At 42.4% G+C, this 230,686-nt stretch carries 197 protein-coding genes and 1 tRNA gene (2 of these 198 running past the window's edge); 140 read left to right on the top strand and 58 right to left on the bottom strand.

Translation table 11 applies throughout. From position 1 onward, the window contains the following. A protein-coding gene (locus CLV51_RS02190) for a M16 family metallopeptidase (protein WP_106526373.1) crosses the window boundary here: on the top strand, positions 1–235 show its 3' portion. The gene continues 2,705 nt to the left of window position 1, outside the view; the window shows 235 of its 2,940 coding nt (coding positions 2,706–2,940); its start codon lies off the left edge, out of view; it ends in the stop codon at positions 233–235. A gap of 105 nt (positions 236–340) precedes the next feature. Then, positions 341–907: a L,D-transpeptidase family protein gene (locus tag CLV51_RS02185; RefSeq protein ID WP_106526372.1), complete on the top strand. Its 567-nt coding sequence runs from the start codon at positions 341–343 to the stop codon at positions 905–907. Positions 908–1,200: 293 nt separating this feature from the next. Here the strand turns inward: CLV51_RS02185 and acs are convergent, their stop codons facing one another. The 3 genes from acs to CLV51_RS02170 form a co-directional block, all read right to left on the bottom strand. Beyond that, the gene (gene acs, locus CLV51_RS02180; RefSeq protein WP_106526371.1) at positions 1,201–3,114 is read right to left on the bottom strand and encodes an acetate--CoA ligase; all 1,914 of its coding nucleotides are present in this window, start codon (positions 3,112–3,114) and stop codon (positions 1,201–1,203) included. Between the two features lie 108 nt (positions 3,115–3,222). Further along, positions 3,223–4,368: a tetratricopeptide repeat protein gene (locus CLV51_RS02175; protein ID WP_106526370.1), complete on the bottom strand. Its 1,146-nt coding sequence runs from the start codon at positions 4,366–4,368 to the stop codon at positions 3,223–3,225. A gap of 178 nt (positions 4,369–4,546) precedes the next feature. Beyond that, positions 4,547–4,825, bottom strand: a complete 279-nt coding sequence (locus CLV51_RS02170; protein ID WP_106526369.1) for a hypothetical protein — start codon at positions 4,823–4,825, stop codon at positions 4,547–4,549. 499 nt (positions 4,826–5,324) lie between these two features. Between CLV51_RS02170 and CLV51_RS02165 the strand changes: the two genes are divergently transcribed. Together CLV51_RS02165 and CLV51_RS02160 are read left to right on the top strand one after the other, a co-directional pair. Continuing rightward, a complete protein-coding gene (locus CLV51_RS02165) occupies positions 5,325–5,939 on the top strand; it encodes a helix-turn-helix domain-containing protein (RefSeq protein WP_106526368.1) in 615 nt (204 codons plus the stop codon). A gap of 169 nt (positions 5,940–6,108) precedes the next feature. After that, on the top strand, positions 6,109–6,663 hold the full coding sequence (locus CLV51_RS02160) for a hypothetical protein (RefSeq protein WP_106526367.1): 555 nt from the start codon (positions 6,109–6,111) through the stop codon (positions 6,661–6,663). On the opposite strand, the gene CLV51_RS02155 is transcribed toward CLV51_RS02160, so the two are convergent. Further along, positions 6,660–7,175, bottom strand: a complete 516-nt coding sequence (locus tag CLV51_RS02155) for a 5' nucleotidase, NT5C type (protein ID WP_106526366.1) — start codon at positions 7,173–7,175, stop codon at positions 6,660–6,662. The two genes, CLV51_RS02160 and CLV51_RS02155, sit on opposite strands and share 4 nt — an antisense overlap. Before the next feature lie 104 nt (positions 7,176–7,279). On the opposite strand from CLV51_RS02155, the gene CLV51_RS02150 reads away from it, so the two are divergent. Together CLV51_RS02150 and CLV51_RS02145 are read left to right on the top strand one after the other, a co-directional pair. Beyond that, a complete protein-coding gene (locus CLV51_RS02150) occupies positions 7,280–8,026 on the top strand; it encodes a DeoR/GlpR family DNA-binding transcription regulator (protein WP_106526365.1) in 747 nt (248 codons plus the stop codon). Between the two features lie 26 nt (positions 8,027–8,052). Continuing rightward, a complete protein-coding gene (locus CLV51_RS02145) occupies positions 8,053–9,204 on the top strand; it encodes an MFS transporter (protein ID WP_106526364.1) in 1,152 nt (383 codons plus the stop codon). 3 nt (positions 9,205–9,207) lie between these two features. Here the strand turns inward: CLV51_RS02145 and CLV51_RS02140 are convergent, their stop codons facing one another. The 4 genes from CLV51_RS02140 to CLV51_RS28855 form a co-directional block, all read right to left on the bottom strand. Next, positions 9,208–9,861: a hypothetical protein gene (locus CLV51_RS02140; protein WP_106526363.1), complete on the bottom strand. Its 654-nt coding sequence runs from the start codon at positions 9,859–9,861 to the stop codon at positions 9,208–9,210. A 5-nt stretch (positions 9,862–9,866) separates the two neighbouring features. Further along, positions 9,867–10,793 (bottom strand): MbnB/TglH/ChrH family RiPP precursor modification enzyme, encoded by a 927-nt coding sequence (locus CLV51_RS02135; RefSeq protein ID WP_106526362.1) that lies wholly within the window; start codon positions 10,791–10,793, stop codon positions 9,867–9,869. 50 nt (positions 10,794–10,843) lie between these two features. Then, positions 10,844–11,083, bottom strand: coding sequence for a hypothetical protein (locus tag CLV51_RS02130; protein WP_106526361.1), 240 nt, complete (start codon positions 11,081–11,083; stop codon positions 10,844–10,846). 192 nt (positions 11,084–11,275) lie between these two features. Then, positions 11,276–11,641 carry a hypothetical protein gene (locus CLV51_RS28855; RefSeq protein WP_146151210.1) on the bottom strand — a complete coding sequence of 122 codons (366 nt, stop codon included), beginning with the start codon at positions 11,639–11,641 and terminating at the stop codon, positions 11,276–11,278. 455 nt (positions 11,642–12,096) lie between these two features. On the opposite strand from CLV51_RS28855, the gene carB reads away from it, so the two are divergent. The 5 genes from carB (at position 12,097) to CLV51_RS02100 (ending at position 20,921) form a co-directional block, all read left to right on the top strand. After that, positions 12,097–14,913, top strand: a complete 2,817-nt coding sequence (gene carB / locus CLV51_RS02120) for a carbamoyl-phosphate synthase large subunit (RefSeq protein WP_106526359.1) — start codon at positions 12,097–12,099, stop codon at positions 14,911–14,913. A gap of 468 nt (positions 14,914–15,381) precedes the next feature. Next, the gene (locus CLV51_RS02115) at positions 15,382–17,478 is read left to right on the top strand and encodes a ComEC/Rec2 family competence protein (protein ID WP_106526358.1); all 2,097 of its coding nucleotides are present in this window, start codon (positions 15,382–15,384) and stop codon (positions 17,476–17,478) included. 12 nt (positions 17,479–17,490) lie between these two features. After that, the gene (purH, locus tag CLV51_RS02110; RefSeq protein ID WP_106526357.1) at positions 17,491–19,005 is read left to right on the top strand and encodes a bifunctional phosphoribosylaminoimidazolecarboxamide formyltransferase/IMP cyclohydrolase; all 1,515 of its coding nucleotides are present in this window, start codon (positions 17,491–17,493) and stop codon (positions 19,003–19,005) included. Positions 19,006–19,177: 172 nt separating this feature from the next. Then, positions 19,178–19,756 (top strand): RNA polymerase sigma factor, encoded by a 579-nt coding sequence (locus tag CLV51_RS02105; protein ID WP_106526356.1) that lies wholly within the window; start codon positions 19,178–19,180, stop codon positions 19,754–19,756. Continuing rightward, entirely contained in the window at positions 19,749–20,921 is a 1,173-nt protein-coding gene (locus tag CLV51_RS02100; RefSeq protein WP_106526355.1) for an energy transducer TonB, read from the top strand. Before CLV51_RS02105 ends, CLV51_RS02100 begins: the two co-directional genes overlap by 8 nt. Here the strand turns inward: CLV51_RS02100 and CLV51_RS02095 are convergent. The 6 genes from CLV51_RS02095 to mutY all read right to left on the bottom strand — a co-directional run bounded on the left by CLV51_RS02095 (position 20,918) and on the right by mutY (position 26,847). Continuing rightward, positions 20,918–22,297: a LutB/LldF family L-lactate oxidation iron-sulfur protein gene (locus CLV51_RS02095; RefSeq protein ID WP_106526354.1), complete on the bottom strand. Its 1,380-nt coding sequence runs from the start codon at positions 22,295–22,297 to the stop codon at positions 20,918–20,920. The genes CLV51_RS02100 and CLV51_RS02095 overlap by 4 nt on opposite strands. A gap of 66 nt (positions 22,298–22,363) precedes the next feature. Beyond that, positions 22,364–22,990 (bottom strand): DUF3109 family protein, encoded by a 627-nt coding sequence (locus tag CLV51_RS02090; protein ID WP_245898599.1) that lies wholly within the window; start codon positions 22,988–22,990, stop codon positions 22,364–22,366. A 20-nt stretch (positions 22,991–23,010) separates the two neighbouring features. Beyond that, positions 23,011–23,610 carry a gliding motility lipoprotein GldD gene (gene gldD / locus CLV51_RS02085; protein WP_170115316.1) on the bottom strand — a complete coding sequence of 200 codons (600 nt, stop codon included), beginning with the start codon at positions 23,608–23,610 and terminating at the stop codon, positions 23,011–23,013. 27 nt (positions 23,611–23,637) lie between these two features. Then, complete coding sequence (gene gldE, locus CLV51_RS02080; RefSeq protein WP_245898598.1) at positions 23,638–24,981, bottom strand: gliding motility-associated protein GldE; 1,344 nt, start codon at positions 24,979–24,981, stop codon at positions 23,638–23,640. A 135-nt stretch (positions 24,982–25,116) separates the two neighbouring features. Beyond that, complete coding sequence (locus tag CLV51_RS02075) at positions 25,117–25,575, bottom strand: single-stranded DNA-binding protein (protein WP_106526351.1); 459 nt, start codon at positions 25,573–25,575, stop codon at positions 25,117–25,119. Positions 25,576–25,773: 198 nt separating this feature from the next. Further along, positions 25,774–26,847, bottom strand: a complete 1,074-nt coding sequence (mutY, locus tag CLV51_RS02070) for an A/G-specific adenine glycosylase (protein ID WP_106526350.1) — start codon at positions 26,845–26,847, stop codon at positions 25,774–25,776. 219 nt (positions 26,848–27,066) lie between these two features. On the opposite strand from mutY, the gene CLV51_RS02065 reads away from it, so the two are divergent. From CLV51_RS02065 to CLV51_RS02055, 3 genes are all read left to right on the top strand, one after another. Then, positions 27,067–27,354, top strand: coding sequence for an HU family DNA-binding protein (locus CLV51_RS02065; protein WP_073084475.1), 288 nt, complete (start codon positions 27,067–27,069; stop codon positions 27,352–27,354). A 24-nt stretch (positions 27,355–27,378) separates the two neighbouring features. Further along, positions 27,379–28,224, top strand: a complete 846-nt coding sequence (locus tag CLV51_RS02060) for a tetratricopeptide repeat protein (RefSeq protein WP_106526349.1) — start codon at positions 27,379–27,381, stop codon at positions 28,222–28,224. A 455-nt stretch (positions 28,225–28,679) separates the two neighbouring features. Continuing rightward, positions 28,680–30,230 carry an Rne/Rng family ribonuclease gene (locus CLV51_RS02055; RefSeq protein ID WP_106526348.1) on the top strand — a complete coding sequence of 517 codons (1,551 nt, stop codon included), beginning with the start codon at positions 28,680–28,682 and terminating at the stop codon, positions 30,228–30,230. A 37-nt stretch (positions 30,231–30,267) separates the two neighbouring features. Here the strand turns inward: CLV51_RS02055 and CLV51_RS02050 are convergent, their stop codons facing one another. Then, the gene (locus CLV51_RS02050) at positions 30,268–30,594 is read right to left on the bottom strand and encodes a cupin domain-containing protein (protein ID WP_106526347.1); all 327 of its coding nucleotides are present in this window, start codon (positions 30,592–30,594) and stop codon (positions 30,268–30,270) included. A 165-nt stretch (positions 30,595–30,759) separates the two neighbouring features. On the opposite strand from CLV51_RS02050, the gene CLV51_RS02045 reads away from it, so the two are divergent. Next, the gene (locus CLV51_RS02045) at positions 30,760–32,433 is read left to right on the top strand and encodes a L,D-transpeptidase family protein (RefSeq protein ID WP_158266915.1); all 1,674 of its coding nucleotides are present in this window, start codon (positions 30,760–30,762) and stop codon (positions 32,431–32,433) included. Positions 32,434–32,652: 219 nt separating this feature from the next. Here the strand turns inward: CLV51_RS02045 and CLV51_RS02040 are convergent, their stop codons facing one another. Beyond that, on the bottom strand, positions 32,653–33,033 hold the full coding sequence (locus CLV51_RS02040) for a RidA family protein (protein WP_106526345.1): 381 nt from the start codon (positions 33,031–33,033) through the stop codon (positions 32,653–32,655). 99 nt (positions 33,034–33,132) lie between these two features. On the opposite strand from CLV51_RS02040, the gene CLV51_RS02035 reads away from it, so the two are divergent. The 5 genes from CLV51_RS02035 to CLV51_RS02015 all read left to right on the top strand — a co-directional run bounded on the left by CLV51_RS02035 (position 33,133) and on the right by CLV51_RS02015 (position 37,051). Beyond that, entirely contained in the window at positions 33,133–33,798 is a 666-nt protein-coding gene (locus CLV51_RS02035) for a 3-hydroxyacyl-CoA dehydrogenase family protein (RefSeq protein ID WP_106526344.1), read from the top strand. 8 nt (positions 33,799–33,806) lie between these two features. Then, complete coding sequence (tsaB, locus tag CLV51_RS02030) at positions 33,807–34,484, top strand: tRNA (adenosine(37)-N6)-threonylcarbamoyltransferase complex dimerization subunit type 1 TsaB (RefSeq protein WP_106526343.1); 678 nt, start codon at positions 33,807–33,809, stop codon at positions 34,482–34,484. Between the two features lie 216 nt (positions 34,485–34,700). Beyond that, complete coding sequence (locus tag CLV51_RS02025; protein WP_012788619.1) at positions 34,701–35,060, top strand: ArsR/SmtB family transcription factor; 360 nt, start codon at positions 34,701–34,703, stop codon at positions 35,058–35,060. 135 nt (positions 35,061–35,195) lie between these two features. Continuing rightward, positions 35,196–36,599 (top strand): MBL fold metallo-hydrolase, encoded by a 1,404-nt coding sequence (locus CLV51_RS02020; protein WP_106526342.1) that lies wholly within the window; start codon positions 35,196–35,198, stop codon positions 36,597–36,599. A gap of 161 nt (positions 36,600–36,760) precedes the next feature. Next, the gene (locus CLV51_RS02015) at positions 36,761–37,051 is read left to right on the top strand and encodes a BON domain-containing protein (protein ID WP_106526341.1); all 291 of its coding nucleotides are present in this window, start codon (positions 36,761–36,763) and stop codon (positions 37,049–37,051) included. 210 nt (positions 37,052–37,261) lie between these two features. On the opposite strand, the gene CLV51_RS02010 is transcribed toward CLV51_RS02015, so the two are convergent. The 5 genes from CLV51_RS02010 to CLV51_RS01990 form a co-directional block, all read right to left on the bottom strand. Then, positions 37,262–38,122, bottom strand: a complete 861-nt coding sequence (locus CLV51_RS02010) for a lysophospholipid acyltransferase family protein (RefSeq protein ID WP_106526340.1) — start codon at positions 38,120–38,122, stop codon at positions 37,262–37,264. Positions 38,123–38,175: 53 nt separating this feature from the next. Further along, positions 38,176–39,774, bottom strand: a complete 1,599-nt coding sequence (nadB, locus tag CLV51_RS02005) for an L-aspartate oxidase (RefSeq protein WP_106526339.1) — start codon at positions 39,772–39,774, stop codon at positions 38,176–38,178. Positions 39,775–39,828: 54 nt separating this feature from the next. After that, a complete protein-coding gene (locus CLV51_RS02000) occupies positions 39,829–40,542 on the bottom strand; it encodes a lysoplasmalogenase (protein ID WP_106526338.1) in 714 nt (237 codons plus the stop codon). Between the two features lie 40 nt (positions 40,543–40,582). Next, on the bottom strand, positions 40,583–41,923 hold the full coding sequence (locus CLV51_RS01995; protein ID WP_106526337.1) for a sensor histidine kinase: 1,341 nt from the start codon (positions 41,921–41,923) through the stop codon (positions 40,583–40,585). Positions 41,924–41,986: 63 nt separating this feature from the next. Then, complete coding sequence (locus CLV51_RS01990; RefSeq protein WP_106527553.1) at positions 41,987–43,327, bottom strand: sigma-54-dependent transcriptional regulator; 1,341 nt, start codon at positions 43,325–43,327, stop codon at positions 41,987–41,989. Between the two features lie 224 nt (positions 43,328–43,551). Here CLV51_RS01990 and CLV51_RS01985 point away from each other — a divergent pair, with 224 nt between their 5' ends. The 12 genes from CLV51_RS01985 to CLV51_RS01935 all read left to right on the top strand — a co-directional run bounded on the left by CLV51_RS01985 (position 43,552) and on the right by CLV51_RS01935 (position 62,649). Continuing rightward, complete coding sequence (locus CLV51_RS01985; protein WP_106526336.1) at positions 43,552–44,799, top strand: efflux RND transporter periplasmic adaptor subunit; 1,248 nt, start codon at positions 43,552–43,554, stop codon at positions 44,797–44,799. Positions 44,800–44,849: 50 nt separating this feature from the next. Further along, positions 44,850–45,539 (top strand): ABC transporter ATP-binding protein, encoded by a 690-nt coding sequence (locus CLV51_RS01980; protein WP_106526335.1) that lies wholly within the window; start codon positions 44,850–44,852, stop codon positions 45,537–45,539. Between the two features lie 29 nt (positions 45,540–45,568). Further along, a complete protein-coding gene (locus CLV51_RS29005) occupies positions 45,569–45,724 on the top strand; it encodes a hypothetical protein (protein ID WP_158266914.1) in 156 nt (51 codons plus the stop codon). Between the two features lie 40 nt (positions 45,725–45,764). Next, positions 45,765–48,149 carry an ABC transporter permease gene (locus tag CLV51_RS01975; RefSeq protein WP_158266913.1) on the top strand — a complete coding sequence of 795 codons (2,385 nt, stop codon included), beginning with the start codon at positions 45,765–45,767 and terminating at the stop codon, positions 48,147–48,149. 6 nt (positions 48,150–48,155) lie between these two features. Beyond that, a complete protein-coding gene (locus tag CLV51_RS01970; RefSeq protein ID WP_106526333.1) occupies positions 48,156–50,546 on the top strand; it encodes an ABC transporter permease in 2,391 nt (796 codons plus the stop codon). Positions 50,547–50,627: 81 nt separating this feature from the next. Further along, positions 50,628–53,015, top strand: a complete 2,388-nt coding sequence (locus CLV51_RS01965; protein ID WP_106526332.1) for an ABC transporter permease — start codon at positions 50,628–50,630, stop codon at positions 53,013–53,015. 24 nt (positions 53,016–53,039) lie between these two features. Next, complete coding sequence (locus tag CLV51_RS01960) at positions 53,040–55,424, top strand: ABC transporter permease (RefSeq protein ID WP_158266912.1); 2,385 nt, start codon at positions 53,040–53,042, stop codon at positions 55,422–55,424. 11 nt (positions 55,425–55,435) lie between these two features. After that, positions 55,436–57,844 (top strand): ABC transporter permease, encoded by a 2,409-nt coding sequence (locus CLV51_RS01955; RefSeq protein WP_158266911.1) that lies wholly within the window; start codon positions 55,436–55,438, stop codon positions 57,842–57,844. A gap of 78 nt (positions 57,845–57,922) precedes the next feature. Further along, complete coding sequence (locus tag CLV51_RS01950; RefSeq protein ID WP_106526329.1) at positions 57,923–58,588, top strand: ABC transporter ATP-binding protein; 666 nt, start codon at positions 57,923–57,925, stop codon at positions 58,586–58,588. Positions 58,589–58,736: 148 nt separating this feature from the next. Continuing rightward, a complete protein-coding gene (locus CLV51_RS01945) occupies positions 58,737–60,086 on the top strand; it encodes a TolC family protein (protein ID WP_158266910.1) in 1,350 nt (449 codons plus the stop codon). Between the two features lie 24 nt (positions 60,087–60,110). Further along, positions 60,111–61,493, top strand: coding sequence for an efflux RND transporter periplasmic adaptor subunit (locus tag CLV51_RS01940; protein ID WP_106526327.1), 1,383 nt, complete (start codon positions 60,111–60,113; stop codon positions 61,491–61,493). A 133-nt stretch (positions 61,494–61,626) separates the two neighbouring features. Then, the gene (locus tag CLV51_RS01935; protein WP_106526326.1) at positions 61,627–62,649 is read left to right on the top strand and encodes an NAD(P)H-dependent glycerol-3-phosphate dehydrogenase; all 1,023 of its coding nucleotides are present in this window, start codon (positions 61,627–61,629) and stop codon (positions 62,647–62,649) included. 71 nt (positions 62,650–62,720) lie between these two features. Here CLV51_RS01935 and CLV51_RS01930 read toward each other — a convergent pair whose 3' ends face one another. Next, positions 62,721–62,999 (bottom strand): hypothetical protein, encoded by a 279-nt coding sequence (locus CLV51_RS01930; RefSeq protein ID WP_106526325.1) that lies wholly within the window; start codon positions 62,997–62,999, stop codon positions 62,721–62,723. 422 nt (positions 63,000–63,421) lie between these two features. Between CLV51_RS01930 and CLV51_RS01925 the strand changes: the two genes are divergently transcribed. The 3 genes from CLV51_RS01925 (at position 63,422) to CLV51_RS01915 (ending at position 67,573) form a co-directional block, all read left to right on the top strand. Continuing rightward, positions 63,422–65,692 carry a glycosyltransferase gene (locus CLV51_RS01925; RefSeq protein WP_106526324.1) on the top strand — a complete coding sequence of 757 codons (2,271 nt, stop codon included), beginning with the start codon at positions 63,422–63,424 and terminating at the stop codon, positions 65,690–65,692. Next, positions 65,640–66,062 (top strand): response regulator, encoded by a 423-nt coding sequence (locus CLV51_RS01920; RefSeq protein WP_106526323.1) that lies wholly within the window; start codon positions 65,640–65,642, stop codon positions 66,060–66,062. The genes CLV51_RS01925 and CLV51_RS01920 overlap by 53 nt, the downstream gene beginning before the upstream one ends. A gap of 77 nt (positions 66,063–66,139) precedes the next feature. Then, positions 66,140–67,573, top strand: coding sequence for a sigma-54-dependent transcriptional regulator (locus tag CLV51_RS01915; RefSeq protein ID WP_106526322.1), 1,434 nt, complete (start codon positions 66,140–66,142; stop codon positions 67,571–67,573). Positions 67,574–67,576: 3 nt separating this feature from the next. Here the strand turns inward: CLV51_RS01915 and CLV51_RS01910 are convergent, their stop codons facing one another. Together CLV51_RS01910 and CLV51_RS01905 are read right to left on the bottom strand one after the other, a co-directional pair. Next, positions 67,577–68,992: a hybrid sensor histidine kinase/response regulator gene (locus CLV51_RS01910; RefSeq protein ID WP_158266909.1), complete on the bottom strand. Its 1,416-nt coding sequence runs from the start codon at positions 68,990–68,992 to the stop codon at positions 67,577–67,579. A gap of 97 nt (positions 68,993–69,089) precedes the next feature. After that, positions 69,090–70,529, bottom strand: a complete 1,440-nt coding sequence (locus CLV51_RS01905) for a sensor histidine kinase (RefSeq protein WP_106526320.1) — start codon at positions 70,527–70,529, stop codon at positions 69,090–69,092. Between the two features lie 312 nt (positions 70,530–70,841). On the opposite strand from CLV51_RS01905, the gene CLV51_RS01895 reads away from it, so the two are divergent. Together CLV51_RS01895 and CLV51_RS01890 are read left to right on the top strand one after the other, a co-directional pair. After that, the gene (locus tag CLV51_RS01895) at positions 70,842–71,069 is read left to right on the top strand and encodes a hypothetical protein (RefSeq protein WP_106526318.1); all 228 of its coding nucleotides are present in this window, start codon (positions 70,842–70,844) and stop codon (positions 71,067–71,069) included. Between the two features lie 39 nt (positions 71,070–71,108). After that, entirely contained in the window at positions 71,109–71,657 is a 549-nt protein-coding gene (locus CLV51_RS01890) for a YciE/YciF ferroxidase family protein (RefSeq protein WP_106526317.1), read from the top strand. A gap of 96 nt (positions 71,658–71,753) precedes the next feature. On the opposite strand, the gene CLV51_RS01885 is transcribed toward CLV51_RS01890, so the two are convergent. Continuing rightward, positions 71,754–72,104 (bottom strand): hypothetical protein, encoded by a 351-nt coding sequence (locus tag CLV51_RS01885; RefSeq protein WP_106526316.1) that lies wholly within the window; start codon positions 72,102–72,104, stop codon positions 71,754–71,756. Between the two features lie 116 nt (positions 72,105–72,220). On the opposite strand from CLV51_RS01885, the gene ku reads away from it, so the two are divergent. The 3 genes from ku to CLV51_RS01870 all read left to right on the top strand — a co-directional run bounded on the left by ku (position 72,221) and on the right by CLV51_RS01870 (position 76,941). Beyond that, on the top strand, positions 72,221–73,000 hold the full coding sequence (ku, locus tag CLV51_RS01880) for a non-homologous end joining protein Ku (RefSeq protein ID WP_106526315.1): 780 nt from the start codon (positions 72,221–72,223) through the stop codon (positions 72,998–73,000). Beyond that, a complete protein-coding gene (gene ligD / locus CLV51_RS01875; RefSeq protein WP_106526314.1) occupies positions 72,997–75,534 on the top strand; it encodes a DNA ligase D in 2,538 nt (845 codons plus the stop codon). Before ku ends, ligD begins: the two co-directional genes overlap by 4 nt. A 63-nt stretch (positions 75,535–75,597) precedes the next feature. Next, entirely contained in the window at positions 75,598–76,941 is a 1,344-nt protein-coding gene (locus tag CLV51_RS01870) for a sigma-54-dependent transcriptional regulator (protein ID WP_106526313.1), read from the top strand. Here CLV51_RS01870 and chrA read toward each other — a convergent pair. From chrA to asnS, 4 genes are all read right to left on the bottom strand, one after another. After that, positions 76,936–78,096, bottom strand: a complete 1,161-nt coding sequence (gene chrA, locus CLV51_RS01865) for a chromate efflux transporter (RefSeq protein ID WP_245898597.1) — start codon at positions 78,094–78,096, stop codon at positions 76,936–76,938. The genes CLV51_RS01870 and chrA overlap by 6 nt on opposite strands. Positions 78,097–78,454: 358 nt before the next feature. Continuing rightward, entirely contained in the window at positions 78,455–79,411 is a 957-nt protein-coding gene (locus CLV51_RS01860; RefSeq protein WP_106526311.1) for an isopenicillin N synthase family dioxygenase, read from the bottom strand. A 65-nt stretch (positions 79,412–79,476) separates the two neighbouring features. Beyond that, a complete protein-coding gene (locus CLV51_RS01855; protein WP_106526310.1) occupies positions 79,477–79,998 on the bottom strand; it encodes an ExbD/TolR family protein in 522 nt (173 codons plus the stop codon). 265 nt (positions 79,999–80,263) lie between these two features. Then, positions 80,264–81,703 (bottom strand): asparagine--tRNA ligase, encoded by a 1,440-nt coding sequence (gene asnS / locus CLV51_RS01850; protein WP_106526309.1) that lies wholly within the window; start codon positions 81,701–81,703, stop codon positions 80,264–80,266. Between the two features lie 466 nt (positions 81,704–82,169). Here asnS and rho point away from each other — a divergent pair, with 466 nt between their 5' ends. Beyond that, positions 82,170–83,879: a transcription termination factor Rho gene (rho, locus tag CLV51_RS01845; RefSeq protein ID WP_106527552.1), complete on the top strand. Its 1,710-nt coding sequence runs from the start codon at positions 82,170–82,172 to the stop codon at positions 83,877–83,879. A gap of 194 nt (positions 83,880–84,073) precedes the next feature. Here rho and CLV51_RS01840 read toward each other — a convergent pair whose 3' ends face one another. The 11 genes from CLV51_RS01840 to CLV51_RS01795 all read right to left on the bottom strand — a co-directional run bounded on the left by CLV51_RS01840 (position 84,074) and on the right by CLV51_RS01795 (position 91,266). After that, entirely contained in the window at positions 84,074–84,679 is a 606-nt protein-coding gene (locus CLV51_RS01840) for an outer membrane beta-barrel protein (protein ID WP_106526308.1), read from the bottom strand. A 74-nt stretch (positions 84,680–84,753) separates the two neighbouring features. After that, positions 84,754–85,380, bottom strand: a complete 627-nt coding sequence (locus CLV51_RS01835) for a TetR/AcrR family transcriptional regulator (RefSeq protein WP_106526307.1) — start codon at positions 85,378–85,380, stop codon at positions 84,754–84,756. A 259-nt stretch (positions 85,381–85,639) separates the two neighbouring features. Next, positions 85,640–86,392, bottom strand: a complete 753-nt coding sequence (locus CLV51_RS01830; RefSeq protein WP_106526306.1) for a LytR/AlgR family response regulator transcription factor — start codon at positions 86,390–86,392, stop codon at positions 85,640–85,642. Positions 86,393–86,428: 36 nt separating this feature from the next. Continuing rightward, complete coding sequence (locus tag CLV51_RS01825; protein WP_158266908.1) at positions 86,429–88,513, bottom strand: histidine kinase; 2,085 nt, start codon at positions 88,511–88,513, stop codon at positions 86,429–86,431. 19 nt (positions 88,514–88,532) lie between these two features. Then, a complete protein-coding gene (locus CLV51_RS01820; RefSeq protein WP_106526304.1) occupies positions 88,533–88,763 on the bottom strand; it encodes a 4a-hydroxytetrahydrobiopterin dehydratase in 231 nt (76 codons plus the stop codon). 94 nt (positions 88,764–88,857) lie between these two features. Beyond that, positions 88,858–89,301, bottom strand: a complete 444-nt coding sequence (locus CLV51_RS01815; protein WP_106526303.1) for an IPExxxVDY family protein — start codon at positions 89,299–89,301, stop codon at positions 88,858–88,860. Positions 89,302–89,352: 51 nt separating this feature from the next. Further along, entirely contained in the window at positions 89,353–89,775 is a 423-nt protein-coding gene (locus CLV51_RS01810; protein ID WP_106526302.1) for an MGMT family protein, read from the bottom strand. Beyond that, complete coding sequence (locus CLV51_RS01805; RefSeq protein WP_106526301.1) at positions 89,699–89,905, bottom strand: DUF5522 domain-containing protein; 207 nt, start codon at positions 89,903–89,905, stop codon at positions 89,699–89,701. Before CLV51_RS01805 ends, CLV51_RS01810 begins: the two co-directional genes overlap by 77 nt. Further along, positions 89,877–90,584: a tRNA (guanosine(46)-N7)-methyltransferase TrmB gene (trmB, locus tag CLV51_RS01800; RefSeq protein ID WP_106526300.1), complete on the bottom strand. Its 708-nt coding sequence runs from the start codon at positions 90,582–90,584 to the stop codon at positions 89,877–89,879. Before trmB ends, CLV51_RS01805 begins: the two co-directional genes overlap by 29 nt. Positions 90,585–90,645: 61 nt before the next feature. Further along, positions 90,646–90,810 (bottom strand): hypothetical protein, encoded by a 165-nt coding sequence (locus CLV51_RS29000; protein WP_158266907.1) that lies wholly within the window; start codon positions 90,808–90,810, stop codon positions 90,646–90,648. A 9-nt stretch (positions 90,811–90,819) separates the two neighbouring features. Further along, the gene (locus CLV51_RS01795) at positions 90,820–91,266 is read right to left on the bottom strand and encodes a DUF6934 family protein (protein ID WP_106526299.1); all 447 of its coding nucleotides are present in this window, start codon (positions 91,264–91,266) and stop codon (positions 90,820–90,822) included. Between the two features lie 462 nt (positions 91,267–91,728). On the opposite strand from CLV51_RS01795, the gene CLV51_RS01790 reads away from it, so the two are divergent. Both CLV51_RS01790 and CLV51_RS01785 read left to right on the top strand, forming a co-directional pair. Further along, entirely contained in the window at positions 91,729–92,196 is a 468-nt protein-coding gene (locus CLV51_RS01790; protein WP_079471223.1) for an Lrp/AsnC ligand binding domain-containing protein, read from the top strand. A 64-nt stretch (positions 92,197–92,260) separates the two neighbouring features. Next, positions 92,261–93,190 (top strand): tryptophan 2,3-dioxygenase family protein, encoded by a 930-nt coding sequence (locus CLV51_RS01785; RefSeq protein WP_106526298.1) that lies wholly within the window; start codon positions 92,261–92,263, stop codon positions 93,188–93,190. An 8-nt stretch (positions 93,191–93,198) separates the two neighbouring features. Here the strand turns inward: CLV51_RS01785 and CLV51_RS01780 are convergent, their stop codons facing one another. From CLV51_RS01780 to CLV51_RS29560, 3 genes are all read right to left on the bottom strand, one after another. Beyond that, positions 93,199–93,906, bottom strand: coding sequence for an alpha/beta fold hydrolase (locus CLV51_RS01780; protein ID WP_106526297.1), 708 nt, complete (start codon positions 93,904–93,906; stop codon positions 93,199–93,201). 123 nt (positions 93,907–94,029) lie between these two features. Continuing rightward, positions 94,030–94,218, bottom strand: coding sequence for an SDR family oxidoreductase (locus CLV51_RS29565; RefSeq protein WP_245898659.1), 189 nt, complete (start codon positions 94,216–94,218; stop codon positions 94,030–94,032). Positions 94,219–94,277: 59 nt separating this feature from the next. Continuing rightward, positions 94,278–94,451, bottom strand: coding sequence for an SDR family NAD(P)-dependent oxidoreductase (locus tag CLV51_RS29560; RefSeq protein ID WP_245898596.1), 174 nt, complete (start codon positions 94,449–94,451; stop codon positions 94,278–94,280). 142 nt (positions 94,452–94,593) lie between these two features. Between CLV51_RS29560 and CLV51_RS01770 the strand changes: the two genes are divergently transcribed. The 16 genes from CLV51_RS01770 (at position 94,594) to CLV51_RS01695 (ending at position 112,813) form a co-directional block, all read left to right on the top strand. Then, positions 94,594–95,307: a DUF4290 domain-containing protein gene (locus CLV51_RS01770; protein WP_106526296.1), complete on the top strand. Its 714-nt coding sequence runs from the start codon at positions 94,594–94,596 to the stop codon at positions 95,305–95,307. Then, positions 95,304–96,617: a UDP-N-acetylglucosamine 1-carboxyvinyltransferase gene (gene murA / locus CLV51_RS01765; RefSeq protein WP_106526295.1), complete on the top strand. Its 1,314-nt coding sequence runs from the start codon at positions 95,304–95,306 to the stop codon at positions 96,615–96,617. Before CLV51_RS01770 ends, murA begins: the two co-directional genes overlap by 4 nt. Before the next feature lie 85 nt (positions 96,618–96,702). After that, on the top strand, positions 96,703–97,290 hold the full coding sequence (gmk, locus tag CLV51_RS01760) for a guanylate kinase (RefSeq protein ID WP_245898595.1): 588 nt from the start codon (positions 96,703–96,705) through the stop codon (positions 97,288–97,290). A gap of 42 nt (positions 97,291–97,332) precedes the next feature. Further along, positions 97,333–98,604, top strand: a complete 1,272-nt coding sequence (locus CLV51_RS01755) for a hemolysin family protein (protein ID WP_106526293.1) — start codon at positions 97,333–97,335, stop codon at positions 98,602–98,604. Between the two features lie 637 nt (positions 98,605–99,241). Then, entirely contained in the window at positions 99,242–100,099 is an 858-nt protein-coding gene (gene tatC / locus CLV51_RS01750) for a twin-arginine translocase subunit TatC (protein ID WP_106526292.1), read from the top strand. Between the two features lie 26 nt (positions 100,100–100,125). Then, positions 100,126–100,584, top strand: coding sequence for a ribose 5-phosphate isomerase B (gene rpiB / locus CLV51_RS01745; protein ID WP_106526291.1), 459 nt, complete (start codon positions 100,126–100,128; stop codon positions 100,582–100,584). A 130-nt stretch (positions 100,585–100,714) separates the two neighbouring features. Next, a complete protein-coding gene (locus tag CLV51_RS01740; protein WP_106526290.1) occupies positions 100,715–102,253 on the top strand; it encodes a M28 family peptidase in 1,539 nt (512 codons plus the stop codon). 681 nt (positions 102,254–102,934) lie between these two features. Continuing rightward, the gene (locus tag CLV51_RS01735) at positions 102,935–103,465 is read left to right on the top strand and encodes an HdeD family acid-resistance protein (protein ID WP_106526289.1); all 531 of its coding nucleotides are present in this window, start codon (positions 102,935–102,937) and stop codon (positions 103,463–103,465) included. Between the two features lie 302 nt (positions 103,466–103,767). Continuing rightward, positions 103,768–104,268, top strand: coding sequence for an RNA polymerase sigma factor (locus tag CLV51_RS01730; protein WP_106526288.1), 501 nt, complete (start codon positions 103,768–103,770; stop codon positions 104,266–104,268). Positions 104,269–104,664: 396 nt separating this feature from the next. After that, a complete protein-coding gene (locus tag CLV51_RS01725; RefSeq protein ID WP_106526287.1) occupies positions 104,665–105,735 on the top strand; it encodes a fatty acid desaturase family protein in 1,071 nt (356 codons plus the stop codon). A gap of 165 nt (positions 105,736–105,900) precedes the next feature. After that, a complete protein-coding gene (locus CLV51_RS01720) occupies positions 105,901–108,237 on the top strand; it encodes an ATP-dependent helicase (protein WP_106526286.1) in 2,337 nt (778 codons plus the stop codon). Positions 108,238–108,259: 22 nt separating this feature from the next. After that, positions 108,260–108,709: a regulatory protein RecX gene (locus tag CLV51_RS01715; protein ID WP_245898594.1), complete on the top strand. Its 450-nt coding sequence runs from the start codon at positions 108,260–108,262 to the stop codon at positions 108,707–108,709. A gap of 62 nt (positions 108,710–108,771) precedes the next feature. Then, complete coding sequence (locus tag CLV51_RS01710; RefSeq protein WP_106526284.1) at positions 108,772–109,575, top strand: amidohydrolase; 804 nt, start codon at positions 108,772–108,774, stop codon at positions 109,573–109,575. Between the two features lie 15 nt (positions 109,576–109,590). Further along, positions 109,591–109,983 carry an SMU1112c/YaeR family gloxylase I-like metalloprotein gene (gene gloA2 / locus CLV51_RS01705; protein WP_106526283.1) on the top strand — a complete coding sequence of 131 codons (393 nt, stop codon included), beginning with the start codon at positions 109,591–109,593 and terminating at the stop codon, positions 109,981–109,983. Between the two features lie 12 nt (positions 109,984–109,995). Beyond that, positions 109,996–111,093: an N-acetylglucosamine-6-phosphate deacetylase gene (gene nagA, locus CLV51_RS01700; RefSeq protein WP_106526282.1), complete on the top strand. Its 1,098-nt coding sequence runs from the start codon at positions 109,996–109,998 to the stop codon at positions 111,091–111,093. 40 nt (positions 111,094–111,133) lie between these two features. Next, positions 111,134–112,813, top strand: a complete 1,680-nt coding sequence (locus CLV51_RS01695) for an ArnT family glycosyltransferase (protein WP_106526281.1) — start codon at positions 111,134–111,136, stop codon at positions 112,811–112,813. Between the two features lie 108 nt (positions 112,814–112,921). Here the strand turns inward: CLV51_RS01695 and thiL are convergent, their stop codons facing one another. Then, positions 112,922–113,956: a thiamine-phosphate kinase gene (thiL, locus tag CLV51_RS01690; RefSeq protein ID WP_106526280.1), complete on the bottom strand. Its 1,035-nt coding sequence runs from the start codon at positions 113,954–113,956 to the stop codon at positions 112,922–112,924. Positions 113,957–113,968: 12 nt separating this feature from the next. Next, positions 113,969–114,739: an inositol monophosphatase family protein gene (locus CLV51_RS01685; protein ID WP_106526279.1), complete on the bottom strand. Its 771-nt coding sequence runs from the start codon at positions 114,737–114,739 to the stop codon at positions 113,969–113,971. Between the two features lie 180 nt (positions 114,740–114,919). Here CLV51_RS01685 and CLV51_RS01680 point away from each other — a divergent pair, with 180 nt between their 5' ends. Then, the gene (locus tag CLV51_RS01680) at positions 114,920–116,458 is read left to right on the top strand and encodes a GH3 family acyl-acid amido synthetase (RefSeq protein ID WP_106526278.1); all 1,539 of its coding nucleotides are present in this window, start codon (positions 114,920–114,922) and stop codon (positions 116,456–116,458) included. 30 nt (positions 116,459–116,488) lie between these two features. Beyond that, positions 116,489–117,127 carry a LysE family translocator gene (locus CLV51_RS01675; protein ID WP_106526277.1) on the top strand — a complete coding sequence of 213 codons (639 nt, stop codon included), beginning with the start codon at positions 116,489–116,491 and terminating at the stop codon, positions 117,125–117,127. A gap of 96 nt (positions 117,128–117,223) precedes the next feature. On the opposite strand, the gene CLV51_RS01670 is transcribed toward CLV51_RS01675, so the two are convergent. Then, entirely contained in the window at positions 117,224–118,261 is a 1,038-nt protein-coding gene (locus CLV51_RS01670; protein ID WP_106526276.1) for a 2-oxoacid:ferredoxin oxidoreductase subunit beta, read from the bottom strand. A gap of 64 nt (positions 118,262–118,325) precedes the next feature. Further along, positions 118,326–118,670, bottom strand: coding sequence for a carboxymuconolactone decarboxylase family protein (locus tag CLV51_RS01665; protein ID WP_106526275.1), 345 nt, complete (start codon positions 118,668–118,670; stop codon positions 118,326–118,328). A gap of 237 nt (positions 118,671–118,907) precedes the next feature. On the opposite strand from CLV51_RS01665, the gene CLV51_RS01660 reads away from it, so the two are divergent. Next, a complete protein-coding gene (locus CLV51_RS01660; protein WP_245898593.1) occupies positions 118,908–121,130 on the top strand; it encodes a transferrin receptor-like dimerization domain-containing protein in 2,223 nt (740 codons plus the stop codon). A 252-nt stretch (positions 121,131–121,382) separates the two neighbouring features. Here CLV51_RS01660 and CLV51_RS01655 read toward each other — a convergent pair whose 3' ends face one another. Then, positions 121,383–123,128, bottom strand: coding sequence for an N-acetylmuramoyl-L-alanine amidase (locus CLV51_RS01655; RefSeq protein WP_106526274.1), 1,746 nt, complete (start codon positions 123,126–123,128; stop codon positions 121,383–121,385). Between the two features lie 166 nt (positions 123,129–123,294). Then, positions 123,295–125,088 carry an acyl-CoA dehydrogenase family protein gene (locus tag CLV51_RS01650; RefSeq protein ID WP_106526273.1) on the bottom strand — a complete coding sequence of 598 codons (1,794 nt, stop codon included), beginning with the start codon at positions 125,086–125,088 and terminating at the stop codon, positions 123,295–123,297. A 169-nt stretch (positions 125,089–125,257) separates the two neighbouring features. Between CLV51_RS01650 and CLV51_RS01645 the strand changes: the two genes are divergently transcribed. From CLV51_RS01645 to CLV51_RS01515, 26 genes are all read left to right on the top strand, one after another. Then, on the top strand, positions 125,258–126,034 hold the full coding sequence (locus CLV51_RS01645) for an alpha/beta fold hydrolase (protein WP_158266906.1): 777 nt from the start codon (positions 125,258–125,260) through the stop codon (positions 126,032–126,034). A 5-nt stretch (positions 126,035–126,039) separates the two neighbouring features. Then, positions 126,040–127,182 carry a glycosyltransferase gene (locus CLV51_RS01640; protein WP_106526271.1) on the top strand — a complete coding sequence of 381 codons (1,143 nt, stop codon included), beginning with the start codon at positions 126,040–126,042 and terminating at the stop codon, positions 127,180–127,182. A 12-nt stretch (positions 127,183–127,194) separates the two neighbouring features. Continuing rightward, positions 127,195–128,325: an ABC transporter permease gene (locus CLV51_RS01635; protein ID WP_106526270.1), complete on the top strand. Its 1,131-nt coding sequence runs from the start codon at positions 127,195–127,197 to the stop codon at positions 128,323–128,325. Positions 128,326–128,373: 48 nt separating this feature from the next. Beyond that, positions 128,374–128,805, top strand: coding sequence for a hypothetical protein (locus tag CLV51_RS01630; protein ID WP_106526269.1), 432 nt, complete (start codon positions 128,374–128,376; stop codon positions 128,803–128,805). 86 nt (positions 128,806–128,891) lie between these two features. Continuing rightward, a complete protein-coding gene (locus CLV51_RS01625; RefSeq protein WP_106526268.1) occupies positions 128,892–130,007 on the top strand; it encodes a glycosyltransferase in 1,116 nt (371 codons plus the stop codon). 109 nt (positions 130,008–130,116) lie between these two features. After that, a complete protein-coding gene (gene gldC, locus CLV51_RS01620; RefSeq protein ID WP_106526267.1) occupies positions 130,117–130,464 on the top strand; it encodes a gliding motility protein GldC in 348 nt (115 codons plus the stop codon). Positions 130,465–130,482: 18 nt separating this feature from the next. After that, a complete protein-coding gene (locus tag CLV51_RS01615; RefSeq protein ID WP_106526266.1) occupies positions 130,483–130,932 on the top strand; it encodes a GatB/YqeY domain-containing protein in 450 nt (149 codons plus the stop codon). Between the two features lie 92 nt (positions 130,933–131,024). After that, the gene (locus CLV51_RS01610; protein WP_106526265.1) at positions 131,025–131,567 is read left to right on the top strand and encodes a CvpA family protein; all 543 of its coding nucleotides are present in this window, start codon (positions 131,025–131,027) and stop codon (positions 131,565–131,567) included. Between the two features lie 71 nt (positions 131,568–131,638). Continuing rightward, positions 131,639–132,415: an alpha/beta fold hydrolase gene (locus tag CLV51_RS01605; protein ID WP_106526264.1), complete on the top strand. Its 777-nt coding sequence runs from the start codon at positions 131,639–131,641 to the stop codon at positions 132,413–132,415. A gap of 119 nt (positions 132,416–132,534) precedes the next feature. Continuing rightward, on the top strand, positions 132,535–133,194 hold the full coding sequence (locus tag CLV51_RS01600) for a CBS domain-containing protein (protein WP_106526263.1): 660 nt from the start codon (positions 132,535–132,537) through the stop codon (positions 133,192–133,194). Between the two features lie 125 nt (positions 133,195–133,319). Continuing rightward, entirely contained in the window at positions 133,320–134,732 is a 1,413-nt protein-coding gene (locus tag CLV51_RS01595) for a POTRA domain-containing protein (RefSeq protein WP_106526262.1), read from the top strand. Positions 134,733–134,816: 84 nt separating this feature from the next. Beyond that, positions 134,817–135,707, top strand: coding sequence for an NAD kinase (locus CLV51_RS01590; RefSeq protein WP_106526261.1), 891 nt, complete (start codon positions 134,817–134,819; stop codon positions 135,705–135,707). Between the two features lie 157 nt (positions 135,708–135,864). Beyond that, complete coding sequence (gene porG, locus CLV51_RS01585; RefSeq protein WP_106526260.1) at positions 135,865–136,731, top strand: type IX secretion system protein PorG; 867 nt, start codon at positions 135,865–135,867, stop codon at positions 136,729–136,731. Positions 136,732–136,950: 219 nt separating this feature from the next. Beyond that, positions 136,951–137,712, top strand: a complete 762-nt coding sequence (locus tag CLV51_RS01580; RefSeq protein WP_106526259.1) for an undecaprenyl pyrophosphate synthase — start codon at positions 136,951–136,953, stop codon at positions 137,710–137,712. Further along, a complete protein-coding gene (locus tag CLV51_RS01575; protein ID WP_106526258.1) occupies positions 137,693–140,449 on the top strand; it encodes a BamA/OMP85 family outer membrane protein in 2,757 nt (918 codons plus the stop codon). The genes CLV51_RS01580 and CLV51_RS01575 overlap by 20 nt, the downstream gene beginning before the upstream one ends. A gap of 66 nt (positions 140,450–140,515) precedes the next feature. Next, entirely contained in the window at positions 140,516–141,031 is a 516-nt protein-coding gene (locus CLV51_RS01570) for an OmpH/Skp family outer membrane protein (protein ID WP_106526257.1), read from the top strand. 56 nt (positions 141,032–141,087) lie between these two features. Further along, a complete protein-coding gene (locus CLV51_RS01565; protein ID WP_106526256.1) occupies positions 141,088–141,597 on the top strand; it encodes an OmpH/Skp family outer membrane protein in 510 nt (169 codons plus the stop codon). Between the two features lie 180 nt (positions 141,598–141,777). Continuing rightward, positions 141,778–141,933 carry a 50S ribosomal protein L34 gene (rpmH, locus tag CLV51_RS01560; RefSeq protein WP_012788729.1) on the top strand — a complete coding sequence of 52 codons (156 nt, stop codon included), beginning with the start codon at positions 141,778–141,780 and terminating at the stop codon, positions 141,931–141,933. A gap of 11 nt (positions 141,934–141,944) precedes the next feature. After that, positions 141,945–142,340 carry a ribonuclease P protein component gene (locus tag CLV51_RS01555; protein ID WP_106526255.1) on the top strand — a complete coding sequence of 132 codons (396 nt, stop codon included), beginning with the start codon at positions 141,945–141,947 and terminating at the stop codon, positions 142,338–142,340. A gap of 77 nt (positions 142,341–142,417) precedes the next feature. Beyond that, the gene (gene yidD, locus CLV51_RS01550) at positions 142,418–142,648 is read left to right on the top strand and encodes a membrane protein insertion efficiency factor YidD (protein ID WP_106526254.1); all 231 of its coding nucleotides are present in this window, start codon (positions 142,418–142,420) and stop codon (positions 142,646–142,648) included. A 54-nt stretch (positions 142,649–142,702) separates the two neighbouring features. After that, on the top strand, positions 142,703–144,376 hold the full coding sequence (locus CLV51_RS01545) for a S41 family peptidase (protein ID WP_106526253.1): 1,674 nt from the start codon (positions 142,703–142,705) through the stop codon (positions 144,374–144,376). A 35-nt stretch (positions 144,377–144,411) separates the two neighbouring features. Beyond that, positions 144,412–144,957 carry an RNA polymerase sigma factor gene (locus tag CLV51_RS01540; protein WP_106526252.1) on the top strand — a complete coding sequence of 182 codons (546 nt, stop codon included), beginning with the start codon at positions 144,412–144,414 and terminating at the stop codon, positions 144,955–144,957. A gap of 86 nt (positions 144,958–145,043) precedes the next feature. Continuing rightward, a complete protein-coding gene (locus tag CLV51_RS01535) occupies positions 145,044–146,093 on the top strand; it encodes a FecR family protein (RefSeq protein ID WP_106526251.1) in 1,050 nt (349 codons plus the stop codon). A gap of 164 nt (positions 146,094–146,257) precedes the next feature. Further along, on the top strand, positions 146,258–149,683 hold the full coding sequence (locus tag CLV51_RS01530) for a TonB-dependent receptor (protein ID WP_106526250.1): 3,426 nt from the start codon (positions 146,258–146,260) through the stop codon (positions 149,681–149,683). A gap of 21 nt (positions 149,684–149,704) precedes the next feature. Continuing rightward, the gene (locus CLV51_RS01520; protein WP_106526248.1) at positions 149,705–151,387 is read left to right on the top strand and encodes a RagB/SusD family nutrient uptake outer membrane protein; all 1,683 of its coding nucleotides are present in this window, start codon (positions 149,705–149,707) and stop codon (positions 151,385–151,387) included. A 169-nt stretch (positions 151,388–151,556) separates the two neighbouring features. Beyond that, positions 151,557–152,939, top strand: coding sequence for a Gfo/Idh/MocA family protein (locus tag CLV51_RS01515; RefSeq protein ID WP_106526247.1), 1,383 nt, complete (start codon positions 151,557–151,559; stop codon positions 152,937–152,939). A 93-nt stretch (positions 152,940–153,032) separates the two neighbouring features. On the opposite strand, the gene CLV51_RS01510 is transcribed toward CLV51_RS01515, so the two are convergent. Then, positions 153,033–153,638 (bottom strand): superoxide dismutase, encoded by a 606-nt coding sequence (locus CLV51_RS01510; RefSeq protein WP_106526246.1) that lies wholly within the window; start codon positions 153,636–153,638, stop codon positions 153,033–153,035. A gap of 305 nt (positions 153,639–153,943) precedes the next feature. Between CLV51_RS01510 and CLV51_RS01505 the strand changes: the two genes are divergently transcribed. From CLV51_RS01505 to CLV51_RS01495, 3 genes are all read left to right on the top strand, one after another. Further along, complete coding sequence (locus tag CLV51_RS01505; protein WP_106526245.1) at positions 153,944–154,648, top strand: LuxR C-terminal-related transcriptional regulator; 705 nt, start codon at positions 153,944–153,946, stop codon at positions 154,646–154,648. Positions 154,649–154,944: 296 nt separating this feature from the next. Next, positions 154,945–155,154, top strand: a complete 210-nt coding sequence (locus CLV51_RS01500) for a hypothetical protein (RefSeq protein ID WP_146151209.1) — start codon at positions 154,945–154,947, stop codon at positions 155,152–155,154. Between the two features lie 190 nt (positions 155,155–155,344). Beyond that, a complete protein-coding gene (locus CLV51_RS01495; protein ID WP_106526243.1) occupies positions 155,345–156,274 on the top strand; it encodes an SPFH domain-containing protein in 930 nt (309 codons plus the stop codon). A 2-nt stretch (positions 156,275–156,276) separates the two neighbouring features. On the opposite strand, the gene CLV51_RS01490 is transcribed toward CLV51_RS01495, so the two are convergent. Both CLV51_RS01490 and ligA read right to left on the bottom strand, forming a co-directional pair. Next, positions 156,277–156,714 carry a nucleoside deaminase gene (locus CLV51_RS01490; RefSeq protein WP_106526242.1) on the bottom strand — a complete coding sequence of 146 codons (438 nt, stop codon included), beginning with the start codon at positions 156,712–156,714 and terminating at the stop codon, positions 156,277–156,279. Positions 156,715–156,812: 98 nt separating this feature from the next. Continuing rightward, positions 156,813–158,918 carry an NAD-dependent DNA ligase LigA gene (gene ligA / locus CLV51_RS01485; protein WP_106526241.1) on the bottom strand — a complete coding sequence of 702 codons (2,106 nt, stop codon included), beginning with the start codon at positions 158,916–158,918 and terminating at the stop codon, positions 156,813–156,815. 183 nt (positions 158,919–159,101) lie between these two features. Between ligA and CLV51_RS01480 the strand changes: the two genes are divergently transcribed. The 12 genes from CLV51_RS01480 (at position 159,102) to CLV51_RS01425 (ending at position 181,146) form a co-directional block, all read left to right on the top strand. Further along, complete coding sequence (locus tag CLV51_RS01480; RefSeq protein WP_245898592.1) at positions 159,102–159,812, top strand: NUDIX hydrolase; 711 nt, start codon at positions 159,102–159,104, stop codon at positions 159,810–159,812. A gap of 650 nt (positions 159,813–160,462) precedes the next feature. Beyond that, positions 160,463–163,861 (top strand): methylmalonyl-CoA mutase family protein, encoded by a 3,399-nt coding sequence (locus tag CLV51_RS01475; protein WP_106526239.1) that lies wholly within the window; start codon positions 160,463–160,465, stop codon positions 163,859–163,861. 298 nt (positions 163,862–164,159) lie between these two features. Continuing rightward, entirely contained in the window at positions 164,160–166,589 is a 2,430-nt protein-coding gene (locus CLV51_RS01470; RefSeq protein WP_106526238.1) for a bifunctional YncE family protein/alkaline phosphatase family protein, read from the top strand. 63 nt (positions 166,590–166,652) lie between these two features. Beyond that, complete coding sequence (locus CLV51_RS01465) at positions 166,653–168,083, top strand: glycoside hydrolase family 125 protein (RefSeq protein ID WP_106526237.1); 1,431 nt, start codon at positions 166,653–166,655, stop codon at positions 168,081–168,083. Between the two features lie 92 nt (positions 168,084–168,175). Next, complete coding sequence (locus CLV51_RS01460) at positions 168,176–169,957, top strand: MutS-related protein (RefSeq protein WP_158266905.1); 1,782 nt, start codon at positions 168,176–168,178, stop codon at positions 169,955–169,957. A gap of 62 nt (positions 169,958–170,019) precedes the next feature. Continuing rightward, on the top strand, positions 170,020–171,102 hold the full coding sequence (locus CLV51_RS01455; RefSeq protein WP_106526235.1) for a PA0069 family radical SAM protein: 1,083 nt from the start codon (positions 170,020–170,022) through the stop codon (positions 171,100–171,102). 577 nt (positions 171,103–171,679) lie between these two features. After that, on the top strand, positions 171,680–172,246 hold the full coding sequence (locus CLV51_RS01450; RefSeq protein WP_106526234.1) for a DinB family protein: 567 nt from the start codon (positions 171,680–171,682) through the stop codon (positions 172,244–172,246). A 138-nt stretch (positions 172,247–172,384) separates the two neighbouring features. Beyond that, on the top strand, positions 172,385–174,268 hold the full coding sequence (locus tag CLV51_RS01445) for a transglutaminase domain-containing protein (RefSeq protein ID WP_106526233.1): 1,884 nt from the start codon (positions 172,385–172,387) through the stop codon (positions 174,266–174,268). Positions 174,269–174,285: 17 nt separating this feature from the next. Continuing rightward, positions 174,286–176,520: a DUF3857 domain-containing protein gene (locus CLV51_RS01440; protein ID WP_106526232.1), complete on the top strand. Its 2,235-nt coding sequence runs from the start codon at positions 174,286–174,288 to the stop codon at positions 176,518–176,520. Positions 176,521–177,190: 670 nt separating this feature from the next. Further along, positions 177,191–178,255, top strand: coding sequence for an AAA family ATPase (locus CLV51_RS01435; protein WP_245898591.1), 1,065 nt, complete (start codon positions 177,191–177,193; stop codon positions 178,253–178,255). A 29-nt stretch (positions 178,256–178,284) separates the two neighbouring features. Further along, positions 178,285–179,697, top strand: coding sequence for an RtcB family protein (locus tag CLV51_RS01430; protein ID WP_106526230.1), 1,413 nt, complete (start codon positions 178,285–178,287; stop codon positions 179,695–179,697). A 231-nt stretch (positions 179,698–179,928) separates the two neighbouring features. Beyond that, on the top strand, positions 179,929–181,146 hold the full coding sequence (locus CLV51_RS01425) for a sterol desaturase family protein (RefSeq protein WP_106526229.1): 1,218 nt from the start codon (positions 179,929–179,931) through the stop codon (positions 181,144–181,146). Between the two features lie 117 nt (positions 181,147–181,263). On the opposite strand, the gene CLV51_RS01420 is transcribed toward CLV51_RS01425, so the two are convergent. Further along, positions 181,264–181,764, bottom strand: a complete 501-nt coding sequence (locus CLV51_RS01420; protein ID WP_106526228.1) for an RNA polymerase sigma factor — start codon at positions 181,762–181,764, stop codon at positions 181,264–181,266. Positions 181,765–182,322: 558 nt separating this feature from the next. On the opposite strand from CLV51_RS01420, the gene CLV51_RS01415 reads away from it, so the two are divergent. The 32 genes from CLV51_RS01415 (at position 182,323) to CLV51_RS01260 (ending at position 218,956) form a co-directional block, all read left to right on the top strand. Then, the gene (locus CLV51_RS01415) at positions 182,323–184,797 is read left to right on the top strand and encodes an SLBB domain-containing protein (RefSeq protein WP_106526227.1); all 2,475 of its coding nucleotides are present in this window, start codon (positions 182,323–182,325) and stop codon (positions 184,795–184,797) included. A gap of 30 nt (positions 184,798–184,827) precedes the next feature. Next, positions 184,828–185,910 (top strand): Wzz/FepE/Etk N-terminal domain-containing protein, encoded by a 1,083-nt coding sequence (locus CLV51_RS01410; RefSeq protein ID WP_106526226.1) that lies wholly within the window; start codon positions 184,828–184,830, stop codon positions 185,908–185,910. 85 nt (positions 185,911–185,995) lie between these two features. Then, positions 185,996–186,994 carry an NAD-dependent 4,6-dehydratase LegB gene (locus CLV51_RS01405; RefSeq protein WP_106526225.1) on the top strand — a complete coding sequence of 333 codons (999 nt, stop codon included), beginning with the start codon at positions 185,996–185,998 and terminating at the stop codon, positions 186,992–186,994. Beyond that, positions 186,991–188,139, top strand: coding sequence for a LegC family aminotransferase (locus CLV51_RS01400; protein ID WP_106526224.1), 1,149 nt, complete (start codon positions 186,991–186,993; stop codon positions 188,137–188,139). Before CLV51_RS01405 ends, CLV51_RS01400 begins: the two co-directional genes overlap by 4 nt. Positions 188,140–188,150: 11 nt before the next feature. Next, entirely contained in the window at positions 188,151–188,792 is a 642-nt protein-coding gene (locus tag CLV51_RS01395; protein WP_106526223.1) for an acetyltransferase, read from the top strand. A gap of 2 nt (positions 188,793–188,794) precedes the next feature. Further along, positions 188,795–189,802: an N-acetylneuraminate synthase gene (gene neuB / locus CLV51_RS01390; RefSeq protein WP_106526222.1), complete on the top strand. Its 1,008-nt coding sequence runs from the start codon at positions 188,795–188,797 to the stop codon at positions 189,800–189,802. Between the two features lie 21 nt (positions 189,803–189,823). Next, positions 189,824–190,795, top strand: coding sequence for an ATP-grasp domain-containing protein (locus tag CLV51_RS01385; protein ID WP_106526221.1), 972 nt, complete (start codon positions 189,824–189,826; stop codon positions 190,793–190,795). Continuing rightward, positions 190,788–191,396 (top strand): HAD family hydrolase, encoded by a 609-nt coding sequence (locus CLV51_RS01380; RefSeq protein ID WP_106526220.1) that lies wholly within the window; start codon positions 190,788–190,790, stop codon positions 191,394–191,396. Before CLV51_RS01385 ends, CLV51_RS01380 begins: the two co-directional genes overlap by 8 nt. Positions 191,397–191,488: 92 nt before the next feature. Then, positions 191,489–192,664 (top strand): UDP-N-acetylglucosamine 2-epimerase, encoded by a 1,176-nt coding sequence (neuC, locus tag CLV51_RS01375; RefSeq protein WP_106526219.1) that lies wholly within the window; start codon positions 191,489–191,491, stop codon positions 192,662–192,664. A gap of 1 nt (position 192,665) precedes the next feature. After that, complete coding sequence (locus CLV51_RS01370) at positions 192,666–193,340, top strand: PIG-L deacetylase family protein (RefSeq protein WP_106526218.1); 675 nt, start codon at positions 192,666–192,668, stop codon at positions 193,338–193,340. Beyond that, entirely contained in the window at positions 193,340–194,386 is a 1,047-nt protein-coding gene (locus tag CLV51_RS01365; RefSeq protein ID WP_106526217.1) for a nucleotidyltransferase family protein, read from the top strand. The genes CLV51_RS01370 and CLV51_RS01365 overlap by 1 nt, the downstream gene beginning before the upstream one ends. 1 nt (position 194,387) lies before the next feature. Next, complete coding sequence (locus CLV51_RS01360) at positions 194,388–195,101, top strand: acylneuraminate cytidylyltransferase family protein (RefSeq protein ID WP_106526216.1); 714 nt, start codon at positions 194,388–194,390, stop codon at positions 195,099–195,101. Continuing rightward, on the top strand, positions 195,098–196,018 hold the full coding sequence (locus CLV51_RS01355) for a Gfo/Idh/MocA family protein (RefSeq protein WP_106526215.1): 921 nt from the start codon (positions 195,098–195,100) through the stop codon (positions 196,016–196,018). Before CLV51_RS01360 ends, CLV51_RS01355 begins: the two co-directional genes overlap by 4 nt. Further along, positions 196,011–196,754 carry an SDR family oxidoreductase gene (locus CLV51_RS01350; RefSeq protein WP_106526214.1) on the top strand — a complete coding sequence of 248 codons (744 nt, stop codon included), beginning with the start codon at positions 196,011–196,013 and terminating at the stop codon, positions 196,752–196,754. Before CLV51_RS01355 ends, CLV51_RS01350 begins: the two co-directional genes overlap by 8 nt. A gap of 42 nt (positions 196,755–196,796) precedes the next feature. After that, on the top strand, positions 196,797–198,329 hold the full coding sequence (locus CLV51_RS01345; RefSeq protein WP_106526213.1) for an MATE family efflux transporter: 1,533 nt from the start codon (positions 196,797–196,799) through the stop codon (positions 198,327–198,329). 8 nt (positions 198,330–198,337) lie between these two features. Continuing rightward, positions 198,338–200,131: a hypothetical protein gene (locus tag CLV51_RS01340; RefSeq protein ID WP_106526212.1), complete on the top strand. Its 1,794-nt coding sequence runs from the start codon at positions 198,338–198,340 to the stop codon at positions 200,129–200,131. A gap of 14 nt (positions 200,132–200,145) precedes the next feature. Further along, on the top strand, positions 200,146–200,838 hold the full coding sequence (locus CLV51_RS01335) for a CatB-related O-acetyltransferase (protein WP_106526211.1): 693 nt from the start codon (positions 200,146–200,148) through the stop codon (positions 200,836–200,838). Positions 200,839–200,879: 41 nt separating this feature from the next. Beyond that, a complete protein-coding gene (locus tag CLV51_RS29745; RefSeq protein ID WP_106526210.1) occupies positions 200,880–201,476 on the top strand; it encodes an acyltransferase in 597 nt (198 codons plus the stop codon). Further along, positions 201,457–202,053: an acyltransferase gene (locus tag CLV51_RS29740; RefSeq protein ID WP_211301924.1), complete on the top strand. Its 597-nt coding sequence runs from the start codon at positions 201,457–201,459 to the stop codon at positions 202,051–202,053. Before CLV51_RS29745 ends, CLV51_RS29740 begins: the two co-directional genes overlap by 20 nt. A 6-nt stretch (positions 202,054–202,059) precedes the next feature. Continuing rightward, positions 202,060–203,202 carry an SDR family NAD(P)-dependent oxidoreductase gene (locus CLV51_RS01320; RefSeq protein ID WP_106526208.1) on the top strand — a complete coding sequence of 381 codons (1,143 nt, stop codon included), beginning with the start codon at positions 202,060–202,062 and terminating at the stop codon, positions 203,200–203,202. Between the two features lie 3 nt (positions 203,203–203,205). Beyond that, positions 203,206–204,180, top strand: coding sequence for a glycosyltransferase (locus CLV51_RS01315; RefSeq protein ID WP_106526207.1), 975 nt, complete (start codon positions 203,206–203,208; stop codon positions 204,178–204,180). A 42-nt stretch (positions 204,181–204,222) separates the two neighbouring features. Next, entirely contained in the window at positions 204,223–205,086 is an 864-nt protein-coding gene (locus tag CLV51_RS01310) for a glycosyltransferase family 2 protein (protein WP_106526206.1), read from the top strand. Between the two features lie 19 nt (positions 205,087–205,105). Beyond that, positions 205,106–205,885: a glycosyltransferase family 2 protein gene (locus CLV51_RS01305; protein WP_106526205.1), complete on the top strand. Its 780-nt coding sequence runs from the start codon at positions 205,106–205,108 to the stop codon at positions 205,883–205,885. Beyond that, positions 205,882–207,150 carry a hypothetical protein gene (locus CLV51_RS01300; protein WP_106526204.1) on the top strand — a complete coding sequence of 423 codons (1,269 nt, stop codon included), beginning with the start codon at positions 205,882–205,884 and terminating at the stop codon, positions 207,148–207,150. The genes CLV51_RS01305 and CLV51_RS01300 overlap by 4 nt, the downstream gene beginning before the upstream one ends. A 5-nt stretch (positions 207,151–207,155) precedes the next feature. After that, positions 207,156–208,283: a DUF1972 domain-containing protein gene (locus tag CLV51_RS01295; protein WP_106526203.1), complete on the top strand. Its 1,128-nt coding sequence runs from the start codon at positions 207,156–207,158 to the stop codon at positions 208,281–208,283. Between the two features lie 19 nt (positions 208,284–208,302). Further along, positions 208,303–209,334 (top strand): glycosyl hydrolase family 18 protein, encoded by a 1,032-nt coding sequence (locus CLV51_RS01290; protein WP_158266904.1) that lies wholly within the window; start codon positions 208,303–208,305, stop codon positions 209,332–209,334. 45 nt (positions 209,335–209,379) lie between these two features. Beyond that, complete coding sequence (gene gmd / locus CLV51_RS01285; RefSeq protein ID WP_106526201.1) at positions 209,380–210,492, top strand: GDP-mannose 4,6-dehydratase; 1,113 nt, start codon at positions 209,380–209,382, stop codon at positions 210,490–210,492. 4 nt (positions 210,493–210,496) lie between these two features. Beyond that, a complete protein-coding gene (gene fcl / locus CLV51_RS01280) occupies positions 210,497–211,432 on the top strand; it encodes a GDP-L-fucose synthase (RefSeq protein WP_106526200.1) in 936 nt (311 codons plus the stop codon). A gap of 304 nt (positions 211,433–211,736) precedes the next feature. Continuing rightward, positions 211,737–213,629 (top strand): cytochrome-c peroxidase, encoded by a 1,893-nt coding sequence (locus tag CLV51_RS01275; protein ID WP_106526199.1) that lies wholly within the window; start codon positions 211,737–211,739, stop codon positions 213,627–213,629. Between the two features lie 71 nt (positions 213,630–213,700). Further along, on the top strand, positions 213,701–215,056 hold the full coding sequence (locus CLV51_RS01270; protein WP_106526198.1) for a N,N-dimethylformamidase beta subunit family domain-containing protein: 1,356 nt from the start codon (positions 213,701–213,703) through the stop codon (positions 215,054–215,056). A 168-nt stretch (positions 215,057–215,224) separates the two neighbouring features. Continuing rightward, the gene (locus CLV51_RS01265; RefSeq protein WP_106526197.1) at positions 215,225–216,796 is read left to right on the top strand and encodes a hypothetical protein; all 1,572 of its coding nucleotides are present in this window, start codon (positions 215,225–215,227) and stop codon (positions 216,794–216,796) included. 261 nt (positions 216,797–217,057) lie between these two features. Next, positions 217,058–218,956: an ABC-F family ATP-binding cassette domain-containing protein gene (locus tag CLV51_RS01260; RefSeq protein ID WP_106526196.1), complete on the top strand. Its 1,899-nt coding sequence runs from the start codon at positions 217,058–217,060 to the stop codon at positions 218,954–218,956. A gap of 108 nt (positions 218,957–219,064) precedes the next feature. On the opposite strand, the gene CLV51_RS01255 is transcribed toward CLV51_RS01260, so the two are convergent. The 3 genes from CLV51_RS01255 to CLV51_RS01250 all read right to left on the bottom strand — a co-directional run bounded on the left by CLV51_RS01255 (position 219,065) and on the right by CLV51_RS01250 (position 221,057). Continuing rightward, a complete protein-coding gene (locus CLV51_RS01255; protein WP_106526195.1) occupies positions 219,065–220,042 on the bottom strand; it encodes a class I SAM-dependent methyltransferase in 978 nt (325 codons plus the stop codon). Positions 220,043–220,265: 223 nt separating this feature from the next. Next, on the bottom strand, positions 220,266–220,391 hold the full coding sequence (locus CLV51_RS29735) for a hypothetical protein (protein WP_281261512.1): 126 nt from the start codon (positions 220,389–220,391) through the stop codon (positions 220,266–220,268). A gap of 75 nt (positions 220,392–220,466) precedes the next feature. Further along, complete coding sequence (locus CLV51_RS01250; protein ID WP_106526194.1) at positions 220,467–221,057, bottom strand: hypothetical protein; 591 nt, start codon at positions 221,055–221,057, stop codon at positions 220,467–220,469. Positions 221,058–221,385: 328 nt separating this feature from the next. Here CLV51_RS01250 and CLV51_RS01245 point away from each other — a divergent pair, with 328 nt between their 5' ends. Then, positions 221,386–222,681, top strand: coding sequence for a serine hydrolase domain-containing protein (locus CLV51_RS01245; RefSeq protein WP_158266903.1), 1,296 nt, complete (start codon positions 221,386–221,388; stop codon positions 222,679–222,681). Between the two features lie 164 nt (positions 222,682–222,845). On the opposite strand, the gene CLV51_RS28995 is transcribed toward CLV51_RS01245, so the two are convergent. Beyond that, positions 222,846–222,917 (bottom strand) — tRNA-Arg (locus tag CLV51_RS28995). Positions 222,918–222,964: 47 nt separating this feature from the next. After that, positions 222,965–223,531: a MarC family protein gene (locus tag CLV51_RS01240; protein WP_106526192.1), complete on the bottom strand. Its 567-nt coding sequence runs from the start codon at positions 223,529–223,531 to the stop codon at positions 222,965–222,967. An 86-nt stretch (positions 223,532–223,617) separates the two neighbouring features. Here CLV51_RS01240 and CLV51_RS01235 point away from each other — a divergent pair, with 86 nt between their 5' ends. From CLV51_RS01235 to CLV51_RS01220, 4 genes are all read left to right on the top strand, one after another. Next, the gene (locus CLV51_RS01235) at positions 223,618–224,202 is read left to right on the top strand and encodes a helix-turn-helix domain-containing protein (protein ID WP_106526191.1); all 585 of its coding nucleotides are present in this window, start codon (positions 223,618–223,620) and stop codon (positions 224,200–224,202) included. Between the two features lie 105 nt (positions 224,203–224,307). Beyond that, positions 224,308–227,520, top strand: coding sequence for a SusC/RagA family TonB-linked outer membrane protein (locus tag CLV51_RS01230; protein WP_245898590.1), 3,213 nt, complete (start codon positions 224,308–224,310; stop codon positions 227,518–227,520). Between the two features lie 26 nt (positions 227,521–227,546). Then, positions 227,547–229,133, top strand: a complete 1,587-nt coding sequence (locus CLV51_RS01225) for a SusD/RagB family nutrient-binding outer membrane lipoprotein (protein ID WP_106526189.1) — start codon at positions 227,547–227,549, stop codon at positions 229,131–229,133. A gap of 273 nt (positions 229,134–229,406) precedes the next feature. Next, on the top strand, positions 229,407–230,686 hold the 5' portion of the coding sequence (locus CLV51_RS01220; protein ID WP_106526188.1) for a DUF5690 family protein. 46 nt of this gene lie beyond the right edge of the window; the window shows 1,280 of its 1,326 coding nt (coding positions 1–1,280); its start codon is at positions 229,407–229,409; its stop codon lies beyond the right edge, outside the window.

Below are 230,686 nucleotides of genomic sequence, written 5' to 3'. Positions count from 1 at the left end.
CTTCAGTTATCTCGCTGCAAAAAAACTGGGACTGAATACAGACATCCGCAAACAGGTGTATGAAGCTATTCCAGGTATGAATTTCGGTGATGTGAAGAAATTCCATGACGAATACGTTGCTAATAAACCATATACTTATTGCATTGTTGCCTCTGAAAAGAAGGTTAGTCTGGACGACCTCAAGAAGTATGGAGAAGTGAAAAAACTCACTATGGAAGAGATTTTCGGATATTAATCTATCTAAATAAAAGGAACGAAGGCGCGGTGATTTATTCACCACGCCTTCTTTTTTTACAATAAACTATAGTCTGCCAGCGTTATCTGCATATTTAATTCACCTATGAAGAAGTGCTGTCATTACTGGCTTGTAGTCGCCCTGTTGCTACTGCCGCTAAGTGGATTTGTCAACGACAATGATTTGTATAACGTGCGATTAACTGTTGCCAACATTAATCCGGATAAAATTTTTCTATTGATTGATAAGAGCGATTACCGTTTGTATTTGTATGAAGATGTCACGTTGAGGAAAATCTACAAAGTGGTGTTTGGTAACCGCGACCAAACAGACAAATTAGTGGAAGGTGATCGTAAAACACCTGAGGGTACCTTCCATATTCTGAGCAAAAGATTTGATAAAAGCTGGAGCCGTTTTTTATTGCTGGATTATCCCAATGAGGATTCCTGGCTTAAATTTCACGAACGGCAATCAGCCGGAGAGTTATCGGCCAATGCCAGCATTGGTGGCGGTATTGGTATTCATGGGGTTGAATACAATTCCGGGATTCGGGATAACTATGTAGATAGCCGCATCAACTGGACGCTGGGCTGCATCAGCATGAAAACTGCCGATATAAATGAGCTGTATGAAATTATAAAAGTGGGAACACCGGTAGTGATACGCCGGTAAGATTTTTGCAGATAATTAAGTAGTGATTGGGGATGGCAGCAAGGCGGTGTATATTTATCGTTGAAAAGCAGCTTGTACGGCATCTAGTGGTGTAAATGAACTAATTAGGTTGTTGCACCATGACTCCAATATATCCGGCGGGTCAGATCCTGTGAAGAGCGCGCTCCACTCGTATGGTGCGCGCTTTTTTATTTCACGCAAAGGAGCAAAGGCACAAAGTAGCAAAGTCTGCAAGGAATTTTTTAAATATTTCCTTTGCGGACTTTGCTGCTTTGCGTGAAAATCTAAATATTTTACAGTTTTCCTTTTTTGATATCATCTACTACAGCAGGGTCCAGCAGGGTAGAAGTATCGCCTAAATTATCCAGGTCGTTTTCTGCAATCTTACGCAGGATACGACGCATGATTTTACCTGAACGGGTTTTAGGGAGGCCGCTTACTATCTGGATCTTGTCTGGTTTGGCAATAGGCCCAATGACACGGGCTACTGTTTGGGCAATATCTTTTTTAGTCAGTTCCGCATCATGTGTTAGTCTCTCCATAATCACATAAGCGTAGATGCCTTGTCCTTTGATATCATGAGGATATCCAACCACCGCACTTTCTACAACGCCAGCATGCATGTTGATAGCATTTTCTACTTCGGCAGTACCAATACGGTGGCCGCTTACATTGAGTACATCATCTACACGACCGGTAATGCGGTAATAGCCATCTTCATCTCTCATACAACCATCTCCGGTAAAGTAGAGATTTTCGTAGGTAGAGAAATATGTTTTGCGGAAGCGTTCATGATCGCCGTAGGTGGTGCGGAGCATACCAGGCCATGGGAATTTGATACAGAGGTTACCATTTACGCCATTGCCAATGATCTCTTTTCCGTTTTCATCCACCAGGATGGGTTGTACACCGGGAAGTGGAAGGGTGGCATATCCAGGCTTTTCTTTGGTAATGCCGGCAATGGGCGTGATCATAATACCACCGGTTTCAGTTTGCCACCAGGTATCTACAATAGGGCATCTGCCTTTACCGATATTATCTTTAAACCAATGCCATGCTTCTTCGTTGATAGGTTCACCTACGCTACCGAGTTTTTTCAGTGAGCTGAGATCCTTGTGGTTAACGGGTCCCAGGCCATAGCTCATCAAACTACGGATGGCTGTTGGTGCAGTATATAATGTGTTTACACGGAATTTATCCGTGATTTCCCACAACCTGCCCGCATCCGGATAGGTAGGCACCCCTTCGAACATGAGGGTGGTGGCGCCAGCGCTCAACGGACCGTATACAATATAGCTGTGACCGGTGATCCAGCCCACATCTGCAGTACAGAAGTAAACTTCACCAGGTTGATATTGGAAGGTATTTACAAAAGTATAATTGGCATATACCATGTAGCCTGCGCAAGTGTGGACCACTCCCTTAGGCTTTCCTGTAGAACCGGAGGTGTAAAGGATGAACAGGGTATCTTCTGCATCCATTTCTTCCGCCGCACAGGGAGGGTTGCCCATAGTTTCTACCTGTTTAATTTCATCTTCCCACCACAGGTCTCTGCCTTTCAGCATACTTACCGGCGTGCGGGTGCGGGTACAAACGATTACTTTTTTTACAGACGGACATGTCATCAACGCATCGTCTATCACTGATTTCAGCGGAATGTCCTTGGCGCCGCGGTATGCACCGTCGCAGGTGATAACCAGGTTGCATTGTGCATCCTGTATTCTATCGGCGATAGATTGCGCACTGAATCCGCCAAATACTACGGAATGGATAGCACCTATGCGTGCACAGGCCAGTACAGCAATAGCCAGCTCGGGAATCATTCCCATATAAATACATATACGGTCACCTTTTTTTACCCCGTTGTTTTTCAGCACATTGGCAAACTGACAAACTTTATTGTATAGGTCGCGGTAAGTGATGATACGATGGCGCTCTTCAGGATCATTGGGTTCCCAGATAATAGCGGGTGTATTGCCTAAAGTACCCAGATGACGATCCAGGCAGTTCTCTGTAATATTTAGTTTACCGCCGGTAAACCACTTGATTTCCGGATCCTTAAAGTTCCAGTCCAGCACTTTGTCCCATTTACGACGCCAGTAAAAATGGTCTGCTACATTGGCCCAGAAGGCTTCCGGGTCTACAATGCTTTGTTGATAAGCCTGTTGATAATCTTCGATACTCTTGATCTGATATGGGTACGACATAGCACCGTAATTGTTTATTGGTTTAAGTACACTTCCTAACGGGCATTAAATTTAAGAAAAACCAGATGGTTTAGTAGAAGAATTCTAAAAAATCATGTTAAAACCAGATTATTTTTCAATGTTGGATCGCAGATACCTGTAAATTTTAGCTTCTTCCGGGTTAGCAGGATTGCCTTGTTGCAGGTAACGTTTATAATAACGGGTAGCGGTGGGTTTATTTTTGAGATGCACCTCATAGATGCGACCAATGCTGTATTGGCGCAGGGGTTGGTGGAAAAGATAGTATGCCGTATCCAGGCTGGCAACAGCAGGCTTAAATTGATGAAGTCCTTCATAGTTGACAGCCATGCCGCTGTAATAACTGTCGAGGTTTTTAGATTTGGCCAGATTAATACAAACGAGCAACAGGTCATTACTCAATGTATATTTTTTCAGCTCCGTGTAAGCCATGGCAGCATAGTACATAATGGTTTCTGATTCTGCTTTATGTGCCACCAGGTAGGTGTACAGGTCAATACATTGCTGGTAATGTTTCAGATTAAAATAAGCAGCTGTAACATAGCTGAAGGTATTGGGTGAGGCGATGTTCATGCGCATCAACTGCTCGCCCAGAGTGGTGCAGCGCACATAATCTTTAAGAAAGAAGGAGGCCCTGACTGCTGTCATGATTACTGTCGGCTGCAATGAATCATTACGCAGGAAAGTACTGAGTATAGCATCTGCCCGGAGATAATTTTTCCTGTCTACCCATTCTTCTCCCAAACGTGCCACCACTTTAGGGTCTGTGGGGTTGAGGATATAAGCTTTTTGTAACCATATAAAAGCCGTATCAGGTTGTTGTGCTGCAAAGCAGGCAAAGCTTAGTTGTTTAAAGCCATTGGCATTGCCGGGTTGCAGCTGGGTAATACGTAAATAATGTGCGATGGCCGGCAAAGGATTTTCCTGTTGCATGCAGATGGTAGCCAGGTATTGATGGGCTACTATGTTGTTACTATCCAGTTGCAATACTTTTTCATAGTTGGCGGCGGCCTCCTTTATTTTACCTGCCAGGTAAAACGTATAGCCCAGAAGGGATAATTGTTTGCTGTCATCGGCCTGTACTTTGGGTTGCAGGTAGCTGATAGCGTTTTCATATTGCTGGTTTTGCAGGTATTCCATTAAAAGGGTCCTGTCTATCGTTTGTTGGGCCTGTGTGGGTTGAATGCTGCTGATCAGGAGGATCAGGCTGGCAAATAGGACTAAAGGGCGATGCATATAGGTACTTTATTTACTTTAAAACTAAGGTTTTAGTTTTAAAAAGAAAAAATTAGTTGATCGCTTTTTAAAAATAGTAAAGCCTCGTATTCCGGGGGTAGGAAAGCGAGGCTTTACGGGCTCCGGGTATTTTTATCGGAAGATGCTTTTACAGACAAGCGGATGAATATAGCGTATATTATTTTGCTGATACTTTCCGATATTTTTCCATGTATTCACCACCGGAAGCATACACTTCTTCCATAATTTCAATGATTTTCTGCTTTTCTGCATTGCTGAGTGCCGGAGTAATTTTTCCTTTCTCTTTAGGATTTGGTTTATCCTTTCCCCGCATTTTGCGATAAAAGGTTGGTGTGCTCCAATTACATTCTTCACATACTTTCTCCCTGAACAGGACAGGAAAACTGGAAAGTTTTGTGTGAATGTCAAGCAACACATTAATTGGTTCTTTGCTCATAGTGTGTGAGTTTACTTGATTATTGGATATGGTTAACAAATGAAATAGTGACGATTTTGAACATGCTTATATTTTCATTTTAGGTGTAAGCAAATATATTTATAATCATGCAATTTATAATTATAAAATTTTACTTTCCAGGAAAAAAATAATACCTGATATAACTCAATGCAGTAAAGGGTTCTGTGGAAATTAAAAGAAGTGTTTGCAAATATTTATTCCGTATCTCGTGTGTAGTATTTACACATTAATTGATAATAGTTTTTCTATCATTATCATTTTGTTTTTTTACTTATCAAATTGATAAATACCATCTCATTGTAATTTGACGTGTATGCGTTACTGTTAGTACCCCGGCATAACTAATCACTTGGGTTGCATACTTGTCTTTTTTTCAGCAGTTTGATATTTTTATTTACAAAATGAAATATAAATTGTTAAATTATACGGCAATAAGGCAGGTGTAGTCCTGTTTGTAGCATTATAATCTAAAACGTAAATGATGCAGTCGAGCCTGATACACATGGGTCAGCGGTTAAAGCAGATACTCAAACAGAAAAAAATTAAAATAGTAGATTTCGCAAAAATGGCGGGGTTTACCAATCAAATTGCGCACTATCACTTGCGGAAAGGCGATATGAAACGCGCCACCATGGACCGTTTCTGCACACTTATTGGAATTACGGTGGATGAATTTGTAAGATGGAATGGTGCGATGCAGTTGACCAACGGCAAAAATATTCACCATGGAAGTCGCCTCCAGAACGTTATTGCGGAAAAAGGGTTGAACAAAAGTAAGCTGGCAGGCCGTTTAAATATGAGCCGCCGCACGATGTATAACCTTTTTGAGAAGGAGAACTTCTCGCCCGATGAACTGGACCGGGTAGTAAAAGGATTGGATATGAGTGCGGAAGCATTCCTGAATCCCGGTGCCCTACAGGAATCCAGAAGTACTGATAGTGAAGAAATGATGATATTGAGAGAGAAATATTATAAACTGCTGGAAGAACATAACCTGTTGCTAAAAAGCCATGCTGCCCTGAAAGATGATGTGATCCATGTAAAAAAAGAATTAGCTGCCTGTCGGAAACAAAGCCCTGAAAAGAACGATTAATTATTTTTATTATAATGATATTTGTTGATAGTTTGTGCCCGACTAGTTTTAAATACTAATAGACCAGCTGCAATTTTGATAATTAATAATTTTTGCAGGAACTAAAAATTATTACATTTGTATACACAAATTGAGACCCCATCTCTTCATTTAAAACAGGTGTATATTAATGTCAGTTCTATATTATATCCATGCTGGCGCCAGGTTAAGGCGAATATTAAGACAAAAAGATGTTGTCATTCTTCATTATGCTAAAAAGGTAGGCCTCACCCCACAGGGATTGTACCGCTATTTTTCTCAGCCAGTTATTAAAAGAGAGAAGCTGGAAGTCTTGCTGGAGGCCGTCCCCATCACAAAAGCAGCCTTTTATCAATGGGATTCGCTGGATGATAGCCCTTTACACCAGGGTGAACTGTTGCTGTTATATCTTGTACAACGCAAAATAAAGGTTGGTCAGCTGGCAAGTCAGTTACATTTACAGGTATCTGAAATGAACGACTGGTGCGATTGTACACATTTTAGTACACAGCAGCTGGACCAACTCTATGAAGTATTAGGATTAACCCCTGCTTATTTTTCCGATCCGGCACAGGCACAGAAAGGGGTGAACTGGCTGGAAGCCTACCTGGATAAATGTATGGAAGCGCAGCAATACCTTCGTAAAGTGAGTTCACTGGAAAAAAAGTTAAATGCTTTGGAATCCAAACAAACAGGCCAGCCTTAAACCGCTTCCACATTGCTCAATGCAAAAAATGTGGCCACCTCTTCCCAGTTATTCACCCGTTTGTAATCTGTAAGTGTTACGTTGTGTGGTGCAGTAAACAATAACGGCGCTCCTTTAAAATAACGAAGATTTTTATCGTGGTCATCTATCATGTAATCTGCTTCCACAATTGTTTTAGAACCACAGAAAACAATATTGCGCCAGCTGATAAAAGAGAAATGCTCATTCAACCAGGCCAGTTTTTCCGCCAGTGACAGCGGAAATTCCATCGCAGCAGAAACTATAAATATTTCATGTTTTTCTGATAGTGCTTTAATTACTTCCTGACTACCAGCCATTACAGGTGCATTCCTGAAAAATCCTGGTGTGTTTAAAAATTTCAGCACAACGCCTTCCGGAAATCCACTGCCTTCCGGAATGCCGTCTAATGTAGCAGGATCAAGCTGTATCCCATATTCTTTTGCGTAGGTATCCAGGGAATGCTGCGTAAGATCTGCCATAACATTGTCCATGTCGATTGCTATTCTTGCTATAATTTGCTGTTTTTTGCGAAGTTATGCTGTTTTTAGCAAATTATTGCAAGAAGTTTCATAATATTGCATAAAATGGCATGAACATGTTGAAAGAGGAAAGGCTGGATTACATTCTGAAAAAGCTGCAAACAGATCATAAAGTACTGCAAACAGAGCTTAGCAGCGATTTGCAGGTATCTGAAGATACCGTGCGCCGGGACCTGGAATCCCTGGCCCTGAACGGACAGCTCATCAAAGTAAGAGGAGGAGCGATTCCGCACTCTCCCAATCCCTACTCTTTTAAAGAGCGTATTCAATACCACGAAGACGATAAAAAGCATATCGCCCATAAGGCATTGTCTTACCTGCATAACGGGCAAACTATTATCCTGGATGGTGGTACTTCTACCTTAACACTGGCCAAATTATTTCCCGCGAATCTGCATATCACAGTTATTACCAACAGCGTTCCCATAGTGGCACAGTTGATTGAACATCCATCAATAGCAATAATATTTACAGGGGGGTTGATAGGTAAGGATTCCCAGACAGCGGGAGGAATGGATACTATCCGCATGTTGCAGAAACTGCGCGCAGATATTTGTTTCCTTGGCATCTGCAGCCTGCATCCGGATGCGGGCGTAACAGGACTGGATCTGGGAGAAGCAGATGTGAAGAGTGCGATGGTGGAATCTGCCAACAAAACTATTGCCCTGGCTACCAGCGACAAAATGGGCACAGCCGAGCCTTTTAAAGTATGCGATATCACAGGTTTGGATACAATTATTACAGATAATCCTGACCTGCCTTCGCTGAAACCGTATCTAAACCTGGGTATACAGGTGATCTAATCCGCTTAACTTTTATCTGATAGGAGATGTTACAGGATCTAACGATGGTAATGAATAAAAGACATACGCGCATCGCTGTGAGCGCATTATTCTTTCTTACTGGTTTGTGCTTTGCCAGCTGGGCTTCCCGCATACCAGACATACAACAAACACTGGGTTTAAATGATGCCGGTTTAGGCGGCGTATTGCTGGCATTGCCGGTAGGCTCTATTATATCCTTGCCGCTGGCGGGTGTGCTGGTATCCAAATTTGGTAGCAGGCAGGTGCTCATCATTGCAGCAGTGGCCTATGGGGCTGTATTACCAGTGCTGGGCCTTGCCCAAACATCCTGGGAGCTGAGTATATTCCTCGTGTTTTTTGGTTTCTGTGGTAACCTGGCTAACATTGCGGTAAACACACAGGCAGTAGCCGTGGAAGCGATGTATGGCAGATCTGTTATGGCCTCTTTTCACGGATTGTGGAGTGTGGCCGGATTTACCGGTGCGGCTATAGGTACGGCCATGGTCGGATTACACCTGGCACCTGTTTATCATTTCCTGTTGATCACGGCTATTGCGTGGACCATTATCCTGCTTACCATGAACCGCATTGTACCGCATGTATCCAATGAAAACGGTAACCAGCCACTGTTTGGAAAGCCAGATATGTTTTTGCTCACACTGGGTATTATTGCGCTGTGCTCTATGATATGCGAGGGGACTATGTTTGATTGGAGTGGGGTGTATTTCAGAAGAGCGCTGCATGTTCGTGATGGCTTATCCGGCGCAGGTTACGCTGCCTTTATGAGCACCATGGCTTCCGGCCGTTTTGTGGCAGACAGGCTGACGACCAGGTTTGGCGTTAAAAAGATGTTGCTGCTGAGTGGAATACTAACGGCTACGGGTTTGATGGTAGCAGTTATTTTCCCTTACTTCCTGACGGCCATGTTTGGCTTTATGCTGGTGGGAGCAGGGGTTTCGGCAGTAGTACCATTGGTATACAGCGCTGCGGGAAGATCAACTGTATTATCTCCTGGTATGGCGCTGGCAACGGTGTCTACGATAGGTTATCTGGGCTTTCTGTTTGGTCCGCCCTTAATCGGATTTGTAGCGCAGGCTACCAGTCTGGGGGTGTCGTTTTCGATGATCGCAGTTATGGGAGCAGCTATTGCAGTGATGTCTTCCAGAATAAAATTATAACGTTTATAAGGCCACTGCTCCGGTTTTACGGGGCAGTGTGCTGAATGACAGCTCTTCTTCCCGGTGATCTATCACCAGAAAATATTCACCTGTACCTGCTGTAAATGGAGGTATTTGCATCCTGGAAAGTTCAATAAGCAAGGGTTCCGGCTCATGATCAAAAGGTACAAGACGGATGAGTGGATGTAAACCTTCTTCATTAACAGGGGCATTTAGTAATGCTGTTCTCGGCAAAAATTTTAATTCATTAATCGCCAGCTCCATAGCTACAATCTCACCCAGGTAAGGGTTTTGCAGGGAACCTGTTGTTATCTGCTGTAATAAAAAATCGCCAAATAAAGTTATCTCCCGCTTAAACTGTAAATCAGATTTATTGCATATCTCCCAGAACTCTTCGGCCAGCGGAATCAACGCGGGGCCTAATAATAAGCAGGTATAAGGCAGCATGGTATAAATAGGCGTGATCCTGTTTACACGATACAACGTACAGCTAACCGACATCCCCTGTTGATGCACCACTGTTTTTAATCGTGTTACTTCGCGCGGGGTGAGGTCGTACCTGGAGAGGGTTTCGGCCGGATGTGCACGCACCTGTAAACATAATTGTGGTGAGGCAATCAGGTCTGTTAATGCTTTCTGAAATGATAACAGTGACATATGTTTCAGCTATGATGTAAGTTCCAGGCCGCTTTAGCCCTGTTTAATTCCTGCGTAATTCCGTCAAACTGCAGCAGGTGAAAATAAGATTCATGAAATTCGAAAGTGATACCGCACAGATTAGGAACTAACGGTAACGTATAATCGAGCAATTCCCAAACTGCCGGTGGACAAGGGCCTGCATGAGAATCGGTATACATACCACCCAGGTCATTACCGCCTGCAATATGTATTTCTATTACTTTATCCAGCGCCAGTTGCGCAATGAAATCTTTTGCATCAAAATGATGGTTCACGGCATTTGTATATACGTTGTGTATATCCAGCAGCAGGCCGCAGGACGTATCCTGCGATAGTTCATTCAGGAATGTTGTTTCGGTAAGTTCCTGATCCGGTAAATCAATGAAGTATACATTGTTCTCTACAAGGAAAGGCGTGTTGATGATACGTTTGATAGCATTGATGCGTCCACCTATCATATCCAGTACTTCATAATCGTAGGGTACTGGTACCGCCAGTCCTGCATTGTGCTCCTCCTGCCGGTCGTTATGCACCTTTACAAAGGAGAGATGGTCGCTATGCCATTTGAAGGAATAACGTTCATGCCATTCTTTCATTTTTTGCAGATAGTTTTTGTCGAAGATGCCTGCACTTCCCAGTGAGTAGGAGATATTATGAGATGTTAACGGGTACCTTGAAGCTATTTTATCCAGCACTTTCATCCAGGATTCGATCTCTTCAAATCTTGGTTGGTGGCTGTTTCCGTGGTCTGTCCAAAACATGTCCGGAATAATTTCCACATAATCGCAGCTATCAGGACATGCATCCAGGTAGAGTTCCAGCGAAGGGTTGTACAAGAGGCCCACACCCAGCTGTGGAATAGTTTTATTGTAGAGATGACCTATCCTGGCCGGAGATAATAATTGTGACATGGCGAGAAGGTTTAGCAACCGTCCCGGCTATACCGGGACGGTGTAAAAGATTAATGCTGAGCAACTGCATCCTTGATGACAGCCATTTTGTCGAGGTCTACTTTAATTACCTTTTCCAGCTGTTCGCGAATGTTGAAATGTACGCCAGATAAGCATGCCTGGCAACCACGGGGATTAATTTGTTTTATTACCATTGTCTGTAATTTGGTAATGTCTTCCATTTTGGTGCCTTTAGGCACGGCAAGATCAACATGACCATTGTCTCCATAGTGAACTTCAGCTGTACGCATGACATTAAGTTTTGGGGGTGTAAAAAGTGTAGAAAACAGATTGGAATTACTCCCTGTACGCAGGGCTGTTGTAGTATTTAGTGCCAGTCTTTTGGGGGTGCGCACGCAAATATTTAATTGCGGACAATAAAGTTAGGATAATATGGCGAGATGAGGATGAGTAATTATACTGGAAAACAGCGCTAGCGCCTGCTAGCTGCCTGGAGGGAACATGCTTAACCTGTCTACCAGTACTGCTGTATGCTTCAATAATTTTTCAATTTGTTTTTCATCCTCCAGCAATGTGTTCAATTTTAACTGTAGATAGAATTTTAATGTGATAGCATCTTCATAATCTGTTTCCAACGTTAATGATCTGCCGAAATCCGGATCCAGTAAGTATTCCAGTTGAGGAGTAATGTCTGCAATTACGGATGTGGGTTTGACAATAGTGATAAATGTTTTATCAAAATTGGCGTAGCCTGTTTGTACTTTATGCCGGTTTAATAAACTGAGAAGATTATAGACGTAGCCGGCATTATATATTTTTAGCTTGTTGTGTTGTTGAGGAAGTTCCATAAGCAACACAGTTTTCCCGCAGTATATGTGTCCTACCAATCGGGGATCTCCTGTGTCCCACCGAAATTTGTATTGCTCGATGTAATCATTCCTTGTATTATTCCATGAAAAACGAAGACGACTATCTTTTTGCTGATAATTTAAATCAAATGTAAAGCTATAATTAGGCTGATCTTTGTCTCCTTCAATGTAATTTGCCTTATGCCCGTATTTCCCTAAAATAACCTCCCAGGGATGTAGCTCTTCTTCCATAAAACTTAGTAAATAACCTTCCTAAATGATATAATTATTATATGTAAAACTAGCGCTATTCAACATCTTTCAAAAAAATCTTACCGGCAAACGAAACTTTTTTCGCTTTATAATTTTCAAATCCCGTAACTTTGCACGATTTTTTTGTTCCTTCAAACGGCGGAAAAATCAATTTGGTTTTTCATTTTCAATAGATTACACAAATGCCAAAAGACTCATCTATCAAATCTGTACTCATTATCGGTTCTGGACCCATTATTATTGGTCAGGCTTGCGAATTTGACTATTCCGGTTCCCAGGCAGCACGTTCGCTGCGGGAAGAAGGAATTAAAGTGATATTGATTAATTCCAACCCGGCCACCATCATGACGGATCCAATGATGGCTGATAAGGTTTATTTGCTACCACTGACCGTGGAAAGCATTGAGCAGATCCTGGAAGAAAACCAGATAGATGCCGTATTACCCACTATGGGCGGCCAAACTGCACTGAACCTTTGTAAAGAAGTGGACGAGCTGGGAATATGGGAAAAATTCAATTGCCGCCTGATTGGTGTGGACATCAAAGCCATCGATAAAGCAGAAGACCGTGAACAGTTCCGTCAGTGGATGATTCAGCTGGGAATAGCTGTTGCGCCTGCAAGAACTGCTAACTCCTTCCTGGAAGGTAAAGAGTTTGCACAGGAAATAGGCTTTCCACTGGTAATCCGTCCTTCCTTTACCCTGGGTGGTACAGGAGGCGGTTTCGTACACGCAAAAGAAGACCTGGATGAAGCCCTGGACCGTGGTTTGAAAGCTTCTCCTATTCATGAAGTACTGGTGGAAAAAGCCGTAATCGGATGGAAAGAATATGAGCTGGAACTGTTGCGCGACAAAAATGATAACGTTGTTATCATTTGTACCGTAGAGAACCTGGATCCTATGGGTATCCACACAGGCGATTCCATCACCGTAGCACCTGCCATGACCCTGAGCGATACAGCTTTCCAGGACATGCGTAACAAGGCAATGATGATGATGCGTGACCTCGGCAATTTTGCCGGTGGTTGTAACGTACAGTTTTCCCTGAACCCTGAAAACGAAGAGCTGATTGCCATTGAAATCAATCCGCGCGTAAGCCGCTCTTCTGCACTGGCGTCTAAAGCTACGGGTTACCCAATCGCTAAGATTGCGGCTAAACTGGCGATAGGCTATACTTTGGATGAACTGGAAAATCAGATCACCAAAACCACCTCTGCTTTCTTTGAACCAGCTTTGGATTACGTGATTGTAAAAATGCCACGCTGGAACTTTGATAAATTTAAAGGTGCTGATGATACTTTAGGATTGCAAATGAAATCCGTTGGTGAAGTAATGGCAATTGGCCGTACTTTCCCGGAAGCACTGCAAAAAGCCTGTCAGAGCCTGGAGAACGATGCACTCGGTCTTGGCTACTACGGTAAATCACTCCTGAAAAGCGAACAGCTGATAGAGAAATTAAAACGTCCTACCTGGGATCGTATCTTCCGTATCAAAGATGCTTTGATGGCGGGTGTATCTGTAAAACATATTCATCAGCTTACATTCATCGACCGCTGGTTCCTGCACCAGATACAGGATATCGTAAATCTGGAGAAACAACTGCTGGAGCATGATCTACAGAGCGTTCCCTTTGAAATGCTGAAAGATGCAAAGAAAATGGGCTTCTCCGATGCACAGCTGTCGATCCTGTTTGGCGACTGTGAAGAAGACGAAGTATATGCAAAACGTAAAGAACTCAACATCAGGCGTACCTTCAAAATGGTAGATACCTGCAGTGCTGAATTTGAAGCAAAAACGCCTTACTTCTACTCTACGTTTGATACCGAAAACGAAAGCAAGCGTACTGATAAGAAAAAGATTATCGTACTGGGTTCCGGTCCTAACAGAATTGGCCAGGGTATTGAGTTTGACTACTGCTGTACACATGGATTGCAAGCCATTCAGGATTGCGGTTATGAAGCTATCATGGTGAACTGTAACCCTGAAACAGTTTCCACAGACTTTGACATGGCAGATAAGCTCTACTTTGAGCCTGTGTTCTGGGAAAATCTCTGGGAAATCATTGAGCTGGAAAAACCTGAAGGGGTGATTGTTCAGCTGGGTGGACAAACAGCATTGAAACTGGCTAAGCGCCTGGAAGAAAAAGGAGTGAAGATAATAGGTACCTCCTTCGATAACATGGATATTGCAGAAGACCGCGGTCGTTTCTCCGACATGTTAAAAGAACTGGGTATTCCTTACCCTAAATATGGTACTGCGTACAACACAGATGATGCTATTGATGTAGCAAAAGAAGTGGGTTACCCGGTACTGGTACGCCCTTCCTACGTATTAGGCGGTCAGCGTATGAGAATTGTGATCAACGAAGAAGAACTGGAAGAATCCGTACTGAGTTTGCTGAGACATTTACCAGGTAATAAAATATTGATTGATCACTTCCTGGATCGTTGTCAGGAAGCGGAGATAGATGGTATTTTTGATGGTACAGACTTCCATGTAATGGGTGTGATGGAACACATTGAACCAGCCGGTATCCACAGTGGTGATAGCCATGCGTTGCTGCCTGCCTTCAACCTTACGCCGATAGAAGTTACCACCATGGAGTTCTATGCAGAGAAGATTGCACGTGCACTGAATATCCGCGGTTTGATCAACATACAATTTGCCATCAAAGACGGACTGGTATGTGTGATTGAAGCTAATCCGCGTGCTTCCCGTACTACACCGTTTATCGCCAAAGCTTACCAGGTACCTTACCTGAACATTGCTACCAAAGTAATGATAGGTGCTAATATGCTGAAAGACTTCACTATTGAAAAGAAGCTCACTGGCTTTGCTATCAAGGAACCAGTATTCTCTTTCAATAAATTTCCGGGCGTAAACAAAGAGCTCGGACCTGAAATGAAATCAACAGGAGAAGCGATCCGCTTTATCAAAGATTTGCGCGATCCTTACTTCAGACAGTTGTACAAAGAGAAGAGCATGTATCTGAGCAAGTAATATTTTGTAAGATAACTATTGAGAAGAAACCCTTCCAGCTTATGTTGGGAGGGTTTTTTGTGTTAATGAAAACAGGTAGTTGGTACCTGCTGAAAATAACAGAGCCTGATAAAAATCAGGCTCCTTCTTTTCCCTCAAAATAACCATTAAAGACACGACTATTGCATCTTGATACGATACAAATAGCGTGACCGGTAATGCAGTTTACAAATAATATCATATTTAAAAGGGATGTTAACTAATCAATAACAGATGAGGAAATACATAATATAATAATAATTGATTATCAGTTTATTAATGAAAGATTAATAATAGGTACTCTTTTTAAAATGAACTTCATATTGCGAAAGTTTTCATGTTATCATACATACATATTATATGCTTAAAATGGGGCTGCTATTAACATTTGCTAAACATTTATCCTGTTTTTCGCCACTAGTTTAGCAGTGAGATAAAAGTTAACCCGATATGCAATTTGAATCTACATTGTTTGCGGCCATGTACTGGAAGCGTGCGCCCTTTTTACGGCTAATAGTGCCGCTTTTAGCTGGCATTACCTTGCAGCTGTATATTTCCTGCTCACTTTTTATCCTGTTGCCAATAATAGCGGTTAGCATAAGCGGATTGTTATTGTTCCGGCTATTGCCTGTTCAGCTGCGGTTTGCAGCTGCCGGCCTGCCTGGCGTATTGTTGTTTATACTCGTAAGTTGTTGCGGTTGTTTATTGTTGTACCAGGCGGATATCCGCCACCAGTCAGGGTTCTTTGATAGTATGACTAAGGACTCTTCCACGCTGTTATTGCGTATAGAAGAGCCATTGCAGGAAAAAGCACGCTCTTTTAAAACAACGGTCTCCGTAACAGCCATCAATGACCATAGTAAGTGGATGCCCGCTAAAGGCCATTTACTGGTCTATTTTACGAAGGATTCTACACTACCCTGTTTAGCGTATGGAGATGAGATAATAGTCTCAAAAAGGCCTGAATTGATCAAAAACAGCGGCAACCCTGGTTCATTTGATTACCGGCAGTACTGTGCTACACAACAAATCTATCATCAGTTGTACCTGCGGGTGACGGATTTTCATAAACTCCCGGGAAACAGCGGTAGTGTGCTAACCCGCTTTCTGCTACAGGCGAGGGATTACTGCCTGAGCAACCTGAAAAAATATATTGGTGATGGCCCCGAAGCCGGTATGGCAGAAGCTTTGCTGATAGGCTACCGGCAAGATCTGGATAAAGATGTTGTACAAAGCTATAGTAACACGGGTATTGTTCACGTGATTGCTATTTCAGGGATGCATCTCGCATTGTTGTACGGTACACTGCTATGGATGCTGCAATGGTTGCCCCGGCGTAAATGGACAGATGTATTGAAGGCTGTCGTTATACTCATTGTGCTCTGGGGATTTGCATTGTTAACCGGTGCATCAGCGTCTGTACTGCGTTCTGCAGTGATGTTTAGCGGTATTACCATTGGCCGTTTTGTATTGGGGCGATACAGCAGCATTTACAATACACTGGCGGCATCTGCTTTTCTGTTGCTTTGTTATAATCCGTATTTCGCTATAGATGCAGGTTTTCAGCTATCATACCTGGCTGTGCTCAGCATCCTGCTGTTTTATCAACAGATCTACCGGCTATGGCAAATAAAAAGCAAATGGGGTGATATGCTATGGCAAATGGCGGCGTTGTCACTGGCAGCACAACTGATTACCACACCAGTAAGTTTGTTTTATTTTCACCAGTTCCCCAATTATTTCCTGGTGGCAAACCTGCTTGCCGTTCCGTTATCAACAGTGGTGATCTATGGAGAAGTAATACTGCTGTTTATCGCATCCTTTCCGCTGCCGGCAAAATGGGCAGGCTGGGGGCTTAAGTACCTCATACTATGGATGAATACAAGTGTAAAGTGGTTGGGGGAGCTGCCTTATGCGCTTATAAAAGATATTCATTGCAATATTTATCAAACTGTTTTTTTGTATCTGCTTATTGCCGGTATGGCCTTGTGGCTGATGCTAAAGTGGCGGCCAGGTTTATGGCTGGCTTTTGTTAGTGTATGGTGCTGCGCTATAACACACGCTCTTTGGGTAATAACATGCTACACACAAAGCAGCATGATCGTATATAACGTGCCCGCCTATACGGCTATTGACTTTGTAGAGGGGAGCCAGGTGCAATTTGCCGGCGATGATAGTTTGTGGCAACATCCGGCAGGACAGCAACTGCTGGCTGCAAGAACAAGTATGCGGGTGCATCCGGCAATACCAGTCACGTTTCAGCAGTATGGTAAGTATATCCGTTTCCATGGAAAACAACTCGTTATTATAGACAGTGCTTTGCCAAAAGTTGTTCCCGGGAAAAAATTCTATACGGATTATATTTTATTAACACATAATCCACACGTGGATATCAGACAACTGAAGGCTTTTTTCGACTGCAACACCTTTATTTTTGCGGCATCTAACTCTTCCCGCAGGATTCAGCAATGGAAAAGTGATTGTTACGTGTTAACTTTGCGCTTCTTTTCGGTTCCGGATCAGGGAGCCTATGTTATTAATTTCTAATGTTTTCCATTCATGCAAAAGCAAATTAAATCAGCTTTGATCTCCGTTTTCTATAAAGATAACCTGGAGAACATTGTTAAAAAATTAGGTGAACAGGGTGTTACCATCTATTCTACCGGCGGTACACAAAAATTTATTGAGGAGCTGGGTGTTAAATGTGTGGCAGTAGAAGACCTGACCGCTTACCCTTCTATCTTAGGCGGACGTGTTAAAACCCTGCATCCAAAAGTATTTGGTGGTATCCTGGCCCGTCGTGATAATCCGCAGGACCTGGAACAGCTGAAGGAATACCAGATCCCGGAAATAGACCTGGTGATCGTAGACCTGTATCCGTTTGAGGAAACGGTGAAGAGCACCAGCGTGGAACAAACGATCATAGAAAAAATAGATATAGGTGGCGTTTCCCTGATACGTGCTGCCGGCAAGAACTTCAAAGATGTAGTGATTGTTGCTTCTAAAGATCAGTATGCTGATCTGGAAAAGGTATTAACAGAAAATAATGGTGCTACTACCTTACAGGATCGCAGAAGCTTTGCTGCTAAAGCATTTGAAGTATGTGCACATTACGATGTAGCCATCTCTCAGTATTTCCTGAATAACGAGCCCGGTGCAAACTTCCAGCTCTCTATTCCGGAAGGACAGGTAAACCGTTATGGCGAAAACCCGCATCAGCGTGGTGTTTTCTATGGTAATCTGAATGAGGTCTTCAATAAATTACATGGTAAGGAATTATCCTTCAATAACCTGGTAGATGTGGATGCTGCCTGTCAGCTGATCCAGGAATTTGAAGCCACTACCTTTGCGGTGATCAAACATACCAATGTATGCGGTATTGCTTCCCGTGCTACCCTGAAAGAGGCCTGGGATGCAGCTTTGGCCGGTGATAAGGAAAGTGCTTTTGGCGGCGTATTAGTTACCAACAAGGTAATTGATAAAGCAACCGCTGAATCCATCAGTGAAATATTCTTTGAAATACTGATTGCGCCTGGATTTGATGCAGATGCGCTTACCGTGTTACAAGCAAAAAAGAACCGCATTTTACTGGAACAAAAGCAACCGGTGAAGAGCAAATACATGTTCAAAAATGTATTGAATGGTGTATTGCTGCAGGATAATGATAACGGTAACTACAAAGAGTGGAACGATGTAGGTGCACATGCTGCTACTGCTGAAGAGAGGGCTGATCTGGAGTTTGCCAACATTGTATGCAAACACCTGAAATCAAATGCTATTGCCCTGGTGAAAGATAAACAACTGGTAGGTAAAGGTTGTGGTCAGACTTCCCGTATTGATGCCCTGCGCCACGCTATTGAAAAAGCAGGTCAGTTTAATTTTGAGCTGAAAGGTGCAGTAATGGCTTCTGATGCTTTCTTCCCGTTTGATGATTGTGTACGTATTGCGCATGAACAGGGTATTAAAGCGATTATTCAACCTGGTGGCTCTATGAGAGATAATGACTCCGTAGAATTCTGCAAACAGCATGACATGGTGATGGTAATGACTGGCATGAGACATTTCAGACACTAGCTTTTAGCAGTAAGCGATTAGCTTTTAGTACTTCATATAAAAAGAAAGCACCGGATAATTCCGGTGCTTTCTTTTTGAGTGTAATAATATTCGAAAAAAAATGATAGTATTGTCCGTTTATAAATCATTATAGTTCTAAATGCTAATAGCTAAAAGCTAATAGCTGTTTCAGATGTCTTTTATCCAACAAAATATCATGCAGGATGCAGATGATGCCTATTTGATCCGGGAGTATAAAGCTACCGGCAAACTGGATTATCTGGCGGCCCTATACCAGCGTTACATGAACCTGGTATATGGGGTGTGCCTGAAATATTTTGACGAAGAAGCCAGCAAAGATGCCGTAATGCAGATCTTTGAGGAACTGATCGGCAAACTGAAACTCCATGAGGTGCAGAATTTCAAGAGCTGGCTGCACGTGCTTTCGCGTAATCATTGTTTAATGAAGCTGCGGGCCATGAAAAACAAAGAATCCAGACAGGTATCTATTGATGACCATCCCTTTGTGGAAAATGAAGAAACAGGGCATCATGAAAACGGGGTAACGCTGGAAGATAATCTCCAGAGCATGGAAAAGTGCCTGGAAACCTTACCGGAAGAACAAAAACGCAGTGTAAACCTGTTTTATCTGCAAGAGAAAAGCTATCGAGAGGTATGCGTTATTACCGGATATGAAATGAATAAGGTAAAAAGCTATATCCAGAACGGAAAGCGAAACCTGAAAATATGTATGGAGCAACAACATGTCTGACAAGCGACCACATATAAAACCAACGGAACTCGCCGGGCTCATACGCCAATATCTGGCTGGTGAGCTGGACGATAAAGCCATGCATGACCTGGAACGCCAGGCCCTGGACGATCCGTTCCTGGCTGATGCGCTGGATGGTTATGCTCAGCACCGGCCGGAACAGCAGACGCAACAGGCCGATCTGACTTTCCGTTTGGCTGCCCGCGTGGCTCCGCAACAAGGAAAAGTGCGGACCATGTATTATCGTTGGGCTGCTGCTGCCGCTATTTTGTTGCTGCTATTTTCTGGTGGCTGGTTCCTGTGGAATGAGCAAAAACGTACTTTGCCCATTGCCGGGATAACACCGTTGCAGCCTGCTCCTGTAACAGATTCTGCTGTTCCGGTGGTAAAAGAAGCAGCTCCTGCACTGGCAGCTGCAGATAATCTTTCAAAGAAAGTAGCTCCGCCAGTAGCCACTGTGCCGGCAATATCGCGGGAGGCTGCAAAAGAACCCCGTCGTATGCTGAAGTCGGCTGATGCTACTGCGCCCACTCCATCCACTGAAACTGCATTGAAGAAAGAAAAAGAGCTGTCAGCACCAATGAATGATGCTTCTGCTGGTTTGCATATAACAAAGGTATCCCCGCTTGCTGCTGCTGGGCCAACGAAGGCAAAGTCCGCAGCGCCACCAATACTTGCAGATAAATCAACTGACGACTCATCTAAATCCAGCGGATTAAACGAAGTGGTTGTATCTGGTTACAGTGTGCAAAAAAATGTGCGGATACGGGGTGTGGCAGCTGTAAAAGCGGATAGCCTGCACTCTAATGCACTCAATGAAATGGTGGTAGTAAAAGGAAAGGTAGCTGGTGTGGATTCCGGCAACGCAGATGCAGAAGCCGTTTACAGCGCCCCAACTCCGGCGACTGGCTTTACATCTTTTCAGAATTATCTCACTACTCATACTACCAATCCGGATAATCAATCTACGGGCACAGTGCGTGTATCCTTCACCGTTATGCCGGATGGCTCATTGCAGGATTTTAAAGTAACCCGCCATCTGAATGAAGCGTGCGATGCAGAAGCTATCCGTGTAATAAAAGAAGGCCCCGAATGGAGGCCTGCTTCAGACGGAAAGCCCGCCAAAGTAAAATTGAAAGTAAGATTTACAGTAAAAAAAGACTAGGACTTATGCCTTTCTTTCCATTGCTGGTTAAAGGATTTGGCCGCAAATACGGGTAACTCGCGCTTGTCTCCCCAGCCCTTTGCAAAAAATCTGCGGAGTAGAAAATTCTTCATTTTGCCACTGGCCATATTCATCATCTTACGGCTGTTACAGCCTTGTTTCCACACAAACCAGGCAAATTTTTCGCCACCGGAAGTAAAGTTTTCTTCTACAGCTTTTTGCCTGTTATGCAGCAGCAATTCATGCAGATTGATACGTACCGGACATACTTCTGTACAATTGCCACAGAGAGAGGAGGCAAAACTGAGATGCATATACGAATCCATCCCTTGCAGGTGTGGTGTAATAACGGCGCCAATAGGGCCGCTGTAGGTGGTAGCATAAGAGTGACCACCAATATTTTTGTATACAGGGCAGGCGTTGAGGCAGGAACCGCAGCGGATGCAATATAAACTCTCACGGGCAGTGGTGTCTTTCAGGATATTGGTACGACCGTTATCCATCAGGATCACGTACATTTCCTCAGGACCATCTACTTCACCTTCCTGGCGGGGGCCACTGAAGATGCTGTTATAGGCAGTTACCTGCTGACCGGTGCCATAAGTGGCCAGTAACGGCCAAAACAGCGCCAGATCAGTAACAGAAGGCAGTACTTTTTCAATACCTACCAGTACTATATGTGTTTTTGGAAATGCAGTAGTGAGACGGGCATTGCCTTCATTTTCACTGACTGCAATAGAGCCGGTGTCGGCAATGATAAAGTTGGCGCCCGTAATGCCAATTTCTGCTTCCAGGTATTTGTGGCGTAGCTTTTCACGGGCCACCAGCGTAAGTTGTTCTGGTGTAAGACCCGGATCAGTTCCCAGTTTTTCTGCAAACAAACGCGCTACATCTTCCTTGCTTTTATGCATGGCCGGTGTAACAATGTGGTACGGTGGTTCGCCATCCAGTTGTTGAATATATTCTCCCAGATCAGTTTCTACACATTCAATACCGTTGCTGCCCAGAAATGCATTCAGATGCACTTCTTCAGTAGCCATGGATTTACTTTTTACAATGCTTTTGCATTGTTTGGCCTTACAGATGGCCAGAATTTCCTGCTGTACCTGTTCTGTTGTTTCTGCCCAAATGACTTTACCACCGCGCCTGGTAAAATTCTGTTCAAATTCTTCCAGGTGATTATCCAGGTGCTCAATAGCTCTCCACTTAATGTTTTTGGCTCTTTCACGTGCACTGGGTAAGTCGGAAAACTGTTGTTTACCGGCCTTTACAGCTGTATTATATTTTCCTATATTGAAATTGATAGTCTGGCGGTGACCAAGATCAGATGCTTTCTTTTCACTTTCTTCCAGAAAAGTGGATGCTGTTTGATGCATAAGCTGCGCAATAAAATGCCTGGTTAAAGATAGTTAACTTCACTTTCCTGATTAACGCCTGGAAAGTTATTTATGTTCCTTTCTTGCGATTTTATCCAGCACTTCATAAAATTCCGTGCCGTATTTTCTGATCAAAGCATCTTTCAGGAAACGATATACTGGTACTTGTAGTGTTTTACCGTTTTTACAGGCAGCTTTGCAAAGATCCCAACGATCATAATTTACTGCTTCGAACGATTCATATTTTTTAATCCGGATGGGATAAAGGTGGCAGGAGACTGGCTTTTTGAAATCCACTACGCCATCATTATAAGCTTTTTCAATACCGCAGCCTACAATGCCGTTGTTATCGATAGTAGCGTAAGCACAAATGCCCTTATTTACGATAGGGGTAACATATCCATATTCGTCGTCAATAGTGTTGGTGCCTGTATGCTCTATTTCCTTGATACCATCTTCCCGCAGGTAAGATTTTATGAGGGGATAAATTTTTTTCAGGGTTTTAACTTCCGCTTTATCGAGCGGGGCGCCGCAATCACCTGCTACACAACATGCTCCTTTACAGGCGGACAGATTGCATACAAACTGTTCTTCAATTACTTCGTCACTAATGTATTTGTCGTCAATGATGATCATCTGGTAATAGTCTTTTGCCTGGAATGAACACTCCGCAGACAATTTTAATAAGACCACAAAGTTACAATATTACGTGGTTATCTCCAGCGGAGGGTTTCCACCATATGCCACATGTCCTGTTCCAGGAATTTGCACACAGGTGCCAGTGAATCGGCATTTGGTGTTACATCGAAATAAAGTGCGCCACGGAGGAAGTGGTTCACGGAATCTGTAGCAAAAAACTGCTTTGCAGAAGCGGCGTTACCGCCAACTTCGTAAAAAGTACCACTGACCTTGTTGGCAGTATGGATTACATTTTCGTCTATGTATTCAGCTTTATAAGTGTGTTTGTAGGTCATTTTGAAGGCATCATCCACCAGTTTACGGAAGCTGTTGCCAGGACCGATAATTTTGTAGCTCATATAAATTTTTCCATGGAGAGAGGGGAAGTCAACGTTGATCCAGTAAGGGTTTTCCGGCATCTCTCCAAAAAAGGAAGTATCCTTTATAATATTCGCATATTCTGGATATTCGAATGTATAAGGGTAGCCGGGCTTATCAAACGTGCGGTATTTTCTTTCCGGAAGCTTTATCTGGAAATATCCTCTGGGCTTAGGTGTGGATACATTTTCACAGGCAGCGAGCATGAATATCAGCAGGGAAAAAACGGCAATAGCCTTTCCTTTTATGTTTGGCATTTTATTATTCACATTTAATAGGCGGGCCTAGGCTTTCTCTGCAGCGTCGGGCCTGATGGTGATCTGTACTTTCTGGATGCGCATTTTATTTACTTCCAGTACAGTGAAATCGAAGTTGCTGTAATTGATAACGCTGTTTTCTTCCGGAAATTTTCCGGCCAGCTCCAGAATTAAGCCGCCAAGAGAGTCGCTTTCGCCTTTTACATGTTCAAAGGTGTCGGGAGATATGTTAATGATGCGGCAAACGTCGTTCAGCATGGTTTTTCCTTCAAATACGTAGGTGAAGTTGTCTACCTTGTTGTAGTTGAATTCTTCTTCATCAAATTCATCTTTGATATCGCCGATTACTTCTTCCATAATATCTTCCAGCGTAACAATGCCGGAGGTACCGCCAAATTCATCTACTACTACAGCAAAATGCATGCGCCTGCTTTGGAATTCAGAGAGGAGGTCTTCAATGAGTTTGTGACCATGCACAAAGAAAGGCTGCCGCATTACTTCATGCCAGTCGAAACTATTTCCTTTACCGAGGTGGGGGAGCAGGTCTTTGGTATGAATTACGCCAACGATATTGTCCAGGTTATCTTTGTATACAGGCAAACGGGAGTAGTGCAAATCGGCTACCCGCTTGATGATATCATCAAATGTGCTGTTGTATTCCACGCCATTTACATCCAAACGGCCGCGCATGATTTGTTTTACGGTGATGTTACCGAACTTCAGAATGCCTTTGAGAATATTTTTTTCTTCCTGGGAAGCGGTGGGGTCTACGCTCATTTCTATGGCTTCGTCAATTTCTTGGTAGTTAACCGGACCGCTGCCACGGTGGAACAATTTAGCTTCCATGCTGCCGCTGAGGCTTACAAAAAAATCGCTGACAGGCTCCAGTGTAGCGTGGATAAGGCTTACGAACCAGGCAAAATAGGTAGCAAAACGAATATTGTTTTGTGCAGCCCATACGCGTGGAAGTATTTGTCCGAAAAACAGCAGCACCAGGCATATAACGGCAATACGTACCACAAAGGAAACTACCGGCAGGGTTTGCAGGTCTTCCATCTGGGTAACGAGGTAGTTGGTGATCATGATAAACGCGATCATCAGCAGGATACCTGCTATTTGCAGAGAAGCCAGCAGTGATTTTGGTTTTTCCAGCAATTTGGTGATGAGCTTACCGGATGCATTCTGGCGGGTTTTGAGTACGTTCAGGTCCTTATAGTTTAAGGAAAAGAAGGCAACCTCTGCCCCGGACACGATGAAGGTAAGCAGCAGCAAAACAAAGAGAACAAGCAGAAACACCACCATATTAGGGGCGGCAATTGGTGTGCTGGCTTGTAAGAAATAGGATATGTTGCTTGCCGAAAGGATAACCAAGATGTTCAACTTTGATGTAAAGAATCAAAAATAATGGGAAAGTAATTCAATGGAATTGCTTTCCCTGCACGCAAATATAAGTAATGTCCCTTAACGGGATTACGTACATTGAAAACTTAATATTTTTATTTACAACTAAAAAGGCAGATCGTCTGCAGGTTCATTCAGTGAAGGGGGTATTTCCATATTCGGGAAACTTTCTGCACCGCCTGCACCGCTACTGCTATGGTGAGGTATGGGGTGATCTTGGTTATTGAGGTCCATGCGTTTATCCAGCATTACCAGGTTGTCTCCTACAACTTCGGTGGCAAATTTTTTATTGCCTTCCTTGTCTTCCCAGCTGCGGGTGCGTAAACGACCTTCAATGTAAACGAGGCTACCTTTGTGCAGGTACTTTTGCGCCAATTCTGCCAGTCCCCGCCACAGCACTACAGTATGCCATTCTGTTTGCGAAATGAGTTTGCCGGCTCTGTCCTTGAATGTTTCAGTTGTAGCCAATGAAAACTTAGCCACCGCTATATTTCCTTCCAGAAACTGTACATCCGGATCTCTGCCCAAATTGCCAATCAGGATTACTTTATTAACACCTCTCATAGTTGTAGGTTTTTTTAGTCTATTGTTAAAAAGTTCTTCTTTTAATAAATAAACAACCTTCTTAAAGTTAATATTTTTTTCCAATCGATAGGGAAAAATTTCTTGCTGGCAGCAGGTTGAGCCGGATTTGGATAAGATGGACTAATTTTTAAGTGGCTTAACGTTTAATGTATATTTTTTAATTCGTATGTGTGTCTTTTAGAATAATTGCAGGTGGTTACTCTCCAGAAAAGTGGTGATAGTTTTCGGGAAAGCGTAGTTATTAAGTGTTTTGCGGGGCACCAGCATATATTCCTTTTGCGTGAGCGGCTTTTGCAGGGAGATGGTAATGAACTGGCTGTGAATGGTTTGATGCGTAAGCTGTTGTTTAAATTGCGCAGATACCCGTTCTATGTTAAAAGCTGTTTTTTGAAAAATATTTTTGAACGCATCTGTAGTTTGTAATAAAGTGATATCAACGGGGGCGGGCGTTTCTATCAAAATAAATTCATGGAGATTTTGCCAGATATCGTTTTCTGTTCTTTTCCGGATGTAGATGTCTTCTTTATGTTCTACCAGCAGGTAGTTAAAGTATCTTTTTTTGATCTGGAGTTTTTTAGATTTTATCGGGAGAAGCGCCACCAGTTGCTGATGATAGGCTACACATTTTTTATTCAGGGGGCAATCGCTGCAAACAGGTTGCTGGGGTTTGCATACTACCGCACCAAAATCCATGATGCTTTGATTGTACGCTGCTGCTTGGTCTTTCAGCAATAATGCTCCTGCGAGCTCTTCAAATTGTTTTTTGCCTGCGGTGGTGTCTATGGGGGTTTCTATACCAAAGTAGCGGGAGAGGACCCGGAAAACATTGCCATCGAGCACAGCGTGGGGGAGATTGAAGGCAAAAGAGGCAATAGCTGCAGCGGTGTACGGACCGATTCCTTTCAGTGCTTTTATCTGATCGTACTGGTTTGGGAAGGTTCCGTTGTAGGCATTGGTAATTTCACGGGCAGCGGCCAACATATTTTTGCAACGGGCATAATAGCCTAATCCCTGCCATAAGCGGAACACTTCTTCTTCTGGTGCGGCGGCCAGTTTTTTCACCGTCGGATAGTTTTTAATGAATCGCTCATAGTACGGCCAGCCTTGTTCCACGCGGGTTTGCTGTAAAATAATTTCAGATAGCCATATCCGGTAGGGATTTTTTTCACCTTTCCAGGGCATGTTGCGGGTATTGGTTTCCCGGTTCCATTCCAGTAATGTTTCCGTAAAAAAATGTCGGGATGATATCATTTATATATTATTTTAATAAAATTATTTAGTATATTGATATGGCAAATGCTGTCCAAAACCCTATAAGTTATATCTGATAACCATTTCCGGGCATGCAAATAAATATAAATTATCGCCAATAGCAGGTATGAGAAAAAATAATAAAATTTATTTGCCTAAAATTCAGCAATTAAAATTTTTAAATTAACTTTGAGAGTAAAGTAATCCTCTCGCTTTCATATGAGAAAAGCTGATTTAATTAACAACATTGCTGAAAAAACCGGCATCCCCAAAGTAGATGTGTTAGTAACACTCGAGGCCATGTTCAAGGAGGTGAAAGAAGCCCTTGCCAACGGTGAACACATTTACATCCGTGGGTTTGGTAGTTTTATCACCAAGAAACGAGCAGCCAAAATTGGGCGTAACATCAAGAAGAACGTAGCTGTGGAGATCCCTGAGCACTTTATTCCGGCATTCAAACCTTCGAAAGAATTTGTTGCTGAGGTAAAGAAGCTGAAAAGTTCTTAATTTTGCAGCCTAATATTTTAGGCGATGCAAAAATCACAAGTTCTCCTGGTTGGTGCTGCTGTAGCATTATTGGTGGTATTATTCGCCTTTGGCCGTACTGTGCCCCGGTCAGATAAGAAACCTATGTCATCTGCTGCGCCAATGAAAGGTGGCGGTCAGGATATAGACCCTATTGCCTTTTCCGAACTGTTAAGTACAGCGAAGGGAAAAATTCCTGCAGAAAAACTTTTACAGGTAAATACAATTGAAACAAATGTTGTTCGCGGGGATGTTAAGACCCAGCAGATAGCCGCGTACAGACAATTGTACAACACCTGGGACAGCCTGAACCAGCTGCCCGTTGCCGCATATTATCTTGGCGAAGCCGCTAAGTTGGAAAATTCCGAAAAAAGCCTCACCTTTGCAGCCAATTTATTTTTGGCCCACTTGCAACATGCAGAAGATCCGCGTGTAGCAAAATGGGAAGCCCAGCAGGCAATTACTTTGTTTGACCAGGCGATTCAATTGAACCCGGCAAACGACACCCTGAAAATATCGCAGGCAATGGTGTACATGAATACCGGCGAACCGATGACAGGGGTGGCCAAGCTGAGAGAAGTAGTGGCTGCACATCCTGATAATATTGATGCACAGGTTACATTAGCAAACCTGGCTATTACATCAGGTCAGTACGATAAAGCTATCGAAAGACTGGAAGGAGTAATGAAAAATCATCCGGATAATGCGAAAGTATTATTTGTGCTGGCAGAATCATACAGGAGCAAAGGAGATAAGAAGAAAGCGATTGAACTGTTTGAAAAAAGCAAACAACTCATGACCGATCCGGAACTGAAGAAGGAAGTAGATAGTTATATTAAAAGTATTCAATAATATTTATTTTTCAATCATTTAAAAACGTATCAGCGTATGCCTTGCGGTAAGAAAAGAAAAAGACATAAAATTGCCACTCACAAGCGTAAAAAAAGACTGAGAAAGAACCGGCATAAAAGTAAAAAGAAATAATTACTCCAGTTTCCCGCCATTTATACTAATCAGGTATTATCCCGGCGCGGTGGTCGGATAAAAATTTTCATATATCCTGCATGATTTCAGCATTTACTTCTTAAATTGCTTAAGTCATGCAGGTTGTTTCCATAGATCCCGCATAAGAATTCTCCGGACATTACCTGCAGTGATCGCTGAACCCTTAAGCAATCCATCATCACGAACGTGAAGAAATACGCTAACTTTATGGTGAGCTATTGTTGTAGTATGCAGTAAGCTGTTCTTAATAGCCGTGTGCATAGCATAAAAGGTGAAGTTTTAAAGGTTAAAATTTTGGACGCTTGAATAAGGAACTTATTATAAATGCGGCTCCCACAGGTGTGGAAATTGCGTTACTGGAAGATAAGAAGCTAGTAGAATTGCACCACGAAAGTGGCAATCCTAACTTCGCAGTAGGTGATCTGTACCTTGGTAAGGTAAAGAAGCTGATTCCCGGCTTAAACGCTGCATTTGTGGACGTTGGCTTCGAAAAAGATGCCTTCTTGCATTACACGGATCTGAGCCCCTATATCCGATCTATTCTTAAATTTACGGCAACTGCCATCAGTGATAAAACCCCTGAAGGATTTGATTTCACTAAGTTTAAAAATGAACCGGAAATAGTAAAGACCGGTAAAATTACTGATGTACTGGGCGGTAAACCCAACATCCTCGTACAAATTCTGAAAGAACCCATTTCTTCTAAAGGCCCCCGCCTTAGCTGCGAAATCTCTTTGCCCGGAAGGTTTATAGTGTTAACTCCCTTTAACGATATTGTTGCGGTTTCTAAAAAAATCCACTCTTCCGAAGAAAGAAAAAGATTACAGAAAATTGTAGAAGCTATCAAAACGCCCAACTTTGGCGTAATTGTACGCACTGCAGCTGAAGGAAAGAAAACAGCAGAATTACACGAAGATTTGACTACCCTCGTTCAAACCTGGAAAAATATCCAGGCAAATCTCAGTGGTGGCCAGGCCCCGCAAAAGATCCTGAGCGAGCAAACCAAAACCACCAGCATCCTGCGCGATCTGCTCAACGAGAGCTTCAATCGTATAGTCATTAACGATAAAAACATTTATACAGACACCAAAACGTATATCCAAAAGATTGCACCTGAAAAGTCTGATATCGTTAACTACTATAATAACGGTTCTCCCATCTTCGATAATTATGGTATTACCCGCCAGGTAAAGGCGTCTTTTGGTAAAACCGTGAACCTTGATAGTGGCGTGTACCTGATTATTGAAGCTACGGAAGCTTTGCACGTAGTAGATGTGAACAGTGGTTATAAAAGCTCCAGCAACAACCAGGAACAAAATGCACTGGCATCCAACCTGGAAGCGGCAGGCGAAATAGCCCGCCAGCTCAGACTGCGCGATCTTGGCGGTATCATTATCATTGACTTCATTGATATGAAGCTGCCAGAAAACAAAAAGACAATTTTTGAAGCGATGGAGAAATTCATGGCGCAGGACAGAGCAAAACATACCATCTTACCGATTTCAAAATTTGGTCTCATGCAAATTACCCGTCAGCGGGTAAAACCTGAGATTACTATATCTGTTGCAGAAGATTGTCCTACCTGTAAAGGAACCGGAAAAATCGGCGCATCTATGCTGATCCTGGAGGATATTGAAAAGAATTTGCAGTATCTGCTGAATCATCAGCATAAAGGATTAACCATCCGGGTACATGCTATATTGCACGCTTATCTTACTAAAGGCTTCCTCGCCTCTAAACAATGGAAATGGTACTTCCAATATAAAAAGTGGATCAAACTAAAAGCAGATTCCAATTACCATCTTACTGAATATCGTTTCTTTGATGCCAACGACGAAGAAATTAAATTATAAAAGAAAAGGTCCTGATGTACATCAGGACCTTTTCTTTTTAAAACCTGTAATCATCCCTGGCAGGACTGAAACTGTCAATTATTTTGCAATCAACCACAGCACGGCCTCCGTGTAAAGTATTGGGAGGAATAACCAGCGTATCATGTTGCTGTAACACATATTTTCTTCCATCCAACTCCATCTCAAAGGTACCTTCGGCGATATACGTAATCTGCTCATGCGGGTGCTGGTGTATGGGAGATACTGATCCTGCGGTTATTTCCCAGAAGGCAAGCGTACTTTTATCTCCATGAACAAAACGACCATAATGGCCGGCGATGGTGTTCTTTATCGGAATATCCTGTAGCGCGGAGGGCTTGGTCATATTTATAGTGATTTATGTACTAAATATAATTCATGCAACAGATTTAACCAACCGCTGAAGGTGTAAGTACATATATTTCATACATTTACGGCTGAAATGCAGTTTAATCCCATACTGTATCATTGTCATGTTTGTTTTCAGTCATTAAATACATCCATCACGCATATGACTATACGTTTTTACACCTTATTCTCCTTACTGGCAATCCTTATTTTTGCTGCATGCCAGCAGGAAAGTGGCTCCCGCAAGAAACTCAAAGCGAGAGATACCACACATTATACAAAAGAAGCGTACATAGAGCAATCGCTGGACAGCAACTATGTGAATAGTTTTCTGCAGTCGCATAAGACCTATGGTATGTACGATGAGTATATCCGCAACTTTTACCGTAAACGTGATTATCATTATGCATGGATCAATAAGGACGGTTTGACCGAACAGGCGGGCAACTTCATTAACATGATGAAGAATGACGCTAAATACGGTATTAAAGACAGCAGCTTGATGACCCCCGATTTGCAGCAACTCACCGATACAATGCTGGTAAGTGATGTAGGCCTAAAACCCGGAGATACTGCTATTCCCCGCATAGAAATGATGCTTACCGCGCAATTCTTTGCCTATGGAAACAAGGTATGGGGCGGCCTTACCGCTGATTCTGCCAAAGACCTGGAATGGTTTATTCCGCGTAAGAAAATAGATATGGCCAGTTTGCTGGACTCTATGCTGAATAAAAAGAGCAATGCCTTTGAAGAAGATGAGCCGGTAAACAAACAATACATATTACTACGTACGCAGCTGAAAAAGCTGGCTAAGCTGGAAGCATCTACGAAATGGGACTCCATCAAAACAACGCAGAAAAGCTTTAAAAAGGGCGATTCTGCTGTAGTGATTTCCCTGATTAAAAACAGGCTGGAAGCCTTCGGCGACCTGCCGGGAACAGACAGCAGCGCGCGGTTTACAATGGCACTGGATACAGCTGTCCGGAATTTCCAGGTAAGGATGGGCATGAAGGATGATGGTATCATTAAACAAAATGTACTGGACGCCCTGAATACTCCTATTCAGCAAAGGATAGAGAAAATATTGCTGAATATGGAACGTTTACGCTGGGTGCCTGTAGAACCTCCCGCCAGTTATATCCTGGTAAACATTCCGGAGTTTAAAATGCATGTATATGATAAAGGGAAACTGGACTGGAGCTGCAATGTGGTAGTAGGCAAGCCAGGTGCCAGCACCGTTATATTCAGTAAGGACCTGCGTTATGTAGTATTTAGCCCGTACTGGAATGTACCTCCCGGTATTTTGTCCAAAGAAGTATTGCCCGGCCTCAAACGCAATGGTAGCGGCTATCTGGCCCGGCAGAATATGGAAATAGTAGGTGCGAGTGGTAAGGTGATTTCACCTGGATCTATCAGTTTCGGTAAATATTCAGGGGGTAATTTCCCTTATATAGTAAGACAGAAGCCCGGCGGAAAGAACTCTTTAGGCAAGGTGAAATTCCTGTTCCCGAACGAGTATAACATCTATCTGCATGATACACCTGCCCGTTATCTCTTTGGAGAAAACAAACGTTCTTTCAGCCATGGTTGCATCCGGATTGCAGAACCCAAGCATCTGGCACAATGGTTATTACGTGACGATTCCACCTGGACAGAACAGAAGATTGATGATGCCATGAATGCCGGTAAAGAAAAATATGTAACGCTGAAGGATAAGGTGCCTGTATTTATTGGCTATTTCACTGCTTTTGTAGATAGTAACGGAAGATTGAACTTCCGGGATGACGTATATGGGCATGACGCAAGGTTGGCTGCTACGTTGTTTGGTACTAAGTAATGGTGGGAGAGGCCTTCGGCCTTTGTCTTTTCTTTAGCAGGATTAGGCTGATTTTAATGATTACCCTGATTTTGTTTTCTTTTAAAGATATCCATATCGTTTTATAGTATGCTTTTAGAAAATCAATAAGTATATAATTAGAAAGAAATGAAATCAGGGTAATCATTAAAATCAGCCTAATCCTGCTAAAGAAAAGACAAAGGCCGAAGGCCTTCCGCTTTATTTAACAGCTATCACTGATATCTCCACATCTACACCCTTAGGTAAACCTGCTACCTGTACGGTTTCACGGGCAGGATAGTCACTTGTAAAATAACTGCCATACACTTCATTTACCTGCGGGAATGTTTTCATATCTGTCAGGAAGATGGTAGTTTTTACCACATCATGAAAACCCATGCCGGCTTCGGTGAGGATAGCCTGCAGATTTTTCATCACCTGGTGTGTTTCATCCACAATTCCTGATTTTATTAATTCTCCTGAAACCGGGTCCAGGGCTATTTGTCCGGATACAAACAGCGTATTTCCAGCTTTCACAGACTGATTATAAGGCCCTATAGGAGCGGGCGCATTGGTTGTATTAATGATTTGCTTTTCCATGAAGACGAAATTAATTAATAATTGAGAACGGAGCGCCGTCTGCTATAGCAGATGTGCTATAATTAATGATTCTTTATTAGGTTTGCCGAAATTTAACGCATGAATATCCTGGTAATAGCAGATGCACAGCGGTTTGATGAATTGCAGCAGAAGGGATTGGCCAAGCATCATGAAGTGCATTGGAAAACGAGTCTGGAAGAGGTTTTATCTCTGAAAGTATTTGATCTGGTGCTGGATCTTATCTTTGATGACCGGCCGGAACATGCGGCTGTATATGCAAAGAATCCGGCAATACCGGTATTGGCGGGTATGGCTAAGACGTCGTTGTCTGAAATCATGAGCCAGTACGCATTTGAGCAGGGTTTTAATATTATGGGATGTAATTTTTTGCCTGGATTTGTGAATATGGCGGTTACAGAAGTAACGGTAATGGATGAAGGACAAAAACAAACGTTGGATAGTCTCATGTATCAATTGGGCTGGGAGTATGCACTGGTAGCAGATGCTACAGGTATGGTTACCCCCCGTGTGGTATGTATGATTATTAATGAGGCATACCTGACGGCACAGGAGGGCACCGCTTCCATTGAAGATATAGATACTTCCATGCGTTTAGGAACCAACTATCCTTATGGTCCATTTGAATGGAGTGAAAAGATAGGTATCCGGCACGTATATGAAGTACTGAAAGCAGTGCACGACGCAACGGGCGATGACCGTTATGAAGTAGCTGCGTTATTACAAACAGCATACGAAGCGATTTAAGAATTATCATGGCACTTATACTGAATATAGATACTGCTACAACAATTGGTTCTGTGAGTCTTTCCCACGATGGGCAAGTATTACAGACAATGGTCAACGAAAAACAGCAGGATCATGCTGCAACGATGATTTTATTTGTGCAGCAAATACTGAGAGAGCAGGGGATGACAGCAGCAGCGCTGGATGCCATTGCAGTGAGTGCAGGACCAGGTTCTTACACCGGATTACGTGTAGGCGTAGCTACAGCCAAGGGCTTATGTTATGCCTGGAATAAGCCGCTATTGGCCATTTCTACACTGCAGCTGATGGCGCAGGGATTGTATAGTGAGATAAAAGATGAGCAGGCATGGTATTGTCCTATGCTGGATGCACGCAGGCAGGAAGTGTTTATGGCCCTCTATGATGCGGGGTTAAACGAGATAATGCCGCCACAGGCCATGATCCTGGAGCCTTCTTCCCTGGAAACGCAGCTGGCAGAGCGGAAAATTTATTTTTTTGGCGATGGCAGTCCTAAGTGGGAACTGATGTTATCTTCCCCCAAAAATGCTATATTTACAAAATACCTTATAAGTGCAGCGCATATGGCGCCTCTTGCAGAACAGGCATTTACTAAAAAGATGTTCGTTGATCTGGCTTACTTCAGTCCATTTTACCTCAAACCGTTTTATTCTCCTCAAAAGCCCTAACACTTCTGTTTGATTTGTCACAGAAAGGTCAAATTACATCTAATTTGCAAGTATCCGGGGGCTATATATGATAAAATAAGGTATGGAAATTTTTTTTATTGTGATAGATATTATATTTTTGTATAAATCGATTACCGCGAGTTGTTGTCTAACTATTTTTGCGAGTACTGTCCGTTGATCCCTTTCATTTCATCATTTTTATAAAACTATTATGCGATGGAAAAAACATTATTAACTACCTCTTCTAATACTCTTATTATTTCTAGAGGTACCAATGAAAAAGACCAGATCAAATTGGATTACATTGCCGTCAAGAAGGCTGCTATGGTTTTACGTGCTATCAACCATAAGTTGCGCCAGCAGATGATTAAGCTGTTGGAAGACCACAAAAAAATGACCGTGACAGAGATTTACGTGAAATTGCGTCTGGAACAATCGGTAGCATCGCAACACCTGGCCATATTGAGGCGTGCAGGCATTGTAATCACAGAAAGAGATGGTAAGTTTATTCACTACACCATCAATAAGCAACGTATTGCTGAAGTGGCGAAGTTTGTGGAAGAACTTGTTGGGTAAAATTCATTTGTCCGTATACCATACGGAAGAAAATTATATAAAAAAGTAGCCATACGGCTACTTTTTTATTTTGGTATAGATTTTATCCATAAGTTGACCGCGGTAGAAGTTGTAAATTTGTGAAAATCAAAAACCATGTTCGTAAAGCAATTATACACCAGTTGTTTATCTGAAGCAGCGTACTTCATTGAATCTGAAGGAGTAGCTGTGGTGATAGACCCGTTACGTGATATCGACGTTTATCTTGATCTGGCTAAAGAACGCAACGCAACCATTCAGTACATTTTTGAAACGCACTTTCATGCGGACTTTGTTTCGGGCCACCTGGAACTGGCTGCTGCTACCGGTGCAAAGATTGTTTATGGCCCGGATGCAGTAACCAACTTTGAAACATATGTAGCAAAAGATAATGAGGTGTTTAAGATAGGTGCAGTTACTTTGAAAGTATTACATACACCTGGTCATACTATGGAATCATCCTGCTACTTGCTGCTGGATGAAAAGGAACAGCCTAATGCATTATTTACCGGCGATACTTTGTTTGTAGGAGATGTTGGCCGCCCTGATCTTTTCAGCGGTGATATGACAAAAGAAGAACTGGCAGGTTACCTGTTTGATTCTCTCAACAATAAAATAAAAATATTACCTGATCACGTGACTGTATATCCCGCGCACGGCCCTGGCTCCGCCTGTGGTAAAAACCTGGGACCAAATACTTACAGCACCATCGGTGATGAGAAAGCTTCCAACTACGCATTGCTGGCAACTGATAAAGAGCAATTCATTGATGAAGTAACCAGTGGTTTAAGTACACCACCTTCTTACTTCCCTATCAATGCCAAAATAAATAAAGAAGGTTACGACACGCTGAAAGCAGTTATAGAAAAAGCGATGCAACCACTTGCGCCTGCTGCATTTAAGGCAAAAGCCAAAGCCGGTGCATTGATTCTGGATACCCGTCCTGCTACTGAATTTGGAGAGGGCTTTGTGCCTGGTGCCATCAGCATCGGACTGGAAGGTCGCTTTGCAGAATGGGCTGGTAGTTTGTTACCTTTTGATCAGGACATCATACTGGTAACACCTATAGGTAAAGAGGAAGAAACTGTAGTAAGAATGGCGCGTGTAGGATTTGATAACGTTACCGGCTATCTGGAAAACGGTTATCCTTCCTGGGAAGCGTCCGGAGAAGTAAAAGATATGATCATTACTGTGGAAGCAGATGAACTGGCCATGGATATTCCGCACGATCCCAACCTGGTGATTGTGGATGTACGCAAGCCAATAGAATATGCAGATGGTCATATCAAAAACTCGATCAACCTTTCACTCGGCGATATGATGGACCCGGGGAAAATGGCTGATTTTGATGATCACCACAACCTGTATGTACATTGCCAGGGCGGCTATCGCAGCATTATTGCCTGCTCTATCCTGAAGAAAGAAGGTATCCACAATCTGCGTAATATAGATGGTGGCTACGCTAAAATGAAAGACCAGAAAGGATTGCAGGTAGTACAGGAAAAAACAGTGTTGAACTAAATATTTACGCCTGATATTTTGAAAGCCTTCTACCGCTGGTGGAAGGCTTTTTTATTTACCTCACACAGCCATTTTGCCACCTGATTCACAGGCTGTTAAGACATAAATAGTTTTTTATTCGCCAGGTATTCGTTAACTTCTTACACTAAAATCGTTTAACCATGAATAGAAAATCCCTGGGGGTTGCCCTATTGATGCTCATGAGCGTATTTTTATTTGCCTGCAAACCTTCTGATGCTAAAATAAAACAAGCCGTAAATGAAAAGCTGAGCGCTATTCCGGGTATTGTTGCAGATGTGAAAAACGGGGTTGTTACCCTCAGCGGAGAGGTGAGCGATGAGGCCGCCAAAGCCGCTGCAGAAGAGGCGTTGAGAGGCGTTTCAGGCGTGAAGTCTGTAACAGATAATATTACTGTAAAAGCGGAAGTGCCTTCCACTGCGCCGGTAAAATAATGAAGGCCGAAGGCCTTTGTCTTTTCTTTTTCAGGATTAGACTGATTTTAATGATTACCCTGATTTTATTTTCTTTTAAAGAAATCTATATCGTTTTATAGTATGCTTTTAGAAAATCAATAAGTATATTAATTAGAAAGAAATAAAATCAGGGTAATCATTAAAATCAGTCTAATCCTGAAAAAGAAAAAGGCCGGAGGCCTTCCAGTATTATTCCCCTTCATATTTGTGTTTCCATCTGCGGTGGCTCCACACCCAAACATCCGGTTGTTCGTAAATATTTTTTTCGAGGTAGCGTACAAATGCTTCCGTTATTTTTCCTTCCGGCTCATTTATTGGCTCTTCAAAAGCCAGTTTTATTGCTGCTTTATAATAGCCTCTTTTTACTTTCCTGATATCTACAAATACAACAGGAATATTATTCCTTTTAGCGCCCATTTCCGGACCTTTGTAGAACGGTGTCATTTTATTGAGGAAGGGATACCAGTAGCAACGACGGGGATTGCCCGGGTTCTGATCTGCTACCAGTGCAATGAGGTATTGTTTGCTCATCCACGGTTTCATGCTGTTGCTCATATCATTTGCCGGGATGAGGATGGTACCGAATTTTTCGCGGAAATGCCGGAACATCCTATCGGCAGGTTTGCTGGTGAGCGGCATGTATACTACCAGGAAAGGATAATCTACTCCCTGCATACAAAACAGGTTGGCCCACTCCCAGTTGAAGTTATGACCCAGGTGCAACTGGCAGCTTTTGCCTTGTGCATAAAGGTTGTGCAAGACGGTAAGGTCGCACTGGAAGCGCTTTTGCAACTCCCCTTTGCTCATCGTGAGCAGTTTGATGGTTTCTACCATCATATCCGTAAGGTTGTGGTAGTATTTTTTAGCAAGGATGGTAATTTCCTCCTTCGACTTTTCAGGGAAGGCTTGTTTCAAATTCTCCATCACTACTTTCCTGCGATATCCGAATACGTAATATACCAGGAAGTAGAGTACATCGCTGATGAAATAAAGCACCGGAAAGGGCAATACCGAAAGCCCGTAACAAAAAGCAAGCAGCAGATAATACATATTCCTGATTGTTGTAAAGACAACGCAAAGGTAATGAAAGACAGCCGTTTAGCTTACAATACAATGTTTTGTACCAGTTCGCACTTAAACGGATAATCTGTATTGAAATGAAGCCCTCTGCTTTCCTTGCGGAATGCTGCACCTTTTACAATGAGATATCCTGCTGTAATAAGGTTACGTAATTCGCAAAGTTGTGGTGATACTTCTGTTTTTTCGTAGAGATCTTCTGTTTCCTCATGCAGGATATCGAGCCGGCGCAGCGCACGTTTTAAGCGCACATCTGTTCTGACAATGCCCACATAATCACTCATGATCTGCTTCAGTTCTTTCAGACTTTGCGTAATGAGGATCATTTCTTTAGGCGCTGTGGTACCACGTGCATCCCAATCGGGCACATTGTCTTTAAAGTCTACCGAATCGATTTTGCTGGTAGCATCCATAAAGCAGCGGTGTGCAAATACCATTGCTTCCAGCAACGAATTGGACGCGAGGCGGTTGGCGCCATGGAGCCCTGTGCTGGCGCATTCGCCGCAGGCGTAGAGGTTGCGGATGGAGGTGAGGCCCCATTCATTTGTTTTGATACCACCACAGCTATAATGCGCTGCAGGTGCTACCGGGATCATCTGATGCTGTACATCAATGCCGGCGGCTATGCAGGTTTCATAAATATTAGGGAAATGATGAACAAATTTTTCATGATCCATGTGCCGGCAGTCCAGGTACACATATTCGGTACCGGTGATCTTCATTTCACTGTCTATGGCACGGGCTACAATATCGCGTGGTGCCAGCGACAGGCGCGGATCATACTTATGCATGAAATCTTCTCCATGAATGTTACGCAGAATGCCGCCATCGCCGCGCACCGCCTCCGAAATAAGGAAGGAAGGGCTCACTCCCGGCTGATATAAAGCCGTAGGATGGAACTGGATAAATTCCATGTTTTCGATACGGCCTTTGGCGCGGTATACCATGGCCACTCCATCGCCGGTAGCGATGTTGGGATTGGTCGTACTGCGGTATACTTGTCCGTTGCCACCGGTAGCCAGCAGCGTTACTTTAGACAGGACCTTTTCTATTTTGTTGGTAGTGAGATTGAGTACATAAACACCAAAGCACTCAATGTCTGGTGTGGATTTGGTGATCAGGTAACCCAAATGATGCTGGGTAATGAGGTCTACCACAAAACAATGTGTGACCAGTTCAATATTTGGCCGCTGATGGATGGCGTCTAACAGGGCACGCTCTATTTCCTTGCCTGTAATATCCTTGTGGTGGATAACCCTGAATACAGAATGGCCACCTTCGCGGCCCAGGGAGAAGTCGCCATCTGCGTTTTTATCGAAGTTGGCGCCCCATTCAATGATTTCGTTTACACGTTCCGGCCCTTCAGTGACCACTATTTTCACTATTTGTTCATTAGAGAGCCCATCACCGGCGATGAGTGTATCTTCTATATGTTTTTCGAAGCTGTCGTTTTCGAGGTCGTTTACCACGGCCACGCCGCCCTGGGCATACTTGGTATTGGTTTCATCTTCCCGGCTTTTTGTGATAATAGTTATCTTTTTATCCGGACACTGCTGAGATACTTTGAGTGCATAGGTGAGCCCTGCAATCCCTGAACCGATGACAAGAAAATCTGTTTGCTGCATAGTGCAACGAAATTACGAATTACGAATTACGAATTGCGAATTTGAGCGAAGATATTAATGTTGTTCTTCGCGAAGGTCCGTAATTCGCAATTCGTAATTCGTAATTCTTTCAGTAAAATACCGTATGCTGCCATACACCAGCCCCCATTGTGCAATGCCATAAGTAAGCATAACCAGGATGCCGCCATAGGGGAGCGGGTGGTAAAATTTTCCGGTGGCAATGAGGGAATCGGAAACCAGGAACAATACTGCCCCAATAATGCAATACCAGCCAGCCGGTTGCTGCCTGAAATGAAAAGCATGCAATACACTTTGTACCGTTATGGAAATAGTGATGGCATAGATGATAACGGGAATGGCTAAACTACCCAGGTAAGGCAGCAGGAATAAGATGAACACAATGACCACAGCCGCATTCAGAAATACCAGTGGATATTTGCACAAGGGGATAGGGTGATTGCTATATCTTATTTTCAGAAAAAAGGCAATGTACATGACATGCGCCAGCAAAAAGCTACCGAGTCCGGGCAGAAAAAATTTATCAAACAACAGGAGGACATCTCCCCCAAACGAAAAAAATAAGGCAAGCAATAGCAGGGGACGGGAAGACCCGGGCATTTTTACACCTGAACCCAGCAGGTATACCGCCAAAATTACCATCAGCAAGGGTTTAGTGGCATACCGGAATGTATCCATATCGAGGGCTATGAATATAATATCGGCCAGCAGGGTAACGAAATATAATATCAGCCACTTTGACTTTAACATAGGAAACCTGATTGTTATTACAATATAAGATTTCTTCCTGTTAAGTGTTTAGCAGAATATAAAACGTAGTACCGTTACCGTTAATGCCGGGGCTCATTACTTTTAATTGTCCGCCATGCATTTGTATGATCTGTTGTGAGAGGCTTAATCCAATACCGGAGCCTTTCTTTTTGGTAGTGAAGAAGGGGATAAATATTTTATTCATAGCATCTCTGTCGATACCGGGGCCGTTATCGGTTATTTCAATACAGATCTGCTGGATGCTGTTTAAATACAACTTCATGCTGATAGTAGCACGAGGTGTTTGTTCCAGCGCATCCATGGCATTTTTCACGAGGTTGATAAGTACCATTTGCAATTGTGATACATCTGCATGGATCTCCATATTTTCTGCATCCACTTCGAGGGAGAATTGAATGCCGGCCTGTTTCATGTCTGCCTGAAACAAGCTGCTGACGGAGTTTACCAGCATTTTTACATTTACGCTGGTAAATTGTGGTTGTGGTAAAGTGGTATAATCTCTGTAAGCATTTACGAAGTTCATGATGCCTTTGCTGCGGCTTTCCACTGTTTGCAATGCTTCACGCAAATCCGCAATACCTTCCTTGTGTTCCGCACCTGGCGCAATGTCCAGGTCAACGATCTCCTGCATAGTACCAATGAGTGATACAATAGGTGTAACGGAGTTCATGATTTCGTGACGTAATATTTTAGTAAGATTTTGCCAGGCTTCCAGTTCTTTTTTTTGCAGCTCGGAATGGATATTTTGTATAGAGATGAGTTTGATGAGACGGCCTTGTAACCGCACCGTGGCGGCATGTATGGAGAGTTGCTGTTCCTGCCGTGTAGCGTACAAGGTTTTATTTCCGGAAGATAATTCCATCAGCAATTCTGCCAGCCCGGGATGCATTGTTTTGAGTTCTGAAATATTGCGCAGGCGATAGATGCCCATCAGGCGGAAAGCTGCGGGATTGATGAGTTCTATTTTTCCTTCTGCATCAAATGACAACACGCCAATGCTGATGTGCTGTACGATGGTATCAATGTATTTCAGGTTGGCTTCCTTCTCGGCCCTTGTTTGACGGAAGGCTTCCAGTACTTCGTTAAACTGGTGGTTGAGCATACTGAAACTTTTGCCCAATTTATTATCCGCACTGAAACGGATGGAGAAGTCTTCATAACGGATAGACTCCAGGAATAGCGTGAGTTTGCGGTTGATCCTGTTCAGGTAATGATAGATGCCATACAGCTGCATTAATATCAGTGGCACTAAGAGAAACGCCAGTGGCGGCATGGCGTGCATATACAGCCAAATTGCTGCAGTGAGTGTAATGGTTAGCAGGATTACCCGCAAGCTGATATTAATACTGAAGCGATTCATGTGGTAGCTTTTAGCTATTAGCTTTTAGCAGTTAGGTAAGTGCTAACTGCTAAAAGCTAATAGCTATATGTTATATTTCTCCAGTCTTCTGTAGAGGGCGGCTCTGCTTAAGCCTAGTTCCTTTGCGGCTTCGGTGATGTTACCGTTGCATTTTTTCATGGCCTGGGAAATGATGTTACGTTCCATTTCTTCCAGGTTGTAACCGGTGTCCATAGATTGGTCTGTGTTGTTGTTACTTTTCACAAACACGTCTTTGGGCTGCAATGTTTTTCCCTGTGAGAGAATAACGGCTCTTTCAATGGCGTGTTGCAGCTCGCGGATATTACCGGGCCAGTCGTAGCGCTGTAGTTGTGTGATCAGTGATTCATGCATACTGTTTACCGGACGTTTGTATTTTTCGCGGTACAGTTGCAGGAAATGTTCTGCCAGTGGTATGATATCCTCTACGCGTTCACGCAGTGGAGGAAGATGTATTTCGATGGTATTGATACGATAGAGCAAATCCTGACGGAACAGGTGTTGCGTAGCCATGTGCTGGATATTGCGGTTGGTGGCGCAGATCAGTCTAACGTCAATGGATATACTTTTATTGGAGCCTACTTTGGTAACCGATCTGTTTTGTAGTACGGTAAGTAGTTTAGCCTGGAAAGGAATGGAGATATTACCTATTTCATCCAGGAAAATACTGCCGCCGGCAGATTCTTCAAAGCGGCCGGCGCGGTCATCGCGGGCATCTGTGAAGGCGCCTTTTACGTGGCCAAACAGCTCACTTTCAAACAGTGTTTCACTGATGGCGCCGAGATCTACGCTTACAAATGGTTTGCTGTTGCGGAGCGATTGGGCGTGAATTTGTCTTGCGAGCATATCCTTACCCGTACCGTTTTCGCCGAGGATGAGGATATTAGCATCTGTAGCAGCCACTCTTGACACCGTATCAAATACTGCCTGCATAGCCGGACTTTGGCCAATGACCTGGCTGCCGACATGATTGGTAGCACCTGTGGGCTTATCCTGTTTGGCAGCGCGTTTGTTATAAGCCATCTGGATGGTGGCGAGCAGTTTCTCGTTTTCCCAGGGCTTGAGTACAAAGTCTACGGCGCCGGCTTTGATAGCACGTACTGCCATTTCCACATCGCCATAGGCGGTAAACAATACGACTGCTGTATCTGGTTTAAGATCCAGAATCCGGTCCAGCCACTCAAAGCCTTCTTTACCGCTGCTCAGGTCGCGGGTAAAGTTCATATCCAGTAGAATTACATCGTAATCAAAGTTGGATACGAGGTAGGGGATTTTCTGCGGATTCTTCTCAAAATCAACCTGTTCGAAATGCCTTTTTAATAACAGGCGGGCAGCGCGTAAAACATCAACATCATCATCTACAATTAAAATCTTTGCTGGTTGCATGGTAATCATATGCGAAAGGTGAATAGGTGACAATATTAAACAAAGATTCTTTCACTGCCACAGCTAATTTCGGGATCTTTTAAAAGTGTCCGATTATGAACACCCATTGTCCGGCAAAGGACGTTTTTAAAAACATAAATCCCCTAAAATGCTTGATGGTAAAGTGTTTTCAGCTTTGGCATGTGGATTGACTTTCTATGGTCAGCAAACTTTTCGCTAAAAACATGGACAGAAAAATAGAAAAGAAATTTTGGAATAAAAAGCGCATCATGATGATTGGTGGTGGGGCACTGGTAGTAATGCTGCTGGGTTACACGCTTATCTTCGCTGATCACCGCGCTACGCTCAATGTAGAAAAGGACAAGATCACTATCTCTCCTGTAAAAAAAGGGACCTTTGATGTATACATTGCTGTAACGGCTGTAGTAATGCCATTAAAGACTATCCGCCTGGATGCTATTGAGGGCGGTTATGTAAGCCGCAAATACCTGGACGGGGGTAGTATGGTAAAGGCAGGCGATTCCATCCTGCGGTTGGACAACCAGCACATGATGATGGATTTCGTAAACCATGAAACAGAGATCTACCGGCTGCGTAATGAGTTACAGAATACCCGTTTGAATATCCGTCAGCAGGACTTTACCATGCAGCAGAACATTTCTGACATTGATGCAAAAATAAGCGCAGCACAGGACCTGTATGACCGTAATAAACAACTGGTGGAAGAGAAAATTGTAGCCCGCCAGGATTTTAATAAGAATAAATTTGAACTGGAAGGACTGTTGCGGCAGAAAGATATTCAGTTGCAATCCCAAAGGTATCAGCAGGAAAATGCCAAAACGCAGATCACGCAGCTGGAAGGCACGCTGGCCCGCACGCAGCATAACCTGGAACTGATGAAAGAGAACCTGAACAGCCTGATTGTAAGGGCTCCGGTATCCGGACAGCTATCTTCCATCGACGTAGAAGTAGGATCCAGCATCACCGCCGGACAAAATATAGGTCAGATTGATGATCTCAATGGATTTAAGCTCCGCGCAGATATCGATGAACACTATGTTTCACAGGTATTTTCCGGGTTAAGAGCTTCTTTTGAATTTGACGGGAAAAGTTATGATATGATTGTAACTAAAGTGTATCCCGAAGTAAAAAGTGGTCGTTTTCAGGCCGATATGAATTTTGAAAAGAATACACCTGAAGGTATTCGTCGTGGACAATCCTCTCCTATCCGCCTTGTATTGGGTAAGTCTGCAGAAGCCATCCTGTTGCCGCTCGGCGGTTTCTTCTCCGACACCGGAGGCAACTGGGTGTATGTAGTGGATAAAAGCGGCAAGCGTGCGGTAAAACGTAATATTTCGCTGGGCCGCAAAAATCCTTTGTATTTTGAAGTACTGGAAGGGTTACAGCCTGGCGACCAGGTGATCACTTCTTCCTATGAGAATTTTGGTAATAAAGATGTTTTATCCTTTTAACTTTCATCCATTTTCTACATAAATCAGCAATTTAAAAACAACAAATACTTATGATACGCACCGTTAACTTACAGAAACTTTTTACAACAGAAGAAGTAGAAACCACTGCACTCAATGGTATTAACATGGAAGTACAGGATGGTGAATTTGTAGCGATCATGGGACCTTCCGGTTGCGGTAAGTCTACTTTGCTGAATATCTTAGGATTACTGGATAACCCGAGCGATGGAGAATATCACTTCTGGGATAAGGAAGTAGCGCGTATGAGTGAAAGGCAGAGAGCGCAGCTCCGCAAAGGTTCTATAGGATTTGTATTCCAGAGCTTTAACCTGATTGATGAGTTAACCGTTTTTGAAAACGTAGAATTACCATTGTTGTATCTGAAGGTGCCTGCTGCTGAAAGAAAAGTGAAAGTAGAAGAAGTGCTGGAGCGTATGAATATTATGCATCGCCGCAACCACTTCCCGCAGCAGCTGTCTGGTGGTCAGCAACAGAGAGTAGCCATTGCCCGCGCTGTTGTAGCCAAGCCTAACCTGATACTGGCGGATGAGCCTACAGGTAACCTCGATTCCTCCAACGGGGAAGAAGTGATGAAGCTCTTACAGGAGCTGAACAACAGTGGTACCACGCTGATCATGGTAACGCACTCCCCTTATGATGCAGGCTTTGCGCACCGTATTGTTAACCTGTTTGATGGACGGGTAGTAACAGAAAATATTAAAGAGCAGTTTCATGTGTGATTTTTTTTCCGCCATTCTAAAACCACTTCATGATGTTTCGAAATTATGCCTGTTGTATTCTTATCGTATTGTATGTACGTGATGAATTAAGTTTTGACAGATTTCACCACCACGTTGATAATGTTTATCGTGTTACCAGTACCCTTGCCCGCGCGTCTACAGGTGTTACGGAGCAGCTTTGGTAAATCCGGTAAAATCATTGAAAACAACATAAACCCCGCGTATATGTTTCAACGTTATATCGTCATCGCATTTAGAAATCTTCGCCGGCAAAGGATGTTTTCCTTTATCAATATTGCCGGGCTGGCCATCAGCATGACAGTATGCCTGATAGCGCTGATGTCTACCAGGAAAAATCTTAGCTATGATAATTTCCATCCGGCTATTGCACGCACCTGGCGTGTTACTACCCAGGTGGTAACACCTGACGGGCGTAAGTTTCATATGGCCAGCACACCACTGACGCTGGGAGAAGCGTTGCGTACAGGCTATAGTGCCATTGAGAAAGAGGTAACAGTATATGGCGTATTATCCGGTGAAGCTAAAATTGGTAAGAAGAAGATATCCGTCAGGGGTGCTTTTACAGAACCATCTTTTTTTAATGTTTTTGGCTTTAAACTGGCGGCAGGTAATCCACAAACTGCATTAACTGCGCCTAACAGTATTATCCTTACTGCGGAAACAGCAGCACGTTTTTTTGGTACAAACGAAGCAGTTGGCAAGATGATTCAGTTTGATAATTTCGGCAGCTTCCTGGTGACCGGTGTGCTGGAAACCCCTCCCAGTCTGACACATATCAACTATGAAGCATTCGCTTCTATTTCTTCCGTACCGGCACTGGAGCAAATTAAAGTATTACCCGAAAAACTGCACGACTGGAACATTATCCAGAGTTCTTACACATATGTGGTGTTACGGCGGGGAGAGGGGCAATCTGCCCTTGTAGCTGCCCTCGCAGATCTCGGACATCATTATGATGACTTACCCGGAAAAGGACAGGGAAGTTTGGCCTTTGAGCCACAGGCATTGAGTAAAATAACCCCTTCAAAGGATTTATATGATGATAATGGCAGCGGCCCTCCCTGGGGCAAAGTACTGGCCGAAGTAGGTGTTGCTTTCGGTATTCTCTTATGTGCCTGTTTTAACTATACTAATTTATCCATTGTACGTTCTTTACAAAGAGCAAAAGAAGTAGGTGTGCGCAAGGTAAATGGTGCACAGCGCTGGCAGGTGTTTATGCAGTTTATAACAGAGTCGGTGATCATGTGTTTGTTGTCGTTGATACTGGCTGTTGTGCTATTGGTATTAACGCAAACGTATCATTTGTTTGGCTTGCCTATACCGGATGATAATTTGTTGAATCCTACCTTGCTGGCCTGGTTCCTTTTATTCAGCCTACTCACAGGCATATTTGCCGGCATCATACCGGCATGGGCATTATCCTCTTTTCAACCCGCTAAAGTGCTGAAAAGCATGGTGGACATTAAACTGTTTGGCGGACTTGGCTTAAGGAAAACACTTATTGTGATTCAGTTTACGCTTTCTCTGACAGCAATTATATTTTTAGTGACCGTGTACAGGCAGTTTAGTTTTAAGGCCGAAAAAGACATGGGCTTTCAACGTAAGGATATCCTGAATGTACCCTTGGCAGATGTAGACTACCAGCGGATGAAAGACATGCTCCTACAAGTGAAAGGTGTGGAAACGATCACTGCAACTTCCGGTACGCTGGGAGTGCCCAGGCACTGCAGTTTTTGCGCCATGAAAACGGCCAATAGCAAAAATATGGAGTTTGGCTATTATGCCGGTGATGTAGACTTCTTAAAAGTAATGAACCTGAAACTGGTTGCTGGTAGCGGATTTCCGGCATCGGCTTCTACAGAAAAAGAACAATACCTGATAGTAAATGAAAAAGCGGTCAGCGTGATGGGAATTAAATCACCCGCAGACGCCATTGGTAGTACATTATGGTTATCAGATTCAGTACCGGTGAACATTATAGGGGTGGTTCAGGATTTTAACTATCAGCCAATAGAAGCTAACATACGTCCTATGGCCATCCGGTTTAAGCCTTCAGAATTTCATCAGCTGCAATTGGCCGTAGCTAAGGGAAATGAAGAACAGCTGATCGCTAATGTAAAACGTGTGTGGCTGGAATTACATCCTGGCGAAACCTTTACATCAGAATGGATGGATGCGCAGCTGTTAAGCCACAGTGGACAGGATACCGTATCAATGCTGGGGTTCCTGGTATTTATGACCACTGTTATTGCTGCACTGGGCCTGTTGGGGATTGTGGCTTATACCACCTTTACCCGTAGAAAAGAAATTGGTATTCGTAAAGTGCTGGGAGCAGAGGTAAGTAGCCTGATGATGTTGTTATCAAAAAATTATTTGTGGCTGATCATCATTGCAGGTTGTATTGCGATGCCATTGGGATTCATAGGCAGTCTTTTGTTCCTGCAAATATTCGCCTACCGGGTGAGTATAGGGATATTTACATTGCTGGGCAGTTTTGCAGTTTTATTACTTGTGGCGATGATCACCATTTTATCACAAACATGGCGGGCAGCAGGAGCTGATCCGGTTAATAGCTTAAGAAGCGAATAAAAGAATATGCTGTTTTACAACTATATAAAATTAGCCTGGCGTAATCTCAGCAAACGGAAGCTGTATAGTGTCATCAATATTGGTGGCCTGGCAGCAGGACTTTGTGTATGCATGCTGATCATGCTGTATGTGGCGCATGAGTTGAGTTATGACAGGTTTCATAAAGATGCACCGCGGATCTTCTCCTTACTGGAGCGGATTAAAATGCAGAATGATACGATTCAGTTTGACCGGTTCAATTACGCTAATGGTCCTGCTATACAGCAGCAGAATGCTGCGGTGAAAAGCTATATGCGTATAGGCAGCCTGCTGGGTGAAACTGCCATCATGCAAAATGTATCTCATCCTGCTATTAAAGATGCAGAACCGGAAGCATATTTTGTAGATGCCAATTATTTCAGTTTCTTCTCTTTCCCTTTACTGGAAGGAGATCCCGCGGAAGTGCTGCGACAGCCTTTCATGATGGTGATATCTTCCTCCATGGCAACAAAATATTTTGGAAAGGAAGATGCGGTAGGTAAACAAATTCGTTATAACGGTAAGTATACTTTCCAGGTATCCGGTGTAATGGCGGATGCCCCTTCCAACTCCAGCATTCAAGCAGATTTTCTGATGTCAGGGGCCAGTATCCCCGGTATTGAATCTTTACGGCAGTTTACTACAGATCCACATGGTTTTGGCGGACCATTCAAGCTATATATAAAGCTGGATGATGCTGCCAACAGAGAAAACGTAACTAAAAATATCAATCTACAGATTGCGCAGGACAAAGATCCTGGCTTAATCTCTTTGGTCCCATTGGCCAAAATACATCTGGGCGCAAATTTTCAGGCAGGTTTTAACCTGCGTTATCTGAAACTTTTTCCGATGGTAGCTATCCTGATATTGTTGATGGCCCTCATCAATTATATGAGCTTATCTACGGCCAGGGCTACTATCCGTGCCCGTGAGATAGGCATACGGAAAGCACTTGGCGCAGATCATAAACGTATTGCGCAGCAGTTCTATGTGGAGTCTGCATTATACGCACTGCTGGCATTTTGTTTGGCGGTGGTGTTGTGTATAACATTGCGTCCATGGTTTTTTAACCTGCTGCAATTGAAGGTAGACAACGGTTTCCTCTATAATCCAATGGTAATATTCATATACGTTGCCTTGTTGCTGGTAACGATTATTGTTGCCGGTAGTTATCCTTCGTTTATTCTTTCACGTTATAAACCTGTAGCTGTTTTAGCAGGTAAAATGAGTCCGGTCAGCGGAGGTGCTTCCGTGAGAAAAGTGTTAACTGTATTGCAGTTTGGCACAGCAGCTGTACTCATTATCTGTAGCATTGTAATTAACAGGCAGTTGTATTTTTTCAGACATACGGCTACCGGTATCAATAAGGAGAATGTATTGATGGTGCCTTTTGCGAGTACGCTGGGTACGCATTACCAGGCTTTCCGCCAACAGGTGGCCTCATTGAACGGAGTATTGCAAACAGGAACGGCACACCATCCCCTGTTTAATGGAATGGATATGTGGTTTGTGTCGGAGGAAGCAGACAGGCCGGCTATGACCTTGTATTCGCTGAATGTGGATCGGCAGCTGATGGAAATAGCGGGTTTGCAGTGGAAAATTCCACCGCAGGATATGTCGCAGTTAGGTATGGGAGGAAAAATTGTTTTGAATGAAATAGCCGTGGAAAAATATAATCTTTCTCCGACCCCGATAGGTAAACATTTACAGTTGGGAAACAAGGATATGGAAGTGATAGGGGTATTAAAAAACTTTCATTTTGTATCCCTGCATTCACCTATAGCGCCATTGGGATTAACGGTGGAAAAGGACAATTCACCTGTATGGGGCACTAATACAGCAGGATGTTTATTTGTAAAGATCGCGCCGGGTCAGAATATCCCTTCATTGATTGAACAGATCAGGAAAACATATACTAACTATGATGCACAAACGCCTTTTAAATATTCTTTTTTAGATGATGCATTTGGGAAGATGTATACCGCGGAAGATAGATTGGCAAATATTTTCGGGGGCTTTACAGCACTTACTGTTTTAATTGCGGGGCTGGGCTTATTAGGACTGGCGGCATTTTCGGCTGAGCAGCGCACCCGCGAAATAGGTGTACGGAAAATTCTGGGTGCCAGTGTGATACAAATCACCGCGCTGCTTTCAAAAGACTTTATGCGATTAGTCGTTGTAGCATTGGTGATAGCCTCACCGCTTGCCTGGTACCTGATGCAGCAATGGTTGCAACAATTTGCCTATCGCATACATATGCAACCATGGATGTTTGTATTAACTGCTATCATGGCCATTACAGCGGCTTTGCTGGCAATAGGATTACAAACAATAAGAGCTGCCACCAGGAATCCGGTAACAACATTACGAGTAGAATAACAAGTGAACAGCAAATCAGAGTGTGTGTCTACGCGCCCTGCTTTCTTTTTAAGTATATGATAAAACGATAAACAAACCGCTATGTTAACAAGTTATCTGAAAATTGCATGGAGAAATTTGCGTAAGCAAAAGGTGTTTGCTACAGTTAACATACTGGGTATGAGCACGGCGCTTTGCGTGGCATTGCTGCTGTCGCTTACAGCCTATCGGGAATGGACCTACGATAATTTCCATGAAAATGGTAATCAGATATACCAGTTGATGACGGAAGAACATGGAAGCTTTCATACTAAGAAAGGTACCAGCATGGTTGAACCCCTGGCAGCTACCCTTAAAAAGGAAGTACCTGGCGTGGTGCGTACTACCCGTATTGGAGAAGTGAATATGCCTGTGAGATACGGTGCTAATCATTATTACCTGGAAGCACAAATGGTAGATGCAGATTTTTTGCAGATGTTTACATTTCCGCTGGTAGCAGGTAATAAGCAAGACGCCTTGCAGCAACTAAACCAGGTGATCATTACGCAAAAAACGGCAGCCTCTTTATTTAAGCAGGAAGAGCCGGTTGGTAAAACAATAGAAGTAAACCTGGGCGGCAAATGGCAGCCTTTGATAGTAAGCGCTGTAGCTGCTAATGTACCTGATAATTCAGGCCTGCAGTTTGATTTGCTTACCCGCTTTGAAAATGCACCGGATTACGTAGAAATCAAAGGTAAATGGGATGCTGCGAGTTATCCTTTGTTCGTACAATTAGATCCAGCTGTTACCGGGGCGTTGTTTGAGCGCAGTGTAATACCCATTGTGCATAAGTATTATGTAGAGAAACTCACCGATATCAAAAAAGACGAAGGCACATTGGTGATTAAAACCATTGGGTTAAAAGATACCCACCTGAACCCCGACAGCAGCTACTATAGTGGCTTAAACCAGTTCTATCCCTGGCTGATGGTAATACTGGCAACTATGATCATCGGAATTGCCTGTATCAACTTTATAAATCTCTCCATCGCAAGAGCATTTGGCCGTAGTAGCGAAATCGGACTGAGAAAGTCATTGGGCGCTATGGATAGCCAGTTGATGATTCAGTTTTGGAGTGAGGCCTTTCTCCTGTGTTTCTTTTCCTTTTTATTAAGTATTGTATTCACTGTTCTGGTATTGCCTTATTATAACCGTGTTTTTGGTCATGATGTAGCCCTGAGCCTGTTTCATAATCCGTGGCTGCTACTGGGAGCACTCACTGCTTTCTTAACTATTACCCTATTGGCAGGAGGTTATCCCGCCTGGAAAGTAGCACGTTTGAATATTGTACAGGTACTGAAAGGCAAGCTGGGATTAAGTAAGAGCAGCACAATGCGCAACGGGCTGATTGTAGTACAGTTTGTAGTAGCTATCGTATTAATTAGTTGTACCACTATCATCTGGCAGCAACTTAATTTCATACAGTCGGCATCGTTAGGTTATAATGCCATACAGGTGATCAGCATACCAATTGATAATGCGCCGTCTAACGCTTTAGCCGCTATGCGCAATAGTTTAGCGCAATTGCCGGAAGTACAGAGTGTTACCGGCAGTATGCTCAATCTTGGTTTGGGTAAAGATGGTTCTTCCGGAAACTGGACCCGTGGTTTTGATTATAAAGGCCGGCCGGTTTCTACGCAGAATATTATAGTAGATTACGATTATGCGAAAACGTTAGACCTGAAAATAGTTGCCGGACGGGATTTTTCCCGCAACTACGGAACAGATAGTACTGCTGTTGTTATAAATGAATTGATGGCAAAGCAGCTGGGAGAAAAGGATCCGATAGGCGTGGAGCTGATGATGAATGATAAGGTGCCACTGCATGTTATTGGTGTAGTTAAGGATTATCATTTTGAGTCATTGCGTAAGAAAATTGATCCACTGGTAATGACAATGAAAGACGCATCTTCACTGGGGTATATTTTTATAAAAGTGCAAACAAATAATCCTGTTAATGCTTTAAAGAAAATCCAGCAAACCTGGCGTAGAATTAATCCCCTGGCGGAACACGATGCTTCCTTCCTGGATGAAAATACACAACGGATGTACCGGCACGAACAACGGTTTTCAAAGATCTTTATGAGTGGCGCGTTGTTGGCGATCATCATTTCCTGTATGGGTTTATTTGCTATTGCTGTACTGGTAATGGCACATCGTCAAAAGGAAATTGGTGTTCGAAAGGTATTGGGTGCCTCTGTAAGTGGTATTGTGTTGCTGCTTTCCAAAGACTTTCTCCGGTTGGTGTTGGTAGCGGTAGTAATCGCTTCTCCTGTTGCCTGGTATTTTATGCACCGCTGGTTGCAGGGCTTTGAGTTTCGTGTTAATATACATTGGTGGGTGTTTGTAATAGCAGGTGTATTAGCCATATGTATCGCTTTTGTAACAATCAGCCTGCAATCAATAAAAGCTGCATTAGCCAATCCGGTAAATAGTTTGAACAGGGAATAATGAATTTAAAAAATGGAATCTCATATGTGGCAAAACTACCTGAAAACGGCTGCCAGAAATCTTGTGAAACGCAAGCTTTATACTGCTATCAATATATCCGGACTGGCCGTAGGTATTGCCAGCTTTATCCTGCTGGCCCTATATCTGCAAAATGAATGGACATACGATAAATTTCATGAGCATGCAGCGCAGCTGTACCGCATACGCATGGATTATGGAGAAAAAGACCAGCCGGTAGCGCATGTGGCAATGAATCCAAGTGCTTTGGGGCCTGCTATGAAGGATTTTCCGGAAGTAAAGGCGATGACCCGCGTGTACCCGCAAGGCGCTACCGTGAAGAATGGAGATAAAGTGATGAATGAGAAACGTTTCATTTATGCCGATGCAGCATTTTTTCAGATGTTTTCTTTCCCTTTACTGTCGGGGAATGCCGCTACTGTACTCAGTGGACCGGATATGGTGGTGCTGACGGCTGGTATGGCAAAAAAATACTTTGGTACTACTGATGTTGTAGGTAAAACAATAAAAATTAATAACGATAAAGATTTCCTGATAACAGGTGTAGCGGCAGATGTGCCTTCCAACACACACCTGAAATTTCAGTTTGTGGCGAGCTATGCATCTATGGGTAAGAAAGATAACTGGAATGCCCCCAACTATTATACGTATGTGCAGTTGGCAGATAATGCCACTATTCCTGGTTTGCACAACAGGATAAAAAGCCTGATCAGGGATCAAATAGGGGGAGCAGCCCCGGCCGGTGTTACTTTTGACTTTGTTCCTGAGCCGGTAACAGGTATTCATCTGTCTTCCATTGCCAGCCATTCAACAGAAGCCGGTGGTGATATCCACTATAATTATATCCTCACTATTGTTGCGATATTACTGTTGCTGATTGCCTGTATCAACTTTATGAACCTGGCTACTGCCCGTTCTTCCGACAGAAGCCGGGAAATTGGTGTGCGCAAAGCTTTAGGGGCACAGCGTGGACAATTGTTCTGGCAATTTATCGCAGAATCCACACTCATTACTTTTGCGGCCATGGTTACCGGCATTGCGCTGGCACTTATATTATTACCGGCGTTTAATAACCTGGCGAATACTAACCTGGAGGTAGGCCGGTATAACGGTTATCGACTGGGTATTTTATTGATTGGTATATTTTTATGCACTACTTTTTTTGCGGCTACTTACCCGGCTTTATTTCTGTCAGGATTTCGCCCGGTGCAGGTTTTGAAGGGAGCGCTGAACAAAACTACCGGCGGAGGTATACGTAAAACGTTGGTTGTTTTTCAGTTTGCGGCATCTGTGTTTTTTATTATTTGCACCCTGGTAGTTGGAAGGCAACTGTTTTATATTCAGCATAAAAAACTGGGACTGGATCGCTCACAGGTGCTGGTGTTGGATGGGGAGAAGCTTAACCCAAAGAAGCTGGAAGACTTTAAAAGTAAGTTATTGCAACAATCAGGCGTACAGTTGGTCAGTGCTTCCTACGATTCGCCGGTGGCAGTTGGTGGTGGTTATGGGCTGAGTTACGTTGAAGGTAAACCAGCCGGTTATAACATGAATATTACTGCTATCCCTGTAGAAAAAGATTATATCAAAACTATGGGCATAACGTTAGCCTCAGGAGAAGATTTAACAGGTGCTGATATTCAGGATGTTTTAAAGGAAGATGATAAACGTGTATATCATTTCTACTTAAATGAAACAGCTGTGAAACACCTGGGTTGGACAGCTGAAACGGCTATCGGAAAACGATTGAGCATGAATGGCCGCACAGGGCCTGTAAAGGGAGTGATGAAGGACTTTCATTTCGCCTCCATGAAAAGCAAAATTGAACCTATTATTGTTTTTCCGGAGTATGACTGGTTTGGTGAGATACTTATAAAAACCAGCGGCAACAATGAACAGCCAGTAATAGCCGGTGTAGAAAAGATCTGGAAAGATTATCTTCCGGGTGTACCATTTGAATATCATTTTCTGAATGAAGAGTTTGATGGACTATATAAAGCAGAATATAGAACCAGTGCAATTTTATCCACTTTTTCCACGGTGATTATCCTGGTATCCTGTCTGGGATTATTAGGCCTGGCAACTTTTACTGCGCAACAGCGTACAAAGGAAATTGGTATCAGAAAAATAATGGGCGCCTCCGTTAGCAGTGTGGTAGCGCTTTTATCAAAGGATTTCATGAAACTTGTTATCCTCTCACTTTGTATCGCATCTCCATTGGCCTGGTATGCCATGCATTATTGGCTGGAAGGATTTGCTTATCACGCAGTCCTGAGTATATGGATCTTTTTGGCAGCTGGTGCAATCGCCATATTTATTGCTTTACTGACGGTGAGTTTGCAATCGGTAAAAGCTGCATTGATGAACCCTATAAAGAGTCTGCGCTCAGAATAAATTCTTATATTATGTTTAAAAATTACCTGCTGGTTTCTTTTAGAAACATTTGGCGCAACAAAGCATTTTCCCTGATCAATATCATGGGATTGGCGGTGGGTATCAACGCTGCACTGGTGGTGTATTTAATGGTGCATTATGAAAACAGTTTTGATAAATTTCATAAAGACAGCGATCGTATTTACCGGGTAGTTTCTCATATTTATTTTACAGGCGATAGTGTGAGGAGTGCTGGTGTATCAGTACCAGTGGCAGCTGCCATGAGGGAAAATATTCCGGCAGTGGAAACGGCGGCGCCGTTTTTTATAAATGATATTACTAATAGAATAGCTATTGCAGGGAAAGAGTTTAGAAGTAAAGAAGTTATTATTTACGCAGATAAAGATTATTTCAGCCTGATTCAGTATAAGTGGTTATCAGGCTCTCCTCAAACATCTTTGCAGCAGCCATTTACGGTGGTGTTAACAGAAAGCCGTGCCCACACTTATTTCCCCGGATTGTCGCCATTAGATGTAATAGGAAAAGAAATCGTGTATGATGATTCTATTCATACCACCGTTTCCGGTGTGGTATCCGATCTGCAGGGGAATTCTGATTTTAAGTTTAATGAGTTTGTGTCCATAGCCACTGTGTATGGCAGTGGATTAAAACAATATTATGTATCAAGCGGATGGGATAATATCAGTTCCTCCACCCAATTGCTGGTGAAACTGAAGTCCACCGTGGATATGGCTAAGGTAACCGCGCAGTTGTCCATGCTCGGGAATCAACATAAGGGTGAAGGTAATTCCCGCACTGTTATGCAGCTGCAACCTTTCAGCGATATACATTTCAATACAGATTACCCTGATTATATCAATCATGCTGATCTAAAACAGTTATATGCCCTTAGTCTGGTGGCCCTGGCGTTGCTGGTATTGGCGGGTATCAACTTTATTAATCTTACTACTGCACAGGCATCGCGCAGGGCCCGGGAAACCGGTATCCGTAAATCAATGGGTGGTACGTTTCAGCAGTTGATGTTGCAATTTCTCGGCGAAACATTTATGCTTACCCTGCTTGCATCACTTACAGCCTTGATGGTAGCACCTTTGTTGCTGATGTTTTTTAAATCATTTTTGCCGGATGGCTTATCTGACACAACATTATATACATGGCCGGTACTGTTGTTTTTATTGGGACTGTCCATCGTAGTTACATTGTTGGCTGGTATTTATCCGGCGTTGGTACTGGCACGCTTTCAGCCGGTGGCAGTATTAAAAGGACAAATTAATGCGGCAGGTGGCAAAGTATGGCTGCGTAAAACGCTGACGATATCGCAGTTTATGGTAGCGCAGTTTTTTATCATTGCCACGCTGATAGTAAGTAAGCAGATCCATTATTCACTCAATAAGGATATGGGTTTCAGGAAAGACGCCATTATTACAGTGGCAACACCTTATTACAATGTGCAATATAATCTCCGTAATACCCTGCAAGAAAAGATCAGGACTATTCCGGAAGTGGCCATGGTGAGTATGGGAGGACAAACACCAGCAATGGACGGATCTATGTCCAATATTTTTATTTATAAAGATGGTAAAAAGGAGATCGCGCAAAATGTGGAAATGCGCTATGGTGATACTGCTTATGTACAAGTTTACCAGCTTAAAATATTAGCCGGAAGGAATCTGAAGAAAAGCGATACCGTCTCAGAATGGGTGCTGAATGAAAAGGCCACGAAAGCCTTCGGGTTTAAGGATCCACGGGGCATACTGGGGGTGATCATTAACAACCATCCGGTAGTAGGCGTGGTGAGTGATTTTAATACCCGTAGTGTGCATACAGAAATACCCGCTATGGCGCTTACCAGTTCAGCCGCTGAGCAGCACCGCATTATGCACGTGCTTTTGCGCAATCCGGGCAAAGGTGGTATGGTATGGAGTCATGCCATCACCAAAATTGAAAAGGCCTGGAAAGAGGTGTATCCCAGGGATGAATTCAAGTATGAATTTCTGGACAAAACCATTGAAAATCTCTACACTAGTGAACAACAAACCGCACGGTTATTAAACTGGTGTGCTGGTCTTGCTTTTTTTATCAGTGCCTTGGGTTTATTAGGACTGGTAATTTTCACTACTAATCAGCGTACCCGCGAAATAGGTATCCGTAAAGTATTGGGTGCTACCGTTTGGCAAATGGTAAGTTTGCTAACCCTGGATTTCATGAAGCTGGTAGTTATTGCCTTCGTATTGGCGATACCGTTATCCTGGTGGGTTATCCATCACTGGCTGGAGTCATTTGTTTACCGTACAGCTATGAGTTGGTGGATATTCGCTATTGGTGGCGCTGTGATGGCCATATTGGCGCTGGCAACTATAAGTGTAAAAACAATCCGGGCAGCATGGAGCAACCCGGTCAATGCATTAAGGTCCGAGTAAATGTTTAGCAATTACTTTTATTTATCTTGCTAAGCCATGTACGGCGGCATAAACAATTAATCAAAAAATAAACCGATCATGATACAATTGCAGAAAATTTCCAAGCATTACCCGGTTGGATTCGGAAAAAATGATATCCTGAAAGATATTGATCTTACTATTAACGAAGGAGAGTTTGTGTCTATTATGGGGCCTTCCGGTTCCGGTAAATCCACCCTGCTGCATATTATGGGATTGCTGGAAGAACCTTCTGAAGGACAATACCTGTTTGAAGGAGAAAGGGTAGATAAGATGAACGAGAAGAAACGTACCCAACTGCACCGCGGTTCCATTGGTTTTGTTTTTCAGGCGTACCACCTGATAGACGAGCTGACGGTATACGAAAATATTGAGACCCCATTACTCTATAAAAATATACCTTCCTCAGAAAGGAAAAGCCGGGTAGCCGATGTGCTGGATCGTTTTAATATGGTGGCTAAAAAAGACCTGTTCCCCAGCCAGTTATCTGGTGGCCAGCAGCAACTGGTGGGTATTGCCCGTGCCATTATAGGAGAGCCCCGTGTAATTCTGGCGGATGAGCCTACAGGTAACCTCCATTCTGATCAGGCTAAAATTATCATGCAGCTATTCAAACACCTGAATGAGCAGGATAAAATAACGATCATACAGGTTACCCACTCTGATGTGAATGCTACTTATGGCAACCGTGTCATCCAGATCCGTGATGGGCATATTCAACCATAATAAAGCCGCATCACTTTTAAAAATCTGTAAAAAAAAGATTATGTTGTACACTCAATTAGTGGGATATGATGCCATACCTACTAAAATTTTGCCTTCTATCAAGAAGGGTGGAAAAGTATCATCACAATTATTATATTTTTGGCATGTTATGAGAATATCCCGAATCACAGGAGTAATCCTGATCTTATTGTTTGCTAACATAACATCAGCTGTAGCGCAGGATACGTGGAGTTTGCAACGTTGTGTTGATTATGCTTTGCAAAACAACTTACAGGTAAAACAGCAGGTGGTACAAAAACGCCTGGCGGAACTTACGCTGCAGCAAAGTCGTCTGAACCTCATTCCTGGCTTAAATGGCAGTATGAATGGTGGTTATACAGATGGCCGCAGCCCCAGTCCCCAGACAAATACCTACGTAAATCAGTCTTATTTTTCTTCCAATGCAAGTCTTAATATGCAGGGAAGCATTTTTAACTGGTTTTCTAAAGCAAATACGATCGCAGCCAACAGATTTGATGTTGAATCCAACAGCTTTTTATTGGAAAAGGCACGTAATGATCTCGCTTTCAATGTGGCTACCGCATTTTTGCAGATCCTGCTTAATAATGAACAGGTAAAAGTAAACGAGGTCCAGGTAAAGCTTACCAGCTCTAACCTGGAGAATACCAAAAAACTCGTCATTGCGGGTTCTGTGCCGGAAAGTAACCAGGCCGACCTGGAAGCGCAGTTAGCATCGGATAGCACCAGTTTGGTTACTGCACAGAATAATGTGATTCTGTCCATACTACAAATGAAAGCCTATCTGAACCTGGGTTTTGACATCCCTTTTCAACCAGACATTCCGGAAAACATATTTTCACTGCCAATGGCACGTTTAGATGAAATGGCTCCGGAAATGGTATACAGTGCTGCGCAAACAAATTATCCTTTGGTGAAATCTGATGAGTTAAAAATTCAGAGTGCCACTAAAGCATACAAAGCTACCCGTGCCCAAATGTATCCATCCCTTGGGATTAATGGTGCGATGTACACTACCTATGCGAATAATTTCTTTACCTTAGCAGGTAAGCCAATACCATTTAACGACCAGGTGAGCAATAACCTGCAAAAACAAATAGGGCTGGGCTTATCTATTCCAATATTTGGTGGTTGGCAGGCACGTACAGCAACATCCAAAGCCAAGGTGAATATCTATAGCCAGCAATTGGTTCGTGACCTGGATAATCAGAAACTTAAACAGGATATTTATACCGCTCATGCCAATGCGGTAGCTGCTCTGCAGAAATACAACGCATCCACAACAGGTGTAATGGCCGCGCAGAAATCCTATGATTTTGCCACCAAACGCTTTAATCTCGGATTAATGAACACCATTGATTATATCACAACGCAGAGTAAACTGTTCAGAGCCCAGATCGACAAGGTTTCTGCGCAATACGATTATATATTTAAAATGAAATTGCTGGAGTATTACAGAGATCAAAAAATATCCCTGTAGCCTTCCAGGAAATTAAACTGCTTTATGAAGAAAAAGACACTTTATTGGCTCATAGGCACACTTGGTTCACTCGTTATTTTGCTCCTGGTACTTAAAGCATCCGGGGTTATTGGTAAGGAAGAAGCACCCAAAGTTGCTGTAGACAAGGCATCCCGCAAGAATATCATTGAAGTGGTTACTGCCAGCGGAAAAATTTATCCTGAAATAGAAGTAAAAGTAAGCTCCGATGTATCCGGCGAAATTACCGACCTGCTTGTGCTGGAAGGAGATTCCGTAAAAAAAGGACAGGTACTGGCACGTATATACGCTGATATCTACGGCTCTATGGTGGATAAGGCAGCGGCTTCCATGAGTCAGTCGCAGGCACAGTTGGCTAATTCTACCGCCTCTCTGAATTCCTTTAAAGCCCGTCTGGATCAGAATAAAGCAGCGTACAATCGTAACAAGGAATTGCTTGGACAGAAAGTGATTTCCAAAGTAGAATTTGAAACATCAGAAGCTACTTATCTCGCATCATTGGCTGATTATAATGCAGCTGTACAGTCGATAAACAGTAACAAATTTGCGGTACAGAGTGCACGGGCCAACCTCAACGAGGCCAATAAAAACCTGGGCCGTACCACTATTGCGGCACCTATGAGTGGCATTGTTTCCCTGTTATCTGTAAAGAAAGGGGAGCGCGTAGTGGGTACTGCTCAAATGACCGGTACTGAAATGCTGCGTATTGCAGATATGAATGCCATGGAAGTACAGGTAGATGTTGGAGAGAATGATGTACCTAAAGTAAAATACGGCGATACTGCTATCATTGAAGTAGATGCTTACAACAACCGTCAGTTCAAAGGAATTGTAACGCAGATTGCCAGTTCCAGTAAAGGTGCTGCCACAGCTACTGCTGCATCAGCATCTTCCGCAGAGCAGGTAACCAGTTATATAGTGCATATTCGTATTCTCGCAAGCAGCTATAAAGATCTGATTGATCCCAGCCTAAAGAAAAGTTTTCCTTTTCGCCCGGGTATGAGTGCCAGCGTGAATATTCAAACCAAACATGTAAATGATGTGCTGACTATTCCTATCAACGCCGTAACTACGCGTGACGCGGATTCTACCAAATCCGGTAATGATAAGAAGCAACCAACGCAGGATAATACTACACCTACCTCAGCTGCCAATACAAAGCCTGTACTGAATGAGATCGTATTTGTATTGCAAAAAGACAATACCGTTAAAATGGTAGCTGTAAAAACAGGGGTACAGGACGATGCCAACATACAGATCCTGTCTGGTTTAAGTGAAGGTGATCAGGTGATCAGCGCACCATACAGCGCCATCTCCCGTACTTTGAGTAATGGTAAAAAAGTGCAGGTAGTGCCGAAGGCGCAGCTTTTTGAAGGACAACCCAAATAGCGGTTAGCTATTAGAAACATAATAAAAAAACCGGATGGAAACATCCGGTTTTTTTATTTTCAGATGCAATTGCTAAAACGGGATCGTTAAAAGCTAACAGCTATTTCCTTATTTTGCATAAAAATTTTGCACTGTGAGCAATAGCATTGGTATAATTGGTAGTGGCAGTTGGGCTACTGCATTGGCAAAGATCCTGACAGATAACGGGCAACATATACATTGGTGGATCAGGAATGAAGATACCATCCGTCATATGCAGCTGCGTCATCACAATAAACATTACCTCACGTCAGTATATTTTGATACCAGCCTGCTCTCGCTCAGCAATGATCTGCTGGCGGTAGTGGAAGCTTGTGATGAGCTGGTACTGGCGGTACCTTCCGCTTTTCTGGAAGACGTTTTAAGCCAGCTTCCTGCAGATGCTTTGCAAAATAAAAAGATGATATCCGCTATTAAAGGGTTGGTTCCCACTAGCAATGTGCTCATTAATGAGTACCTGGAACAACAGTTTAATCTGCCGACAGACCAATACTTTACGATCACCGGACCCTGTCATGCGGAAGAAGTGGCCAACGAAAAGCTGTCCTATCTTACCTTTTCAGGTACACATCCTGAACACACCCAGCTTATTGCAGATAAATTTGCCGGTAGTTACCTGCAAACCATCGTAAACACAGACATGATAGGTGTGCAGTTAGCCGCTGTACTCAAAAATATTTATGCAATGGGTGCTGGTATCGCACACGGACAAGAATATGGAGATAATTTCCTGAGTGTATTTATTACCAATTGTTTCCGGGAAATGCAAAGTTTTTTAGAGAAATATGAAGAACAGAAAGCTGCTGTAGAAGGCACGCCGCCTGTAATACATAACTACAATGCCAGTGCTTACCTGGGTGATTTGCTGGTTACCTGTTATTCGCTGCATAGCCGCAACCGTACTTTCGGTAATATGATTGGTAAGGGTTACAGCGTAAAAGCAGCACAGCTGGAGCTGAATATGATTGCAGAAGGCTACTACGCCAGTAAGTGTATGCACGAAATGAACCGGAATATAGGTGCGTATATGCCCGTAGCACAAGCTGTTTATGCAATCCTGTGGCAACAGGTGCATCCTTCAGAGGCCTTCCTGGCGCTGGAGAAAGGGTTTATCTAACAGCTTTTAGCAATTAGCTTTTAGCTTTTAGTAAGAGATGCTAAAAGCTAAAAGCTAATTGCTAAAAGCTGCTAATAATCATCATAATCCTCATAATTATCTTCCCCAATCTTCATAATAGCTTTCACATTTGGGAAATACTGCCGTATCAGTGCTGATATACGGGTAAACAGGTACTCGCTTAATTCAGGCCCCTCGTAATACTCAATTTCATTTGTTTCATCAGATATGATGTATTCTGTGATACTGCGGTCTATAACAGCCTGAAACCGTCTTTCCCGGGGGAGTTTCCGCAAATTAACCTTGGTAGGTATACCATCTACATTAAAAGTGCATGCAATGTTTCGCATAAGGGCGGGCAGGTTTTAAAGTGAGAAAATGGTTGAGCTGTGTATGGTATAACCTGAGAAACTTGGATGCTTTAGCTAAAATAAGCTAATTCAGACAAAAAAGCGAAATTGTATACTATTGAAAAAATATCTTTTTACAATTGTGAACTAAAACTTCGCTATATTCACCCAGGTTGATATAAATGTAATAAAATCTGTTTATATAGACTGTTAATAGAATGTAAATAACCCCACAAAGGCATATGCTTGCCCCTCATTATTTGTGGAAACCACAATTTGTGTGGAATATTTTCCCCGTCTTCATCGCAGCAATCGGCTAGAACCCTGCAAGGATTGTATTGGATTGATATTTGGATCATACTATGTCCCTAAATCTGGGGTCCTTGTTAACGCTATCTGGAGCTGCATAAAATTTTTGACCAATGAATAGAACCTTGCTTTTTGTCACCTCTTATCCGCCCCGTGAATGCGGGATTGCCACTTTTGCGCAAGATCTGGTGAATGCCATGCATAAGAGTTTCGCAGGCAAACTGAATATTGAAATATGTGCATTGGAAGAGTCAGGTAAACCTATGACCAGCAAACAAGCACCGGTGCTGTACTCCGTTAATCCATTTGATATTGATGATTGTATTGCTTTTGCCCAACGTATAAATGAGAATAATAAAATAGACCTGGTTTGTTTTGAGCATGAATTTGGGCTGTATGGCGGTGAGTACGGACATAACCTGTTAGCAATGTTGTCTTTGCTGGATAAGCCTTTTGTAGTTCGCTTTCATACGGTATTACCGTATCCGGATAACGCATGTACCAAAGTGGTTAGCCTGATCAGCGCACTGGCGGCCAAGGTAATAGTAATGACCGAATCTTCCGCGCAACTGCTGCGCAATGTATACCTGGTACCGGCAGAAAAGATCGTTCACATTCCTCATGGTACACATGCGCACATTGTGGAAGATGTAACAGTACTGAAGAAACAATATAACCTGGACGGGAAACTGGTCCTTACCACCTTTGGCTTACTCAGCGAAAACAAAGGAATGGAGGTAGGTATCAAGGCCATGAAGGATATCGTTAAAGAATATCCCGATGCCATCTACCTGATACTCGGAAAAACCCACCCGGTCATATTTTCACGGGAAGGAGAACGATATCGCGATTCTCTGGAACAATTGGTGAAAGAACTTGACCTGGAAAACAATGTAAGATTTGTTAATTCCTATCTTTCGCTGAAAACATTACTCGATTATTTATCACTCACAGATATATATCTTTTTACCTCCAAAGACCCGTATCAGGCGGTAAGCGGCACTTTCGTTTACGCCATGAGCGCAGGTTGCGCGGTCATCTCTACGGCCTTTGCACAGGCCCTGGAAATGCTGGAAGGCGGTGTCGGATGTCTGATCGACTTTAACAATCCTGATCAGCTGGCAACAGCAGCCCTGCGATTGCTGGGAGATCCTGCCCTGCGGCAGCACATGAGCCAGTCAGCTATAGAAAAAACACGCAGCTCCATCTGGGAAAATGTGGCCATAGCACATATGGCAGTGATCAATGAAGCATTGGTAGAAGACAAAATACTGCCTAACCTGCCGCCTCCCTATCTGGATCATATTGACCGTATGACAAATGAATTCGGGATGCTGCAGTTTTCAAAACATGATGTACCTGATCCTGATTTCGGCTATACACTGGATGATAACGCCCGTGCGCTCATTGCCGGATGCATGTACAGCAGCGAATTAAAGCCCAGTAGTTTTGTAAATTCATTATGCCGCAAATACATTGATTTTATCGGATACTGCCAAAAGGCTTCCGGTAAATTCCTGAACTATGTGAATATTGATGGTGGATTCAGTGAAATGAATGAAGAAGTGAACCTGGAAGACGCCAACGGTCGTGCTGTATGGGCTTTAGGGTATACGTTATATTCTCACAGGAGTCTGCCTTTTGACGCCGTACAGGATGCTTTATCCTTGTTCAGACCATGTTTACGCTGGATGGAATCATTAAGTTCCCCACGCGCTATTGCCTTTACAATAAAAGGCCTGTACTATTTCCTGCATTACCGGCAGGGTGGAGAAGCCGAGGAGATTTTACGCAAACTGGCAGCCAAATTGCATAATGCCTACATGGAAGAAGCCGATGACAACTGGCATTGGTATGAACCCTACCTGACCTATGGCAACGCCGTACTGCCTGAAGCCATGATGATGGCTTACCAGGTAACAGGCATAGAAGCATATCGCAAAATAGCAGAGGACAGTCTTGCTTTCCTTTGCAGTAAAACATTTACTGACAGTCACATGAAAGTGATCAGTAATAAAACCTGGTATCATAAAAATGCCCAGGAACACAAAGAAGATGGAGGAGAGCAATCTATAGAAGTTGCCTACACAATGTTAGCAATGAATACTTTTTATAACACTACAAAAAACCATTTGTATCTGGAAAAAATGCGTCTCGCATTCAGTTGGTATTTAGGCAATAATCATCTGAAACAACTGATCTATAACCCACTCACTTACGGCTGCTACGACGGTCTGGAAAAGAACAATGTAAACCAGAACCAGGGGGCCGAATCTACAGTGTGTTATCTTATCGCCCGACTTTTGATGGAACAATGGAATAAACACAAATATGTTACAAAGAAACAAGATAGCCTGGAGCCAGCAAGGCTCGGTTTCAACTGACGATATAATGAAAGGGCCCAGTATTCTCATAATAGATGACGAACCAGACATATGCAGATTATTGCAACTGACCCTCGTACGCCATGGATATACAGTTAAGTATGTTCATGCACTGGGCGAAGGAATGTTATATCTGCAAAAACAACAACCGGATTTACTTTTTTTAGATATCCATCTTCCCGATGGATCAGGATTGGAAGCATTGCCAACTATAAAAGAAAAATGCCCTACGTTGCCCGTAATTACTATCAGTGCTTACGATAATGCCATGGAAAAGCAAATCGCTTTAAAGGCAGGTGCTGCCTTTTTTCTGGCTAAACCTTTTAGCGTAAAACATGTTGACGAATTAATAGATAGTATTAAAAGCTAACAGGTCCCTATAGTTTGATAATTAGTAACTTTAGTTAGCTATTGTAGCTATTGCCAAATACCACATATTAAAGAAATATGAAAAATATTCTAATCATAGACGATGAAATAAATATATGTACGCTCCTGAGTAAATTCCTGAGCAAACATGGTTTTGGTGTAGATACCACAATGACAGGCGGTGCTGCACTGAAAATGATGAAAGAGAAAGCCTATGATCTGGTACTCTGTGATTACAGACTTAAAGATACAGACGGCGCTCAGCTATTGAAGGATATCCATCAGATTCATCCTTCCACCATTGTGATCATTATCACCGGGTATACAGATGTGCGGGTAGCTGTGGAAATGGTAAAGAATGGCGCTTATGATTATCTGTCCAAACCATTGTATCCTGATGAAATATTAAGCCTCGTACATAAAGCATTTGCACATAAAGAATCAGAACAGGAGCGCATGGCTGTACAGCCTGTAGATGCCGGCAGTGCACCCGAAGCAAGAGAAACATTGTTATCGCGTAATCAGAATGACAAGAATGATAAATATGTTTATGGCGAGAGTGAAGGTGCAAAAGAATTATCCCGTCAGATAAAACTGGTGGCACCAACTGATTACAGTGTGATTATTTTTGGTGAAACAGGAACCGGTAAAGAATCTGTGGCACATCTCACGCACCATCATAGTAAGCGGAATACACAACCCTTTGTGGCATTGGATTGTGGAAGTCTTTCAAAAGAACTCGCTGCCAGTGAATTATTTGGTCATGAGAAAGGATCTTTTACAGGTGCTATCAATACAAAGATTGGTGCATTTGAGCAAGCACAGGGTGGTACACTTTTCCTGGATGAAATATCAAATTTATCCTATGATACACAGGTAGCCATGCTCCGTGTGTTACAGGAAAAAGTAATTCGCAGAGTAGGTAGTTTAAAAGAAATTCCGATTGATGTACGCATCATTGTGGCATCGAATGAAAAGCTGTCTGAATCAGTGCAGCGTGGCAAATTCAGGGAAGATTTGTTTCACCGGTTAAATGAATTTACGATTTACATTCCACCATTGAGAGAACGCCGGGAAGACTTAACATTATTTACCGCTGCTTTTGTGCGCCAGGTAGAAAAAGAACTGGATAAATCCTGCGGAAAAATTTCTCCTGAAGTATGGGATTGTTTCCGGCAATATAACTGGCCTGGCAATATCCGTGAGCTGAAGAATGTGATCAGAAGGGCTTGTTTACTCACACCGGAAATGCAGGATATTACGATGAGTGCATTACCGCTGGAAATGAAGGAATCTTTTTTACAGACGCCCGAAGAAGTACATGTGTCAGGAGAACTGGCCATGATATCTAATGATAACGATCTTAAAACAGTGGCATTGCAGGCAGAGTATAACAAGATCATTAATGTGCTGAAAGAAGTAAAGTATAACAAAACCAAAGCAGCACAGGTGCTTAATATCGATCGCAAAACATTGTACAATAAGTTGCGGTTGCTGAATATAAATTATTAACCGTTACATGGCAGCGGGTAAAGCAATGGTAAACACGGTGCCTTTTCCCTGCTCGCTGTCCACATGTATTGTTCCTTTATGATTTAATAAAATATTTTGTGTGCTGGTTAATCCCAGTCCGGTGCCCTTTAATTTGCTGGTATAAAACGGATCAAATAACCGCGCTTGTTTCTCTTGTGGAATCCCCATCCCATTATCACCAATCTGCACCTGTGTTTTATCCATATTACGTGTAGTCGTAATAGTTAGTATTCCTTTACCCGGCGTCATGGCTTCAATAGCATTAATGATGATATTGAGAAATGCAATCACTACTTTTTCTTCATCTGCATTTACCATCACATCCGGCGAAGCCAGGTTCTTCTGTAAGCTGATTTCATTGAGTTGTAGCCGGTCCTGCGAAAGCTGCAGGGCTTTTTCTATGAGCTCATTAATACCATAAGTGGCCATATGCAGCTCTATCATACGGGTGCTGTGCAGTAGTTCAGTAATGAGCTGATTAATACGGGTACAATTGCGTTCAATGATATCAGTGTACAAGGCGGAGTCTTCATTGGCAACAACATCTTCTTCTTCCTTAAACTGGCTTACCGCCAGCAATATATTAGTGAGTGGATTTCTTACTTCATGTGCTATAACACGCGCGATGCGGCCGGTAATGACAAATTTTTCCTGGTGTTGTTTTTCCTGCTCCGCTCTTTTTTTATCAGTGATATCCTGTATTACACAAAGAAAGATTTGTGCGGCTTCATCAAGCGTTGCTGCATTGATAAGTACCACCATCTTTTTCCCTTCCTGCGTTTTAAACTCATACTCCTGCGTGCTGGTAATACCATTGTTGCAGATATTATCCAGAAACAGTTCGCTTTGTTCTATAGAAATGAAAAGATCCCGTAGGTGGAGTTTCAGCATTTCTTCCTTCGTATAATGGAGGGTTCTTAATGCAGCAGGATTGGCGTCTATGATGTTCCTATCGCAATCGGCCAATAAAATGAGGTCATGTGCTTTTTCAAAGATACCATAGTATTTTTTCTCACTTTCTTCAATGGTGCGGCGATGACTATATTCATCCAAAGCGTACCGGATGGATCTTTCCAGCAGGTCGGCGGTGATTTCCCCTTTTACCAGGTAGTCGTAAGCGCCTGCCTGCATGGCTTCGCGGTCAATGGCATAATCTCCTTTACCGGTAAGCATGATCACAGGGAGCTGGTATTGCATCTGTTGAATGCGATGCAGGATATCAATACCGGTATTGGGTCCCAGACGGTAGTCTACCAGGAAAACGTCATGGGTACTGCGTTCCAGGGCTTCTATCCCTTTTTGGTATGTAGGTGCCCAATCCAGCACATATTGTCCGGGTGATATATCGCGCAGCAATTCCGTTACAAGAAAGAAATCATCTTCGTCATCATCAATCATCAAAATGTGGATTGGGCGCTCGCTCATCGTTTATTATTGGAAGTTTGGCAATATCGGATAGGGACAATTCACAGCAATAAAAGTGCTAATCTTTTAATCAGGCTATATGGGTATCACTTTTATGTGATTGTTTTAATGGTAAGATGATCACAAACGTAGCGCCTTTACCCGGATAGCCATAGGCTTGTATATAGCCGTTATGACTATCTATAATTTTTTTGCAGATGGCCAGCCCTATACCCGTTCCAGAATATTCACTGATACCATGAAGTCGTTGGAAGATGAGGAAGATACGCTCTGCATAAGCTTGCTCAAAGCCAATACCATTGTCTTCCAGGCTGATGCGGCAAAATAAATCGTTCCAGCGGTTTTCTTTAACAACCCCTAATTCCTGACCTGTTAAGATCTGATGATGAATATTTATTTCCAGCGGCCGTTCAGGACTCGCAAATTTAATGGCATTAGCCAGCAGGTTCTGGAACAGTTGGTGGAAAGAGGTGTCGCTACCCTCTATAAGTGGCAATTGGTCATATTTTACCAGTACATTTTTTTCTTCCAGCGTTACTTCCAGGTCACTCAGTACTTCCTGCAGCAACCTGTTCATATCTACTTCCGTAACAATTTCCGGTGTAATACGACCCGCACGCGAAAAAATCAGCAGGTCGTTGATCAACACACGCATGCGCGATACCGCAGATACCATACGGTCTATCAGCTGTGTGGCATCAGGTGGCAGCTGTTCCTTGTATTTCATTTGCAGCCGGTCACTGAAGGTGGATATTTTTCGCAGTGGCTCCTGCAGGTCATGCGAAGCCACATAGGCAAACTGTTCTAGCTCCTGGTTGGTTTTATTCAATAAAGAAATATTCTGTTGCAGATCGCGTTGATAAGATTTCATCCTACTTTCTATATGTAGTTGCAACTTGAATTCACGCGTTAATGTTACGTAAGAATATATTCCAATCAGAATGGCTGCCAGTGAGGATATGAAGATCATGGGCACCCACATTACAGAGAAGAAATGAAATAGCTGATATTTCTCCTGAACCAGGTTTTCTTCAATACGTATCATGTCCCGCACTTTGCGGTCTATCATATCCATAGATCTCTCACCTTCCTTTACGGACGATTGTTGTTTATCCTCTGTGGATATTTGTCCGCCTACCTTCAATTGTTGGTATTTAATAGCAAGTAATTCCCGGAGGGTATCCAAATGCCTTTGTTGGCGCGGGTTATCAGCGGTGATCTTGCGTAGCAACAAATATTCTTTTTCAATGCTGTTGATCCTTTCCTGCATGCTGGGATTCAGGAAAGAACTATCTGTGGTGAGATTATATCCCCTGATGGCCGCTTCTGCTTCTTTCAACTGACGCGTAATAACTTCCAGTCTTTTCGATACTTCTATAGCATGGTTGAGTCTGCCGGCATTATCCAGCAAATTTTTAGCTACCAGGTAAGAGAATATAGAAGCCGCTACGATAACCGTAAAAGCGATGAAAAAACCAATACGTATTTTTTTGTGTACTGAAAAATGCATTTGAATTCAAGCGAATGTGAGAAAGCATTTCAATATACTATTAATGTCTCAATTTCCCGGAAAAAACGCTGATTTTTTGCCGGGAGGGCTGTCTGAGCAACATATTCCACAGAATGATATTTAATTCTACAGGCGTTGCGAACACTACAGCAGATGCCTTTTTGCTAACGCAGTACCACGATGGAAGTGCGCCCAAATGCATTGGTGTAAAGTGTTTGGGCACGTTATGTGTTGTTTTATCTTTAAGGTGATCAGTCATTGGAATGAACTTTGACTTTTATGATTACTTTTTACCAATTAAAATTGTGAGTTATGAGTAACCCGGATAAAAATAAAGAACCTATTCCCGAACCATCACCCCCGGATAAACAACAGCCAGGCAGAGAAGATCCAATACCGGTACAACCACCGCCAGATAAGCCGGAGATTGAACCAATACCAGATGTGCCGGAAAGGGATGTTCCCAGAAAGCCCGCAGATCCACAGGCAAACCCAGGAAATGAGCAGGCTTTTAAAAGACAATATCCTGCGCAGAAATAGTACTTCAATTTATTTTTTAACCTGAAAAAATTAAGTACAATGCCTACTTCCAAAACAGCCGCTCATGGCGTAGCAAGAAGAACCTCCGAAGTGTCTGAGTTTAAATTTCATGAATTATTTATGGAAGAATTGAAGGACATCTTTTGGGCAGAAAAGAATCTTGTTAAAGCACTGCATAAAATGCAAAAAGCGGCTACCTCAGAAGAGTTAATTACCCGCCTTGAAAACCATCTGGAAGAAACAAAAGGGCATGTGTTGAGACTGGAGGAAATATTTAAAATGCTTGGTAAGAAGCCACAGACAAAGAAATGCGAAGCCATGGAAGGCTTGCTGGCAGAAAGCCAGCGAATAGTGGCGGATACAGCGGACGACAGTGCAGTAAGAGATGCCGGCATTATCATTGCCACCCAGAAGATAGAACACTACGAAATAGCTGCCTACGGTAGTTTACGTTCGCTGGCCAGTGTAATGGGATATATGGGTATAGCAGAAATACTGGAGCAAACCTTACTGGAAGAAAAAATTGCTGACAGCCATCTTACAGAAGTAGCTGATTCTACTGTTAACGAGGAGGCTGCAGCTGAATAGGAATACAAACGTTTGTATAATTGTTAATTGGAAACTGTAAGGCCCCTGCATTTGCAGGGGCCTATTAAAATCTGAGAACTAATTCCTATAAAGAATTTACCCGAATAATAACTGATCTTCTCTATCCTCTACTTTTATCTTTTGAATAAACTCATTGTATCCTGCTTCTTCATGTGTGCTGTAGGCGCCGTAAGCGTCCAGTACATAGCCCTTATGCCCTTCCACGTCTTCCATTACATAAAGAATAGATGAGTCGGATGGATCTGATTCGCCTTCAAAGCGATAGGTTTTAATGATGGTCAGATCTTCCGGATTATAGATTTTTTGCACATCGGAATTTTGCATTCTGCCATGATCACTCATCTTTAGTTCATGATCAAAGCCTTTCTCATGCAGCTTTTCCAGTATGCGCGTCAGCGTCGTCATTTCACCACCTGGCTTTTCCATAAAAAAAGGGTTTTAGTTGAATGCCTAAAACCAAAATTTATGCCGCGATGTTGTATTAGAAAGATACACTGGTACCATTTGTGTTAACATTTACATAATACCAAAACTATCATACCATGAGAGCAATATGGTCAGGATCAATAGGCTTTGGACTGGTAAATATACCAGTGAAATTATACAGCGCCACACAGGATAGCCACCTGGATCTGGATATGCTGGATAGTAAAAATATGGCACATATAAAGTATCTGCGCGTAAATGAAAATACCGGTAAAGAAGTGCCATGGGAGCAGATTGTAAAAGGCTATCTGTATAAAGATGAATATGTTGTGCTGGAAGAAGAAGACTTTGAAGCCGCCAGTCCCAAGAAAAATAAGATGATAGAAATAGAATCTTTTGTGGAAGAAACAGAAATCGATGATATCTATTTCGAATCACCGTACTTCCTTGAACCTGCCAAAGGTGGTGAAAAAGCATATGCCTTGTTGCTGCAAACCCTTGAAAAGACCGGTAAAGCCGGACTTAGCCGTTTTGTATTGCGTTCACAGGAACACTTGTCTGTTATAAGACCGCGGGAAAATTATCTGCTACTGCAGCAATTACGTTTTGAAGAAGAAATCCGCTCACCCAAAGAATTAACACTACCCACTCATGTAAAACTGGAGAAGAAAGAGCTGGATATGGCGATGGCATTGGTGAAACAATACTCCGCAAAATTTGATATCAGCCAGTATAAAGATGAATATAAAGCAGAACTGTTAAAAATAGTGAAAGCCAAAGCCAGTGGTAAGAAAACAGTGGTGAAAAAAATGCGCGTAGTTCACACACAAAGTGATAACCTGTTTGATCAGCTGAAAGCAAGTTTAGCCAAACCAGATAAAAAACGCGCATCATGAGTTTATCAAAGTATAAACAGAAGAGGAATTTTACTGATACCACGGAACCCACTGCCGGCAAAGCGGCAAAGGGTAAACATATATTTGTAGTACAGCGTCATCATGCTTCCCGTTTGCATTATGATTTCCGCCTGGAGGTAGCTGGTGTGCTCAAAAGCTGGGCAGTACCTAAAGGCCCTTCCATGAATCCGACTGATAAAAGACTGGCCATGGAAGTAGAAGATCATCCTTATGATTACAAAGATTTTGAAGGCAAAATTCCAGCGGGTAATTATGGCGCCGGCACTGTGTACATATGGGATAAAGGCACGTATGAACTGCTAAATCACGATGGTAGCAGCTTTGATAAAGATGCGCTGAAAGAAATAAAATCAGGTGACCTGAAGATTGTCATGAAGGGAAAGAAATTGAAAGGTGAATTTGCATTAGTGAAGATGAAAGGGGCAAAAAAAAATGCATGGCTGTTGATAAAACACAAAGATAAATATGCAGTAGATGAATATAACAGTGAAGACTATACGCCGGAAAGAATAAAAGCACAGGGAATAAAAGAAAAAGCCACTGCCAGGTTGGTAGCAAAAAAAAAATCAGTCATCCGTATTCCCACAGTAGTGAAGGAATCTACTGCCCGTAAAGCGCCTGCCATAGCCCGGGTGGAGAAGATTAAGAAGGTGTACAAACCCATGCTGACAACACTTATTACTGAGCCATTTGATGGTGCCGACTGGTTGTTTGAAACCAAATGGGATGGCTATCGTGCTATTGCCAGTGTGGAAAAAAATAAAGTGTTGCTGTATTCCAGGAATGAAAAATCTTTTAATAAAGATTATCCACCGGTAGTGGCTGCTGTGGAGAAAATTTCGCACAATGTGGTACTGGATGGAGAAATTATTGTACTTAATAAAAATGGTAAATCTGATTTTCAATCGCTTCAAAATTATAAAACAACAGGTGAAGGAAAGCTGATATACGCAGTGTTTGATCTGTTGCATCTTAATGGTAATGAATTGCAGCAGCTGACCCTATTGGAGCGTAAGAGCCTGTTAAAAGATGTAGTGGATCAGCTGGGTGATAAAACGGTGCAGTATTCTACGCACGTGCTTAAAAACGGGAAAGCTTTTTTTAAGAAAGCACAGCAACAGGAATGGGAAGGAATTATTGCCAAGAAAAGCGATAGCATATATGAAGAAGGACAACGCGGTATGTCCTGGCTGAAAATAAAAATTGTTAACGAACAGGAAGCGCTGATATGCGGTTATACGGCCCCCCGCGGCAGCAGGAAGAAAATAGGGGCATTGGTATTAGGGATGTATGAAGATAAAAAACTGAAATATATCGGGCATTGTGGTGGCGGCTTTAATGAAGCTACCATCGGCGATTTATATGAGCGTCTGCAGGAACTCAAAACAAAAGTGACTCCCTTTGAGGAAAAGGTTAAAACCAATATGCCGGTCACCTGGGTAAAACCTGTGCTGGTATGCGAAGTGAAATTTTCGGAATGGACAGGCGACGGATATCTGCGGCAGCCCATATTCCTGGGTCTCCGGGAAGATAAACCAGCAAGGGATGTACATCCTGAAACTGCAAAAAATGTAACCATGACAACTACTATTGAAAAAGAACGCACACTTACATTGAACAGCAAAAAAGTAACATTGACTAACCAGTCTAAAATTTACTGGCCGGAGGAGAAAATATCCAAAGGTCAGTTGATCGATTATTATCTCTCCATCGCAAAATATTTATTGCCTCATTTAAAAGACCGGCCCTTATCCTTACACCGCTTTCCTAATGGCATCAACAGTCCTGCTTTTTATCAGAAAGATTTGAACCGGGAACAAACACCTGCCTGGATTAAAAGTGTACCATTACACTCCGGATCTGCCGGGAAGGACGTGGACTACCTGGTATGTAATAACGAAGCTACCCTGGCATATATGATCAACTTGGGTTGTATAGAGATCAACCCTTGGCTGTCGAGGCTCCGGAGCCTCGATGCCCCCGATTTTATTGTGTTGGACCTTGACCCTGAAAACATCGACTTTAAGTATGTGGTAGAAACAGCACAGCATATTAAGGCCCTGCTGGATAGTTTTAAGATCAACAGTTATTGTAAGACTTCCGGCGCGACAGGCTTGCATATTTATATCCCCACAGGAGCGCAGTACAGTTATGATACCAGCCGTTTATTTGCAGCATATATTGCACACCAGGTAAACCTGGAGTTGCCTGAAACCACCAGCGTGATCAGGGCAAAAGCAGCGAGGAACAAAAAAGTATACATTGATTTTTTACAGAACAGCCGGGGGCAAACCGTTGCATCGCCTTATTCAGTAAGGCCCAGGCCAGGAGTTACGGTGTCTATGCCGCTATTATGGAAGGAAGTAAATGAAAAGCTCAGTATCGGGGACTTTCATATTTTCAATTCACTGGAACGGATAAACGAAGTGGGCGACTTATGGCAGGATGTGCTGAGTGCAAAGAATGATTTGCGTAAAGTAATCCGGGAAATAGAAAACAACGCGGCAAAGTAATTATCTCCACAAAAAAACAACTACTGCAAAAGGAGGCATAGGAACTATTATCTTTGCAGGGTTATGTCTAAAGGCCACATTTTAATCATTGATGATGAGGACCAGTTACGGAAGCTTTTAAGCCGCCTGCTGGCCCTCGAAGGATATACTATGCATGAAGCGCCCAATGTGCGTGCAGCTATGAAGGTCCTGGAAAAGGAAGAAATCCGTGTGATTCTTTCAGATGTGAAACTCCCGGATGGGAACGGAGTGGAACTCGTGCAGCATATACGCGCCAGGCATCCCGAAATTGAAGTGATTGTGCTTACGGCTTACGGTAACATCGCCGATGGCGTACAGGCCATTAAGAACGGTGCATTTGATTATATCACCAAAGGAGATGACAACAACCGCATCTTACCACTGGTGAGTAAGGCCATGGATAAAGCGATCCTGCAATTCCGTATCCGTGAGCTGGAAAAAAAGATCAGCGGCAAATATAATTTTGAGAACATATTGGGTGATTCCGCCGAAATAAAGGCTGCCGTTGCATTGGCGGAAAAGGTAGCACCGGCAGATATAACAGTGCTATTGCTGGGAGAAACCGGTTCGGGCAAGGAAGTATTTGCCCATGCAATTCACCAGGGTAGTAGTCGCCGGCAACAACCCTTTGTGGCAGTGAATTGCAGCGCATTCGGAAAAGAAATATTGGAAAGTGAATTGTTTGGTCATGTAACCGGCGCTTTTACCGGCGCTGTAAAAGATAAAAAGGGATTTTTTGAAGAAGCCCGCGGCGGCACTATCTTCCTCGATGAAATCGGGGAAATGGCCATAGAGCTGCAAGCCAAGATGCTGCGGGTACTGGAAACACAGGAGTTTTACAAAGTAGGAGAATCAAAACCTACTAAAACAGATGTACGCATTATTGCGGCCACCAACCGCAACCTGGAACAGGAAATTGCCGCAGGTCATTTCCGGGCAGACCTGTTTTACCGTTTGTCTGCTTTCCAGATTTCCCTGCCTTCTTTAAATGAGCGCCGCAAAGATATTCCGGTACTGGCGGCCTGGTTCCTGCAACAGGTGGCACCTAAAATGAATAAGCGCATCACCGGCATGACACCTGCCTTTCTGCAGGCTTTACAGCAGCATAGCTGGAAGGGTAATATACGTGAGCTGCGCAATGTAATAGAACGTGCTGTTATTATAACGGACACGGATATACTGGATATACCTACGCTGCCTTTCGATTTCCAACAGGGCCATGCGGACGAGCATACTACCATGCGCCTGGCAGATATGGAAAGAAAACATATCATCCGGATACTGGCACACGCCAAAGGCAACAAAACCAAAGCAGCAGAGCTGATGGATATCGGGTTGACCACACTTTACAATAAAATAAAAGAATATAATATCACCGCTTTATAACAACCAGCCTAATAACAGGCAAGCCAGTACGATAAAAGGAGAAGGCAATTTTGTAAAATAGAGCAATGCCAGCGTACTGGCCATGATCAACAGGTTATACCAGTTGATAGGAATTACAGAGAAGAGAATAAAGGTGGCTGCCCACATGATGCCCACTACTACCGCATTAATCCCTTCCAATGCACGGTAAATAACCACATATTTCTTCAGGTTATTCCAGATAGGAAAGAAAAATAAAACCAATAACAGGCTAGGCAGGAAAATGGCCACCGGGGCAAGTATACAGCCCAGGAACTGATAACCCATTCCCAGGTTGCGCATAGCCATACCACCTACATAAGCGGAAATAGAAAACGTAGGACCGGGGAGAGCCCGCATAATACCAGCACCTGTCAGCAATTCTTGGGCAGACAGGAACTGCGTTTTCGCACGTGTTACATACTGCTCCAGCATCATTGCGATTAATATATCACCGCCGCCAAATACCAGGCTGCCGAAACGATAAAAGTTTTCAAAAAGGTTAAAGGGTCTCCTGGTAATCCATTGATGTGAACGCGCCAGCTCAGAAAAAATTCCTGCCAGTATAAACAGCGATACAAACAACCAGATATTCCCCCATTGTATCTTTCTTGGCTTTTCTGCAACACCGGGAATACGTTTATTACTAAAGTTGGATACAATACCACCTAATATGATCAGGGCAGGGAAGGTCCATGGTGATTTGAGGTAAAAAGCAGTAAACATAGACACCACCATAATCACGAAAGTGGCCACATTGTTAATGCTGATACGGAAAGCTTTAATACCGCCATAAGCGAGAAATCCTACCGCCATTGGCTGTACATATTTGAAGATATCTGTTTGTAAAGCAGTTTTCCCAAAATATTGCAGCAAAAAGCTGAGAGAGCCCATCATTAAACAGGCGGGTGTGATCCAGATAAGGAGCGTTACAATGGCCAGCATTACGCCGCCTCGTTTATAACCAATAAGGGTAAGGGTTTGGGATGAAGAGGCACCTGGTAGTAGTTGGCAGAATGCATTGTATTCCATCAATTCCTGCTCCGTTACATCCTTGCGTTGCTGCACAAATGTTTTCATCATCATAGCAAGATGGCCTTGCGGACCACCGTAGGCAGTGATGCTATGTAATAGCACAGCTTTTAAAAAGGGAAGATGACGTAGAAACACAGTTTATTTAAGTGAATTCCGCTTGGACGAGTTTATAAGGTAATCAAATAATAGGACAAAATACAACCCTGTTACTAATATTGGTAATTACGACCGGAATAAAGGCACAATACTTGTAATATCGGTGACAGTTATAACGAATATGGCCTTTTGTCCGTTGTGATTAGCTTGTTGCTATTAGTAAAACCCACCGGCATGAAAGAGTGTTCGGATGTAAAGAGTAACCATATGTGGAAACCATTAAAGAAATAAACTTGCCTTACGTGCAGGATAAATGTAAAGTCCCGGAAACATTATAGTTTACCGGGACTTCTTATTAATAGCTTTATTTTTTTAATCCTATTTCGCGTAAGCGCTCATCCAGGTATTCGCCTGCAGTTATTGGCTCATAAGCCAGTGGATTCTCTGCTGTAACACAGCTGTCCAGGCAATCAAGTTTCATCACTGATTTAGGATGCAGGAAAAAAGGAATGGAGTAGCGGGAAGTATTCCACATTTCACGTGGAGGATTTACTACACGATGGGTAGTAGATTTCAGGCGGTTGTTGGTTAACCGTTGCAGCATATCACCCACGTTTACCACAATTTGTTCCGGCAATGACGTTACAGGAACCCAGTTATCTTGTTTATCCAGGATCTGTAAACCATCAGCAGAAGCACCTACCAGTAATGTGATCAGGTTGATGTCTTCGTGCTGTTCCGCTCTGATAGCCGATTTAGGCTCCTGTGTAATAGGAGGGTAGTGAATAGCTCTCAGGATGGAATTACCGTTATGTATTTTGTTATCAAAGTAGTTTTCGTCTAAACCCAAAAACAGGGCAATAGCCTGCAGGAGGTACTTACCGGACTTTTCAAAACCACGGTAGGCCTGGAAGAAGGTAGGTGTAAATACCGGTACTTCGTCTACCTGCACATTGGCCGGATATTCGGAGCTGATAGGATCATTGTCTTCTACCGTTTGTCCGAATTGAAAAAATTCTTTCAGATCCGGTGCTTCATAACCTTTAGCGTGTTCTTTACCAAATGAGGTATAACCGCGCTGTCCGGCCAGTTCCGGAATTTCATATTTATGCTTGGTGTCAAAAGGAAGCTTAAAGAATTGTTGTACATACTTGTAGAGGTCTGCAATCAGCTCATCAGGAATCCCATGATTCTTTACTGCTACGAAACCAACTTCTTCATAAGCTTTGCCCAATTGCTGTACAAAGGCTGCTTTGCGTCCGGCATCTCCAGAGGTGAAGTCTGCCAGATCCACTGAGGGGATTGAGTGGGTTGTTGCCATATCTAAAATTATTGTTTTGGAGCGATAAAGGTAGGGAAAAATAGCTTTTGGTAGTCAGCTAAAAGCTATCTGAAATATGTTTCTTCTTCCTTTGTGATATCCACTATTGCATACCGGTCTACCTTATTGATCAGCATCTCATCCATAATATCCACTACATTCTTATAATTAGCTTTTTTATCTGCCTTAATTAAAATCATAAGATCGTTTTTGTTGAATGCGTGGTATACTGCTTCTTTTTTACTGATGATGATATCGCGTATGCCTTTTTGATTGGCAAAGCTGGTATAGTTGATCTGTGGCGGTATAGCCGGGTTGTTACCAATACCCTCGTACCAGGCAATACGATTGTTAGGACCCAGTATTACCGTCAGCGCTTTCTTAGCGGGTAATGACATGGAATCTCCTTCATCTTTTGGCATAAAGAGATCCATTGTCTTGGGCCAGGTCATGGTGGTGGTCAACATAAAAAAGGTGATCAGTAAAAAGCCAAGATCCACCATAGGTGTCATATCTACACGTGTAGATTTTTTAGTACTACGGGCGCCTTGTCCGCTGCTCTGGGAGGCGGTATTTATTTCAGCCATAAATAACGGTTTAGTATAAACGAAAATGGTTGAAAGCGCTTTCAGATAGTAAGATGTAGAAGAGAAGGGATTCCATAAAACTGTCTTTCACAGGATTAGGCTGATTATACTGATTACCCTGATTTTATTTTTTTGATTATAAAAAGATTAGCGAAGATCAAAGCGTTTATGTCCGCTTCAATCTTCGCTAATCTTTTTATAATCAAAAAAATAAAATCAGGGTAATCAGTATAATCAGCCTAATCCTGTGAAAGACAATCCCCCCTTAGAACTCTGCGCTCTTCGGTGTTCTGGGGAACGCAATTACATCGCGGATATTAGTCATGCCTGTTACAAACAGCATCAAACGCTCAAAGCCAAGACCAAAGCCGGCGTGTGGAGCAGTTCCATAGCGGCGGGTATCCAGGTACCAGCTCAGTTCTTCTACAGGAACGTGCATTTCTTCCATACGTTTAACCAGTTTGTCGTAGTTCTCTTCACGTTGAGAGCCACCTACCATTTCACCGATGCCCGGGAACAGGATATCCATTGCCCTTACGGTTTTGCCGTCATCGTTGAGTTTCATGTAGAAAGATTTGATTTCTTTAGGATAGTCAGTTAAGATAACCGGCTTCTTAAAGTGTTTTTCTACAAGATAACGTTCGTGTTCACTTTGCAGGTCAGCACCCCAATCTTCAATCAGGTATTGGAACTTCTTGTTTTTGTTATGTTTACTGTTTTTCAGAATATCTATTGCTTCTGTATAAGTGATACGCACAAATTCATTGTGCAATACAAATTCCAGTTTTTCTATCAGACCCATTTCACTGCGCTCCAGCTGCGGTTTCTGTTTATCTTCTTCCACAAGGCGGGTAGCCAGGAAGTCCAGATCTTCGCGGTTGTTTTCCAGTACATATCCGATAACGGATTTGATGAAAGCTTCTGCCAGATCCATGTTATCTTCCAGCTGATAAAAAGCCATTTCTGGCTCAATCATCCAGAACTCAGCCAGGTGGCGGGCTGTATTGGAATTTTCCGCACGGAAAGTTGGTCCGAAAGTGTATATATCACCAAAGGCCATAGCGCCCAGTTCTCCTTCCAGCTGCCCGGATACAGTGAGGTTGGTGGATTTACCAAAGAAATCTTCTTTATAATCAATTTCTCCGGCTTCATTACGGGGCGGGTTTTTCATGTCCAGCGTGGTTACGCGGAACATTTCACCGGCACCTTCTGCATCAGATGCAGTAATGATAGGTGTATGCAGGTATACAAAACCGCGTTCATTGAAAAAGCGGTGTACTGCAAATGCCAGGGCATGACGTACCCGGAAGATGGCACCAAAAGTATTGGTGCGGAAACGCAGATGTGCTATCTCACGGAGGTATTCCAGGCTGGGCTTGTTTTTCAGCTGCAGCGGATATTTCTCAGGATCACAGTCTCCCAGTATTTCCAGGGTTACCGCTTTCAGTTCTACTTTCTGACCTTTACCCAGAGATGGAATAATCTCTCCGGTGGCGCTGATGGCAGCTCCGGTGGTAATACGCTTCAACAGCGCAGCATCCGTATTTTCGGTATTAATAACTATCTGTAAATTATTATTAGTGGAGCCATCGTTCAAAGCTATAAACTGATTGTTGCGGAATGAACGCACCCAACCTTTAACTGTTACTTCGTAATGCGCCTTGTCGTCCGACAAGATTTGCTTGACTTTCACCCTTTGGCTCATAAAATCTATATTTTAGGACTGCAAAAATAAGCGTAAAACTTCATAGTATATAGCGGCTGTTTATAGCTTTTTGGAAAGATATACACCTGCATTGTTTGCAAACGAAATGTTAAAAATAGGCATGGAATAATCCGGAAACAAGAAGGGATAAGGTTTTAAGCGTCCCGCTGCTGCTCTTTTGCAGCCGGATAGAGGGGGCTTCAATGACGGCACTATCAGGCACTTAGGGGCATATAATGGTTAAATATTTTTGGTTAATAGTAAAACTTGTTTTAATCTTGCGTTATATTCTGCCTGATTAAGTTCATTTTTCTCTTCATCAGCAGTTCCTAAACTCAATCATTCCCTATCAAATTTAATAAGCTAATTAAATTTATTGACTCAAAAACAATTATTTGTAATTGGTGTATGTTGGTATGCAGTGGTACCCGCCTCACAACACTTCTAAAATTTGACAACACAGATGATGTACGACATCTTACAATTGAACGACATGCTCGTTCCTGAGCTGCTTGATATTGCAGAGAAACTGGAAGTTCCCAACGCTAAAAAACTGAACAAACAGGACCTTATCTACAAAATTCTTGATAAACAAGCTGTATTAGCCTCAGAAGATAACCAAGCCAACGGAGACGATAAAAAAGCACGTAAACGCAAACCTGTAAAGAAAGACGAAGCTAATCACGCTGCTGAAGAACCTGCTCACGCTGACGAAAAACCAGCCGCAAAAAAAGCAACAAAGAAAGTTACCGGAACAAAATCGAAAGATCATGATGCGGATGAAACGCCGGCAACTTCTTCCAAACCGAAAATAAAAGACTTTGAAATAGATCTGGATAGCATTCCATCACTCACTTTTGATGATGATGATGATATCATCATTCCTTCATTTACAGAAGATGAAGAAGCGGAGGAAGACGAAGTAGTAGCCATTCCGGCTGCTGAAGAGGAGGATGAAGAGGATGACGATGATTTTGTAGTTCCGGGTGAAATAGCGATTGCGCCTGTTGCGCAGAAAAGCCGCTACCCTGCAAAGAAAGAACCTACCTTCAATATAGAATTTGATGGCGTTATTGTAAGTGAAGGTGTACTGGAAATGATGCCTGATGGCTATGGTTTCCTGCGCTCTTCCGATTACAACTACCTCAGTTCTCCGGATGATATTTATGTATCTCCTTCGCAGATAAAACTTTTCGGTCTTAAAACCGGTGATACCGTGAAAGGTGCGGTGCGCCCACCTAAAGAAGGAGAGAAATACTTTGCTTTACTGAAAGTAGAAACAATCAATAACAAGTCTCCGGAAGAAGTACGCGACCGTGTACCTTTCGATTACCTGACACCATTGTTTCCTTTCGAAAAATTAAGATTAACAACTACTTCCAATAACTACTCTACGCGTATCATGGATATGTTTACGCCTATCGGTAAAGGTCAGCGTGGACTCATTGTTGCGCAACCCAAGGTAGGTAAAACCATGTTGCTGAAAGAAGTGGCCAATGCTATCGCTACCAACCATCCTGAAATTTATCTGATGGTAGTACTGATAGATGAACGTCCGGAAGAGGTAACAGATATGGAACGTAGTGTGAAAGCAGAAGTTATTGCTTCTACTTTCGATGAACCTGCTGAAAAACACGTGAAAGTATCTGCCATCGCATTGCAAAAAGCAAAACGCCTGGTAGAGTGCGGACACGATGTAGTGATCCTGCTGGATTCCATTACACGTTTGGCCAGAGCACACAATACCGTGGCACCTGCATCCGGTAAAGTATTGAGTGGTGGTGTGGAAGCCAACGCTATGCAGAAACCTAAACAATTCTTTGGTGCTGCACGCAAAATTGAACATGGTGGTTCACTCACTATCCTGGCTACTGCATTGATTGATACCGGTTCCAAAATGGATGAGGTAATCTTCGAAGAGTTTAAAGGTACCGGTAACATGGAACTGTTGCTGGATCGTAAACTGGCTAACAAACGTATCTTCCCGGCTATCGATGTTTCCGCATCTTCTACCCGCCGTGATGATCTGTTGCTGGATAAAGATTCCCTGAAACGTATCCATATCCTGCGTAATCACCTGGGAGATATGAATACAGATGAGTCTATGCACTTCATGCTGCAGCATATGCGTGGTACTAAGAGCAATGAAGAATTCCTGATTTCTATGAATAGCTAATCAGTAGAGATAATTAAAAGAATCCCGCTCCGGTTATTCCGGGCGGGATTTTTTTATGCAGAGATTTACCAGCAATTTTTTTCCGCTGCTGCTGAACCGGGTGAAAGCAAAAATCCCGTTCTGGCAGCGCCGGAACGGGATTTATCCAATCCATATAACCTTATAACTATCTTACATAAAACATCATCTGATGCTTAGAATATCCAGTTAACACCCAGAGAGAATTCTTTAGGGAAGTTAAAATCAAAGCTACTAGTGTTGGTTTTAACACCTGTTGCTTCAGCTTTATGTTGGTCGTAAGCATAGCTCAAACCACCAAATGCACCTTCTACCATGAAATGTTTGGTAACGAAGTAAGTAATACCTGGTAATACATTTACAGAGAAACCATTGTAAGTATCAGTTTTAGTATCTGCAACTTTTTTCTGACCAAAACGGTAACCAGCATTTGCTTCAGCAAAGAATGCAAATTTGCTTTGACCAATCATATGATAGTTACGAACAAAAACACCCGGAGTGATATCATATGTTTTGGTTTTTGTGCCAGCTAAGTCTTTATCAAAACCGAATGCTGTTTTTGCAAATACACCAATTACCCAGTTAGGATTCAGTGCTACACCAACTTTAGGGCTGATACCGAAATTAGTGGTGGTTGTTTTGCTGTCTGCGCCTTTAACTTTGTCTGATTTAGTAGAAACATTCACGTTACCACCTAAAATTACATCGCCTTTTGAAAACTGAGCCTTTGCTACTTGTGTGCCGAACAGTGCTACTGCGGCCAATACAATCAACTTTTTCATCTTTCGTTAATTTAAATATTCATTAAAACTATTCCTGTGTGTCATTGATTCTTCTACATAGATCTTAGCCATTCTTAGTTGAATGCTGGTCGATATCTTAGCCCATTAAAAAAAATGGTGAGTACTTGTTTTTCGCGATCCATAAAGCACCGGAGCACTTTTTTGTCGTGCGGATCAAAACACGATGCCTGCCACTTACACCATATTACCCATAAACCGAATAATACATTTACCAGGAGTTGTGCAGTATGCTCTGCATCCGTGTCCTCATTGAGTTCACCGTTGTTTACTCCTTTGGTGATGGTAGCAGAAAGGAAAGAAATTTCTACTTGTTGCAGCAGTTCAATTGTTTGCCGCATCAGGGTGGATGGTACATCCTTAATCCATTCGTTTATACCAAACAGAAAGTGATATTCCAGGAGCATTTTTTCTTTCAGCTCCAGGTAACGGTCCATGATAGCGGTTACAGACGGTGCTTCTTCTACATATGCAGACATATCAAAGAAACAATCTGCTATCATTTGCTCCACTACTGCTACATATATGGATTCCTTATCTGAAAAATAATAATACAAAGAGCCTTTGGAAATTTCCAGATCCCTGGCAATCTCCTCCATGGTAGTTTTAGACAAGCCGAACCGCTTAAAGCGCTTCAAAGCCGCTTCCAGTATCATTGTACGTTTCTGATCCTGTTCTGCCATAGGTGTGGTTGGAAACAAAATTTGACTGTCTGACTATTTTGTTTCACGGGTCAAAAGTACAATCAAAAGTAATTCAAGCAAATTTTTTTGTTAAATAATTGTTACGTATTCTCCGCGCATTAAATCAAAAAAGAAAAAAACAGGCAGGAAAACGCGTCCCGTAAAAAAACAGGTGCTCTGCATTGAATAAATCGAAAAGAGGAAGCTCAAAAAATTGAAAATGTGTAATAACGGGGATTATTACACGTAGTAGCTACTATTATCTATGCGTCATTTTAGTAATCAGGTCCCGTTGTCTTCTTTCGGTAATATCCAGCACTATCCCGCTTTTGAGCACTACTTTACTGGTAGCTGCATTCACATGACTGATGTTGGACAACTGAACCATTTGTGAATTATTGATCTGGTAGAAACGAAGGGAAGTAAAGAGATCAGCATAGTAGCGGAACGGTCGCGCAGCAGAAATGAGTACGCCGGAGCTTAAACGGAAGAAGCAATTTTCTGTTTGTGCTTCCAGGTAATCTATAGCAAGGATGTTGATCGTGTGTGCCTCTCCGTTAGTGTCCGGAATCAATAACTTCCAGGATACGTGTTTGCTGTTGTTGAAATTTTCCAGCAATACCTGGTACCTTTCTTTATTGTTGCCGGCTGCTATTCGTTCCGTAATAAGGGATACAGCTTGCAGCAAACTTTGTTTATCTATAGGTTTTAGTATTAGTTCCACATCACTGAAACGGATCACATGCAGAAATTTCTTTTCAAAAGCAGTTACAAAAACAGCCTCAAAAGGAATGTCCGGCAGCGTACCCATAAGTACGTCAAACCCGGTTCCGTCCGGCATCTCCAGATCCAGGAATACCAATTCCGGCCGGTGTTTTTTAATTTTGTTAATGCCATCTTCACAATCTGAGGCCATGTCGGCAATAGTGATCTGCGGGCAATATTTTTCCAGCATTAACGCAATAATATCCCGGCTGTTTCTCTCATCATCTATTATAACTGCCTTTATCATAAGAATAACTGCTTACTAACGTTGACGGATATACTATTATAACTGAGGGATCAGTATTTTTACGATCGTGCCGCTATCCGCTTCATCCTCGGCCGACCTGTCAATGATTTCTATATGGATTTCTGTATTGTACATTTTATTCAACAGCTCCGCACGGTTCTGGCTTATTTCCATCCCAGACGACTGGTGATGATTAGGTAACATGCGCAATGATTTGGACCGTGCAATACCAATTCCATTATCTGCTATTACACATTCCAGCATATCTGATGCTACCAGGTTAAAGTGAATGGAAAGCACGCCGGTAGGTTGTTTGGGGTTGGTCATTCCATGTTTCACCGCATTTTCCACATAGGGCTGCAGCAACATAGCAGGTATCTCCAGTTCGGCGGTAGCTATCGCCGGATCTACTATGATCTGGTATTCCATCCTGTTTTCAAAACGCATCTTTTCCAGTCCCAGGTAGGTAGTCAGATAAGTAATTTCATCTGCCAGTGATATAAAATTACGACGGGAAAAATCTAATGTTTTGCGGATCAGGTAAGAAAAATCTGACAAATATTTCTGTGCATATTCATAGTCACGTTGCATCACAAACAGCTGAATAGAATTCAGACAGTTAAAAATAAAATGTGGATTTATCTGTGCGCGGATAGCCTTGAGCTCAATCTCCGTGAGCTTCTTATCATATTCTGTTTCCAGTTGTTTTTTTCGCTGTTCTTCCAGTTCCTGTTTTTTACGCAGTATTTCTGTCGTCTGTTCTTTCACCAGTTCTTCCAACTGCTCATTAAGCTTGTGTTGCAGCTCTTTGTTTTTATTCAATTGTTTGATCAGGAGTTCCTGTGTTCTGGTTCTTTCGTGATGCACCAGCTTATTGCGATAACTTAAACCAGCCAGGAAAAACATAGCCTGTAATAACACGCCGCCAATCAGCAGTAAAGAAGGGGCGGCCAGCTCTCCCAAAGCACTGAGCAATCCCAGCGGACGCACATGCATTAAAAAGGAGCCAAGACAAGCCAGGTATAAACATACGGACCCGTACAGGAAAAAACGTACCAGCGGGTGATGCCTGGAACGCCTTGCCAGCGCCAGAAACACAGCCAGCAAAGGTAGCAGTGTTCCAAAATATACATAGCTGTAAATAATAGTAGGTAAGTGGTATTGCTCCTGTGCAATACAATACATACATACAATGATCAATCCGCCCACAATGGCCGCTACCCATGTAAATACCTGTTCCATAAACGGATAGCGCTCTTTCAGGTTCAGGAAAGTATTGCCGAATAACAGGTACATCGGGTAAAAACAAAACAGCAATCCCGGAATATCCCAGTAGTATTTAAACATTGGCCACTGGTGGAAGAAAGATAACTGGTATGGTTTACTTTCCAGGCGTAACGCAAAAAACAGGATAAGCCCCAGAATATAGGCTGCAAAGTAGATATAAGACCTGTCAGGTAATTGTATATAATTAATGATAGAGATGCTGAAGAAAACCAGTAACATGCCCAGCAACACCTGGATAACAGCCGCTTCTTTACGGTATACATCCAGCTGTTTATCACGAAACTGTGCAAAGGCTGGTGCGCTGAAAAGCGCCGGCATCAGTGCACTTTCATTGTAGGATTTATTGATGATATGAAGATAAAAAGTACGGCTTTGCCCGGCAGGAACGGATACATTGAACGCGTAATGGTTCCATCTTTCTACCCCGCCATTGTCCAGCATTAAACCGGTTTGTATGAGTTGCTGACAGGTATCGCCGGGGGGCTGTACATACCAGTACATATAGTCATGCCAGCCGGCAAACAGGAGACAGGAAAGTGCTTTATCACTTTCATTTTTTACCCGTAGCCGCAGCCAGCAGTTATTTACCCGGCCGTTGTTTTTGGGATAATCGTGAAATAGCTGCTCCTCATGGGTAAATGACGATTGTGTCACCTGTTGTATAGTCAGGGAGCCGTTATTATCTGCCAGTGTATTGATATAAGGACGCAGATCCATGTTTACAGGAGCAAACGTGTGATCTGCAATCAGTGTGTCTACTGGGGCGCGATCGGTGATGGCAAAGGATTCTGCAGTGTAACAATACAACAGCAGCATTAGAAAAATGCGCTTCACAGAGTGTATTAAATTTGATTTATAGCAATTTGTCAATAGCGGTGGCCAATGCCTCATCTTTGGCGGTGATCACATTTCCGGCATCATGGGTGCTAAGGTATATCTCTACTTTATTGTAAACATTCGTCCAGTAAGGATGATGATCCATTTTTTCAGCTAGCAGTGCAACTTTGGTCATAAATGCAAATGCATCACGAAAGTTTTTAAACTCAAAGGCACGATAAAGCTGTTTGTTCTTTTCTTCCCACATAAATAACAGGAATTTTAAAGTGAAACTTTTGGGTTCACCACGAGGATCTGGTCAAATTATTATGCCATGGGGCTGCTCTTGTGTATTTCCTATCCTAAAAGATGAGGTTCATCTTATTCCTGACCTCTCTGATATCCAGTAAAGATACTAATTGTACAAGCGGAACGCGACGTAATTCTTCCAATAATTTTTTTACGTCATCAGGCTGATAGTAATCTCCCTTGATCATCCACAAAAAATGTATTTGTTTTAGCTCTGGTAGCAGGAATTCTGCCTGGCAATGATTATTATAGAAATAATGTGCTACTGAATTGGTGGGCTCGTGAAACTCAAGCACAGGGAAATGGAAGGACCTTGTTTTCTTGGTAAGCGTTATTTCCAGGGTGTTATTCACCCTGAAATTGGTATGCAGGTGGCGGTTGATGTGCCAGCACAGCTGATAGTCGCGCGCAGAAGAGGCGATACCGATCAGGTGGGTGCTTTCAAAGAAATCCTCCACTAATTGGTCCTGGTCCAGCTTTAGCTTGAGTATTGTCATATGGAAAAGTAGCGCTGTGCCCGATGAATCCCGGGTATTGAAAAATAAAAGTTATGCTTTCTTTTTACTGTCCTTTCGGGTTTGTCCCGGGTCCCAAAATACAGCTTTAAAGTTTTGTATTTTATCTTCTTTTACAATAACTCCTTCCTGCTCCAGTAATTCCTGCATCAGGGTGGGGGTAGCAAAGTGACTGCTGCCACTGAGCTCCCCTTTGCTGTTTACTACACGGTGGGCGGGTACAGCTGGCTTTGCGCTGCCAGCCGCATTCATGGCCCAGCCAACCATGCGCCCGGTAAGCCGCAAGCCGGAAGCATCTGCTATTGCACCATAAGAGGTGACACGTCCACGGGGTATTTTGCGCACTATTTTATATACCGTATCAAAAAAAGAAACCTTCTCAGTGTCGGGTTTCTTTTCCTTCGTCCCTGCGCTGGGTAAGGAGGGCTGATCTTTTGGGTTCAGGTACTTTTTCATATTCAAAAGGACAGTGTTTACAGCCGTTGCCACAACAATAGCCCCGGTCCAGGTGGAATTTTTCAGTAAATACCATATAGCCTTCGGCGTTATAGTAAAAATCAATCTTCTCCACCAACGGTTGCTTCATCGGAAGGCAGTTTAATGCTTTGCCAGTCCAGTGGCGTGGCGGGCAGTTGAAATTTCAGATAACGGATAATTCTCCCGTCTGCCAGGTGCATACCTTCATAAAAGGTCTGGATCTTCAGTAGTGGTGGTACCTCCGGTAATGCATATACATCAGGAATATCCTGTATCAGGGTGCAACCAGCTGCTCTGATAACTTCCTGCGTAAAAGCATACAATTGCGGGGAGTCTGTTTTCAGGTTAATAGTCGCTCCCGGCGCCAGCAGTGGCTGAAACAGCTGCAGGAATTTAGGGTGCGTTAACCTTTTCTTTGACTTGGAATTGCGCAGGAAAGGGTCCGGAAAAGTGATCCAGATGTCCTTGATTTCTCCTGGTGCAAAGTAATTATTGAGTTTATCAATTTGTGTACGCAGAAAGCCTACGTTGGTCAAAGGCTCTTCCATAGCCGTTTTGGCTCCTCTCCAGATGCGGTTGCCTTTAAGATCTACGCCGATAAAGTTTTGATCTGTAAACATCCGGGCCATGCCCAGTGTATAATCTCCTTTGCCACAGGCCAGTTCTAATGTAACAGGGTGGTTGTTTTTGAAGAATTCATGCCATTTGCCCTGCATCCCTTCCGGATATATCAATACATTGGGGAAGGTTTCTATTTCTGCAAAGCGTTGTAATTTTTTTTGTCCCATTCCGGCAAAAATAAGCCGAAAGAAGAAAATATAGGCAGATTATGGGGAGAGGAATTTTTGTTTACTGTTTTGGGAGCTCTTTCAGTTTGCTGAGCCTTTTGTTGGCAGCAGCTAATTTATTGGGTGCTAACACTTTGCCTTCAGGTTTAGCAAGGGAATCATTAATGGTGACAATCACTTCCTTACCAAATAGAGCACTGTAATATTTAATAGGCTTTTTATTCATACAATAAAATTAAGGTTTTTTTGATGTAACAACGAAGTTATCTACGGGCATATTTTTCAAAAATGGAACTAGCCTTCCACCAACCTGAGTATAGATATCAAATTTAACTGATAGTTCTTTAAGATTGATTCCTATAGCCATTCTGTATAACCTTGTTCTCTCTCTTGTACTTCCTTCAAATGATATCCACCGGTTTGGATATTTCATAAGATATATCTCTACAATATTCGCTACAGTAGCCAATATCACATCTCTGTCACCATTGTCGCTTACACTGAAATCATCATATTCGCCGATCTTGTTAATGTCGCCAAAAGAAAGATTGTATATTTCAGGTATTATAGTTTCTTGAAACGCTATTCGTTTATGAATTGGTCCTTTGGGGCCAATACTGATAAAATCGAATATGCTTAGATCAGCAGACGCCTGAAGTAATTCGTAGGTGCTGTATTTCATTTTACAAACAATGAATTCTTCCAAAATTAGTCGCAGGAAACAGGAAAATTGTTAATAGAATATAAATGCGGCGTAAATAGTGAGGGAGAAACAAAAAAAGCCCATAAGTCAGTGACTTATGAGCTCTTTAAACCAATTAAGCTGTAGGAGGAGGAGTCGAACCTCCACGGGGCAGTTAGCCATAGCACAAGTAAGATTAGTGGTCAACCCAATTATACTACGTTTATCCTGTGACCCCCACCCTCGAGACAAGAGGGCATGTCTGCCAGTTTCATCATCCCACAATGTGTGTGTAAAACATTACCAGCTATTGCTTTTCGTGAGCCGTTTTTGTAATGATTATGATGCAAATCTAAGTAGAAGGGTAATTTTTTGCAAATTTTTTAAGAAGAATTTTGGAATTTTCGATATTTTTTAAATATTTGCATATAACTTTAAAACATTCAAAAACAAATTGTAAAAATGAGCCACAATTTGAATATTGACAAACTCGATTTGCAGATTATCAGTGAAATGATGTCAAATGCAGAGATCTCTTACGCCGATCTGGGGAAGAAATTATTCGTTTCCGGCGGGACCATCCACGTAAGAATGAAGAAATTGCAAGAACTGGGTGTAGTTAAAGGTACAAAATTACATGTAGACTTAAAAATGATCGGTTATGACGTAATCGCTTTTATTGGCATCTATCTTGAAAAAAGTTCGATGTATGACACTGTTGCCAAGGAATTAAGAAAGATACCGGAAATGGTACGCCTTAATTACACTACAGGCAGCTACAGCATGTTTGCGGAGATTATCTGTAAAGATATCACCCAGCTACGCCGTATTCTCCACGATGAACTGCAGAAGATCAAAGGCATTGAAAGGACCGAAACCCTCATTTCGCTCGAAGAAAGCTTTTATCGCACTATTAACGTGGTGGAATAATTAATTATTAAGAGTGAAACCGTTTACCCTGTTGCTATTTCATTCTTAATTATTAATTTTCATCATGGTTACAACTGAAATTGCCGAAAAAATAGAACGGCTGGAGGAAAAGTATGCCGCCATGGGGCAGAACCTGTCATCCTACCTGGATGGCCTTCTGTACGCGGACTACCTCACTTACTGGGATTATATTCAACTGGATGTATTGCTTAATCTGCAACATCCGCGCACGCCGATTCCGGATGAAAACATTTTCATCATCTATCACCAGATCACGGAATTGTATTTTAAATTATCACTGCAGGCAATCGAACAGATCTGCCATGCACCCGTACTGTCGGCTGAAATTTTTAAAACACAGCTGAAAAGAATCAATAATTATTTCCGCAATCTCATCAACTCATTTGAAATAATGGTAGATGGGATGGATAAGGAACAGTTCCTGCAATTCCGCATGGCGCTGTTGCCTGCCAGCGGCTTCCAGAGCGGACAATTCCGTATGATTGAGATTTGCTCCACCAGCCTGCTGAACCTGGTGTACGAGCCTCAGCGCCCGGCAGTTGAAAATCTTGAGCTGAAAGAAAAGCTCAATAACATCTATTGGCGCACTGGTGCAACAGAATTGGCAACAGGTAAGAAAACCCTTACCCTGCGTCAGTTTGAGCTGAAATACATGAACTCTTTCCTGCAACTGGCTACCCGCTATGAGGATTGCAACATGCAACACCGGTATAAGCAGCTCACAGCAGCAGAACAGCAGGAAGTATTGCCACTGTTAAAGGAATATGACCTCAACATTAATGTGCGCTGGCCGCTGATGCATTATAAGTCGGCTGTCAGATACCTGCATAAAAGACCGGAAGATATTGCTGCTACTGGTGGTACCAACTGGCAACAATACCTGCCTCCAAAAAATAAGCGCATCGTATTTTTTCCCGAGCTGTGGACAGAAGAAGAAATTGAAAACTGGGGTAAAATGGCGATGGGTGAATAGCACTGCTGCTATATGTTCTGCGTTGTAAATCTTCTTATATAGTACGCCAGTAACGGTACATCCGCTTTTTCCAGTGGGTGTGCCGTATCTGGCATAATCGTCAGCTGCGCCAGCGGCAAGGTTTTATAAACTTCTATCGTTTCCTGGAAGGATACCATGTTATCCCTGTCGCCTATCATCAGCATGCAGGGAGAGGCAATCTGTGCATAATCGGCCTGCTTTAGCAGCGATTGATGTCCCAGCTCTTCTATCAGTTGTGCGGTACGTAATACCACCGTTTTCCAGTCGTTCGCTGCATGCCGCTCCTGTAGCACCTGTGCGAAGGATGGCACCTTTTCTTCGATCAGTACCGGGTTTAATTGTTTCACCTCTTTGCCGGCAGTGGCCTCATTCCAGTTGTATTTGGTAGCCAGTGTAATTACCCGTCCTATCTTTTCAGGATAATGCCTGGCCAGGTACATGGCCACATAACCGCCCATGCTGTAACCAAAAATATGCACATATTCCAGTTGTTTGCTTTCCATGTATGACAATACTTCTGCTGCAAACACCTGGATACTGAAGCCTTGTTCAGAAAAAGGAGTATCTCCGTGACCACTGAAATTAAGGAGGTGCACATCATAATGAGGGGCCAAATGATCTGCCAGTGGCTGAAACTGGGTAGTTGCCCCTAAGGCGCCGTGTAAAAAAAGTATGGGGAGTTGGTTAGTTTGCATTGATTAAAACTAGGAAACATTTTTTTATTTTCCCGCAAAGGCGCAAAGTTGCAAAGGATATTAAATCATAAAAAATCCTTTGCAGCCTTTGCAACTTTGCGCCTTTGCGGGAAAATAACCAAACTATCTGGCCAGGTAAGCGCCATCAATTGGATAATAGCTACCGGTTACGAAAGAGGATTGCGGAGAACTGAGCCATAGTACCAGCTCTGCTACCTCTTCCGGCTTGCCTAACCTGCCTATAGGATGCAAGCCTACTAATGCCTGCATCTCCTGCTGGCTCAGATGTTTGGTTAATAAGGGAGTTTCTATAAATCCCGGACCTACAGCATTTATCCGGATACCTTTTGCAGCATATTCTATCGCAGCAGTTATTGTTTGGCCGCCACTGCTGTTAAGCCAGTTGCTACTGCATTTCCGCCTTTCTCATCGATATCGCTGATGACTACACTGGCGCCGTTTTTTGCATACAGTTCCGCCACACATTTACCAATGCCCGAACCAGCACCGGTAACCAGCGCTACCTTGTTTTTCAATAGTGCCATAACAATCCTTTTTGCTCTTATAAACAATACACGCCGGTGAAATGTTCCTCGTATTTTTTTATTATGTTTGCATAGATGTTGCCGATTAATTTTCTTCACTTAAGATGTCCCATCATCAAATCATGTTTTTTAAATACTAGTAATGGAATACAATACCACGCGTAATTACCTGATAATGAAGGAATATGGCAGGAATATCCAGAAAATGGTGGAATTCCTGGTAACCATAGAAGACGACGAGGAGCGTCAGCGTAATGCAATGGCTGTAATAGAGCTTATGGGTACACTGAATCCGCATTTACGTAATGTGGAAGATTTCAGGCATAAATTATGGGATCATATTTTCAATATCTCCGGTTTTGCCCTGAAGGTGGAATCTCCTTATCCTATTCCTACCATAGAAAAGTTAAGAGCCAAACCAGACAGACTGCCATATCCTAAAAAATATCCCAGGAACCGCCATTTTGGTAAAAACCTGGAAATGATCATAGACAAAGCCGTGCATGAGGATAATCCCGAAAAAAAAGAAGGATTTACCCAATGTATCGGTAATTACATGAAACTGGCTTATACCAACTGGCATAAGGAAAGTGTACACGACGATGCTATTAAAGCAGAGTTGCTGTCTATCACCGACAACCAGCTGGAATATCATCCCGGACATACTTCTCATGTTGCAAGTCCGGTTAGTTTTGGCCCAAGCGGTAACGTAGGAGGGGAGCAATTCCGTCCAAAACGTAAATTCCAACCGAATAATAAATTCAAAAGCAATAGCGGCGGCGGTGGCGGCAAGAGCAGGGATAGTAACAATAGTAACAAGCACAATAACAAATACAACAAAAACAGGAACAAGTGAGTAGTGCTTTTGAAGTAAGAGGTGGCAACCGCCTAAAGGGGGAAATTGTACCCCAGGGTGCCAAAAACGAAGCTTTACAAATCATCAGTGCAGTGATGTTAACCCCTGAAAAGGTGACCATCAACAATATTCCGGATATAGTAGATGTAAATCTGCTGATTGAGCTGTTAGGAGATGCAGGTGTAAAAATAAATCGTGTAAGTCGCGATACATGCGAGTTTCAGGCAGATAATGTAGATCTGAAATACCTGGAAAGCCCTGAATTCAAAAAGAAATCAGGTAAGCTCCGCGGATCTGTTATGACTGCCGGCCCCCTGCTGGCAAGGTTTGGAAGGGCTTTTATCCCCAAACCCGGAGGCGATAAAATTGGTCGCCGCCGACTGGATACCCACATCATCGGTTTCGAAAAGCTGGGTGCCAGATTTGTATATGATGCAGACGATAATTATTTCCGCCTGGAAGCCTCCCCCGGAGGATTGAAAGGTACTTATATGCTGTTGGATGAACCCAGCGTTACCGGTACTGCCAACATTGTGATGGCAGCAGTAATGGCGGAGGGCACCACCACCATTTACAATGCTGCCTGCGAACCTTATCTGCAGCAGCTTTGCAAAATGCTCAATCGTATGGGCGCGCGTATCAATGGTGTAGGTTCCAACCTGCTCGTCATTGAAGGCGTAAAAGAGCTGGGAGGCTGTGAGCATACCATGCTCCCGGATATGATCGAAATAGGTTCTTTTATTGGCCTTGCAGCCATGACAAAAAGCGAGATCACCATTAAAAATGCCGGTGTCGAAAACCTGGGTATCATTCCTGAAAAATTCAGGCAGTTGGGCATCCAGCTGGAGATCAGGGGCAACGATATCTACATTCCTTCCCAGGATTCTTACGAAATACAAACATTCCTCGACGGTTCTATACTTACCATTTCCGATCATCCCTGGCCAGGCTTTACACCTGACCTGCTGAGCATTGTGCTGGTAGTAGCTACACAGGCTAAAGGCAGTGTGATGATTCACCAGAAAATGTTTGAGAGCCGTTTATTTTTTGTGGATAAACTGATAGACATGGGTGCACAGATCGTTTTATGCGATCCGCACCGCGCTGTGGTGATTGGTTTGGGCCGTCAGCATTCTTTGCGTGGCATTACCATGTCGTCACCGGATATACGCGCCGGTGTATCCCTGCTTATCGCTGCACTCAGCGCAGAAGGGAAGAGCACCATTCAAAACATAGACCAGATAGACCGTGGCTACCAGTATATAGACGAAAGGTTAAGAAAACTGGGAGCAGACATCAAGAGAATATAAATATTGGTTCATACCTCATCAAAACCCAAATTCCAGGAACATTTCTACTGGTTTTTGGGTTTTGCATTTGAAGTAATCAGCTACTTTGACTTTTAATATCACAATGGAAAAGAAGATCATCATTATTACGGCGCCTTCCGGTGCCGGCAAAACCACCATCGTTAAAAAATTACTGGCAAATATGCCTTTGCTGTCTTTTTCTATTTCTGCCAGCACCCGTACTCCGCGTGCCAATGAAGTAAACGGGAAGGATTACTACTTTCTGTCTGCCGATGAATTTCATCAGAAGATAGAAGCACATGCATTTGCCGAATACGAAATGGTGTATGCCGGTAAATATTATGGCACCCTGAAGAGCGAGTTGGAGCGTATCTGGAATAATGAGCAGATCCCGATGGTAGACATAGACGTAAAAGGAGCGCTGTCTATTAAAGAAAAATACCATGAAAAAGCATTAACTATTTTTATACAGCCGCCATCACTGGAAGCCCTGCGCGTGCGTCTTAGCGAGCGTGGTACTGAAACGCAGGAATCTTTGGATGAGCGCCTGGCCAAAGCACGCTACGAACTTTCTTTTTCACATGAGTTTGATCAGATTGTGGTAAATGATGAACTGGAGAGAGCTTATGAAGAAGTAAAAAATCTGGTAACAGATTTTTTAAATATAAAATAGCTGCGTGATTGTTGGTTTTCCTAATTCGTTATTTTTGTTAGGATGGACGGATACACAATAATTATTTTAGTTTTCCTGGTACTGCTGGCAGGCTTTTTTGCAGGTATTGAAGCCGCATTTGCCAATGTTAACAAACTTAGCATTGAGCTCAAAAGGAAGCAGGGCCGGGCTACTGGCAAAATATTAGCCAGTTTTAATGAAAACCCCAGCCGTTTTCTGGCTACCAGTCTGGTGGGATTTACTATCACCATTGTGATTTACGGCATATTGGTGGCAGGTGTTTTTCAACCTATATGGGACGCAAGTACAGCAAGGTCCGAAACAGCACAGATTCAGCCACTGGTTATTTTCCTGGAGATATTACTCGCTACGCTGGTAATATTATTCCTGGGCTTTTTTGTGCCCAGGGCCATCTTCAGATCAAGGCCGGAAACATTGCTCAGCTTTTTTGCTTTGCCTATCTCCTTTGTGGCAAAACCGCTGTATATCATCGGTAATTTACTCGTATCAATATCCGAGTGGATGCTGAAATATCTTTTCAATGTAAGGATTCTTGAAACGCGCGAATCCTTTACACGGGTGGATGTAGAGCATTTTATCAGGCAATCGCAGCAACACTTTGGTGAAAACAACCAGGAGTTGAATACAGAGCTTTTTGAAAATGCTTTATCACTGGCGCACGTTAAGATTCGTGGTTGCCTGATCCCGCGGAAAGAAATTGAAGCGTTGGAAATAGAGCGCCCTATCAGTGATGTACGCAAGAAATTTATGGAAACAAAGCTTTCCAAAATTATCATCTATGAAAGCAGCATAGACAATATCCTCGGTTATATTCACCAGTTGGATATGTTTAAAAATCCACCCGACATCAAAAGTATTATTCATCCTATACTGGCGGTTCCTGAAACAATGAGTGCCATAGACCTGCTTAGCAAGTTCAATAAGGAGCGTAAAAGCATTGCATGGGTAGTAGATGAATTTGGTGGTACAGCGGGTATAGTCACCATAGAAGATGTACTGGAAGAAATTTTTGGAGAGATAAAGGATGAACATGATGAAGAAGAATTTGTTGAGAAACAAATTGCGGAGAAGGAGTATATTTTTTCCGGTAGATTGGAACTAGATTATTTGAATGAAAAATACGGATTAGATTTTCCGGAAGATGAAAGTGAAACGTTATCCGGCTACATTATTAACCATCATGAAACGATTCCAAAGATCAAGGAACGCATTATAATTGATGACTATGAGTTTGATATTCTGAATGTTACGGACACCAGGATCGAAATGGTTAAAATGAAGATGTTGGTTTAAAGAGATGGATATTTATTACCCTCTTATCAGATATTAATATGATATATTTTTTTGTGTAATATTTGAATTAACGAGGTAATAACAATTTTGCTAAAACGTTTTTTAAAAAAGTAGTAGGAATTTAACACAGATTGTATACATTTGCTTCAGATGATGTAACACAATGATTTGATTTTTGTTAAAAGGTTGTAAAAAAAGTGTTCCAACATTGATAATAAAATATTTCTTGTTATTTTTGTATTACAATATAAAACGCAACCAGGGATTCTTACTTATTCTGAGCGCTTGCCATCAATTAGGTAGGTAGTTTAACTGGAAGCTAAAGACATTCTCGAATTCAACTTTTTTGGGGTTAACAAACAATGGATGAAAGGCCGGCTCTTGATTCTTCTCGGGCTGGCTCTTTTTTTTTCTACACTTGTCCATCTTTCTCTCTTTTCATTTTCTTCTCTTATTCCAAACGTCAGCTTTTTGCGTAAATGTTTCTGCAAACAGGAATATCGCTTTGGGTATTGGTTAAAAGACAATTAAAAACAAGGCACTTTATACATTTCGCACTGTAATTTGTTGTATTCAACCGCTATATTTGTGATCCTGAATAAGAAACCGTATTCAACATCGTTCGATCGTTTAAAGTATGTTTAAGAAACTTTTCGTAAATAATGACGACAAGGCAGAGATGTCTTTTTTTGATCACCTCGAAGATCTCCGCTGGCATCTCGTCAGGTCGGCCTTCGCACTTGTTGCATTTAGTATATTTGGCTTCGTCTATACACAAGAGATCCTGGATAATGTGATTTTTGGACCTACCAATGCAACTTTTCCGTCCTATATAGCCTTATGTAAAATTAGTCATTGGGTAGGGATGGGGGATAAGCTCTGTATTACGCCTGTAAAGGTGCAATTTCAGAACACAAAGATGGTTGGGCAGATTATGCTGCAATTCAAATTGGCCTTCATAATCGGCTTCGTTTGTGCCTTTCCTTACATCTTCTGGGAATTCTGGCGTTTTGTGAAACCAGCATTGAGAGAAAAGGAACTGAAAGGTGCAAGAGGTATAATTTTCTGGGTATCTTTTCAATTCTTCCTGGGGATCGGCTTTGCTTATTTCCTCATGGCTCCTTTCACAATTAACTTCCTCGCTTCTTATACTGTTACGACCAAGGCTATCAATCAGTTTTTTATTGATGATTACTTTGATTTGCTCACGCAAATTGTATTGGGGATGGGATTGTTATTCCAGTTGCCTATCCTGGTGTTTTTCCTTACCAAATTAGGCATCCTCACCCCTGAATTCCTGAAGGCCTACAGGCGTCATGCGATCGTAGTAATCCTTGTGCTTGCTGCTATCATTACACCGCCGGATGTCATAGATCAGTTGATTGTGTTTGTTCCGCTATACTGTCTGTATGAAATCAGTATCTTTATATCCAAGAAGGCGCTGAGAGATCGTGAAAGTAAGATGGTTAAAAAGGATGTAGAAGAGTGGTCCTAATTCTCTAATAGTAAACAGTAACAGACATGGAACATCCCACATTTAATCTTACACTGCCAGTAGCTATAGGTGCTGATCATGCAGGATTTGAATATAAAGAAGAAGTTATTTCTTACCTGGAAGCAAAAGGTTTACAGGTGAAAGACTATGGAACACATTCAAAAGATTCTGTTGATTATCCGGATTATGCGCATCCTGTATCTACTGCTGTAGAAAGAGGACTGGCAGCATTTGGTATCCTGATTTGTGGTAGTGCAAACGGAGTAGCTATCACAGCAAATAAACATCAGGGCATCCGCGCAGCTATTTGCTGGGGCGAAGAGCTGGCAAGATTAGCGCGCTCTCATAACAACGCGAATGTGTTGTGCATACCAGCACGATTTGTAGATACTGCTGTAGCCAATCAAATGGTTGACGTTTTTATCAGCACGGTGTTTGAAGGTGGCCGCCACCAGGATCGTGTGCGCAAAATGGTTTGCCTTTAGCAGTGGATTACCACACAACATTTTTACAGTAACGAATACACAAAATTTTAGTAATATTAAAGAGCCGGGGAAACACCTCCCGGCTCTTTTTTTATTATCTATCTAAATCTGTCAAACAAAAAAAATCCCTATGAGAGTTTTCATTACGATTGCCTGCTCTCTTCTGATAACTACCGCCGGTGCGCAGGTGAAATTGCAGAAAAGCACGGGCGCAGTAAATAAATCAGTGGCCGCAAAATATGGTGAGACGATCACACCTGCTGCTGTAAAAAAACAACTATACATAGTGGCCGGCCCTGAAATGGAAGGCCGGGAAACTGCCACCCGCGGACAGGAAAGAGCCGCTGCATATATCATCAGTCAGTTTAAAGAAGCTGGTCTGGAACCTGGCGCCAATGGGAATTGGGAACAACATTATCCGTTATATAGTGATAGCCTGGTGAGCAGTACCATTACTGCAGGCGATAAAACATTTCAGTTTGGTGAAGATTTTATTACAGATCTCAGAAGTGGACATCAGGAAGATATTAGGGCCTCAAAAATAATATTTGCAGATTATGGTGTTGTTGCCGGCAATCGTAATGATTATGATAACCTGAATGTGAGCGGTCAGATAGTTTTAATCAGGGAAGGGGCGGCTTCCGGTGCGTCCAGGGATAAGGGTAGTATAGCGGATAAAATAAAAACAGCAAAAGCAAAGGAAGTAAAAGCGCTGCTGGTAGTAACACCTTTTGCCTCCCGCTATAAATCACTTGATCAGGATAAGCTCCGTAAAACAGGTGTTTATATGCAAAAAGATACCACGGAACATCTTAATGTTTATTATATAACACCTGCTGTAGCCGCAGGTTTGTTGGGAGCTGGCAACGGCGACAGCTTACTGTCTGCGATTGATAACGGATGGAAGGTTCCGGTTATATCCAATACAGCAGTACATATTGTATTTAATAAAGCAGGTACCACCTTGCAACCATCTAATGTATTGGGCTATCTGGAAGGTACTGATAAAAAAGAGGAAGTGGTTTTTGTTACCGCGCACTATGATCATCTTGGTAAAATCAAGGATGAGATCTATTACGGTGCAGATGATGACGGATCCGGAACCAGTGCTGTACTGGAAATAGCTGCGGCCTTTGCACGGGCTAAAAAGGCCGGTAATGGCCCTCGTCGCAGCATGGTGTTCATGACAGTATCAGGCGAAGAGAAAGGATTATTAGGCTCCACGTATTATACCACTCATCCCGTTTATCCATTAACAAATACAGTGGTAGATCTTAATATAGACATGATAGGACGTATTGATCCTGCACATGAAAAAGACACCAACTATGTGTACATCATTGGTGATAATAAACTGAGTTCAGAGCTGCGTCCAATCAATGAAAAAGCAAACGCTACTCATACCGGTTTTAAGCTGGATTATAAGTACAATGATCCCAACGACCCGGAGGGCTTCTATTACAGGTCTGATCACTACATGTTTGCACAACACAATATTCCGATTATATTTTACTTTAACGGCACCCATGCTGATTATCATCAGCCAACAGATACCGTAGAAAAGATCAATTATGATTTGCTTGCAAAAAGAGCAAGATTGGTTTTTTATACTGCCTGGGATATTGCTAACCGGGAGCGTAAGCCGGTGGTAGACAGGCACGAGAAGTAAAAACAAAATAGTAGTACGAATCACGGAATTGTTGACAAACATATTCGAAGAGCTTCGGATATGTTTGTCAGCAATTCCGTTTTTAATTTCGTATATACTTACCTGTTATACTCTTTTTTTTCTTTTGAAATGTTTGTAGAACGGCCGCCAAAAAAGGTTTTGTTTATTTTAACAAAATTTTATAAATTGTGTATAGAGTCTTAGTCTTAAATAATCAATATATATATCATTTATCGTATTTAAATAATTTGTGAATGCTAATGCTATTATTTGCAAGTTAATAGCAGTTATTTTTTTCGAGAGTCAGGCTATCCATTAAACATTTTCATTTAAGCTGTTGTTGTTCAATCGGTATTTATAGTATCAGGCGGTGAATAAGTCGGGAAAATGCTTTTACGCTGCTAGTTGGTAACCATATAAACTTACCATTATGAAAACACCTGCCACTTTCCTTTTTATGTTGAATCATTTTTATCCTACGAGGCATTTATCCTCGGGCCCTGTTGTGCGATGTTGTGAGGGAAATACATAATACGTGCATGCATAGAACTATTTAACTGTCCTGGTTGTTCAGAATGTTCCTGGTTGTTCAGAATATATAAAACGGAAATGCTTATTTATACACGATAGTATACCTACCCTGTTATAGCTACTCATTGTGAATCTATAAACTGAGAATGCATGCATAATTTTTATAACGTTTACTGGTGGATTTTTTTACTGAGAGGGATTTTTGCCCTTGTATTAGGTGTACTGGCTGTTTTCTGGCCAGGCATAACTTTCGCAACACTGATTGTTTTTTTAGGCGCGTATCTGTTTATAGCTGGTATTTTTGCCGTTGCAGGTGCAATAGCAGCCCGCAAAACAAATGAAAACTGGAGCGTCTTTCTCTTCTCAGGACTTATAGGCGTTATATTAGGTATCCTCACTTTTTACAATCCGTTTGCTACAGGCGCGGCTCTTATTTATCTTGTAGCCTTTTGGGCCATGCTGGCTGGTTTGATGGAAATCATTATTGCTATCAGACTTAGAAAAGTTATCACAGGTGAAGGTTGGTATATCATGGGCGGATTGCTCACCATTATTTTCGGTATTTTATTGGTTTCCAATCCGGTGGCGGCGGCAGTAACACTTACCTGGGTATTCGGTATCTATGCGATTATTACCGGAGTCATGCTGATATCATTGTCATGGAGGCTACGCAGGCGTTGAACTATAGCTATAAATTAAGATCATTTTACCCTGTTTTATCATTTTTAAATTACCCCATATGCAAGTCTATTTTTTAACTAAAACGTTTTTCCTATGATTACTACAACACCCTATTGAGGCACCTGTTCCGTCCGTTTATCAGGATGTTGATACCATTTCGTTTGACGGTGTTACAGGTGCCTGCAGTTGCACTGGCTGGAGGTCCGGTGACTTATTTACCATCACTACCTTTATTCAATGCCCCCAACCTATTACATGGTTGCTTGCTGTAGCCTATTATGAATAATTTAAAGTTAACCGTTATGTCATCCACCGAATTCAACAATTTGTTACTTGGAAACGCCGATTTTTTACGGCCTTATGCTGTTACATTGACCAAAGATTCCGAATCTGCCAAGGATCTTTACCAGGAAACGTTGTTCAGAGCCTTGTCTAATCGTGATAAGTACCTTGCAGGCACCAATATCCGGGCCTGGTTGTATACCATTATGCGCAACATTTTTATCAACAATTACCGTCGCGGTACCCGTCAATACCGGTTACTGGATAATGCTGTAGGAGATTATCTGTTGAGTCACCAACCTTCTGCTATCGGTAATTTTGCAGAGTCCGACCTTCGTGTTAAGGATGTGCAAATGGTGGTTTATAATTTGCCGGTCATCTTCAAACAACCCTTCCTGTTGTACTTTGAAGGATATAAGTATTATGAAATTGCGACTATCCTTAATGAACCTTTAGGAACCGTGAAAAGCCGTATTCATTTTGCCCGTAAAATGTTGAAAACACGTATTACCCGGCACTGATAAGCCTGATATAAATTAATGCAAGTAAGGCTTTTGGATAGCAGAAGCCTGCAAGCCCTCAGCATGACCATTGTTAGCTGCTGCTAAAATCTATGAATACCCGGTAGTAAGCTAAGATATCATTTGGATACTATGCTGTATTATCTGTCCTCCCCATTTGCAGATAAGCGGAGTGTATCAGCTGCATGTACGTTTGCGGGCTTCAGTTATCCTGTTTCCGAAAACCATCCCCCCCTCCATTTAAGCGACCTCATAACGCCCAATTCTTTGTTAAATAACTGTTTATTATAAAGAAAAAAATACAATTTCGGGTTTAAAACCGTTATTTAGCACAGAACTAATAACAACTTTCCGGAGGATCTACAACTTTCTGTACACCGGCCTAACAATGCTTATATGGCTAAAGTAACTTTTAACAACAAAAATGCCTTATTCTTTCCTGCCCTAAAATCGGCCGTGGAAGAGTATTTTAAATCAAACAACATTAAAAAAACGGGTAACTGGAAACTATATCTTAAAACAGCTGTTCTCATTCCTGCAGCTGTCGTATTATACTTATCTGTGTTGCTGATATCCATGCCAGCCACCTTGTCTATCACACTTTGTGCTTTATTAGGGTTTGTGCTCGCCAGTATCGGATTTAATGTGATGCATGATGCCTGTCATGGTAGCTACTCTACCAACAGCCGCGTGAATGATACACTGGGACTTACATTGAATGCACTGGGCGGTAACGCTTTTATCTGGAAACAGAAACATAACGTTATTCACCATACCTACACCAATGTGGATGGTTTGGATGATGATATCGCAAAAAGCCCGCTGATGCGTCAGTGCAGCACCCAGAAGTGGGTACCTATGCATCGTATTCAGCATGTATACGTAGTGTTGGTATATGCTATCTCTTCTTTTGCCTGGGTATTTATCATGGATTTTGTGAAATACCTGAGCCGCAAAGTTTATACTACACCGTTGCAACCAATGAAAGCGAGCGATCATATGGTATTCTGGGGCAGCAAGGTATTATACCTGCTGTTTTACATCGTTCTTCCGGTAGCACTGGTAGGATGGAAAGCATGGGGTATCGGTTTTGCAGTGATGCACCTGGTGATGGGCTTCACCCTCGCTATCGTTTTTCAGCTGGCACATGTGGTAGAAGAAACTGAATTTGAAGCAGTAGGAGAAGATTCCAGGGTGATCGAAAACGAGTGGGCTATCCACCAGATAAAAACCACCGCTAACTTTGCACCCGGACATAAATTAATTTCCTGGTTTGTAGGAGGATTAAATTATCAGGTAGAACATCACCTGTTTCCTCGTATCAGCCACGTACATTATCCTGCACTCAGTAAAATAGTGGCGGCTAAATGTGCAGAACATAATCTGCCATATCATTCTATTCCCACTATGCAGGGTGCGGTAGTATCTCATTTCCGCTTCATGAAAGCATTAGGCGCAAAACCATAAAGGTTTTCACGCAAAGACGCAAAGGAGCAAAGAAGCAAAGTCATTTTTAAAAACTTTGTGTCTTTGCTCCTTTGCGTCTTTGCGTGAAGTAACTCCTTTTTCGTACTTTTACACCCTTCGGGAATACTACATCTATCTACATATAAAATATAAACAGCAGTCGTGATGAAGGCAAATTATTTAGACGAGCTTAACGAACAACAGCGGGAAGCAGTAATACATATCAACGGCCCTTTGATGATTGTAGCAGGCGCCGGTTCAGGAAAAACCAAGGTGCTTACTACACGTATTGCGCATCTGATGCGCAATGGCGTGGATGCGTTTAATATTTTGTCGCTCACCTTTACCAACAAGGCTGCACGTGAAATGAAGGAACGTGTGGAAAAGATCCTTGGCGGCAGTGAAGCCCGTAATCTTTATATCGGTACTTTCCACTCTGTATTTGCCCGCCTGCTGCGTGCAGAAGCACACCGGCTGGGTTATCCTAACGACTTTACCATTTACGATACAGATGATGCGAAAAGTGTGCTTAAAACAATTATTAACGAGTTGAATCTCGATGATAAACACTATAAGCCCAACTTCGTATACAACCGCATCTCCGCTGCCAAAAACAGCCTGATGGGACCGGAAGAATACCAGGTGGATAACCTGGTACAACAGGAAGATATGCGCGCCAACAGGCCATTGATCGGAAAGATCTATGACATGTATGCCAAACGCACGTTTAAGAATGGCGCGATGGATTTTGATGATCTGTTATTCAAGATGTATGTGCTGTTGAAAACGTTCCCGGAAGTACTGCATAAATACCAGCATAAGTTTAAATATATCATGATCGATGAGTACCAGGATACTAACCCGGCTCAGTATGAAATCATTAAACTCCTGGGTGCTGTAAATGAAAATATTTGTGTGGTAGGAGATGATGCGCAAAGTATCTACTCTTTCCGCGGTGCTACGATAGAGAACATCCTGCAGTTTGAAAAGGATTATGATGATGTGAAAGTGGTGAAACTGGAACAAAACTATCGCAGTACAAAATCCATCCTCAATGTTGCCAATGAAGTTATTGCACACAACAAAGGACAGATAGAAAAAAATCTCTGGACAGATAATACAGAAGGTGATACCATCAAACTGGTACGCACACAAACAGATAACGAAGAAGGTAAATTTGTAGCAGATACGATTGCAGAACAGAAATTACGGAATCATTATGATAACCGCGATTTTGTAATCCTGTACCGTACCAACGCACAAAGCCGTTCTTTTGAAGAAAGCCTGCGGCGTAAAGCCATTCCATACCGCATCTATGGTGGTTTGTCTTTCTATCAGCGCAAGGAAATCAAGGATTTTGTGGCCTATCTCCGCATCACCATGAATACTCGCGATGAAGAAAGCCTGAAAAGGATTATCAACTATCCGGTGCGTGGCATTGGTAAAACCACCATTGAAAAGACCATTGTTTTTAGCAATGATCATAACATTACCATGTGGGAAGTGCTGGAAAGAGCCGGTGAGTTTGGCTTTAAAGGCGGTACCCTCGAAGCAATTGATGGTTTTGTAACCATGATCCGCAGCTTCCAGGCGTTGCTCACCAAACATAACGCATATGATGTTGCAGTAATGGTGGGTAAATCTACCAACATTGTAAAAGAACTTTTTAACGATAAAACTACGGAGGGGCTTGCCCGTTATGAAAACGTGCAGGAGTTACTGAACTCCATCAAAGAGTTTACAGAAACACCCGACGAAGAAGGAGAACTGCTGGATAAGAGCATGGGTTCCTATCTGCAACAAATTACTTTGTTAACAGATGCCGATCAGGGCAACAATGAAGATAGTGATGTGGTGAAACTTATGACTATCCACGCTGCCAAAGGACTGGAGTTTCCGGTAGTATTTACTGTAGGGCTGGAAGAAACCCTGTTTCCCAGCGGAATGTCTATCAATACCCGTGAAGAACTGGAAGAAGAAAGACGTTTGTTTTACGTAGCCATTACCCGTGCCAAAGCACGTTTGTGGTTAACGCATGCAAACAGTCGTTACCGCTTTGGTAACCTGGTGCAGAATGAGCCAAGCCGTTTCCTGGAAGAGATGCCGGAGAAATTTATAGATCGTAGTTACGCCGGCGGAGGTAGTGTGCGTAATGCTTTTGGTGGTGGCAACACTTCCGGATGGAGCAATAGCAATAATATGTTTGACCGGGTACAGAAGAAAACACCTGCCCAGCAAACACAGTCTGCTACTCCAAGACCCGCACCTAAACCTGTTTCATCTGCTGCTACTACCCATGTGCCTACCGTTGGCTTTACACCGGATGATCCGGCAGGTATGGAACCGGGTATGCAGGTAGAGCACCAGAAATTCGGTTTCGGTACCATTACTGCCATGGAAGGTGCGCCTAACAACAGGATTGCTACTATCGTATTTCCTAAAGGCGGCGGCGAAAAGAAAATTATGCTTAACTACGCCAAGCTGCGTATTATAAATAAATAGTTGTAAGACAATGACCGTTGCCATGCAAAAGCTGCGACAGTACTGTGCTTACCAGGAGCGTTGTCATCAGGAAACAAAGTATAAATGCCTGGAGCTGGGACTGCGTGGTCCTGAAGTAGAAGAAGCGCTTGCTGAGCTTATCGCAGATAATTTTCTGAATGAGGAACGTTTTGCGAAAGCCTTTGCCGGCGGCAAATTCCGTATTAAACAGTGGGGGCGGAAAAAGATCCTTATGGAGTTGAAGCAAAAACAGGTATCTGCCTACTGCATTAAAAAAGGAATGGAGGAAATTGATGCAGATGATTATGCTGTAGTACTGTTAAAGCTGGTGGAGAAAAAATACCTGTCGCTTAAAGGAGAACAGCCCATTAAACGGAAATATAAAACAGTGCAATACCTGTTGCAAAGAGGTTTCGAAACTGAGCTAATAAACGATGCGCTTGAACAAATCGCAAAGAATGAGGCTGAATGAGGCAATAATTTGAAAAGTTTCTAATCCGTCAGGTTGTAATTTTGTGATCACAATAACTGATAATGTCAGATCTGAAAGTAACACTCATACAGTCGCAATTGCACTGGGAAGATATAGCGGCCAACCTGCGCATGTTTGATGAAAAAATCAACAGCATAGGTGAAAAAACGGAAGTGGTTTTTTTACCGGAGATGTTCAGTACCGGCTTCAGCATGCAATCGGAACTCCTGGCTGAAACAATGGATGGCAGTGCTGTTCAGTGGATGAAGAAAAAATCTGCTGAGAAGAACATCATTATCACCGGTAGCCTGATCATCAAAGAAAATGGTGAATACATGAACCGTTTGATCTGGATGCTGCCTAACGGTACTTATGGTACCTATGATAAACGCCACCTGTTTGGTTATGCAGGGGAACATGAACATTACCAGCCTGGTGATAAGCGACTGATTGCACAGGTAAAGGGCTGGAAGATAAATCTGACGATCTGCTACGATCTGCGTTTCCCGGTATGGTCGCGTAATAGTATACAGGCCGATACACAGGCTCCTGCCTACGATCTGCTGGTGAATGTAGCCAACTGGCCGGAACGCCGCAGTACCGCCTGGAAAACCTTGCTACAGGCCCGTGCTATCGAAAATCAATGTTTTGCTATTGGCGTGAACCGTGTGGGTAATGATGGCAATAACATCTACCACAGCGGGGATACAAGTCTCATAGATCCAATGGGCGAAATCATCTACCGGAAATCTCATGATGAAGATATATTTACGTATACCCTTCAACGTGAGCTACTGGATGACGTGAGGAAGAAGATTCCTTTTCTTAAAGATGCTGATAAATTCACTATTTTACCTCAGGGATAAATTCTAATCACAGATATGTTTTTACAGGCAGTCCATCACATCGCTATTATTTGTTCTGACTATACCCGTAGCAAGACTTTTTATACCGATGTGCTGGGCTTGCAGGTAATACGTGAAGTATACCGCGAAGAACGTGACTCCTGGAAGCTGGATCTGGCACTCGGCAATCAGTATATCATTGAACTGTTTTCCTTCCCGGAACCACCGCCGCGTGCCAGTCGCCCGGAATCCTGCGGACTGCGCCACCTGGCCTTCGCAGTGGCTAATATAGAAGCAGCAGCACAGCAATTACTGCTTAAAGGCGTAGAAACAGAGCCGATACGCATTGACCCACATACAAATCAGCGCTTTACATTTTTTACAGACCCTGATGGTCTGCCTTTAGAGCTATACGAAACTCACCCGTAAAATTTTAATGCTATGTCTGTAACCTTTGTAAATGCCCGGATCTTTACAGGAGAAAGGATATTGGAAGACCATGCCGTTATTACAGATAATGGTAAAATAACCGGTTTGGTGCCTTCTTCGGCAATATCTCCTGATGGAAAGGAAAAAGACCTCAAAGGAGCACTGCTGGCGCCGGCATTGATTGATTTGCAGATATATGGTGGTAACGGAGCCGTGTTTTCTATGTATCCTTCTGTACAATCACTGGCCGCAACAGTGGCTTACAGCAAGGCTGGCGGCGCTGCTTACATCATGCCTACCGTAGCTACTATTTCTCCTGAAATTATGCTGCAGGCAATGCAGGCGGTAAGCACATACTGGCAGCAGGGTGGCAAAGGGGTACTGGGACTACACCTGGAAGGACCGTTTATAAATCCGGTAAAGAAAGGCGCGCACCTTACACAATATATCCGTACACCCACACAGGAAGATATTGACTGGATACTGGAGCACGGAAGAGAAGTAGTGAAGATGATCACACTCGCACCGGAATGTTGTGATACCGCGTTGGTAAAGCAATTACAGGCAGCTGGTATTGTGGTATTTGCTGGTCATAGCAATGCTTCTTATGGAGTCGCTTATGGGTCGTTTGAAAATGGAATACATCATGCCACGCATCTGTTTAATGCCATGTCGCCGCTGGAAAGCCGTGCACCGGGCCTGGTAGGGGCTATTTACGATCATCCGGATGTATGCGCCAGTGTAGTTGCTGATGGCGTACATGTTGATTTTGCATCTATCCGGATCAGCAAAAAAATAATGAAGGAGCGGTTGTTCCTGATTACGGATGCGGTGGAAGAAAATAAGGAAGGGGGATACGTTTATATCCGGGAGAAAGACCGGTTTGTAAGTGCCACCGGTGTGTTATCAGGATCTTGTCTTACTATGATACAGGCTGTTCGTAACTGTGTAGAAAAGGTAGGCATCCCGCTGGAGGAGGCATTACGTATGGCTTCACTGTATCCGGCCCGCGTAATCGGCCGTGAGCAGGCATTAGGCCGCATTGCAGTTGGCTATGAGGCCGCAATGGTAGTTATAGACACAAATTGGGAGACAACAGTATACTGTTAATAGCCCTATCTTCGCAGCATTAATAATACTGTATTTCCGCATGAGTGCAATAACTCGTTTCTTTAAAAAAGACCGGTATAGAAATCTTTTCCTGCTTGCCTGGCTGGTGCTGGGCCTTATACAGGCTTGCTATTCCGAATTATGGGATGATGAAGCTTACTACTGGGTGTATTCCCGTCACCTGGACTGGGGCTATTTTGATCATCCACCGATGATTGCGTTGCTGATAAAAATCGGCTACGGTATTTTTCATAACGAGTTGGGAGTGCGGCTCCTGGTAGTGATCATGAATACAGCCACCTTGTGGCTGACCGCTAACCTGATTGCCTCAAAAGACAATAAGCTTTTTTATCTCCTGATGGGTGCCATGGGCGCCATGCAGATAGGCGGTATGCTGGCCGTGCCGGATGCACCACTCATCTTTTTTGCTGCTGTTTATTTCTGGACCTATCGCCGGTTTATAGCAGAGCAAAACTGGAAAAATACTTTGCTGTTGGGCCTTTCCATGGCACTTATGTTTTACAGTAAATATCATGGAATTTTACTGGTGTTTTTCACAGTGCTGTCCAATGTCAACCTGCTAAAGGTTTTCAAGTTCTATATAGCTTGTATCATTACTACCGTTCTCTTTTTCCCGCATATTTACTGGCAGTATACACATGGCTTCCCATCCCTGCAATACCACCTGATAGAGCGTAATGCATCTTCTTACGATATCAGTTACACGCTGGATTACCTGGGCGGACAGTTATTATTATTTGGCCCGTTGCTGGGTTGGCTGATCCTCTATTATGCCTTCCGGTGTCCTATTCAGAATTCTTTTGAGCGGGCGCTCAAATTCTGTGTGGTAGGAGTGTTGGCGTTTTTCCTGCTCAGTACATTCAAAGGAAGAGTAGAGGCTAACTGGACAGTGATGCTCTTTGCGCCGGTGGCAATACTGGCACATCAGGCTATTGTGCGCCGCCGCTGGTCGCAGAAGTGGTTATTGTATACCCTGCCGGTTACGTTATTACTGGTGCTGGTAGTACGGGTATATATGATCTGGGATTTTATGCCGGGAGTAGAAATAAGACCTGAAATTCATCATAACAAAGAATGGACCTCGCAGGTAGCTGCCCGCGCACAAGGCCGTCCGGTGGTATTTTTGAATAGTTACCAGCGTCCGTCAAAATATATGTTTTATACCGGTCAGTTATCGTATAGCCTTAACAGTAGGTATTCACGCAGAAGCCAGTATAATTTCTGGGATACAGAAGTACAGTTATGGGGTAAACCAGTGATGGTGGTGTTTGATCCGGGGGCAGGTCTGCCGGTTACAGATAGTCTGAAAACAGTGAATGGTACCTGGGATTATGATATTCAGCCAGACTATTATTCTTATTCACTTATACAACTCAAGCCTGCTTTAAAAAAGATTAAAGCGAAACGTGGGGAGCATATTAATGTGATCCTGCAACCTTATAACGGCTACCACCAACCTATCCGGCTGGACAGGACCAATGAACCGGTACTGGGTTATTCATTTACCAACGGAGATAATGCATTGCCTCAGGTGAAGTCGACCATGACATTGGAAAGAGCTGTTTTGCGCAGACTGATTAACCTGGAAGTAGTAATGCCGGATACACCCGGTAACTATCAGCTTAAGTTTTCTGTGTTTGCGGGCGATTTGCCTCCAACCCATAATAGTCCGGTGATACCGGTGATTGTAGAAAAATAGCTTTTAGCTTTTAGCGATTAGCTTTTAGTAAAAATGCATCGGAGAACATAAAATATATGTTAATCTCCGATGCATTTTTACTAAAAGCTAAAAGCTAATCGCTAAAAGCTACTGCTGGAATGCGTTCCAGCCTTGTGCTACCAATTTGAATTTATTTCCACCTTTTGTGTGGATATGCGCCCCTTCTGTGATATCAGCCATGTAGCCAATTACGCTGATTTGTTCATTAAGTACAATCTTATCGTAATCCTGTTGTTTCATAGTAAACAGCAGCTCGTAATCTTCTCCGCCGCTCAATGCGCAGGCAGTAGGATCGAGGCCAAATTTCAGTGCTATCTCTTTGCTTTCCTGTGAGATAGGAATTTTGTCTTCGTACAATACCACGCCCAGGTTGCTCTGTTTGGCGATGTGCAATATTTCAGAGCTCAGGCCATCACTTACATCCATCATGGCAGTAGGCATGATATCCTGCTCATGCAGAAATTCAATAATATCCTTACGGGCTTCAGGTTTCAGCTGCCGGCCAATGATGTAGGTTTGTTCTTCGAGGTCTGGTTTTACGCCCGGACTTTCGAGGTAGATTTTTTTCTCTCTTTCCAGCAGGGTAAGACCCAGGTAAGCTGCACCGAGATCACCTGTAACGCAGAGCAAGTCACCTTTTTCAGCGGTAGATCTTTTTACAAACTGGTCTGGTGTTACCTCGCCGATAGCTGTAACACTGATTACGAATCCTTTTTGCGAATTGCTGGTGTCGCCGCCAATCAGGTCTACGCCATATTTTTCACAGGCAGCATACACACCTTCGTAAAAATCATTGAGTGCTTCCAGCGAAAAACGGTTGGAGAAGGCAATGCTGATGGTGATTTGCGTAGGGGTGGCATTCATGGCGTAGATGTCCGAAATATTCACCACCACCGATTTGTATCCGAGGTGTTTCAGCGGCGTGTACATCAGGTCAAAGTGAATGCCTTCCACCAGCATATCAGTGCTGATAACGGTTTGTTTGCCGAAGTGGTCAATAACTGCCGCATCGTCACCAACACCTAATACAGTGCTGGCATTTTGTATTTCAATATTCCTGGTGAGATATTCGATTAAGCCGAATTCTCCGAGGTCCTGTATTTCTGTTCTTTCCTGGTCCATGTTTCCCAATACTTATTTACCGTTAACAAGAGCTTGTAATGCACTATGGATATGGCCGTTGGTGGCCAATATTTCTTTTTGATAAGGAGAAAAACTGTTGCCGGAAAAGTCTGTTACTTTTCCACCTGCTTCTTCTACAATGAGGAAGCCGGCTGCGGAGTCCCACGCCTGGAGATGGTGTTCATAGAAGCCATCAAAGCGACCACAGGCCACCCAGCAAAGGTCTATCGCTGCAGAACCAAGGCGGCGGATCGGAATTTGTTCTTTTATTACACGCTCAAATACCACCAGCGGGTTATTCTCCATTTCTTCCCATTTGTATGGGAAGCCGGTCACCAGGCAGGATTTTGCAAGGTCTGCCTTGGTAGAAACGTGAATAGGCTTATCATTCAGGGTAGCCCCTTTTCCTTTCTCTGCTACAAACAATTCGTTCATGAAAGGATTGTATACAGCGCCCAAAATCATCTCTCCATCTTTCTCAACACCTATAGATACGCAACAGATAGGGATGCCGTTTGCATAATTTACGGTACCGTCAATAGGGTCAATGATCCATTTTACAGGGGAGGCTGTCTTCATTTCACCTACTTCTTCGCTGAGTATAAAATGGTCTGGATAAGTTGCCCTGATAATCTCAATAATAGCTGTTTCCGACTTTTTATCTACTTCAGTAACCAGGTCGTTAATAGTACTTTTACTACTTACCTCGAAAGGGCCATTGAAATATTGTTGCAGTATTTTTCCGCTGGCTTCAGTAGCTTTGAGTAAAGTTGTTTTTAACATGCCGCAAAGGTAATTACGAATTACGAATTCCTAATTGCGAATTATAGCCTACACGTATTGTATTTTTAGGATGTATATTTGACTCATCACCAACATGCAATTCGTAATTCGTAATTATCAATCAACTTATATTCAATATTCCACTTATTTTTGCAGTTCAATTAAAGAGAGGGAAAGTTAATGGCCATTATAGGTAATCTTATTTCCAGGTCGCTACGCATCAGGAAGAAGTTCACGTTTAAATTAGGAACACCTCGCCAATACCAGCTGCAGGTGCTGCATCGTTTGCTGGAGAAGGCTAAGGAGACGGACTTTGGCCGCCACTACCAATTTCAGGAAATTTTGGATAGCCCAAATTTTATAGGGCAATACCGTGAGAAAGTACCTGTGCATAACTACACTAAAATGCACCAGGAATGGTGGTATCGTTGCCTGGAAGGGGAAGCAAATGTGAGCTGGCCGGAAAAAATAAAATATTTTGCGCTGAGCTCCGGCACTTCGGAATCGGCCAGTAAACATATACCTGTTACCAAAGCGATGCTCAAAACGGTAAAGAAGGTAGGTGTGAAGCAGCTATATTCCATGGCCAACTTCGACATACCACCCCGTTCCTTTGAAAAGGGTATCCTGATGCTGGGCGGCACTACTTCTTTATTCGAGAAAGGCGATTATTACGAAGGAGATATGAGTGGCATTCAGGCCAAAAATATCCCGAAGTGGTTTCGTCGTTTTTATAAGCCAGGGGGCAAAATATCCCGCAAACCCAATTGGGAACAGCGTATCAAACTGATCGTACGTAAAGCCCGGGAATGGGATGTGGGTACTGTTTGCGGTGTACCGGCCTGGGTACAGATTGTACTGGAAGAAATTATCAAATATCACGGGGTAAAAAATATCCATGAAATCTGGCCTAATCTGGCTGTTTATATTCACGGTGGTGTGTCCTTTGAGCCTTACCGCGATAGCTTCCAGAAGTTGCTGGGAAAGCCCATTGCGTTCATTGAAACGTACATGGCCTCCGAAGGATCTTTTGGTTTTCAGGCCCGTCCTGGAACAAGAGGCATAAAACTCGTGTTAAATGCAGGGATCTTCTATGAATTCATTCCTTTTAATGAAGAGAATTTTGATGCAGAAGGAGAAGTAAAGCCCAATCCTAAATCTTACATGATCCATGAGGTGGTGGAAGATGTGGAATATGCGGTGATGTTGTCTACCTGCGCTGGTGCCTGGCGTTACCTGATTGGTGATGTGGTGAAGTTCACTTCCGTAAAAGAGCATGAAATTGTGATTGTTGGTCGTACCAAGCAGTTCCTCAGTCTTTGTGGAGAGCACCTGAGTATCGACAACATGAACAAAGCCATAGATATTGTACAGAAGAAACTGGGCATTACTGTGAGAGAGTTCACAGTGGCTGGTTTCCCTTATCAGAACCTGTTTGCACACCGTTGGTATGTTGGTACAGACAGCCCGGGCGTAGATGCGGAAAAAGTACGTGAAATAATAGATCAGACGCTTGCTGAGGTGAATGACGATTATGCGGTAGAACGTTCTGCCGCGCTGAAGGAGGTGTTTGTAGAGATATTACCGAATGATGTATTTATTGATTATCTCCGTTGCAAAGGCAAGGAAGGGGCTATGAACAAGTTCCCAAGAGTAATGAAAGGAGAGAAACTGAAAGACTGGGATAGATTCCTGGTTGGAAAAACTGTTAAGAACTAACCAGCACCTTGTGACTCGGAAATTATAAGCATGATAGCATCAATTGTAGCAGGATTAGGACTGGGATTATTTCTGTCATTATCGGTAGGCCCGGTAATATTCGCGATTATAAAGTACAGCATTAACAATGGTTTTAAGGCCGGCATCAGTTTCGCACTGGGCGTGTCTTGTAGCGATATCATGTTTGTATTGATCGGCAACCTGGCAACTTCTTTTATCAGTGGCCTGGAAGAATACAAACGATCAATTGGTGTTGGCGGTGGATTTTTATTGATGGCCATGGGGCTTTACGGCTTGTTGTTCAAAAAGGTGAAAATCAGTACCGGCGACGAAAAGCCGGAGATGTTCCGCACACATGACTACGTGAAAATATGGCTGGCCGGGTTTTTAATGAACACCTTAAATCCTGGTGTAATCATCTTCTGGTTGGGCGTATGTGTGGCTAACAGCGCTACTGCGGTGAGCCATCGCTTTATCATGTATACGGTATGTTTAAGCCTGGTACTGTCTGCTGATATCCTGAAAGTGTTTGTTTCAGATAAAATCCGTCATAAGCTGACCCTTACCAATGTGGAATGGCTCAATCGTATTGCGGGTGTGAGTATGATCATATTTGGCGTGGTATTGCTCTATAAAGTATTGTTTGAGGTAGGTACACTAGGACACTGAGATAGAATTACGAATTATAAATTACGAAGAGAGGGTAGATATTAGCGAAGATTATCCGCTTTTATCTACCCTCTCTTCGTAATTTATAATTCGTAATTATTGAATTGTCCAGGTTTCGCTGCCGGCAAATAATTTGTCCAGGTCGCCAGGGCCTTTTTTAGCCAGGGCCTCTGTTAACTGTGCAGACATGATGTCTTCGTAAGTATGCCTGTTTACCTGGTAGAAAACACCGAAAGGGCGTGGCAAATGACCTTCTATACGAGGATCATCGAACATACGGGTAAGCAGTTGTGCTTTGTAGAAATCGTTTTCGTCATGAATCCAGAGATCGCTTTCTCTGTATGCTCCACCCAGCTCTACTACTACAGGTCTCAGTCCATCGAGGCGGATACCTTTGTTTCTCTGGGCACCAAAAACCATTGGTTTTCCGTGTTCTACAAAGATAGTTTCATCTCCCTTGGTTGATTTCTCTGTAAATGCTTCAAAAGCACCATCATTGAAGATGTTACAGTTCTGGTATATTTCCAGGAAGGAAGCGCCTTTATGTGCATGGCTGCGTTTCAGCATTTCCTGCAGGTGTTTGGGGTCGCGGTCCATGCTGCGGGCAATAAAGGTAGCGTCTGCACCCAGGGCCAGGGCCATTGGGTTAAACGGATGATCAATACTACCCATTGGGGTAGATTTGGTCACTTTATTTTCTTCAGAAGTAGGAGAGTACTGGCCTTTTGTTAAACCGTAGATCTGGTTGTTGAACAACATGATGTTCACATCAAAATTACGGCGCAGCAGGTGGATGGTATGGTTACCACCAATGGACAAGCCATCTCCGTCGCCGGTTACTATCCAAACGCTCAGCTCAGGGCGGGTAGCCTTGAGGCCCGAAGCAATAGCCGTAGCACGGCCATGGATAGAGTGCATACCATAGGTGTTCATATAGTATGGAAAACGCGATGAACAACCGATACCTGAAACGATCACAATATTTTCGCGGGGAACACCCAGCGTAGGCATTATAGTTTGTACCTGTTTAAGTATAGAGTAGTCGCCGCAGCCAGGGCACCAGCGTACTTCCTGGTCCGTTGCAAAGTCTTTTGGCGTTAAGGCTGCCTGCGGAGCTATTGTTGCTGTTGACATTTGTATAAGTTATAAATGTATTATAGTGTCTGTAAAGTTACGATAGATAGCTGTAAATAAGCTATCACTGTGCCTGTAATTCTTCCCAATATTCTGCCGCCCGGCGTGTGTGCGGGATTACGATGGTGCCGCCCACAATATTTGCTACGGCAAATATTTCATACATCTCCTCAGTTGTGATGCCTTGTTCAAAGGATTTGCCCAGGTGATATTTGATACAGTCATCGCAGCGGAGCACCATAGATGCTACCAGTCCCAGCATTTCCTTTGTTTTAGTGCTCAAAGCCCCGTCTGCATAGGTGTTGGTGTCCAGATTGAACAGGCGGTTGATCACTTTATTCTGTTTGCCCAATATTACATCGTTCATTTTAGCACGGTAGTCGTTAAACTCCTGAATCGCATTTGCCATATAACTGCTGTTTATGATGTTATGTTTATTGTTTCACGCGATAAAGCTATGAAAGGATTCACAAATATAGATTAATCTACTGGCTAAGTAGACTATTTGCCCTATAACCTGTATTTATGGATCATAACCAAAAGTTATCACTAAAATTTCCCGGCGTAAAAATGCCTATTGATATTATAGACTATTCGTATATTGGTAAGATAAACCCTTTTCAACCAACAAGATCTGACATCACTTATGACAACGACTCATTTCACCCGCATGCTGGCGTTACTGCTATGCGCCGGCGGGTTAACCCAGACCCGGGCGCAAAGTAAAAAGCTGCTGGGGTATGCCGACAGTACCGCTGCGCTACAATTGCAGCTGGAAGCCCGCTTCGACAAACAGTTAAGCAGTCAGCATATCGGCGAAACCATCAAGGCCCTATCATCCCGACCACACCATATTGGCTCTGCAGGAGGTAAAGCGGTAGCAGAAGAAATTTTGCAGCGCTTCAAAAGCTACGGCTGGGATGCAGAAATAGTGACCTACCAGGTGCTTTTCCCAACTCCCAAAGAAAGATTGGTAGAACTCACTGGCCCCACCACCTACAAAGCATTGCTGAAAGAGCCGGCACTGAAAGAAGATGCTACTTCCGGACAGGAGGGGCAGCTACCTACTTATAATGCCTGGAGTGCCGACGGAGACGTAACCGGAGAACTGGTATATGTAAACTATGGCTTGCCGGAAGATTATGAGTACCTGGAGCGTACAGGCGTAAACGTTAAAGGAAAAATCGTGATCGCCAAATACGGTCACTCCTGGCGTGGCAGCAAACCTAAGGTAGCACAGGAACATGGCGCAGCTGGTTGCATCATCTACTCTGATCCTAAAGACGACGGCTATTATAACGGTGACGTATACCCTAAAGGCGCTTTTAAAAATGAATATGGCGTGCAGCGGGGTTCTGTGATGGACATCGTAATTTATCCCGGAGATCCGCTAACACCCAATGTAGGCGCCACCCCATCTGCTCAGCGGCTGGACCGCCTACAAGCGCCCAATCTCCTGAAAATACCGGTATTGCCCATCAGCTATCATGATGCAGCACCGCTGCTTAAAGCGCTGGAAGGCCCTGTAGCACCGGAAGAATGGCGCGGCGCATTACCATTTACCTATCACATAGGAGGAGGAGGAAAAGCAAAAGTACACCTGAAATTGTCCTTCGACTGGCAGATACGCCCCTGTTATGATGTAATAGCCAAACTGATAGGTAGTGAACTGCCCGACCAATGGGTGATTCGTGGCAATCACCACGACGCCTGGGTAAATGGTGCTTCAGATCCCATCAGTGGTCTTGCCGCCTTACTGGAAGAAGCCAAAGCGATCGGCGAATTGCATAAACAAGGCTATCAGCCCCGTCGTACACTGGTTTATTGCGCCTGGGATGGAGAAGAACCCGGACTAATAGGTTCTACAGAATGGGTAGAAGACCATGCCGCGGAATTAAAAGAGAAAGCTGTTGTATATATTAATTCAGATAATAATGGTCGTGGTTTCCTCGGTGCCAGTGGCTCACATGCGCTGGAAACACTGGTAAATGAAGTAACCCGTGATATTACAGATCCGCAAACAAAGGTGAGTATCCTGGCCCGCAGACAAGCCTCCGACGTATTGAAGGCAGCTACACCCAAGCTCAAAAAAGAAAAACTGGCTAAACAAGGTATTGCCATCGGTGCCATGGGCTCAGGTTCTGACTATTCCTCTTTCCTGCAACACCTGGGCGTTCCTTCCCTGGATTACGGTTTCGGAGGAGAAGATGCCGGCGGAGAATACCATTCCATCTACGATTCTTATGATGATTATGTAAGATTTAAAGATCCCGGATTCAATTACGGTGTGGCTTTGTCGCAAACAGCGGGACATACTGCATTACGTGTAGCCAATGCCGTTAGACTGCCTTTTGATTTTCGTAAACTGTATGAAACCGTGAACGGGTATGTGAATGAACTGACAGAGTTAACCAGCAATCTGCGTGAATCAACCACCATAGAAAATCAATTGATCAGGGAAGATAAATATCAGCTGACTGCAGATACGGCCAAACATCTATTGCCACCAGCAGCTAAAGCAGCTGTTCCATTTATCGATTTTGCTCCTTTGCAAAATGCATTGGTAGCGCTGGATACCGTTACACTGGCCTTATCTGCCAAAAATAATCTTACCGGAGCAGCGTTCAACAAAGCATTGTACCAGGCAGAGCAACAGCTGTTGAATGATAAGGGATTACCATCCCGCAGCTGGTACAAACATACTTTATATGCTCCCGGTTTTTATACTGGTTATGGTGTGAAAACTATTCCCGGTGTAAGAGAAGCAATTGAGCAACGCAGATGGACAGAAGCACAGGAGCAGATTGGTTTTGCGGCAGATGCTATTAACAGGTTGTCAGCTTATTTGAAAGCAGCAGCTGGGTTATAGTTCAAAATTGTCTTTCTCCCGATTAGGCTGATTATACTGATTACCCCGATTTTATTTTTGATTTAAGAAGATTAGCGGAGATTATCTGAACTGTGATTTTTATGATTTTTTCGCTAATCAGGATCATCAAAAAAATCATAAAAATCACAGTTCAGATAATCTTCGCCAATCTTTTAAAATCTTTCAAAATCAAAATAAAATCGGGAGAATCAGTATAATCAACCTAATCGGGAGAAAGACAAAATTCTCACATTAACGTTTCGCCTCCATCTGCTGTAAATAATCCTTCACACCCAGTACTATCTTCTCCACCATCAGCTGTTGAAACGCGGGTTGCAGCACTTTTTCCTCATCCCCCGGATTACTTAGAAACAAGGTTTCTACCAATGCATCCGGAAATTCAGTAGGATTATTTAAGATGAAATTGAAGTCGGGATTATTACCGAAATCACGTAAGCCGGTTTGCAACATACGTTCATGGATAGCGGCGTTGAGCGCTTCGCAGAAAGGTTGCTTATAATAAGTAGCAGTGCCGTTTACATCTACCGGGTTCACTGATGAATTTAAGTGAATGCTCAGCAATAAATCAGGGTTAGCACGACGAAAGAAGGACAGCCTGTCTTCGTTAGCAACAAATTTATCACTGGTGCGGGTAATGATAACTGTAGCTCCCTCTTTTTCCAGTAATGTTTTCAGCTGCAGGGCGAGTACCAGTGTTAATTGCTTTTCTACTGCACCCGTGAGACCTGTAGCGCCGGGGTTAACTCCTCCATGTCCAGGATCAATACCAATGGTGAGGTTATTGAGTGAGAGTTTTTCCGGAACGCGTTTAACCTTTACCGTTATACGGTTATTTTCATAATACACCTGGTATCCCCAGGGCGCATGTTTTAAGGAGATGATCATGCGGCATACATCATGCGCGGGTTGTTGCCATACTACGGAATTTATTTCGCGGGTGCCTTGCAGTAAAGTGTTTAAGCCTTGTTCAGCATAGACGCCGTGTATATCTACTATTATTTTTCCAGGGGAAGAGAGTTGTGTAGAAGTGTAGGGTAATTTATCAGATAAGGCTACGGATACGTAATCGGATTTTTCATCTCCCCATATTTTCGCATCTGATACAATGCTTACCGGCAGATGGTCCTGTGGGATCTCTATGTCTACCAGCGGCTCTGGTATGAAGGCAGTTTGTTTGGATGATAAACGTACTTTATAGTAATCTCCCTGCTTTCCAACAATATGTAACAGCACATCTTTATCGAGATAACCAATCTTTTCAGGACCTAATCTGTCGCCTTGCGGGCTGGAAGTGAGGTAGGTCATGTTGTCGATGGTGCGGCCGGTAAGTGGCATGTAATTGCGCATCACGGCGTAGTGGTAAGGGCTGCCCAGGATCGCTGTTTCACCGCCACGATTCCGCAGTTTCACGATTAATTTGCCATTCAGCATGGAGTCGCCCGGCTGGATGATATAGCTGCCACTATAATATCCCGGCACACCACCTGTTTGCGAAGCGGGCATTTCCCGCAAGGGGGCATTGTTAAACCAGCTGGCTTCTGCGCCTGGAAAGCCTTTCATTTTAACGCGCAGCGTATCGCCTTCCATCAGTTGCAGATTTCCTTTGGGGGTTATCTCTACGAAATCTATGCGAAAAGAGGTAGTAGCGATGGGTGCTGGTAGCTGATTATAATAATAGGTAATATTTTTCGTGTAGGTTTCTCCGTTAGGTGCTTCTGTAGTGATGACAAAAGCGCTTCTGCCAATGGGTAATTCGTATTTTGCCGCGAAAGTGCCGGTGGAATATACGTGTACTGTATCGTTATTGATCCTGACTTTACAGCCAATACAGGTGCGCCCTGCAATAAATTGTTTAGCGGTGTTAACGTTACTTTGGTCTCGTGCAGGCTGGCTAAGGCGTATAGAAGCCTGGCTGCTGGCGAGCAAAGGAATACTTAGTGCTAAAAAAATGGGTAGAAAAAACTTTGCTGATTGCATAATGCCCCGTCGTCGATATCTTATAATGTTGTAAAGATAAGCAGGTGAGGGGAATAGGAGAGAAATGAAATGAAGGATTTAGTCTTTAGCTTTTAGCGTTTAGAAAAATATGACAGATAATCTGTGCATATTTCTAAATGCTAAAAGCTAAGTACTAAAAGCTATTTTACCAGCTGTATTTGTTGTCAGCTATCAGTCGGTCAGCTATTCTTCTGCGTGCGTCTTTGGCGTTGAATGGTTCTGTTTTGGTGAAGCGTTTCAGGCCAAGGAGCATCATACGTTGTTCATCACCTTCTGCAAATGCATTGATGGCATCTTTACCTGATTTATTGATACGATCTGCTGCATCATAAATAAAGGTGCGTACAATGTCTGTCTGCAGGGCAGCTGCACTTTCTCCTTTATGGTTAGTGAGCTTGATCAGGCGTAACAGTGCGCTTTCTGCCACAAATGTTTCAATAGCCATGTCGGCAATATCCATCAGGATTTCCTGTTCAGTTTCCAGTTTGGCCATGAGCTTTTGAGCAGCAGCGCCGGCAGCCATGAGGATCGCTTTTTTGAAGTTAACGATCATCTTCTTTTCCTTGCTGAAAGTACTTTCGTCATCGTTGCCGAAGTCCGGAATGCTCATCAGTTCTTTCATCACGCTCATTGCAGGATTCATCAGATCCAGCTTGCCTTTCATGGCGCGTTTCAGCGTCATGTCGAGTGTAAGGAGGCGATTGATTTCATTGGTACCTTCAAAGATGCGGTTGATGCGGGAGTCGCGGTATGCTTTTGAAATAACGTATTCATCGCTGAAGCCATTACCACCGTGGATCTGCACACCTTCATCCACCACGTAATCCAGTACTTCAGAGCCATTTACTTTCAGGATGGCACATTCTACAGCATATTCTTCTGCAGCGCCTAACAGGGCTTCGTTGAATGGTTGACCTGCTGCAAAGAGTTCTTTTTCTTTATCATCAATCAGTTGGGCCGTACGGAATAGCGCGGACTCTGAAGTCCAGGTACGGATTGCCATTTCCGCCAGCTTATGTTTGATAGCGCCAAAGTTAGCGATGGGTTGTTTGAACTGTACACGGGTATTGGCATACTGCACGGAAGTGTTGATGCACTTCTTGGAAGCGCCCAATGCGGCAGCGCAGAGTTTTAAACGGCCTATGTTCAGGATATTAAATGCAATGAGGTGACCTTTACCGATCACGCCCAGCACATTTTCTGCCGGTACTTTCGCATCCTGGAAATAGATCTGCCGGGTAGAAGAACCTTTGATGCCCATTTTATGTTCTTCTGCGCCCAGTGTGAATCCGGGGGTACCTTTGTCTACAATAAATGCAGTGAATTTATCGCCGTCAATTTTTGCAAATACAGTAAATACGTCTGCAAATCCGGAGTTAGTGATCCAGCTTTTCTGGCCATTCAGCACGTAGTATTTGCCGTCTTCCGTTAATTTGGCAGTAGTTCTTGCTCCCAGTGCATCAGAGCCCGAATCGGGTTCTGTGAGGGCATAGGCGCCTTTCATTTCGCCGGTAGCCAGTTTGGGAATATATTTTTGTTTTTGTTCTTCGGTACCGAAGTAGAGGATGGGCAGCGAGCCGATACCTGTATGAGCGGCCATGGCTACGGAAAAAGAGTGTCCTGCGCCCAGACCTTCGTTGATGATGGTAGCTGTTACAAAATCTTTACCTAAACCGCCGTATTCTTCGGGAAAGGACGCACCTAACAGTCCCTGTTCACCCGCCTTCTCCAAAAGCGATGGCATCAGACCTTCTTCCAGCTTGTCTATCCGGTCAATAAGCGGGGTTACCTCCTTACTGATGAACTGGTCGGCCATGTCTTTGATCATCAGCTGTTCTTCCGAAAAATCTTCGGGAGTAAACACTTCTTCAGGAGCACTTTCCTTTACCAGGAACTCTGCGCCCTTCAGCGCAGTCTTATTTTCAACTGTTGCGTCCATGTTGTCTGAATTTTTGGTAGTTCTGTAATTTACTTAAATAATTACGAATTTAAGACCATGGCAAATGTTAATATTCGACCTTGTCCAACTCCCCAAATTCGCGATACATGATTATTTTTCAGTATCATTGTTGCCCTTTTCAGTTATGCCCGATTTTGAACTGCTATATTTGAAAAGCCGCTTTCACGGCACCTGCGAAGGTACGGGCGAACAGTTGTTGATCTGTTTGCACGGCTTTGGGGAAAGTGCTGCGCATTTTAAACCGCTTACGGAAGCCCTGGGAGATATCTTTACCATAGTGGCACTGGATATGCCGCTGCATGGCAGCACCCAATGGCAGGAAAAGCGCGTATTTGAAAAAGAAGACCTGGTGGCGATTATTTCGCTGGTGTTGCAGCAACAGGGAAAGGAAAGGTTTTCTTTGTTGGGATATAGTATGGGCGGGAGATTGGCACTGTGCCTGGTAGAAAAGATGGCGGAGCGGATAGACCGCCTCATAATGGCTGCCGGAGATGGTTTCAGGAACAATCCCTGGCATTTGTTTGTTACCCGTACAGGTATTGGCAATAAAATATTTAAGTACAACACCTATCACCCGCAGTTGTTTTTTAGTCTGTTGCATACCTGGCGCAGGTTGGGATTACTGAATCAAAGCATTTACAAGTTTGTGCTGAACAGAATGGATGAACCGGAGAAAAGAGCTTTTGTTTATAATGTATGGACCAACATGCGCAATATGATGCCGGATAAAAAGCACTGCAAACAATTATTAACCCGTTATAACGTTTTAACACTCCTGATCTTCGGGAAATACGACCGCGTTATTCCACCTGTACTAGGTACCCGCTTTGCAGACGGATCATTTTCCTGCAAAATGCTGGTATTGGAAAAGGGTCATCAGCTGATATCCGCGCAGCTGGGCTTTATCATCAAATCAAATCTATAACCCGGATGCATTTTTTTTTAATAATACTGATTGGATTGGCCTTAGGTTACGGCGTACTGATGTTATGGTACAGTCTTGGCTGGACACGGCTAAGGAAATTTACACTTACCGGGCAACAGGCTGGTAAAACACTTGTAACAGTGATTATACCTGCACGGGATGAAGCAGCTAACCTACCGGCCTTGCTGGAGGCACTGCGCCAGCAAACCTATGATGCTGCCTTGCTGGAAATAATTGTGATAGATGATTTTTCTACAGATGATACAGCCGCCGTGGTAACTGGTTTCCAGGCAGATAATGTACATCTGCTGCAGTTAAAAGGTCACCTGGACGCACAGCAGCGGTTAAATTCCTATAAGAAAAAAGCCATTGAAATAGCCATCTCACAGGCCACCGGAGACCTGATTGTTACTACAGATGCAGACTGTGTAATGGGACCGCGCTGGATAGAAACAATTGTGCAGTTCTACGAAAAACACCAGCCTAAATTTATAGCGGCACCGGTGAGCTTTTACAAAGAGCATAATTTTTTCAAGAAGCTGCAATCACTCGATTTTATGACCATGCAGGGCATTACTGGTGCTGCGGCCCAACTGGAAGCTGGTACCATGTGTAATGGCGCTAACCTGGCTTATGAAAAACAGGCATTCTATGATGTGGGAGGCTTTAGTGGTATTGATAATATCGCTTCCGGCGATGATATGCTGCTGATGTACAAAATTTACAGCGCTTATCCTGATGGTGTGATGTACCTGAAAAGTGAAGATGCCGTGGTACGTACATTGGCGGTAGATACGTTGAAAGACTTTATGAACCAGCGTATCCGCTGGTCGTCTAAGGCAGATAAATACGAAGATAAAAGGATTACCTGGGTATTACTGCTGGTATACCTGTTTAATGCCTGCTTACTGGTCATGGGCATCATTGCTATATTTATGCCGGTATGGTGGCCATGGTTCCTCATTGTACTATTGTTTAAAGTTACGTTGGAACTATATTTCCTTCTGCCGGTAGCGAGATTCTTCAATAAAACGGAGTTGCTGGTTTGGTTTATTCCCGGGCAGTTATTTCATATTCCTTATATTGTTGTTGCCGGCTGGCTGGGCAAGTTTGGTAGTTATCAGTGGAAAGGCCGCCAGGTAAATTAAATTAGCTAGCCATTGTCAAATATTCAATCTTCCTGGAAGCGGTTGCGGCGTAATAAAGGCGCTGTAGCCGGTTTGCTGGTGATCGCCCTGGCGGTGATCGTCAGTGCTGTGGCATATCTCATCGCGCCGGATCATACACCGGATGCCAACAGGATGGTGCTGGAAGTAGAAGGGCAGCATCCCGGATTCCGCATTCATATGTTATCCATTAAAAAAGAACAGCCAATTGCTTCCGTATCTTTTTTTCACCAGCTACTGTATGGTCAGGAGTCGGATGTAACGTGGACGCCTGTACGCTCCTGGCAATTTAAGGACAGCTCACTGGTGGTACAACGTTATGTAGATGAATATACCAGTCGGCAGGAAACGTATAGCCTCGAGCAGATTTGGTATGGAAAACCTCCTGCTGTAGCGATGCCGTTAAGCCAGCTGCAGGAAAAGATCAGCAGGGAACGGATTTTCTCTCAGACGTATTGGCTGGGCACTGATAAATTTGGTCGTGATATCCTGAGTCGTTTGCTGGTAGGTACACGGGTAAGTTTAGGGGTTGGCTGCATTGCCGTGATCATTTCACTGAGTATAGGTGTGCTGTTGGGTGCTATAGCCGGGTATTTCAGAGGACGAACAGACGATGCGGTAATGTGGCTGGTAAATGTGGTGTGGTCTATGCCCACCCTGTTGCTGGTATTTGCCCTTACATTGGCCATGGGAAAAGGGTTTTGGCAGGTGTTTATTGCGGTGGGCCTTACTATGTGGGTAGGTGTGGCGCGTATCATCCGCGGACAAATCCTCTCTATCCGGGAACTGGAATTTGTAGAAGCGGCACGGGCCCTGGGTTATGGACATATGCGCATTATCATAAAACATATACTCCCCAATATTCTGGGACCTGTAATGGTGGTAGCTGCCGGCAATTTTGCCACGGCTATTGTAATAGAGGCGGGACTTAGTTTCCTGGGGGTAGGTGTACAGCCTCCGCAACCCTCCTGGGGACTGATGATCAAAGAAAATTACAATTTCATCATCACCCATAATCCATTGCTGGCTTTGGCGCCGGGTATCGCTATTATGCTGCTGGTACTGGCTTTTAATTTACTGGGCAATGGTTTAAGGGATGCACTGGATGTAAGAAGTAAAATTTGATTTGTATATAAATAAATCATAATTTCATAGCTCCTTTATAAAGCTGTTATGTTATTGAAAACCTTTCTGCCGGCATTTTTAGCAATTACCCTGATTACCTTTTCTTCCTGCAAAAAAAAGAAACGTGATAATCCTGCACCCAATCCGCAGGAGGAAGCGTTGAAATTTGAATTGCCGGATGTACAGGAGGGCAAATACAACATGGCATTGGACAGCACTTTCACGTTTAAGGTAAATATCACCACTAAAATACCGGATAAAGGCGTTGGGGTAACGCTGAATGTAGTAACAGAAACAGGAAACATTCCTTTAGCACAGGATGCGGTGCCTGATGTTACTGCTAACCCTTTCAGCATTACGCTTCATCATCTGAAGCCACTGAAAACATATGCTGTTACAGTAACATTGGCCTCTTTCGGGAATACCGCCAATACAGCTACACCGAAAGTGTTTTATATCACTAATAAGTCGAATCAGTAAGCGAATATATCCGGAGATCTCAAAATCCAATCTTCCCGAATCTAAAATTGTGTACGTTTGCAAGCTCGCAGACAAAGGAATCGTTTATGCAAATTGCTGTTAATGCCGCATGTTTACGGCAGGACATGCCAGCCGATACCGGAAGAGTGGCAACGGAAATAATTTTAGCAATGTGCCGGCAGCAGCCAGCGCACCGGTTTACATTTTTTTTTGATGGAGAGATACCCGCCGGACTTACATTTCCGGCGAATGTGACGAATGTGATATTGCCGCTAAAAGGCAATAAAGCCTGGCACCTTTACTGGTGGCTGGAATGGCAGTTGCCCCGCGCTATGAAAGTTTTCCGGCCCGACCTGGTACTGGGCCTGGATGGTACTTTGCCGCTGAGGAGTAAAATACCTGCCAGTTTGCTGATCAGGGACTTATCTTTTTTGCGTGACGCTGGTTTGCAACCATCTTTACAACAACGGAATCTCAAAAAAAATACTGCCAGGTACCTGGCAAAGGCACAACGTATTGCTGTATTGTCGGAAACCGGCAAGGCTGAATTATTGCGGTATGCTCCGGCAGTAAAAGATAAAACAATCCGGCTGGATACGGGCGTAAGCCCGCTTTATCAGCCACTGGAATGGGAACAACGGGAAGCCGTAAAAAAAGAGTTTAGTAGTGGAGCTGAATATTTCCTGGTAACAGGCAGTATGCATCCCCGTAATAATATCATCCCGCTATTGAAAGCATTTTCTGCCCTGAAAAGGCGGCAGCGCAGCAATATCAAGCTGGTATTGGCTGGTAGCCTGACACCGGCAGGTGCAGATATTGCCACCGCGCTGCAAAGTTATAAGTTCCGGCAGGATGTGGTGTGTGTGGAGCGTCCGGATGAAGCTGCCCTGGCGCGTTTAACAGCCGCCGCCTATGCGCTCGTATATCCGTCGAGGTTTGAGGGCCTGGCACTGCCCATATATGCGGCCCAGCGATGCCTGGTACCGGTTATAGCCCTGGATAGTGTGGCTGCCCGCGAGGCCGGCGGGGATACTGTTTTGTACGCAGATCCGGCAAGCCTGGACGATTTATCAGAGAAAATGAGTTTGTTATATAAAGATGAACAATTACGATCCCGCTTATTGGCAAAAGTGCCACCGATAAAGCCTTTCAGCAGTTGGGAGCACGCTGCAGCGCAACTATGGAAACATTTAACTGCTTAGCTATTTTGATATTAAATCCCTTGTTATTTATCTGTTTAAGCAAAATCCATCAATAACTAAATAACGAAATCCCTAAATGATAGCTATTTTTGCGCTTTAATTGATAATCATGAGTAATATATCTACTATAAAGATCCAGGTTGGACTGGACGACCAGAAGGTGCCCGAATCAATAGAGTGGAGCGCTACAGATAATAAAGAAGAACGCATGATCAAAGCCAAGGGCATGATCGTATCTTTCTGGGATCCGGCTGAAAAGGCGGCATTACGTATTGACCTGTGGACAAAAGATATGATGGTAGACGAAATGGCTGATTTCTTTTTTCAGACCATGATGACCATGGCAGATACTTACGGAAGGGCTACCCCTTACAAAGATCAGGCGGATGATATGCGTGCTTTTGCAAAGGACTTCTTCAAGAAGTTCCAGGAAAGGCAGGAAGCAGAAGGAAAATAATCCATTAAACTTAACCATATGTCATTAGAATTAAATATCAACGCAGAAATCAAAGCTGCCATGCTTGGCAGGAAAGAAGCTGAATTGCGCGCACTGCGCGCTATCAAGGCTGCTATCCTCGTTGCTAAAACTGCAGAAGGTGCCAGTGGTGAGCTTACAGAAGCTGATGAATCCAAGTTGTTGCAAAAGCTGGCTAAACAGAGAAAAGATTCTCTGGAGATCTTCAGACAACAAAATCGTGAAGACCTGGCCGTAAAAGAAGAGGAAGAACTGTTGGTGATTGAGCGTTACCTGCCCAAACAAATGAGTGAAGACGAATTACGTACAGCCCTCACCGGTATTATTGCCGCCGTTGGCGCCAGCTCACCCGCTGATATGGGAAAAGTGATGGGCGCTGCCAGCAAACAATTGGCCGGTAAAGCCGATGGAAAGGCTATTTCCGCTATGGTAAAAGATCTGCTGAAATAATTCAGGATGCTCTTATTTTCTCCTGCTGTTTTTTTGTTGCTAAAGAATAGCATACATAGCGGGAGAAAATAAGAAAATGCCACATTTCTATTATGCCTATAGATATTATTTTTGCCATTATCATGGTGTTTGCCATTTACAAGGGGTATACACGTGGATTGATAGTGGCGTTATTTTCATTCGTAGCAGTGATGCTGGGACTGGCAGCTGCCCTCAAGCTATCTGCCGTTACGGCTTTATATGTGCAGCAACATTGGGATATGCATTCCCGTTGGGTGCCTGTTTTTTGCTTCATCTGTTTATTTCTGGGTGTAGTATTGCTGGTGCGGCTGGGAGCTGGTGCTTTACAGAAGCTGGTAGAACTCGTGATGCTGGGCTGGTTGAATAAACTGGGTGGAATAATATTGTATAGCGTTATATTTATAATAATTTATAGTGTAGTGCTATGGATGGCCAACCAGGTATATTGGCTGAGCCCCGAAACTAAATTGCAATCTGTAGTATATCCTTATATTGAGAATATTGGCCCATGGGTACTAAACCATATGGGAAGTGTGATCCCGGTTTTTAAGGATATGTTTTCCCAATTGCAGTCATTTTTCGAGAAGGCAGCGCAGCATATTCAACCTGGTTAACTCGTTTCAAAGAGTATTTAGATTAATAAAAAGAATTATTTTAGCGTAAAATTGACTTTCAAGATTTGGCAATGGATTACGAAATCAAAACACAGGGTAAGTTTAGTTTCATAGAAGAAGGAGAAGGAGAACCACTGGTATTATTGCATGGACTTTTTGGTGCTTTGAGCAATTTCTCGCACATGATCGAATATTTCCGGCAGTATAACAAGGTTGTGATTCCGATGTTGCCCCTGTATGATTTAAACATCCTGGAAACATCGGTAGGAGGACTGGCCAAATACGTGCATAAATTTATTGAAGCCAGGGGCTACAAAAACCTGCATCTGCTGGGTAATTCACTGGGAGGGCATGTGGCTTTGGTATACCTGCTGAAACATCCGGAAGCACCTGTGAAATCACTGACCCTTACCGGCAGCTCTGGTTTGTTTGAAAACGGCATGGGTGAAACCTATCCTAAGCGTGGTGATTATGAATACATCCGCAAAAAAGCAGAACTCACTTTTTATGATCCGAAAGTAGCTACTAAAGAACTGGTAGATGAAATGTTCGAGATTGTGAATAACCGCCTCAAAGTGATTAAGATTATCACCCTGGCAAAATCCGCGATCCGCCACAATTTGGGTGATGAGCTACAAGATATCAAACAACCAACTTTACTGATCTGGGGAAACAATGATACCGTTACACCACCCATGGTCGGAGAAGAATTTAAAAAGCTGATACCTAATTCTGAACTGCAGTTTATTGATAAATGCGGCCATGCACCTATGATGGAAGTACCCGATGAATTCAACAAGATTCTGCACGCTTTTATAGAGAAACTGAAAGATAATCCTGCCAGTTAACCGGTACATTTCCGGAACGCTTTATGGCTGCACAAAAAGGCGCAGCAGTTTTGCAGTACATGTAATTTCTTTTTCTGTTGGCATATTCTTTACTATTATTGTATAAGAATACACGAAACATGATCGCCAGAGAACTCATATCTTCCGTACCTATTCTGCATCCATCAGATGCAGGGTCAAAGGCATTGCGCCTGATGAATGAATATCATCTTACGCAATTACCGATGGTAGTGGAAAATAAATACCTGGCATTGGTAGAGGAAGATGATATCATGGATCTTGAAGATCCGGATGTACCGCTGGAGTCTATGGAGTACAGCAGTACCCGTCCTGCTATCATGGAATATGCACATCTCTTTGAAGCACTCAAGTTATTTTACGATTTTAAATTATCAGCACTGCCGGTTGTTACCAGGGAAAATGAATATCTCGGTATCATTACCAAAGATAATCTGCTGGCGGCTTTGGCAAGATATAACGGCGTAAAGGAACCAGGTGGTATCATTGCTTTTGAAGTAGATCCGCGTGATTACAGCCTCAGTGAAATTGCCCGTATCGCAGAATCAAATGATGTAACACTGCTGAGTGTAAACTCCATTACCAATCCTGCTACCGGCAGGCTGGAAATCGTGCTGAAAACAAATCGCCAGGAGTTGCAGGGACTCGTAGCTACACTCGAGCGGTTTAATTATGTGATTAAATATGTGTTTTCAGAAGAGCCGGAAGAAGAACTGGTTAAGAAGAATTATGATCTGCTGATGAACTATATCGGCATGTAAATAAAGCTTAAAGCAATTGAAGCGGAGATAGAAGCGATGAATATATATCCGCTTTTATCTCCGCTTTAAGCTTTTTATTATATTTGAACATTGTCAACAGATTTTTAAATTTTCACAAGACCTACATGCTGAGATGCTGTTACTACATGCTGGGCTTGATATGCCTGTTGGGAATGGTGTTGCCGGAAGTTGCTGAAGGCCAGTCAGTGCCGGCAAAGGACACAAGCTATCTGGTAGTGCGCAACATTATCATTATTGGTAATAAAAGAACCCGGACTTCAGTTATACAACGGGAGATCAGCACCGTACCAGGCGATACCATTTATTTCAAAGATCTGGCGGAAACACTGGAGGAGCGCCGTAAACAATTAATCAATACTTCCCTTTTCCTGAATGCTACCGCCAATATAAAAAACTGGGAAGGCAATAATGCTGACCTGGTTTTTGAAGTGTGGGAGCGCTGGTACACCTTCGCTTTTCCCATTTTCAAACTGGCGGATCGCAACTTTAATCAATGGTGGGTGGAGAAAAACCATAGCCTTGACCGTATTAATATTGGCCTCAGCGGTACGCAGGAAAACCTTACCGGTCGCAATGACGCACTGAATGCAGCCCTGCAGTTTGGTTATACGCAGCGATTTGCTGTGCAGTATAACTTGCCGTACATCGATAAACATTTCCGGCATGGCCTTGGAATATTGATTTCGTATAAGCGTAACCGGGAGGTTAATGACAGCACCAGTGAAAACAAACAGAAATTTTTCCGGAAAGATGATTTTCTGCGCCAGATATATATGGTAGGAGTAAATTATAGCTATCGTAAAGCCATTAATACGCGTCACCAGGTTTTCCTGAACTACAATTATGAAAAGGTAGCCGATTCTGTGGCGACCATCAACCCCAATTATCTTGGTAAAGGCCGTACCAGTGTACGTTTTCTGGATCTCATTTACCGGCTCACCTATATTAAGGCAGATAGCTGGGTATATCCGCTTAAGGGCTTTAACCTGGTAGCAGAAGCCGGGAAAAGAGGGATTGGTCCGTTTAGTGATATTGACGACATCCATTTCCGGTTGAATATGGCCAAATATTGGCAACTGCGCCCCAAAACCTTTGCAGCACTGGGTATCCGCAGCCAGGCTAAATTTTCTAATGATCAGCCTTATATTAACCAGCAAGCCCTTGGCTATTCAGACGACTATTTGAGAGGATTGGAATATTATGTGATAGACGGAACCAGTTTTGCGGTCCTTAAATCTACCCTGAGGCAGGAGTTGCTATCATTCAAAATGAAACTCCCCGTTGTTCCTAAGAAATTTAATACTGTGCCGGTACGTATTTTTGCCAAAGTCTTTGGTGATGCGGGTTATGCATATAGTAAATTTCCGGGGAACGGTTTTCTGAACAATCGTTTTCTGTACACCGGCGGTATCGGTGTGGATATCGTTTCTTTCTATGACACCTGCTTACGGATAGAGTACAGCATTAACCAGTTAGGGCAAAAAGGACTATTTTTACACACAAGCGTGGATATGTAGCGGTTAGCTATTAGCTTTTAGCAGTTAGCTATTAGTTGGCGGCGCTAAAAACTAATAGCTAATGGCTAAAAGCTAAATTAAATTATGCAGGTAGCACTATATAGCAGAGGATTTATTACAGAAGATATTGCAAACATCCGCTTATTGCTGGAGGAGTTGCAGCGGGCAGAAATAGAGGCAATTATTTACGAACCCTTTTTCCGCACTTTACAACAGCATATTCCTTTTGATAGTATCCCCACCCTGTTTTCCACGGCAGAAGATTTGTCAGAGAAGATAGATTTTCTCATGAGTTTGGGTGGTGACGGTACCTTGCTGGATACCGTTTGTTATGTACGGGATACCAATATCCCGGTGATCGGGATTAATTTTGGACGGCTGGGCTTTCTGGCCAGCATAGGTAAAGAAGAGATTTACGCATTGGTGCAGGCATTGCTGAACCGCACCTATGTGGTAGATCAGCGATCCCTTTTACACCTGGATGCCAACATCCCTTTATTTGGAGAGGTGCCATATGCACTGAATGAGTTTACCATTCATAAAAAGGATACTTCCGCCATGGTAAAGATTCACACTTACCTCAACGGCGAATTTCTGAATACATATTGGGCAGATGGTTTGATAGTGGCTACTCCTACCGGTTCTACCGGTTACTCGCTCAGCTGCGGTGGCCCTATTGTATTTCCGGATGCCGGCAATTTTGTGATTACCCCGGTGGCTCCCCATAACCTGAATGTGCGGCCTATTATCGTTCCCAACGATAATATTATTTCCTTTGAAGTAGAAGGGCGCAGCGATCAGTTTCTTTGTACCCTGGACAGTCGTATGGAAACAATTGATAATACAGTGCAGCTCGCGATAAAAAAAGAACGCTTCAAACTCAGCTTATTGCGCCTCGACGATAGCAATTTCCTTCACACCTTACGCAATAAACTACTCTGGGGGATTGATGCCAGAAATACGATTAAAATATAGATTTGTAAAATATATTGTTACATTTACAAATATATTGCCTGCTGATTGTAATATCAATTATGCCCCCTGAGTGGTTCGTGAAGGTTTATTCGTTAGCATAATCATTGGCCATACATTAAATAAATCCGGCATTTTTGCGTTTAAGTAGAACTGATTTATGCGGAAAGCTTTTCTATATCCTAAATACTTTGTTTTATCATTGCTGCTGGCAACAGGTTGTCTGTTTACCGGCAGAGTGTCGGCGCAAAATGAACTGCAATATGTGGGAGAGTTGGGTCTTTCTGTGGGAGCGGCGCAATACTTCGGGGATTTGAATACGCGGGGAGCCTTGAATACCCTAAAACCCGCTGTAGGTGTATACTACAGGAAATACATGAATGATTATGTAGGTATTCGCGCGCATGGCCGGTTTATGCAGTTGGGTTATTCTGACGTATATAATAAAAACGAATTTGAGAGGCGCCGTAACCTGAGTTTTAATACAAATCTGTGGGAATTGGCATTGCAGGGCGATTTCAACTTTTTCCGCTTTGAGCCAGGCAGCTTATATCAACGCTTTACGCCATACCTCACAGGAGGCGCCAGCATTTTTTATTTCAATCCATATACTTATTTAAACGGCCAGAAATACTATCTGCAGCCCCTGCGTACAGAAGGACAGGGAAGTCCCCTGTATCCCGACCGCAAGCCCTATAGCCTGGTATCCTACGCCTGGTTAATTGGTGGCGGATTTAAATATAATATTTCCAAAAAGATGAATGTGGGACTGGAAGCGTTATATCGTTTCACCAAAACAGATTACCTGGATGATGTGAGTACTACTTACGCCGGTCCGGCTGCATTTCCTGCCTTGCCTAACGGGCAACCTTCGATAGCTGCACAATTGCAGGACAGATCGGGGGCTTTGGGTACACCTATAGGGGTAATGGGCCGCCAGCGCGGGAATAGCCGGGATAAGGACCAATATCTGACCATTGAGCTAACCATCAGTATTCTTTTTACTTCTTACAACTGTAAATTTTAATTTACCGTAAAAATACTTTCTGCGGGCAGCCTTTCTATACCTGCCAACCGCCCTGATACCTCTCCGAACTTGTCTAAATCCCCACTGGGATTGAATTCGCTGTTAAAACTACGTTAAAACACCATCTTAGGCTTTGCTAAAAAAGTCATTACTCTATTTTTGTATCTTTGCACCCTTTTAGTAAATCTGTTATAATCTGTTATAATACGCCTGACACAAATGAGCTTGAAGGATAAATTGGACTTACAACGGTTACCGCGCCACATAGCCATTATTATGGACGGTAATGGGCGTTGGGCAAAAGAGAGGGGACAAGACAGGCTGTACGGGCACCACGAAGGGGTAGAGAGTGTGCGTAACATAGTGGAAACCTGTGCAGAGCTGGGGATAGGTTATCTAACCCTATACGCGTTTTCTACCGAAAACTGGGACCGCCCGGTTTACGAAGTCAATGGTATCATGGAACTCCTTGTAAACACTATCCGCAGGGAGGTGAATACATTATCGAAAAATAATATCAGGCTGAGTGTTATAGGCGACATGGATATGTTGCCGCCCCAATGCCAGCAGGAAATGGAAGAGGCTATTGCGCTTACCAGCCAGAATACCGGCCTCAACCTTATTATGGCGCTTAGCTATAGCGCCCGGTGGGAAATAGTGAATGCTGCCCGGAAAATAGCGCTGGATGTGAAAAGTGGAGCCCTCGATCCAATAGCTGTTACGCCAGAAGTATGGGATAAATATCTCTGTACCGCCGGCTTACCAGACCCTGAATTAATGATCCGTACAAGTGGAGAATGCAGGATCAGTAACTTTCTACTATATCAACTGGCTTACGCGGAGTTGTATTTTACCGACACGCGCTGGCCGGATTTCCGCAATGAACATCTTTACCAAGCCATCTTAAATTACCAAACCAGAGAACGGCGCTTTGGCAAAACAAGCGAACAAATTCAGCAGAATGAAGAAATTATTTCCTAAGGGCCTTCTGGCTATAGCATTATGTTGCAGTGCAGGCATACGTGTATCCGCTCAGCAAAAAGATACCGTGCCGCCCATGCAGCCTCCTGCTAGCCCGCCAGCAGTATCCCCGACCAGCATGGGAACTCCGCAACCATACGAAATTGCTGAAATCACCGTTGCTGGTACCCAATACCTGGATAAATCATTGCTGCTGTCGCTTTCCGGCCTCAGTGTTGGTGATAAGGTGGTGTACCCCGGTGGTGACCAGTTTACCAAGGCTATCCAAAGCCTGTGGTCACAACGACTGTTTGCCGATGTTACCATCTATGTTACCAAAATCCAAGACAATAAGATCTGGCTGGAAATAGGATTAACGGAAATGCCCCGCATGTCCTCCTTCATTTTCAGGGGAATCAAAAAATCAGAAGCAGACGACATCACTACCAAAGCAGGTTTGCGTAAAGGAAGTGTGGTGACCCAAAGCGTGAAACAAAACGTAATCAGTGTTGTGCATAAATTTTATGCCGACAAAGGATTCGGGAATGCTACCGTAAAAATTGAGGAAAAGAAAGATACCGGGCAGGTAAATGCTACCAACCTGGTATTCACTGTGAATAAAGGAAATAAGGTACGTATCAACAATATCAATATTGTGGGCAACTACAATATCGCTTCTTCCAAAATCAAGAAGAAGATGAAGGGTACCAAAGAGCGTAGCCGTTTCACATTACATCCGGATAACGAGCATGTATATGTGGATTCGCTGGTACAGCCGGAAGATTTCTGGAAAACCTACGGTTTCCTGCAGCCTACCCGGGCGCTGGAACAACTGGATCCGTACTTCCGCTTTAAGCTGTTCAGCTCTGCCAAATTCAACGAAGGGAAATATATTGAAGATAAAGGTAAAGTAGTGGGCCTCTATAACTCCAGAGGTTACCGTGATGCCTTAATCGTAAAAGATACTACCTACAAATCCCTTACGCAGAATCTGAACATCGACATGCAGATCTCCGAAGGAAAAAAATACTACTTCGGTGATATTACCTGGAAAGGTAATACCAGGTATTCTGATTCTGTATTGACCCGTTTACTCGGTATCAAGAAAGGAGACGTATACAACCTGGAACTGCTGGAAAAGAGACTGGGCAAGCAAATGTCGCAGGAAGGCGGTGATATCAGTGGCTACTATATGGACTATGGCTATCTGTTTTTCCAGATAGATCCGGTGGAAATTGGTATCCGTGGCGACACCATCGATTATGAAATCAGATTGCGTGAAGGTCCGCAGGCCACTATTAAAGAAGTGCGTATTGCAGGTAATGAAAAAACCAACGAACACGTTATCCGTCGTGAGTTACGCACCATACCAGGAGAAAAATTCAGTCGTCAGGATCTGATCCGTTCTAACCGTGAAATTGCCAACCTTGGCTTCTTCAACCCGGAAAAGATTGGTATGAACCCGGTTCCTAACGTAGCAGATGGTACCGTGGATATTGACTATACCGTAGAGGAAAAAGCGAACGATCAGCTGGAATTGTCAGCAGGTTGGGGTGGTTATATCGGTTTAACCGGTACCCTCGGCGTAACGTTTAACAACTTCTCTTTGCGTAATATTTTCAGGAAAGAAACCTGGGATCCTTTACCAAGTGGTGATGGACAGAAATTATCTATCCGTGTATCTTCCAATGGTAAAGCTTACCGTTCTTACAACGCCTCTTTCACTGAGCCATGGCTGGGTGGTAAGAAAAGGAATCAGTTTTCTGTGAGCTTCTACAGCAGTTACCAGAATCCTTATGCCTACAATAACTATTACAAACAGCCCGGAGATACCTCTCATAGTGTTGATGGTCACTTCAAGGTATTAGGTGCTACCGTTTCATTGGGTAAGCAGCTGAAATGGCCGGATGACTATTTCACATTGATCTATGCTGTGAACTATCAGCAGTATAAGCTGAAGAACTATAACTACTTTGGTATTGCCGGATTTGAAAATGGTACTTCCAATAACGTGAACCTGAAACTCACGCTGGCACGTTCTTCTGTGGATCAGCAGATCTTCCCGCGTAGTGGTTCCAACTTCATGTTATCTGCACAGTATACACCACCGTATTCCCTGTTTAATCCGCAAAAGGATTACACTAAGGAGCCAATTTCACAGCAGTTTAATTTTATCGAGTACCAGAAGTATCGCTTTAACGCTGAATGGTATGTACCATTGAGCCGCCCTATGGGTAGCGACAACAAAACTTTTGTTTTGAAAGTGGCTGCTAAGTTTGGTTATATTGGACGCTACAACAACCGTACAACGCTGTCGCCTTTCGGCAGATTTGAATTGGGTGGAGATGGTTTGAGCAACTTTGCTATTTACGATCGTGATATCATCTCCCAGAGAGGTTATCCGGTTTATTATACCTCCAATCCGAGTGTGAATCCGGAGAATGGTCAACCGGCTGGTTATGCAGGTTTCACCGTGTTCAACAAATATGTGATGGAGCTGCGTTATCCGTTCAGTCTGAATCCAAGTTCCACCATCTTTGGTTTGGCGTTCCTGGAAGCGGCAAATGGATATGCTGATCTGAAGGATTACAATCCGTTCAGGCTGCGTCGTTCTGCTGGTATAGGTATGCGCTTTTATCTGCCGATGTTTGGTTTGCTTGGATTTGATTACGGTATTGGATTTGACCGTCTGCAACCAGGTAGTGGTTTGAAAGATGCGGCTAAGTTTACCTTTATGCTCGGCTTTGAACCAGAATAATGTGAAAATAAATTATATATTGCAAGTTTAACTGCCGTTTGGTTTTGCAAAAAAATCTATTGTAGCATGAAGAAATTATTTATTACAGCCGCTATTGTCTTGGCTATGGCCGGTGCAGCAAGTGCACAGCGCTATTGCGTGATAGATACAAAATATATACTCGAAAGCATTCCTGAGTATAAGGATTCGCAGAAGAAACTGGATGCTGTTGCAGAGCAGTGGCAGAAAGAGATTGATGCTAAATTCCAGGAAGTAGATAAGATGTATAAATCTTATCAGGCGGAGCAGGTAATGCTGACAGAAGAGCTGAAACGCAAGCGGGAAGATGAGATAGTAGCTAAGGAAAAGGATGCAAAGGATTTGCAGAAGAAACGTTTTGGGTATGAAGGGGATCTCTTCAAAAAAAGAGAAGAACTGGTAAAACCAATCCAGGACAAAATTTACAATGCTGTACAAAAGCTGTCTGCCAGCAGGATGTACGACTTTGTGCTGGATAAGGCTGCAGGAGCCACCGTTATATTTTCTGATCCGAAACTGGATAAGAGCGAAGAGATTTTAAGATCGCTGGGCGTGAAGAAATAAACGTGCACCTATTTTTTAACATAAGTATTTAAATTTTTTTAAACACAGACAACATCATGAAGAAGTACGTAATTATTGCTTTTGTGGCAGTTACCGGTTTGTTCAGCGTGAATGCAATGGCACAATCCAAGGTAGCGCATATCAATGCTCAGGCGCTGGTTGCCAGTATGCCGGAAGCTAAGAAGGCAGAAACTGATTTGCAAACTTTTGCCCAAACCCTGGAAGGTGATGGAAAAGCACTGGTAGATGAGTATACAAAGAAAATGAAGGATTTTGATGACAAGGCGGCCACTATGACCGACAATATGAAAGAAATCAAAGGCAAGGAAATCCAGGATGCTCAGAAACGCATTCAGGACTACCGTGAAGGAGCTGAGCAGAAAGTACAGGCTAAGCAACAGGAATTGCTGAAACCTATCTACGATAAGGCTCGCAAGGCCATTGAAGACGTAGCCAAAGAAAAAGGTTATGCCTACGTTATCGACAGTTCAGGTGGTATGCTGCTGGTTTCTCCGGCTGCAGACGATATCCTGGCTTCTGTAAAAGTTAAACTGGGTATTAAATAATTAATGTTTTTAATATTAAAGGTGGAATGCGGTGAAAGCTGCATTCCACCTTTACATTTAAGAATTTGTATTTTAATTTTACTTTTTAAATATTTTCTGCTACCTTTGCCTTCCGTTTTAAAAAATAGTAACCTTTAATCGGGAGTTTTAGTATAGTACAGGTAAAAACAAAAAAAAGAAATGAAACGTACTTTTCAACCGCATAACAGACGCAGAAAGAGCGTTCACGGCTTCAGAAAGAGAATGGAAACTGCTAATGGCCGTAAGGTATTGGCTTCCCGTAGAGCAAAAGGTCGTAAGAAGCTGACTGTTTCTGACGAGCGTAAGCTGAAATAATTGATAGCTAAATACGATTTGCCATAAAAACTTATTCTTTTAAAAAAGAAGAAAGGTTAAAAAGCAGAAAACTTATTGAAACGCTTTTTCGTGAAGGAAAAGCGTTTTCTGTTTTTCCATACCGTGTCATTTACATGCCAGTGAAAGAGCCTGTAAATAAATTCCCTGTGCAGGTAGGTTTTAGCGCTGCTACCCGTCGTTTCCCACACGCAGTAGACCGTAACCGTATCAAACGGCTGGGCCGCGAAGCCTGGCGTCTGCAAAAGCAGGATCTATATGATCATCTCCAATCCCAATCCCGTCAACTCGCAGTTTTTCTCATCTATACAGATAAAAAAATAGCCGATTTTTCTACCCTGCACGATAAAATTTCGGTAATTTTAATGAAGCTTAAAAACAGCATTTAGCCTTTAGCGATTAGCTTTTAGCTAAATGCAGCGAAGATTTTTTACTAAAAGCTAATCGCTAAAAGCTAAATGCTATTATGAAAAGTGTAGTGCGCTGGTTGGGTTATCCGTTTATTTTCCTGATAAAGATCTATCAATGGTTTATTTCGCCTTTACTGGGCAGTAAATGCCGTTATACGCCCACCTGTTCACAGTATGGGCTGGAGGCATTTAAAAAATATGGCATCTTCAAAGGAGGCTATCTCACCATAAAGCGTATATTGTCCTGCCATCCATGGGGCGGACATGGATACGATCCGGTGCCATAAACAGGATGATCATTCGCCAACGATTAAAATCAATCACCTTATACACATTGTTGCATGCGTGCGTTTTTCAATAAAAAAAAGAAACTGATAGCCATGCTGCTACTGCTTATCACAGCAGCGGGCATCTTTGCTTTCAATGAAAGCGATAAATATTTTCAGATTGCCAAGAACCTGGATATTTTCGCCGCTTTTTACCGGGAATTGAATACTTATTATGTAGATGAACTGCCACCCGAAAAAGTAATGCGTAAAGGCATTGAAGCTATGCTGGAGGAAACTGATCCGTTTACAGACTTTATATCTGAAGAAAATCTGGACGACCTCAAATTTATGGCTACCGGCAAATACGGTGGTGTAGGCGCTTCTATTTATACCAACGGGGAATGGACTTCCATTACCGATGTATACGAAGGCAGCCCCATGGATAAAGCCGGCGTAAAACCAGGCGATATTATTGTAAGCATGGATGGTAAGTCTGTTAAAAACGCCCCACAGGATGATATCAGCAAACAACTGAAAGGAGCGGCAGGAACACCACTGGATATGGTTTTCCGCAACCCGGTAACCGGCGTGGAAACACCTAAGAAAATTATCCGGGAAGAGATCAACGTAAAAGCAGTAAGCTATACTGGCATCATAAAGAATGATATCGGCTATATAAAAATGTCGCAGTTTACCGAAAACAGCGGCAGCATGGTGCGCAAAGCCTTTGAACAGCTGAAGCAAACCAATCCCGGTATAAAAGGATTGGTACTGGATCTGCGGGGAAATCCCGGAGGACTGCTGGATGAAGCCGTTGTAGTTGCTAATATTTTTGTAGATAAAAACAAACTCATCGTAAGCACAAAAGGGAAAGTGAAGAACTGGGATCGTAATTACGAAACGGCAGAACAGCCTGCGGATACACATATTCCATTAGCGGTTCTTACGAATCATTCCTCTGCCTCTGCTTCCGAAATAGTAGCCGGCAGCATACAGGACCTGGATAGGGGGCTGGTAATAGGGCAACGTTCCTACGGTAAAGGACTGGTGCAAACTACCCGTCAGTTGCCATATAATACCAAACTGAAAGTTACCACTGCCAAGTACTATACACCCAGTGGCCGCTGTATACAGGCCATTGACTACTCTCATCGTAATGACGACGGCAGCGTGGATTATGTACCGGATTCCCTGCGCAAATCATTTATCACACATAACGGGCGCGCAGTAAAAGATGGTGGTGGCATTGAACCGGATGCTAAAGTAGATCCTACCATTGTCAGCCAGGTAGCCATTACGCTGATCCGTAAACAGTTTATTTTTGATTATGCTACCAGCTATTATTATAATCATGATAAAATAGCACCTGCCACTACTTTCGCGCTCACCGACAGCGAGTTTGCCGATTTTGAGCATTATCTCGATAACAAAGACTACAGCTATAAAACCCGGAGTGAGGAAGTACTGGACTCTTTCAAAAGCACCGCTAAGAAAGAAAAATACTACGATGCCATAGCGAAGGAACTGGAAACGGTGGAGACGAAGATGAAACACGATAAAAAACAGGATCTCCTGAAAAATAAAACAGAGATTAAACGCCTGCTGGAAGAAGAGATCATCAACCGTTACTATTTACAGAAAGGCCGCATCGCAAAATCGCTTGCATGGGACAGTGAAGTAAATACAGCAGTGGATATTTTGCATGATCCACTAAAGTATAAGCAGTTGCTGACTGTTAGCAAGTAACATTTTACTTTTTTTCTACCAAAAGATATCGTGGTTTGAAGCATTTAACTGATCCTGAATTGCTGATTTTGTTAAGAGAAGATGATGAATGGGCTTTCAGGGAAATTTATGAACGCTACTGGAAAATCCTGTATCAGCAGGCCTTAAAAAAGCTGGCTACCACTGAAGAGGTAAGAGATATTATACAGGAAATCTTCTTTTCCCTGTGGAAATCACGCCACTCAATACTATTGAGGGAAACATTATTGCAATACCTCTATACCTCCCTGCGTTACAAAATCATTGATTATTACAGGCTGCGCACCGTGCGCAGCAAATACTACGATAGTATACTTCAGGAAGAGGAACATCTGTCTCCGGAAGTTAGTGAAGAACTACAGTACCGCCAGCTGAATACGCTCGTGGAAGAAGAAATAAGACAAATGCCTGCTAAAATGAAGGAAGTATTTGTACTTAGCCGTGATTATAACCTGAACGCGGTGCAAATAGCCCAGAAGTTATCTTTATCCCATCAAACGGTGCGAAACCAGATCAGTACTGCATTGAAGAGAATCCGCAAAAGACTGGACAGATCCCTGTGATAACGCTGCCAGCCCAATATTTTAAAAAAAGTTAAATTTTATCTGGTACACTTACGCTATTTGATCGACTATCTATTACAGACGCCATGAAAAATGAAATCCCAGGCTATATCCCGGAGCATATCCGGACTTTGCTGATAAAACAAAGCAGTACCATCTTGTCGGCTGATGAAGAGGAACAGCTGTATAACTGGTACCAGACGCTGGACATGATTCCGGCTGAAGACCTGTTGGGTAGCGCAGACAGGGAGGCAGAAGAAAAGAAAAGAATCTGGCTGGGGCTGGAAGGAAAAATACAGGAGACGACCAACACCGGCATTTACCGGATGAAACCATGGATATGGAGAGGTGCTGCTGCTGTATTACTCTTTGTGATACTAGGTGTGGGTGGACAATATTTGCTGCATTCAAAAAAGACATATCAGCTGGAAGTGGCTACCAATATAGGCAAAGTGCAACACCTGATTTTGCCGGATGGTTCGCAGGTATGGCTAAATGCTAATAGTCAGCTGCAATATAATAATTGGAAACCAGGGAAAGCCAGAGAGGTAGTGTTGAATGGAGAAGCATTTTTTGATATAAAACAACAGGCCGGTCAACCATTTATTATTCATACACGTGCAGTAGATATTAATGTGCTGGGCACGTCTTTTAACGTTAAAGCATACCCGGAAGATGCTACCACTGAAACTACCTTGCTCACCGGAAAAGTCCAGGTTGTTATGAAACAGGAACAAGGAAGAAAGATACAGCTGGAACCCAGTCAGAAACTGGTAGTACAGAATAATCCGGAACTGGAGAATATTAAAAAAAGCAGCATAAACAAAAAGCATACAACCGATACTGTCAGCTACCTGATCGATGCTCCTAAAATGCTTACAGGCGACAGCAATTTTGTAGAAGTAACCTGGCGGGAGCGCAGACTTACTTTCTTTAATCAACCATTTGAAGTTATAGCCTTGCAGTTACAAAGGTGGTACGGTATTACTGTAATTTTCAACGACGAAACAATGAAAAATGCCCGGTTTACAGGCACTTTCCGGGATGAACCATTAACACGTGTAATGACAGCGCTACAGATGTCAGCACCTTTTAATTATCGTATGAGCAACGACACGTTATTAATAGATAAATAAGCATCAACTAAAACATATGGATAGCTAATAGCAGTGAACTAATGAAAAAAGGGAAATGCGGACACATTTCCCCCTGATTAAGATCAACTGGCTGTAACTGCACTCTGTCTTTGGACGGACCGGAATGCTGTTGCCATTTTATTGACCTCTAACTACCTAAAAGTATGAAAAAAAACAGACTTTCCGGGAAGGGTAATAACCCACCCGGAATAGCGTTCACTTTTGTTCTACGTATCATGAAGCTGACAGCAATTTTAATGCTTGCCCTTTGTTTGCAGGTTTCCGCTACAGCGTACTCGCAAACCAGGATCACGCTAAGCGCCAAACGGATGAATCTTGCTAAAGTGCTGCAGGCCATTGAAGCACAAGGGCATATTCGTTTTGTGTATAACAATGACGTATTGCCCAACAATGAGTTTATTTCTATTGATGTTACAGACCAGCCGCTGGATATTGTGTTGAGCAAAGTGTTGAAGAACACTGATCTCACCTTTAAGGCGCTGGATAAAGAACTGATTGTAATAGCTCCCGGAAATAAAGTAATTAAAAACATCCTGGTAAAAGGTAAAATAACCGATGTAAAAGGGATGCCCATTCTTGGTGTGAATGTACAGATTACAGGTACCGGCAAAGGAACTGTTACCGGTGTTGATGGTACCTACCAGTTGGAAGTGCCGGATGATGCCACACTGTTATTCACGTTTATTGGTTATGTGCAGGAGAAAATAGCTGTCAATGGCCGCACTACCATTGATATGGTAATGAAAGAAGATACCAAAGGGTTGAATGAAGTAGTAGTCGTAGGCTACGGCTCACAAAAGAAAGTAAACCTGACCGGATCAGTGGCTACTGTTAGTGCAGATAAACTGATTTCCCGTCCGGTTACATCTGTACAAAATGCTTTGCAGGGTTTAGTACCGGGACTTACCGTATTGAATCGCCCCGGTAATGTGGGAAAGGATGCCGGTACCATTACCGTACGCGGAAGAACGAACCTCAGTGCTCCCGGCCCTATGATCATTATTGATGGTATTCCTTCTACAAGTAATGACATGGCAGCTATCAACCCGAATGATATTGAAAACATGTCGGTATTGAAAGATGCAGCTTCTGCTTCCATCTACGGTTCCCGTGCAGCAAATGGGGTGATCCTCATCACTACCAAACGTGGTAAAGAAGGTAAAATGATGATTGATGTAAACGCCAGTTATGGTTCATCATCTGCTACCCGCTTACCAAAATATCTTGGTTCGGCTGATTATGCCCGTTTGTTTAACGAAGGAAAGCTGAATGCCGGAAAACCTGCTTTATACACAGATGATCAGATAAAGAAGTTTGCAGATGGTAGTGATCCGGATCATTATCCTAATACAGACTGGTACAAGCTGGCCCTGCGTAAAAACGCACCTTTTAAGGATATCCAGGTTGGGGTAAACGGTAGTTCCAAAAACACTACCTATTACCTGAGCATAGGGTATCAGAACCAGGCGTCCTTAATACCTACTACCGCCCAGGATCGTTATACAATGCGGTTAAATACCTCCACACAGGTATTGCCTATATTTAATGTCGGTACTAATATATCGCTGGTAAAGCAGGATATCAACAACAGGGGTGGTGATCTGAACTTTACCACATTGAACCGTTCAGTGCCTACCCTGGTAGCTGTTCAGTCAGATGGCACCTGGGGTACCATGAATGGTGGTAAGGCAGATGCTACACTTTCCAATGGCAACGTGTTGCGTACAATGCAGGACGGTGGCCGCAGCTGGGATAAATCCAATGCGTTTACAGGAGGGATCAATGGAACCTTAACACCGCTCAAAGGACTTTCTATCAAAGGCCTGGCTTCCCTGAAACTGGATAATCGTACTGCCAACAGGTTTACGAATACAATGCCGCCCATGACTGATTTTGATACAAAGTTGCCCATCGCGTCTACGGCGGTTCTCCTGAATGAAATGCAGGAAAAATGGGCACAGCGCCAGGCTTTATTGTTGCAGGCATATGCAGAATATGAGAAAACCATTAAGCATCACTATGCAAAAATAATGGTGGGTGCTTCAGAAGAAAGTAACGTATATCGTGATGTATTTGTAGGTCGGAAAAACTTTCCTATTAATGGCTTAGGTACTGTAGGCGCAGGTAGTGGAAGTCCGGATGATATCAGTACCGGCGACAACCTGACCGGACTATCTCCCGATGGTTCAACTTCACAGAATCCTAATGGTTCCTATTCTGAATCATGGGCTATACGCTCTTACTTTGGCCGTTTGAACTACTCATTTGCAGATAAATATTTACTGGAAGCAAATATGCGTTTTGACTTGTCATCCCGCTTCCACCCGGATTACCGCCTCGCGGAATTCCCTTCAGTATCTGCTGCCTGGAGAATATCAGAGGAAAACTTTATGAAAAATGTCAATTGGGTAAACAACCTGAAGATAAGAGGTTCATGGGGTATCCTGGGTAACGAAAGCGCAGTGCCGGTGGGAAATTATTATAACTACCTGGAAAGTAATATTGCTTATAGTTTTGAAGGTAATCCTGTAAATGGTATCTATCAAAAAACAGGTTCTAACTTAAATACTACCTGGGAAAAGGTATACATGACCAACGTAGGATTGGATGCAACTTTCCTGAAAGGTAAACTGGATGCAACCATTGATTATTATGTGAAAAGAACGGAAGGTATTTTGCTGGACAAAAACGCTCCCGCGGTCTATGGATTGTTGCCTCCACGTGTTAATGCCGGTTCTACCCGCAACAAAGGGATAGAATTGAATCTCACATACAGTGATAAGATCGGTAAAGATTTCTCTTATAACATCTCTGTAAATGTTTCTAAAATCAAGAATACCATCGTAAACCTGGGTGGTGATGATAACCGCGTAACCGGTAGCTACTACATAGAGAGAGTAGGCCAGTCTGTGGGTTCTTTTTACGGGTATGAAGTACAGGGATTGCTGACAGCTGATGATATCAAAAACAAGTATCCTTTGTTGTATCCTAATGCCAAACCGGGAGACATCAAATATGTAGATGCGAATGGTGATGGTAAAATTGATGGTAATGACCGCAGGATATTGGGTAATGATGTTCCCTGGCTTAATTATGGTGCAAATCTCGGAATGAGTTACAAGGGCTTTGATCTGAATGTACTTACCTATGGTGTATCTGATGTAAAAGTATATTTCGGCCAGGAAGCTTCTTATGCCTTCTTTAATGGTGCCGGTGTAAAAGAATATCATTTGCAACGCTGGACTAAGGACAATCCGAATCCTAATGCGGCATATCCCAGAATCCTGATTGGTGGTGATGCTACACAGAACAATACGCCTATCTCTGCTTTCTGGTTATTTAACGGTGCTTATTTCCGTATCCGCTCTCTGAGCCTGGGGTATACTGTTCCTCATATATGGGTGAAGAAAGCAGCGATGCAATCTGCACGTATTTATGTAGCAGCTAATAACCCTTTCACTTTCATGTCTGACAAGCGCTTGCATGATTATGATCCGGAAATGGCTTCTGGTCGTGGTTCTTACCCAGGTGTTAAAACATGGGTGGTTGGTGTAAACGTGAAATTTTAAGGCAGCAAAAAAAGATTAATCATGAAGAAACTTATTATCATAGGAGCTGCATTAGGTATAACAATTGCCTGGTCCGGCTGCAGCAAGGATTTTCTGAACAGGGTTCCTGAAGGTAAAATATCGGAACAAACATACTGGAATACACAGACTGATGTGATGAATGCATTGAATGGTGTGTATGGCTATATTGGTAACGCCCCTAATGCGTATATCCTGGATGGTCAGAATGCGATTTATGACGATGGTGCATCAGATAATGCATTGGCGCAATATCCCTGGGAAAGTAATGCTACGGATATTGCCAAAGGCAACGTAACGCCTGCTATGAATGAGGGCTGGGACTACACTGGTATTCGCAGAGCCAATTACTTCCTGGAAAATGTAGACCGTGTAACAATGGATAATGATCTGAAGGAACGTACCAAGGCGGAAGCCCGCTTTATACGTGCTTTCTTTTACTCCACTTTAGCATTGAAATTCGGAGATCTGCCATTGATCACTAAAACAATTACGCCGGCAGAGTCTTTTGGTGCACGTACACCCGGCGCAGACGTATGGAAATTTATATTCAGCGAACTGGATGCAGTTGCGAAAGTGTTGCCTGCTGCATATGCCGGTGGTGCCCCCAACGAAAAGGGGCGTGTAACCAAGGGTGCTGCACTGGCGCTGACAGCGCGTTTGCACCTGTACAGATCAGAGTGGGCAGATGCTGTTACCTATGCTAAAGCAGTAATGGCTATTCCCGGTTACCAGTTATTTAAGGTGGCTGGTGAAGATGGTGATGATCTGCTGGATGATTATTCCAAATGGGTGGATTTCTCCTCTCCGGCAGATGAGAAAAAATTCCGGTTGGGTTTAAGGAGTTATGAAAAGCTTTTCTGGGCTACCAATAAAGGTAATACAGAAGTGATTTTTGACAGACAGCATATGTTACAGAAAGATGCACAGTTTGATAATACCTACCTGTTGCCGGATATCCTTGGTGGCTGGAGCTCTGTAACGCCTACGCAGGAACTCGTAGATGCTTATGAAAGCTATAAAACCGGGCAACCGGTGGCACCAGTAGATGTGGTTACCCGTGCTGCCAATTATGCTAAAAAAGCAACTGATCCTGCTTTTTATAATGAATACAAAAACCTGGATCCCCGCTTCTATGCTACCATCATGTTTGAAGGTAGCCCATGGAACGGCATACAGAAAGGATATTCCTTTACCTGGGCAAAAGGTTCCAACAACTCACAGATTGGTTACAACTTCCGTAAGCTGGTAGATCCCTCCTCATGGAAAGCACAGGTGGATAACTATTCTAATCATGTCATTATCCGTTATGCAGAAATTTTGCTGACGTATGCTGAAGCACAGAATGAAGTATCCGGCCCTGATGCTACTGTGTATGATGCGATTGATCAGATTCGCGACAGAGCAGGTATGCCATTGCTGGATCGTGTTAAATATAACTCCCAGGCTACACTTCGCGATGCTATCCGTGCGGAACGCAGAATAGAGCTGGCGCTGGAAGGGAATCGTTTTATGGACATCCGCCGCTGGAAAATAGCTCCGCAGGTAATGACCAAAACACTGTATGCGATTGATGGCGGTAAAGTAGATGACCGCACCTGGTACGATAAATTGTACCTGATGCCGGTACCACAGTCTCAATCAGATCTTAATCCTAAGTTGTTGCCTAATAACAGCGGCTATTGATTATTTTAAAGCTTATAGATAAAAAAAAGCTCTGGCATTGCCGGAGCTTTTTTTTTATCCCCAATAATCGCATCTCCCTATAAATTATGATTTCCGGTTTATTGTTTTTATTTTGACAAACTCAGTAAATTCAAAACGTTATCATTTTCTCAACCTAAATAGGGTAATCATGCCAGTAAATTCCAACGAAGACTCACGCCGGAGTTTTATCAGCAAATTTGCCAAAGGAGTAGTGGGTGCATCACTGCTGCCTGGTATTCTGACTGCTGCTGATAAAAAAAGGAACATTGAATCACTTTCACGCCTGAAAGAAAAATACAGTGCGAACGATCAGATACAGGTAGCGCTTATTGGTGCTGGTGGTATGGGTACTGCCGATGCCAACACAGCGATTACGGTACCTGGTGTAAAGCTGGTGGCGGCCTGCGACTTATATGACGGCCGTTTGGCGGATGCTAAAAAGAAATGGGGTAATGATATTTACACTACGCGTAGCTACCAGGATATTCTGGATCGTAAAGATATTGATGCGGTGATTATTGCGGTGCCTGACTTCTGGCATAAGGATATTTCTGTCGCTGCTATGAACAAAGGCAAATCTGTTTACTGCGAAAAGCCAATGGTACATGATATCACCGAAGGTCCTGCTATTGTAGAAGCGCAGCAGCGGAACGGCAAGGTAGTGTACCAGGTGGGCAGTCAGGGTATGAGTTCGTTGGGTAATGAGAAAGCAAGACAACTGCTGAAAGATGGTGCGATTGGTAAATTAAATTACGCCGAAGGATTCTGGGCGCGGATGTCGCCAACAGGTGCCTGGCAGTATCCTATTCCGGCCGATGCGTCGCTTAAAACGGTAGACTGGGATGCTTACCTCAAAAACGCACCAAAGCGCGATTTTGACCCCTTACGTTTCTTCCGCTGGCGTAATTACAAGGACTATGGTACCGGTGTTTCCGGCGACCTGTTCGTACACCTGTTCTCAAGTTTACATTTGGTAACCGGTTCTATTGGTCCAAATAAAATAATGGCTACTGGTGGCTTGCGCTACTGGAATGATGGCAGGGAAGTACCAGACATTATGCTGGGTATGTTTGATTATCCGGAAACAGAAATACATCCTGCGTTTAACCTGTCTCTCCGCGTAAACTTTGTAGATGGTACCGGTGGTACCAATTACCTGCGTATGGTGGGTAGTGAAGGTTCCATGACGGTAGAATGGGATAAAGTAACACTGTATCGCAACAAAAATAACGTGGATGCCAATGATCCTTTAGTACAGGCAAAAGCAGCAGCTGATCCGGGAAAAGCGTATACCTATAACCGTAAGGAAATGCTGTCACCTGATAAGATGGAATATGTAGCAGAAGAAGGTTACAAAGGTGCGCATTTTGATCACTTCTACAATTTGTTTAACGCTATGCGTACAGGTGGTAAGGTAGCTGAAAATCCTTTGTTCGGTTTCCGTGCAGCGGCTCCTGCATTGCTTTGTAACGAAAGTTACTTCAGCAATAAAATTATACATTGGGATCCTAAGAATCTGAAGCTCGTTTAACAAAAGTGTTATCAGCTTTTAGTTAAGCAAATAAAAAATCCCGTCAAGGCATAGCCTGACGGGATTTTTTATTTGCTTAACTAAAAGCTGAAATTAGATGCTTGCTTCAAAACGTTTGCTGATAGCGTTCCAGTCAACAACATTCCAGAATGCTTTCAGGTATTCCGGACGGCGGTTCTGATATTTCAGGTAGTATGCATGTTCCCATACATCCACACCGAGGACAGGAGTGCCTTTTACTTCAGCAACATCCATCAGTGGATTGTCCTGATTAGGCGTGGAAGTAACTTCCAGTTTGCCATCTTTTATCAGGAGCCATGCCCAGCCTGAACCGAAGCGGGTAGCGCCGGCAGTGTTGAACTTTTCCTGGAATGCTTCAAAAGAACCGAAGGTGCTGTTAATAGCATCCGCCAGTTTGCCGCTCGGTGCGCCACCTGCATTAGGAGCCAGGCTGGTCCAGAAGAAACTGTGGTTCCAGTGACCACCACCGTTGTTTCTTACAGCAGGGCTGATCTTACCGGCGTTAGCAACCAGTTCTTCCAGTGATTTGTTTTCATTTTCTGTACCGGCGATTGCCTTGTTCAGATTATCAACATATGCCTGGTGATGCTTACCATGGTGAATTTCCATTGTTAATTTATCAAAATTCGGCTCTAACGCATCGGTTGCGTAGGGTAAGCTCGGAAGTGTGAATGCCATAACTAAGATTTTTTATGGGTTTTTAAATATTATTTCGTGATAGTCGCCAAATTTACTGCCTAATCCTTTAAATATCAATTTAGAAATTTTCGAATTTCCTGATTTTAATATTTATCCTACCGCATGAGTTGATTCTAAAACAAAATCTCCGGATCTTCAAATCACAAAATCACAAAATACCCGGGCTTGGTCATATTGAAATTTATTTTATATTTACATGTACTCGGTTTAACAGGACGTAACATTAGGCATATTTAGTGTGTGCTTGGTAGTTGTTTACCTATTGTTTGTTTAAAACGTATAGTATGCAGAACGGCTCGGACTTAGGGCATAGCTTTTCCCTCAACGCCTTACAAAAGGAAAATGAGTTATTAAAGAATCGTATTCATTGGCTGGAGAGCATTTTACATCACGTGCCCGCCATGCTTTACAGTTACGATAACAACAGCAAATCTGTCACATGGTGCAATGAGCGTCTGGCAGAAACTGTTGGTTTTACTACAGAAGAGATGTCCGGTATGGGCATGGAATTCTTTCAGCACATCATGCACCCCGATGATTTTAAGCTGGCAGCTGTAGCGCAACAGTCCTTCCTTAACAACAAAACCCAGTTTGGAGGCATTGCCCGCATACGCAAGAAAGGCGAAACTGATTATCGTTGGCTGATGGGACTGGAAGTCCCTTTTACACATGATAAGAATGGGCAGGTGGTAGAAATTATTTGTGCATTTCTGGATCTTACAAATGCCATAGATACCAATCTGCAGTTATCTGAAGCCCTCGGAGAAATCCTGCGCCGGCAAAATGAAAATCTGCTGAATAAACTTACTGCAAGAGAAAAAGATGTGCTGGGGATGGCAGTGCAGGGCCTCAACAACAAGGAGATCGCTAATTCGTTGAACCTTAGCCGTTATACTGTAGAAACCCATCGAAAGAATATCCGTTTGAAGCTGAAAGTACGCAATACAACAGAGTTGGTTGCCATAGCCCGGAAAATTGGATTTCAATAATTGATAAATGAGAAAATAGTATTAGTATTTCTTTATTCTGAATCAGATTTGCTGCTGCCCCGTTTTTTAGTGCCCACGTACAGAAATCCTTATTTTAAATTGTATTCTTCTGGTAATCAGTAAATAGCGTAAAAAAATGCAAAAAACTGATTTGCTAAATTTTGCTAAATATTTTCAAAAATACCCAAGATTGGGTATTTGCTTGCTTTTGAAACTCCACTAATTTAGTGAATTAATATTACGTGTGGTTTTTAAACATGCGATATGATTATTGGCTGAAACATACCCCTATCACTATGATAACCGAGGAACGAGCATTTTATATTTTGCAACTGGAAGAATCAGCCACTGCTGACGAAATAGTGGCCCGCTATGAGATTTTAAAGGATCAATACAGAAAAATCAAAGACGAAACAGAAGACCTGAGAACCCGGCTTGCATACCAATTGAAACAAATTGAACTGGATGACGTATTCATATATTTCAGAAGGAAACAAAGGATATAATTACTAAGCTTTTTTTATTATTCATTCGTTGTGTTTTTAAGCTCAGTTTTCATCCATTGTTTGTTTCTTACAAAACTGCCCTCAAAATAACCAGTACCCCAGTACTTGAAGAGTAAACTATGTCTAACGCTACCCATGTACTTTATTTTGTTATATTTACTGGCTTAAACCCTACCTAAACAAACGCTCTATGAATGTATTTTTGATCATTCTGGTGGTATTGGCAGCACTGGTTTTATTATCTTGTTTTGTTACTGTACAGCAGGGATACATTGCTGTTACTACCATTTTCGGAAAATATAACCGCGTTCTTTTTCCGGGACTGAACTTTAAAATACCTGTTGTTGAAAAGGTATTTAAGAGAGTATCTATTCAAAACAGATCTGTAGAACTGGAATTTCAGGCTATTACCATTGACCAGGCTAACGTTTACTTCAAGGCAATGCTGCTGTACGCAGTATGGAACCAGGATGAAGAAACGATTAAAAATGTGTCGTTTAAATTTATGGATGAAAGAAGCTTTATGCAGGCGCTGGTGCGCACTATTGAAGGTTCTATCCGTGGATTTGTAGCTACCAAAAGACAGGCAGAAGTATTGGGCCTGCGTAAAGATATTACAGAACACGTAAAAGAGCAGATAGATAAAACCCTGGAAGAGTGGGGTTTTCATTTGCTCGACCTGCAAATGAATGATATCACTTTTGATGAAGTGATCATGAAGTCCATGGCACAGGTGGTAGCTTCCAATAACCTGAAAGCTGCTGCTGAAAATGAAGGCCAGGCATTACTGATCACCAAAACAAAAGCAGCAGAAGCAGATGGTAATGCCATCAAAATTGCAGCAGAAGCAGAAAGACAGGCGGCACAGCTGCGCGGTATGGGTGTAGCCCTGTTCCGTGAAGAAGTGGCCAAGGGTATGAGTATGGCTGCTAAAGAAATGCAGCAGGCCAACCTGGATACTTCCGTGATCCTCTTCTCCATGTGGACAGAAGCCATCAAGCACTTCGCTGAAAACTCAAAAGGAAATGTCATCTTCCTGGATGGTTCTTCAGAAGGTATGGATCATACCATGAAGCAAATGATGGGTATGAATAAGATAATGGATTCAAATAAGAAATAACATCACCTCCTTTGTTCAAAGAAAGTTTTCATCAACTGTAAACTTTCTTCGCTGCACGGACCGGCTTCCAGTTTTGTTTTAGGATGAAACGGGGACCGGTCACCGGTAGCTCTGCGATAGCTGTTTTTATCATCTGCAGCCGCATACACAATCTTCCCTATCTTGCTCCAGTAAAGCGCTCCCGCACACATCAGGCATGGTTCTACGGTTACATATAATGTGGCGTCCATTAAATATTTACTGCCCAGTGTATTGAAGGCGGCTGTTAATGCAATCATCTCTGCATGTGCGGTGCAGTCATTTAATCTTTCAACGTGGTTATAACCACGGCCAATGATCCGGTTGTTTTGTACTACTACCGCACCAATAGGTACTTCTCCGTCGTCAAAAGCTTTACGTGCTTCCAGCAACGCCTGCCGCATAAAATGTTCGTCTGTCATAATAGCTGTTAGCTTTTAGTAATTAGCTGTTAGCTCTTAGCGGATAATTTTCAGCTATAGTGGTAAAGCACTAAAAGCTAACTGCTAAGAGCTAATTACTATTTTATCATTTCCAGAAAATCATCTTCTGTCAGAATCTTGATGGTATTGATTTTCTTGGCTTTTTCCAGCTTACTGCCGGCTTCTTCTCCTACTACTAAAAAGTTGAGCTTACTGCTTACACCACTCACTATTTTACCGCCCTGTTGTTCTACCATTTCTTCTGCTTCGCTGCGTTTTAGTTTCATGAGTGTGCCGGTAAATAAAAACGTTTGTCCGCTGAGGCTACCCGATACCGGTAATGCTCCCTGGGTATTTTCCATGTTAATACCCAGTGCAGCCAGCTTGTTCAGCATCTGAATGTTATCATCGTTTGCAAAGAACAAACGGATAGAACCTGCTACTTTTGGACCAATATCTTCCAGTGCGAGGATCTGTTCTTCTGTCCAATGCTGTAGATCCATGATATTAGAGAGCGCGTTGGCCAATGTTTTAGCGGTGGTTTCACCTACATAACGAATTCCCAATCCAAAGATCAAACGATGCAGGGGTTGTATTTTGGATTGCTCAATAGCTGTTTGCAGATTGGTCTGTGATTTTTTCCCAAAACCTTCCAGCGTGCCTATTTTATCGAAGTCCAGCTCATAGATGCCTGGAATATCTTTCAGTAATCCTAATGAAAAGAATTTACGCACATTGCTTTCGCCAAAGCTTTTGATGTCCATGGCGTCTTTGCTTACAAAGTGGATCATTCTTTCTACCACCTGTGCTTCACAGTTGATGTTGGTGCAACGCCAAACGCTTTCCTCTTCAGGTTTTACGAGCTTATCATGGCATACCGGGCAGTGAGTGGGGAATACAATATCCTGTTCACTGCCGTCGCGCAGATCAGCTACAGATTTTACAATGTAGGGGATCACGTCTCCGGCTCTTTCTACCAGTACGGTATCGCCCAGTTTCAGGTCTTTCTCCTTAATCACTTCTTCATTAAAAAGAGACATAGAAGCAACGGTAACACCGCCAATAGGCACCGGATCAATTTTAGCTACCGGGGTAACGGAGCCGGTACGTCCTACCTGGAACTCTACGCTGCGTAGTTTGCTGGTGGCTTGTCTGGCTTTAAATTTATATGCAATGGCCCAGCGTGGATGGTGTGTGGTCATGCCCAGTTTATCCTGCAGGGCATAATCATTTACTTTAATCACCATGCCATCAATTTCATAGGGCAGGTTATCGCGTTCTGTTTCAAATAACAGGCAGTAGTCTATTACAGCCTGTATGCCTTTTACTACTTTCTTTTCTTTTGCGGGGCTACGGAAACCCAGTGTAGATAGTAGTTCCAGCGTACCGCTATGTGTCCTGAGTGCTTCGGGTTCTGTTTGCCCGGCATTCATGGTATGATAGCTCATATGATATAGAAAAGCTTCCAGTCCGCGTTTGGCTACTTCGTTGGGATCTACCATACGTAAAGAGCCGGAGGCTGCATTGCGTGGATTAGCCAGTGGTGGCTGATTTTCTGCAATACGTTTATCATTGAAAGCTTTAAAAGTATTTTTGTTGATCAGTACTTCGCCACGTATTTCTATCTGATGAATGCCATATTTGGAGAAGCGGGCAGACAGCGGGATAGAGCGTATCTGTTTAATGTTGGCAGTGATGTCTTCTCCTGCAACGCCATCGCCGCGGGTAGCGCCACGGGTAAGGTGGTCATCTTCATAAATGAGAGAGATGCTGGCACCATCAAATTTAGGTTCAATGCAGTACTCTATTTCATCAAGACCGGCACTTTCACGGGCTTTCCTGTCCCAGTCCAGCAGATCATCTGCATTGTAGGAGTTTTCAAGACTGAGCATAGGTACCAGGTGAGGTACGGTGATAAATTCTTTGGTGAGCCCTTTAGCTACGCGCTGTGTGGGGGAATCCGCGCTGATCAGGGCAGGGTTTTCCTGCTCCAGTTTTTTTAGCCAGGCAAACAACTGATCGTATTCGTAATCACTGATAACCGGCTCGCTTTGCACGTAGTAGCGCCAGTCGTTGTAGCCAATTACACGACGCAAAGCATCCAGGGTTTCATCAATGGAATGCAGCAGTTGTTGCTGCTCTAAATGGCTGAGCAGGTCTTTGGCCAACTGCGCCAGGGTTATTTCTATCTCCTTTGTGTACATAATAAGTGATACTGAGCCGTAAATTTAAACTTATCTTTCAGGTTAGGCATATCTGTCTAAAAAATTCGATGTTATTTTGTATTAAATGTGGTAATTTTTTCTTTCATTTGATTATTGGTATAATTCCACGCGTATTCGCTGATAACTTAGTTTTACTGTAATTCCACGTTTTATATGATGTCTATGTACACCAAAAACATCAATACACATCTTGTTGAAATAAAAGATTATTTCAAAGTCGCCATTTCGGTGGACTGCGTAATCTTTGGCTTTAATAACGATGAGCTGAAAGTATTGCTGATAGAATCTGATCTCAAAGAGTATAAGGGGAAATGGTCCCTGCTGGGAGATATTGTACGGCCGGAAGAAGAGCTGGACGAAGCTGCTTATCGGGTGCTCAAGGCGCGTACAGGATTGGATAATGTGTATATGGAACAGGTGCAGACCTTTGGCGCTATTAACCGGCATCCGGCTGGTCGTGTGATTACTGTAGCCTATTATTCGCTGGTGAATATTGAGCATGTGGAGTTGAAGATGCATAACAACGAATTACACTGGCACTCCGTGAAAGACCTGCACCAGATGGCATTTGATCATAAACTGATTCTGGATACCTGCCACGAACGCCTCAAACAGCAGGTGATGGTACAGCCGGTGGGCTTTAACCTGTTGCCCCGGAAGTTTTCCCTGCGGGAGCTGCAAAACCTCTATGAAGCCATACTGGATATGGAACTGGACCGTCGTAATTTCCGGAAGAAGTTTTTATCTATGGACTTGCTGACGGACTTAAATGAAGAAGAAGAAGATGTCCCGCATCGTCCTGCCAAGCTCTATAAATTTAATTTTGATAAGTATGACCAAAGGAAGAAGCGCTTCCTGGGTATTGGCTTTTAACATCAGAGCTATGGTATTTTTTTAGCCGAAGGCTAAGCTTTCTCTATTATTCCTGTTAATTTTCACTTGCTCAAAATCCTTTACCAATAAGGATTTGAATTGTCATGTTCTGACAAAATATTTTCCGGGATAATTTTCTCATTAAACAGAAAAAAAACTTTGTTTTTAACAAAAATTTAATTAAGATTGTGTAAGATATACACATCCTAAGAAAGCAATACTTTCTTATTAGTAGTAAAACCAAAATGAAGGCCAGTTCGCTGTAAGTTATTTTACCTTATTTGCCGGTATGTAGAAAAATTCCTTTAAACAAGTTTGCCAGCGTAAAGTCATAAAATTTATTTATCAATAGTTTGATTTTATAGTTCCACGTTATGAAACAATAAGGCCGCTGAGCACTATTGCCTGGTGTCTTACATTCTCTTTCCCTTGTACAACAGATGTACAGGGGAAAGTTGTTTTAGGGAAAAACTAACCTATTTCGGCATCAGTTAAATATTTTGCAATAAGATTACGTACCTGTTTAATCAATTCTAATTCTGTTTAAACCCGCGCTATACCGGCAGTTCAGCTGGTTTTTCCGTAACTTGCATATTCTGATTAGGAAACTTTCACGGCCCGGGGCCATGGTTAAAAATCCGGTTATTTATATGTCATATACACCACAACATAAGGTTCGCATCGTAACAGCGGCAGCTTTATTCGACGGTCATGATGCCGCCATCAACATTATGCGACGCATTATGCAGGCAAAGGGTGCTGAGGTGATTCACCTGGGCCATAACCGTTCTGCTGCGGAAATTGTAGACTGTGCGATCCAGGAAGATGCACAGGGGATTGCCGTTACCTCCTACCAGGGTGGCCACGTGGAATTCTTTAAATACATGTACGACCTGCTGCAGCAAAAGGGCTGTGGACACATCAAGATCTTTGGTGGCGGCGGCGGAACCATCCTGCCGGTAGAAATAGCAGAACTGCACGCCTATGGCATTGCCCGCCTGTACTCACCGGATGATGGCCGCCATATGGGGCTGGAAGGAATGATAGAAGACCTGATCAATCAGTGCGACATCGCCGTAAAGCCACTTACAGAAGGCAGCAGCGTGGAAGATATCCCGCAGTTAAGGAAAGATAAAAATCCTAAAATTATAGCAAGGGCCATCAGCCTGGCAGAAAATGAGATGCCGGTAGCCCTGCTCAATGCCCGGAAGGCAAGGACCGCGGTAACGGTAGACGAAGGCGTTGGTACACATATCACCAACACTGCCGTTGACCGGGAAACACCTGTACTGGGTATTACCGGAACAGGCGGTGCCGGTAAAAGCAGCGTGACAGATGAATTGGTGCGCCGGTACCTCAATCACTCCAATGATAAAACAGTAGCAGTGATTTCTGTGGACCCTTCTAAAAAGAAGACTGGCGGCGCTTTGCTGGGCGACCGCATCCGCATGAACTCCATTCATCATCCACGGGCCTACATGCGTTCACTGGCCACCCGCGAAAGTGATAAAGCCATCAGCGAGCATATCCAGGAAGCGATTGACGTGTGCAAACTGGCTGCTTTTGATTTCATTATCCTGGAAACATCCGGTATTGGACAAAGTGATACCGCTATCACAGATTATTGTGATGTATCACTTTATGTGATGACACCGGAATATGGTGCTGCTTCCCAGTTGGAGAAAATTAATATGCTGGATTATGCAGATGTAATTGCCATTAATAAATTTGATAAAGCAGGCGCACTCGATGCTTTGCATGATGTCCGCAAACAATATAAACGTAATCACACCCTCTGGACTGCTAAAGACGAAGACCTGCCTGTAGTAGGTTCTATCGCTTCCCAGTTTAATGATGCAGGCATCAACCTGTTGTTTGAGAAAGTAATGGAGAAGGTAGAAGAGAAGACCGGCGCAAACTTTGGCCCTATGCCACATGAGAGCCTGAAGTCTACTACCACCAAATCGCAGATCATTCCACCTGCAAGGGTACGTTACCTCGCAGAAATTACAGAAGCTATTACTGATTACAGCAAATGGGTAGATGAACAGTCTGTACTGGCTACACAATTGTACCAGGTACAAGGTGTAATAGATATGCATCCGGCGCAAGCCGCTGCCCTGGCAGATATCAAAGCACACCTGGAAAAAGCATTGCATCCGGAATGCAAACAACTGATTGACGGCTGGCCGGCGTTGTTAAAGAAGTATCAGGCAGATTTTTATGAATACCAGGTACGTGATAAAGTGATCAAATTGCCATTGTTCAGCGAAAGCCTTAGCCATAGCCGCATTCCAAAGGTAAGCCTGCCTAAATATAAAGATTGGGGAGACATTCTCCGTTGGCAGCTGACAGAAAATCTGCCCGGTGAATTTCCCTATGCAGCCGGCGTATTTCCGCTCAAACGCGAAGGAGAAGATCCTACACGTATGTTTGCCGGTGAAGGTGGTCCCGAAAGAACCAACAAACGTTTCCACTACGTATCACTGGATCAGCCGGCAAAGCGGCTGTCTACCGCCTTTGACAGCGTTACACTGTACGGAGAGGATCCGGCAATAAGACCAGATATTTACGGTAAGATCGGGAACTCCGGTGTGAGCATTGCTACTGTAGATGATGCCAAGAAGTTATACAGCGGTTTTGATCTCTGTGATCCCAAGACCTCTGTATCCATGACGATCAACGGTCCGGCGCCTATACTGCTGGCCTTTTTCATGAATGCCGCCATTGATCAGCAATGTGAAAAGTATATCAAAGAAAACGGCCTTACTGAAAAAGTAACCGCCCTGGTAAAAGATAAATTCAAAGATCATCCGCTGCCGCATTACAGTGGTGAGCTGCCTGCAGGAAATGATGGCCTTGGCCTTCAGCTGCTGGGCACTTCCGGCGAAGAGGTATTGGATAAAGCAGTGTATGAAAAAATTAAGGCACATGCATTAAGTACAGTACGTGGTACTGTACAGGCAGATATTCTGAAAGAAGACCAGGCACAAAATACCTGCATCTTCTCTACTGAATTTGCTTTAAAACTGATGGGAGATGTGCAGGATTATTTCATCACAGAAAAGGTGCGTAACTTTTACTCCGTGAGCATTTCCGGCTACCACATTGCGGAAGCAGGTGCCAATCCTATTACACAGCTGGCATTCACACTGGCAAACGGTTTCACGTATGTAGAATACTACCTGAGCCGCGGCATGAATATAGATGACTTTGCACCTAACCTGTCATTCTTCTTCAGCAATGGTATGGATCCGGAATATGCAGTAATTGGCCGTGTTGCCCGCCGCATCTGGGCTAAAGCGATCAAGTATAAATACAAAGGCAACGATCGTTCACAGAAGCTCAAGTATCATATTCAAACATCCGGTCGCAGCCTGCACGCACAGGAAATTGATTTCAATGATATCCGTACTACGTTGCAGGCATTATATGCTATCTACGATAACTGTAATTCCCTGCACACCAACGCTTACGATGAGGCCATTACCACACCTACAGAAGAAAGTGTGAGAAGAGCCATGGCTATTCAGCTGATCATTAACCGGGAGCTGGGAACAGCTAAAAACGAAAACCCGGTACAGGGAGCCTTCTTCATTGATGAACTCACTGATCTGGTAGAAGAAGCCGTACTCACAGAATTTAATCGCATCACAGAACGTGGTGGTGTATTGGGTGCTATGGAAAGAATGTATCAGCGTAATAAAATACAGGAAGAAAGTCTTTATTACGAATCACTGAAGCATACCGGCGAATTCCCGATTGTAGGCGTAAACACCTTCCTGAATAAAAACGGATCTCCTACCATTATTCCGGCAGAAGTAATCCGTTCTACTACAGCAGAAAAAGAATTCCAGATAGATACGCTGGAAGCCTTCCATCAAAGACATCAGCATAAAAGCGCTGCGGCACTTAAGCAGTTGCAGCAAGTGGCTGTTAACAATGGCAATTTATTTGCTGAGTTGATGAACACCGTGAAACATTGCTCCCTGGGCCAGATTACGCATGCGCTGTATGAAGTAGGAGGGCAGTACAGGAGAAATATGTAACGCGGATGCTGTCTTTCTCCCGATTAGGCTGATTATACTGATTACCCTGATTATATTTGATTTTACTAAGATTTAAAAAGATTAGCGAAGATTAGAGCGAACATATTCGCTTTAATCTTCGCTAATCTTTTTAAATCAAAAAATATAATCAGGGTAATCAGTATAATCAGCCTAATCGGGAGAAAGACAAAGTCCGAAAAAATCACAGTTAGATTATTATCTTAGTATTACCTTTTATCAACCGCTACATCCCTGAATGTAGTCACGTTATTTTTACCGCTTCATTATATGAACTACTATGAAAAAGATCTTCTATGGTTTGGCGTTGCTAACATGTTTGCAGGTAAATGCGCAAACTGTTGACACTGTTGCAAAACGCGTGTTACTGCCTAACGGCTGGTCGTTAACCCCGGTAGGACATTCATTGCATTTAGGCGATTTGCCCTTGAACGTACTGGTATCGCCAACGGAAAAATACCTGGCGGTTACTAATAACGGGCAAAGCAAACAAACTATACAGCTTATTGATGCAAAAAAGGAAGTGTTACTGGATGAAGTAAGCATTCCTAAGTCGTGGCTGGGATTGGCTTTCAGTAAAGATGAAAAAAAGTTGTATGCTTCCGGTGGTAATGATAACGTGATCTGGCAGTATAATATTAATAACAATAAACTGCAGGTAGCAGATACTATCCGGTTGGGATTGTCGTGGCCTAAAGGAAAGATCTGTCCTACAGGTATGGTATTGGATAACTCACGTAATAGTCTGTACGTAGCTACAAAAGAAGATAACAGTTTATATATTATTGATCTGCGTACCAATAAGGTGAGTAGCCGCATTCCTTTGCCGGCAGAGGCTTATACGGTTGTATTGTCTAAGGATAATAATACTTTGTATATTTCTTTGTGGGGTGGCGATGCGGTAGCTGTATTTGATATCGCTTCGCAGAAAATTACCGGATCAATCAATGTAGGTAGTCATCCTAATGAAATGATATTATCGAAGAACGGTAAGTATTTATATGTTGCCAATGCAAATGATAACGCTGTATCTGTGATTGCCACTGCGGATCAGAAAGTGATAGAGTCGCTGCAAACCGCGCTGTATCCGGATGCGCCGGCAGGGTCTACTACAAACGGACTCGCCTTATCTGCCAATAACAAAAAATTATACATTGCCAATGCAGATAATAACTGTCTGGCAGTTTTTGACGTGGAAACGCCCGGCAAAAGCAGGTCCGCTGGATTTATTCCGGTGGGATGGTATCCTACCTGCGTAAGAGTTATCGGCAAAAAAGTATTGGTCGCCAATGGCAAGGGGTTCACATCTATGGCTAATCCCGATGGCCCCAATCCGGTGAGTAAGAAGGATGAAAGCGGCTCGCATCAGGCTAATACCCGCAAAGATAAACCGGTGCAATACATAGCAGGACTATTCAAAGGCACCTTATCTATATTCAATGAACCCGGTGAAGCCTTGCTGAGCAAGTGGTCCGGGCTGGTATATGCAAACACTCCTTATACTAAAGCGAAAGAAACAATGGCGGCAGGAGAAGCAGGTAATCCTATACCACGTACAGCCGGGCAATCATCTCCCATTAAATATGTATTCTACATTATCAAGGAAAACCGCACTTACGACCAGGTTTTGGGCGATATGCCGGAAGGTAACGGAGATAGCAGCTTATGTATTTTCCCTGAGCGGATTACACCTAATCTGCATCGTTTATCAAGAGATTATGTTTTGTTGGATAATTTTTATGTAGATGCTGAAGTAAGTGCTGATGGCCATAACTGGAGTATGGCGGCTTATGCTACCGATTATGTGGAAAAAACCTGGCCTACCAGTTATGGTGGTCGTGGCGGCACTTACGATTATGAGGGTAGCCGCAAAGTGGCGTATCCTAAAAAAGGATTTATATGGGATTACTGTAATCGTGCAGGGGTGAGCTATCGCAGCTATGGCGAGTTTGCGGGCAAAGGCGTCGCAACATTGAAATCGCTGGAGAATAATTTCTGTGTAGCTTATCCGAATTTTGACCTGAGTATCCGGGATGTAGACAGGCAGCAGATCTGGCAGCATGATTTTGATTCCCTGCTGGCTATTGGTTCGTTATCACATTTTAATACTATCCGATTGGGTAATGATCATACCAGTGGTATGCGCAAGGGTGCTTATTCTCCTTTTGCTGCTGTAGCGGATAATGATCAGGCAGTGGGGCAGCTGGTTGATTACCTCTCTCATAGTAAAATATGGCAGGAGAGTGCTGTGTTTATTTTGGAAGATGATGCACAAAATGGCCCTGATCATGTGGATGCGCACCGCTCTACAGCCTATGTGATCAGCCCTTATATCAAACGTAAATCGGTTAATCACAATATGTATTCCACCTCCGGGATGCTGCGTACCATGGAGCTGATCCTGGGTTTACCGCCTATGAGTCAGTATGATGCCGCTGCCACGCCTATGTGGGAGTTATTTTCTGCTGTCCCTGATCTTACGCCTTATACAGCGCTGCAGGCGCATGTGGATATCAATGAAAGAAATATAGCATGGAATGAAAGTGCCCGTCGTTCTGCTGCTTTTGATCTGGCACATGAAGACCGGGTACCTGATCTGGAATTAAATGAGATCGTGTGGAAGGCCGTCCATGGCGAACATGCGGTGATGCCGGCGCCTCGTAGAAGCGCTTTTGTGAAACTACAGGCAAAAGAAGAAGAGGATGATTGATAAATCGATTAAGCAAATCCGGGAAACTTTTCTATTTTAGGGTTTCTTAAATGTAAAAACGGTATGGTTGCAAGAAGAGATTTTATCAGGAACAGCGCACTGTTAGCAGGCGCAGTAGGGCTTGGGTTGCCCAAAACGGTATTAGGCTGGAATGGGTATACATCCCAGCGCCCGCCACTGGCACAGCGTAAGTTCACCAGCGAAGCCGTGGAAAAGGCAATAGTAACCGTGAAAAAACAGATCGCAGATACCAAGCTGGCCTGGATGTTTGAGAATTGCTTCCCTAATACCCTCGATACTACTGCCAATTTCAAAGTGCTGGATGGTAAACCGGATACCTTCGTGATCACGGGTGATATCAATGCTATGTGGCTGCGGGATTCTTCTGCACAGGTATGGCCTTATCTGCAACTGATCAAAGAAGATAAAAAGTTACAGGAAATGATTGCCGGCGTAATTAACCGCCAAACAAAATGTATCCTGATAGATCCTTACGCCAATGCATTCAATGAAGGTCCTACCGGCAGCGAATGGGAAAAAGATCTGACTGATATGAAGCCTGAATTGCACGAACGTAAATGGGAAATTGATTCCCTGTGTTACCCGGTGCGTTTGGCTTATCACTACTGGAAAAACAGTGGCGACACCAAAGTATTTGACGACAAATACAAACAGGCTGCACATAGCATTGTGAAAACATTTAAGGAGCAACAGCGTAAAGATGGTAAAGGCCCGTATAAGTTCCAGCGTATTACTGCGTGGCAGTCAGACACCGTGCCTAATTCCGGCTATGGTTCGCCGATGTTACCGGTTGGCTTGATCGTATCTATTTTCCGTCCTTCTGATGATGCTACGGTATTACCTTTCCTGATTCCTTCCAACATGTTTGCTGTAGTATCTCTGCGCCAGCTGTCGGAGATCAGCGAAACTGTTTATAAAGATGTAGCTTTTGCCAGGGAATGTATTGCACTGGCAGATGAAGTGGATCGCGCTATCAAGGCTTATGCTATTGTAGAACATCCAAAATTGGGCAACATGTATGGTTTTGAGGTAGATGGATACGGCAATCGTTTATTCATTGACGATACCAATGTTCCCAGCCTGTTATCTATTCCATACCTGGGCTATACTACCGCGGATGATCCTTTGTACCAGGCTTCCAGACATTTTGTATGGAGCAGCTTTCACCCATGGTTCTATAAAGGAAAATATGGTGATGGTATAGGCAGTCCGCATACCGGCGAAAATTATATCTGGCCTATGAGCATTATCATGAGAGCCTTAACCAGTCATGATAAAGAAGAAATCGCAGAATGTATTAAAACCCTGCGCAATACAGATGGAGATACAGGCCTGATTCACGAATCGTATCAAAAGGATGATCCGACTAAGTTTACCCGCAAATGGTTTGCATGGGCCAATACTTTATTCGGTGAGCTGATTATGAAAGTAAGCCAGGAATATCCTGAGTTGCTGAAAAGACAATATGCTTAATAATTATATTTATTGTAAAAAACACAAAGGCGCATGATTACATGCGCCTTTGTGTTTTTTACAATAAATTCGTCTGTTCAAAATGGACCATTATGGAACCCGCAATTATATATCAGCAAAGAATAGATCAATTTCAACAAGCCATTAATAAGGAGAAGAAACTGACAGCTGCCTTATCATGGGCAAGACTGCTCAGCTTTCTGGTTATCATCGCAGGCGTGGTGTTGTTTTTCAGGAATGGCCACGAAGCTTTCTGGTGGCTGTTATCCGGTGTGGGCGCCATTTCATTTATGTATTTTCTGTTGCGTTATCATAAAGCACAACAAAAATTACAGCTGCTCAAAACCTTGCTGGAGTTGAATCAGAAGGAGTGGCAGCAGGTAACAACCTGGCTGTCTGCTTTTGAAGACGGCAACGAATTTGTGGATGATAGCCATGATTATAGCAGCGACCTGGATGTATTCGGGCCATCTTCCATATTTCAATATGTAAACCGTACAGGTACATTATCAGGTAAACTGCAACTGGCAGCCATATTGCGCAACCCTTTATTAGAGGCTACTGCAATAACGGATACGCAGGAAGCCTTGAAGGTGTTGACGCCTGAGCTGGAGTTCCGGCAGCTGCTCACCGCCAACGCCATGCTGGCAAAAGAGGAGGCGAGTGATCGCCGGGAAATTGACGCCTGGTTGGATATGCCGTTTCACTTCATTCATAATAAACTGGTGAACGTGGCCATCTGGCTCAGTCCTGCGCTGGTATCGGCTGCTATAATATTTAATATCATCACCGGGCAGTACTATCCATTGCTTATTATCATCGTGCTAAACTGGTTGCTGCTGGGTAGCAGCCAGAAACAAATTATGGCGCAATACAGGCTGATGTCGCATAAGGAGCGGATCCTGGATAAGTTTTCTATCTTATTACATCTCATCAAAACCGGATCTTTTCAACAATCAAAACTGTTGCATGAGCAACAGGAAATAGCCAGGGAAGCGGATGTGGCACTGCGCCAGTTGTCGCGTATCGGCAACGCCTTTGATCAACGTTTAAACCTGCTGGTGGCTACGGTGTTTAATTCAGTAATGCTGTATGATCTGCATTGCATCCTGCGGCTGGAACGTTGGAAGGCCAACCACAAAAAAGATATTTCCCAATGGTTTGGTGTAATTGCCCAACTGGAAGTATGGAACAGCTTTGCTACCTATGCTTTTAATCATCCGCAGTTTGTATATCCTCAACCACAGCAGGACACCATGATCCTGGAAACCACTGCACTGGGGCATCCGCTGATACCCGACATCGAATGCGTGAAAAACGATGGTACCGCCGGTAAGCACGACAGTTTCCTGATCATCACAGGTTCTAATATGTCCGGTAAGAGCACCTTCCTGCGGAGCGTGGGCGCCAACCTGTTGCTGGCTATGTGCGGCGCACCGGTATGTGCAGACAGCTTTTCGTTTACACCCATGCGTATCATGACTTCTATGCGCATCAAAGATTCCATTGCCAGTCATACCTCCTACTTTCAGGCGGAGCTGCTGCGTTTGCAACATATTATCCGGTACTTGAAAACCGGGGAACGCGTATTTATTTTGCTGGATGAGATACTGAAAGGGACTAACTCCGAAGATAAATTATCCGGTTCCCGCAGCCTGATAGAGCATTTTCTGCAATACAACTGCCTGGGCATGATTGCTACGCATGACCTGGAACTGGGCCACCTGGAAGCAACATATCCTGCCCGGATCAAAAACTATTGCTTTGAAAGCACCATCCAGCATGATCGTCTTTACTTCGACTACCGCATCCGCGAAGGCATTGCCCGTAATAAGAATGCTACTTTCCTGATGAAACAGATGGAAATTATATAGGTCCGATAACTAAATAATCAAATGACTAAATATTTTAGTATTTTTACTAAAATATTTAGTCTATGACTTTGCCATTCCAGGAAGGGGCATCAGAGAATCAATATTATAAAGGTCGTGGTGCACAGATAAATCCTAAGAACAAGTACCTGACAGATGAATATGCACAGGAGCACGCCGAAGGTATTGATGAGTGGTGGCAGGCTGATGTGCCTACCCAGGTGTTTGAGGAGCATGCCAAAACCCTGGTGAATAAGGTAGAGAGCCCGGATGTAGGGATGTGGTTTTCCATGAACCCCTATCAGGGCTGCGAGCATGGCTGTATTTATTGTTATGCACGTAACTCGCACCAGTATTGGGGTTTGAGCGCCGGTCTTGATTTTGAACGGAAGATCATTGTAAAGCACAATGCGCCTGAGCTGCTGCGTAAGTTCCTGGATAATAAGAACTGGGTGCCCAAACCCATTTCCTTATCGGGTAATACCGACTGTTACCAGCCCGTAGAACGCAGGATGTGGCTCACCCGCCAGTTGCTGGAAGTGGCGCTGGAATATAAACAGCCGGTGGGCATCATCACAAAAAATTCACTGGTACTGCGGGATCGTCATCTGTTACAGCAATTGGCCCAGGAGAACCTGGTATGTGTATACCTCTCCATTACCACGCTGCAGGAAGATCTGCGACAAAAGATGGAACCACGTACAGCTACGGCCGCACAGCGCCTTAAAGTGGTGAAGGAACTAAGCGATCTTGGTATACCCGTTGGGGTTATGACCGCTCCCATTATTCCAGGGCTGAATGATCATGAAATTCCCCGCCTGCTGGAGATGGCGGCCACCAATGGGGCTAAGTACGCGGGCTACACAGTAGTGCGTCTCAACGATGCCGTGAAGATTATTTTCAACGACTGGCTCTATAAAAACTTCCCCGACCGGGCAGATAAAGTATGGCATCTTATTGAAAGTATGCATGGCGGACAGGTTAATGACAGTGAGTTTGGTCGCCGCATGCGGGGAACCGGCAATATCGCAGACCTGATCAAGCAGCAGTTTAAGATTCATACCAAAAAGAACGGCATGAATCAGGATCGCTTCGAATTCAATACAGGCGCGTTTCGCAGGCCAAATGCACAATTGAGTTTATTCTAAAGAACAGGCTAAAATTAGTTGCAGTTTAAACTAATTGTTAAGTCTACAAAAAAAGTGGGGTACTTTTTTGTGTAATAAAAAAAATAAAAATTATCTTTGCTCCAACAATTAGAAAAAAACAAGTGCAACTTATATCAACATACGAGATTTTAGCGATGGCCTGCAAACAAAAGCAGGTCAAGACCAGGATGCGGGCATGTTGCACCGATTGCTAACGAACAAAAAGTTATCAAACGATATAAACAAAGGTCCTGCACTGAAAAGGTGGGGCCTTTTGCTTTTGAAGCAGTACTGAAATGACGACATTGAAAGAATTTCAAAAGATAACTATAATACAAAAAAAATACACCTCGTGGTGTAAACAGGATGGCTTTGCCTTAAAAAAGCCATGCGGACAAGGTATGCGGTAATGTGAGATAATCCCTCTACATTATTACTCCCGGTCCGTAAATACGGCCGGGTTTTTTTGTGGCCAAATCCGGCATAAAAATGGCAAACAAACAATTTTTTAATTAAGTTATGCGCTAACCCATTTGAAGAGCAATAAGTACAGTGCATTTACCAAAAACGTTAGACGATGAGAAACGTTATTCAAGTTGTAAGAGAGGCTTTACTCACCAATTTCAGGGAGTTAGACCAGTGGTTTGAAAAAGACCAGGCATTGCTGCATTTCAAACCAGAGCGCGATCAGTGGAATATCAGAGAAGTGTTGGAGCATATTACGCTCACCAACTATTTCCTGCTCCTGATCATTAATAAGAGTACCCGCCGTGCGCTGGATCGCAAAAAGACCGGCCACACTGTGGTGTTACCGGCGGACTACGAACAAAAATTTAATCAGATTGATGTCATTGGCAGCAAGTCCTTTGGTTGGGTAAGACCCGAACATATGGAACCTACCGGCCTTAAAAATATACAGGAAGTAAAAGCATTATTAAAGCAACAGTATGCTCAATGCATGTACAATTTGTCTTTGCTCAAAAACGGTGAAGGTGTGCTGGTGTTCACCAACATGTCTGTAAACCACCTGGGTAAGCTGGATATCTACCAGTATATCTACTTCCTCACCAAACATATTGAGCGTCATATCCGCCAGATGCAAAGACTACAGAAGGAATTTGAAGAAAGCGCGATATTAATATAACTAGGTCGACCACCACATCTATTATTGTTAATCCAATTGATTATCAAAACCGGAAGTACATGTACTTCCGGTTTTTTCTTGCCAGGTTCTAAAAATTATCTTTTATCTTTATATATTACTGCTAATCAGTAACCCTTTATGGACCAACATCCCCGCCGCCTATGCCTGTTTGTTGCATTATTATGCATAACAGTTAAGTCCTTAGCCTTTTCCAACGAGGATAAAAATATTACCATCAGCGAACAAAAAGAACGATATGAATTTGAAGCCGGCGATAAAGAAAATCCGGTGATCATCCGGCAAAATTTATCTGCTACCTATCGCTGTAACCAGTTCCGCACCAGTATTCCCTTTGTAGCATTTTACGATGACCGCAGCCGCATTGATGAAGTACGTGTATACGTTAGTGGTAGTCGCGCCAAAGCCATCAAACCTACTTATCAGAACTATACTGTTGATGATATATTTTATTCAGATGCCCGCATATGTGCCCTGGAACTTCCGCTGGAAAAGAAAGGTGCGGAAAGCACTGTAGAACTGGATAAAACAGTGCTGGATCCCCGTTATTTTTCTGCTGTTTACTTTACCGAAGGATATGAAATTGCCAGTAAAGAAATACAGATTGTAATACCCCGCTGGATGAAAGTGGAAATCCGCGAAATGAACTTCGATAAATTTGATATCAGGAAAACAGCCGAATATAATAGCAAACGTGATGTGGATATTTATACCTACACCGCAAAGCAGCTACCGGCAAGGGTAAAAGAAACAAATGCCCCAGGCCCGTCTTACGTATATCCACACCTGTTAATACTCAGTAAATACGCCGATCTGAAAACCGGACGGGTTAACTACTTCAATAAAACAGCCGACCTGTATGCCTGGTATCATAGCCTGGTAAAAGAAATTGGCGATGATGAAACAGTAGTGAAAGCAAAGGCATTGGAAATTACAAAAGGTATCTCCGCAGATACTGCTAAAATAAATGCAGTGTATCACTGGATGCAGGATAATATCCGCTATATCGCTTTTGAAGACGGTATTGCTGGCTTTAAGCCGGAGAAAGTACAAAATGTATTGCAGCATAAATATGGCGATTGTAAAGGCATGGCTAACCTTACACGCGGCTTATTGAAGGCATTGGGCTATGATGCCCGTCTTTGCTGGATTGGAACAGATCATATTGCTTATGATTATTCCATCCCTTCGCTGGCAGTAGATAACCACATGATTTGTGCCCTGAACTACAAAGGCAAACGCTATTTCCTGGATGCTACGGAAACTTACATCGGGCTGGACCAATATGCACAACGCATACAAGGCCGGCAGGTGATGATAGAAGATGGGGAAAAATATATACTTGACCATGTACCCAGCCGCAACTGGCAACAAAATTCTGCCGTAGAAAAAAGAGTACTGCATATTGATAATGGTGCATTAGCCGGAAAGGTGCAACAGCAATGGGATGGCGAGAGTAAAGAGGATCTGCTCACACAGGTGCACGGTATTAAAAAAGAAAAGCTGCAGGACGCTCTGTTACAGTATCTCGCCGAAAATAATAACAAATATCACATCAATAATATACATACTTCTGATCTAGCTAACTGGGATAAGCTGGTGGATATTCAGTATGAACTGCAGTACCAGGATGCGGTAACGGGATTTGGAGACGAGCTGTATACGGAGCTGGACTTCAGAAAGGAGTTATCCGGATTTATTATTGATACTGCCAAACGGGAACATGATATGTTGTTTTCCTACAAACACCATGTGATCAATGAAACTACGCTGGAAGTGCCTGCAGGATACAAGGTGGGCGCTTTACCGGAAGATCTGAAAATAGACCGCCCGGACTATGCCTTTAATATTACCTATAAACTGAATAGCGGAAAAATTGCTTATCATAAAGAGTTGATCATCAAAAATGCCTGGTTGGCTAAAGCCGGCTTCTGTCAATGGAATACAGATATACAGGCGCTGGACAAAGCCTATCTGCAGCAAATAACACTTAGTAAAAAATAAAATTCATTCCCTATACCATGAGCGTAAAAATTCTCTTTTATACCGTCGCTGTACTGTTGTTGCACACGCAGGTATATGCACAAAAGGCAAAAGATATACGTGAGTACAAAGAGCGGGCAGAGGCCGTGAGACAGGAAGTGTGGAACTGGGATATTCCTGCATTTAAAAAAGTGCCTGCATTACCGGCAGATGATAAGTCATCAGCCATTGTTATCGCCAAACATGTGGATCTGAAAGCTTCCAGTATTAAGAAAATTAAATTTATCGGTATTGGATTTAAGGTTAAAAAAGACCTGTTTTATAGTAACACCGTGCGCGAAATGGTGAAGCTGAATGATAAGGTAGCGCTGGAAGAATATTCACAATTCAGTTTCAAAAAATTCCGGAGCCTGAATTCTTATTACCATAGCGGATTGGCCACCACTATTGTTGGGGTGCGTATCATCAAGCCGGATGGTAGTATGAAAGAGGTGAAAGTAGATGAAGAGATTGTAAATGAAGAGGAGAACAAAGAACAAAAAAGTAAATTGGCCATACCGGACCTGCAGGTGGGTGATGTGATCGATTATTTTGTGAGAGTGGAAGAATTGAAAGATCTCAACAGTGATATTGATGCACAGATTTTTGTTTTGGGAGATGATAAGCCGATTATGCAATACTCGGTGCATTGTGAGATCAGTGATAAATATTTTGTGAGGTATCGGTCTGCTAATGGAGCGCCGGATTTTAAAGTAAAGAAAGATGATGATGGATCTGTGTTTGATATGCTGGTGAAAAATATTCCCAGTTTACCGGTAAGCCTGTGGATGTCGCCATACCGGCAGATTCCGCTGATCAGGATGGATATCCTGTATGGTTCTTATCCGGCAGCCGGACAGGTAGCAGGTGAGGTCAGACACAATCCGAAACAAGCGGAAATAAAAGAGGCTATTTTAAGGAGCCTGGATGGGGAGAAAAACGCATTTGCAATGGGTGGCGGAGCGCTTACTTCGCAGGTAAAGAGTTTGTTGCGGGAATATAAGCGCACCAACAATTCTGATTTACCGAATGATAGCCTTCCATACTATGTATACTATGCGTTTCGCTACATCGCTTTTTACCGGGTAAGTGCCGATGATAAAATTGTGGTAGGGCGTCAACGGAATTATGTGACACCCAACAATAAGAAGTTCCTTTTTTACCTGGAGGAAATTATGAATGCGATGGATATACCTGCGGAATTTGTGCTGGTTACATCACGGTATGGCCCTGGTCAGGATGAATTGCTGAATACAGGAGATTATGAGTATATGTTGAAAACGAAGGGCAGTCAGCCGGTATTCATGAGTGCCGATGGCGTTTTTACACATTGCACCTATGTTTCATCGGAGTATGAAGGACAAACTGCTCCTGCCATTGAGCTGATGAAAAGCAAGAAACGTAAAAATGATATCACCGCTTTTACAGAAGAGAAAATAGGCTATTCAACGGCTGATCAGAATACCAAGATAGAGCATATAGAAATATCGCTGGACGATGCAATGCAGCAGCTGCTGGTTAACCGCCATACAACGCTGAAGGGTAGTTTGCGTGCCGACGAGCAAAAGCGCCTGTTATTATTTGAAGATTACTATGAAGCGGAAAGAACTGCGTTAGCGGTGAAAAGTACTTTCATGGAAGATTTTGCAGACAGCCGGCGTAACCGCTCACTGGCAGAAGAATATACCAATGCCTTTGCCAAAGCGCGGAAGGATCAGAAGGATGATTTTATGGAAGAGATTAATGAGCAGTTTGATATAAAGCCGAAAGAGCTGATGTTATACCACATTGATAAGATGGGGTTACGTCATGATGATCCTGATTTCGTATATACCACAAAGTTCACGCTGGAAGGGCTGGTAAAAAAAGCCGGTAACAATTATATCCTGGATGCAGGAAAACTGATAGGAGGCCAGTTGCGGGTAAAGCCGGAGCAGCGCGATCGTAAGGTGGATATCTACCAGCCTTTTGCGCGCAGTTTTGAGTATAACATAGAACTGGTTATTCCAAAAGGATATAAGCTGGAAGGAGCAGATAAACTGGATAAGCTCATAGACAATGCATGCGGTTCATTCACGGTGAAGACTACACTGGAAGCTGATAAATTGAAAGTGCATATCAGGAAAGTATATAAGAATGCTTTTGAGCCGGTGGCCAAATGGAATGACCTGTTGCAGGTAATTGATGCGGCCATTGATTTTGAAAGCCAGAAGTTGCTGTTGAAAAAAGCATAGAAAAAATATTCGAAAATATTTTGTTAAAAATTTGCAATATCAAAATATATCCCGTTATCTTTGCATCGTTAAAATTAATAATAAAGAAAACTTATAAAAATGAAACGCTTCAATTTAGATATGGACAACGCAATACCTTGCTCTCTGCAAGGCAGCAGCGGGTTCCGGGCGTTTTATGTTTACAAGTAGATCAAAAATATTTGTATAGATAACAGAAGCCCGGATCATTTGATCCGGGCTTTTTTGTTATTTTGGTTTGTGATAATGATTTTACAGGCAAACACAGCACGGATTCAAAATGGCCATAGTAAGTGGTTTGAGGATAGCATTAATTTTATTAATGCTAAACGGATAAGGTATGTCTTAACGTAGTGTATACGTTAACGTTAGTAACCCGGTCCGTGTAAAAACAGGCCGGGTTTTTTTATGTGGCAGATAAAAGATTATTAGAGGAGGTACAATTATCAGGCAGGCGGAGTAATCCTGCTCCGCTTTCATCTCCTTTTTAAGATATTTTTTTCGTCTCTGTTTGCATTTAACCCCCAACAATCAGGTTATCATAAGGATAACTTGTAATTTCCCCCCATGATAAATATGATTTGCCACGGGCCCGAGCGGCCCTGGTAAATCTTTATCAGCAGGAAGTATTCACATTTAAGAGATAATGAAAATGAAGCATATAGTTAATAATAACATTGATATTACTGATGGTGAGCACTTTGACCCGAAGGGTGTGTATACAGTCAATTTTAATAATATTCCTAATATCAACAATATTTATGAAGTAGACGGCGATAAAGCAGCAGCGGCTTTTGCCAAAACCTATGAAAGTATCATTACAAATACTTACCGTTATACAGATTATGATAACAAAAAGAAGAAGTACAAGCATAATCAAACGTTGATGGTATTAAATAATAATTGTGTGGTAGCTTTCTGGCAATCATGGTGTGAGATCCTGCATAATGGCGAAATACCAGCCTTTGTAACGGAGGTAACGGAAATGGTTACACGTCATAAAGAAAAACAACGACGTGAGCCACATGAGATCAACCTCATTACCAGCGGCCGCAAAGGACTGGAGCTGAAAAGCCTGGAAATAAAACGTACAAAGCTGGACATTGGTTTATTTTATGAAGATGATTTTAAGGAGATAGATAAAGTAATACAGCAGCGATTGAAGAAGGATAAAGACAAAGGTATTGTACTGTTGCATGGCTTGCCGGGAACAGGAAAAACTACTTATCTGCGTTATCTTATTGGCAGGATAAAGAAGCGTGTACTTTTTGTTTCTCCGGATCTGGCTAACAATATTATGAACCCGGAATTTATGGAGTTGCTGATAGATAATCCTAATTGTGTAGTGATCATAGAAGATGCAGAGAATGTAATTATGGATAGAAAATTTTCCGGCAATTCATCTGTATCAAACCTGTTAAATTTATCTGATGGTTTACTGGCAGATTGTTTGAATATTCAATTAGTATGTTCTTTCAACAGCGATTTGTCTTCCATAGACAGCGCCTTGTTACGCAAAGGTCGTCTGATAGCCAAATACGAATTTAAGCGACTACCAGTAGCTAAGGCACAAAAGTTATCGCGGCAGATGGGCTTTGATACTATTATCAGCAAACCCATGACGATAGCCGAAATAACTAATCAACATGAACCTTCTTTTGAAAGAAAACAACACGTGATTGGTTTCAGGAGAGAGGCATTGGAAGAATCAGCATAAAAGATATTTATCCATAACAATAACCCCATATGTCAAAGTTAAAAATAAACGGTAAAATGTTACTTAATATAGGATTCCAACAGGGACCTGTAATTAGTGTAGCCATTACCGTTATAGAGCAACATTTTAAGCATCATTCACAGGAAGAAGCAGAAGAACTGCTGAAGAAAATACTTGCAGATCCCGCTGCATATGTGGATGATGCAATAGTAGGAAAGATTGCAGAGAAATTGATAAAGGCTGCACCGGCTAAAGAAATAGCATTGCGTGAAACGCCGGTAGCCTATGCCATCTTTGGCAGCAATTACATTGAAGAAGGAGCCTTAAGGCAAATGAATAATGCTGTTCGTTTACCCGTTGCCGTAGCCGGTTCATTGATGCCGGATGCACACCAGGGATACGGATTACCTATAGGTGGTGTATTGGCAGCAGATAATGCTGTTATACCTTATGGCGTTGGTGTGGATATTGGATGCCGTATGTGTTTGAGTATCCTGGATCTGCCGGTACACTCATTAACAGCGCATGAAGGTCAATATAAAAGGGAGTTGATGGACTTCACTGTATTTGGTGCAGGTGGAGAGTGGAAAAAAAGAGAAGCAGATCCTGTACTGGAAAGAAGTGAGTTTAATGATATTCCTTTCCTGCGTCATTTGTTTGATAAAGCATCCCGGCAATTGGGTACTTCCGGATCAGGAAATCACTTTGTAGAGTGGGGCATTGTAGAGATCACTGCAGCACAAAATGAATGGAACCTGGCACCGGGAAATTATGTAGCATTATTATCGCATTCCGGCTCCCGTGGACTGGGAGCGCAGATAGCAGGGCATTACACCCAGGTGGCAAAGGAACTTTGTCCTTTACCGCAGGAAGCTAAGCACCTGGCTTATCTGGACCTGGATACAGAAGCCGGACAGGAATATTGGCTGGCAATGAATCTGGCAGGGGATTATGCATCTGCGTGTCATCACCATATTCATAAACGACTGATAAAAGCGATGGGTGCTACTATGCTGGCAAGGGTGGAAAACCACCACAACTTTGCCTGGAAGGAAATACACGAGGGGAAAGAAGTGATCGTGCATCGTAAAGGGGCTACACCAGCGGGTAAGGGCATGTTAGGTATCATTCCTGGTTCTATGACTGCACCCGGATTTATTGTGCGTGGAAAAGGAGAGGTGAGTAGTTTGCAATCTGCATCGCATGGTGCCGGTAGATTGATGTCGCGTACTAAAGCCATACAATCTATCACTAACAGTGAGTTGACGAAAGTATTGCAGGAGCATGGTGTAACGCTGATAGGCGGTGGACTGGATGAAGCTCCGGCGGCTTATAAAGATATCAATACGGTGATGGCTGCACAAACAGACCTGGTAGAAGTAGTAGGACGTTTTCTTCCAAAGATGGTAAGAATGGCGGATGGCGGACCGAGAGAAGACTGATAAAAAATATATGCAATGAAGCGAAGGCGGAAAGTGGTGAAAGCTGCTTTTCGCCTTTCGTATTTATTAGTCTATTAAATTGGTAGGATAATTAAATTTAATTACTTAATATTGTAACTGTTTACCACCACCTAATACATTATTTGCATACCAATGCATGGACTGGCACCATGCAGTAGCCTATGTTTTGCTATGATGTAGCATAAATTTCCGGATTTAAAACGTAATAATGTGCATTTAAACTACCTGGCATTGGCAGTTCCTTTTTTCCTGACGTTTATTGGGTTAGAATACCTGGTTGCGCGTAAAAAAGGGAAGACTTATTTCAAGTTTAATGATTCCATCACCAACATTAGTGTGGGTATTGCAGAGCGCTTACTGGATATGTTTACGGTAGGTGCTTTCTATTTTGTTTATGATTATTTGTACCGGCATTTTGCCATTTTTGATATTAAGGCCAGTGTATTATTATGGGTGGCCTTATTGATTTGTACAGATTTTATCTGGTATTGGTATCACCGGCTGGCGCATGAAGTAACGGTGTTTTGGTGTGCTCATGTAGTGCATCATCAGAGCGAGGAATTTAACTATACCGTATCTGCGCGTATTACTGTATTCCAGGCTTTTATACGAACCGGTTTCTGGGCAATATTGCCGGTAATTGGTTTCCCGCCCGCTATGATTACCAGCATGTTGCTCGTACATGGATTATATCCTTTTTTCATCCACACGCGTACTATCGGCAAGCTGGGGTTGTTGGAATATATTCTTGTTACACCTTCCCATCACCGGGTACATCATGCCAGTAATCCACAGTACCTGGATAAGAATTACGGGGACGTATTTATTATCTGGGATAAGTTGTTTGGCACCTTTGTAAAGGAGGAAGAGGAACCGGTGTATGGTTTAACCAAGCCATTGGAAAGTAATAGTTTTTTATGGCAGCATTTTCATTTTATACTGGAAATGCTGTATTCCGCCAGGGCTGCTAATGGCTGGAAAAATAAGCTTCGTATTGTTTTTGGCAGGCCCGATAATGTAGATCCGGTTGCACGTCAAATATTAGAAGAGAAATTTTTGCTGCGTAATAACAGTATAACGGAAACGCCTAAACTATATAATTATGTAGTGTGGCAAATAGCTACCACGCTTGTGTTATTGTTTCTTTTTTTGTTATTGGAGCATTATGCACCTCTATTCATACAGGTGTGTATCACATTGTTGATATTGCTGACACTTATCAATTGTGGTGCTATTATGGAGCAAAAGAAATGGGTTTTCTACCTGGAATACGGGCGTTACCTGGTATTGTGCCTGGCGTTGTATTATTGCTGGCCACATCCTGCGTTCCTTTGCGCTGCTGCGATGATTATGGTAATGGCGTTTTATTTCCAGTCGCATTTAAAAGAACATTACCTGCGATTGGTATATGGTTATACCCGTTCATAAATTTTTAGTGTATTAAAGAATGCTGTAGCCCTGCAAACCACTGTGGGGCTGCCTGATTTCCGTTGCCTTTTGTAGTATATATTTTCTTTTGTTCAGCAAAGCATTACCGGGTGGCTGCTATTGCCGGGGTACTTGTGTTTTAAGTATTTTCCGGGCAAAGTGTATTCTGCTTTTTATAGTGCCCAGCGGTTCCTTTAAAATATCTGCTATCTCAAAGTATTTGTAGCCTTCATAATATAGCATGAATGGTTTTTTGAAGATATTGGGAAGATGATAGACCGCCACGTGAATATCTTTCATCTGGAGGTTAGAAGCCGCTTTGTTATTGACAGCGCTCTGCTGGTAGTTCATAAAAAAATCACTTACGCTGGGTTCGGCCACCATGCGGTGTTTCAGTTTTTTACGATAATGATTGATGAATATGTTTCGCATGATGGTGAATAGCCATGCGCGGATGTTGGTGCCTTCCAGGTATTTTTCCTGGTTGGATAGTGCACGAAAGAGGGTTTCCTGGTAAAGATCTTTGGCTTGTTCAGCGTCTTTGGTGAGGGTAAATGCGAAGGGTTTCAGGAAATCTGCATTTCCGATGAGCAAGGTGTTAAATTCAACAGACGACATAATGTTTAAGTTTTGCCTTAACTAATTTAAACAAAAAAAGGGTAAAAGGTGTATTCGGAGAACAACAGAAACGATTGATATATAATGATTTTTATTAACAAATCACTGACTTTAATGCACTTCCCGGAACTGTCCGTTTTGGATTTTGGAGCTGATGCTTTTGTTTAAGTAGTAAATAGACTTTTGAAAACAGGTATGATCAAAATGACTCTCTGCATAGATTAACGTAAAAGAATAGAAAATAGATTTGCATTGCTATTATTTTATAATATTATGTTTTTTATGATATTATAATTTGCTTAAAATTAATTTCCAGGCAATTTGGGCATGAATTTGGTCGTTAACGAATCCTAATATGAAAAATGGTGTGTTTAAACATTTAATCAACAATACCTAACGATTTAGAAACAAATCTGTTAGGGGATTGTAATTCCTATCACATTTATATGTTATTTTTAATAGATTTGCAATCTTATTTGGCGGCGTCCATCCGGATGTGGCCAGGTAGGTTTTTTCCAAAAAAGTATATTCAAGAAAGTTTTTATATCCTATAATTACATGTTTAGAAAATTATTGCTGGTCCAGCTGTTCCTGTTTATTGGCCTTTGTGTGGTGGCGCAGGTGCCATCTATTTCACCAAGCCAGATCAAACAAGTAAATGTAGATAATTTGTCAGATGCGCAGATTCGTCGAATTGTTGACGAAATGCAGCGGAATAATCTGGGAATGTCGGATATTGATACTTATGCTGATCAAAAGGGAATTCCTTCCAGTGAGGCGGAGAAGTTGAAGGCCAGAATACAGATGATGGGACTGGACAAGTTATTGGATAAGAAAAAGAGTTCTGAGACATTTCAGAAGGATACCAAATATTCTGATAGGGAGTTTAATAGTACTGATACCAGTAAGGTTGATCTTTTCAGGCAAAATGCATCTCCGACAGACGTTAAAAGAAAGAAAATATTCGGAGCTGAATTATTCAATAATCAAAACCTGACCTTTGAACCCAATCTCAGAATGCCCACCCCTGCAAATTACAGATTGGCGGCGAGTGATCAGGTATTGATTGATGTATATGGCTATTCAGAAGTGCAGCACGATCTTACAGTATCAGCGGAAGGTTATATTCGCATCCCGAACGTAGGACCTGTTTATGTAAATGGCCTGACAATGGAAGAGGCAAAAAACAGGATTACAAAACAACTATCAACCATTTATTCCACTATTTCTACAGGAAAAACATTCGTTCAGGTTTCCCTGGGTAATATTCGTAGTATTCGTATATTGTTAATTGGCGAAATTCAAAGACCAGGGACCTATACTTTGCCTTCTCTCGCTACGGTAGCCAACGCGTTATATGTATCCGGTGGTCCGGATGAAAATGGTTCTTTCCGAAGTATCCAGGTAATCAGGAATGGGCAGGTAATCACAACTTTTGATCTCTACGATTTTATCACCAGAGGAGATCTTACCAATAATATTGTTTTACAGGATCAGGATATTGTGAAGGTAAACCCTTACAAAACCAGGGTAGAATTATTGGGAGAAATAAAAAGGCCTGCCATTTTTGAGGCAAAGGATAATGAAACTTTGCAAAATATACTGGATTATGCAGGGGGGTATACAGACGGATCCTTTAAAGATAATATTACTGGTTATCGCATTAATAGTAAAGAGCGGGAAGTTATAAATGTACCTGCTAATGAAATAGCTTCTTTCAAATTAAAATCTGGTGACCAGTTTTTTGTAGACTCAATTTTGAATCGGTTCAGTAATAGAATTACTGTCAGCGGGGCTGTTTTCCATCCGGGTAATTACGGTATGGAGCCAAATATGACAGTTACTGACCTTATTAAAAAAGCAGATGGCGTAAGAGAAGAAGCCTCACTAACCAGAGGGATTATCCGCAGGTTACAGGATGATTTTACACCAGCTATCATCAGCTTTAATGTACAGGATGTAATAAGTGGAAAGACATTGATCCCTTTAAAAAAGGAAGATAGCGTGATTGTTTTTTCAAAAGTGGATCTGCGTCAGCAGTATCAGGTGAGTATCGCCGGAGAAGTGAATAAACCAGGTGGGTTTCCTTTTGCAGACAGTATGCATCTGGAGGATCTGATTTTATTAGCAGGAGGACTAACAGATGCGGCATCGACTAAACACATTGAAATTGCAAGAAGGATCAGAAAAGGGGAATATGACAGCAAGGATAGCAGCAAAGCAATTGTAAAACAGCTCGATATCAGTGCTGATCTTGCCAGTGTTGCAGGAGAAAGAATCTTATTAGAGCCTTTCGATGAAATTGTAATTCGTAAATCACCAGGTTATAACGAACAGGCTAATATGCAGATTGATGGTGAAGTAGTATTCCCTGGCCGATATTCTATTCTGAGTAAAAAAGAACGTATTTCAGATTTGATAGCCCGTTCAGGAGGACTAAGACCTGAGGCTTTTCCTGAAGGAGCTGTTTTATTACGCAAAACATATATTAATAGTAGTGATAGTGCATTGTTAAACAATAAGCTGGAATTGTTTTACAATAAGCTACAGGACAGCTCAGACATATCAAGCGTTAAGAGTGCTATAGAACGTAAATATCAATTACTGGGAATTAATCTGGACCAGATTATGATCAAGCCAGGATCAAAATATGATTTACTACTGGAGGAGGGCGATGTCATAAAAGTTCCTAAAAAATTACAGACGGTACAACTCTTTGGAGAAGTATATTTTCCAAAGAAAGTTCGTTTTGACAGAGAATACTCATTTAGAGAATATATAAGAGGCGCCGGGGGCTATACCGCTTCAGCATTGAAGCGGAGGAGTTATATTGTATATGCTAACGGAGAAGTGAAAAATACAAGAAAGGTGGTATTTTTTAATAAATACCCGAAAGTTAGGCCAGGAGCTGAAATATTTATACCCTCCAAAAGAAACCACAAGGGTTTATCAGGCCAGGAAGTGCTGGGAATCAGTACAGGAGTAGCTTCTATTGCGCTGATTATAGTAACAATATTAACAAGGATTAAGTAAGGGTCTATATATTGCCGAAAAAAGAATTAGATGGAAGTATCGCATACGAATTCACATATAGAAACTAAAGAAAATGATGAAATCTCTATTAAAGAGCTCATTCTTAAATTGCAGGTTTGGTGGAGATATTTATTGAAAAAATGGTGGGTTATTGTGTTGTTTGGTTTATTAGGGGCTGCTGTCGGCCTGATTTTGGCTTTTGTTCTAAAGCCCAAATATGTTGCTGAACTGACCTTTGTTGCGGAAGATAATAATGGTAGTGCTTTGGGTGCTTACTCGGGAATAGCCAGCCAGTTTGGAATTGATTTGGGAGGAGGTGGAGGAAGCGGCGTGTTTCAGGGAGAGAATGTAATGGCTTTTCTCAAGTCAAGGCTGATGATAGAAAAAGTATTGCTCTCAGTTGTTGATATTAATGGAGAGAAAAGCACACTTATAGAGCGTTATATTGATTTCAATCAGTTGCGTGACGGATGGACCAAACCCAAACTAAAGGCAGTTAAGTACCCGACTGGCGCTGACAGGGGGAAATTTACATTGCAACAGGATAGTATACTAAATGAGATTCAGCTGAGTATTGCGAAATCTCAGTTGAAAGTAGAAAAGGTAGATAAGAAACTTGATTTTATATTGGTAAGCTGTAAAAACGAGGATGAGCTTTTCTCCAAATTTTTTGTAGAGCGCCTGGTTAATGAAGCCACTGCATTTTATATAAGTACTAAAACACAGCGATCTCAGACTAACGTTGACCGCTTACAATCGGAAGCGGATTCTCTGGAAATAATGCTTAATCGTAAAACTTATTCTGCAGCACAGGTACAGGATTTAAATATGAATCCGGCAAAACAGATCGCTGGCGTTGGTATGGAGCTGGCTGCGAGAGATAAGTTAGTATTACAGACGATGTATGCTGAAGTTGTTAAAAACCTTGAACTGGCCAAGATTACAATGGCGCAGGAAACTCCTATTATTCAAATCGTAGATACTCCAATTCTGCCTTTGAGAAAAGAGAAGCTTGGTAAGGTTAAAGGTCTAATGCTGGGTGGCATTGGTGGAGGTTTTCTGATCGTGATCATATTAATTATCCGTAAGCTGCTAAAAGATCTTTTTGTGTAGGCATAATGAAGGTTACTTCAACTGAATCAGAACAGTACAATGTTTGCAGGTTTTGATGTTTATAATTTTGACATAGATTACAAGTATGGATTTAAGAAATAAAAGAGTATTAATTACAGGTGCAGATGGTTTTATTGGTAGCCATCTGACGGAGCGCTTATTGCAGGAAGGCTGCAAGGTTAAGGCTTTTGTATATTATAATTCTTTTAATAGCTGGGGATGGCTGGATACATTACCACAGGAAGTATTATCACAACTGGAAATATTTTCGGGGGATATCCGCGATCCAAATGGTGTGAGAACTGCCATGAAAGATATTGATATCGTGTTTCATCTGGCAGCATTGATTGCTATCCCATTCAGCTATCATTCTCCGGATTCTTATATTGATACAAATGTAAAAGGTACTTTGAATATTGTGCAGGCAGCTAAAGATCTCAATATAGAAAGAGTTTTGGTAACTTCCACCTCTGAGGTGTATGGTACTGCACAATATGTTCCCATTGATGAAAATCATCCAAGACAACCCCAATCCCCCTATTCTGCATCCAAGATAGGTGCTGACTGTATCGCAGAATCTTTTTATCGCAGTTTCAATCTGCCGCTTACTATAGTAAGACCATTCAATACTTTTGGCCCAAGGCAATCAGCCAGAGCAGTTATTCCAACTATCATAACACAATTGCTTGCCGGTAAAAATGAAATAAAACTTGGCGATATTACCCCAACAAGAGATTTATTATATGTGAAGGATACTGCAAATGGCTTTATTGCTATCGCCAAGTCAGATAGTCTGATAGGAACGGATTGTAATATTGCTACTCAATCAGAGATTAGTGTAGGTGAGCTGGCACAGAAGTTAATCGATCAGATCAATCCGGCAGCAAAAATATTGTACGATACTGATAGAACAAGACCTGCAAAAAGTGAAGTATTCAGACTATTCGGATCGTGTGAAAAAATAAAGGAGCATACTTCATGGAATGCGCAATATAATCTGGATCAGGGTTTGGCTGAAACAATTGATTGGTTCAGAAATGAACAGCATTTAAAACAATACAAAGCTGATATCTATAACATATGATTTTTGAAGAGATAATAAATTTTATCAGATCTGCTTTTAATACTCCCCAAGGCCTTATCCAGTTGCATACTCCTTACTTTGCGGGAAATGAGCGTAAATATGTGTTAGATACACTGGATTCTACATTTGTATCATCTGTAGGAGCGTATGTTAATAGATTTGAGGAGATGATGGTGGAGATTACGGGCGCTAAATTTGCTGTTGCAACAGTAAATGGTACCACCGCCCTGCATCTTGCACTAATACTTGCAGACGTTAACCAGGGAGATGAGGTTATTACACAGTCACTGACTTTTGTTGCTACCGCTAATGCAATAAGTTTTGCAGGAGGGATTCCTGTATTTGTTGATGTGGATAAGGATACCATGGGACTTTCTCCTTCAGCATTGCGGAATTTTTTAGCATCGCATACTGAAGTGAATGCAGAAGGAATTTGTATAAATAAAGTCAGTGGGAGGAAGATTGCAGCCTGTATCCCAATGCATACTTTCGGCTTCCCTTTAAGAATAGACGAAATAAAGGAAATATGCGATGCGTATAATATTAAGCTTATAGAAGATGCTGCAGAATCTTTAGGTAGTTACTATAAGGGGAAGCATACAGGAAGCTTTGGCTTATTAGGAACCTTTAGCTTCAATGGTAATAAAATTGTAACCTGCGGGGCAGGGGGAGCTATTGTTACAAATGATGAAAAGATAGCTAAAAGAGCAAAGCATCTTTCTACCACAGCGAAGGTGCCTCACCAATGGGAATTTATGCATGATGAGGTTGGCTACAATTATCGTTTGCCTAATATAACCGCTGCATTGGCATGTGCTCAGCTGGAACGGTTAGACAGTTTCGTTGAGAATAAAAGGGAATTGGCGGCTACTTATAAGTCTTATTTTGACAAGGTTGGAGTACCTTTCATTACAGAAATAGAGGGCGCGAAGGCAAATTTTTGGCTGAATGCTTTATTAATGCCCAATCTGGAAGAGCGTAATACTTTTCTTAAAATGGCCAATGATAATCAGGTTATGTGCAGACCAATCTGGCGACTGATGAATAAATTGCCCATGTATCAGCATTGCCAGACAGATTCCCTGGAAAATGCGGGATGGCTGGAAGAAAGGGTGGTGAATATTCCTAGCAGTGTAAGATTTTAATTACAGTACACATGGAAAAAAAAGAACTGATACTAATTGGAGGAGGTGGGCATTGTAAATCATGCATTGAGGTGATAGAATCAGTTGAGGGTTTTGTTATAAAAGGAATTCTTGATGTGAAGGAAAAAGTAGGAACAAAGTTAAGTGGGTACGATATATTAGGCACAGATGAAGAGATATCTTTTTTTGTCAATGATAAGACAATGTTTCTAATCACAGTTGGACAAATTAAGGATGCGAAAGCACGCATGAATATTGCTAAAAAGGTCAGGGATTGCAAAGGTAAACTGGCAACCATTATTTCTCCGCTTGCCATTCTTTCAAAAAGAAGTAGCATAGGAGAGGGTACTATTCTTATGAATGGTGTAAACGTAAATGCTGATGTAATTATTGGCACCAACGCAATAATTAATACCAACGCTAATATAGAGCATGACGCCGAAATAGGAGACTTTGTTCATGTCTCTACCAGCGCAGTGGTAAATGGTGGATGCCGGGTGGGAGCCGAAACTTTTATTGGGAGTGGCAGCATATTGGTAAATGGAATTTCAATTTGTAACAACGTTTTAATTGGTGCCGGGACGATAGTTAATCGCACAATAGAGACTTCAGGAACATACGTAGGGAATCCGTGCCATCAAATAAAAAGATGAATATGAAAAGGAAAGTTATCATAATTGCTGAAGCCGGAGTTAATCATAATGGCAGCCTGCACAACGCCAAACTGCTTATTGATGAAGCATTGAATGCTGGAGTGGACTATATTAAATTCCAGACATTTCAAGCAAATAAAATAGCCAGCAAATTTGCGGGAAAAGCAGATTACCAGAAACAAACCACTTCCAGCGCTGAAAGTCAACAGGACATGCTGAAGAAGCTGGAACTGGATGAAGCTGCGCACATAGAGTTGATAGCTTACGCTCAAAGTAAAGGCATTAATTTCTTGTCTACAGCATTTGACCTGGATAGCATTGATCTTTTATACAAGTTGGGAATTAAATTAGGTAAAATACCATCTGGTGAAATTACCAATCTTCCCTATCTCCGGAAAATGGCAGTTGCATTTCCTAAAATCATTATGTCTACGGGCATGGCTGATATGGAAGACATAGAGAATGCTATTAAAGCATTAACAGGAGCCGGCACAAAAAAAGAAGATATAACAGTATTGCATTGTAACACGGAATATCCAACTCCTATGCAGGATGTTAATTTACTGGCAATGTTGGAAATAAAAAACCGGTTGGGTGTTGAAATCGGATATTCTGATCATACGCTAGGTATTGAAGTCCCGGTAGCAGCCGTTAGTCTTGGTGCCACTATCATAGAAAAGCATTTTACACTTGATAAAACAATGGAGGGGCCTGATCACAAATCTTCCCTGGAGCCTGCAGAGCTGAAGGCAATGGTTTCAGCGATCAGGAATATAGAGCTTGCATTAGGAAATGGAGTTAAGGCAGCTTCCGCATCAGAACTTAAAAATAAAGCGGTTGCGAGAAAAAGTATTGTTGCTGCAAAAAGTATAAAAACCGGAGAAATTTTTACGGAAGAGAATCTTACTGTAAAAAGACCTGGAACAGGAATTAGCCCTATGTTATGGGATCAGGTAATAGGTGGAAAAGCAAGCCGGAACTATGAAGAGGATGAATTGATAGTTTTTTAAAAAGGTTTCATTAGATTATAAATGGGCAAAATAAAAGTAATCAGATCAGCCGTAAGCTCTCTGCCTTCAGCAGGAATAATAAAGTTATTGCAGGAGAATGATTTTTACGTAATAGGAAGTGATATTACAGAGAAAAGTGCGGGACGTTTACTGGTTGACGATTTTTTTATTGTTGACAAGGCAGTCGATGCAAACAAAGCAACTGTTTGTGAACAGTATCTGGAAAATATTCAGAAAACAAAGGCTAAATGGATTATATCAGGCCCTGAAAATGAGATTGTTTTATTGTCATCCTTTGAGCAGCAATTGCTTTCAGTCGGATGCAGATTGTTTCACCCTGGTCAGGACACGTTAGAAAAAATAACAGATAAATATATACTCAATAATGCACTCAAAGGAAAAGTTCCATTGAAGCCATTGTGTATGTTAGAGGAATATTCAGTAAATAAAGATAGTTTCGAAGGACAAAAACTGGTTGTTAAACCTCGTAAAGGAAGGGGCAGTAACGGTGTACATATCCTGCAGAAGAATAGTGAAGATATGCGGCGTTTGCAGGAAAGCCTTCCTCCGAACGAGTACATTGTACAGGAATTCATACCCGGACAGGAATATTCTGTCGACTGTCTTTTTGATAATCAGGGAGGATTGCTGAATGCAGTGGTGCGGGAGAGACTAGCAGTAGACTCCGGGGTAGTAATTATTTCCAGAACTATAAGGAAGGAAAGAATCCTGGAATATATATCTGGAATATCTTCTGTGTTTTCTTTCAGAGGATTCAACTGTATACAGTTCAGAGAGCATGAGGGCGATTATTTCCTTACAGACATTAATCCAAGGATCGGAGGAGGGTCAATACTTTCTCTCAGAGCCTCAGATTGTATGTTGTCCAATTTTATTAGCCTGCTTAGAAATGAAGATGATAAGTTAGTACATAATAATTTCGACGTGAAGGACAAAACAATGTACAGGTATTACGAAGAAATTTATGAGTAAAAAACAAATAAAAGTTGTTGCATTTGATCTGGACAATACCCTTTATAATGAGCATTTATATTATGAAGGCGTGTTGGATGAATTTTGTAAAAAAAATAACCTGGATCAACAAAAACTTATAAGGGATTACCGTTCCATTTCAAGGAGTAATCCTGATATTTTTGGAGAGTTGCTCCGGATAAATAATATGTATACGGCGCAGTTGCAGGAGGAGCTTTTTAGTATTTATAATAATATAAACATTACAATCACTCCTTATAATACAGCCCTTACGGTACTGGAATATTTGAAGAAGAAAGATATCCGTACTGCTATAGTAACAAATGGACATGTGAGCGTTCAGGAAAACAAGATTAGATGTCTTGGCATAGCTGATTTATTTGATCTGATTGTTTATGCGAGAACATGGGGGAAAGCATTTGAAAAACCAGCCCCGAAAGCATATGAGTTCCTCTTATCAAATTTCATCTGTTCACCTGCCGAGGTATTATTTGTTGGGGATAAAGTAGAAACTGATATTCGGGGAGCACGTGATATAGGTATGCCAAGCTTGAGGGTTTATGAAGAATCGGATTTAATTACCATCATAAATCAAATCTAGAAAAATAGATAAGTAAAGGATAGCGTTCGGGCGTTCATCGGTGAATGGGGATATTGAAAAATGGAGTAGAGCGGCGCATAAATTATTATGACATGCAAAAAAAGAAGGTACTTGTAGTAACAGGAATTAGGAGTGAGTATGATATCGTTTATCCTGTTTTATCTCATTTATCCAGGAGAAGTGAGTTTGAAGTAAAGGTAGTAGTATCCTCAGCTCATCTTTCAGATTGGCATGGCTATACTGTGCAAAGAATTGAAGAAGACGGATTTGTGATTGCAGACAGGATCGATTCTCTTTTTATGACAAACAGAGAAACGCAGCGGCCAAAGGGAGTGGGTATTCTGACTTATGCATTAGCGCAGACAGTAGAGAGGGAGGCGCCTGATTTTCTTTTGGTAGTAGGAGACAGGGAAGAGAGTATTGCAACTGCTATTGTAGGTAACTATATGAATGTGCTGACAGTACATATCGGTGGTGGTGATCCTGTTTGGGGAAATGGAGATGATCCTGTAAGGGTAGCCGTTTCCAAGCTGGCACATATCCATTTCACCACAACACAAAATTACGCAGATAATCTTGTCAATCATTTGCATGAAGATGCATTCAGGGTATTGTTTACAGGTAATCCCGCCATGTCAAATATTCATAACACGCCGGCCATCTCACTACAGGAATTGTCTGCCTATATGAACTTTGATATAACGGACGGGAATTATATTGTTTTAGTTAAACATCCGTTATCCTCTGAAAAAGATATTGCAGCTGAACAAATGAAGATAGCTTTGGATAGCCTGGAAGTTTTTGCAAAAAAACATAATTATAAAGTAGTGGCATCTTATCCCAATACTGATCCCGGTGCCTATGACATCCTGAGTGTGATTAAGGAATTTGAATCCAAACCTTTTATACATTTTAATAAGACATTGCCCCGCCTGCAATTTGTTAATTTACTGCGTCATGCCAAAGCATTGGCAGGTAACTCTAGCATGGGTATCCTGGAGGCTCCCTCTTATAAACTTCCGGTGGTTAATATTGGAAGAAGACAACAGGGAAGGCTTACAGCAGGTAATGTTGTTTTTGTTGATTATCAGCAGGATGAAATTGTTCACTCGCTGGAAAAAGCCTGCTTCGATGAAACATACAGGTCCTATATATCCGGACTTCAGTCTCCATATGAAAATGGGGATGCAGCGTTGTTGATGGCTGATTTTTTAAGTAGTGTGGATCCTAAGGATAAGAAATTTTTAGTGAAGTCAAATTTATGCTAGCATGAAGAAGGTTATTGTCATATCTGCGCATCCTGATGATGAAGTACTCGGTGCAGGAGGAACTATGCTAAAGCACGTCGCAAATGGTGATGAGGTTCATTGGCTTATTGTCACTAATATTTTTATTGAACAGGGATTTAGTCAGGAACGTATAGACAGCCGGCAGGAAGAAATTACAAAAGTTGGGGAGTTGCTAAACGTTAAGAATACTTATAAATTAGACTATCCCACTATGTCTCTGACTTCGGGAAGTCTGTTAACATTGGTACCGGCTATATCAAAGATATTTCAGGAAGTGAAGCCTGAAATTATCTATTGCCTTAACCGTTCAGATGCGCATTCAGATCATCGTATTATATTTGATGCTGTTGCAGCCTGTACAAAATCATTCAGATATCCTTACATTAAACAATTCCTGATGTATGAATGTATTTCTGAAACAGAATTTGCACCGGCACTTCCTGAAAGGGTTTTTATTCCAAACTATTATGTTGACATTACGTCATATTTGGAGCAAAAACTGGAAATAATGAAGGTTTATGAATCAGAACTTGCTGAGCACCCTTTTCCCCGTAGTCTTGATAATATCAGCGCATTGGCTCATTTCAGGGGAGCATCAGTCGGAGTACATTATGCAGAAGCTTTTCAGTTAATTAAATTTATTGATAAGGAATAATGGATTTTCGTAAACATCTTATACTACAGAGAGACAGCATCAGAGATGCGTTGGCAAAGCTCAATATCTTAGGTATTGACGCAATTCTGTTTGTTGCCGATGAGGAAGATAAGTTAATCGGTTCTCTTACAGATGGAGATATCCGGAGAGGATTTGTAAAAGGATTAACTTTTGAAACGCCGATACTGGATTATATTCAACCCAATCCGGTGTTTATCTTTCAGAATGACTATGATGCTATAGAACAACTTGAATTGTTTCAGCGTAAAAGCCTGAAAATAATTCCTATTGTAGATAGGAATCATCGGATTGTTGATATTTTAAACTTGCGGCTAAAACGTTCGTTGCTACCGCTGGATACTGTATTAATGGCCGGAGGCAGAGGAGAGCGCTTATCGCCGCTTACAGACAATTGCCCCAAACCTTTATTGAAAGTTGGTGCAAAACCCATTATCGAACATAATGTTGACAGGTTGATTAATTATGGCATCAACCGTATTATTATATCAATCAGATATCTGGGTGATCAGATCAAAGCACATTTTAATAATGGAGCTGTAAAGGATATCAAAATAGAATATGTAGAAGAGGAAAATCCTTTGGGTACCTTCGGAGCCCTCAGCTTAGTGGATTCTTTTAACACAGATAACATCCTGTTAATGAATTCAGACTTACTCACAAATATAGATTTTGCAGATTTTTATAAATCTTACATAGAATCAGGAGCAGATTTAATGATTGCAAGTATACCATATCAGGTAAAGGTGCCTTATGCTGTTTTAGAAATTAATAACGGACAGGTGATTTCGTTTGATGAGAAGCCTACTTACAGTTACTATTCTAATGGTGGAATTTATCTTTTTAAAAAGAGTTTACTGGAGTTTATGCCCAGTAACACATTTTTTAATGCCACAGATTTCATGGAATTGCTGATCGCTAAAAAGAAAAAGGTAATTCACTACCCGATATTAGGCTACTGGCTGGATATTGGAAGACCTGATGATTTTGAAAAGGCACAAAATGATATCAAACATATTAAATTTTAAGATGAATATTTTAATTACCATTTGTGCAAGAGGAGGCTCTAAAGGTATACCAGGGAAGAATATACGCCCGCTGGCGGGTATTCCGCTCATTGGTTACACCATCAATGTTGCCCGGAAATTCGCAAAAGAGAAGAATTGTACTATTGGTCTGTCCACTGACTCAGCAGAAATCATAGCGGCGGCAAAGGAACTTGGACTGACTTCTGAATATAAAAGACCGGAATCTCTTGCTACAGATACCATTGGTAAAATGCCGGCCATTGTAGATGTTTTGAACTTTGAGGAAAAGAGCAGCAATACCCGGTTTGATTACCTGATAGACCTTGATGTTACGGCTCCTTTAAGGACAGTAGAAGATCTCAATAACGCTTTGGAAATGCTTATTGCAGATGATAAGGCACTCAATATTTTTTCAGTTAGCCCGGCGAATAGAAATCCATATTTTAATATGGTAGAGCAAGCGGAGGACGGATACTATAAATTATGTAAAAAGGGGAATTTTCTTACAAGACAATCTTCGCCCAAAGTATATGATATGAATGCTTCTTTTTACATTTATAAAAGAGCGTTCTTTGAAAAAAACTTCCCTTCAGCGCTGACCGACAAGTCACTGGTATACGTAGTTCCTCATGTTTGCTTTGATCTTGACCATGAGATCGATTTTAGTTTTATGGAATATTTGATGCGAAATAAAAAACTGGACTTTTTATTATGAATGTTCTCATAATTGGTTTAGGGTCTATTGCAAAAAAGCATATTCAGGCATTATTAACAATTAATAAGGATGTTAGTATTTATGCCTTGCGGTCAGGAGAACATCCATCTGAAGTGCTGCATGTCCATAATATTTCAAGTATTGGTGAGCCTGGTGTTTTGTTTGATTTTGCCATTATTTCAAACCCTACATTTGCCCACTATATCACTATAGAACAGTTGGTTCATCTGAAGATACCATTGTTCATTGAAAAACCGCTTTTTCATTCAGTACAGGGAGGAGAAGAACTGATTGCGCTTTGTAATAAAAACGAAATAAGGACTTATGTTGCCTGTAACTTAAGGTTTCATCCCTGCATCCTGTTTTTAAAAGAGCTTCTTTTAAAAGAGAAAAAGAAGGTCAATGAAGTAAATGTTTATTGTGGGTCATATTTGCCGGATTGGCGTCCCGGTACGGATTTCAGGAAGATATATAGTGCTAATAGCGATATGGGGGGCGGGGTTAATCTGGATTTAATCCATGAGCTGGATTACGTTTCCTGGTTATGGGGACAACCTGTATCAACCCAAAGAATACTTAGAAGTAATTCTTCCCTGAATATTAATGCAGTTGATTATGCAAATTATCTGCTTTCTTATGATCAATTTGCTGTTAACATCATTCTGAATTATTTCAGGGTAGATACAAAACGAACTTGTGAAATTGTACTGGAGGACAGGACCATTTTAGCTGATCTGATATCGCAAAAGGTATGGAGCAACGAGCAATTAATTTTTTCTTCTGATGTTCAGATACAATATACCTATGAGCAACAGATGATGTATTTTCTGTCTCTCCTGGATAATAAGTTATTGCCAAATATGAATAATATTGAAGAAGCTTTTCAGGTACTAAAAATTTGTTTGGGGGATGAATAATCTTGAGAATAAAGTAATCGCAGTAACAGGCGGCGAAGGCCAGCTGGGAAATGAATTTGTTAAATATTTGCGCAATGAAGGAGCAAAGGTAATTTCTATTGACAGATCATTAAAAAATGATCTGGATCTCGGCGTGCTATATGCCGACATTACAGATGTTAAATCTATCAAAGAGGTGCTGGATCTTATTCTTGATAGGTATGGGGTGATTGATGGATGGGTTAATAATGCTTATCCACGTACAGCGGATTGGGGAAAAGTTCCTTTTAGTGAAGAATCGATGGAATCATTTGAACAAAATGTATCCTGGCATTTGGTTGGATATGTGAAATGCTGCCAATTGGTGCTAAATCAGATGATGAAACAAAAGCAGGGAAGCCTTATTAATGTGGCTTCTATTTATGGTGTAACCGGCCCTGATTTTACAATCTATGAAGGCACGCCAATGGTTAATCCATCTGCATATGCAGCTATTAAAGGAGGATTAATTAATTTCACCAGGTATATGGCTGCATATTACGGTCCTTATAATGTAAGGGTAAATTGTGTTTCCCCCGGAGGCATTTTTAATCATCAGCCCGAAGCATTTGTTCAACAATATGAACATAAAGTTCCTTTGAAAAGATTAGGAATGCCGGATGATATTTCACCGTCTATAGGCTTTTTGCTGGGAGATGGTTCCAGATATATAACGGGGCATAATTTAATAGTGGATGGCGGTTGGACAGCTATTTGATAAAGTGCAATTGAAAATGTAATTCACAAAGCATCTGCGAGTATGTTAGGTAAGTATATTAAAATTTATTTGTGGCAGTTTATTTCTATCCTGCTGAATTTCGGGACGTTATTTGTAGTAACGCCGTTTTTGTCTTCAAATAGATCCTTATTTGGGATCTATACCATCATTGTTTCATTGAATATATTTCTTTCATATGCAGACTTTGGTTTTATCAGTGCTGGGTTAAAATATGCCAGTGAATCCTATGCAAGAAATGATCGCGAAGAGGAAGTAAAGATTGTAGGCTTTGTGGCATTTATTTTTACGGTATTTGTCGGATTGTTTATGGTCATGATGTTGGGGATTTCCTTGCACCCGGAGATGATTGTGAATGGCCTGAAGCCTGATGAAACGAAGATTGCAAGAGCATTGCTGGTGATGCTGGCTTTGTTTTCACCCACCTTCATTTTGCAGCGCATGTTGCAGGTGATCTTTGCAGTACGGCTGGAAGACTATCATTTCCAGCGATTGCTGATAGTAGCCAATGTATGTAAAATTGCTTCCACTTTTTATTTTTTTCATCCCGGAAATTATTCACTGGTTGGCTATTTCCTGTTCACCCAGTTATGTAATGCAGTAGCGATGCTGGCTGGTATATGGCAGGTAAAAAAGAGGCTGCATTATGATCTTGGCTTATTACTACGTTCGTTTAAATATTCAAAAGAACTGTTTGATAAAACAAAGAAGCTGGCATTCAGTTCCGTTATCTTAACAGTTTGCTGGATACTCTACTACCAGCTGGATCCTTTTGTCATTGGTAAAATGATAGGGGCCGAAGCAGTGGCAGTTTACGCGATAGGTCTGACCATGATCACCTATATCCGGTCTTTATTCGGGATATTGTTTTCTCCGTTCACTGCCAGATTCAATCACTATGTAGGTGCTAACGATATTGAAGGATTAAAAAAGGTCTTTGTGAATGTACTGGTGATCACACTACCGCTTACTGTTTTTCCTGTCATCTGTCTCGCGCTTACATCCGGCACATTGGTGATGAACTGGGTGGGCCCGGGCTATATGTCTTCCGTATATATTACACAACTGTTGATTTTGTGTTATCTATTCAGCTTTATTTCATCTCCTGCAGGGATACTCATCATGGCTTATGAACGTGTAAAGATGATCTATTACACCAGTGCTATGCTGCCTGTTATATTTTGGGTGGGGGTCGCTACTACCTATTCTTTCTGGGGACTTACCTCTTTTGCTGTATTTAAACTGGTATCATTTTTCCTGGCAGCGCTGGCCTACTTTCTGATGAGCTGTCAAATTCTGCACATCAGTATCGGCTCTTTTGTCAAAAAAATATTACTGCCTGCAGTGCTGCCTATCCTGGTGATAGTAGGCGCCTGCCTATTGGTGAGATCGCATATTCCTGTGGGGCATAGTAAAATAAATCTTTTCTGGTACCTGGTTGTAATAGGGGTGATATCAATGCTGGGACTAGTTGTATATTATATTACATCAGGAATTTTCAGGCAGTATGTATTGGGAATGTTACAGCAGCTAAGACCGAAATTGTTTTATAAATGAGGCTAAAAATGGAGCGAAAATATATCAGGATTCCTGAGAAGGATTTTAACCGGATATTTATTGTCGAAGACAGGGCTCATTGGGAAGCCTGCGCGGATGTTTTCAATAAAGCAACGGATCTTGTGTTAGCAATGGATCTTGGACTGGTGAAGTTGTTAGAGCAAGCGCAGGCCACAGTGTATTACCTGGATCATATCCTTGACCGCGATTACCTGGAAACAGTGAATTATGAGTTGCATCATTTTCTTAATCGCTGGTATCAGGATAAAGACGGCAATGATGTATTTACCTACCAGGGAGTTGCTGCAGGAAATGCTTTTTTGCTCAATATTCTCAATGATATTTCTTACAATGTACATTTCTTTATCAACCTGTATTCGTTGAGAAATATCCCTTACCAGGAAATCATTTGTGCCGGAACTGATCCGATACTCAGGAAATGGCTGGATATTTTATACCCCAGGGTAAAATGGCTTGATAAACCCAATAACAATAGTACAACAACTACTTATTATTTCCCCATCTCAAAGTGGATGGAATCCAAGATAGAGAACGATTCACTGGGTAAGAAGATCAGGCGTGCCGGTTTACGCATGTTTGATTATATTGGTATGTTCCGTGATTTCATAACAAAGAAAGGACGCCCGGCTGTTTATATGCAGCATTATTATCCTACAGCGCCTATCATTGATGAACTAAAAAAACAGGATGATGTGCGCATCATCATGGCTAATTATAGCAGCCCCCGGAATGTATTAAGTGAAAGAAGAATCTTCTACCGCGGGAAACGCGTACCTGCCGCCGCTATTGCTGCCAATCTCCGGTTATTTGAAGATATGCCGAAATATAAATGGGAGATAGATGGTTTTGATATTGCTGCGAGGCTGTATGAAATGATCCTGCCACGTTTACCTAAGCTGCTGCAGATTGCGTATTCGCGTATAGCGGACATCACTGCTTTTTTCAGCAATAAACAATTGAAGCTGATGGTACCTGTAACAGATCTTTGGATAGAAAACAGGTTGATCATGAACTACTGCAAGCGCAATAACATTCCTGTTTATATGATCATTAATGGTATTCTTGCAAATAATTTCGCCTATGATGCCAGGGATTCCGATTGGGTAAACAGCTATGGAGATCTGATCAGAGAAGATTATTTCGGAGGTGCTCAAAATGCAGTGTGCCTTGGAGATCCGAGAATGGATAATTATATCGGATTGCCTAAGAAAGAGATTAACCGGGAAGATCCTGTGATAGTGATTGGTGCAGGAGGCTACAATCCTGTAGATATGAATTCGTACCTGGCATATGAATTTGATTTCCTGTATGACCTGCTCGAAATATTAGATGAACTCCGCAAAGAAGGATATAAAAATAACATTATTCTGAAGGTAAGAGCTAATGGCTACGTATCTCAGTACACGCAGTTCCTCCAGGAGTATTTTCCCGGCATGAACATAACCGTTGAACAGCAAGCACCTTTTACCAAGGTGGTGCAATTGGCGGATCTGTACATTTCGTTTTATTCCCAAACATTATTTGAGGCATCTATATTAGGGATACCTGCATTGTATTATAAAAAAGACCAACATATAATTAACAGGCCTTTCGATGGAAATTCAGAACTGGTAATGGCCCGGAGCAGGGAAGAGCTAAAAGATAAGATCAAAGCATTCTATAATATTGATCCGGTGTATAACAATTTCCTGAACAAAACTGTATTGGAAAAGTATATTGGCCCGCTGGACGGAAAGAATACACAGCGCAATGTTGATTTTATTAACAGCTTTCTTAACTAACGCCTTTATCTATTATGTGGCTGACAATTTTCATCCGTAATTTTATCAGGTCTGTAACAGACCAGGTAAAGGATCGCTATAGGCTTGCTGTTGCGCAGCAACGCAATTCCACCTGCCGGTTCCATTATTCCGCAAAAATAGCTGCTGATGTATCGTTTGGTGGAGACAACGTGATATTTGAACAGGTAATCATCGGCCAGGCTACTATAGGAGCGCATACCTATATCCAGAGATATAGCGCTATATTCAATACTGTCATCGGAAATTTTTGTTCCATTGCCCCGGGGGTTTGTATCGGACCAGGTATGCATAACCTGGAAGGCGTGAGTACACATCCTGCTTTTTATTTAAAGAATACCCCGTTGGTAAGGGTTTTCAGTGCTGAAGATAAATTTGCAACTGGTGAAAAAGTAACAATAGGTCATGATGTGTGGATCGGACAGCACGTGGTTATACTCGATGGTGTGAAAGTAGGAAATGGAGCTGTTATTGCGGCAGGTGCCGTTGTAACCAAGGATGTTCCTGCCTATGCCATTGTAGGCGGGGTGCCGGCCAAATTTATAAAATACAGGTTTGAAGAAGATGTTTGCAGGCAGTTGGAGGAATCAGCCTGGTGGGATTATGGTAATGAAAGGCTGCAGCAGCTCTATCAGTCTTTTGAAAACCCGGGCCGGTTCCTGGAAGCAATCAGCAGGAAAGTGACATGAATATACCAGGCAGATAAATGTAGAATATAAAAATAATGATAATGTTTGTCAAAGAACTAAGAAACAGGCTGAAGTTCTGGAGAGATGCGGACCGGATCGGACCGGATATTCCGGGTACACACTGGAAGCTGCATTTTCAGTCAACCATGCTCAAATTGTGTAAACGGAAGTTTCTTTATTTTGCTGACACCGCATTATTCCGGCCTGGCGCATATGCTGTAGGCTGCTCTAAGATATCTATCGGGAAAAGAGTCGTTATAAGGCCCTGCAGCCATTTGCATGGTGCATCCGCTAATCTGGATGTAAGTATAACAATTGAAGATGATGTGTTGATAGGCAGTGGGGTGCATATCTACGTAACAAATCATAATTTCGATAATCCTGACATACCGATCTATGACCAGGGACATCATTTATCCAGGCCTGTTACATTGAAGAAAGGTTGCTGGATTGGAGCAAATGCCATCATCCTGCCGGGAGTAACTATCGGAGAGAATAGCGTGGTCGGGGCTGGATCGGTTGTAACCAAATCGATACCGGACAGGGTTGTTGCGGCAGGGAGTCCGGCAAAAGTAATAAAGTGGCTGGGAAGTGCTGATAATCAGCCATCCGGCAATCATGATACTAAAATCAAGTGACCAGCCTATGCGGTATTGGAATAAATTTACCAGGATTATTTATTACCTGCTTAATGCAAGGAATTATAAATATCTGGACTTTAAATCTGCTGTACTGTTTTCGGTGAGGGTAACAGGGAAGAAATATATTACCGTAAAAAGGAATTCCATGGTGCAACGCCAGGGATGGTTGCTAGCTGTGAAAATTGATGAGCATGAGCCGGAGATCATCATTGAAGAGAATTGCGCCATTGGCGATTTTTCACATATTGTTGCTGTCAGAAGCGTACACATTGAAAAAAGCGTACTGATGGCCAATAAGGTTTACATATCGGACAACCTGCATAGTTATGAAGATATCAGCAGACCGGTAATTGACCAGCCTGTTGTTTTTAAAGCAAAGGTGCGGATTGGCAGCGGAGCCTGGATAGGAGAAAATGTTTGTATAATTGGGGCAAGTATCGGAAAGAACAGTGTGATCGGCGCAAACTCGGTAGTCACTGCTGATATACCGGATTATTGCATAGCCGTTGGCTGCCCGGCAAGAGTGATAAAAAAATTTGATCAGGAACTTAATAAATGGGTATCCGTTAAATAAGCAATTATGGAAAAAGTTTTAATTACTGGAGGTGCTGGTTTCATTGGATCAAATATAGCCCGGAAATTGATTGGAATGGGCTATCAGGTAACCATTCTTGATAACTTTAATCCGCAGATCCACGGTGCTAAAAAAGAACTCCCGGCTGATCTCGCCGACGCTGTAAAGCTGATACACGGTGATGTTTCCGATAAAGCGCTTTTTTATGATTGCCTTCAAAAGAATGACAGTGTTATACACCTGGCCGCAGAAACAGGAACCGGACAATCTATGTATAACATTGCCCACTATACGAACATCAATATATTGGCTACGGCTTATTTGTGCGACTATATTGTGAACGAACCGCATCAGCTGAAAACTGTTATCGTAGCTTCTTCCAGGTCGATATACGGCGAAGGGAAATATAAATCACCGGAGCATGGAATTGTATACCCCGGAGCAAGAACAGCAGCCAGCATTAGTAACAACTTCGAAGTTGCTGATCCTGTAAGTGGCCGGCATGATCTTGAGATTTTAGCGACAGATGAATCTTCCAGGATACATCCTTCTTCTTTCTATGGTATTACCAAACAGGTGCAGGAACAAATGGTAATACTGGCCACAAGACTTAAAGGTATCAAAGGATTTGCCTTGCGTTACCAGAATGTATTTGGCCCGGGACAATCACTGAAGAACCCTTACACAGGAATCCTCTCTATATTTTCGCGCCTGGCACTCAGGAATGAGAAGATCAACATTTTTGAAGATGGGCTGGAAAGCCGTGACTTCGTTTATATAGCCGACGTGGTGAATGCTACTGTGAAGTGTCTTGATGACAGCATTAACGGACATCATATACTCAATGTAGGTAGTGGCGTTGCTACATCTGTTCACGAAGTAGCGGCAGAAATTGTGCATTACCTGAAAAGCAAATCGGAAATATTTATTTCAGGCGCTTTCCGCGAAGGTGATATAAGGCATAACTATGCAGACCTTACCATGTTAAAAGAAGTGCTCGGCTTTGAACCATCCTGGAGCTTTAACAAAGGACTTTATCAATTCCTGGATTGGGTACAGGCACAGGAAGATATACCGGATAATGTAGATGACTACAAACGCTCCCTGGGTGAACTGGAAGAAAGAGGACTATTAAAAAATAAAATTTAAGGAATGAATGAATTAGTAAGTGTGGTATTCACCAGTTATAACCATGTTGAATACCTAGAACAGGCGCTGAACAGCATATTGGAACAAACTTACAGCAATTTAGAATTGATAATAGTAGACGATTGCTCTACAGATGGCAGCCGCGATGTACTGAAGAAATACACTGATCATCCAAAAGTATCTTTGCACCTGTTGGAAAAAAATACAGGGAGTTATGTAAAAGCAAGTAACTATGGTGTTAAATACGCAAAAGGAACTTATCTACTGTTTGCCCAGTGTGATGATTTTGCTGCTCCTGCTCAAATAGAAAAGCTGGTAAATGCCATTACACAGCATAAAGGCCTGGGAGTAGCCTATTCTAAAAGTAATCTCGTTGATGAAAAAGGAGCCGTATTTGCAAATGACTACGATGGACGCGAAAAATCGTTTCGTGTCAAATGCAGCCAGGATAGTGTCATTACCGGACAGGAAATGACCGACTTTCTTTTTTACTCCTGCGTGATCCCCAATTTGAGTGCTGCCCTGATTAAGAGAGAATTGTATACCGGTGATGCCGTGCTTTCTGAAAAATACCTGGTAGCGGCGGATTGGTCATTGTGGCTGGAGATGGCGCAAAAAACGGATTTTTATTATCTCAATGAACCATTGAATAATTTTCGTCAGCATGCTACCACTATACGTAATCAGGTGAAGCTGACAACGCAGGTAATGGAAATCTATCAGATATTTTATAATTATGGTGCCAGGTATCCGCTTTCGGCCGGTAGCCGGCGTAAAATGAAATCAGGTGCTGGTGGTACCTGGGGCTGGTATTATTTCAACAGCCCGGGCATCTGGATAAAAAGTTTCGCATCACTGTTCAGGAAAACTTTTTCATTTGAAAAGATGAACCTGTTATTCCTCGCATCAGGCACGCTGAAGATCGTGAAAGAGCATTTCAGCCGGGGAAAGAAAAGCGCCGTAGCCACTAATGGTTAGTCGGTTGCATATATTTATTACCGGTTAATCTATCAGCATATTATGAAGCAGCAACAGGCAAATGTATCAGTAGTTTCGGCTAATTATAATAACGGCAAATACCTTAAGCAGTTTATTGATTCAATCATGAACTCATCTGTATTGCCGAAGGAAATTATTGTGGTGGATGATGGCTCTACAGATGATTCCGCTGCTATCCTGAAAAAATTATCCGAAGAAACAGATATCCTCAAACCTGTATTAATGCAGCAGAACCAGGGTTTTGCAAACGCACTCAATATAGGCTTAAAAGAAGTAACCGGTGCATATGTGCTGCGGCTTGATCCTGATGATTATGTACATCCGGAACGTATCAGGCTACAGTATGAGCTGCTTGAAGGTAATAAAGAATTGGATGTGGTAGGCAGCAATGCAGCGTATTTTGACAGTGACACCGGTAAAGTAATTTTTAAAAGCAATTTCCCCGCTTCATTTGAGGAGATAAAGAAAAGATACCATACAGCAATGCATGGTGTGTTGCATGGAACAGTAATGGGCAAAACAGCACTTTTTATTAAATACGGTTATCAACAGCAATACGTGCCTGCCGAGGATTATGCTATCTTTGCCAGGATGATTGCAGAAGGTGCCGTCATGCAAAATCTGCCGGAGCCACTTACTTATGTACGCGTACATGCAGGCAGTGTTTCAAATGATCTGAATTATAAGGCTATAAGTGAGCCTTACATAATTTGTAATGAATTGTTTCATACCAATTATGGTAAGCTCAAAACCAGGCTTACATTTTATCATCTTAAATTTTATCGCAGATTCCTCTTTCAGAAAAATCTGCTGAAACGGATGTGGTACCTTTTGTTGGCTGTAAGCCTTAATCCGGCTAAAATAGCAGCAAGAATAAAACGTTAGTATTAAGGGAGAACAAAATATGCAGCATTTAATTTCAGTCATAGTGCCGGTGTACAATGCGGAAGCTTTCGTTGGAGCCACTATTGATTCCGTATTGCAGCAAACTTATGCTAACTGGGAATTGTTGCTGGTGGATGATTGTTCAACAGATAACAGCGCTACAATTATCAGGGAATATGCAGAGAAAGACAGCCGGATTAAATACTTTAAACCTGCACAAAATTTTGGTGGCCCTGCAGGACCACGCAACATGGGTATCAGGGAATCATCAGGTGAGTATCTCGCATTTCTGGATGCTGATGATATATGGATGAAAGATAAACTGCAACGACAGTACCAGCTCATTACCACTGAACAGCTGGATGTGGTTGCCACTAATATTGTCTTCTTCGGAGACGGATTGAAGTCATGGTCGCCTAAGCTACCTGCTTCACCCACGCTCGATGCTATGCTGTTGCATAATAAGATCTGTACTTCATCTGTCTTACTTCGCAAAACAACTGATGTGCTGTTTGAGGAAGATAAAAGACTGATTAGTGTGGAAGATTATCATCTATGGTTAACTTTGTTTTTTAAAGGATACAAGGTTAAAATTATAACAGATCCATTGGTAAGGTATAGGGTAACCCCCAACTCTCTGATACATAAGAATGAATTTATTTCTATATTAAAAGCCAATTATGTAGTATCCCGGCTGGTGGTTGATTTTAAGTATATCAATTGGATATTGATGCGGGTATTTTTTCGGACAGTTAAGAATCTGGCCAAATTGAGGGTAAAAAAAATAGTTGGTAAATGAGTACAATTCAGGTGAATAAGGAGCTTACTGGTGGAATAGTCTGGACCAGGCAAAAACTGCGGGAAAAATTTCTGTTATCGTTGCTTACTTTTCAACTACTGTTGCCGGTAATTTGCCTCTTAGCATTCATCTACCTGGGGAAATTTCTGAACCCTTTCAGTGCCTATTTCTTAATTTCCGTTGCAGTTCTCTTATTCACATTTACCTGCCTTTTGCAAAAAGCCAGTCCTGCGGTGTATGCGTTCTTTCTGGCTTTTCTGGTATTGCAGGGGGTTACAGTCTTTGGTCATATTGTTGCTTTGGGCCCTTTGGGGGCTATTGAAGGATTAAGGACCATCTCGAACTTTTATTTCTACTGGTATCTCGGATATGCCTGCTATTTTACTTTTTACAGAACAGGAAGGATGGAAGTATTGCTCAGATGGGTGATAGGTGCCGGTGTATTTATATCTGTAGTTAACATCATCCATTTCTTTTTTAATACTGTACTAGGCAATTATGCTGCTGTAAAGGCTTATCTGGAAATACTCAACCAGAACCTTGCCGATTACCTGGATATGGAAGGTACCAATGGTTTCTTAAGACATGCAGGTTATTTTCTTGATACGCATAGCCAGTTTTACATTCCTCTTGCCACACTTATTATTCTGCAGATTGAAAAATTCCCGGTTAAATTTAAAGCTGTAAAAATCATTCTCATCGTAGTCTCCATATTACTATCAGGTGTAAAAACAGCATACCTGATCATGTTTATAATGTGGGCCATTATTCTGCTCAGAACCAACCTGAAGGCGGCTATTAACTTCTTTCTGCTGGTAGGCGTACTATGTGTTGGAGTCCTGCTTTTTTTTAATGAGATGGTAGTGAATATGGTTATCATGATATTTACACATGATATGGATATTTTGATCGAACATATTTATCATAACCCTGTAAGGCTGTTTAATGAATACACGGCCGTGTTTTTTATAGGAGGGGACGAGAGCCTTGTGGGAACGATCTACTCGGAGGTGTACCTGATTACTACGATGTACTACATAGGATTGGCAGGAGTCTTGCTATACTTGTCGCCATTGGTTGTTTTTCTGTTTAACAGGAAAGGAAAGTATTACTTGGGATTCATTATTTTTATTTATTTCATTTTTACTTTGTTGCATTATCCTGTGTTCAAAGTAGGTATTAATAATATCGTGAGTGCATTGCCCGTAGTATATCTCCTGGCTGCAATCAATGACTTTAAGTTAAGAAATGATAAAAATAGTTGAGTAAGATGAAGATAGCGATACTGGGTACAAGAGGTATCCCCAATAATTACGGAGGATTTGAGCAGTTTGCCGAATATATTTCAGTTGGACTCGTAGAATTGGGACACAATGTAACAGTCTATAATCCCCATTTTCATAGTTATCAGGAAGATACTTTCAAGGGGGTGAAAATTCAGAAGATTAAAAGCCCGGAACAGACGATCGGTTCAATGGGTAATTTCATCTATGATTACAGATCTCTCAAACATGCCCTGGCGCAGGATTTTGATCTTATCTATGAGGCAGGATATGGAACGGCATCGCCTTCCTATTTTTTGTTGAAAAACAGCACAGTGCCTGTGCTTACCAATATGGATGGGCTGGAATGGAAACGGTCCAAGTGGAATTTTATTACCCGTAGGCTGATGCGCTATTTTGAAAAGCTGGCTATAAAAAAATCTCATTACCTGATTGCAGATAACATAGGAATACAACAATACTATAAAGAGACCTTTAATGCAGATACCATTTATCTGCCATACGGGGCCGATGCAGTATTGGCCTATGATGAGCAAGCCCTCACAGAATTTAACCTGCAGATGAATGACTATTTTATTCTGATTGCACGGCTTGAACCTGAAAATAATATTACTATGATTCTGGACGCCTATCTTGATTCCGGGCATCCATCCCCGTTTATTGTTATTGGAAATCACCAAAGCAAATACGGGAAGTATTTACAAGCAAATTACCCGCATAAGAACATCCGCTTCCTGGGAGGGATATATGATAAGCAGAAGCTGGACTCACTCAGATATTATAGTAAAGCCTATATGCATGGGCATTCTGTGGGAGGAACCAATCCTTCCTTATTGGAAGCAATGGCATCTGACGCTTTTATATTTGCCCATGGCAATAATTTTAACAAGGGCGTGCTGGACAGTAATGCTATTTATTTCACCAGCAGGGAACAACTTGCTGCAGCCCTCTCGGATGCGGATGAGCTGGCAAACAAGCACAAAGCATCTTTTCTCCTTGGGAATAAGGATAAAATAAATAACAATTATAATTGGAATCGTGTTATTAAACTTCACGAAGAAGTTTTTGTCGATATATTGGAAGGAAATGGTAAAAAGCTATTTCCGGATAGTTAATATTTATAAAATTCATCATATGAAAGCCAAATATTACCAACTACTCCTCCTGTTTTTTTGCCTGTTAGTAACCGCCCCTGCTACAGCACAACACAAAAAAACAAAGCGGAAAAAGCCTAAAACAACTACAACAGTTCAATCCCAGCAACCTTTTAGAATCATAGGGTATTTTTCCAACTGGGGTCCTGTTTCCAAAATAAAATTCGAGAATATTACCTGTGTTAATTTCGCATTTCTTAAACCAATGCCAGACGGGACTATCTTAAATGAAAAAGCCAATGATAAGTTGTATGATATTGTAGCACAGGCTAAACCGTATCACGTAAAGGTAGTGGGTGCTCTTGGTGGGCAATATACTGATAAGACATTCACTAAAATTACCAGCAATGAAAGTCTGGAGAATACTTTTGTAGATAATGTAATGGCCGCTGTTGACAAATATCAGCTTGACGGAATAGACCTTGACTGGGAATATCCCCAGTTCAACTCAGATGAACCACAAAAGCTGGTAATATTGACAAAAAAATTATCTGATAGATTGCATCAGAAAGGAAAAATACTTTCCATAGCAATACATGCAAAGCCTAAATGGGGAGTTTTGGCGTTAAATGATTTATACCCATTGGCTGATTATTTTAATATTATGGCCTATGATGATATGGATCATCCTGCTCATTCCAGCTACGACTTTGCAGTGACCAGCCTCAATTACTGGATAGTAGACCGTCAACTTCCAAGAGAAAAAGCCAACCTGGGGCTGCCTACTTACGGCCGTAATCCCAAAGTGGTTCCTCCTTATTATAAAGACCTGATCAGCAAAGGTGCTGACCCTGATGCTGATCTCTTTAACGGTGTATATTACAACGGAAAAGGAACCATTAAAAAGAAAGTTGACCTGGCTTTGAGAAATGTTGGCGGTATTATGATATGGGAAATAAATGGAGATAGCGACGATGAGACTACCTCACTTATTAAGGCAATGAAAGACGAAACCAGGGATTATCAACGCTCACAAATAAAGAATATGGCAAATGTGAGATCGATTGAATAATAACAAAAATCTTATGAGTATTTTTGCCGGGAATTAATACTTATAATGAAAAAAGCGCTTATAACAGGGATCACTGGTCAGGATGGTGCTTATCTGGCCCAGTTGCTCCTGAAAAAAGGTTACGAAGTCCATGGTATCAAAAGAAGAAGCTCTCTCTTTAATACAGACAGGATAGATCATTTATATCAGGACCCCCATGAAAAGGAGGTGAGATTTAAGTTACATTATGGAGATCTCACCGACTCTACCAACCTGATTCGTATTATTCAGGAAGTTCAGCCGGATGAAATTTATAACCTGGGGGCTATGAGCCATGTCCAGGTTAGCTTTGAAGCCCCTGAATATACTGCTGATGCCGATGGCATAGGTACCCTGCGTATCCTGGAAGCTGTACGCCTGCTTGGTTTAACTCAGAAAACAAGGATTTACCAGGCTTCCACATCGGAGCTATATGGTATGGTCCAGGAAGTACCCCAATCTGAGAAGACACCTTTCTATCCCCGTTCTCCATATGCAGTAGCAAAAATGTATGCCTACTGGATCACTGTAAATTACCGGGAAGCTTATAATATGTTTGCCTGCAATGGTATCCTTTTTAACCACGAAAGTCCGTTAAGAGGTGAAACCTTTGTAACAAGGAAAATAACCAGAGGGGTCGCCAAGATGTCTCTCGGTATGCAGGATAAACTGTATATGGGTAACCTGGACGCCAAAAGGGACTGGGGACACGCAAAGGATTATGTAGAAGCGATGTACCTTATCCTGCAACAGGACAAGCCGGAAGACTTCGTAATTGCCACCGGCATTACTAATACTGTCCGTGATTTTATCAGCATGTCCTTTTCTGAAGTAGGTGTGGAACTGGAATTCAGGGGAACCGGCGTGGAGGAAAAAGGCATTGTTAAAAGTGTAGCCTCCTCCGACAGTATACTTAAACCCGGTCAGGAAGTAGTAGCCATTGACCCCCGTTATTTCAGACCCACAGAAGTGGAACTGCTGATAGGAGATCCATCAAAGGCCCGGCAGAAACTTAATTGGAAACCCAAATACGACCTGGCTGCCTTAGTAAAAGAGATGGTGGCTGCTGATGTGGAGCTATTCAATCGGGAGAAATTATTAAAGGATGCAGGGTATAAGGTATTAAACCAGTTTGAATAGCCAGATGGAAAAAGATAGTAAAATATACATTGCAGGGCATCGTGGAATGGTAGGTTCCGCAATTATGAGAAGATTGCAGCAGGGAGGATGGCATAACTTTATTACGCGCACCTCTTCAGAACTTGACTTACGTAACCAGGAAGCAGTAGCTGCTTTTTTTGAAACAGAGAAACCGGATTTCGTATTTCTTGCAGCAGCAAAGGTGGGCGGTATTGTAGCTAATAATACCTATCGGGGAGAATTTATCTATGATAACCTGATGATCCAGAGCAATGTGATCCACCACTCGTTTAAGGCGGGAGTAAAGAAACTGATGTTTCTCGGCTCTTCCTGTATTTATCCCAAAATGGCTCCACAGCCATTAAAGGAAGAGTATCTGCTCACTGGTCAATTAGAACCAACAAACGAACCTTATGCCATTGCAAAGATTGCCGGTATTGAAATGTGCGATGCTTATAGGGCGCAATACGGATGCAACTTTATTTCTGTAATGCCTACCAATTTGTATGGCCCAAATGATAATTATGATCTCAATAATTCACATGTACTGCCTGCACTTCTCCGCAAAATTCATGAAGCAGCCGTAACTAAAAATCCGGAAGTAAATATATGGGGAACGGGAACGCCTAAACGTGAATTTCTTCATGCCGATGATATGGCAGATGCCTGCGTATATCTCATGCAAAATTATAATGAAAAGGGACTGGTGAATATTGGCGTTGGTGAAGATATCAGCATCGGAGATCTGGCAAAATTGATATGCAGTATAGTGGGTTATGAAGGAAAGCTAACATTCGATCACTCAAAACCAGATGGTACCCCTCGTAAATTAATGGATGTAAGTAAACTGCATTCCTATGGCTGGAGTGCAACTATAGGATTGAAAGATGGTATAGATAGAATCTATAGACAACTTTTGGAAACAGATTGGTCAAAGTAATTCTTCACCGGTAATGTTTCCTGGTTACTATGGAAACATTACCGGAACTTATAACTATTGCAGAAAATATCGCACCTATTCCTATCTCAGCTGTTGCTTATACATATAGTGACTGTAACTTTTCTCTTCCTCCGCACGTTTAATCTTTTAATTGAATCTTAATGCCCTTTTAAGGGTCCCATATATAAAGAATTGTAATTTTGTGTGCTGCATCAAACAAAACCCGTATGTAAGATCTAAACGCAAAAAGATACATACCTCTTAAACAGAGCGATCTCTGTTATGCCTAGAATCTGATATATTTATGAATGTACTAATTACAAATTGCTACCTCTTTGTGTTCATTTTGTTGGCAGCTTGTAATGGAAGACCGGCAAGCATTCCAGCATCAGAACAGGTACAACATTATTATCTCGAACATCTTAAGCACACGGATAGTATAGTAAAGCAACTGAATGCAGCCGCCATGGGGAATATGTCATGTACCAGGCTCTGTCAGCTTTTTAAAGAAGCAAGACAGGAATACAAACATATAGAGTTTCTGACGGAATATTTGAATCCTGAGATGGCCAAAGTAATTAATGGTCCGGCTACTCCTGAGGTAGAAGAGGAAGATAATGTAAACACAGTTATTCCTCCTGAAGGCTTTCAAATGATAGAGGGGGTCCTTTTTCCTGCATGCAGGATTAAAGACAGTGTAATGTTAAGAAAGCTTACAAGTGGACTGGTAGCGAGTTTTACGCAAACGATCTCCATTTCAAGAAACAGGTTGTTGTCGGATTCTACAGTGTTTAAGGCGCTGAGAAAAGAATTACTCAGATTGTCTGTATTAGGCCTGGCAGGATATGATGCTCCTTTCAGTGGCCATGCAATAGAGGAAGCGGCTGCTGTCTGGTCATGTTTTAATGATATAACGGAAATTTATAAGGAGAGGCTTATTAAAGCAGCTCCTGTAGATTATGGAAGAATAAAGGGTTTGATAGATAGTGGATCAGCTTATCTGAAAAATAATCATGATTTTGATTCATTCGATCGTATGCATTTTCTGACAGTTTACGCAAATCCACTGAGTGGAGCCTTGCTACATGTCGCGCAAAAGTCAGGTATCGACCTCAGTGATTCATATGGCCCTGTTAAAGCCAGTGCCGGAAGCGTTTTTGATAAAGATGCATTTACACCTGACTTTTATACCAGTGATGTGGAAGAACATTCCAGCAAAGAAAAGGAACTGTTGGGTAGATACCTGTTCTTTGATCCGGCGCTTTCCGGCAATGGAAAACGTGCTTGTGCTTCTTGCCACCAGCCAGGGAAAGCGTTTGCAGACAGTTTTATGAAAAGCCCTGCTATTAATGGACGGTCGGTGATTCACAGAAATACAGTGACTATGTTGAATGCTGCTTTGCAACCGGCATTGTTTTATGATGGCAGAGTCACTTATCTTGAAGATCAGATAACAGACGTTTTATCAAATGCAGACGAAATGCATGGTTCCATTGCTAAATCAATAGTAATGCTGCGTAATAGCAAGGCATATATGGAACTTTTCAGTAAAGCATTTCCGCAATCAAGAGATCCGCTTACTCCTTATCACCTGCAAAATGTTATTGCCAGTTACATCCGGTCGTTGATCAGCCTGAACGCCCCTTTTGACCGCTATATGAGAGGAGATCATACGCAGATGAACAGTGAAGAAGTGAATGGATTCAATCTGTATATGGGAAAAGCTAAATGTGGAACCTGTCACTTTGCTCCGCTGTTTAATGGCGCGTTGCCTCCAAACTTCACCAAAACGGAAGTGGAGGTGATAGGAGTACCGCAGGCAGCCGGCTCCCGGAAAATAGATAGTGACAAAGGCAGGTATACACTGCATCCGGTAGCGCCCTATTTATACGCTTTTCGCACACCTACATTGAGAAATGTGGCACTTACCGCACCGTATATGCATAACGGTATCTATTATACGTTGGAAGAAGTTTTGGATTTTTATAATAATAGTGGAGGGATTGGGGTAGGTATTGCGTTAAGTAATCAAACACTTCCTGCAGAAAGATTAAATCTGACTGCAGAAGAAAAGAAAAATATAATATCTTTTTTAAGGAAACTGACAGATACGGCTGCTGCTCATCGTTTACCCGATGCTTTACCCGCTCTGGACAATGAAAAAGGGAAACCCAGAATGGTAAACGTATACAATTAGTACGCGTTTTAATCAGATTTCGTGGTCACCTATATCTATTAATATTATTTAACCTAATCGATTATTTTTTTATGTTTCGACTTAAATTTAATCAGACAGTCGTTCTTACTTTATTATCCATTGCAGCTATTATTTATTCCTGCAAAAAATCATCAGATATTCAAGTAGAACCGCCGCTGCCGCCGGGCGCCAGCCCTGCTATCAGGGATGCTGGTGTACTGAATGGTTATCCGGATAAAATGTCTTATTACCCTGGAGATAGTGCAGGATTATTTACATCAACAGATAGTACTTATCAGAACAGGTCTATTCGCGTGTATGATATGGAAGGTAAAGTTAGTTTTGTAATTAATGCTGAAAAGTCATACAATCAAAGCCCACAAGGGGAATCGCCGTCTGAAGAAGGGTTTAAGTACGAACACCCCATACGGTTTATGATCCCCGCCAATACTAAAACCGGTGTTTACCTGATTGCAAATAAGATTCCTTTTGTTGTTAAATCCAAAGAAGAGAATGTAGACTTTACAGTTGTGTATCCTTCCAATACCGAAAATGCTTACTGCGAATCGGGCCGCAGAAGCCTCTATACATTGCCGGTAGCAAAGATGGTATCTTTCCTGCGTCCTATCCGTTTTTCTGAATATGGTGGTCCGGGCTTTCTCAAATGGATGCTGAAACAGAATTATAACTACAATGTTATCTGCGATGAAGATCTCGAAGATTACAAGAATATAAAGGGCAAAATATTGATCATTATTGGTCATAGCGAATACTGGACAAGACCTGGCAGAAGAAATTTTGATAGGTTTGTCGCGGAAGGTCACCATGCATTGATTCTTTCTGGTAATGTTATGTGGTGGCAGGTTAGAATTGATGCTACCAAACGTCAACTGATCTGTTACAAAGGCCTGGGAGAGCCCCCGGTTGCTGATTCATTGAAAACAATATATTGGAAAGAATCTAAGCTGAAATACCCGATTATTTCAAGTATTGGATGTGATTTTGACGGTGGTGGTTATGGAACGATCGCGAAGAATGAAGGTTGGGAAGGATTTAAGATAACCAGTCCCAATTCACCACTTTTTGCGGGACTCCACCTGAAGAAAGGTGATATAATTCGTTGCCCAAGCAGAGAGTATGATGGAGCGCCTCTCACTGGCTATGATGCAGAAGGTGTTCCGGTCCTTAACACAAAAGCAATGAAATTCGAAAAAGTAGAATTGGTTGGTTTTGATTTTGCCTTCAGAACTGTGAAAACTGTTCCTACAGCTATAGTTTTCAAAAAGACAAAGACCTCTGGAATAGTAGTGAATTTCCCTACCACAGACTGGTGTACTAGCCATAATTTCTCATTGCCAAAAATTGCTGATATTACTGCTAATGCAATAAATGGATTACTAAAGGATCAGAATATGTTCTCTAATTAATCCTCTCTTGTTTAGAGAAAAAAGCAATCGGATAAATAAGCTTTATCCGATTGCTTTTTTTATTTAAGAGGATGCCGATTCTTCATACTAATTGAAGTCTATTTGATAAGAATTAAACGCAATGTGCTTAAAAGCATATATTTGTAACTGGCAAGCAAATTATTACTCATGTTACGAAAATGCTCAATTGTAGCCCTGTTGGTCCTAACCTTCACGGCTATATCTTTAACATCGTTTAGTCAAAGTGCAGGTAGACAATTTTCTCTGGGCTTCTACAAAGCCATGGCTGATTCTAACAACTATCATTCATCTCTGCGGGATTATATGATACAGCCAGAATTTGAATTACCAACAGGTGATACAACAAAGAAGAGAAGCTGGTTTCACCGAAAGTTGTTTTCAGAACATCTCCTTCAATATAATAGGGAGGACTACGATTTTTACGCAAGCTTTTTGCCGGATTTTTTAATTGGCAGAAGCTCTGATAATGGTACTACCTGGCTGAATACACGGGGCGTAATTGCCGGAGGTCGCTTGGGGAAAAATTTTACTTTCCGTACAGAGTTTTATGAAAATCAGGGTAAGTTTCCTGCTTATGTAGATGCTTACGGCCGTCGGACACAAATAGTACCAGGACAGGGAGAATGGAAAGATTATAGTCATGGTAAAGCATTCGATTTTGCATATTCTTCCGCCCTGCTGGACTATAAAGCAGGCAAGTATCTCGATTTTCAATTAGGATATGATAAAAATTTCATAGGAGATGGCTACCGTTCCATGCTGTTATCCGATAATTCATTCAATTATCCATTTCTGAAAGTGATTGCCACTGTTGGTAAGGTACAATACACAACCATGTGGGCACAGTTTATTGATATGAAATATCCGAGAGCAGATTATGATAATGGATATCGGAAAAAATGGGGCGTTTTCAATTACCTTGATTGGAACGTAACCAAGAAATTTTCAATAGGCTTGTTCGAATCTGTTATATGGCAAGATTCGGATTCTTCTGGTAAACGTGGATTTGATATGAGTTACGCAAACCCGATTGTGTTTTTGCGACCTGTTGAATTTTCCGTGGGCTCCCCTGATAATGCCTTAATGGGCCTGAATGTTAAATATGCTTTTTCTAATAATTCTACAGCATACGGCCAGTTTATACTGGATGAATTTAAGTTGAGTGAAATGACGGGTGGTAAAGGTTGGTGGGCGAATAAGTTTGGAGGGCAAATTGGCTTCCGCTCTAACAATATTTTTCAGGTAAACCATTTGAATATATTGACGGAAATTAATGCTGCCAGACCATATACTTATTCTCAGAGAACAACACTTAATAATTATGGGCACTATAATCAACCACTGGCCCATCCAATGGGAGCAAACTTTGTAGAATGGGTTAATCTGGCAGATTATCAATATAAACGCTGGTTCTTTAAGGGAGAGGTAATGCTTGCCAGGTACGGACTTGATACTGCAGGAATCAATTATGGTAAGGATATCTACAAATCCTATAATACACGCAACTCAGATTATGGCAATCATGTTGGGCAGGGACTCAAAACCGACCTGACTTATGTGCAGGGAACAGTAGCATTTTTATTAAATCCGAAAATTAATCTTCGTTTGGAACTTTCTGTTGCTGGTAGAAGAGAGAAAAATGCCTACTATGACAATAAGGAGCTAATCTTCCAATTTGGTCTGCGTAGTTCATTCCGGCAGCTTTATTACGACTTTTAGGAGATAAAAAGCTATAAAAATATTCAAGCCCTTCCGCATTTAGCGGAAGGGCTTTTTATTTTTAACGCAAAGAGGGGGAGGATAATGGACAAAGGGCCGATACAGCATTCGAAAAAGATGTTATCATTCGGTGCAGGGAAAACGCTATTATTCAAATCTCTCTTCCTACTTATCCTATATTGAATATACGAAAAATATCATAAATAAAATACATAATCCCGGATTCCGTAGAGTGTTGCCGATAATTTATAACTTCGCGGAATGCATTACGTTACAGTAGAAGGGCTTACCAAATCTTTTGGGACCAAACCATTATTTAAGGATATTTCTTTTCATATTGAAGAAGGGGATAAAATAGCGCTGGTGGCGCTTAACGGTACAGGTAAATCTACCTTATTACGTATTTTATGTGGAAAAGATGTACCCGATAGTGGTAAAGTGTGGATCCACAAAGATGTAACCGTAGTAATGCTGGAGCAGCATTCCGACTTTGATTTGTCAAAAACAGTGATCGAGAACATTTTTAATCACGATAACCCTGTTCTGAATGCTATCAAGGAATATGAGCTGTTAACCGAAGAAGGACATGAGCCGGATCTGGATAAATTATCCGAGTCTATTGGCAGAATGGATGAACTCAATGCCTGGCATTTTGATACGAAAGTAAAACAAATATTAGGAAAACTTAATATACATAACCTGGATCAACAGGTTGGTTCACTCTCCGGCGGACAACAAAAAAGGGTGGCCTTAGCCAAAGTACTGATTGAAATTGGCTTTGAACACAAGCATGTCCTGCTGATCATGGATGAGCCCACCAACCACCTGGACGTATCAATGATTGAGTGGCTGGAAAATTACCTGGACCAGGAACGTGTAACCCTCCTGTTGGTAACGCATGATCGTTATTTCCTGGATAGTGTGTGTAATGAAGTAATGGAGCTGGACCTGGAGCAGTTATTTATTTACAAAGGTGATTATGAGAATTACCTGGAAAAGAAAGCCGCCAGAGAGGATAGTGATAAATCCAGCGTAGATAAGGCCCGTAACCTGTACCGTAAAGAACTGGAGTGGATGCGTAAACAGCCTAAAGCACGTACCACCAAATCTAAATCCAGACAGGATGCCTTCTACGAAGTAAAAGAAAAAGCCAGCCAGCGTGTGGCAGATCAACAGCTGGAGCTGAATGTGAAGATGACCCGTTTGGGTGGAAAAATCCTGGAACTTAAAAAAGTATACAAAGCTTACGGTGATCACGTAATCCTGAAAGGAATGGATTATACCTTCAAAAAAGGAGAGCGTGTAGGTATTGTTGGTAAGAATGGAGTAGGGAAAACCACTTTCCTGAACATGCTATTGGGCAGCGAACAACCTGATTCCGGTAAAATTAACATAGGCGAAACCATTGTTTTTGGAAACTACTCCCAAACCGGGTTAGTGGTGAAAGAAGATGTACGGGTGATTGAATTTGTAAAGAACATTGCAGAAAACTTCCCCCTGGCAGATGGTACCAAAGTCAGTGCAGCACAGTTCCTGGAGCTGTTCCTGTTCCCGGCTGAAAAACAATACACTTATATATCCAAGTTAAGTGGAGGTGAAAAAAGAAGATTACATCTGCTCTCTATCCTCTTCCGTAATCCTAACTTCCTGGTATTGGATGAGCCAACCAACGACCTGGATTTGCCTACACTAAGCATTCTGGAAAGCTTCTTACAGGAGTTCCAGGGCTGTGTGATCATAGTGAGCCACGACCGTTATTTCATGGATAAGCTGGTAGAACACCTGTTTGTTTTTGAAGGAGCAGGTGAAATACGTGATTTCCCTGGGAACTACAGCCAGTATCGCGAATGGCAGAAGGAAGAAGACAAGAAAAAAATATTACCTAAAAAAGAGATACAAATAGAACCTGCGGTGGTAGCAGTTCCTGTGCAAGAGAACAAAGGACGTAAAATGTCTTTTAAAGAAAAGCGTGAGCTGGAATTGCTGGAACAGGAGATAGAAAAGCTGGAAGTAGAAAAGAAAACATTGGAAGCGAAATTATCCAGTGGAGAATTGTCTTTTGATAAGATGGAACCTATGACGCATCGCATAGGAGAAATCATTCAGTTGTTAGATGAGAAGGGAATGCGTTGGCTGGAGCTGAGTGAAATAAATGCATAAATTTTTATATAAACAGAAGGGGCAGCACTGTATAAGTGCTGCCCCTTCTGTTTATATGCAATATTGTATGTATTAAAAGAATTTACAAGAATTAGTGAAATAGCTATTTTAATTTTCTCTTTTAAAGAAAAGGTACATTTCACTTCCATGAGGATGTTTTTTCTTTTCTTTCCATTCCTGCTCACTGCGCCTGTTCACAGCGGCATAAAAGGGATAGGAGAACAGGGAGGGAATAAAATCTATAAGCAGCAGCGCATAATGTTTGAGGTTCTTAGCTCGCTTATTTTTGACTTTGTTGAAAATAATGGCTGGCAGCTGAATGAAATTGAGCAATAGTAATTTATTCCTCAAACGATTTATTTCCTTTCGTGCGGCCTTATTCTTCGCTTTGGCCGCATCTGTAAAGCTCCACACAAATTTTGGAGAACTTTGTGAGATCCATTTGATGGCGCCATGGTAATGATTGCCATAGTACGCTTTTGATAGTTGAAAATTATGCTGATTCATTAATTCAGCCGTTTGAGAGGAAGTAAGTCTTCTTACATGTCCGGGATCTTCAAAGAAAAATCTGTTTCCCATTGCTTCATTGATCCCATCACTTCTTAATAAAGATAAATGATGTTCAAAGCTGCCTTCATTGCCGCAAGGAAAAATAAGCAGGGCGGCTGCACCGGTCTTTAGAAAATCATTTATCTCGGCCATTGTTTTTTCAATATCAAAGACATGCTCTAACACATGATGCGAAAAGATAAAGTCGAATTTTTCATTCAAGGAATTACCCCTATCGTTATCAGATACAAAAAAAGTGCAATCCGGGAACCGGTTTTGTGCATGCGAAATGGCCACTTCACTGATATCACATCCGTAAACTTCCCAGTGGGGCAGCGCTTTTTTAAGTACTTCGGTGAAAACGCCGTTGCCACAACCAAAATCCAACAGTCGCCCTTTTTCGGGTAAATCCAATTCTCTTAGGATTTCAAAGACTCTTCGTTTTTTATTTATGTCCCAATCATCCATATATCCTTGTGTAAAGCGCTCTTCATAGAATTGCTTTGAGTCCTCTTTGGAATATAAGTTTTTGTTCATTTGGGTATTAGTTTTTGTAAATTATAAAGGGTTTCCTTTTTGTGGAGATAAGAATAAGATAGCCGGAACATGACATGTAAAAAGGGAAGCCTCTTTTTGCTAAATCTAAAGAAAATATTAATATTAATGAAATATCTGGGAGGCATTTTTTAATTGTAGCTAATTGGGCAAAAAAAAACGTAAACACCAGATGAAGTGTTTACGTTAATTAGGCAGAGCCTCGTCAAGAACGTTCGGTAGGCTTGCTGTTGTAGAACTTCCTGAAATGTTTGTTATATAATTCTTCGTACAATTTTTGAACCTGGAATATAGGCCCGTATACTTTACCCAGGTAACGCGAATCCTTCACTTTATTTGTTTATCATAATACCCCTGTATAGCTTCCCGGTGTTGAAAGTAGCCGTTAATTAAATACAGTTCGCCATTATGGCCGTATTTTATTTCCTTTAAGAATCATCATTGTGCCATAGGCGGAGGTTGCAAGTGCACACCCGGTGCTTATGATTGGTGTTGTCACATACGTTGGAAATCCTTTGCTGATTAACATAAATCCTACTATAGCAACCAGGCAAACAAATGCCCCCATAAAGTAATCAAACTTACGGTTAAACACTTTTGCTAAAGGAAAAAAATGCATGCCTACAATTAATGCAATGCTTGCGATGAACCAGTTATCGTGGCCGGTATTTGCCAATACATTTTTAATTACTAATATACCAACGCCCTCGGCTATAAAAATAATAGTGAACCTTTTGCTCTTTGCTTTCTCATCCCCATTAGCAACAACAGGTTCTTCGGGTAATTTTTTAGCCATAGAATGAAACTTTGCATAAAAAACTAAAAACGATAAAACGATCAGGGTAAACAAGGCCCCTATAAGCCAATAATCGCGACCATGTAATGTTACCTCGCCGATTATCACCCACACTATGGTAGATATAATCATAAGTGATAATCCGCCTAAAACACTTTCAAGCTGCTTTTTTGAACCATTAGCCGTAGCTGAGTAATTCATTGTGAGTGTTTAAATTGTTGACAAATGCGGTAAATATATTACTTATTTTTTCACTGCAAAAAAACGAATCATTAGGGAATGTGGGAGCAGTGTTAAAATCATATAAACCGAATACATCACATTTATCTGCTGTTTCATCCCATAATGAAAATTAGTAAACAGCAGGATAATATCTTGACTAAAGATGCCTGGTACAGAGATTCATCTCTGGCAATACCAGATCTAACAAATTGATAAAGGCATTCAATCCATGGTAACATCTTATAAAATTCAAATCAAGATGAAAAGAATATTTATATTTTTGATGTGCTTTTCAAATCTGTCATGCTTGGTTGCACAGGATATACAGAGGAAAATTGATACACTGGTGACAGCCTATGTTAATTTGAACAAATTCAGTGGTACAGTGCTGGTGGGATATCACGGTAATGTGATAATAAAAAAGGGTTATGGTTTCAGGGATGCCGAAAATGGGGAGTTAAACAATACAAATACTGTTTTCCAGATCGGTTCCATTACAAAGGAGTTCACATCAGCTGTCATTTTAAAACTGGTGGAACAGAAAAAATTATTCCTATCCGACAAATTGAATAGATTCTACCCCGATTTTCCCAAAGGAGATAGTATTACTATTGAAAGCCTCCTTACACATACTGCAGGTATTCATGATTCTACACGGAGACAAGGCTTTGTTAGCATAGCAGTGATGCCTGCTAACGAGCAAGGAATGCTGGATCAACTAAAGTGCAAGCCCCCGGAAGTTTCTCCGGATAAAACATTCATCTATAGTAATTCAGGATACGCATTACTGGGTTATATCATTGAGAAGGTGACGCATAAGCCCTATGAGCAGGTGGTGAGGGAGATGATTTTCGGTCCGCTAAACATGCGAAACAGCGGTTTTGATTTTACGGGTTTGAAAAATATCAATAAAGCCAGGGGCTACATGGCATTTTCCGCACTGGAACAAAAAGAATGCCCTGCAATAGATTCTTCGGAACTCTTTGCGGCGGGAGCAATGTACTCAACAGTTGAAGATTTATATAAATGGCACCAGGGTCTGCAATCCGGACTTATTATGAGTAAAACAATGTTAAACAGGGCTTATATACCGTTTAAAGGAAAGTATGGGTATGGCTGGAGAATTGATTCAGTATATAACAAAATGACCGTTGGCCATAGCGGGGGAATGCTGGGCTTCAGGGCTAAAATGCTCCGGATACCGGAAGATGACCTGTTCATCATGCTATTGAGTAATCGTTCTGATGATCCTTATCTGGAAGCCATTTCCCGGTCGATCCTTGCCATTATATATCAGCAGCCCTATGTTTTACCAGAACAGCCTGTCAGGTTGAGTGATAAGGCATTGAGAGCCTATGCCGGCATTTACGAATTTTCACACGATAGTTGGGTAGACATTATATTTGTAGATGGACATCTGATAGGCCATTCTCCCAAAAAGACATTGGAATTATTCCCGCGCAAACAGGACCTTTTTTATATAATGGAAAGGGAAGGAGAGGAAGGGAACATCGGGTTTGGAAGAGATGAAAAGGGAGAGGTGAATGAGATATATCTTATCAAAGGAGATAATAACAGATCGGTGGGTAGAAAGATCAGGTAGGTGGATATACCCCCTATTTAGTGTCATATAATGTCACATCATTTCTAGGAAAAATATACTATCACTTTTTATGTAGGTATCTGTTCTTTGCGTTGAAATACACGTCCAGTAAGTAAAAACGCCCGAACCTAGTAGAACTAAGATCGGGCGAATAAAGTATTTTGTAGCCTCGTCAAGAATCGAACTTGAATCTGGAGCTTCGGAAACTCTTATACTATCCATTGTACTACGAGGCCTGGAAGAACGCAAAACTACATTTTCTAAGGTAGAATCCCAAATTACATTAAAGATTGATGTTACTCTTGAATATTTTAACGGCTATAGCCAGCAGGATGACCCCGAAAAATTTACGTAATACCATCAGTCCGGCCTTTCCCAGCATGCGTTCTATAGTATTTAGGCTGCGTAATACAAGGTATACGATCACCAGGTTAAGGCAAATGCCTGCCAGGATGTTATACTGGCCAAAGTTGGCTTTTAACGACATAATAGTGGTAAGGGTGCCTGATCCGGCAATGAGCGGAAAGGCAATAGGAACCACACTACCGGCTTTGGCGTCTTTTTCACTTTTGAAAAACTCTATGCCCAGGATCATTTCCAGCCCGATTACGAAAATTACAATGGAACCCGCTACAGCAAAGGAATGCACGTCTACACTCAACAGCTTGAGAAACTGCTCTCCTACAAATAAGAACAAAATCATGAGGAAACCTGATGCCAGCGTGGCTTTCCCTGCATCTATATGTCCCAGTTTTTCTTTTAATGAAACCAATATGGGGATAGATCCTACAATATCAATGACCGCAAATAACGTAAAGGTAATAGCCAGAATTTGGTCGATACTGAACATAATGCGTGATTTGTGTAAATATAGGGAGAAAGATGAAGGTTTTATGCTTACCGCTTTCTACCTATATTTGTCTTAATACTATCTATATGACAGAGGATATCATTATTCAGATCAGTAATAAGATCAAAGAGAAACGGAAGTCAAAAGGCATTACCATTCAGGAACTGGCAGATAAAGCGCAGGTGAGCAAAGGCCTGATATCCCAGATCGAGAATAATAGAACCGTGCCGTCACTGCTGGTACTTATCAATATTATCAAAGCCCTGCAGCTGGATATGAATGAGTTCTTCAATGAAATAGACCAGCAAACACAGGGCGCTAAAGTGATCATCAAACAAAAAGCATCTTACCAGGTATTTGAAAAAGAACCGGCAAAAGGCTTTGTATATAAAAGAGTACTCACTAAAAATGTAAAGAATTTTCCGGTAGATATTGTACTGCTGGAATTAAAAAAAGGCGCACGACGCCCTCATATTGTAAGAACTGATGCCTACGAGTATAAATATATTATTAAAGGCAGCGTGGAATACCTGATTGACAATGAAAAATATATACTCGAAGAGGGCGACTCCCTTTTCTTCGATGGCCGCTTAGGGCATAAACCCGCTAATATAGGAACCGACAATGCATTAATACTGGTCGTCTATTTCTTCCTCGATAGCGACAAATAAGTATTTACAAATACTTAACATTAAATTTAGTATATCTTAACATTCTGATCATATTCGAGATGAACCTTTGCATGGTAAATAAAATAATACCAAACCTACATTTCCATGCAATCAAATCTACATCGAGCACTCAAAAAGCAGCTATGCGCTATGCTATTGCTGCTACTCATTGTAACATCCGTCCGCGCACAACAAGCGGTTACCGGAAAAGTAATCTCCGGTGATGACAACCAGCCTGTTATTGGCGCTACGGTTAAAGTAAAAGGTGCCAACCGTGGAGCAGTAACAGATGCCAACGGTGGATTCAGTATCTCTGCTGCAGGCACCGACGTGCTGCAGGTTAGTTTTATCGGATTTTTATCTGCACAATACCCTGTTAAAAATGCCACTAATATTACTATTACACTCCAGCCGGATAAAAAAGCACTGGATGAAGTAGTAGTAACGGCACTGGGTATACGAAAAGAAGTAAAACGCGTAGGATACGCTGTGCAGGAAGTAAAAGGGGCCGACCTCATCAAAGCCCGCGAACCTAACCCCATTAATGGTCTGGTAGGTAAAGTAGCTGGTCTCACAGTAGGCGCTTCTGCTGAACTGTTAGCTGCCCCGCTGGTATTATTACGTGGTAATAATATTAACCTCTATGTAGTGGATGGTGTACCCATCAACTCCGATACCTGGAATATTTCTCCGGACGATATTGAAAGCTACACAGTACTGAAAGGTGCTACTGCTTCTGCATTGTACGGCTCCCGTGGTCTGAATGGTGCTATCATGATCACCACTAAAAAAGGAACAAAAGATAACCGTGGTTTATCCATCGAGTTTAATTCCAGCACCATGTTTGAAAAAGGCTTTAATGCGCTGCCTAAAGTACAGGATGAATATGGTCCTGGTGATCACGGTAAATATGCATTTGGCGATGGTAAAGGCGGTGGGGTAAATGATGCCGACTATGATATCTGGGGCCCTAAATTTGAAGGTCAGGCAATACCACAATATGATAGCCCTGTTGATCCTGCTACTGGTAAACGTACCGGTACGCCATGGATTGCACGCGGTAAAAACAACCTGCAACGTTTTCTGCAAACAGGTATGTTGAGCACCAATAATATTGCGGTGTCATCACATACAGAAAAAGCCGATCTGCGCTTCTCCCTTTCAAACTCTTACCAGAAAGGTATTGTACCCAATACCTCATTGAACATCACTAATTTCAACATCTCCGCAGGGTATAATTTTTCTTCCCGTTTGCGTCTGGATGCTTATATGAACTACAACCGCCAGTCTTCCAATAATTTCCCGGATGTAACTTACGGTCCTAACAGTATTATTTATAACACCCTGATTTGGGCAGGCGCCGATTGGAGCATGGATGATATGCGCAATTACTGGCAGCCTGGTAAAGAAGGTATTCAATCCATTTATGCAGAATATCAACGCTACCATAACCCCTGGTTCATGACCTACGAATGGTTGCGCGGTCATTATAAAACAGATATCAACGGCTACGCCAAGCTGAATTACAAAATCACAGATAAGCTGGAGTTGCTGGCGCGTACACAGGTGACCACCTATGATATGATGAGAAATGAGAAGATGCCATTTTCTGCTCACCCATATGGTCGTGAAGAAGGAAAAGGAGATTACAGAGAAGACAAACGCTCGATGTATGAAAACAATACGGATGTATTGTTGTCTTACACCAATGTATTCCCACATAAGATCGGTGTACACGCCTCTGTAGGTGGTAACGCACGTTCTTATAAATATAATTCCAGTTACGTTTCTACCAATTACCTGAATGCACCAGGATGGTATGGATTTGGTAACTCCCGTGATCCATTGTTTGCTACCAATTATCAGGCATCCATGCTGGTGCTGAGTACCTATGGTTATGTAGATGTAGACCTGGGCAAATATGCCACTATATCACTGACAGACCGTTTGGATAAGTCTTCCAACCTGCCTACCATCAATAACACTTATTCTTACCCTTCTGTTTCAGTAAGTACAGTGGTATCTGATTATGTACATCTGCCGGAAGCCATCTCTTTCCTGAAATTCAGAGGTTCCTATGCTAACGTAAAAGGTGGCTTTACACAGGCTACCATTGGCGCTACACCATTGGCAACTTATCCGCTGGGTTATGGTAATGAATACCAGTCTGCTTACGACGGACCAATTTATAACTCTGCTGTTTATAATGTTACGCCGGTTTATCTCAATCAGGCAGGTGCTTTTTACACGCAAACAATTGCTAACCCTGACCTGAAACCTTTTGCCAGTAAGGTAACAGAGGCTGGTTTGGATATCCGTTTCCTCAAAAATCGTATAGGCGTTGACGCTACTTATTTTACCAGTCAGAATGGTCCTCAGATCTATGAAGTAGTGATTGCCAACTCTACGGGATATGCTAAAAACCGTATCAATGGTGTATATACACGTAAAACAGGTTACGAAGTTTCATTGACTGGTTCTCCATTGAAAAATCCTAATGGATTGAACTGGAATATCATGGCCAACTGGTCTACCTACCAGGCGAAATATACTAAGATATATGATGGAGAAAATAAGCTGAATGCTTATGTAGGAGTAGGAGATCGCGTAGATAAAATCTACGGAACAAAATTCGTAAGAACACCTGATGGTCAGATCATCAATGGATCAGATGGACGCCCTGTTGTAAATCCAACACAGCAATTCCTTGGTAATGCAAGCGCTGACTGGGTTTGGGGTATCAATAACAATTTCAGTTATAAAGGTATCAGCCTTAGCTTCCAGTTCGATGGTCGTGTAGGTGGTAGCATGATCGATTATATTCAGCAACAAACTTTCCGTGGCGGACGTAATATCTTAACTACGCAAGGTGCTATGGGTGATGCCCGTTACCAGGATTACAAAGGAGTGAAATCATGGCTGGGTGAAGGTGTTGTGGTAAGTAACAATACACCTATTCAGTACGATAATAATGGTAATGTAACCAATGCTGATAAATTGCAGTATGCACCTAACACTACCAAAACTTTCCTGCAGGATTATATCAGCGTATATTATAAAGCCAACGAAGCAAATGTGATCAGTAAAACATTCGCTAAACTGCGTGAAGTAACTATTGGGTACGCACTCCCGCAAACCTTGCTGAAAGGAACTTTCATCAGATCTGCCAATATATCTTTTGTAGGCAGGAACCTGCTTTACTTTGCAAAAAACAAAGATGTGGATCTTGATCAATATCCTGGTCCTGATCAGGGATCTTCAACCCTGCAAACACCTACTACAAAAAGGTATGGCTTTAACCTGAATCTTACATTCTGATCACTGACTAATTAAACACGCATTGTATGAAATCATTTAGAATAATAGCCTTCACTGCTTTAATAGGCGTCGCGATCAGCGGTTGTAATAAGAAGTATGAAGATTATGCAATAAACAATAATAAACCATCTAAGGTGCCGCCAAGTCTTGTGCTGGGTGGTGTTTTAGCCGACATGAACAACGATAAACCCTGGAGCAGTGTAATGCGCTGGAACCAGTTTGACTGCTGTAACTATAACTATTATGGTGATCAGCGCTACGATTGGAGCGGTGCCGATTTTGGCAGCTACTTCTCTATGACAAACGTGCAGCAGATGGAAGCAGAAGCTACCCGCCTGGGTGGTAAAACCGTCAATCCATATACTGCATTAGGTAAATTTTTCCGTGCCTTTTTCTTTTATCGCATGACTAACCTGGTAGGTGATTTACCATTAACAAGTGCATTACAAGGAAAGGCAGATCTGACACCAAAGTATGATGGGCAAAAAGCGGTATTTGTGCAGATCCTGCAATGGCTGGATGATGCAAATACACAGCTGGGCCAGCAGGTAACTAATCCGGATAAAAGTGCTACCGCCGATGGACAGATACTGAAAGGGGATTTCTATTTTGGTAATGACCTCAGCAAATGGCAACGTGCAGTAAATACTTTTCGCTTACGTGTACTCATTACATTGAGCCAGAAAACAGCAGATGCAGATCTGAAAGTAGCACAGCAATTTAAGGATATAGTAAGTAATCCTGCTAAATATCCACTGATCGAAACAATGGATCAGAACCTGCAGTTTACCTACAATAATATCAACAAATATCCGTCAAACCCCGATAACCTTGGTTTTGACGCTACACGCTATAACATGTCGGCCACGTACCTGAATACTTTGGTAGGCTTGAACGATCCGCGTGCATACGTAACAGCAGAACCAGCTACGCAGCAACTGAGCCAGTTGCATAAGCTGCCTTCAGATATCACGGCATATGTAGGCGCAGCATCCGGTGAAAGCCAGGATAATATGTCTTCCAAAATGTCCAGTGTTGATACTGCTGCATATTCTGTGCGCAGCAGAAGCCGTTACTACAGCAGTTATGCAGCAGAGCCTGGGGTAATCCTTGGTTTACCTGAACTGTGTTTTAATATGGCGGAAGCTACCAACCGTGGATGGATAGCTGGTGATGCAGAAGCATGGTATAAAAAAGGTATCAAAGCTTCGCTTAGCTTCTATGGTATTCCTTCAGAAGTAGCCGGTACAGTTACAAAAACGTATGCGGGTGTACGTTATGATATCCCGTTTGATTTTGAAAATACTTATTACAAACAGGCCGCCATCAAATATCAGGGAAATAATGCGCAGGGACTTGCACAGATCCTGACACAAAAATACCTGGCCTTCTTTGAAAATTCAGGTTGGGAAGCTTATATCAACTGGCGCAGAACCGGTGTACCTACCTTTAGTGTAGGCTCCGGTACCGGCAACAGTGGTGTGATTCCCAAACGCTTTAAATACCCTGACTCCGAAAGAGCTTCTAATACTACCAACTGGACGGCCTCTCTGCAGAGTCAGTTTGGTGGAACAACAGATGATATTAATGCGGGCATGTGGTTGTTGAAATAATCTGAACTGTGATTTTTGTGATTTTTATGATTCTCCTGATGAGCGAAGATCATAGCAAAGATTAAAACAAAATAAAGGGATGGCCTGCCTCGGCCATCCCTTTATTTTGTTAACGCAGTCAGAGAAATCTTTGCTCATCAGGAGAATCATAAAAATCATAAAAATCACAGTTCAGATTATCTTAATGTTCAATAATACTTAACATTAAGTTCAGTATTTGTTAACAATGGGTTTACATTGGAACCTCACCTTTGGCCCAAATCATTTGTTACGATGTTGAATATTCCGTGGATACAGAAACGACTGCAAAAGGCGCATCACCTTACATTCTCTTTATATGCTGCACTGGTAGCTTTCGGTACTTATTCCTGCATGTATGCCTTCCGTAAACCCTTTACATCCGGCATATTTGAAGGGATTACCTTTCTGGGAATAGATTATAAAATATGGCTGGTCATTACACAAACAATTGGTTATGCCTGCAGTAAATTTTACGGTATCCGTTTTATTGCGGAAATGAAAGGCCACAGCCGTGCGCGGAACATCATGATATTGATTCTGATTTCCTGGATCTCTTTGTTATGCTTCGCTATAGTGCCTTCTCCTTATAATATTATTTTTCTTTTCTTTAATGGTTTCCCGTTGGGCATGATTTGGGGACTGGTATTCAGTTACCTGGAAGGCAGGCGCAGCACGGAGTTCATGGGTGCTGTGTTATCTATCAGCTTTATTTTTTCTTCTGGTTTTGTAAAATCGGTAGGTAAGATGGCCGTAGTGAATTGGCATGTAACCGAGTTCTGGATGCCTTTTATAACCGGGTTGGTGTTTATTGTCCCTATACTTATTTTTATTCTGTTGCTGGAGCAAATACCACCGCCTTCGGTGGCTGATGAGCAGTTAAGGACCAAACGCGCACCTATGAATAAGCAGGACCGCAAAAGCTTTCTGCAAATGTTTTTGCCCGGTTTAATACTCCTGATTGCCAGCTATATATTACTTACTATGCTGCGGGATATGCGCGATAATTTTGCGGCAGATATCTGGAAAGACCTTGGTTATGGCGCCCAGGCAGGTATTTTCATGCAAACAGAAGTACCCGTTTCTATTGCGATTATTGCCATCATGAGTTTGCTGGTGTTTGTGAAAAATAATTTTCATGCATTCATGCTCAATCATTTAATTGTGATTGCGGGCTTTATGATAGCATTGGTGAGCACTTTATTATTTAAACAGCACCGCATAGATCCGGTGTGGTGGATGACGTTAACGGGCCTTGGTTTATATATGGGTTACATTCCGTTTAACTGTATTTTTTTCGAGAGATTGATTGCAGTATTTAAGTACGTGAGTAATGTGGGCTTTATTATTTATGTAGCCGATTCTTTCGGTTATCTGGGAAGTGTAGGGGTGATGTTGTTCAAAAATTTTAGCGGTGTATCGCTCTCCTGGAGCCAGTTTTTTATGGATGCTGTACTCAGTGTATCCGTTACCGGTATAGTGATGATGATCGCGTCTTCCTGGTATTTTAAAAAGAAATATGAAGCAGTGAACAA

The sequence above is a fragment of the Chitinophaga niastensis genome, from assembly GCF_003014755.1.
In the GTDB taxonomy this organism is placed as follows: domain Bacteria; phylum Bacteroidota; class Bacteroidia; order Chitinophagales; family Chitinophagaceae; genus Chitinophaga; species Chitinophaga niastensis.
This window is presented reverse-complemented; position numbering and strand designations above follow the sequence as displayed.

Bases quoted from the DNA above. Each gene is read 5' to 3' on its own strand.
- CLV51_RS01235 (WP_106526191.1), top strand. From the start codon at position 223,618: ATGACAGAGGATATCATTATTCAGATCAGTAATAAGATCAAAGAGAAA.
- CLV51_RS02015 (WP_106526341.1), top strand. From the start codon at position 36,761: ATGAATAGAAAATCCCTGGGGGTTGCCCTATTGATGCTCATGAGCGTA.
- CLV51_RS01910 (WP_158266909.1), bottom strand. From the start codon at position 68,992: ATGATTGATGATGACGAAGATGATTTCTTTCTTGTAACGGAATTGCTG.
- CLV51_RS01805 (WP_106526301.1), bottom strand. From the start codon at position 89,905: ATGAAGCAACCGTTGGTGGAGAAGATTGATTTTTACTATAACGCCGAA.
- CLV51_RS01945 (WP_158266910.1), top strand. From the start codon at position 58,737: ATGAGAATATCCCGAATCACAGGAGTAATCCTGATCTTATTGTTTGCT.
- CLV51_RS29745 (WP_106526210.1), top strand. From the start codon at position 200,880: ATGTTTGTCAAAGAACTAAGAAACAGGCTGAAGTTCTGGAGAGATGCG.
- CLV51_RS02065 (WP_073084475.1), top strand. From the start codon at position 27,067: ATGAGAAAAGCTGATTTAATTAACAACATTGCTGAAAAAACCGGCATC.
- CLV51_RS01450 (WP_106526234.1), top strand. From the start codon at position 171,680: ATGAGAAACGTTATTCAAGTTGTAAGAGAGGCTTTACTCACCAATTTC.
- CLV51_RS01630 (WP_106526269.1), top strand. From the start codon at position 128,374: ATGTTATTGAAAACCTTTCTGCCGGCATTTTTAGCAATTACCCTGATT.
- CLV51_RS01490 (WP_106526242.1), bottom strand. From the start codon at position 156,714: ATGACAGACGAACATTTTATGCGGCAGGCGTTGCTGGAAGCACGTAAA.
- CLV51_RS01590 (WP_106526261.1), top strand. From the start codon at position 134,817: ATGCAGGTAGCACTATATAGCAGAGGATTTATTACAGAAGATATTGCA.
- CLV51_RS01685 (WP_106526279.1), bottom strand. From the start codon at position 114,739: ATGTTAAAAACAACTTTACTCAAAGCTACTGAAGCCAGCGGAAAAATA.
- CLV51_RS01500 (WP_146151209.1), top strand. From the start codon at position 154,945: ATGATAACCGAGGAACGAGCATTTTATATTTTGCAACTGGAAGAATCA.
- CLV51_RS02095 (WP_106526354.1), bottom strand. From the start codon at position 22,297: ATGCATCAAACAGCATCCACTTTTCTGGAAGAAAGTGAAAAGAAAGCA.
- CLV51_RS01920 (WP_106526323.1), top strand. From the start codon at position 65,640: ATGTTACAAAGAAACAAGATAGCCTGGAGCCAGCAAGGCTCGGTTTCA.
- CLV51_RS01755 (WP_106526293.1), top strand. From the start codon at position 97,333: ATGGACGGATACACAATAATTATTTTAGTTTTCCTGGTACTGCTGGCA.
- CLV51_RS01960 (WP_158266912.1), top strand. From the start codon at position 53,040: ATGTGGCAAAACTACCTGAAAACGGCTGCCAGAAATCTTGTGAAACGC.
- CLV51_RS02175 (WP_106526370.1), bottom strand. From the start codon at position 4,368: ATGCATCGCCCTTTAGTCCTATTTGCCAGCCTGATCCTCCTGATCAGC.
- CLV51_RS01665 (WP_106526275.1), bottom strand. From the start codon at position 118,670: ATGGCAAATGCGATTCAGGAGTTTAACGACTACCGTGCTAAAATGAAC.
- nadB (WP_106526339.1), bottom strand. From the start codon at position 39,774: ATGCAGCAAACAGATTTTCTTGTCATCGGTTCAGGGATTGCAGGGCTC.
- CLV51_RS01495 (WP_106526243.1), top strand. From the start codon at position 155,345: ATGAATGTATTTTTGATCATTCTGGTGGTATTGGCAGCACTGGTTTTA.
- tatC (WP_106526292.1), top strand. From the start codon at position 99,242: ATGTTTAAGAAACTTTTCGTAAATAATGACGACAAGGCAGAGATGTCT.
- CLV51_RS02165 (WP_106526368.1), top strand. From the start codon at position 5,325: ATGATGCAGTCGAGCCTGATACACATGGGTCAGCGGTTAAAGCAGATA.
- CLV51_RS01510 (WP_106526246.1), bottom strand. From the start codon at position 153,638: ATGGCATTCACACTTCCGAGCTTACCCTACGCAACCGATGCGTTAGAG.
- CLV51_RS01565 (WP_106526256.1), top strand. From the start codon at position 141,088: ATGAAGAAGTACGTAATTATTGCTTTTGTGGCAGTTACCGGTTTGTTC.
- CLV51_RS28855 (WP_146151210.1), bottom strand. From the start codon at position 11,641: ATGGAACTTCCTCAACAACACAACAAGCTAAAAATATATAATGCCGGC.
- mutY (WP_106526350.1), bottom strand. From the start codon at position 26,847: ATGATATCATCCCGACATTTTTTTACGGAAACATTACTGGAATGGAAC.
- CLV51_RS01625 (WP_106526268.1), top strand. From the start codon at position 128,892: ATGCAAATTGCTGTTAATGCCGCATGTTTACGGCAGGACATGCCAGCC.
- CLV51_RS01340 (WP_106526212.1), top strand. From the start codon at position 198,338: ATGGAGCGAAAATATATCAGGATTCCTGAGAAGGATTTTAACCGGATA.
- CLV51_RS02160 (WP_106526367.1), top strand. From the start codon at position 6,109: ATGTCAGTTCTATATTATATCCATGCTGGCGCCAGGTTAAGGCGAATA.
- CLV51_RS02020 (WP_106526342.1), top strand. From the start codon at position 35,196: ATGTTCGTAAAGCAATTATACACCAGTTGTTTATCTGAAGCAGCGTAC.
- CLV51_RS01680 (WP_106526278.1), top strand. From the start codon at position 114,920: ATGGCCATTATAGGTAATCTTATTTCCAGGTCGCTACGCATCAGGAAG.
- CLV51_RS01860 (WP_106526311.1), bottom strand. From the start codon at position 79,411: ATGGCAACAACCCACTCAATCCCCTCAGTGGATCTGGCAGACTTCACC.
- CLV51_RS02155 (WP_106526366.1), bottom strand. From the start codon at position 7,175: ATGGACAATGTTATGGCAGATCTTACGCAGCATTCCCTGGATACCTAC.
- rpiB (WP_106526291.1), top strand. From the start codon at position 100,126: ATGGAACATCCCACATTTAATCTTACACTGCCAGTAGCTATAGGTGCT.
- CLV51_RS02100 (WP_106526355.1), top strand. From the start codon at position 19,749: ATGTCTGACAAGCGACCACATATAAAACCAACGGAACTCGCCGGGCTC.
- CLV51_RS02060 (WP_106526349.1), top strand. From the start codon at position 27,379: ATGCAAAAATCACAAGTTCTCCTGGTTGGTGCTGCTGTAGCATTATTG.
- CLV51_RS01710 (WP_106526284.1), top strand. From the start codon at position 108,772: ATGTCAGATCTGAAAGTAACACTCATACAGTCGCAATTGCACTGGGAA.
- CLV51_RS01795 (WP_106526299.1), bottom strand. From the start codon at position 91,266: ATGAAATACAGCACCTACGAATTACTTCAGGCGTCTGCTGATCTAAGC.
- CLV51_RS01415 (WP_106526227.1), top strand. From the start codon at position 182,323: ATGTTTAGAAAATTATTGCTGGTCCAGCTGTTCCTGTTTATTGGCCTT.
- CLV51_RS01395 (WP_106526223.1), top strand. From the start codon at position 188,151: ATGGAAAAAAAAGAACTGATACTAATTGGAGGAGGTGGGCATTGTAAA.
- CLV51_RS01295 (WP_106526203.1), top strand. From the start codon at position 207,156: ATGAAGATAGCGATACTGGGTACAAGAGGTATCCCCAATAATTACGGA.
- CLV51_RS01870 (WP_106526313.1), top strand. From the start codon at position 75,598: ATGTCTAAAGGCCACATTTTAATCATTGATGATGAGGACCAGTTACGG.
- CLV51_RS01965 (WP_106526332.1), top strand. From the start codon at position 50,628: ATGTTAACAAGTTATCTGAAAATTGCATGGAGAAATTTGCGTAAGCAA.
- CLV51_RS29005 (WP_158266914.1), top strand. From the start codon at position 45,569: ATGATGTTTCGAAATTATGCCTGTTGTATTCTTATCGTATTGTATGTA.
- CLV51_RS01460 (WP_158266905.1), top strand. From the start codon at position 168,176: ATGGAACCCGCAATTATATATCAGCAAAGAATAGATCAATTTCAACAA.
- CLV51_RS01470 (WP_106526238.1), top strand. From the start codon at position 164,160: ATGAAAAAGATCTTCTATGGTTTGGCGTTGCTAACATGTTTGCAGGTA.
- CLV51_RS01535 (WP_106526251.1), top strand. From the start codon at position 145,044: ATGAAAAATGAAATCCCAGGCTATATCCCGGAGCATATCCGGACTTTG.
- CLV51_RS01385 (WP_106526221.1), top strand. From the start codon at position 189,824: ATGGGCAAAATAAAAGTAATCAGATCAGCCGTAAGCTCTCTGCCTTCA.
- CLV51_RS02170 (WP_106526369.1), bottom strand. From the start codon at position 4,825: ATGAGCAAAGAACCAATTAATGTGTTGCTTGACATTCACACAAAACTT.
- CLV51_RS01835 (WP_106526307.1), bottom strand. From the start codon at position 85,380: ATGGCAGAACAGGATCAGAAACGTACAATGATACTGGAAGCGGCTTTG.
- CLV51_RS02025 (WP_012788619.1), top strand. From the start codon at position 34,701: ATGGAAAAAACATTATTAACTACCTCTTCTAATACTCTTATTATTTCT.
- CLV51_RS01955 (WP_158266911.1), top strand. From the start codon at position 55,436: ATGTTTAAAAATTACCTGCTGGTTTCTTTTAGAAACATTTGGCGCAAC.
- CLV51_RS01840 (WP_106526308.1), bottom strand. From the start codon at position 84,679: ATGAAAAAGTTGATTGTATTGGCCGCAGTAGCACTGTTCGGCACACAA.
- rho (WP_106527552.1), top strand. From the start codon at position 82,170: ATGTACGACATCTTACAATTGAACGACATGCTCGTTCCTGAGCTGCTT.
- acs (WP_106526371.1), bottom strand. From the start codon at position 3,114: ATGTCGTACCCATATCAGATCAAGAGTATCGAAGATTATCAACAGGCT.
- CLV51_RS01600 (WP_106526263.1), top strand. From the start codon at position 132,535: ATGATCGCCAGAGAACTCATATCTTCCGTACCTATTCTGCATCCATCA.
- CLV51_RS02045 (WP_158266915.1), top strand. From the start codon at position 30,760: ATGACTATACGTTTTTACACCTTATTCTCCTTACTGGCAATCCTTATT.
- gloA2 (WP_106526283.1), top strand. From the start codon at position 109,591: ATGTTTTTACAGGCAGTCCATCACATCGCTATTATTTGTTCTGACTAT.
- CLV51_RS01400 (WP_106526224.1), top strand. From the start codon at position 186,991: ATGATTTTTGAAGAGATAATAAATTTTATCAGATCTGCTTTTAATACT.
- CLV51_RS02140 (WP_106526363.1), bottom strand. From the start codon at position 9,861: ATGTCACTGTTATCATTTCAGAAAGCATTAACAGACCTGATTGCCTCA.
- CLV51_RS01515 (WP_106526247.1), top strand. From the start codon at position 151,557: ATGCCAGTAAATTCCAACGAAGACTCACGCCGGAGTTTTATCAGCAAA.
- CLV51_RS02040 (WP_106526345.1), bottom strand. From the start codon at position 33,033: ATGGAAAAGCAAATCATTAATACAACCAATGCGCCCGCTCCTATAGGG.
- CLV51_RS01655 (WP_106526274.1), bottom strand. From the start codon at position 123,128: ATGCAATCAGCAAAGTTTTTTCTACCCATTTTTTTAGCACTAAGTATT.
- nagA (WP_106526282.1), top strand. From the start codon at position 109,996: ATGTCTGTAACCTTTGTAAATGCCCGGATCTTTACAGGAGAAAGGATA.
- CLV51_RS01445 (WP_106526233.1), top strand. From the start codon at position 172,385: ATGGACCAACATCCCCGCCGCCTATGCCTGTTTGTTGCATTATTATGC.
- CLV51_RS01650 (WP_106526273.1), bottom strand. From the start codon at position 125,088: ATGGACGCAACAGTTGAAAATAAGACTGCGCTGAAGGGCGCAGAGTTC.
- CLV51_RS01345 (WP_106526213.1), top strand. From the start codon at position 196,797: ATGTTAGGTAAGTATATTAAAATTTATTTGTGGCAGTTTATTTCTATC.
- CLV51_RS01675 (WP_106526277.1), top strand. From the start codon at position 116,489: ATGATAGCATCAATTGTAGCAGGATTAGGACTGGGATTATTTCTGTCA.
- CLV51_RS01380 (WP_106526220.1), top strand. From the start codon at position 190,788: ATGAGTAAAAAACAAATAAAAGTTGTTGCATTTGATCTGGACAATACC.
- CLV51_RS01290 (WP_158266904.1), top strand. From the start codon at position 208,303: ATGAAAGCCAAATATTACCAACTACTCCTCCTGTTTTTTTGCCTGTTA.
- CLV51_RS01350 (WP_106526214.1), top strand. From the start codon at position 196,011: ATGAATAATCTTGAGAATAAAGTAATCGCAGTAACAGGCGGCGAAGGC.
- CLV51_RS01365 (WP_106526217.1), top strand. From the start codon at position 193,340: ATGGATTTTCGTAAACATCTTATACTACAGAGAGACAGCATCAGAGAT.
- CLV51_RS01480 (WP_245898592.1), top strand. From the start codon at position 159,102: ATGTACACCAAAAACATCAATACACATCTTGTTGAAATAAAAGATTAT.
- tsaB (WP_106526343.1), top strand. From the start codon at position 33,807: ATGGCACTTATACTGAATATAGATACTGCTACAACAATTGGTTCTGTG.
- CLV51_RS01990 (WP_106527553.1), bottom strand. From the start codon at position 43,327: ATGCAACCAGCAAAGATTTTAATTGTAGATGATGATGTTGATGTTTTA.
- CLV51_RS02105 (WP_106526356.1), top strand. From the start codon at position 19,178: ATGTCTTTTATCCAACAAAATATCATGCAGGATGCAGATGATGCCTAT.
- CLV51_RS29000 (WP_158266907.1), bottom strand. From the start codon at position 90,810: ATGAATAAAAAGCCTATTAAATATTACAGTGCTCTATTTGGTAAGGAA.
- CLV51_RS01410 (WP_106526226.1), top strand. From the start codon at position 184,828: ATGGAAGTATCGCATACGAATTCACATATAGAAACTAAAGAAAATGAT.
- CLV51_RS01475 (WP_106526239.1), top strand. From the start codon at position 160,463: ATGTCATATACACCACAACATAAGGTTCGCATCGTAACAGCGGCAGCT.
- CLV51_RS02145 (WP_106526364.1), top strand. From the start codon at position 8,053: ATGTTACAGGATCTAACGATGGTAATGAATAAAAGACATACGCGCATC.
- CLV51_RS01310 (WP_106526206.1), top strand. From the start codon at position 204,223: ATGAAGCAGCAACAGGCAAATGTATCAGTAGTTTCGGCTAATTATAAT.
- CLV51_RS01455 (WP_106526235.1), top strand. From the start codon at position 170,020: ATGACTTTGCCATTCCAGGAAGGGGCATCAGAGAATCAATATTATAAA.
- CLV51_RS01985 (WP_106526336.1), top strand. From the start codon at position 43,552: ATGGACAGAAAAATAGAAAAGAAATTTTGGAATAAAAAGCGCATCATG.
- CLV51_RS01740 (WP_106526290.1), top strand. From the start codon at position 100,715: ATGAGAGTTTTCATTACGATTGCCTGCTCTCTTCTGATAACTACCGCC.
- CLV51_RS01315 (WP_106526207.1), top strand. From the start codon at position 203,206: ATGAATGAATTAGTAAGTGTGGTATTCACCAGTTATAACCATGTTGAA.
- trmB (WP_106526300.1), bottom strand. From the start codon at position 90,584: ATGGGACAAAAAAAATTACAACGCTTTGCAGAAATAGAAACCTTCCCC.
- CLV51_RS01595 (WP_106526262.1), top strand. From the start codon at position 133,320: ATGCTGAGATGCTGTTACTACATGCTGGGCTTGATATGCCTGTTGGGA.
- CLV51_RS01940 (WP_106526327.1), top strand. From the start codon at position 60,111: ATGAAGAAAAAGACACTTTATTGGCTCATAGGCACACTTGGTTCACTC.
- CLV51_RS01780 (WP_106526297.1), bottom strand. From the start codon at position 93,906: ATGCAAACTAACCAACTCCCCATACTTTTTTTACACGGCGCCTTAGGG.
- CLV51_RS01430 (WP_106526230.1), top strand. From the start codon at position 178,285: ATGTCAAAGTTAAAAATAAACGGTAAAATGTTACTTAATATAGGATTC.
- CLV51_RS02000 (WP_106526338.1), bottom strand. From the start codon at position 40,542: ATGTTAAAGTCAAAGTGGCTGATATTATATTTCGTTACCCTGCTGGCC.
- CLV51_RS01605 (WP_106526264.1), top strand. From the start codon at position 131,639: ATGGATTACGAAATCAAAACACAGGGTAAGTTTAGTTTCATAGAAGAA.
- CLV51_RS01420 (WP_106526228.1), bottom strand. From the start codon at position 181,764: ATGTCGTCTGTTGAATTTAACACCTTGCTCATCGGAAATGCAGATTTC.
- CLV51_RS01435 (WP_245898591.1), top strand. From the start codon at position 177,191: ATGAAGCATATAGTTAATAATAACATTGATATTACTGATGGTGAGCAC.
- CLV51_RS01970 (WP_106526333.1), top strand. From the start codon at position 48,156: ATGCTGTTTTACAACTATATAAAATTAGCCTGGCGTAATCTCAGCAAA.
- rpmH (WP_012788729.1), top strand. From the start codon at position 141,778: ATGAAACGTACTTTTCAACCGCATAACAGACGCAGAAAGAGCGTTCAC.
- CLV51_RS01320 (WP_106526208.1), top strand. From the start codon at position 202,060: ATGGAAAAAGTTTTAATTACTGGAGGTGCTGGTTTCATTGGATCAAAT.
- CLV51_RS01580 (WP_106526259.1), top strand. From the start codon at position 136,951: ATGAGCTTGAAGGATAAATTGGACTTACAACGGTTACCGCGCCACATA.
- CLV51_RS01770 (WP_106526296.1), top strand. From the start codon at position 94,594: ATGGAATACAATACCACGCGTAATTACCTGATAATGAAGGAATATGGC.
- CLV51_RS01720 (WP_106526286.1), top strand. From the start codon at position 105,901: ATGAAGGCAAATTATTTAGACGAGCTTAACGAACAACAGCGGGAAGCA.
- CLV51_RS01950 (WP_106526329.1), top strand. From the start codon at position 57,923: ATGATACAATTGCAGAAAATTTCCAAGCATTACCCGGTTGGATTCGGA.
- CLV51_RS01520 (WP_106526248.1), top strand. From the start codon at position 149,705: ATGAAGAAACTTATTATCATAGGAGCTGCATTAGGTATAACAATTGCC.
- CLV51_RS01505 (WP_106526245.1), top strand. From the start codon at position 153,944: ATGCAGAACGGCTCGGACTTAGGGCATAGCTTTTCCCTCAACGCCTTA.
- CLV51_RS02150 (WP_106526365.1), top strand. From the start codon at position 7,280: ATGTTGAAAGAGGAAAGGCTGGATTACATTCTGAAAAAGCTGCAAACA.
- gldC (WP_106526267.1), top strand. From the start codon at position 130,117: ATGAGTAATATATCTACTATAAAGATCCAGGTTGGACTGGACGACCAG.
- CLV51_RS01890 (WP_106526317.1), top strand. From the start codon at position 71,109: ATGCCTACTTCCAAAACAGCCGCTCATGGCGTAGCAAGAAGAACCTCC.
- asnS (WP_106526309.1), bottom strand. From the start codon at position 81,703: ATGAGCCAAAGGGTGAAAGTCAAGCAAATCTTGTCGGACGACAAGGCG.
- CLV51_RS01735 (WP_106526289.1), top strand. From the start codon at position 102,935: ATGCATAATTTTTATAACGTTTACTGGTGGATTTTTTTACTGAGAGGG.
- CLV51_RS02135 (WP_106526362.1), bottom strand. From the start codon at position 10,793: ATGTCACAATTATTATCTCCGGCCAGGATAGGTCATCTCTACAATAAA.
- CLV51_RS01980 (WP_106526335.1), top strand. From the start codon at position 44,850: ATGATACGCACCGTTAACTTACAGAAACTTTTTACAACAGAAGAAGTA.
- CLV51_RS01610 (WP_106526265.1), top strand. From the start codon at position 131,025: ATGCCTATAGATATTATTTTTGCCATTATCATGGTGTTTGCCATTTAC.
- CLV51_RS01725 (WP_106526287.1), top strand. From the start codon at position 104,665: ATGGCTAAAGTAACTTTTAACAACAAAAATGCCTTATTCTTTCCTGCC.
- CLV51_RS29740 (WP_211301924.1), top strand. From the start codon at position 201,457: ATGATACTAAAATCAAGTGACCAGCCTATGCGGTATTGGAATAAATTT.
- CLV51_RS01915 (WP_106526322.1), top strand. From the start codon at position 66,140: ATGAAAAATATTCTAATCATAGACGATGAAATAAATATATGTACGCTC.
- yidD (WP_106526254.1), top strand. From the start codon at position 142,418: ATGAAAAGTGTAGTGCGCTGGTTGGGTTATCCGTTTATTTTCCTGATA.
- CLV51_RS01355 (WP_106526215.1), top strand. From the start codon at position 195,098: ATGAATGTTCTCATAATTGGTTTAGGGTCTATTGCAAAAAAGCATATT.
- CLV51_RS01240 (WP_106526192.1), bottom strand. From the start codon at position 223,531: ATGTTCAGTATCGACCAAATTCTGGCTATTACCTTTACGTTATTTGCG.
- CLV51_RS01270 (WP_106526198.1), top strand. From the start codon at position 213,701: ATGTTTCGACTTAAATTTAATCAGACAGTCGTTCTTACTTTATTATCC.
- CLV51_RS02115 (WP_106526358.1), top strand. From the start codon at position 15,382: ATGCAATTTGAATCTACATTGTTTGCGGCCATGTACTGGAAGCGTGCG.
- gldD (WP_170115316.1), bottom strand. From the start codon at position 23,610: ATGCCAAACATAAAAGGAAAGGCTATTGCCGTTTTTTCCCTGCTGATA.
- CLV51_RS29560 (WP_245898596.1), bottom strand. From the start codon at position 94,451: ATGGCACTATTGAAAAACAAGGTAGCGCTGGTTACCGGTGCTGGTTCG.
- CLV51_RS01640 (WP_106526271.1), top strand. From the start codon at position 126,040: ATGCATTTTTTTTTAATAATACTGATTGGATTGGCCTTAGGTTACGGC.
- CLV51_RS01810 (WP_106526302.1), bottom strand. From the start codon at position 89,775: ATGAAAAAGTACCTGAACCCAAAAGATCAGCCCTCCTTACCCAGCGCA.
- purH (WP_106526357.1), top strand. From the start codon at position 17,491: ATGCAAAAGCAAATTAAATCAGCTTTGATCTCCGTTTTCTATAAAGAT.
- CLV51_RS01265 (WP_106526197.1), top strand. From the start codon at position 215,225: ATGTTACGAAAATGCTCAATTGTAGCCCTGTTGGTCCTAACCTTCACG.
- CLV51_RS01925 (WP_106526324.1), top strand. From the start codon at position 63,422: ATGAATAGAACCTTGCTTTTTGTCACCTCTTATCCGCCCCGTGAATGC.
- CLV51_RS01820 (WP_106526304.1), bottom strand. From the start codon at position 88,763: ATGTGGGAAGAAAAGAACAAACAGCTTTATCGTGCCTTTGAGTTTAAA.
- CLV51_RS01465 (WP_106526237.1), top strand. From the start codon at position 166,653: ATGGTTGCAAGAAGAGATTTTATCAGGAACAGCGCACTGTTAGCAGGC.
- CLV51_RS01335 (WP_106526211.1), top strand. From the start codon at position 200,146: ATGTGGCTGACAATTTTCATCCGTAATTTTATCAGGTCTGTAACAGAC.
- CLV51_RS02130 (WP_106526361.1), bottom strand. From the start codon at position 11,083: ATGCGTACAGCTGAAGTTCACTATGGAGACAATGGTCATGTTGATCTT.
- CLV51_RS01895 (WP_106526318.1), top strand. From the start codon at position 70,842: ATGAGTAACCCGGATAAAAATAAAGAACCTATTCCCGAACCATCACCC.
- CLV51_RS01260 (WP_106526196.1), top strand. From the start codon at position 217,058: ATGCATTACGTTACAGTAGAAGGGCTTACCAAATCTTTTGGGACCAAA.
- CLV51_RS01230 (WP_245898590.1), top strand. From the start codon at position 224,308: ATGCAATCAAATCTACATCGAGCACTCAAAAAGCAGCTATGCGCTATG.
- CLV51_RS01305 (WP_106526205.1), top strand. From the start codon at position 205,106: ATGCAGCATTTAATTTCAGTCATAGTGCCGGTGTACAATGCGGAAGCT.
- CLV51_RS01930 (WP_106526325.1), bottom strand. From the start codon at position 62,999: ATGCGAAACATTGCATGCACTTTTAATGTAGATGGTATACCTACCAAG.
- CLV51_RS01440 (WP_106526232.1), top strand. From the start codon at position 174,286: ATGAGCGTAAAAATTCTCTTTTATACCGTCGCTGTACTGTTGTTGCAC.
- gmd (WP_106526201.1), top strand. From the start codon at position 209,380: ATGAAAAAAGCGCTTATAACAGGGATCACTGGTCAGGATGGTGCTTAT.
- CLV51_RS01855 (WP_106526310.1), bottom strand. From the start codon at position 79,998: ATGGCTGAAATAAATACCGCCTCCCAGAGCAGCGGACAAGGCGCCCGT.
- thiL (WP_106526280.1), bottom strand. From the start codon at position 113,956: ATGGACCAGGAAAGAACAGAAATACAGGACCTCGGAGAATTCGGCTTA.
- CLV51_RS02185 (WP_106526372.1), top strand. From the start codon at position 341: ATGAAGAAGTGCTGTCATTACTGGCTTGTAGTCGCCCTGTTGCTACTG.
- CLV51_RS01570 (WP_106526257.1), top strand. From the start codon at position 140,516: ATGAAGAAATTATTTATTACAGCCGCTATTGTCTTGGCTATGGCCGGT.
- CLV51_RS01815 (WP_106526303.1), bottom strand. From the start codon at position 89,301: ATGACAATACTCAAGCTAAAGCTGGACCAGGACCAATTAGTGGAGGAT.
- CLV51_RS01715 (WP_245898594.1), top strand. From the start codon at position 108,260: ATGCAAAAGCTGCGACAGTACTGTGCTTACCAGGAGCGTTGTCATCAG.
- CLV51_RS01975 (WP_158266913.1), top strand. From the start codon at position 45,765: ATGTTTCAACGTTATATCGTCATCGCATTTAGAAATCTTCGCCGGCAA.
- ku (WP_106526315.1), top strand. From the start codon at position 72,221: ATGAGAGCAATATGGTCAGGATCAATAGGCTTTGGACTGGTAAATATA.
- neuB (WP_106526222.1), top strand. From the start codon at position 188,795: ATGAAAAGGAAAGTTATCATAATTGCTGAAGCCGGAGTTAATCATAAT.
- CLV51_RS01695 (WP_106526281.1), top strand. From the start codon at position 111,134: ATGAGTGCAATAACTCGTTTCTTTAAAAAAGACCGGTATAGAAATCTT.
- CLV51_RS01405 (WP_106526225.1), top strand. From the start codon at position 185,996: ATGGATTTAAGAAATAAAAGAGTATTAATTACAGGTGCAGATGGTTTT.
- CLV51_RS01275 (WP_106526199.1), top strand. From the start codon at position 211,737: ATGAATGTACTAATTACAAATTGCTACCTCTTTGTGTTCATTTTGTTG.
- CLV51_RS01300 (WP_106526204.1), top strand. From the start codon at position 205,882: ATGAGTACAATTCAGGTGAATAAGGAGCTTACTGGTGGAATAGTCTGG.
- CLV51_RS01530 (WP_106526250.1), top strand. From the start codon at position 146,258: ATGAAAAAAAACAGACTTTCCGGGAAGGGTAATAACCCACCCGGAATA.
- CLV51_RS01575 (WP_106526258.1), top strand. From the start codon at position 137,693: ATGAAGAAATTATTTCCTAAGGGCCTTCTGGCTATAGCATTATGTTGC.
- CLV51_RS01360 (WP_106526216.1), top strand. From the start codon at position 194,388: ATGAATATTTTAATTACCATTTGTGCAAGAGGAGGCTCTAAAGGTATA.
- porG (WP_106526260.1), top strand. From the start codon at position 135,865: ATGCGGAAAGCTTTTCTATATCCTAAATACTTTGTTTTATCATTGCTG.
- ligD (WP_106526314.1), top strand. From the start codon at position 72,997: ATGAGTTTATCAAAGTATAAACAGAAGAGGAATTTTACTGATACCACG.
- CLV51_RS01250 (WP_106526194.1), bottom strand. From the start codon at position 221,057: ATGAATTACTCAGCTACGGCTAATGGTTCAAAAAAGCAGCTTGAAAGT.
- CLV51_RS01885 (WP_106526316.1), bottom strand. From the start codon at position 72,104: ATGGAAAAGCCAGGTGGTGAAATGACGACGCTGACGCGCATACTGGAA.
- CLV51_RS01905 (WP_106526320.1), bottom strand. From the start codon at position 70,529: ATGCATTTTTCAGTACACAAAAAAATACGTATTGGTTTTTTCATCGCT.
- CLV51_RS01670 (WP_106526276.1), bottom strand. From the start codon at position 118,261: ATGTCAACAGCAACAATAGCTCCGCAGGCAGCCTTAACGCCAAAAGAC.
- CLV51_RS02050 (WP_106526347.1), bottom strand. From the start codon at position 30,594: ATGACCAAGCCCTCCGCGCTACAGGATATTCCGATAAAGAACACCATC.
- CLV51_RS01995 (WP_106526337.1), bottom strand. From the start codon at position 41,923: ATGAATCGCTTCAGTATTAATATCAGCTTGCGGGTAATCCTGCTAACC.
- CLV51_RS02010 (WP_106526340.1), bottom strand. From the start codon at position 38,122: ATGTATTATCTGCTGCTTGCTTTTTGTTACGGGCTTTCGGTATTGCCC.
- CLV51_RS01830 (WP_106526306.1), bottom strand. From the start codon at position 86,392: ATGATAAAGGCAGTTATAATAGATGATGAGAGAAACAGCCGGGATATT.
- CLV51_RS01370 (WP_106526218.1), top strand. From the start codon at position 192,666: ATGAAGAAGGTTATTGTCATATCTGCGCATCCTGATGATGAAGTACTC.
- carB (WP_106526359.1), top strand. From the start codon at position 12,097: ATGCCAAAAGACTCATCTATCAAATCTGTACTCATTATCGGTTCTGGA.
- CLV51_RS02035 (WP_106526344.1), top strand. From the start codon at position 33,133: ATGAATATCCTGGTAATAGCAGATGCACAGCGGTTTGATGAATTGCAG.
- CLV51_RS01730 (WP_106526288.1), top strand. From the start codon at position 103,768: ATGTCATCCACCGAATTCAACAATTTGTTACTTGGAAACGCCGATTTT.
- CLV51_RS02075 (WP_106526351.1), bottom strand. From the start codon at position 25,575: ATGAGAGGTGTTAATAAAGTAATCCTGATTGGCAATTTGGGCAGAGAT.
- CLV51_RS01790 (WP_079471223.1), top strand. From the start codon at position 91,729: ATGAGCCACAATTTGAATATTGACAAACTCGATTTGCAGATTATCAGT.
- ligA (WP_106526241.1), bottom strand. From the start codon at position 158,918: ATGTACACAAAGGAGATAGAAATAACCCTGGCGCAGTTGGCCAAAGAC.
- CLV51_RS01545 (WP_106526253.1), top strand. From the start codon at position 142,703: ATGCGTGCGTTTTTCAATAAAAAAAAGAAACTGATAGCCATGCTGCTA.
- fcl (WP_106526200.1), top strand. From the start codon at position 210,497: ATGGAAAAAGATAGTAAAATATACATTGCAGGGCATCGTGGAATGGTA.
- CLV51_RS01615 (WP_106526266.1), top strand. From the start codon at position 130,483: ATGTCATTAGAATTAAATATCAACGCAGAAATCAAAGCTGCCATGCTT.
- neuC (WP_106526219.1), top strand. From the start codon at position 191,489: ATGCAAAAAAAGAAGGTACTTGTAGTAACAGGAATTAGGAGTGAGTAT.
- CLV51_RS01255 (WP_106526195.1), bottom strand. From the start codon at position 220,042: ATGAACAAAAACTTATATTCCAAAGAGGACTCAAAGCAATTCTATGAA.
- CLV51_RS01660 (WP_245898593.1), top strand. From the start codon at position 118,908: ATGACAACGACTCATTTCACCCGCATGCTGGCGTTACTGCTATGCGCC.
- CLV51_RS01225 (WP_106526189.1), top strand. From the start codon at position 227,547: ATGAAATCATTTAGAATAATAGCCTTCACTGCTTTAATAGGCGTCGCG.
- CLV51_RS01785 (WP_106526298.1), top strand. From the start codon at position 92,261: ATGGTTACAACTGAAATTGCCGAAAAAATAGAACGGCTGGAGGAAAAG.